At 53.4% G+C, this 230,686-nt stretch carries 188 protein-coding genes, 6 tRNA genes and 1 riboswitch (2 of these 195 running past the window's edge); of the genes, 62 read left to right on the top strand and 132 right to left on the bottom strand.

Annotated elements, in window-relative coordinates; genetic code table 11:
- The 9 genes in view from RKA07_RS06530 to RKA07_RS06490 are tightly spaced (at most 21 nt apart) and all read right to left on the bottom strand, a layout consistent with a single transcriptional unit that may run on beyond the window.
- On the bottom strand, positions 1-2,845 hold the 5' portion of the coding sequence (locus RKA07_RS06530; RefSeq protein ID WP_310965912.1) for a tetratricopeptide repeat protein. It extends 74 nt beyond the left edge of the window; only the first 2,845 of its 2,919 coding nucleotides appear in the window; its start codon is at positions 2,843-2,845; the stop codon falls past the left edge of the window.
- Positions 2,838-4,790, bottom strand: a complete 1,953-nt coding sequence (locus RKA07_RS06525) for a tetratricopeptide repeat protein (protein WP_310965911.1) — start codon at positions 4,788-4,790, stop codon at positions 2,838-2,840. The genes RKA07_RS06530 and RKA07_RS06525 overlap by 8 nt, the downstream gene beginning before the upstream one ends.
- Before the next feature lie 8 nt (positions 4,791-4,798).
- Complete coding sequence (locus RKA07_RS06520; RefSeq protein ID WP_310965910.1) at positions 4,799-5,344, bottom strand: AraC family transcriptional regulator; 546 nt, start codon at positions 5,342-5,344, stop codon at positions 4,799-4,801.
- A gap of 19 nt (positions 5,345-5,363) precedes the next feature.
- On the bottom strand, positions 5,364-6,515 hold the full coding sequence (locus RKA07_RS06515) for a DUF3570 domain-containing protein (RefSeq protein ID WP_435404610.1): 1,152 nt from the start codon (positions 6,513-6,515) through the stop codon (positions 5,364-5,366).
- The gene (locus RKA07_RS06510) at positions 6,502-6,738 is read right to left on the bottom strand and encodes a DUF4266 domain-containing protein (RefSeq protein ID WP_100639784.1); all 237 of its coding nucleotides are present in this window, start codon (positions 6,736-6,738) and stop codon (positions 6,502-6,504) included. The genes RKA07_RS06515 and RKA07_RS06510 overlap by 14 nt, the downstream gene beginning before the upstream one ends.
- Before the next feature lie 20 nt (positions 6,739-6,758).
- Positions 6,759-7,256 carry a TlpA disulfide reductase family protein gene (locus tag RKA07_RS06505; protein ID WP_200369376.1) on the bottom strand — a complete coding sequence of 166 codons (498 nt, stop codon included), beginning with the start codon at positions 7,254-7,256 and terminating at the stop codon, positions 6,759-6,761.
- A 17-nt stretch (positions 7,257-7,273) separates the two neighbouring features.
- A complete protein-coding gene (locus tag RKA07_RS06500; RefSeq protein WP_310965909.1) occupies positions 7,274-7,924 on the bottom strand; it encodes an outer membrane beta-barrel domain-containing protein in 651 nt (216 codons plus the stop codon).
- The gene (locus RKA07_RS06495; RefSeq protein WP_200200990.1) at positions 7,894-8,643 is read right to left on the bottom strand and encodes an SH3 domain-containing protein; all 750 of its coding nucleotides are present in this window, start codon (positions 8,641-8,643) and stop codon (positions 7,894-7,896) included. Before RKA07_RS06495 ends, RKA07_RS06500 begins: the two co-directional genes overlap by 31 nt.
- A 21-nt stretch (positions 8,644-8,664) precedes the next feature.
- Complete coding sequence (locus tag RKA07_RS06490; RefSeq protein WP_310965907.1) at positions 8,665-11,334, bottom strand: HzsA-related protein; 2,670 nt, start codon at positions 11,332-11,334, stop codon at positions 8,665-8,667.
- 214 nt (positions 11,335-11,548) lie between these two features.
- Here RKA07_RS06490 and RKA07_RS06485 point away from each other — a divergent pair, with 214 nt between their 5' ends.
- The 3 genes from RKA07_RS06485 to RKA07_RS06475 are packed head-to-tail and all read left to right on the top strand — an operon-like array spanning position 11,549 to position 16,882.
- Entirely contained in the window at positions 11,549-12,781 is a 1,233-nt protein-coding gene (locus tag RKA07_RS06485; protein WP_310965906.1) for a hypothetical protein, read from the top strand.
- Between the two features lie 6 nt (positions 12,782-12,787).
- Positions 12,788-15,301, top strand: coding sequence for a LamG-like jellyroll fold domain-containing protein (locus tag RKA07_RS06480; protein ID WP_310965905.1), 2,514 nt, complete (start codon positions 12,788-12,790; stop codon positions 15,299-15,301).
- Positions 15,302-15,313: 12 nt separating this feature from the next.
- Positions 15,314-16,882, top strand: a complete 1,569-nt coding sequence (locus RKA07_RS06475) for a hypothetical protein (RefSeq protein ID WP_310965904.1) — start codon at positions 15,314-15,316, stop codon at positions 16,880-16,882.
- A 70-nt stretch (positions 16,883-16,952) separates the two neighbouring features.
- Here RKA07_RS06475 and RKA07_RS06470 read toward each other — a convergent pair whose 3' ends face one another.
- The 8 genes from RKA07_RS06470 to RKA07_RS06435 all read right to left on the bottom strand — a co-directional run bounded on the left by RKA07_RS06470 (position 16,953) and on the right by RKA07_RS06435 (position 24,817).
- Complete coding sequence (locus RKA07_RS06470; protein WP_310965903.1) at positions 16,953-17,975, bottom strand: FAD:protein FMN transferase; 1,023 nt, start codon at positions 17,973-17,975, stop codon at positions 16,953-16,955.
- Positions 17,975-18,505: a methylated-DNA--[protein]-cysteine S-methyltransferase gene (locus tag RKA07_RS06465; RefSeq protein WP_200200995.1), complete on the bottom strand. Its 531-nt coding sequence runs from the start codon at positions 18,503-18,505 to the stop codon at positions 17,975-17,977. Before RKA07_RS06465 ends, RKA07_RS06470 begins: the two co-directional genes overlap by 1 nt.
- 182 nt (positions 18,506-18,687) lie before the next feature.
- Positions 18,688-20,436, bottom strand: a complete 1,749-nt coding sequence (locus RKA07_RS06460; RefSeq protein WP_200200996.1) for an ABC transporter substrate-binding protein — start codon at positions 20,434-20,436, stop codon at positions 18,688-18,690.
- Between the two features lie 216 nt (positions 20,437-20,652).
- Positions 20,653-20,928 carry a DUF2160 domain-containing protein gene (locus RKA07_RS06455; RefSeq protein WP_200200997.1) on the bottom strand — a complete coding sequence of 92 codons (276 nt, stop codon included), beginning with the start codon at positions 20,926-20,928 and terminating at the stop codon, positions 20,653-20,655.
- Between the two features lie 11 nt (positions 20,929-20,939).
- Positions 20,940-21,746, bottom strand: a complete 807-nt coding sequence (locus RKA07_RS06450) for a carbohydrate ABC transporter permease (RefSeq protein WP_200200998.1) — start codon at positions 21,744-21,746, stop codon at positions 20,940-20,942.
- 10 nt (positions 21,747-21,756) lie between these two features.
- Complete coding sequence (locus RKA07_RS06445; RefSeq protein WP_200200999.1) at positions 21,757-22,623, bottom strand: carbohydrate ABC transporter permease; 867 nt, start codon at positions 22,621-22,623, stop codon at positions 21,757-21,759.
- Entirely contained in the window at positions 22,623-23,723 is a 1,101-nt protein-coding gene (locus RKA07_RS06440; protein WP_200201000.1) for an ABC transporter ATP-binding protein, read from the bottom strand. Before RKA07_RS06440 ends, RKA07_RS06445 begins: the two co-directional genes overlap by 1 nt.
- Positions 23,723-24,817 (bottom strand): ABC transporter ATP-binding protein, encoded by a 1,095-nt coding sequence (locus tag RKA07_RS06435; protein ID WP_200201001.1) that lies wholly within the window; start codon positions 24,815-24,817, stop codon positions 23,723-23,725. The genes RKA07_RS06440 and RKA07_RS06435 overlap by 1 nt, the downstream gene beginning before the upstream one ends.
- A 333-nt stretch (positions 24,818-25,150) precedes the next feature.
- Here RKA07_RS06435 and RKA07_RS06430 point away from each other — a divergent pair, with 333 nt between their 5' ends.
- Positions 25,151-27,052, top strand: coding sequence for a sigma-54-dependent Fis family transcriptional regulator (locus tag RKA07_RS06430; RefSeq protein WP_200201002.1), 1,902 nt, complete (start codon positions 25,151-25,153; stop codon positions 27,050-27,052).
- Between the two features lie 42 nt (positions 27,053-27,094).
- Here the strand turns inward: RKA07_RS06430 and glpK are convergent, their stop codons facing one another.
- Positions 27,095-28,567 carry a glycerol kinase GlpK gene (gene glpK / locus RKA07_RS06425; RefSeq protein WP_200201003.1) on the bottom strand — a complete coding sequence of 491 codons (1,473 nt, stop codon included), beginning with the start codon at positions 28,565-28,567 and terminating at the stop codon, positions 27,095-27,097.
- Positions 28,568-28,777: 210 nt separating this feature from the next.
- Between glpK and RKA07_RS06420 the strand changes: the two genes are divergently transcribed.
- Positions 28,778-29,536 (top strand): DeoR/GlpR family transcriptional regulator, encoded by a 759-nt coding sequence (locus RKA07_RS06420; protein ID WP_200201004.1) that lies wholly within the window; start codon positions 28,778-28,780, stop codon positions 29,534-29,536.
- A 190-nt stretch (positions 29,537-29,726) separates the two neighbouring features.
- On the top strand, positions 29,727-31,217 hold the full coding sequence (glpD, locus tag RKA07_RS06415; protein ID WP_310965902.1) for a glycerol-3-phosphate dehydrogenase: 1,491 nt from the start codon (positions 29,727-29,729) through the stop codon (positions 31,215-31,217).
- Here glpD and RKA07_RS06410 read toward each other — a convergent pair.
- Positions 31,212-31,805: a uracil-DNA glycosylase family protein gene (locus tag RKA07_RS06410; RefSeq protein WP_310965901.1), complete on the bottom strand. Its 594-nt coding sequence runs from the start codon at positions 31,803-31,805 to the stop codon at positions 31,212-31,214. The two genes, glpD and RKA07_RS06410, sit on opposite strands and share 6 nt — an antisense overlap.
- Before the next feature lie 116 nt (positions 31,806-31,921).
- Here RKA07_RS06410 and RKA07_RS06405 point away from each other — a divergent pair, with 116 nt between their 5' ends.
- The gene (locus RKA07_RS06405; protein WP_310965900.1) at positions 31,922-32,665 is read left to right on the top strand and encodes a nitroreductase family protein; all 744 of its coding nucleotides are present in this window, start codon (positions 31,922-31,924) and stop codon (positions 32,663-32,665) included.
- On the opposite strand, the gene edd is transcribed toward RKA07_RS06405, so the two are convergent.
- Positions 32,656-34,473, bottom strand: a complete 1,818-nt coding sequence (gene edd, locus RKA07_RS06400) for a phosphogluconate dehydratase (protein ID WP_310965899.1) — start codon at positions 34,471-34,473, stop codon at positions 32,656-32,658. The two genes, RKA07_RS06405 and edd, sit on opposite strands and share 10 nt — an antisense overlap.
- A gap of 179 nt (positions 34,474-34,652) precedes the next feature.
- Between edd and gap the strand changes: the two genes are divergently transcribed.
- Positions 34,653-35,657: a type I glyceraldehyde-3-phosphate dehydrogenase gene (gene gap / locus RKA07_RS06395; RefSeq protein ID WP_310965898.1), complete on the top strand. Its 1,005-nt coding sequence runs from the start codon at positions 34,653-34,655 to the stop codon at positions 35,655-35,657.
- 67 nt (positions 35,658-35,724) lie between these two features.
- Positions 35,725-37,173 carry a pyruvate kinase gene (gene pyk, locus RKA07_RS06390; protein ID WP_200369361.1) on the top strand — a complete coding sequence of 483 codons (1,449 nt, stop codon included), beginning with the start codon at positions 35,725-35,727 and terminating at the stop codon, positions 37,171-37,173.
- Here pyk and RKA07_RS06385 read toward each other — a convergent pair.
- From RKA07_RS06385 to zwf, 3 genes are read right to left on the bottom strand one after another with little or no spacing between them, the layout of a single operon-like run.
- Positions 37,166-37,816 carry a bifunctional 4-hydroxy-2-oxoglutarate aldolase/2-dehydro-3-deoxy-phosphogluconate aldolase gene (locus RKA07_RS06385; protein ID WP_310965897.1) on the bottom strand — a complete coding sequence of 217 codons (651 nt, stop codon included), beginning with the start codon at positions 37,814-37,816 and terminating at the stop codon, positions 37,166-37,168. The two genes, pyk and RKA07_RS06385, sit on opposite strands and share 8 nt — an antisense overlap.
- A gap of 39 nt (positions 37,817-37,855) precedes the next feature.
- On the bottom strand, positions 37,856-38,575 hold the full coding sequence (pgl, locus tag RKA07_RS06380; RefSeq protein ID WP_310965896.1) for a 6-phosphogluconolactonase: 720 nt from the start codon (positions 38,573-38,575) through the stop codon (positions 37,856-37,858).
- Complete coding sequence (gene zwf, locus RKA07_RS06375) at positions 38,562-40,037, bottom strand: glucose-6-phosphate dehydrogenase (protein WP_200201012.1); 1,476 nt, start codon at positions 40,035-40,037, stop codon at positions 38,562-38,564. Before zwf ends, pgl begins: the two co-directional genes overlap by 14 nt.
- A gap of 211 nt (positions 40,038-40,248) precedes the next feature.
- Here zwf and hexR point away from each other — a divergent pair, with 211 nt between their 5' ends.
- Positions 40,249-41,127: a transcriptional regulator HexR gene (gene hexR, locus RKA07_RS06370; RefSeq protein WP_200201013.1), complete on the top strand. Its 879-nt coding sequence runs from the start codon at positions 40,249-40,251 to the stop codon at positions 41,125-41,127.
- Positions 41,128-41,198: 71 nt separating this feature from the next.
- Here hexR and RKA07_RS06365 read toward each other — a convergent pair whose 3' ends face one another.
- From RKA07_RS06365 to RKA07_RS06320, 10 genes are all read right to left on the bottom strand, one after another.
- Complete coding sequence (locus RKA07_RS06365) at positions 41,199-43,052, bottom strand: SurA N-terminal domain-containing protein (protein ID WP_200201014.1); 1,854 nt, start codon at positions 43,050-43,052, stop codon at positions 41,199-41,201.
- Between the two features lie 163 nt (positions 43,053-43,215).
- The gene (locus RKA07_RS06360) at positions 43,216-43,584 is read right to left on the bottom strand and encodes an HU family DNA-binding protein (RefSeq protein WP_494337472.1); all 369 of its coding nucleotides are present in this window, start codon (positions 43,582-43,584) and stop codon (positions 43,216-43,218) included.
- Between the two features lie 142 nt (positions 43,585-43,726).
- The gene (gene lon / locus RKA07_RS06355; RefSeq protein ID WP_200201016.1) at positions 43,727-46,144 is read right to left on the bottom strand and encodes an endopeptidase La; all 2,418 of its coding nucleotides are present in this window, start codon (positions 46,142-46,144) and stop codon (positions 43,727-43,729) included.
- A 186-nt stretch (positions 46,145-46,330) separates the two neighbouring features.
- Positions 46,331-47,614: an ATP-dependent Clp protease ATP-binding subunit ClpX gene (gene clpX, locus RKA07_RS06350; protein ID WP_200201017.1), complete on the bottom strand. Its 1,284-nt coding sequence runs from the start codon at positions 47,612-47,614 to the stop codon at positions 46,331-46,333.
- Positions 47,615-47,694: 80 nt separating this feature from the next.
- The gene (gene clpP, locus RKA07_RS06345) at positions 47,695-48,330 is read right to left on the bottom strand and encodes an ATP-dependent Clp endopeptidase proteolytic subunit ClpP (protein ID WP_200201303.1); all 636 of its coding nucleotides are present in this window, start codon (positions 48,328-48,330) and stop codon (positions 47,695-47,697) included.
- A 187-nt stretch (positions 48,331-48,517) separates the two neighbouring features.
- Positions 48,518-49,822: a trigger factor gene (gene tig, locus RKA07_RS06340; RefSeq protein WP_200201018.1), complete on the bottom strand. Its 1,305-nt coding sequence runs from the start codon at positions 49,820-49,822 to the stop codon at positions 48,518-48,520.
- Between the two features lie 268 nt (positions 49,823-50,090).
- Positions 50,091-50,175 (bottom strand) — tRNA-Leu (locus RKA07_RS06335).
- A 113-nt stretch (positions 50,176-50,288) separates the two neighbouring features.
- Positions 50,289-50,364, bottom strand: a tRNA-His gene (locus RKA07_RS06330).
- Positions 50,365-50,497: 133 nt separating this feature from the next.
- A tRNA-Arg gene (locus RKA07_RS06325) sits at positions 50,498-50,574 on the bottom strand.
- Positions 50,575-50,607: 33 nt separating this feature from the next.
- A tRNA-Pro gene (locus RKA07_RS06320) sits at positions 50,608-50,684 on the bottom strand.
- Positions 50,685-50,910: 226 nt separating this feature from the next.
- On the opposite strand from RKA07_RS06320, the gene folD reads away from it, so the two are divergent.
- Complete coding sequence (gene folD, locus RKA07_RS06315; protein WP_200201019.1) at positions 50,911-51,768, top strand: bifunctional methylenetetrahydrofolate dehydrogenase/methenyltetrahydrofolate cyclohydrolase FolD; 858 nt, start codon at positions 50,911-50,913, stop codon at positions 51,766-51,768.
- A 68-nt stretch (positions 51,769-51,836) separates the two neighbouring features.
- On the opposite strand, the gene RKA07_RS06310 is transcribed toward folD, so the two are convergent.
- From RKA07_RS06310 to RKA07_RS06300, 3 genes are all read right to left on the bottom strand, one after another.
- A complete protein-coding gene (locus RKA07_RS06310; protein WP_310965895.1) occupies positions 51,837-54,017 on the bottom strand; it encodes a malate synthase G in 2,181 nt (726 codons plus the stop codon).
- Positions 54,018-54,153: 136 nt separating this feature from the next.
- Positions 54,154-55,542: a cysteine--tRNA ligase gene (gene cysS, locus RKA07_RS06305; protein WP_200201021.1), complete on the bottom strand. Its 1,389-nt coding sequence runs from the start codon at positions 55,540-55,542 to the stop codon at positions 54,154-54,156.
- 24 nt (positions 55,543-55,566) lie between these two features.
- Positions 55,567-57,237, bottom strand: coding sequence for a glutamine--tRNA ligase/YqeY domain fusion protein (locus tag RKA07_RS06300; RefSeq protein WP_310965894.1), 1,671 nt, complete (start codon positions 57,235-57,237; stop codon positions 55,567-55,569).
- A 136-nt stretch (positions 57,238-57,373) separates the two neighbouring features.
- Here RKA07_RS06300 and RKA07_RS06295 point away from each other — a divergent pair, with 136 nt between their 5' ends.
- The 3 genes from RKA07_RS06295 (at position 57,374) to RKA07_RS06285 (ending at position 61,370) form a co-directional block, all read left to right on the top strand.
- Positions 57,374-57,883, top strand: coding sequence for a peptidylprolyl isomerase (locus RKA07_RS06295; protein ID WP_200201023.1), 510 nt, complete (start codon positions 57,374-57,376; stop codon positions 57,881-57,883).
- Positions 57,880-58,614 (top strand): UDP-2,3-diacylglucosamine diphosphatase, encoded by a 735-nt coding sequence (locus RKA07_RS06290; protein ID WP_200369356.1) that lies wholly within the window; start codon positions 57,880-57,882, stop codon positions 58,612-58,614. Before RKA07_RS06295 ends, RKA07_RS06290 begins: the two co-directional genes overlap by 4 nt.
- Positions 58,615-58,679: 65 nt before the next feature.
- Positions 58,680-61,370 (top strand): mechanosensitive ion channel domain-containing protein, encoded by a 2,691-nt coding sequence (locus tag RKA07_RS06285; RefSeq protein WP_310965893.1) that lies wholly within the window; start codon positions 58,680-58,682, stop codon positions 61,368-61,370.
- Between the two features lie 15 nt (positions 61,371-61,385).
- Here RKA07_RS06285 and RKA07_RS06280 read toward each other — a convergent pair whose 3' ends face one another.
- The 4 genes from RKA07_RS06280 to RKA07_RS06265 form a co-directional block, all read right to left on the bottom strand.
- A complete protein-coding gene (locus RKA07_RS06280; RefSeq protein WP_310965892.1) occupies positions 61,386-62,195 on the bottom strand; it encodes a hypothetical protein in 810 nt (269 codons plus the stop codon).
- A gap of 278 nt (positions 62,196-62,473) precedes the next feature.
- A complete protein-coding gene (locus tag RKA07_RS06275; RefSeq protein WP_310965891.1) occupies positions 62,474-64,099 on the bottom strand; it encodes an AMP-binding protein in 1,626 nt (541 codons plus the stop codon).
- Between the two features lie 48 nt (positions 64,100-64,147).
- Positions 64,148-65,551 (bottom strand): hypothetical protein, encoded by a 1,404-nt coding sequence (locus tag RKA07_RS06270; RefSeq protein WP_200369353.1) that lies wholly within the window; start codon positions 65,549-65,551, stop codon positions 64,148-64,150.
- Positions 65,552-65,751: 200 nt separating this feature from the next.
- Complete coding sequence (locus tag RKA07_RS06265) at positions 65,752-68,094, bottom strand: molybdopterin guanine dinucleotide-containing S/N-oxide reductase (RefSeq protein WP_310965890.1); 2,343 nt, start codon at positions 68,092-68,094, stop codon at positions 65,752-65,754.
- Positions 68,095-68,348: 254 nt separating this feature from the next.
- Between RKA07_RS06265 and RKA07_RS06260 the strand changes: the two genes are divergently transcribed.
- Positions 68,349-68,774: an acyl-CoA thioesterase gene (locus RKA07_RS06260; protein WP_310965889.1), complete on the top strand. Its 426-nt coding sequence runs from the start codon at positions 68,349-68,351 to the stop codon at positions 68,772-68,774.
- 18 nt (positions 68,775-68,792) lie between these two features.
- Here RKA07_RS06260 and RKA07_RS06255 read toward each other — a convergent pair whose 3' ends face one another.
- The 4 genes from RKA07_RS06255 to RKA07_RS06240 all read right to left on the bottom strand — a co-directional run bounded on the left by RKA07_RS06255 (position 68,793) and on the right by RKA07_RS06240 (position 72,063).
- On the bottom strand, positions 68,793-69,431 hold the full coding sequence (locus RKA07_RS06255; RefSeq protein ID WP_200369350.1) for a response regulator transcription factor: 639 nt from the start codon (positions 69,429-69,431) through the stop codon (positions 68,793-68,795).
- Positions 69,432-69,437: 6 nt separating this feature from the next.
- Positions 69,438-70,958, bottom strand: a complete 1,521-nt coding sequence (locus RKA07_RS06250) for a PAS domain-containing sensor histidine kinase (RefSeq protein WP_310965888.1) — start codon at positions 70,956-70,958, stop codon at positions 69,438-69,440.
- Between the two features lie 113 nt (positions 70,959-71,071).
- On the bottom strand, positions 71,072-71,617 hold the full coding sequence (locus RKA07_RS06245) for a hydrolase (RefSeq protein ID WP_310965887.1): 546 nt from the start codon (positions 71,615-71,617) through the stop codon (positions 71,072-71,074).
- 14 nt (positions 71,618-71,631) lie between these two features.
- Positions 71,632-72,063, bottom strand: coding sequence for a MaoC family dehydratase (locus RKA07_RS06240; RefSeq protein WP_200369347.1), 432 nt, complete (start codon positions 72,061-72,063; stop codon positions 71,632-71,634).
- Positions 72,064-72,212: 149 nt separating this feature from the next.
- Between RKA07_RS06240 and RKA07_RS06235 the strand changes: the two genes are divergently transcribed.
- Genes RKA07_RS06235 through RKA07_RS06220 form a run of 4 tightly spaced genes read left to right on the top strand, consistent with a single transcriptional unit; the run spans position 72,213 to position 77,591 of the window.
- On the top strand, positions 72,213-73,580 hold the full coding sequence (locus tag RKA07_RS06235; RefSeq protein ID WP_310965886.1) for a malonyl-CoA decarboxylase: 1,368 nt from the start codon (positions 72,213-72,215) through the stop codon (positions 73,578-73,580).
- 27 nt (positions 73,581-73,607) lie between these two features.
- Positions 73,608-74,357, top strand: coding sequence for an acetoacetyl-CoA reductase (phbB, locus tag RKA07_RS06230; protein WP_200369345.1), 750 nt, complete (start codon positions 73,608-73,610; stop codon positions 74,355-74,357).
- An 11-nt stretch (positions 74,358-74,368) separates the two neighbouring features.
- Entirely contained in the window at positions 74,369-76,147 is a 1,779-nt protein-coding gene (locus RKA07_RS06225) for an acyl-CoA dehydrogenase family protein (RefSeq protein ID WP_310965885.1), read from the top strand.
- Between the two features lie 22 nt (positions 76,148-76,169).
- A complete protein-coding gene (locus RKA07_RS06220) occupies positions 76,170-77,591 on the top strand; it encodes an NAD-dependent succinate-semialdehyde dehydrogenase (RefSeq protein WP_200369343.1) in 1,422 nt (473 codons plus the stop codon).
- A gap of 143 nt (positions 77,592-77,734) precedes the next feature.
- Here RKA07_RS06220 and RKA07_RS06215 read toward each other — a convergent pair whose 3' ends face one another.
- Positions 77,735-78,505 (bottom strand): ferredoxin--NADP reductase, encoded by a 771-nt coding sequence (locus RKA07_RS06215; protein ID WP_310965884.1) that lies wholly within the window; start codon positions 78,503-78,505, stop codon positions 77,735-77,737.
- A 143-nt stretch (positions 78,506-78,648) separates the two neighbouring features.
- Between RKA07_RS06215 and RKA07_RS06210 the strand changes: the two genes are divergently transcribed.
- Positions 78,649-79,533, top strand: coding sequence for a LysR substrate-binding domain-containing protein (locus RKA07_RS06210; protein ID WP_310965883.1), 885 nt, complete (start codon positions 78,649-78,651; stop codon positions 79,531-79,533).
- A gap of 3 nt (positions 79,534-79,536) precedes the next feature.
- On the opposite strand, the gene RKA07_RS06205 is transcribed toward RKA07_RS06210, so the two are convergent.
- On the bottom strand, positions 79,537-80,163 hold the full coding sequence (locus RKA07_RS06205) for a MiaE family protein (RefSeq protein WP_227714579.1): 627 nt from the start codon (positions 80,161-80,163) through the stop codon (positions 79,537-79,539).
- 193 nt (positions 80,164-80,356) lie between these two features.
- On the opposite strand from RKA07_RS06205, the gene RKA07_RS06200 reads away from it, so the two are divergent.
- Entirely contained in the window at positions 80,357-82,951 is a 2,595-nt protein-coding gene (locus tag RKA07_RS06200) for a bifunctional aconitate hydratase 2/2-methylisocitrate dehydratase (RefSeq protein WP_310966019.1), read from the top strand.
- An 84-nt stretch (positions 82,952-83,035) separates the two neighbouring features.
- Here the strand turns inward: RKA07_RS06200 and RKA07_RS06195 are convergent, their stop codons facing one another.
- The 16 genes from RKA07_RS06195 to RKA07_RS06120 form a co-directional block, all read right to left on the bottom strand.
- Positions 83,036-84,028, bottom strand: coding sequence for a zinc-dependent alcohol dehydrogenase family protein (locus RKA07_RS06195; RefSeq protein ID WP_200201029.1), 993 nt, complete (start codon positions 84,026-84,028; stop codon positions 83,036-83,038).
- A 28-nt stretch (positions 84,029-84,056) separates the two neighbouring features.
- On the bottom strand, positions 84,057-84,803 hold the full coding sequence (locus RKA07_RS06190; RefSeq protein ID WP_310965881.1) for a sulfite exporter TauE/SafE family protein: 747 nt from the start codon (positions 84,801-84,803) through the stop codon (positions 84,057-84,059).
- Complete coding sequence (locus tag RKA07_RS06185; protein WP_310965880.1) at positions 84,800-86,977, bottom strand: TRAP transporter permease; 2,178 nt, start codon at positions 86,975-86,977, stop codon at positions 84,800-84,802. The genes RKA07_RS06190 and RKA07_RS06185 overlap by 4 nt, the downstream gene beginning before the upstream one ends.
- Complete coding sequence (locus RKA07_RS06180; protein WP_200201032.1) at positions 86,977-87,984, bottom strand: TAXI family TRAP transporter solute-binding subunit; 1,008 nt, start codon at positions 87,982-87,984, stop codon at positions 86,977-86,979. Before RKA07_RS06180 ends, RKA07_RS06185 begins: the two co-directional genes overlap by 1 nt.
- 167 nt (positions 87,985-88,151) lie before the next feature.
- Positions 88,152-89,645 carry a sodium/proline symporter PutP gene (putP, locus tag RKA07_RS06175; RefSeq protein WP_200369340.1) on the bottom strand — a complete coding sequence of 498 codons (1,494 nt, stop codon included), beginning with the start codon at positions 89,643-89,645 and terminating at the stop codon, positions 88,152-88,154.
- 303 nt (positions 89,646-89,948) lie between these two features.
- A complete protein-coding gene (locus RKA07_RS06170; protein ID WP_200201034.1) occupies positions 89,949-90,728 on the bottom strand; it encodes an AraC family transcriptional regulator in 780 nt (259 codons plus the stop codon).
- A 38-nt stretch (positions 90,729-90,766) separates the two neighbouring features.
- On the bottom strand, positions 90,767-91,402 hold the full coding sequence (gene tmk / locus RKA07_RS06165) for a dTMP kinase (RefSeq protein ID WP_200201035.1): 636 nt from the start codon (positions 91,400-91,402) through the stop codon (positions 90,767-90,769).
- Positions 91,399-92,451 (bottom strand): endolytic transglycosylase MltG, encoded by a 1,053-nt coding sequence (gene mltG / locus RKA07_RS06160; protein ID WP_227715078.1) that lies wholly within the window; start codon positions 92,449-92,451, stop codon positions 91,399-91,401. The genes tmk and mltG overlap by 4 nt, the downstream gene beginning before the upstream one ends.
- 5 nt (positions 92,452-92,456) lie before the next feature.
- The gene (locus RKA07_RS06155) at positions 92,457-93,287 is read right to left on the bottom strand and encodes an aminotransferase class IV (protein ID WP_310965879.1); all 831 of its coding nucleotides are present in this window, start codon (positions 93,285-93,287) and stop codon (positions 92,457-92,459) included.
- A gap of 7 nt (positions 93,288-93,294) precedes the next feature.
- Positions 93,295-94,542: a beta-ketoacyl-ACP synthase II gene (gene fabF / locus RKA07_RS06150; protein WP_200201037.1), complete on the bottom strand. Its 1,248-nt coding sequence runs from the start codon at positions 94,540-94,542 to the stop codon at positions 93,295-93,297.
- 139 nt (positions 94,543-94,681) lie between these two features.
- Entirely contained in the window at positions 94,682-94,915 is a 234-nt protein-coding gene (gene acpP / locus RKA07_RS06145) for an acyl carrier protein (protein WP_012136033.1), read from the bottom strand.
- Positions 94,916-95,050: 135 nt separating this feature from the next.
- The gene (gene fabG / locus RKA07_RS06140; protein WP_200201038.1) at positions 95,051-95,794 is read right to left on the bottom strand and encodes a 3-oxoacyl-ACP reductase FabG; all 744 of its coding nucleotides are present in this window, start codon (positions 95,792-95,794) and stop codon (positions 95,051-95,053) included.
- A 17-nt stretch (positions 95,795-95,811) separates the two neighbouring features.
- The gene (fabD, locus tag RKA07_RS06135) at positions 95,812-96,750 is read right to left on the bottom strand and encodes an ACP S-malonyltransferase (protein ID WP_200201039.1); all 939 of its coding nucleotides are present in this window, start codon (positions 96,748-96,750) and stop codon (positions 95,812-95,814) included.
- Positions 96,751-96,879: 129 nt separating this feature from the next.
- Positions 96,880-97,881, bottom strand: coding sequence for a phosphate acyltransferase PlsX (gene plsX, locus RKA07_RS06130; protein ID WP_200201040.1), 1,002 nt, complete (start codon positions 97,879-97,881; stop codon positions 96,880-96,882).
- Positions 97,882-97,924: 43 nt separating this feature from the next.
- Positions 97,925-98,104 (bottom strand): 50S ribosomal protein L32, encoded by a 180-nt coding sequence (rpmF, locus tag RKA07_RS06125; RefSeq protein WP_144776298.1) that lies wholly within the window; start codon positions 98,102-98,104, stop codon positions 97,925-97,927.
- Between the two features lie 105 nt (positions 98,105-98,209).
- Positions 98,210-98,764: a YceD family protein gene (locus tag RKA07_RS06120; RefSeq protein WP_200201041.1), complete on the bottom strand. Its 555-nt coding sequence runs from the start codon at positions 98,762-98,764 to the stop codon at positions 98,210-98,212.
- Positions 98,765-98,902: 138 nt separating this feature from the next.
- Between RKA07_RS06120 and RKA07_RS06115 the strand changes: the two genes are divergently transcribed.
- Positions 98,903-99,502, top strand: a complete 600-nt coding sequence (locus RKA07_RS06115) for a Maf family protein (protein WP_200201042.1) — start codon at positions 98,903-98,905, stop codon at positions 99,500-99,502.
- Between the two features lie 9 nt (positions 99,503-99,511).
- On the opposite strand, the gene RKA07_RS06110 is transcribed toward RKA07_RS06115, so the two are convergent.
- From RKA07_RS06110 to rluC, 3 genes are read right to left on the bottom strand one after another with little or no spacing between them, the layout of a single operon-like run.
- Positions 99,512-100,537 (bottom strand): S49 family peptidase, encoded by a 1,026-nt coding sequence (locus tag RKA07_RS06110; RefSeq protein ID WP_310965878.1) that lies wholly within the window; start codon positions 100,535-100,537, stop codon positions 99,512-99,514.
- 37 nt (positions 100,538-100,574) lie between these two features.
- On the bottom strand, positions 100,575-101,222 hold the full coding sequence (locus RKA07_RS06105; protein ID WP_200201044.1) for an HAD family hydrolase: 648 nt from the start codon (positions 101,220-101,222) through the stop codon (positions 100,575-100,577).
- A complete protein-coding gene (gene rluC / locus RKA07_RS06100; RefSeq protein ID WP_310965877.1) occupies positions 101,222-102,286 on the bottom strand; it encodes a 23S rRNA pseudouridine(955/2504/2580) synthase RluC in 1,065 nt (354 codons plus the stop codon). Before rluC ends, RKA07_RS06105 begins: the two co-directional genes overlap by 1 nt.
- A gap of 614 nt (positions 102,287-102,900) precedes the next feature.
- Between rluC and rne the strand changes: the two genes are divergently transcribed.
- Positions 102,901-106,071 (top strand): ribonuclease E, encoded by a 3,171-nt coding sequence (gene rne / locus RKA07_RS06095; protein WP_310965876.1) that lies wholly within the window; start codon positions 102,901-102,903, stop codon positions 106,069-106,071.
- 3 nt (positions 106,072-106,074) lie between these two features.
- Entirely contained in the window at positions 106,075-106,617 is a 543-nt protein-coding gene (locus tag RKA07_RS06090) for a YecA/YgfB family protein (protein WP_200201047.1), read from the top strand.
- Here the strand turns inward: RKA07_RS06090 and RKA07_RS06085 are convergent.
- Positions 106,614-107,492 carry a PHP domain-containing protein gene (locus tag RKA07_RS06085; RefSeq protein ID WP_310965874.1) on the bottom strand — a complete coding sequence of 293 codons (879 nt, stop codon included), beginning with the start codon at positions 107,490-107,492 and terminating at the stop codon, positions 106,614-106,616. The genes RKA07_RS06090 and RKA07_RS06085 overlap by 4 nt on opposite strands.
- Positions 107,493-107,631: 139 nt before the next feature.
- Between RKA07_RS06085 and RKA07_RS06080 the strand changes: the two genes are divergently transcribed.
- The 3 genes from RKA07_RS06080 (at position 107,632) to RKA07_RS06070 (ending at position 109,026) form a co-directional block, all read left to right on the top strand.
- A complete protein-coding gene (locus RKA07_RS06080; RefSeq protein WP_200201049.1) occupies positions 107,632-107,931 on the top strand; it encodes a YciI family protein in 300 nt (99 codons plus the stop codon).
- 127 nt (positions 107,932-108,058) lie between these two features.
- Positions 108,059-108,730, top strand: a complete 672-nt coding sequence (locus RKA07_RS06075; RefSeq protein WP_310965872.1) for a TIGR04211 family SH3 domain-containing protein — start codon at positions 108,059-108,061, stop codon at positions 108,728-108,730.
- 5 nt (positions 108,731-108,735) lie between these two features.
- A complete protein-coding gene (locus RKA07_RS06070; protein ID WP_200201050.1) occupies positions 108,736-109,026 on the top strand; it encodes a PilZ domain-containing protein in 291 nt (96 codons plus the stop codon).
- Positions 109,027-109,042: 16 nt separating this feature from the next.
- Here the strand turns inward: RKA07_RS06070 and rraA are convergent, their stop codons facing one another.
- Both rraA and ppsA read right to left on the bottom strand, forming a co-directional pair.
- The gene (gene rraA / locus RKA07_RS06065; protein WP_200201051.1) at positions 109,043-109,522 is read right to left on the bottom strand and encodes a ribonuclease E activity regulator RraA; all 480 of its coding nucleotides are present in this window, start codon (positions 109,520-109,522) and stop codon (positions 109,043-109,045) included.
- 41 nt (positions 109,523-109,563) lie between these two features.
- Complete coding sequence (gene ppsA / locus RKA07_RS06060; RefSeq protein WP_200369333.1) at positions 109,564-111,936, bottom strand: phosphoenolpyruvate synthase; 2,373 nt, start codon at positions 111,934-111,936, stop codon at positions 109,564-109,566.
- 224 nt (positions 111,937-112,160) lie between these two features.
- On the opposite strand from ppsA, the gene ppsR reads away from it, so the two are divergent.
- On the top strand, positions 112,161-112,976 hold the full coding sequence (ppsR, locus tag RKA07_RS06055; RefSeq protein ID WP_200369332.1) for a posphoenolpyruvate synthetase regulatory kinase/phosphorylase PpsR: 816 nt from the start codon (positions 112,161-112,163) through the stop codon (positions 112,974-112,976).
- Between the two features lie 56 nt (positions 112,977-113,032).
- On the opposite strand, the gene RKA07_RS06050 is transcribed toward ppsR, so the two are convergent.
- The gene (locus RKA07_RS06050; protein ID WP_310965869.1) at positions 113,033-115,957 is read right to left on the bottom strand and encodes an insulinase family protein; all 2,925 of its coding nucleotides are present in this window, start codon (positions 115,955-115,957) and stop codon (positions 113,033-113,035) included.
- A 102-nt stretch (positions 115,958-116,059) separates the two neighbouring features.
- Here RKA07_RS06050 and RKA07_RS06045 point away from each other — a divergent pair, with 102 nt between their 5' ends.
- The 3 genes from RKA07_RS06045 to RKA07_RS06035 all read left to right on the top strand — a co-directional run bounded on the left by RKA07_RS06045 (position 116,060) and on the right by RKA07_RS06035 (position 119,120).
- On the top strand, positions 116,060-116,521 hold the full coding sequence (locus RKA07_RS06045; protein WP_200201055.1) for a hypothetical protein: 462 nt from the start codon (positions 116,060-116,062) through the stop codon (positions 116,519-116,521).
- A gap of 113 nt (positions 116,522-116,634) precedes the next feature.
- On the top strand, positions 116,635-117,966 hold the full coding sequence (locus RKA07_RS06040) for an MORN repeat-containing protein (protein WP_200369330.1): 1,332 nt from the start codon (positions 116,635-116,637) through the stop codon (positions 117,964-117,966).
- 62 nt (positions 117,967-118,028) lie between these two features.
- Complete coding sequence (locus RKA07_RS06035) at positions 118,029-119,120, top strand: response regulator (protein WP_200201057.1); 1,092 nt, start codon at positions 118,029-118,031, stop codon at positions 119,118-119,120.
- Here RKA07_RS06035 and RKA07_RS06030 read toward each other — a convergent pair.
- Positions 119,080-119,685 (bottom strand): nucleotidyltransferase family protein, encoded by a 606-nt coding sequence (locus tag RKA07_RS06030; protein WP_310965868.1) that lies wholly within the window; start codon positions 119,683-119,685, stop codon positions 119,080-119,082. The genes RKA07_RS06035 and RKA07_RS06030 overlap by 41 nt on opposite strands.
- Before the next feature lie 181 nt (positions 119,686-119,866).
- Here RKA07_RS06030 and RKA07_RS06025 point away from each other — a divergent pair, with 181 nt between their 5' ends.
- Positions 119,867-120,715: a 6-carboxytetrahydropterin synthase gene (locus tag RKA07_RS06025; RefSeq protein WP_200201058.1), complete on the top strand. Its 849-nt coding sequence runs from the start codon at positions 119,867-119,869 to the stop codon at positions 120,713-120,715.
- A 237-nt stretch (positions 120,716-120,952) separates the two neighbouring features.
- Here RKA07_RS06025 and RKA07_RS06020 read toward each other — a convergent pair.
- The 3 genes from RKA07_RS06020 to gltX all read right to left on the bottom strand — a co-directional run bounded on the left by RKA07_RS06020 (position 120,953) and on the right by gltX (position 122,707).
- Positions 120,953-121,028, bottom strand: a tRNA-Glu gene (locus tag RKA07_RS06020).
- An 8-nt stretch (positions 121,029-121,036) separates the two neighbouring features.
- Positions 121,037-121,112, bottom strand: a tRNA-Ala gene (locus tag RKA07_RS06015).
- 113 nt (positions 121,113-121,225) lie between these two features.
- Positions 121,226-122,707 (bottom strand): glutamate--tRNA ligase, encoded by a 1,482-nt coding sequence (gene gltX, locus RKA07_RS06010; RefSeq protein ID WP_200201059.1) that lies wholly within the window; start codon positions 122,705-122,707, stop codon positions 121,226-121,228.
- Between the two features lie 185 nt (positions 122,708-122,892).
- On the opposite strand from gltX, the gene RKA07_RS06005 reads away from it, so the two are divergent.
- Positions 122,893-123,819, top strand: coding sequence for a zinc ABC transporter substrate-binding protein (locus tag RKA07_RS06005; RefSeq protein ID WP_310965866.1), 927 nt, complete (start codon positions 122,893-122,895; stop codon positions 123,817-123,819).
- On the opposite strand, the gene RKA07_RS06000 is transcribed toward RKA07_RS06005, so the two are convergent.
- On the bottom strand, positions 123,796-124,710 hold the full coding sequence (locus RKA07_RS06000) for an AEC family transporter (RefSeq protein ID WP_200201061.1): 915 nt from the start codon (positions 124,708-124,710) through the stop codon (positions 123,796-123,798). The two genes, RKA07_RS06005 and RKA07_RS06000, sit on opposite strands and share 24 nt — an antisense overlap.
- 233 nt (positions 124,711-124,943) lie before the next feature.
- Here RKA07_RS06000 and RKA07_RS05995 point away from each other — a divergent pair, with 233 nt between their 5' ends.
- The gene (locus tag RKA07_RS05995) at positions 124,944-126,122 is read left to right on the top strand and encodes a trans-sulfuration enzyme family protein (protein WP_200201062.1); all 1,179 of its coding nucleotides are present in this window, start codon (positions 124,944-124,946) and stop codon (positions 126,120-126,122) included.
- On the opposite strand, the gene RKA07_RS05990 is transcribed toward RKA07_RS05995, so the two are convergent.
- The 3 genes from RKA07_RS05990 to RKA07_RS05980 are packed head-to-tail and all read right to left on the bottom strand — an operon-like array spanning position 126,117 to position 129,634.
- Positions 126,117-126,488, bottom strand: coding sequence for a DUF488 domain-containing protein (locus RKA07_RS05990; protein ID WP_200201063.1), 372 nt, complete (start codon positions 126,486-126,488; stop codon positions 126,117-126,119). The two genes, RKA07_RS05995 and RKA07_RS05990, sit on opposite strands and share 6 nt — an antisense overlap.
- Before the next feature lie 21 nt (positions 126,489-126,509).
- A complete protein-coding gene (locus tag RKA07_RS05985) occupies positions 126,510-127,652 on the bottom strand; it encodes an L-lactate dehydrogenase (RefSeq protein ID WP_200369326.1) in 1,143 nt (380 codons plus the stop codon).
- A complete protein-coding gene (locus RKA07_RS05980) occupies positions 127,652-129,634 on the bottom strand; it encodes a putative bifunctional diguanylate cyclase/phosphodiesterase (protein WP_310965864.1) in 1,983 nt (660 codons plus the stop codon). Before RKA07_RS05980 ends, RKA07_RS05985 begins: the two co-directional genes overlap by 1 nt.
- A gap of 258 nt (positions 129,635-129,892) precedes the next feature.
- On the opposite strand from RKA07_RS05980, the gene RKA07_RS05975 reads away from it, so the two are divergent.
- From RKA07_RS05975 to RKA07_RS05965, 3 genes are all read left to right on the top strand, one after another.
- A complete protein-coding gene (locus RKA07_RS05975) occupies positions 129,893-130,606 on the top strand; it encodes a succinate dehydrogenase iron-sulfur subunit (protein ID WP_200369324.1) in 714 nt (237 codons plus the stop codon).
- Positions 130,607-130,724: 118 nt separating this feature from the next.
- A complete protein-coding gene (locus RKA07_RS05970; protein WP_200369323.1) occupies positions 130,725-131,126 on the top strand; it encodes a PA2779 family protein in 402 nt (133 codons plus the stop codon).
- A gap of 50 nt (positions 131,127-131,176) precedes the next feature.
- Positions 131,177-132,040: a PA2778 family cysteine peptidase gene (locus tag RKA07_RS05965; protein WP_310965863.1), complete on the top strand. Its 864-nt coding sequence runs from the start codon at positions 131,177-131,179 to the stop codon at positions 132,038-132,040.
- Here RKA07_RS05965 and RKA07_RS05960 read toward each other — a convergent pair.
- Together RKA07_RS05960 and RKA07_RS05955 are read right to left on the bottom strand one after the other, a co-directional pair.
- Positions 132,037-132,582 (bottom strand): DUF5610 domain-containing protein, encoded by a 546-nt coding sequence (locus RKA07_RS05960; protein WP_200369321.1) that lies wholly within the window; start codon positions 132,580-132,582, stop codon positions 132,037-132,039. The genes RKA07_RS05965 and RKA07_RS05960 overlap by 4 nt on opposite strands.
- Before the next feature lie 65 nt (positions 132,583-132,647).
- A complete protein-coding gene (locus tag RKA07_RS05955; protein WP_310965861.1) occupies positions 132,648-133,802 on the bottom strand; it encodes an MFS transporter in 1,155 nt (384 codons plus the stop codon).
- 242 nt (positions 133,803-134,044) lie between these two features.
- Between RKA07_RS05955 and RKA07_RS05950 the strand changes: the two genes are divergently transcribed.
- Positions 134,045-134,836, top strand: coding sequence for a class I SAM-dependent methyltransferase (locus RKA07_RS05950; protein WP_200369319.1), 792 nt, complete (start codon positions 134,045-134,047; stop codon positions 134,834-134,836).
- Here RKA07_RS05950 and RKA07_RS05945 read toward each other — a convergent pair.
- On the bottom strand, positions 134,833-135,768 hold the full coding sequence (locus RKA07_RS05945; RefSeq protein WP_200369318.1) for a DMT family transporter: 936 nt from the start codon (positions 135,766-135,768) through the stop codon (positions 134,833-134,835). The two genes, RKA07_RS05950 and RKA07_RS05945, sit on opposite strands and share 4 nt — an antisense overlap.
- 114 nt (positions 135,769-135,882) lie before the next feature.
- On the opposite strand from RKA07_RS05945, the gene RKA07_RS05940 reads away from it, so the two are divergent.
- The 3 genes from RKA07_RS05940 to RKA07_RS05930 are packed head-to-tail and all read left to right on the top strand — an operon-like array spanning position 135,883 to position 138,582.
- Positions 135,883-136,758, top strand: coding sequence for a LysR substrate-binding domain-containing protein (locus tag RKA07_RS05940; RefSeq protein WP_310965860.1), 876 nt, complete (start codon positions 135,883-135,885; stop codon positions 136,756-136,758).
- A gap of 17 nt (positions 136,759-136,775) precedes the next feature.
- A complete protein-coding gene (locus tag RKA07_RS05935) occupies positions 136,776-138,146 on the top strand; it encodes a hypothetical protein (RefSeq protein ID WP_310965859.1) in 1,371 nt (456 codons plus the stop codon).
- A gap of 28 nt (positions 138,147-138,174) precedes the next feature.
- Positions 138,175-138,582 (top strand): hypothetical protein, encoded by a 408-nt coding sequence (locus RKA07_RS05930; RefSeq protein ID WP_200369315.1) that lies wholly within the window; start codon positions 138,175-138,177, stop codon positions 138,580-138,582.
- On the opposite strand, the gene RKA07_RS05925 is transcribed toward RKA07_RS05930, so the two are convergent.
- From RKA07_RS05925 to RKA07_RS05905, 5 genes are all read right to left on the bottom strand, one after another.
- The gene (locus RKA07_RS05925) at positions 138,554-139,105 is read right to left on the bottom strand and encodes a hemerythrin domain-containing protein (protein ID WP_310965858.1); all 552 of its coding nucleotides are present in this window, start codon (positions 139,103-139,105) and stop codon (positions 138,554-138,556) included. The two genes, RKA07_RS05930 and RKA07_RS05925, sit on opposite strands and share 29 nt — an antisense overlap.
- A gap of 155 nt (positions 139,106-139,260) precedes the next feature.
- Positions 139,261-141,231 (bottom strand): heavy metal translocating P-type ATPase, encoded by a 1,971-nt coding sequence (locus RKA07_RS05920; RefSeq protein ID WP_310965857.1) that lies wholly within the window; start codon positions 141,229-141,231, stop codon positions 139,261-139,263.
- A gap of 58 nt (positions 141,232-141,289) precedes the next feature.
- Positions 141,290-141,505, bottom strand: coding sequence for a heavy-metal-associated domain-containing protein (locus RKA07_RS05915; protein ID WP_310965856.1), 216 nt, complete (start codon positions 141,503-141,505; stop codon positions 141,290-141,292).
- Positions 141,506-141,623: 118 nt separating this feature from the next.
- Positions 141,624-142,154 carry a Crp/Fnr family transcriptional regulator gene (locus RKA07_RS05910; protein WP_310965855.1) on the bottom strand — a complete coding sequence of 177 codons (531 nt, stop codon included), beginning with the start codon at positions 142,152-142,154 and terminating at the stop codon, positions 141,624-141,626.
- Positions 142,151-142,384, bottom strand: coding sequence for a cyclic nucleotide-binding domain-containing protein (locus RKA07_RS05905; RefSeq protein WP_310965854.1), 234 nt, complete (start codon positions 142,382-142,384; stop codon positions 142,151-142,153). The genes RKA07_RS05910 and RKA07_RS05905 overlap by 4 nt, the downstream gene beginning before the upstream one ends.
- Positions 142,385-142,550: 166 nt before the next feature.
- Between RKA07_RS05905 and RKA07_RS05900 the strand changes: the two genes are divergently transcribed.
- Positions 142,551-142,880: a hypothetical protein gene (locus RKA07_RS05900; protein ID WP_310965853.1), complete on the top strand. Its 330-nt coding sequence runs from the start codon at positions 142,551-142,553 to the stop codon at positions 142,878-142,880.
- A gap of 97 nt (positions 142,881-142,977) precedes the next feature.
- Entirely contained in the window at positions 142,978-143,910 is a 933-nt protein-coding gene (locus tag RKA07_RS05895) for a 5'-nucleotidase (RefSeq protein WP_309043113.1), read from the top strand.
- A 2-nt stretch (positions 143,911-143,912) separates the two neighbouring features.
- Here RKA07_RS05895 and RKA07_RS05890 read toward each other — a convergent pair whose 3' ends face one another.
- From RKA07_RS05890 to RKA07_RS05875, 4 genes are read right to left on the bottom strand one after another with little or no spacing between them, the layout of a single operon-like run.
- Positions 143,913-157,715, bottom strand: coding sequence for an immunoglobulin-like domain-containing protein (locus RKA07_RS05890; protein WP_310965852.1), 13,803 nt, complete (start codon positions 157,713-157,715; stop codon positions 143,913-143,915).
- A 23-nt stretch (positions 157,716-157,738) separates the two neighbouring features.
- Positions 157,739-159,193, bottom strand: coding sequence for an HlyD family type I secretion periplasmic adaptor subunit (locus RKA07_RS05885; RefSeq protein ID WP_310965851.1), 1,455 nt, complete (start codon positions 159,191-159,193; stop codon positions 157,739-157,741).
- Entirely contained in the window at positions 159,190-161,319 is a 2,130-nt protein-coding gene (locus tag RKA07_RS05880) for a type I secretion system permease/ATPase (protein WP_310965850.1), read from the bottom strand. The genes RKA07_RS05885 and RKA07_RS05880 overlap by 4 nt, the downstream gene beginning before the upstream one ends.
- Positions 161,320-161,334: 15 nt before the next feature.
- Positions 161,335-163,122 (bottom strand): TolC family outer membrane protein, encoded by a 1,788-nt coding sequence (locus RKA07_RS05875; protein ID WP_310965849.1) that lies wholly within the window; start codon positions 163,120-163,122, stop codon positions 161,335-161,337.
- 369 nt (positions 163,123-163,491) lie between these two features.
- Here RKA07_RS05875 and RKA07_RS05870 point away from each other — a divergent pair, with 369 nt between their 5' ends.
- The 3 genes from RKA07_RS05870 (at position 163,492) to RKA07_RS05860 (ending at position 167,115) form a co-directional block, all read left to right on the top strand.
- A complete protein-coding gene (locus RKA07_RS05870; protein ID WP_310965848.1) occupies positions 163,492-164,253 on the top strand; it encodes a response regulator in 762 nt (253 codons plus the stop codon).
- Between the two features lie 17 nt (positions 164,254-164,270).
- Positions 164,271-166,709, top strand: a complete 2,439-nt coding sequence (locus RKA07_RS05865; protein ID WP_310965847.1) for a hybrid sensor histidine kinase/response regulator — start codon at positions 164,271-164,273, stop codon at positions 166,707-166,709.
- A gap of 175 nt (positions 166,710-166,884) precedes the next feature.
- On the top strand, positions 166,885-167,115 hold the full coding sequence (locus tag RKA07_RS05860) for a hypothetical protein (protein ID WP_310965846.1): 231 nt from the start codon (positions 166,885-166,887) through the stop codon (positions 167,113-167,115).
- Positions 167,116-167,241: 126 nt separating this feature from the next.
- Here the strand turns inward: RKA07_RS05860 and mntP are convergent, their stop codons facing one another.
- The gene (gene mntP / locus RKA07_RS05855; RefSeq protein ID WP_310965845.1) at positions 167,242-167,799 is read right to left on the bottom strand and encodes a manganese efflux pump MntP; all 558 of its coding nucleotides are present in this window, start codon (positions 167,797-167,799) and stop codon (positions 167,242-167,244) included.
- Between the two features lie 6 nt (positions 167,800-167,805).
- Positions 167,806-167,975: riboswitch (yybP-ykoY riboswitch) on the bottom strand.
- Positions 167,976-168,153: 178 nt separating this feature from the next.
- On the opposite strand from mntP, the gene dusA reads away from it, so the two are divergent.
- The 5 genes from dusA (at position 168,154) to RKA07_RS05830 (ending at position 172,710) form a co-directional block, all read left to right on the top strand.
- A complete protein-coding gene (gene dusA, locus RKA07_RS05850) occupies positions 168,154-169,188 on the top strand; it encodes a tRNA dihydrouridine(20/20a) synthase DusA (protein ID WP_310965844.1) in 1,035 nt (344 codons plus the stop codon).
- A gap of 118 nt (positions 169,189-169,306) precedes the next feature.
- A complete protein-coding gene (tal, locus tag RKA07_RS05845; RefSeq protein WP_310965843.1) occupies positions 169,307-170,275 on the top strand; it encodes a transaldolase in 969 nt (322 codons plus the stop codon).
- 42 nt (positions 170,276-170,317) lie between these two features.
- Positions 170,318-170,767 carry a tellurite resistance TerB family protein gene (locus RKA07_RS05840; protein ID WP_200369245.1) on the top strand — a complete coding sequence of 150 codons (450 nt, stop codon included), beginning with the start codon at positions 170,318-170,320 and terminating at the stop codon, positions 170,765-170,767.
- A gap of 24 nt (positions 170,768-170,791) precedes the next feature.
- Positions 170,792-171,919: a 3-deoxy-7-phosphoheptulonate synthase gene (locus RKA07_RS05835; protein WP_200369244.1), complete on the top strand. Its 1,128-nt coding sequence runs from the start codon at positions 170,792-170,794 to the stop codon at positions 171,917-171,919.
- Complete coding sequence (locus RKA07_RS05830; RefSeq protein ID WP_200369243.1) at positions 171,916-172,710, top strand: glycerophosphodiester phosphodiesterase; 795 nt, start codon at positions 171,916-171,918, stop codon at positions 172,708-172,710. Before RKA07_RS05835 ends, RKA07_RS05830 begins: the two co-directional genes overlap by 4 nt.
- Before the next feature lie 11 nt (positions 172,711-172,721).
- Here the strand turns inward: RKA07_RS05830 and sthA are convergent, their stop codons facing one another.
- The 10 genes from sthA to RKA07_RS05780 all read right to left on the bottom strand — a co-directional run bounded on the left by sthA (position 172,722) and on the right by RKA07_RS05780 (position 183,132).
- Entirely contained in the window at positions 172,722-174,113 is a 1,392-nt protein-coding gene (gene sthA / locus RKA07_RS05825; RefSeq protein ID WP_200369242.1) for a Si-specific NAD(P)(+) transhydrogenase, read from the bottom strand.
- A 67-nt stretch (positions 174,114-174,180) separates the two neighbouring features.
- Positions 174,181-174,429, bottom strand: a complete 249-nt coding sequence (gene nqrM, locus RKA07_RS05820; RefSeq protein WP_200369241.1) for a (Na+)-NQR maturation NqrM — start codon at positions 174,427-174,429, stop codon at positions 174,181-174,183.
- Positions 174,430-174,441: 12 nt separating this feature from the next.
- Positions 174,442-175,494 (bottom strand): FAD:protein FMN transferase, encoded by a 1,053-nt coding sequence (locus RKA07_RS05815; protein WP_310965841.1) that lies wholly within the window; start codon positions 175,492-175,494, stop codon positions 174,442-174,444.
- Positions 175,495-175,503: 9 nt separating this feature from the next.
- The gene (gene nqrF, locus RKA07_RS05810) at positions 175,504-176,730 is read right to left on the bottom strand and encodes an NADH:ubiquinone reductase (Na(+)-transporting) subunit F (protein WP_200369239.1); all 1,227 of its coding nucleotides are present in this window, start codon (positions 176,728-176,730) and stop codon (positions 175,504-175,506) included.
- Between the two features lie 37 nt (positions 176,731-176,767).
- The gene (nqrE, locus tag RKA07_RS05805; RefSeq protein WP_200369238.1) at positions 176,768-177,376 is read right to left on the bottom strand and encodes an NADH:ubiquinone reductase (Na(+)-transporting) subunit E; all 609 of its coding nucleotides are present in this window, start codon (positions 177,374-177,376) and stop codon (positions 176,768-176,770) included.
- Positions 177,376-178,041, bottom strand: a complete 666-nt coding sequence (locus tag RKA07_RS05800) for an NADH:ubiquinone reductase (Na(+)-transporting) subunit D (RefSeq protein WP_200369237.1) — start codon at positions 178,039-178,041, stop codon at positions 177,376-177,378. The genes nqrE and RKA07_RS05800 overlap by 1 nt, the downstream gene beginning before the upstream one ends.
- Positions 178,042-178,043: 2 nt before the next feature.
- Positions 178,044-178,847 (bottom strand): Na(+)-translocating NADH-quinone reductase subunit C, encoded by an 804-nt coding sequence (locus RKA07_RS05795; protein ID WP_200369236.1) that lies wholly within the window; start codon positions 178,845-178,847, stop codon positions 178,044-178,046.
- Positions 178,840-180,048: an NADH:ubiquinone reductase (Na(+)-transporting) subunit B gene (locus tag RKA07_RS05790; protein ID WP_200201106.1), complete on the bottom strand. Its 1,209-nt coding sequence runs from the start codon at positions 180,046-180,048 to the stop codon at positions 178,840-178,842. Before RKA07_RS05790 ends, RKA07_RS05795 begins: the two co-directional genes overlap by 8 nt.
- A gap of 4 nt (positions 180,049-180,052) precedes the next feature.
- On the bottom strand, positions 180,053-181,399 hold the full coding sequence (locus RKA07_RS05785) for a Na(+)-translocating NADH-quinone reductase subunit A (RefSeq protein ID WP_310965840.1): 1,347 nt from the start codon (positions 181,397-181,399) through the stop codon (positions 180,053-180,055).
- 263 nt (positions 181,400-181,662) lie between these two features.
- Positions 181,663-183,132, bottom strand: coding sequence for a glyceraldehyde-3-phosphate dehydrogenase (locus RKA07_RS05780; protein WP_435404609.1), 1,470 nt, complete (start codon positions 183,130-183,132; stop codon positions 181,663-181,665).
- A gap of 186 nt (positions 183,133-183,318) precedes the next feature.
- Here RKA07_RS05780 and mfd point away from each other — a divergent pair, with 186 nt between their 5' ends.
- Together mfd and RKA07_RS05770 are read left to right on the top strand one after the other, a co-directional pair.
- Positions 183,319-186,849 (top strand): transcription-repair coupling factor, encoded by a 3,531-nt coding sequence (gene mfd, locus RKA07_RS05775; RefSeq protein WP_200369233.1) that lies wholly within the window; start codon positions 183,319-183,321, stop codon positions 186,847-186,849.
- 44 nt (positions 186,850-186,893) lie between these two features.
- A complete protein-coding gene (locus RKA07_RS05770; RefSeq protein ID WP_310965838.1) occupies positions 186,894-187,658 on the top strand; it encodes a CsiV family protein in 765 nt (254 codons plus the stop codon).
- Here the strand turns inward: RKA07_RS05770 and RKA07_RS05765 are convergent.
- Genes RKA07_RS05765 through RKA07_RS05745 form a run of 5 tightly spaced genes read right to left on the bottom strand, consistent with a single transcriptional unit; the run spans position 187,633 to position 191,928 of the window.
- Entirely contained in the window at positions 187,633-188,415 is a 783-nt protein-coding gene (locus tag RKA07_RS05765) for an S-methyl-5'-thioinosine phosphorylase (protein WP_310965837.1), read from the bottom strand. The genes RKA07_RS05770 and RKA07_RS05765 overlap by 26 nt on opposite strands.
- Positions 188,415-189,695, bottom strand: coding sequence for a mechanosensitive ion channel family protein (locus RKA07_RS05760; RefSeq protein WP_200369230.1), 1,281 nt, complete (start codon positions 189,693-189,695; stop codon positions 188,415-188,417). Before RKA07_RS05760 ends, RKA07_RS05765 begins: the two co-directional genes overlap by 1 nt.
- 33 nt (positions 189,696-189,728) lie before the next feature.
- Entirely contained in the window at positions 189,729-190,229 is a 501-nt protein-coding gene (locus RKA07_RS05755; protein ID WP_417538504.1) for a L,D-transpeptidase family protein, read from the bottom strand.
- Between the two features lie 55 nt (positions 190,230-190,284).
- Entirely contained in the window at positions 190,285-190,962 is a 678-nt protein-coding gene (locus RKA07_RS05750; RefSeq protein ID WP_200369228.1) for a TetR/AcrR family transcriptional regulator, read from the bottom strand.
- A 60-nt stretch (positions 190,963-191,022) separates the two neighbouring features.
- Positions 191,023-191,928, bottom strand: a complete 906-nt coding sequence (locus tag RKA07_RS05745; RefSeq protein WP_310965836.1) for a hypothetical protein — start codon at positions 191,926-191,928, stop codon at positions 191,023-191,025.
- Between the two features lie 197 nt (positions 191,929-192,125).
- Between RKA07_RS05745 and RKA07_RS05740 the strand changes: the two genes are divergently transcribed.
- The gene (locus RKA07_RS05740; RefSeq protein ID WP_200369226.1) at positions 192,126-192,746 is read left to right on the top strand and encodes a riboflavin synthase subunit alpha; all 621 of its coding nucleotides are present in this window, start codon (positions 192,126-192,128) and stop codon (positions 192,744-192,746) included.
- A 10-nt stretch (positions 192,747-192,756) separates the two neighbouring features.
- On the opposite strand, the gene RKA07_RS05735 is transcribed toward RKA07_RS05740, so the two are convergent.
- The 4 genes from RKA07_RS05735 to RKA07_RS05720 form a co-directional block, all read right to left on the bottom strand.
- Complete coding sequence (locus RKA07_RS05735) at positions 192,757-193,899, bottom strand: class I SAM-dependent methyltransferase (protein WP_310965835.1); 1,143 nt, start codon at positions 193,897-193,899, stop codon at positions 192,757-192,759.
- A gap of 191 nt (positions 193,900-194,090) precedes the next feature.
- Complete coding sequence (locus RKA07_RS05730; RefSeq protein WP_310965834.1) at positions 194,091-195,155, bottom strand: class I SAM-dependent methyltransferase; 1,065 nt, start codon at positions 195,153-195,155, stop codon at positions 194,091-194,093.
- 30 nt (positions 195,156-195,185) lie between these two features.
- Positions 195,186-195,866 (bottom strand): carbonate dehydratase, encoded by a 681-nt coding sequence (gene can, locus RKA07_RS05725; protein WP_200369223.1) that lies wholly within the window; start codon positions 195,864-195,866, stop codon positions 195,186-195,188.
- 101 nt (positions 195,867-195,967) lie between these two features.
- Positions 195,968-200,839, bottom strand: a complete 4,872-nt coding sequence (locus RKA07_RS05720) for an NAD-glutamate dehydrogenase (protein ID WP_310965833.1) — start codon at positions 200,837-200,839, stop codon at positions 195,968-195,970.
- 130 nt (positions 200,840-200,969) lie between these two features.
- Between RKA07_RS05720 and RKA07_RS05715 the strand changes: the two genes are divergently transcribed.
- From RKA07_RS05715 to RKA07_RS05690, 6 genes are read left to right on the top strand one after another with little or no spacing between them, the layout of a single operon-like run.
- A complete protein-coding gene (locus RKA07_RS05715) occupies positions 200,970-201,932 on the top strand; it encodes an AAA family ATPase (protein ID WP_310965832.1) in 963 nt (320 codons plus the stop codon).
- Positions 201,933-201,940: 8 nt separating this feature from the next.
- A complete protein-coding gene (locus RKA07_RS05710; RefSeq protein ID WP_310965831.1) occupies positions 201,941-202,873 on the top strand; it encodes a DUF58 domain-containing protein in 933 nt (310 codons plus the stop codon).
- Positions 202,870-203,340: a DUF4381 domain-containing protein gene (locus RKA07_RS05705; protein WP_310965830.1), complete on the top strand. Its 471-nt coding sequence runs from the start codon at positions 202,870-202,872 to the stop codon at positions 203,338-203,340. The genes RKA07_RS05710 and RKA07_RS05705 overlap by 4 nt, the downstream gene beginning before the upstream one ends.
- Positions 203,334-204,362, top strand: coding sequence for a vWA domain-containing protein (locus RKA07_RS05700; RefSeq protein WP_310965828.1), 1,029 nt, complete (start codon positions 203,334-203,336; stop codon positions 204,360-204,362). Before RKA07_RS05705 ends, RKA07_RS05700 begins: the two co-directional genes overlap by 7 nt.
- Positions 204,355-206,163, top strand: a complete 1,809-nt coding sequence (locus RKA07_RS05695) for a VWA domain-containing protein (RefSeq protein WP_310965827.1) — start codon at positions 204,355-204,357, stop codon at positions 206,161-206,163. The genes RKA07_RS05700 and RKA07_RS05695 overlap by 8 nt, the downstream gene beginning before the upstream one ends.
- On the top strand, positions 206,157-207,902 hold the full coding sequence (locus RKA07_RS05690; RefSeq protein ID WP_310965826.1) for a BatD family protein: 1,746 nt from the start codon (positions 206,157-206,159) through the stop codon (positions 207,900-207,902). The genes RKA07_RS05695 and RKA07_RS05690 overlap by 7 nt, the downstream gene beginning before the upstream one ends.
- 79 nt (positions 207,903-207,981) lie before the next feature.
- On the opposite strand, the gene ccmI is transcribed toward RKA07_RS05690, so the two are convergent.
- From ccmI to ccmA, 9 genes are all read right to left on the bottom strand, one after another.
- Positions 207,982-209,268 (bottom strand): c-type cytochrome biogenesis protein CcmI, encoded by a 1,287-nt coding sequence (ccmI, locus tag RKA07_RS05685; RefSeq protein WP_310965825.1) that lies wholly within the window; start codon positions 209,266-209,268, stop codon positions 207,982-207,984.
- A gap of 77 nt (positions 209,269-209,345) precedes the next feature.
- On the bottom strand, positions 209,346-209,825 hold the full coding sequence (locus RKA07_RS05680; protein ID WP_200201128.1) for a cytochrome c-type biogenesis protein: 480 nt from the start codon (positions 209,823-209,825) through the stop codon (positions 209,346-209,348).
- Positions 209,825-210,361: a DsbE family thiol:disulfide interchange protein gene (locus RKA07_RS05675; protein WP_310965824.1), complete on the bottom strand. Its 537-nt coding sequence runs from the start codon at positions 210,359-210,361 to the stop codon at positions 209,825-209,827. Before RKA07_RS05675 ends, RKA07_RS05680 begins: the two co-directional genes overlap by 1 nt.
- A complete protein-coding gene (locus RKA07_RS05670; protein WP_200369215.1) occupies positions 210,358-212,370 on the bottom strand; it encodes a heme lyase CcmF/NrfE family subunit in 2,013 nt (670 codons plus the stop codon). Before RKA07_RS05670 ends, RKA07_RS05675 begins: the two co-directional genes overlap by 4 nt.
- A 39-nt stretch (positions 212,371-212,409) precedes the next feature.
- Positions 212,410-212,883 (bottom strand): cytochrome c maturation protein CcmE, encoded by a 474-nt coding sequence (ccmE, locus tag RKA07_RS05665; RefSeq protein ID WP_200369214.1) that lies wholly within the window; start codon positions 212,881-212,883, stop codon positions 212,410-212,412.
- Between the two features lie 15 nt (positions 212,884-212,898).
- Positions 212,899-213,138, bottom strand: coding sequence for a heme exporter protein CcmD (gene ccmD, locus RKA07_RS05660; RefSeq protein ID WP_200369213.1), 240 nt, complete (start codon positions 213,136-213,138; stop codon positions 212,899-212,901).
- Positions 213,139-213,141: 3 nt separating this feature from the next.
- Positions 213,142-213,885, bottom strand: coding sequence for a heme ABC transporter permease CcmC (gene ccmC / locus RKA07_RS05655; protein WP_200369212.1), 744 nt, complete (start codon positions 213,883-213,885; stop codon positions 213,142-213,144).
- A gap of 32 nt (positions 213,886-213,917) precedes the next feature.
- On the bottom strand, positions 213,918-214,643 hold the full coding sequence (gene ccmB / locus RKA07_RS05650) for a heme exporter protein CcmB (RefSeq protein WP_310965823.1): 726 nt from the start codon (positions 214,641-214,643) through the stop codon (positions 213,918-213,920).
- Positions 214,633-215,295 (bottom strand): cytochrome c biogenesis heme-transporting ATPase CcmA, encoded by a 663-nt coding sequence (ccmA, locus tag RKA07_RS05645; protein ID WP_227714567.1) that lies wholly within the window; start codon positions 215,293-215,295, stop codon positions 214,633-214,635. Before ccmA ends, ccmB begins: the two co-directional genes overlap by 11 nt.
- A 124-nt stretch (positions 215,296-215,419) precedes the next feature.
- Between ccmA and fliK the strand changes: the two genes are divergently transcribed.
- Together fliK and RKA07_RS05635 are read left to right on the top strand one after the other, a co-directional pair.
- Positions 215,420-216,769, top strand: coding sequence for a flagellar hook-length control protein FliK (gene fliK / locus RKA07_RS05640; RefSeq protein WP_310965822.1), 1,350 nt, complete (start codon positions 215,420-215,422; stop codon positions 216,767-216,769).
- Positions 216,766-217,083: an EscU/YscU/HrcU family type III secretion system export apparatus switch protein gene (locus RKA07_RS05635; RefSeq protein ID WP_310965821.1), complete on the top strand. Its 318-nt coding sequence runs from the start codon at positions 216,766-216,768 to the stop codon at positions 217,081-217,083. Before fliK ends, RKA07_RS05635 begins: the two co-directional genes overlap by 4 nt.
- Here RKA07_RS05635 and RKA07_RS05630 read toward each other — a convergent pair.
- From RKA07_RS05630 to RKA07_RS05565, 14 genes are all read right to left on the bottom strand, one after another.
- Positions 217,069-218,172 (bottom strand): ATP-binding protein, encoded by a 1,104-nt coding sequence (locus RKA07_RS05630; protein WP_200201137.1) that lies wholly within the window; start codon positions 218,170-218,172, stop codon positions 217,069-217,071. The two genes, RKA07_RS05635 and RKA07_RS05630, sit on opposite strands and share 15 nt — an antisense overlap.
- Positions 218,169-220,451: an ATPase, T2SS/T4P/T4SS family gene (locus RKA07_RS05625; protein WP_200201138.1), complete on the bottom strand. Its 2,283-nt coding sequence runs from the start codon at positions 220,449-220,451 to the stop codon at positions 218,169-218,171. Before RKA07_RS05625 ends, RKA07_RS05630 begins: the two co-directional genes overlap by 4 nt.
- Before the next feature lie 26 nt (positions 220,452-220,477).
- Positions 220,478-220,870 (bottom strand): DUF2802 domain-containing protein, encoded by a 393-nt coding sequence (locus RKA07_RS05620; RefSeq protein ID WP_200201139.1) that lies wholly within the window; start codon positions 220,868-220,870, stop codon positions 220,478-220,480.
- Positions 220,871-220,937: 67 nt separating this feature from the next.
- Positions 220,938-221,426: a chemotaxis protein CheW gene (locus RKA07_RS05615; protein ID WP_200201140.1), complete on the bottom strand. Its 489-nt coding sequence runs from the start codon at positions 221,424-221,426 to the stop codon at positions 220,938-220,940.
- 154 nt (positions 221,427-221,580) lie between these two features.
- Entirely contained in the window at positions 221,581-222,333 is a 753-nt protein-coding gene (locus tag RKA07_RS05610) for a chemotaxis protein CheW (RefSeq protein WP_200201141.1), read from the bottom strand.
- A complete protein-coding gene (locus tag RKA07_RS05605) occupies positions 222,326-223,123 on the bottom strand; it encodes a ParA family protein (protein ID WP_310965820.1) in 798 nt (265 codons plus the stop codon). The genes RKA07_RS05610 and RKA07_RS05605 overlap by 8 nt, the downstream gene beginning before the upstream one ends.
- Before the next feature lie 167 nt (positions 223,124-223,290).
- A complete protein-coding gene (gene motD, locus RKA07_RS05600) occupies positions 223,291-224,082 on the bottom strand; it encodes a flagellar motor protein MotD (protein WP_200201143.1) in 792 nt (263 codons plus the stop codon).
- 18 nt (positions 224,083-224,100) lie between these two features.
- Entirely contained in the window at positions 224,101-224,841 is a 741-nt protein-coding gene (locus tag RKA07_RS05595; protein ID WP_200201144.1) for a flagellar motor protein, read from the bottom strand.
- On the bottom strand, positions 224,841-225,983 hold the full coding sequence (locus RKA07_RS05590; RefSeq protein WP_310965819.1) for a protein-glutamate methylesterase/protein-glutamine glutaminase: 1,143 nt from the start codon (positions 225,981-225,983) through the stop codon (positions 224,841-224,843). Before RKA07_RS05590 ends, RKA07_RS05595 begins: the two co-directional genes overlap by 1 nt.
- A gap of 57 nt (positions 225,984-226,040) precedes the next feature.
- Positions 226,041-228,104 carry a chemotaxis protein CheA gene (locus tag RKA07_RS05585; RefSeq protein WP_310965818.1) on the bottom strand — a complete coding sequence of 688 codons (2,064 nt, stop codon included), beginning with the start codon at positions 228,102-228,104 and terminating at the stop codon, positions 226,041-226,043.
- A gap of 17 nt (positions 228,105-228,121) precedes the next feature.
- Positions 228,122-228,907, bottom strand: coding sequence for a protein phosphatase CheZ (locus RKA07_RS05580; protein ID WP_200201147.1), 786 nt, complete (start codon positions 228,905-228,907; stop codon positions 228,122-228,124).
- Positions 228,908-228,927: 20 nt separating this feature from the next.
- Positions 228,928-229,311 carry a chemotaxis response regulator CheY gene (gene cheY, locus RKA07_RS05575; protein WP_008173086.1) on the bottom strand — a complete coding sequence of 128 codons (384 nt, stop codon included), beginning with the start codon at positions 229,309-229,311 and terminating at the stop codon, positions 228,928-228,930.
- 162 nt (positions 229,312-229,473) lie between these two features.
- Positions 229,474-230,217 carry an RNA polymerase sigma factor FliA gene (locus RKA07_RS05570; RefSeq protein ID WP_200201148.1) on the bottom strand — a complete coding sequence of 248 codons (744 nt, stop codon included), beginning with the start codon at positions 230,215-230,217 and terminating at the stop codon, positions 229,474-229,476.
- Positions 230,218-230,248: 31 nt separating this feature from the next.
- On the bottom strand, positions 230,249-230,686 hold the 3' portion of the coding sequence (locus tag RKA07_RS05565; RefSeq protein WP_200201149.1) for a MinD/ParA family protein. The gene runs 375 nt beyond the window's last position; 438 of the gene's 813 nt are visible here — the last part of the coding sequence; its start codon lies beyond the right edge, outside the window — the gene reads right to left on this strand; the stop codon is at positions 230,249-230,251.

Below are 230,686 nucleotides of genomic sequence, written 5' to 3'. Positions count from 1 at the left end.
ATTCATAGCTGCGTTTCACCCACTCATCAAAGATGCCTTCACGGGCTCTGCGGATATTTTGTTCATGGATATCAATGGCATTGTCTTCGAATGGGTAGGCCTGCTCTTCCAGCAATAATTCGTATTGAGAAAGTTCCAGCTGGCTGAGCCCTTGCGGGCGTTCCGAATCCATCAAGTCTGCGCCCAGACGACTGTATATATGGGCGATCTGATAGCCCGCCTCCGTGGCAAACGATGAAATCCCGTAGCTGGCGGTTTTCTGATAAGCGCGCACGGCTGTCTCAAGGGCATTGGTTTTGGCCACCATGCTTTTATTCAGGGGCAAGGTCAGGCGGATACTGTCGTAGCGGGCCAGTGCATCCCGCGCCAGGATTGCGGAGGCAGACGCCGCCAGATAGCGCATGCGGTCATCGGCAGCCCCGGGGTTGTCATCCACTTTATCCATCTGCCGGTTCAGCCAGTAATTACGTCGCTCGATGTCGCCCTGGGCTGCGTATAGCTCGCTCAAGCGGTTGGCTGCTTCCATATAGACGTCAGCCGGTTCAGGGTGCCGGTTTGCGTACTGGCGCCAAGTATCAATTGCCTTGGTGTCGTTGCCTGCCCGATCATATAATTCTGCCGCAATCTGCAGGTTTTGCCGGCGTTCCTCTGGCGTGGTCGCCATGGCCACCATGAGATTAAGCTCATCGCCGGCTTTCTCCCACTGTTCTGTTTCCCGATAGGCGAACGCCAGTTTTGCGGGCACCGTATCGGCTAGCTCATGCCCGGGGAAATCTGCCCGGAAACCTGTCAACACACTAATCGCCTCGCCCCATCGTGCGGAGCTTACCAGCAGCGATGCCGCATCGTATTGGGCATTGGCGTTCAGTGCGGAGGCAGGCGCGACAAAACCTACCCGCAGGTACTCGCTAACGGCGGTATCTGTATCGCCTGCTTGCGCAAACTGCTCTGCCTGGCGGAATACCGAGGCCGCCATGTTTTCCTGTACGCCGGGCCGCCGTTGGTCTTCGGGGGGCATCATGGAAAGGGCGTCGCGGTAGGACTGTTCGGCCTCGCCATAGCGTGCAAGCTCAAACAGACTGTGGCCCGCAAGCAACAAGGCTTCGGTGACCAGGGCGGGGTCTGCCGCTGGCTGCCAGGTAACCAGGCGGCTGGCCATAGGAATCACTTCTTCAAGATTCTGCTGGTCATATTCCCGCTGCAGTGCAATGTAGTAGACATCTGGCGCACGCGGGTCTTCGGGGTATGCGTTCGCAAACCTTAGTCGGTTCAGTTGCTGCATTTCCTGCAGCGCGAAGAGATCTTCAGTGGTTTCATTCATCCAGGTGCCTGCGTACTCGCGGAATGCCAGCACTGAGGCATATCCTGCTTCAGACGCCCTCTCCGGTACTGTTCCAGCTGCCGGGAAATCATAGGCAACACGCTCAAATGCATCGATAGCATCTGGCCATTGCTGAAGTTCCACATAGGTTTCCCCCAGCAGGAACAAGCGCTCAGGTGTGCGGGGGTGATTCGGGAAAGTCGCCGCAAACTCGGAATAATAGGCGGCTGCCTGGCGGTAGTGTTGGTCCGCATTCAGGCTTTGCTGGTCCCTTCGCGCCTCCCCGGCTAAAAGATAATGGCGATCAGCCAATTCGGGCAGGAGAATTTCAAGCTGAACTTCAATGTAGGCCAGGGTTTCTAGATTCGTCTCCGGCCAGTAGCGGCTATAGATGCCATAATTTTCTATGAATGCGGCTTTTCGAACCGGAATAGCCTTGTCGAAACCGGCAAGTTCCAGGGTATCAATCGCTCGCATGTGATAGCTGGGCGCCCAGGGGCTATCCGGGTGGTCTTCGATATAGGCATCAAACACAGCTACAGCGTCGCTGTAGCGCTCACGGCCAATTAACAATGTGCTGTAGCGATCGTAAACCAGAATTTCATAGGGCCGGCTTCCGGTTTCCCTGAAAAGAGCTTGCAGGGTTTGAGCGCCATCAAGATAGGACAGTGAAAGCCCCATAACCCGGAACAAGTCTTCCGTAAGTGTTTGATAGCGCTGCTCTGGCGCCTCTGCGGCCTGTTCAACCGGCATGATCAGATCCAGCACTTCAATGTAACTGAATAGCGCCTGTTGGTAGTCCCCCTGCTTGAATTGGCTCCACCCCTTCATGTATTGAGCGTTCATCAAGAAGGACGGATCGGCGTTGCGCTCCTTGGCCGCAAGAGTAACCTCATGAAATGCCTGTTCCGCTTCCGGGTAGCGGCCATTGATAAACAGAATATCTGCCCGCCGGAATTGGGCTTCTACCCAGTAAGCTGAGCCCGGATACTGTGTTACCAGGGTATCCAGGACTGCTAACTGTTCATCCGTCATGCCCCGCATTTCCCAGGCTCGGGCTAACTGGTAGTAAATCTGGTCATTGCCCGCACGCTCCGGGTACTCTGCCAGCAAACCGGTATATGCATCGATAGCGCCGGAAAGGTCATCCTCTGCGGTATCTGTCATCAAGCGCTCGGCCCGGGCGAACTCGAGATCTGCCAGGCGGTGCCGAATGGTGACCTGTTTGATGGGGTCATCCACCAATGGCAGTAACTCACGGTAGCTGTGCATCACAGATTCGAGAGAAACGGCCTCAGCACCAGCTTCAATCTCTGGGAGATCGGCTTCACGTTCCCGGCTAACAGGGCTCAAAGACGCAAGAGTACCTGGCCGGGCTGCGGGCATTACTCCACCACCCTGCCCCCACCCCAGCGATTGGCAACCACTAACCAACAGGGCAAGCAGCACTGGCACCAGCGCACGGGTCACACCCGCGAAAGTGTCCAGCCCATCACCGTTCGTGTTGCGGGGCCGTTTAATCATTTGCGGCCTCCGTGCTCTTGCCTGCCCTGAACAACTGGTCCGCCAGCCGCGCCTGTGCATGGCGAGATGCCACCCGGTAACGCCGCAGTTCATTGCTCTGTTGTTCCAGCGCATTATCCAACCGGCTAATGAGAATATTCCGCGCCTGAGCCAAGGCTTCATCTACTTGTACTTTAAGCGACTGGACCTCGGCGGCGTTATTGGCAAGCCGACTCGCCAGCTCCTCATGTTCGCTGTCGCCTGCCATCAACTGCTCTATATCTGATCGCTGGGTTTGAAGCTGCTCCATTTCCGAACTCAGCTCACGAAGCTGCTTCTGCGCGGCCCAGCGGTTTACACCGTAATCGTTAGCGACACTCCAGTCGAAGTAGGCCTTCATTCTCTGGTACTTTTTTCGCTGCCGGGCTGTGCGCTGGTCGTCCGGGAGCTGAGCAAGCGTAGCCGCGACCTTGCCCAATCGGGCTTTCAAGGCTTTCTGTTCCGTTGTCATGAAGAATTCAGCATCTTCTTCGGCAAGGGCGGCCTCAATGTTTGCCCGAAACGCATTCTGGGCTTCTATCCACTCATCCGGCTGTTGCTGCTCTAGTTCAATACCTGCTTCCTGGCTTCGGCGCGCTCGTTGCACCCGGCGGGTTTCCAGCATGGTTTCAAAGGTGCCGAGCTGTTGTTCCCGCTGCGCCAGCAATGCTTGCATCCGGCAAAGCTCATTGAGTTCCCCCAGAGCCTGCTGGAATGGTTCCGTTGCGAGCACTTCAGAAAGCCCGAAATCAGCAGGCGTTACCCTAAGGCGGCCGTAGGAGTCGGTAATAATCTCATCGCTGTCCCGAAGAAAATTCAAACGTGCCATGAGGCTTTCTTCGGTCAGTGCTTGCCGGGCTGCAGTCAGCTCTTCACCGCGGTTTTCGTAGTGTTCTGCGGCCTGGGTAAATGCTTGCAAGGCCTCACGTGGCTGGTTCATCTGTTCGAGCACATAGCCACGAGCGTAGGGAACCTGCTCTCTCCAGGGTAAAAACAATTCTCTTTGGGAGAGTGCATCCAGCGCGTCCAATGCCCTTTGCATCTCGCCCTGACCAGCAGCCGCGACGGCATAATCAAATAGAGCTCGGTCAGCAAACACACCATCCAAAGGCATGGCTCCGAGCAGCACTAACGCCTCATCAAACCTGGCATCTCTGAGATATAGACGGGCAAGGGAGAGCCGGCTTTTATCAAGCAAGGCCTGGTGCTCGGAAATCAGTTCGTCTTTGGGTGCCTTGCGCTGCATAGCCTCAATGAGTTCTCGCAGGCTTTGTTCTGCTGCCGTGAAATCATCGTCGGCAATCTCGGCCATGGCCAGGTTGTAGTTCAGGTAGTGTGCCCAAGGGCCAGAATGCTGCCCCCCGGTCTGTTCGTCCGGATCACCGCGGAACCCCTCAGACATCATGGCCAGTTGCGCTCTGAGGTAACGCCATTCTGCGTATAACTCTGAGTCGGCTTCCTCCAGCACGCTAGAATCAACCCGCTGAAGATTTTCGTAGGCCAGTTGGTAATCACCTTCAAGGTAAAAAACCTTGCCCAGATAAAACCAGGCCTGGCTGCGCACTTCAGGTGCAAGGGTGACGCGGGAGCGGCCGTGTTCATCTTCAAGCAATCGGATAAAGAGCTCACGGGCTTCGCGAGTCATGCCGTAAGAGAGCATTAGCCCGCCTTCGACCAGCTCCGGATAATCGCCGTGCCCTCTGATTCCACCGCGCTCCCGAGCCACATCCAGCAGAGTGAGCGCCTCTAACGCCTCGCCTTGGTGGTAGTTGTAAAGCACCCAACCATAGGCAGGATCTTTAGCCCGCTCTGGCGAATCCTCGGCACTGGCAATTGGCGCAGTGAGCAATAGCGCCAAGCAGCCGGCGGCTACCGCAACCAGGCGTCTGCCTGGTCCGGGTTTATTCGGCTTTGAGCTGAATGCCACGGGCCGTTTCACTCCCACTCCACAATGGAAACCATGGGTTGGTAATCGGACGAGCGATCCTCAATACGAATCTCCAGTGCGGCTGTGTCTGTACCCTTTTCAAACGACAGGGTAGCGGCCTGTTTGTAGGCGCGATTGTTCGGCCCAATGCCTTCCACGAATGCCGTCACTTCGTGGGTGCCGGTTTTCAGATTGCCTATAAACAAGCGTTGCATACCGCCCCTTTCAAGGGCTGTGGCCTGACGCTCTGTATAAAGATGGGAGGCGACAATATCGCCGTTCACCTTCAGCTTTACGGCATCCAGTTGTAGAAACTTGCCCGTATCAACGCTGAGAAACACCGCAAACTGTGTGCTGGCCGGGAACAGCAAGTCTTCTTCCAGAATGAAAAGATCCCGATTCAGGCGAATCACTTTCTTTTTGAGATCCTGAACCCGTTCTGCGACCGCTTTGCTGTCTTCTGCCGGGTCCGTTTGCGCAAGCAGGCTCCCACTCATGAGCAACATGAATGCAGCCAGCAGGCCGGTAGCCAAGGTCTTCAGTGAATCCGTCATAGTCAGGTTTCCTGCAAACTCAGTATTCGAGAATCAGCGATGCGCGGGTCACCAGCGCATCGAATGAATAAAGCGGCTCCTGGCCCGGCAGATAATTGCCCGGAGCGGTGACATCCCGGAAGTTGTCATAATCGAAATTCAGCCAATCCAGCAGCAGGCTGACCTGGAGCCGCTTGATGCCGGGTAAGGATGTCTGCTTCCATTCATAGACTGCGCCCGCTCCCAGGGTTGTACCCGAGAGAGAACTCATTTCTTTGTCTCTCGCCAGATGGGTCTGTGAGTTTTCATAGGCGTATAGGTCGCTGTAGAAATCCGCCTCGCCCTGGGTGTAGTAGCGCACCGAACCCTCCAGCGACCAATGTTGATTCAGTGCGTGCACGTAACCCAGTTGCACTGTGTGTGCGTTAATACCCCAGGTGTCTGAGAAGTATCGATATTCACCCCGGATAGAGGCTCGATACGGCAGGTGGTACATGGCTCGAGCGGCCACCGCGGTACTGGTGCGGGTTTCAGGATAACGCTCAGGCTGGTACAGATAGGCAGTGGCATCATTGGGGTCAAGATAGCGGTTCTGGCGGTAGGGGTTCTGCAGGAAGCCTTCGTCTGTGACCACTTCCAGATCAAGCCCAACCAGCAAGTTACGGGTTAGCACCTGGCTAAACCCTAACTGGTAGTTTCGGCGATCTGCATCTTCACTGAAGTTGTCATTACCAAGCTTGCCAACCTCATCCCAGCCGGCCGCATACCCAAGGGTGACAGTGGACATTCCACCAAAGAACTCCTGGCTCACAGCGAAATACAGGGTACTGGCTTCGTAATCGTTTTCTGAACTGTTGGTAAACCCCAGACTCATAATCGCCCGGTCATACAGGTAATCAACGCCCAGCGTGTATTCGGTACGCTCTTCTTTATAAGCGCTGGCAGTGGCCAAAACATCGACCGAGGCCGCCGATACCATATCCACGTAATATTGCCCGGATACAGACACCTGTGGCCCAACACTTTTACGCGCAAGCACTACAGGGCCATCAATCACCATGCCGCCGCCGTCGTACCGGTGATAGAACAAGTCCACGTTATCCACTGGCAAGGTTGCTGAATGGGCGAACGAAGACACCACCATTAACAGGAGGAACAGCCAGGCCACAGGAGCGCGCTCAGTTACAACCACAGCCACCTCCTGCGCCACCTTCCGCCCCGCGGGCAGACTCCCTCGCCTGATACACGTGGTTGATGTAGGAATCTGCTTTGCCATGACGACTCAGGCTCATGATCGGGTCCGCCAAGCGATCCCTCTCATAAGGTTTAACCCAGGGCTCGACAGAGCTGCACCCAGCCGTTGCTGAAAGCAGCAGCGCCAATAACAACGGCGCGATGATGGTCAGTTTGCGCATATCGCTTACCCGCTCGGGAATCACTCTCGCACCAGTTCTCTTATCTGGGCTTCGTACTCAACTTCGTAGCCCGGCTTGTAGCCGTAATGAATGTAGCGGGCGTTGCCATCGCGATCGATCATCACGGTTGTGGGCATGGCCGGCACCTCGTAAAGCTTGCTCACCGAGCTTTCCGGATCGTACAAAATGGGATAATCCACCGGCACCTTTTCCAGAAAACGCAAAGCCTCATCGCGGTTCTCATCCACATTCACCGCAAGGATGGTGAAGCCCAAATCCTGGTAGCGGCTGTAAATGTCATCCATCAGAGGCATTTCCTGACGGCAGGGGCCGCACCAGGAGGCCCAAAAATTGAGCATGACCACCTCACCGCGGTGATCTTCCAACCGGATGTTGTCTCCCGTTCGGCTCTCCAGAGTGAAGTCCGGAGCCGGAACATTGATGGCATCTGCCTGTACGCTCATTGCAGCGCCGGATAAAGCAAGGGCCAGAGCTATGGTTGTAACCGGGTTGTTCATTCAAATGGCTCCTGTGTTCAGAAAAACACCGACAATCCGGTACGGATTTCAGTGTTCATGGAGGTTTTCTCGGCACCGACCACATCGATGCGGTAGTAGTGCTGGCGCACGCCGATATCTATGGCAAGGCTGTCTGTGAGTAAAACCTGATAACCTGCTCCAGCGTTGAAGGTAAAGCGGGTATCGCCGCCAAAATCCGTGGCGCCCGCGCCGGCAATCAGATAGAAATTGGTATTAAATGCGTAGTTCTCGCTAAAAAATGCTTGGCCCGGCAGAAGGTTATAGCCCAGATTGATGTTGTAATAGCGGTACTCACGCTCACTGTCAGTCAGCACCTGCACGTTGCCCGCCAGGTTTTCAAAACTGGTCTGGCCACCTTCCGCAAAACCTATTCCTGCCTCAAAAAAGAAGGTTTCACTCAGGTGATAGGTGAGCTTGCCGCCATAAATAAACGACGACTCAAAATCTTCAATATTGATCACGCCCAGAAAGGCGCCGATCTCGAAGTTCTCAGTATCGATCAGCGCCTCATTAACTGGCACAGGTTTTACATCAGGCTCGATCAAAGGCCGATCATCACGCTCCTGCGCGAATACCTGAGGTGCAAACGCCATGACCTGTGCCAGGCAAAACCCGGTCAGAAAAAGATGCTTAGTCCGATTTTCCATTCTGTCGCTTCTTCGTTGGTTGATCGGCTGGTAAAGACTTTGTAGTCCTTGAACTCGGCCCGGATAAAGTAACGCTCGGTGATATAAGCCCGCAGTCCCAGTCCAGCATGGCCTACCGTGTTATCACGCTCCTCTGGCACAGCCAGTGTTGCTTTGGGATCTACCCATATATGACCTACACCAAGGGTGAAATACGGTGACACTCTCCAGTGGGGAAACGGCTGGTGGACTATATTGGCGTTCACCATAAGTATTTCCGAGGCGCTGCCCAGTACCTGTGAGCCCCACAATTCTGCGGCGAGGTTAGGCGTAAACCAGTAGCCTCCGTAGCCTGCGGTTACGGGGCTGCCTTCAAACTCACCCATCAGAATTCCGGCTTCAAACTTGCGATCGCTGAATGCCCTGATATCCGGCACGCTGAGATTGACGTTTTCACCGGTTGCGTCTTGAGTTTGTGCAATGGCGGCAACAGCCACCCAGCCTTCCCGGCCTTTCTTGTCCCGTACTTTCATCCAGCCGGTTTTGCGGTGCAGCAGGGTTAACCATTCGCCTTTCTCGCTGCTATGAAACACCGGGTAGCCCACTGCAGGACCAGTACGCCAGACCACAAACGGCTCAACGACCTGCACACGTTGTTCCGGCTCATCGTCGCCCCACAGCCAGCCCGCCCAGGTCATCCCGGGTAAACAGAGCATCAGTAACAGAATGACAATGGGCATGGTTGTGGCGTCAGGTCCTGATTAATTGTCTGGAGCGTCAAACGGGTTGTTGTAGTACTGGGCGCCCATGTCTAGCCACTCAGCGATCAAGCGTAGTTCGGCGGGCGAGAGGCGGCCATCATGGGTACCTCCAGCTTTGAACACTTCACTGAACCGGATACTGGCCCTTGCTCCATTGACCGACATGCTGGCAGGCACAGGTATCGGAACAAATATTGGTTGCTCGTGGCCACTTTCATCCAGGATAGATTCTCCCTCTTCGTCCCTGAGGACTTCCCCCGAATCGACCATTTCATCAACAAGAACACCCTCCGGGTTTAATTCCTGTTTGTTGTCTGGAAACAGCAACTCCCGGTAGGACTTGAAGTGCGATGGGTTGGCATCAGAAGGGCCGCCGGTTAAATCCAGATCGGCAGCCAGAAAGACATCTATATCCGGATCAACAGGAACTTCGATGTTGTGGCACCTGGTACAGGTGTGATCCTCTAGTAACGCGCCACCACCATCGACCACTTTTCGGTCCAGGCCCCACAACGGATGAATATGGGTTTCGTAGTTGATCACTGCACGGCAGTTTGCGGTCCAGGCATCTGCACCTGCATTTGCACATGCACCTGAAACTGGCGGCGGTGTTTGAAGGTTTTCATAAGCCAGTGACCGATCCTCAACACTACCATCGAAATCTACCCACTCATCCGCCCAATAAATCGGATCTGGTAGAGGCAGGCGAATGTCCTTAACCCGGGCATAAACCTCAGCCATGGTGTCCCCCATATCCGGATAAAAAACCGGATCTGTATTCGGGAAAGGCTGCCCAGTGGTATTCGCTCCGCTCCACACTGGCTCTGGGCCAGCATCCCGTCGGCCGTGGGATACAGGTGAACCAGATTCGTGGCAACCTTGGCATTCCAGAGTCTCACCAGGGCGTACCGACAACCAATTCTGGTGGCGGTCGCTGGTTCTGCGGCCTTGGGCATCGAGCACGCTGATCGCAAAGGCGACGTTGGCCGGTACAGCAACCTTTACCGAACCATCGGGCTCTATGGGCACATACCCCAGAATTTCGCGCATTAGCTGCCCACGGCTGCGGCCAAAGGCACTGTTATCAAAATCTTTCACGTTTTCATCGGGCATGGAAACCGGCTTCTCAAGCCTCAGGAATCGCGCCGGGCGCTGTTCTGCGCTTGTACGCAAGGGATCGGCCGTTGCTGCAATACCGTTTGGCGCTCTATCTACGCCATCCATGTCGTAAACACTGCGAATATGCAGAATGCCGTAACCTTCATCTGCCAGGGTTGCGGCATCTCCCATGGGCTGGTCGTCAGGAATAAAATCTTCCAGAGAGCGCTCCCGCATCAGCATGGCTTCATCAAACTGCTCACCTTCTGAGGGCTCCACAATCGGCCGCTGAGTGCCATTTGCCACATCCAGTAACCAGAGCCCGTACACAGGCGGTGCTGGCACATAGGCATCAGATTCCAGACGCTCTTCAGTACAGTTCACAATCCGACCGGATGCCGTTTCGCTGAGCCGACAGGGTGTCCAACTAACCAGATACCTGCCGGTTCCATCCATAAGAGGTGAAACAGAACCATAGCGACCATTCAGAGACAGCTCGCCATCCAGCCTGATGCCCGGAATCAGTGGGCGCTGGCCGCCATCATCGGCCACGCCGTCAATGCGTAAACCAGCTTCCACGTAGTTATTGATATCTACCTCAGCCGGTGCAGAAGCGTAATCATTGCTCTCAAACGGGCGCAATTGCACCAGTACAGAGTTTGAATCGGTTTTCCGGGCTTTCAGGTACTGAACATTGCGCGCTCCGGGAACAGAGTCGTGGGAATGCCGGCCGTAAAGGTAGCTGAGCCCTGTACCGTCCGGGTTCACCCGATAGAGATTGACGCCATTATTACTGGTCTGGCCGGCGTTATCCCAGCGGCTGAACACGATAAACCCTTCATCGGTGACCAGCGGGTCAAGGTCGTGACTCTGGTTAAAGGTAATTTGCTGAATATTGTCGCCTTCGTCATCCATTGTGTGGAGAACGAATGCAGGTGCATTCCGGTTTTCATCCAGGCCAGAAAACTGCCCTTTTCCCTCGTCCAGCAAAATGGCTTTGGAAGCCCGCTGGCGAGTGGATGAGAACACTATGCGACCGTCTGGCAAGTAGGCTGGAGCAACGTCTTGACCGGCCTTGGCGGTTACGTCAGAGGTTATGATTCTGCGGAGCACATCCGCTACACGATCGTATTCCCAAATATTCCAGGTGGGCTGATCTTCTTCATCGGCACCTTCAATTTCCGGTGCACGCATGGCAAACAGGGCACGGTTGCCATCGTGGGAAACATGCAGGTCTTTTACGTCATACAACAAACGGCCCGCATCATCGCGATACTGTGAACCGGAAAAAGCCCGGGAAGACACATCAAAAGCGGGGGCGTCAATGGATGCACTGGCTTTCACAAACAAGCGGGCGCCTGGGCGAAACCCCGACGGATCGGCAAGATTGTCCCCAATCAGTGCTCCGCTATTGATATCAAACAACAGTGGCCGCTTAACAAAAAGTACCGGGTTCTCGACCACAACAGGGTCAGCTTGTTGGCTGCCCGCACTTGGCAAACAGCCAGAAAGTGCTGCCAACAGGCCTGAAAAGACCAGCAAGCGGATGGTTTTGTTGAATTTGTGAGGCACGCGCCTAGTCCCTTGAAAACAGTGTCAACGCACTGAAACAGTGAATTCGTGACATAAATTAAGTCTGGGCATCCATGTATCTCTAGGAGCTTTACGTAAGTAAATGTAATTACGTGGAGCGCCCCACAAATCCGATGCTAATTGCAAGTATAAACTATTAACAATTGTCAAATTGGCCTATTGTGCCCCAGCCAAGACCACCGAGGACAGCGACATGAAAGCCAAAGAGCGAATGCACGCTAGCGCATTCAAGGCATGCAGTATGTCACTGCTGATTTTGCTTACCGCCACATTTACTTGCACAGCCAGCGCCGGACCGCGGGAACAGGCCAAGCGCATTCATGACAGGATTGCGGGCGTACCTCCGTCTGCCTCCAGGCTTGATGATATGACGCGGGAGATTGAGGCCAACAGAGCGCTCAACGCTGCCTTTACCGCAATGGAAGATCGGGCGTTTTATAATGTAACGTTGAAAAACTTTGCGGCTCCCTGGACCAATGAGGCGATGACGCCGTTTGTTCCCTTGAACGATTACACCGCTACAGTGATCGGCCTGGTGCGAGATGATGCAGATTTTCGCAGGGTTCTGTACGACGACATCTTGTACGTTGGCACCTGGAACGATGTACCAACCTATTCCAACTCAAACAACGATCATTATGAGATGATCGAGAAACTTGGCCACGACCTTTCCGACAAACAAAACTTCCGGGGCCTGAGCCAGTCATCCGTCACGGGCCTGCCCACCGATGCCACCGCCGGCGTAATAACCTCCCGCGCAGCGGCCAGAGCCTTCTTCAGCGCTGGTACTAATCGCGCCATGTTCCGATTTACCCTGATCAACCACATGTGCCGGGATCTGGAACAGGTGGCCGACGTAAACCTTCCGCCGGACAGAATTCGCCAGGACGTTTCACGAAGCCCGGGTGGCGATAGCCGTGTGTTCCTGAACAACTGCGTGGGCTGCCATACGGGGATGGACCCCATGACCCAGGCTTTTGCCTACTACGATTACGAATACAACCCGGACAGTGATCCTGATGGAATGCTTGGAAGACTCGTTTACAACACCGTTAATGACCCGGAGACTCAGTCACGGGTGCAGGGCAAGTACCTCATCAACTCCACCACCTTTGCCCCGGGGTATGTCACGCCGGACGACAAATGGGATAACTACTGGCGCCAGGGCACCAACCGGCGGCTAGATTGGGATGGGAGCTTGCCCGGTTCGGGTCACGGTGCAAAAAGTCTTGGTGAAGAGTGGGCACGCTCCGGCGCCTTCGCAGAGTGTCAGGTAAAGAAAGTGTTCACAAATATATGCCTCAGGCCACCCTCTACCAGCGCTGACCACACTCAGATCGAAGCCATGGTGTCGAGTTTCAGGTCCCATAACTACAATCTGAAGCAGGTGTTTGCCGAATCTGCTGTTTACTGTGCGGGGGAGTAACGCCTGATGAAAACACTAACGCTCCCCGGATCAAACCAACTCCGCTCCGCAGCACCTATTGCACTACTGATAGTGTTCACCCTCTTCCTCAGCGCCTGTGGTGGCGAGTCCACAGAGGCGCTGCCAAATACATCTTCTGGATCAAATACCATTAGCTACAGCGGCCCCGCACCGGCTACCGCTGATATACAGAGTTTTAAACTGAATGTCTGGGACAACCTTGTGCAGGACAATCGCTGTGGTTCCTGCCACGGTGCGGGCGGCCAGTCGCCCACATTTGTTGACCAGAACAACATCAACAGCGCCTACGCCCAAGCTAGAACCATTGTAGATCTCACTGCACCCTCCCAATCCAGAATGGTGACCAAAGTAGCCGGTGGCCATAACTGCTGGACAGGCAGTGACGTCGTCTGCGGGAATATTCTGACCACCTATATTTCGAAGTGGGCTGATGGAGCTGAGGGCTCTGTGAAAACGGTGGAGCTTCAAGCGCCGGTGCTCAAATCGCCTGGCTCAACCATCGCTTTCCCGGAAGGCAGCAGCGCCTTCGGAAGCACCGTTTATCCAGTATTGAGAACCTACTGCGCCGAATGCCATGGCGACGGTGGCCAAACACCTTACGTTGCCAGCGATAATGTAGATATCGCCTACCAACAATCCCAAAGCAGGATAGACCTGAACTCGCCGGAAAATTCCCGTTTTGTAGTCCGCCTGAGAAGAGATTTCCACAACTGCTGGGCAAATGGAGGTGAGACAGATTGCGACTGGTCTGCTGGCATGATGCAGATGGCTATTGAACAGTTCGCAGAGCCATTATCACCCGAGCCGGTCGATCCTGCTCTGGTAGCCAGCAGGGCACTGGTACTGGATTCAGACGGCCTTCTCGCCAATTCTGGCGGGCGCTTTGAGGACAATATTGTTGCGCTGTATGAATTCCAATCTGGCCAGGGTCAGATCGCCTACGACACCAGCGGCGCCTCCACACCGCTCGATCTTACTCTCAGCGGCAACGTTGACTGGGTACTGGGCTGGGGAATCAATATAGGCCCCGAAGTCAAGCCGGAAAGTGCCCCTGTAATACCCGCCGGCAAAGCGCAAGGTTCGACCGCCAGCAGCAGCAAACTGCATAGCTTGCTGACAGGGTCCGGTGAATATGCCATCGAAGCCTGGGTCGCGCCGGGGAACATTACCCAGGAGGATGCAAGAATCATTACCTACTCTGGCTCCTCCACTGCCCGGAACGTAACACTGAGCCAGACCCTGCAACGGTACGAAGTGCTCCATCGCAGCACCACCAGCGATGAAAACACTCCGTTCGCTACTCAAGATGGTGACCAACTCCTGCAGGCCACTCTTCAGCACGTTGTCGTGAACTATAGCCCTGGCACTGGGCGGCAGATCTATGTCAACGGCGAGCACTCCGGCGATCTCGATCCGGACGACCCTGGCCTGTTTTCCGATTGGGACGACAGCTTTGCGCTCGTTCTTGGGAACGAGACGGATGGCCGTTCTCCTTGGCAAGGTGTCATTCGCATGGTCGCCTTCCATAACCGGGCACTAACATCAGAACAGGTCAAAACAAACTACGATGTGGGTGTAGGCCAGAAGTTCTATCTGCTGTTTGGTGTTTCCCACCTTATCGATGTACCTGAAAGCTTTATCGTTTTCGATGTAAGCGTATTCGATAACTACAGCTATCGCTTCACCGAGCCGTTCTTTATCAGCCTTGATGAAACGGCTCAGCCATCCGGTATTGCGCTTGAGGGTATGCGCCTGGGTATCAACGGCAAAGAAGCCACTGTCGGCCAGGCTTGGGCGAACCTTAAAGTAACTCTGGATAGCAACGCCTATGAGCCAGGCAAAGGCCAGCCCTTATCTCGGCTAGGCACTATCATCGCACTGGAAAACGGCCCGGATAGTGACGAGTTCTTCCTAACATTTGACCGTCTTGGCAGCAGCACCTTCTCACGCACCGAACCGCCGTTAACCGGAACCGTTGCACCAACAATCCTGGAGCGCCCATCCGACATCGGGATGAAGACTTTTGATGAAATCAATGAGTCCATGGCTCGCATGACAGATATCCCAAGCACCACTCCAGCGGTTGCGGATACCTTCAAAACCGTGAAACAGCAATTGCCCACGGTGGAGAATATTGAGGGCTTTCTTTCATCCCACCAGATGGCCATTACCCAGGTGGCGATTCAGTATTGCGATGTATTGGTATCCGATGCTCAAAGAAGGCAGGACTTTTTCCCGGGCTTTGATTTCTCAGCACCTGCCGCAACGGCCTTTGAGCATGGCGGCGAAAGCCTGATTACCGGGCCTCTGTTAGCCCGGTTTGTGGGTGACAATCTGGGCTCCCAGCCCAGCACAGAGACCATTGAGACCGAAGTGGGCGGCCTGATAAAGCAGCTCGCCCTGTGTGGTGGCGACACTTGCCCGGCTGACCGCACCGCAACCATTGTTAAAGCAAGTTGTGCCGCTGTACTTGGCAGCGCCACCACCCTGGTTCAGTAGAGGACTACGCTCATGTTTATACGCAAACCCTTAAAACGGCCTCTGGCCAATGGCGAGCCCCTCTTCCACAACGACCACGGGCGACCACGGACTCGCAGGGAGTTCATTGCTCAAGGCTTCAGGGCCGGCACTGCAACGGTTGTTGGCACTTCAATGCTCGGCCTGTTCGCTAACCCCCGAACGGCAGCTGCCGAGTTGTCTGAACAAATAAAAGCAGAATGTGGCATCGGTATCGCAGGTGCAGGAAAAATCCCGTTTATCTGCTTTGACCTGGCCGGCGGTGCCAGCATTGCGGGCTCCAACGTGCTGATGGGAAAATCTGGCGGGCAAATGGATTTCCTGAGCACTGCTGGCTACAGCAAGCTTGGTGTGCCGGGTAATATGCTCCCGAACGATCCAGCCTTTGTGAACACAGAACTGGGACTGGCATTCCACTCAGATAGCGGCTTTTTAAGGGGAATCCAGCAAAGCACCAGCATGATGACTCGCATGCAGATCAACGGTGCGATTATTGCGGCGCGCTCGGAAAATGACACCGGCAACAATCCCCACAACCCCATGTATGGTATTCACAAAGCTGGCGCCAATGGCTCCCTGCTCTCCCTGATCGGCTCTCAAAGCACCGAATCGGGGGGCAATTCCATGGCACCAATGAACCTCATAAACCCGGAAGTGCGCCCCACCAAAATTGACCGGCCAAGCGATGCCAAAGGCTTGGTAGATGTAGGTGACCTCACATCCATATTGAACCAAACCGATGCGGTGTCTGTGATGGAAGCCGTTCAACGGATCAGTGATGCCAAAATGAACAGCGTCAGCACCGGCCTCGGCAGCAGCGCCGAAAATGAAATCCGAAAACTGGTGCGGTGCGGCTACGCCAAGAGCGCAGACATAATTGATACCTATGGCGACCCAACGATTTTGGACCCCGGCCAAGACCCGGAAATAGTGGGAAACACAGGCATTTTCACTGAAGAAGAGTTCAGATCCAACCGTGAATTCCAAAAGACAGCTTCCGTAATGAAGCTGGCTGTAAACGGCTTTGCGGGCGCAGGCACTATTACCATGGGTGGCTACGACTACCACACGGGTGAAAGAGCAACCGGAGAACGCAGGGACTTACTGGCTGGACGCTGCATGGGAGCCTGTTTGGAATACGCTGCGAGAATGAACAAGCCACTGATGTTGTATGTATTCAGCGACGGCTCAGTATCCAGCAACGGCACGCTGGATGACTCTGAAGATGGCAGGGGCAAAGGTGTGTGGACCGGTGATAACCAACAAACCGCAGCGTCATTTTTCCTGGTTTATAACCCCGGAGGTCGTCCTTCACTTTACCAGGACCGCAACCCGACGGGCATCCAAACCGGGTTCCAGATTGGATTTATGCGCGCAGATGCATCTGTAGAGACGGCGTCCAGCCCGGCAGCAAACAACGTAAACCAACTAGTGCAAACCGTTTTGCTGAACTACATGCAGTTGAACGGCGATCGAGGACGTTTTGCTTCAACATTCGTCGGGCACGGTCTCGGGAACACGGCGAGTCAGGACCGGCTGCTTGCCTTCAATCCTTTAGTTTGAACGTACACAGTCTCCAAAGCTGATACTTCCAAGCGATAGATTTTTGCATCATCCCCCCCCGGCATCCCCATCAAGATTCCGGGGGCGCCAACCCTTCCGTAAAGTGCATCATTCGCTGATCATCAATGATGATCGCATCAATACCCGGCAACTTCTCAATCATCTCCAGACCCTTTTTCGGGCCCAGCACAAATACAGCCGTAGACAAGCCATCGGTTGTCAGCGCATCGTTACCAATAATGGTAACGCTCTGCACACCTCGCACGGATTTCCCTGTACCGGGGGAAAGTATGTGGTGCACACGCTCGCCCTGATCATCAATAAAAAAGCGTTCGTAATCACCGGATGTGGAAATAGCGAGATCGGCAAGCGGCAACACCACCACATTGCGATTTTCTGAGCGGGGGTCACGAACACCCACAAGCCAAGGCCGGCCGCGCTTATCGCCTAGCAAGCGCAAATCACCACCCGCACTGAGCCGTGCATGGCGCACGCCGGCTGATTTCAGATGCTCTATACCAAGATCCACTGCGTAACCTTTGGCAATACCTCCCAAATCGATCAACAAGCCTTTCTGGCGAAAGAAGACTGTTTGCGCCTTATCATCCAGAACAATGTCCTGATGATTAATATGGCCAAGCCTGGCCTGAAGTGCCTCCTCGCTTGGCTGCTTGCGCTCCCGGTAGTCGTACAAGTAACCGACAGACCCAAAGCTGATATCAAAAGCACCACCGCTAAGAACAGCTACTTCTTCCGCTTTCCTCAGAACCTGAAACAGGCCGGTGCTTACCTGCACTGGGTCATCCGCTGCTTTACGGTTAAGGCCAGAGAGTTCGGAGTCCTCCCGGTACCGGCTCATGTCCCTGTCTACTTGGTGGAACACCGCCAGAACATCTTTCGCGATTGCATCAGCAACGCTTTTCTCAGCAGCCCAAAACTCAAGCTCCACCGGTGTCGTCATAGCCGTATCTGTGTAACGGAACCACTTTGCCTGAGCCACCGAAGGCACCAGAAATACAAAAAGAAGAAATAAAGAAGGATTCAAACCGATAAACTCAAGGATATTGAAGGGATTGAAACAATTTTTAGGCATCACCGATCAGACAGTCCCTGTTCGTGGCTCAATACGGCTTGTTTGCGCTTAACACCCCAGCGATATCCAGAAAGGCTGCCATCACCACGTAAAACTCGATGGCATGGAACAACCACCGCCAGCGGGTTGGCAGCACAGGCACCTGCGACAGCTCTCGAGGCGGTGGGCAGGCCTAATTGCTGGGCGATATCGCCATAGCTGGACGAGCACCCAGAAGGAATCTGTTGCAGTGCCTGCCAGACTCTACATTGAAAATCCGTGCCTCGAACATCAAGCTCTACAGAGAGTGGTCTTCGGCTGTCGATCAGGTAGTTCATTACCTCGGTAAACCAGGGGGCCCGAAAATCGTTTGCATGGATGAGTTCGGCACGGGGGAAACGTTGAGCCAGGTCTTCAACCAATTCGTCAGCTGTGTCTCCCAGCAAAACAGCACATACGCCACGAGGCGTGCATGCAACCAGAACCTCGCCGAGGTAACAGTGGCCGGTTTGCCATTGGATGGTTTCGTCCTGGGCGTTCTTGGCCGTCATGAAAAACTCCTCAGCATGGGCTCATCCGGTATTGCGGTACTCGTGAGTTCAAGCAAGCGTATTACGGATCATGTCAGTGAGAAGGCAATCGTGCAATTTTTTATAAGAGAAGGGATAGAACAGCTTGCCGGGCACTGGTTGAACGACAGCGCCCGGCAAGTTACTACAAAATACTACCGGGCTCAGCTCTTGCGAGCGTCTTCCCAGGTTTTAATCAGCTCATCGTAAGGTACAGTTTGACCCTGCACTTTTTCATTCGCCAGTTTGGGCTTGGGTGCGCCAGGCTGGTCGAACCAGTACTGCGGATCACGCGGCTCGTTCAGCTTGGGAGCACAGGTGGTCAGAACATTGGCTCTCTCAAGCCGTTCCATAACCCGGTCCTGAGCCTTTGCCAAGCCATCAAGCGCTTCCTGCGCTGTGGCTTCGCCACTAGCTGCCTGGGCAACATACTGCCACCACAACTGAGCCATCTTCGGGTAATCTGGAATGTTGGTGCCGGTAGGCGTCCACTGAACCCTTGCAGGGCTACGGTAGAACTCAACCAGACCACCCAGCTTGGGTGCCATTTCCGTCATCACGTCCGAGTTGATATCGGAATCGCGAATGGGAGTGAGGCCCGCCACAAGCTTTTCAAGTGACACTGTTTTCGACACAGTGAACTGCGCGTAAAGCCATGCCGCCAAACGACGCTTTTCAGGTGTCGAGTTCAGGAAGGTCCAGGAACCCACGTCCTGATAACCCAGCTTCATGCCTTCTTCCCAGTAGGGGCCACGTGGAGACGGCGCCATACGCCACTTCGGCAGTCCTTTTTCATCTACAACCGGAAGCCCTTCTTCAATCATGCTCGCGGTGAAGGCCGTATACCAGAAAATCTGCTGAGCTACATTGCCTTGTGCAGGTACGGGGCCAGATTCGGAGAAGGTCATCCCCGTAGCCTCTGGCGGCGCATACTTGCCCATCCACTCAACGTACTTCTCTGTCGCGTATACAGCAGCCGGGCTGTTTGTAGCACCACCGCGGGAGACATCAGAACCAACAGGGTGGCAATCCTCTACCCGAACACCCCACTCATCTACTGGCAAACCGTTAGGCAAGCCTTTATCGCCAGCGCCAGCCATGGAGAACCAGGCATCGGTAAAGCGCCATCCCAGGGAGGGGTCCTTCTTGCCGTAGTCCATGTGGCCGTATACTTTTTTGCCGTCTATCTCTTTAACGTGAACCGAGAAGAACTCTGCAATGTCTTCGTAGGCCGACCAGTTAACAGGAACACCCAAGTCATAACCGTAGAGTTCCTTGAACTGCTTTTTCAGATCTGCACGCTCAAACCAGTCAGCGCGAAACCAATACAGGTTTGCAAACTGCTGAGTTGGCAGTTGGTAAAGTTTGCCATCAGGGCCGGTGGTGAAATCAAGGCCGATGAAATCATCAAGATCCAGCGTTGGCAGGGTTAGGTCCTTGCCTTCACCCTTCATAATATCTTCAACCGCTACAACCTTACCGTACCTGACGTGAGTACCAATCAAGTCAGAGTCATTCACGTAGCCATCATAGATGTTGCGCCCCGACTGCATCTGGGTTTGCAGCTTCTCGATAACATCCCCTTCCTGAATCAGGGTATGGGTAAGCTTGATGCCGGTAATGTCGGTGAAGGCCTTGGCCAGCACGCTGGATTCGTATTCGTGGGTCGCAATGGTTTCTGAAACAACATTGATTTCCATGCCACGGAAAGGCTCCGCAGCTTTGGTGAACCAGGCCATTTCTTCCATCTGCTGTTCTTTGGTAAGGGTAGACCGTTTGAACGAGTCGTTTACCCACTTTTCAGCTGCATCCGAGTACTGGTCAGCACTGGCCTGCAGGCTCAGGCCCATACTGACGGCACCGATTGCAGCGCCAAGCAGTAGGGTCTTAGGATATTTATTGTTTTTAAACATACCCAACCTCGTCATCTTTATTATGAATGGGGCGAAGAAAGCCCTCGCTCCGGTTTTTGGCTTGTTACAGCTCTTGTTACTTCTAGCCTTGCCTTTTCGAAAACCAAACACTCATCACTTTCGTTCCTGGTGAAAAAATAGTTCGGTTTCGAATCCTTTACAACATTTGAGCAAGTTTATTCGGGGTGCGTTTATTGCCCCTTTTTGACCGCCTTCCTAGCCCCATCGCAGCAAAACAAGAAGCCAGACAACAGACACAGCCAACGCAATCCACAAAGTGATGTCACTAACCGCAAGGAACGTGAGGTGTATGTAGGCTGCCGAAAGCAAACCAATAAACAGTCGGTCTCCGCGCGTTGTCTCTATTGGTAGAAAGCCTTTGCGCTCTGTGCAGGGAGACACGATTTCGTAAACGGTCATTACCGCAAGAATCATTGCAATAACTGCAAAAAACACGATGACCGTAGGGGTCCAATTCATCCAGGCAATCATTTGCTTTCTCCTTAAACGCGCCCGAGAGCGAAGCCTTTAGCCACATGGTTACGAACGAACCAGATAACCAGCAAGCCTGGGATTATTGTTAGAACGCCAGCCGCGGCCAGCACACCCCAATCAATACCACTCGCCCCTATCGTACGAGTCATGATTGCGCCAATTGGCTGAGCATCCACAGAGGTCAATGTTCTCGCCAGAAGCAACTCAACCCATGAAAACATGAAGGCAAAAAAGGCCGTTACGCCGATACCTGAGCGAATCATCGGCAAAAACACTTTGATGAAGAATTTGGGAAAACTGTAGCCATCGATATAAGCCATCTCGTCGTATTCACGAGGAACGCCCTTCATGAACCCCTCAAGAATCCAAACCGCCAAGGGCACGTTGAATAAACAGTGGGCCAAGGCAACGGCAATGTGGGTATCGAAAAGCCCGATAGATGAATACAGCTGAAAGAATGGCAGCAGGAAAACCGCCGGCGGCGCCATCCGGTTGCTGAGCAACCAGAAAAACAGATGCTTGTCCCCCAGAAATTTGTACCGACTGAAGGCGTAGGCCGCAGGCAAAGCAACCAACAAGGTAATCACCACGTTGATGGAGACATACGCCATTGAGTTGAGGTAGCCGTTATACCAACTGGGATCTGTAAAGATCACGGCATAATTATCAAACGTGAAATTCTGCGGCCATAACGTAAGCCCCCCGAGAATTTCACGGTTGGTTTTAAACGACATGTTCAGCAGCCAGTAAACCGGCGTAAGAAGGAGCAGGATGTATATGGTGATCCCGATGTTTTTATAGCCTGTTTGCCTCATCACACTCTCCTTATTTTTCTTTATCGGCGTGAGTAATGGCTGTGAAGAACAACCAGGAGATCAGCAATACGATCAGGAAGTAGATCAATGAGAATGCCGCTGCACGCCCAAGATCAAACTGCCCTATTGCCATGGTTGTAAGGGTCTGGCTAAGGAAGGTCGTCGAGCTCCCCGGGCCCCCGCCAGTGAGCACAAAGGGTTCGATATAAATCATGAAGCTGTCCATAAACCGCAACAGCACAGCAATGATCAATACGCTCTTTAGGCGCGGGAGCTGGATATAACGAAACACTGCCCACTTGGAAGCACGATCAATTTCAGCGGCTTGGTAAAAGGCCTCGGGAATAGCCCTCAATCCTGAGTAGCACAACAGAGCAACCAGAGGTGTCCAGTGCCAAACATCCATAAGAAGGACGGTCAGCCAGGCATCTACCGTATCCCCCGTGTAGTTGTAATCGATGCCGGCCTGGTTCACCGCCCAGCCAAATAATCCGATATCGCCCCGGGCAAATATTTGCCAGATAGTCCCTACAACGTTCCAGGGAATAAGTAGCGGAATAGCAACCAGAATGAGACAAAGTGACCCCTTGATTCCAGACTTGGGCATCATAAGCGCAACACCAATACCCAACGGAATCTGAATCAACAATACCGCGCCGGAGAAGGCAAACTGTCGGATCAATGAATCCTGCAATCGTTGATCCGTCAGAACTTCTTTAAACCACTCCGTGCCAACGTAGTAGGCTTGGCCCGGGCCAAAAATATCCTGAACGGAATAGTTCACCACCGTCATAAGTGGTACGAGTGCCGAAAAGGCTACGAGCAGGAAAACCGGCAGGACGAGCCACCAGGCTCTGTTATCCGGGATCTTGTCCATCACTGTTGCTCCTGTACCAGGAATTCATCCACATAAAGCATTAGCCACTGCCCCGGGAACAGGAGATTTACCTGGCTACCAATGCCGGCATCAAACTCTTCACTCTGGCGCACTTTCATCTGCTGTTCGCCGAGTTTCACCGTCACAATCTTGTAGGTACCAAGATCCTCCACATCCCGCACTTCAGCGGCGTAGGTGTCATCGGACATTACCGGGGAGATTTCGATAAACTCGGGCCGGATACCAACCTTCAGATTGTCGGATTTCATGCCCCCGAGAATCTCTGACTGCCAGGGTTCGAGGCGCAGTTCAGTTGAATCAAACCGAACGCCCCCCTGGCATCTTTCAACCTCCAGAATATTCATGCCTGGGCTACCGATGAAGTAGCCGACAAACGTGTGGTTGGGTGCTTCGAACAGCTCCGTGGGTGTGCCGAATTGCACCACCTGCCCGTCGAACATCACGGCAATTCTGTCGGCGAAGGTAGATGCCTCAAGCTGATCGTGGGTGACGTACACCATGGTGATATCGAACTGCTCGTGAATCTGCTTGAGCTTTCTACGCAACTTCCACTTGAGCTGAGGATCGATAACCGTCAAAGGTTCATCAAACAAAATGGCGGAGACATCTTCCCTCACCAAACCACGGCCCATGGAAACCTTTTGCTTTTCGTCAGCCGTAAGGTTCTTCGCCTTCTTGTGCAGTTTGTCCTCAATTTCAAGAACCTCTGCAATTTCCTGCACACGGGTCTTGATCTTTGCAGCTGGCACCTTGTTGTTCTTGAGGGGAAACGCCAGATTTTCGAATACAGTCATCGAGTCGTAGACCACAGGGAACTGAAACACCTGGGCGATATTTCTGTCTCGGGGTGACAGCTCGTTCACCCGCTTGCCATCAAACAGCACCTCCCCTTCAGAGGGCTGAACCAACCCTGAGATAATGTTCAGCATGGTGCTTTTGCCACAACCCGATGGCCCAAGCAGCGCGTAAGCTCCGCCCTTGTGCCATACATGATCCAGCTGTCGGATAGCGTAATCACCGGGGCCCGATGGGTTTGCGCTGTAACTGTGCGCCAAAGATTTCAGTTGAATTTCAGCCATCAGTTTGCACCTCCTGAAACCCGTGTTGGTGTGTGCACCAGCTGCTCATTACTGTCGAATACAAACAGTTTGTTCACTGGCAAGTACACCTTGAGCGGCGCGCCAGTGTGATATTGATGAACGCCCATCAACTGCAACACCATCTCGAAATGGCTGTTCTCAACATGCATGAAGGTTTCTGAGCCACTGATCTCGCTGAGAGCAACCTCCATAGACATCTCAAGGTCATCATCATTGGCAGGCACCAGCGCTATGTGGCTGGGCCGAATCCCGAACCAATAGTCGCCCGGGGCCAACCTTGCCAACTCCTGAGTTAATGCGTGGTGTGAATACTCATCGAAGGTCACTTCGGTATCGCTTACACGGCCACGGATGATGTTCATGGGCGGCTCACTGAACAGCTGTGCCGCGAGGGTGTTAACGGGTGAGCGATAAACATCCATAACAGGCCCGCTCTGAACAACGCCACCCTCATGCAACAGAGTTGTGGTGCCACCCAACGCCAAAGCCTCATTGGCTTCCGTGGTTGCGTAAACTGCAATGCATTGGCGCTCTCGAAACAAATCCCGCAGCTCTGCACGAAGCTCTTCCCTCAGCTTGTAATCAAGGTTCACCAGGGGTTCATCGAACAGCACCAGCGTTGCATCTTTTACCAGTGCTCGCGCCATGGCCGTGCGCTGTTGCTGGCCGCCGGAAAGTTCAAGAGGGTAACGTTTAAGCAGAGGTTCGATCCGCAGCATTGACGCGGTTTCTTTCACCCGGCGATCAATTTCGGACCCTGACATTTTGGCAAGGCGTAGCGGTGATGCGATGTTTTCGTAAACGGTGAGCGTGGGGTAATTGATGAACTGTTGGTAGATCATCGAAATGTTCCGGCGCTGCACACTCTGCCCGGTAACATCTTCCCCCTTGTAGAGCACACGCCCCTTCGTCGGCTTATCAAGGCCGGCCATCAGGCGCATCATTGAGGTTTTACCGGCTAGTGTCCGGCCAAGCAGAACATTGAAAGATCCCGCCTCAAAAGTGAGGTTGGCATCCCGAACGTAATCGACACCGTCGACCGTGCGGGAGAGGTTCTCCAGCGTTAAGGACATAAGCTTTCCTTGTTATTCTTATTAAAGCGCGACCGGATATAAAACGAACACCCGGAAACTTAATGTTTGCGAGCATGAACGCAAATCGCATACCAGCTTTTACCTATCCGCCCAGACCATAACTCCAAGTTATTGTTTTTATATACAAAGCTCAAAAACACCCTGGTTTCCCATTCGAAAACAGCAATGTTCGCTTGGAAACAATTTGTTCAAACAAAGCATTGACGTGAACAACTGTTAAACAGATTATTGAACAGTTCTCGCACATCAACTGAACACATGCTTCCCAAGGCATATCCAAAAACAAGAAAGCGAACACAGGGATGTAGTCTGATGAAGAAGAGCACATACACGTCAAATCGAACGGACATTTCTGATTCCTGGCAGCGCTGTATTGCCATTGGCCTCGACCACGAAGGCGAACCAATTCAGCCAACACTCAGCAGCGAGCAGCTGCAAGATTTAACGTGCCAGTATGGTGAACTCATCGCCAGCTCAGAGGCTGAGGTGCTTCCCTATTACCGGAACGTACTTTCCAGCAGTCGCTGCCTGATTCTTCTGGCGGACCAGAAAGGCAGGATACTGAAACGCTGGGGAGACCAGCGCATCACTGAATCCCGGTTAAAGCCCTGGTTCCAGCAAGGCGCCAACTGGCAGGAACAACTGTGCGGCACCAATGCCATAGGAACGGCCATAGCAACCGGGCGGGCGGTACAGGTACAAAGGAGCGAACATTTCCTGAAGGTACACAGAAGCCTCATAGCTTCAGCTGCTCCCATATTCGATTCAAAAAAACAGCTTGCTGGTGTGCTGAGCGTGTTCAGTGATGCCTACCTGCCACAGGATCACACTCTCGGTATGGTTCGTCTGCTTGCTCAATCCGTTGAAAACCGGCTGCTCAATCGCCAGTTCGAGGCTGACTTCTTTCAAATCATACTCAATACGACCGCCGATAACTTTGATAGTCCCTGGTCTGGGATCCTCGTATGCAATGATTCAGGCCAGGTTGTCGCCAGCAACCGGCGAGCCGACCAACTACTGGGCACTCAAACAAAGAATGTCATGCTTGATGAACTGTTCACTACCGATCGCAGTGGCATTCTTGGCCACCCGGAACAAGCTCCATTACAGCTGAAAACCAAAAGTAAGGTCCGGCTCAGCGCCCTTGTAAAACGGCCCTCAACAATCCGAACAGCGCCTGCTGAGACGTTAGCAGGTGTGCAGCACTCCACTTTCCCTGATAAGCAGGCAAGCTTTTCCAACCTCGAATACGGTGACGCCTCCGTACGCCGGTGTGCCGAGCAAAGTTTGAAAGTCCTGGAGCGGGGCGTTCCGGTTCTGATAACGGGTGAGACAGGTGTAGGAAAAGAAGTGCTGGTGAATGCGTTGCACAAGGCTTCGAACCGAAAAGATCAACCGCTGGTTGCCGTCAACTGCGCAGCTATACCGCCAGAACTTGTGGAATCAGAGCTGTTTGGTTACGAGCCAGGAGCATTTACAGGCGCACGGGCTAAAGGCTCCCTTGGTTTGATCCGCAATGCTCACAAAGGCATTTTGTTTCTCGATGAGATTGGCGAAATGCCGGTTTCCGCCCAATCAAGACTGCTTAGGGTATTACAGGAACGGGTGGTTACGCCGGTGGGCGCAACAGAGAGCATTGTGGTTGATATTTGGCTGATCACAGCAACCAATCGCTCCCCGCTATCCAGCATAGAATCCGGGCAGTTCCGGGCTGACCTTTATTATCGGATCAACGGCCTGTCTGTAGAATTGCCGGCGTTGAGGCATCGCAAAGATATACGAAGCCTGATTCAGCATATCTATCAGCAACATCGGGACTCGAGCCAAAGCGAATATTTAGCGCCTCAATTATTGTCAACGCTGGAAAACCACCGCTGGCCAGGCAACATCCGTCAGCTGGTAAACGTTTTGAAAGTAGCTATCGCCTTGGCTGATAGCGAGGACGTGCAAATTTGGCACTTGCCTGCTGATTTTCTCGCTGAGTACAGCGGCATAACACCCCCAGACGAAGTTTCAGATTCCGAGCACTCAAACGGCTTCAAGCCTGAGCCAGCTATAATTCCAAACCGGCGGGAGGGCGATGAGCGTAATAGCCATGCCCATATACTGCAGGTTTATCACAGGTGTAAAGGTAACGTGTCCAGCGCTGCCAGAGAGCTTTCGATCAGTCGGAACACACTCTACAAACGACTACGGGAGTTGGGGGTTCGTTAACCCCCTACTCCCGGCTATGTCTGCTGATCTCAATGGATCTGGTTAGAGTTTCTGAACGGCATGAATCCATCCTTCATACAGCTCATCGCGTTTTTGTTTTGTCATGATGGGCTCAAAGCTACGGTCACACCGCCAAAGATCCGAAAGCTCATCGAGTGATTCATAAACACCTGCCTTGAGCCCTGCCAAATACGCCACACCCAAAGCTGTTGTTTCTATAATGGATGGTCTATCGACCCTCGCGCCCAGAATGTCTGCAAGGAACTGAAGCACCCAATTATTCGCCACCATGCCGCCATCAACCCGCAGAGTAATCGGGCGCATGCCGTCTTTTTCCATGGCCTTCTGCAAGTCTTTGGTTTGGTAGCACACAGATTGCAGCCCTGCGGTCACGATTTCTTTTATGCCCGTATCTCTGGTCAAACCAAAAATCGCCCCCCGGGCATTTGGGTCCCAATAAGGCGCCCCAAGCCCGGTAAAGGCAGGCACAAGATAAACACCATGATCTACTGGCGTATCCTTTGCCAATGGCTCTGTGTCGCAGGCGTTCTCGATCAATTGCAGGCCATCGCGCAACCACTGAATCGCTGCGCCTGCCACAAAAATGCTGCCCTCCATGGCGTAGGTAGGCTTGCCATTCAAGCGGTAGGCTACTGTTGTTAACAGCCGGTGCTCAGATTTCAATGCCTTGTCACCAGTATTGAGCATGAGGAAACACCCGGTGCCATAGGTGCTTTTTGCCATTCCTACATCGAAACAGGTTTGGCCGAACAGGGCTGCCTGCTGGTCGCCCGCCACACCAAGCACCGACACCCCATTGAGGGCTTCACACTCTGTGATCTCACCAAAGTCGTCAGCGGAATCCAGCACCTCGGGCAGCAGGGATTCAGGAATGTTGAACAGCTCAAGCAACTCCGGGTCCCACTGCTGGGTGTGGATGTTGAACAGCAGGGTTCGGCTTGCGTTAGTGGCGTCGGTTTTGTGTACTCGCCCGCCAGTCAGACGCCACAAAAGAAACGTGTCGATCGTTCCAAAAGCCAGCTCCCCCCGCTCTGCACGTTCACGGGCACCAGGAACATTATCAAGAATCCAGCGAATTTTGGTTGCAGAAAAATAGGGATCGATCAACAGGCCGGTTTTACTGTGGACTGCGGGTTCTCGGCTCGCGCTCTTGAGGGACTTACAATAGGAAGCAGTTCGGCGGTCCTGCCACACAATCGCGTTGTAAACCGGTTTGCCTGTTTTCCTGTCCCAAACAATGGTGGTTTCCCGCTGATTGGTAATACCTACCGCAACAACCTCGTCATCAACTCCGCACTCCTCCGCCATAACCTCGTTGCAGGTCTGAGTGACAGTTGACCAGATATCCTCCGGATCGTGTTCAACCCACCCACTATCCGGAAAATGCTGAGGAAATTCCTGCTGGCGTACGGCGTGTATGTTGCCCTTCAAATCAAACAGTATGGCCCGGGAACTGGTGGTGCCCTGATCAATGGATAGCAGGTACTGGCTCATCGCTATTTCGTCCTCGCTTTCTTATTTGTTCGTATGTTTACTTTTTTGAATATGATTGCCAAGAGATTTCGCGAACATCATCTGCCAACGAACAGATAAGTGGCTCTAAATACTGTATAAAATGCTCAAAAGGACTAAACTTTACTCTAACTGAGTTTATAATTGCTCATTATTTCGCATAAGAACAACGGCAGGGTGGAGGCTTTTTGAATGGCACAGCGGCGGCGACAGGATCTGATTATTGAGCTGATCCAACAGAACGGCTTTGTAACCACCGAGCAGCTGGTAGACCAATTCAAGGTAACCCCCCAAACCATCCGCCGGGATCTGAACGAACTCGCCAAAGAGAACAAGCTACGCCGGCATCATGGTGGGGCCGGAATCGATTCCAGCACAATGAATACCTCCTACCATGCTCGAAAAATCATGGATCTGGAAGCCAAGGAACGCATTGCCGAAGCCATGGTTGCAATGATCCCCGACAATTCCTCAATGTTCATCAATATTGGTACCACCACTGAGACCATCGCCAAAGCCCTGCTCCAGAAGAACAACCTGCAGGTTGTAACCAATAATCTTCACGTTGCCTCCATCCTCTCTGCCAAAGAGGATTTTCATGTGATCATTGCCGGCGGAGAGGTCAGAAGTCGAGATGGCGGCATTGTTGGCGAGGCAACCCGCGACTTTATCAATCAATTCAAAATGGACTTCGGCATCATCGGAATCAGCGGTATCCACAACGATGGCTCCCTGCTTGATTTTGACTACCGCGAAGTTCGGGTGGCGCAGGCTATTATCGCCAATTCCAATCAGGTTCTACTCGCCGCCGACCATTCCAAGTTTGGCCGAAATGCAATGGTAAGGCTTGGCAATATATCCCAGGCAGATCATGTATTTACCGACCAAAAACCACCTGCCGAAATCTCCCGGATTCTGAAAGAGAACAGCATCAAACTCCACATTGTTTGATTAGCGCCAGGCATTGAGTCGTCAGCTTCACTTTAACACCCATCAGAATCTTCGTTTATTTTCTATATTTTCCTTTACGAAAACAAAAGTCTTTCGCATACTACTCAAATAACCTATTTCGCTTCAGAAAAGTTCGCTTTCAGCACCTCAAAATGGCGCCTTTTCCCTTAGCATCAGGAGATGACTAGCAATGACTATGGGGCATGAACAGTACGATGTTGTCGTGGTTGGCGGCGGCGTTAATGGCACAGGAATAGCGATGGACGCGGCTGGTCGCAACCTCAAGGTGCTGCTCTGTGAAATGAACGACCTGGCATCTGCAACCTCCTCGAACAGCAGCAAGCTCATTCACGGCGGGCTTCGTTATCTGGAGCACTATGAGTTCCGGCTCGTACAAAAAGCCCTGGCTGAGCGCGAGTCACTGCTCAAGAACTCACCCCATATCATGTGGCCAATGCGCTTTCGGCTTCCCCATCGCCCTCACTTGAGACCAGCCTGGATGATACGTACAGGCTTGTTCCTTTATGACCACCTGGCCAAACGTGAAATGCTGCCCGGGTCACGTTCAATCCGCTTTGATAAGTCAGGGCCATTAAAGCCAGACATCACCAAAGGGTTTGAGTACTCCGACGGTTGGGTTGATGACGCAAGATTGGTCATTCTTACTGCGAAAAAGGCACAGGAGTCGGGTGCAACCATTCTTACCCGAACCAAGTGCGTGAATGCAGTGCGTGGAGACAAAAACTGGACCGTTACCCTACGCGATATGGTCAGCGAAGAAGAGAAAACCGTTTCAGCCAGGGTTATTGTTAACGCGTCTGGCCCCTGGGTAAGCAAGCTGTTTGGAGAAACTCTCTCCATGCCAGCGCCCAAAGCAATACGAATGGTTAAAGGCAGCCATATTGTTGTGCCCAAGCTCAACCAGGATCAGGAAGCCTACATTCTCCAGAACGAAGATGAGCGCATCGTGTTTGTGATCCCATACGAAGATCAATTCTCTCTGGTGGGCACCACGGATGTTGAATACGAAGGCGACCCCAAAGATGCCAAAATTTCTCCGGAAGAGACAGACTACCTGCTGAAGATTGTAAATGCGCACTTTGTCAGGCAGCTGGAACCCTCAGATGTGGTCTGGTCTTACTCCGGTGTCCGGCCACTTATGGACGGTGAAGAAGAAAATGCCCAAAAGGCCTCCCGCGACTACTCGTTTGAGATTGACCAGGCAAAAGGCAAGGCGCCTTTGATTTCAGTTTTCGGCGGCAAAATAACCACCTACCGAAAGCTTGCCGAGGTCGCAACCAACAAGCTTTGTCATTTCTTTCCGGAAGCCGGTGGCCGCTGGACGAAAACCGCAGTTTTGCCTGGCGGTGATTTTGCCACCAAGGATAGCCTTGCAGCAGAACTCAAGCAGAATTTCCCCTGGTTGGCTGACGACATTATTAGCCGTTATGTGAGAACTTACGGCACAGCTTCCCGCGAACTCCTGCAGGGATGCACCTCTATGGAGGAGCTAGGCCAACTCTTTACCGGCAACCTGTATGAGAAAGAGGTTCAGCACCTTGTAAAACACGAGTGGGCAATGACTTCAGAGGACATCCTTTGGCGCAGAACCAAGCAGGGGCTCTACGCATCAACCAGCGATGTTGAAGCGCTTGATGCCTACCTTGAGAAAAACTTATAGAAGTTGGGATATCCGTTCCTGAAGCTCCGGAATCACCTCAGATTCAAACCAGGGATTCCGGCGCAACCAGAGGTTATTGCGCGGGCTTGGATGAGGCATGGGCAGATTTTCTGGCCAGAAATCTCGCCAGTTCCGGACGTTTTCCGTAACAGATTTCTTTGCACCGGGTAAATGCCAGGCATGGGCGTACTGCCCTATCACCAGAGTCAGCGCGATATTGGGCAAGCGCTCAAGCAATGCACTACGCCATGCTGGCGCGCATTCCGGCCTTGGCGGTAGATCACCGGATTTCCCGGTTCCAGGGTAACAGAACCCCATGGGCAAAATAGCCAGTTTTCGGTCATCGTAAAACTCCTCCCGTGTAATCCCCATCCACTGCCGCAACCGGTCACCGCTTGGATCGTTAAACGGCACGCCAGTTTCGTGAACACGCCTTCCGGGTGCTTGCCCCACCACAAGAATTCTGGACTCCGGAGACAACTGCACAACTGGCCGCGGCCCCAGCGGCAAGAAGTCTGCGCACAGATTGCAGGCGCGCACCTGTTGCACCAGCTCTTCAAAAGACAGGTGGGCAAGTTTATCCATCATAGATTCCAAATCACTCCGGCGATTGCATAAGAATCGATTTCCCGTAACCATAGAGCTCAAAATCCAAGGCGGCAAGCAGCCTGAATCGCTCGCCGCAACACCACCAGGTATTAATAATGAACGCAAAAGCAAGCCCCCTACCCCTACCAGAAATTGATATTGAGGAGTTTCGCAAGGTCGTTCGTAGCCGCCGCTCTATCCGGCGCTTCACAGATGAACCCATCCCTGATGCGGTACTTGAGGACTGCCTGGAGCTGGCCACACTGGCACCAAACTCCAGCAATCTGCAGCCTTGGGAGTTTTTTGTTGTCAGAACACCCGAGTTACGAAGCAAACTTGCTGAAGCCTGCCTGGGACAGAATGCTGCGATCACCGCCCCCGTATTGATTGCAATTGTTGCGCGCCCAGACACCTGGAGAAAGCACGCTCGCCTCGCGCTGGAAGAATGGCCAAAAGATGAAAAGCTGCCTGGTATTGTTGAAAAGTACTACAAAAAAATCGCACCTATTCATTACAACCAAGGGCCATTTGGTGTCCTGGGAGTGGCCAAGAAGTCCCTGGGACTGGCTGTAGGGCTGACCCGCCCTGTTCCCCGTGGCCCCTACTCAGTGAACGAAATGAAAGTATGGGCAACCAAATCCACAGCTTTAGCGGCCCAGAACCTGATGCTCGCACTTCGTGCACACGATTACGACTCTTGCCCCATGGAAGGATTTGACGAGTGCCGCGTGCGCAAATTGCTAAAACTGCCCCGCAAAGGGCTGGTCACCATGGTGTTGGCCGCAGGACGCCGAGCTGAGAACGGCGTCTACAACCAACAGTACAGGGTCGATCAAGACACCTTGATTCACTATCTGTGATCTCCGAACACACTGGCACCTTCTTCCGGCGTGCTGACCGCGCGCCGCATCCAGCCAAACAACTCTCGACCAAAGCCTTTTTGATACCCCGATAAGTCTGGCCTCGCGGGTTGCCGGCTTGCGAACTCCGCTTCATCGACAAGGATTTCCAGGGTGCCCTTATCAGCATCCAGGCATATAGTGTCACCATCTTTAACCCGGGCAAGCGCCCCACCTTCGAGAGCTTCCGGGTATACGTGAATTGCAGCAGGAACCTTGCCTGACGCTCCAGACATACGGCCGTCCGTAACCAGGGCAACCTTGAACCCTCTATCCTGTAACACGCCGAGATACGGCGTCAGCTTGTGCAGTTCCGGCATGCCATTGGATCTTGGGCCCTGAAAGCGCACGACAACAACGCAATCTTTATCCAGTTCGCCCGCATCGAACGCCGCTTTCAATTCATTCTGATCATTGAACACCACAGCGGGCGCTTCGACTCTATGGTGTTCTGCCGCAACCGCAGAAACCTTGATCACGCCCCGCCCCAGGTTGCCGTGCAACACTTTGAGGCCACCGTCTGGCGCAAAAGGCTCAGATGCAGTGCTTAGCACGTCCGGACGCAGGCTTTTTCCAATAAATGGCTGCCAGACCAACTTGCCGGATTCCAATGTTGGCATTTGGGTATAGCGTTCCAGCCCTCGCCCTACAACCGTCTCCACATCGTTATGCAAGAGCCCGTTATCAAGCAGTTCCCGAATCAGGAATGGTGTGCCACCGGCTTCGTGGAAGGCATTCACATCTTCTTCGCCATTGGGGTAGATGCGAGTCATGGAAGGCACTGCGGAGGAAAGATCGGCGTAATCATCCCAGTCGATAATAATACCGGCAGCGCGGGCAATCGCCACCCAATGCAGCGTATGGTTGGTGGAGCCTCCCGTTACCAGAAGCGCAACCAGCGCATTCACAATACTTTTCTCATCAACCATATCACCCAAGCCAAGCTCTCCCCCCTGGGGCCTGGATAGACGGATCACTTGCTCGGTTGCGGCACGGGTCAGCTGATCCCGCAACGGCGTGTTCGGGTGAACAAAGGCCGCCCCGGGTAAATGCAGCCCCATAACCTCAACCAGTAACTGGTTGCTATTGGCCGTGCCATAAAAGGTGCAGGTGCCTGGACTGTGGTAAGACTTGCTCTCTGCCTCGAGTAACTCCTCTTTGCCTATCTTACCCTCGGCATAAAGCTGACGAATTCGCTGTTTTTCTTTATTCGGAAGGCCAGAAGGCATAGGGCCGGCTGGAACAAGGATGGTGGGCAGGTACCCAAAACTGAGTGCCCCGATCATTAGTCCGGGAACAATTTTGTCGCAAACACCCAGTAATAATGTGGCATCGAACATGTTGTGGCTCAGAGCTACCGCCGTGCTCATGGCGATAGTGTCCCGAGAGAACAGGCTGAGCTCCATACCGGGCTGGCCTTGAGTAACGCCATCGCACATGGCGGGTGTGCCACCCGCAAACTGGGCCACAGACCCCATGCCGTGGGCCGCCTCACGAATAACATCAGGAAAACCCGCGTATGGCTGATGCGCTGAAAGCATGTCGTTATAAGCGGAAACCATGGCCACATTGGCTTTGTTCATTAGCTTCAACGTGTCTTTATCGCTTTGGCCACAAGCAGCAAAGCCATGGGCAAGATTACTGCAGGAGAGCGCGCCCCGATGCGGCGACTGTGCTTTAAGCTCATTCATCCGGCCAAGGTAATCCTCTCGAGAGGCGCGGCTGCGGTCGATAATTCGCTGGGTAACTTTTTGAACCGTCGGATGCATTTTGAAGCTCCAATATCTGCCAGTTATGCAATTACACTCAATAGTACGTAATTTTACCTTCTTTTTCCGCCATTCATCACTATGACGTTCATAACCGAACATTATTTTGCTATATTTACTACATTAACAACAAAGTTCGAGCAAGAATCGAACAAAACATCCAGATCAGGATCCAGAGTATGACAATTCGTATCGCAATTAATGGTTTTGGACGGATTGGCCGCAACATCCTCCGCGCACTTTATGAAAATGACTACCGCAACCGACTCCATGTAGTTGCAATCAACGACCTTGGCGACGCTGAAACCAATGCCCACCTGCTCAAGTATGACAGTGTTCACGGGCGTTTTAATGCAGAAGTCAGCCACGATGCCGAATCTATCAGCGTAAATGGCGACCGGATTGCTATCACCGCCATTCGCAACCCGGAAGATCTGCCTTGGGGCGAACTGAATGTTGACCTTGTTTTGGAGTGCACCGGACTATTCACAAAGCGTGATAAGGCAGAAGCCCACATCAAAGCCGGCGCCCGCAAGGTTATTATCTCGGCACCAAGCCCGGATGCCGATGCCATGATTGTTTATGGTGTAAACCACAACACACTCACGGCACAGCACACTATTATTTCCAGTGCGTCCTGCACCACCAACTGCCTGGCACCGGTTGCCGATGCGCTACATAAAGCGATAGGCATCGAAAGCGGGCTAATGACAACCATACATTCTTATACGAACGATCAGAATTTAGGCGATGTGTACCATACTGATCTCTACCGCGCCCGCTCCGCAACCCAGTCGATGATCCCGACCAAAACCGGCGCCGCAGCAGCCATCGGGAAAATCATTCCCGAGTTGGATGGAAAGCTTGACGGCCTGGCAGTGCGAGTGCCAACAATCAACGTGTCGCTGGTCGATTTCGGGTTTATCGCAAGCCGGGAAACCTCCATTGAAGAAGTAAATGCTGCGGTAAAGGCCGCTGCTGAATCCAATCCGGTACTAGGCTACAACGTCGAGAAACTGGTCAGCATCGATTTCAACCACAATGCCCTATCCAGCATTTTCGACGCAAACCATACTCGCGTTCTTGGCTGTCATGTAAAAGTCATGGCTTGGTACGATAATGAGTGGGGATTCTCAAACCGGATGCTGGACAATGCTCTCGCACTGATGGAGGCCAGCCAATAAAGGCGACCACTCCGGAACAAACACAAACTTGAACAACATTAACCCGAACAAGCAAGGGACATTATATATGCTCAGGCGTACCAAGATTGTCGCCACCCTAGGCCCTGCCACAGATTCTCCAGAATCCCTGGCTGCCATCATCCGTGCCGGAGTCGATGTTACCCGACTAAACTTTTCCCATGGCAGCGCGGATGAGCATCTTGAACGTGCCCGCAGGGTGCGTGAAGCGGCCGCAGCACAAGGACGGTTCGTAGCTTTACTCGCCGACCTTCAGGGCCCGAAACTTCGGATCGCCCGCTTTGCTGAAAACAAGGTCACCCTGCAGGCTGGGCAAACATTTGTTCTGGACACCTCAATGGACAAAGAAGCCGGCACGGATGAGCGCGTGGGTATCGACTATGAACAACTGATCGACGATGTTGAACCGGGCGACATACTGGTTCTGGACGACGGCCGCATCGAGATGGAAGTAAAATCTGTTGATGGGCACAGCATCACATCAACAGTTCTGATTGGCGGGCCACTGTCGAACAACAAAGGCCTGAACAAGCGTGGTGGCGGGCTCTCTGCTGATGCGCTTACCGAAAAAGACAAACAGGATATAGTCACAGCAGCCCGCATGGGTGCCGATTATGTTGCGGTCTCATTTGTCCGCACAGCTGACGATATGCACACAGCCCGCAAACTGCTCAAGGAAGCCGGATCAACCGCTGGACTGGTTGCAAAAATTGAACGGGCTGAGTTGGCACACAATGTGGACGCTCTGGACTCCGTGATCGAAGCATCCGATGCCGTTATGGTGGCGCGGGGCGATCTCGCCGTAGAAATTGGCGATGCCGAGTTGGTGGGCGTGCAAAAACACATTATCTCACGAGCCCGTGTGCTTAACCGTGCGGTGATTACCGCAACACAAATGATGGAGTCCATGATCACCAACCCCATGCCGACGAGGGCTGAGGTGTCGGATGTTGCAAACGCCGTTATGGATTACACAGACGCGGTCATGCTATCCGCAGAAACTGCCGTCGGTGATTACCCGGTAGAAGCGGTCGAGGCTATGGAACGCATATGTCTGGGTGCAGAAAGACATCCCACAATGCATCAGTCGAAGCACCGCATGCATGAAAGCATGGAACAGATAGATGAGGCTGTAGCCTTGTCGGCCATGTATGCCGCCAACCATCTTACTGGCGTGGCAGCGATCATCTGCATGACAGAAACAGGCGCAACCCCGCGTTTGATGTCGCGCATAAAGTCCAGTTTGCCAATTTTTGCCTATTCAAGGCACCATTCCACACAACACCGGGTTGTCATGTACCGCGGTGTTCAGACAATTCCATTTGATTCAGAGACGATTCCCCCAGAGCAAACCAATGCTCGGGCGATTGCAGAACTACTGGATAGAAAAGTGGTCAATGTGGGCGATTTGGTGGTAATCACCAAGGGTGATTATGTAAATGCCCAAGGTGGCACCAATGCCATGAAGATCGTCAGGGTGGGCTCTGATATCAGCTGATATCAGAGAGACTGGCTCGGGCAATTTCGGTTACCTGAGCCCAATCCTTCCTGGCTACAACATCCTCTGGCGTCAGCCAGCTACCCCCTACCGTGAGCACGTTGCCCAAGGCCAGGTAATCCTTGGCTGTTTCACGACGAACACCGCCGGTTGGGCAAAAAACCGCATCCGGAAACGGACCTCCAAACGCCTTCAAGGCACGTGGACCACCCGCCACTTCTGCAGGAAAGAACTTGAACTCCCGGTAACCCAGGCCATAGCCAAGCAGCAATTCGGAGGCCGTTGAAACACCCGGCAAAAGAGGTGCTTCAGACGTTAACGCAAAATCCAGAAGCGCTTTTGTAACGCCCGGAGTGACAACAAACTGAGCGCCTGCTGTTTCAGCTTTGCGGTACTGATCAACGCAGGTGACGGTGCCTGCACCAACCCACGCATCCGGCAGGGCTTCCCGTACCTGTTTTATCGCCTCAACCCCATGCTCCGTGCGCAAGGTTATTTCCATTACCCGAATACCCCCATCAAAGAGCGCCTGACAAAGCGGCACCGCATCATCAAGATGCTTGATGGTGATCACCGGCATGAGCCGAGACGCTGCCAAAACAGATCTGATGCGGTCGCGGTGAAAGTCGGACACAAGGTTCATGGTTCTCTCCAAAGGGGCTTATGATGGGCCAGGAAAGGCTCAGGGGCTCCAGAAGACCTGGAGCCCCGGCTTCAGGAATCCACGAACGGGCATCGCTAACATGCGGCTGGGCTCGCTCAGTGCTTTCTTCAAGGTGTCCAGTTTGTCGTCGCCCTTTAGGTGCAGCGCAACAAAACGAGCCCTATGCATAAAGGCATAGGTGAGCGTGATGCGCTGATGTGCCTGGGAAGGTGGCGTCATCGCAGCCAAGGTTTCCCGGCTTTCCAGGCTCATTCCATGGGCAAGCTCCGGAGCATCAGGAAATAGCGATGCGGTATGGCCATCATTGCCCATCCCAAGAATCAGGACATCCAGAGGGCGCGTGAGCTTAACAAGCTCAGCATTAGCTGCGGCCAAGCCGTCTTCCGGTGTATCACCCTTCTGCTTGAGAGAAAAAAACCTGGCTGCTGCTGCGTTATTCTGCAGCAAGTTTGCTTTGACCAGCCGGGTATTGCTGGCGTCATCGGTTTCTTCAACCCAGCGTTCATCCACCAGCAATATATCCACCCTGCCCCAATCCAGCTCCTTGTGCGACAAGGCCTGAAAAAATGGCAAGGGAGTGGAGCCACCAGAAACTGCCAGGCTCGCACGTGGTGCAATTTCAAGGCGAGCTTGCAGGAATCCGGCAACTGTATCGGCAAGCTGCGCTGCAACTTGCTGAGGCGTCGCTCCGAACCGAGCTTCTATACCTTGGGGCAAATCCAGTTCAGGCATCTTCATACCAGCTCCTTCCATCCCGCGTGATCATTGCAATGGAGGCCACAGGCCCCCAGGTTCCCGAAGCGTATCGCTTCGGTGGGTCACCACCGTCATTCCAATTCTGGATAATCCGATCAACCCAGCGCCACGCATGCTCTACTTCATCCCGACGCACGAACAGGTACTGGTTACCTTTCATGACTTCCCAAAGAAGCCGCTCATAAGCGTCGGGAATACGCTCTGCTTCAAAAGTTTCTGAGAACGTCAGTTCCAGCGGGCCCTGGCGCAGGCGCATGCCTTTATGCAGCCCCTGATCCTTGGTGAGAATTTTAAGGGACATCCCCTCATCTGGCTGCAACCGTATAATCAACTTATTGTTTGCAAGATGCCTCTGGTCCGGATCAAAAATGTAATGGGGAGCCGGTTTGAAGTGAATAATAATCTGCGACAGCTTTTCCGGAAGGCGCTTGCCAGTGCGGATATAGAACGGCACGCCTGACCAGCGCCAGTTGTCGATTTCCACTTTCAGCGCCACAAAGGTTTCTGTTTCGCTCCTGTTGTTGGCGCCTTCCTCCTCCAGGTAACCCGGAACCGGCTTTCCGGTGCTGGCGCCCGCTGCGTATTGGCCCCGTACCACGCAGGTATCCATCATGTCCGGAGTGATAGAGCGCAGGGCCTTGAGCACTTTAACCTTCTCATCACGGATACTGTCAGCAGACAAGTCAGCAGGTGGGTCCATGGCAATCAGGCACAACAACTGCAACATGTGATTCTGGATCATGTCGCGGATTTGCCCGGCCTTGTCAAAGTACCCCCACCGCCCTTCAATGCCAACACTCTCGGCAACCGTTATTTCAACATGGGAAATATGGTTCTGATCCCACTGGGAAGCAAACAGATTATTGGCAAAGCGCAAAGCTATCAGGTTCTGAACAGTTTCCTTTCCCAGGTAGTGATCGATCCGAAACAGCTGGCTCTCGCTATACACTGCGCCAAGTTCATCGTTGATCACTCGGGAGGATTCAAGGTCATGGCCAATGGGCTTCTCAACCACCACGCGGGTGTTTTCGGTACAGCAACTGGCAGAACTGAGATTGCGGGCGATAACACCATACATGGAGGGGGGGCTTGCCAGGTAAACGATGAGCTGATTGTCATACTCGGTGCGCCAACTGTTAAGCACACCAAATCCCTCCTCATCGTGAAAGTCCAGAATCTGGTACTCAACACGCCGCAGAAACGTTTCAGCTACCGGGCGCTCAAACTCCTCTGGCTTCACATACTTCTCAAGCCTTTCCATCAAATGCTTACGAACCGCTGCCGTATCAAGCTCTCTGCGAGCAATCGCAAGTATTCTGCTGCCATCGGCCAGCAGCCCGGCTCTTTCAAGCTGGTAGAATGCCGGAAACAGCTTACGCTGAGCCAAGTCACCCATAGCACCAAATAGCATTATGTCGCAACGGGTAGTGATTCTGTTGGCCATTAAACACTTCTCTCCGGTGAGTCAGGCGTTAACAAGCGCCCTGTCCGTTGTTTTAAATGTAGTAATTTTATCTAAATAATGGCACCTGGCCCGAATTAAGCCAAGGGGCTTTCCGGAGATTGATACGTTTACTACCCCGAATGCGCTAAAATTTCGGTATAATCACCCAATATTCAAAATAATTTCATCCAGAATTCAGGGAGCAGCTTTGATGGCCGAAAACCGGGCGCATCGTGACGACAATCTTCTGGAGGTCATCCAGTCCAGACTGGAAACTCTGAACAAATCGGAACGTAAGGTGGCAGAGGCAATCCTGCGCGACCCCAGTGCAGCCACACGCTACAGCATTGCAGCTTTGGCCAGAGCTTCAAACGTCAGCGAGCCCACCGTCAACCGGTTTTGCCGGGGCTTCTCTGCAACAGGCTTCCCGGACTTCAAGATCCGCCTTGCACAAAGCATTGCCACAGGCACACCCTATATAGGCCAGAACATTGAGCCTGACGACACCGTTGCAGAATTTGCCGACAAGATCATGCTAAGTACCATGGCTAACCTGGAAAAAGCCCGACAGGCTCTGGACCCCCGCGCTTTGGCAACGGCTATTGATTATCTGATTCAAGCCAAACAGATTAACTTTTTCGGCATGGGCGGTTCCGCATCAGTGGCGCTGGACGCGCAGCACAAGTTTTTTCGGTTTAACATTCCGGTGATGTCTTATGACGACGCACTGATGCAACGAATGGTCGCGGCCGGCGCAAGTGTAGGGGATGTGATTGTGATGATCTCCTACACTGGACGCACCAAAGAAACGGTGGAGATTGCCCGTATCGCCCGGGACAACGGCGCAGCCGTTATTGGCATTACAACCCCTAACTCTCCGCTAGCGGAAGTTTGCACAACCACGCTGGAAATAACAGCTCCGGAGGACATTGAGGTGTATATGCCTATGTCATCCAGAATTATCCATCTTACCGTTATCGATATCCTCGCTACCGGCGTTACACTCAAACGTGGCGCAGACTTTCTTGGGCATCTAAAGAAAATTAAAGACAGCCTTATGCCGACGCGACTTCCGTCAACCCCGGACTGAACGCCGCCACTATGTTTCAGGCAAAAAAAACCCGGGCAAATTGTCCGGGTTTTTTTATTGCCTGCTTCAACCTAGGGTCGGGATACTTCTGCGGTGTTTCTCAGGAACTGCTGGTAAGCCGCGTATTCACGCTGACCTTCCAGTGAGGCCAGGAAAGTACGCAGTTGATCCAGATCAGCACTGTTGTCCTCTGCACTGCCTTCGTTGACCGCATCCAGAGCGACTACAACAACTGCGCTCTGAGTCATCGCAGAGCCATAACTTGGCAATTCCTCAGAAGGCCGGGCCAGGGAGAATGCGGCCTGTACAACCTGCGGATCGACACCCGCAGCATTACGCGCCTGCTCCTCAAATTGCTCCCAGTCACCAACATCAAAAGCATCCAGCGCCTTGCCCTCTTCAAGGCCGGCAATGATGGCATTTGCACGCTCATTCAGCAGCTTCCGCGTTTGGCGTGCCTCTAGAGTTCTGCGTATATCCTCTCGAACGTCATCCAGAGCGAGCTTCTGGGCTTCACGGTACTCTCTCACGCGGGCTACAACGGAGACATTGTCACCCACATCGATCAGCTCAGTGTTATAGCCACCCTCAAGAACATCTTCCGAGAACAACTGGCGAACGAGCCCTGCGTGGTCAAACGGCGCCTGCCCACCATTTTTGGTGACTCCAGTAGCCTCACGAATCTCTAACCCCAGCTCCTTCGCAGGGCCGGCAAGATCATCTGCCGCATAGGCTGAATCCGCCAGTTCTGCACGCACCTCTGCATACTTTTCCTGCGCACGCTCACGGGCAAGTTCGCTGCGAAGCTGCTGCTCCAACTCTGCCAATGATGGAACTTCTGACCGACGAACATCATCCAGGCGGATCAAATGCACACCAAAAGTGGTTTTCACTGGATCGGATACAGCGCCTTTTTCAAGGGAAAACAAGGCTTCTTCGAAGGCTTCATCATAAACGCCGCGGCCCGCATAGCCCAGATCACCACCTTCTTTCGCAGAAACGGTGTCTACAGAGAATTCTTTCGCCAGCTCCTCAAAGCTCTCACCAGCGCTCAGGCGCTCTTTGATCGATGCGAGAGTCTGCTCGGCATCAGCACCATCCTCAATCAGAATATGGGAGGCACGACGCTCCTCACGGGCCAGGTCGCCTGACCTCTGCTCGTAGTAAGCCTCCAGATCTTTCTGGCTAATCTCAACTTTTTCGGCCATGGAGCCCAGGGACAAGGTTATATATGCAGCATCCACCTGTTCCGGCTGCTGGAATGCGGCACTATTACCCTCATAGAAGGATTCTATGTCTGCATCTGTAATCTCGATATCACCAGAAACGGCAGTTGCAGGAATCTGAAGAATACGGAAACTCCGGGTCTGGTTCTGAATCCGCAACAGTTGCGCGGCATTCTCGTTGGCGACCAAGCCACTTTGCATAATACCCGCACGAATCTGGTTGACCACATACTGCTTGCGCATGGCTTCACGGAACTCGCCAACACCCATGCCCAGATTGCGCACAGAAGCCACAAAACGATCACGGTTGAATTGCCCTTCTACCTGAAACTGGGGCATTTGGGTAATCAAGACATCAATGTCGGCATCGCTGAGCGCAAGGCCCTGAGCGTCGGCATCCTGGATAAGAACCTGCTCCTGAATCAGCGAATCAAGCACATCTTTACGAATCTGATCTTCATTCAGCAAGGCAGGGTCAGGACGCTCCATAGCGGCCAGACGACGCTGGCTTTCCAACTGAACTACCCGAAGGAAATCCCGCTCGGTAATATCCTCACCGTTAACTGTTGCCACTTCCGGCTCGCCGGAGAATCCGCCAACAATGGCGTCCATTCCCCAGATGGAGAGGGACACGACCAACAGACCGATGATGATCTTGGCAATCGTTCCTTGGGAATTTTCCCGTATATCTTGAAGCATGTTTCTCCCGAACCCCTGTTAAGGTCGTGCAGTTTTTATATTCTGGCGGCGCTATCAAAATCTGCTGCCGGTGCTCTTAACGTAAAAAGGCGCACCCTGTTGGAATGCGCCTTGAATTCTTCTTGGCGACTCCGTTTTACCGGAGCCACCGGAGAAAGAACCGTTACTTAACGGCGTCTTTCAGGGCCTTACCTGCTTTGAACCCAGGCACTTTGGAAGCCGCGATCTTGATCTCGGCACCCGTCTGCGGGTTACGACCAGTGCGTGCTGCACGGTCTTTAACAGAGAATGTACCAAAACCGATCAGAGTTACCTGATCGCCGCTTTTAAGGGCACCGGTAATAGAGTTGGTCATTGCGTCCAGAGCACGGCCAGCGGCGGCTTTGGAAATATCTGCTGATTCTGCAATTGCATCGATAAGTTCGGACTTGTTCACACTAAACCCCTTCGCTTTCAGGTTGAAGATGTTCTCGGTTGGATTGTTTTTTCTTGGACGTTCTCGACTATCGCACAAGCGGTCGGAGAATTCCATTCTTCGGTTTTCTTATTCCTTTCGGCATTCAACCGGTGTTTGGAATAGGTACACACTGCGCGGGAGCCCTTGGTATTGGCTGCTTCACGGCGAAACAGTTATACCAATGGGTTCTCCGGCGTGTCAACAACTCATGTCGGGTTTAATGCGTATTTATGCGCTCTGCACTGTCACTTTCGTCATCACGGGGTTTACCTGAGCCCTTTTCTGACGGCGAACTGGCCGTGTGCGGCTCGGGTGCATAAGCCAGCGCAATGTCCAATACCTCATCAATCCATTTAACCGGAATTATCTCCAGCGATTCCTTTATATTATCCGGTATCTCTTTGAGATCGCGAACATTTTCATCAGGAATCACAATGGTCTTGATGCCGCCACGATGCGCCGCAAGGAGCTTTTCCTTGAGCCCGCCAATAGGCAAAACCCGACCGCGAAGAGTAATCTCACCGGTCATGGCGACGTCTGCACGCACCGGGATTTTGGTTAATGCAGAAACCAACGCTGTGCACATCCCGATACCGGCACTCGGCCCATCTTTGGGCGTTGCACCTTCAGGCACGTGAACGTGCAAATCGTGTTTTTCATGGAAATCATCTGCAATACCCAAACCCGCTGCACGACTTCTGACAACCGTGAGCGCCGTCTGGATTGATTCCTGCATCACATCCCCAAGCGAACCGGTTTTGACAACTCGGCCCTTACCTGGGGTGAGAGCACACTCAATTGTAAGTAATTCACCACCTACCTGGGTCCAGGCAAGACCTGTCACCTGACCTATCTGATTGGTTTCTTCCGCCAGCCCATAATTGAACTTCCGGACACCCGAATAGCTCTCAAGCATGTCGGGCTCGATCGTGATAACCGCTTTGTCGTTGGCTTCCACGTGCTCGCGCACTACTTTGCGGCAGATCTTGGCAATTTCACGCTCAAGCCCACGAACACCGGCTTCACGGGTGTAATAGCGAACTATATCTCGCAAGGTATCCTCACGCAGCGTGAGTTCATCCTTACGCAATCCGTTGGCTTTGATCTGCTTGGGCAACAGGTAGCGCAGCGCAATGTTGACCTTTTCATCCTCGGTGTAACCCGGAATCCGGATAACTTCCATGCGGTCAAGCAATGCAGAAGGGATGTTCATGGAGTTGGAGGTACACACGAACATGACATCGGAAAGGTCGTAGTCCACTTCCAAATAATGATCGTTAAACGTGTGATTCTGCTCCGGATCCAGCACTTCCAGCAATGCCGACGCCGGGTCGCCACGATGATCCATACCCATCTTGTCGATTTCGTCAAACAGGAACAGAGGGTTTTTAACACCGACTTTGGCCAGTTTTTGCAGCAACTTACCCGGCAATGCGCCTATGTAAGTTTTGCGGTGGCCGCGAATTTCGGCTTCATCCCGCACACCACCCAAGGCCATTCGCGTGTACTTGCGGTTGGTGGCACGGGCGATGGACTGCCCAAGGGAGGTCTTACCAACACCAGGAGGGCCCACCAGACAAAGCACAGGCCCCTTTACCTTTTTCACGCGGCTCTGCACTGCGAGGTATTCAAGAATGCGCTTCTTGACCTCTTCAAGGCCGTAGTGATCCTGATCAAGAATCTCCCGCGCTTTTTCAATGTCGTGACGCACCCGACTGCGCTTTTTCCAGGGTACTGCCAGCATCCAGTCGATATAGCCACGTACTACTGTAGCCTCAGCAGACATGGGCGACATCATTTTCAGCTTATTCAGCTCCGATTCTGTCTTTTTGCGAGCCTCTTCCGGCAGCCCTGCCTCTTCAAGCTTCTGCTCAAGCTCCTCAAAATCGTTATTACCCTCTCCAAGGTTACCCATTTCTTTCTGGATAGCCTTCATCTGCTCATTGAGGTAATACTCGCGCTGACTGCGCTCCATTTGCTTTTTTACGCGGCCGCGAATGCGTTTTTCAACTTCAATAAGATCAATTTCGCCATCCAGTTTGCCAAGCAGAAGCTCTACACGGAGGCGAATATCGAGGGCTTCGAGCAGTTCCTGTTTTTCCGGGATACGCATTTCCAGATGAGCCGCCATGGTGTCGGCAAGACGCTCCAGTTCTTCGATACCCGTCAGGGCGCTGGAGACCTCTGAAGGCACTTTCCGGGACAGCTTTACGTACTTTTCAAACTCTTCTGTGAGGGTCTTCATAAGTACGTCTTCTTCGCGCTCAGGAAGACTCTCTTCCTCGAGCAGCGTAGCGCCACCGGATAAATACTCGGCTTCTGAAACGTTACTTATAGCGGCCCGGGCGTTGCCCTCAACCAGTACTTTCACGGTACCATCCGGGAGACGCAGCATTTGCAATACGGTTGCCAGCGTACCCATTTCAAAGACGTCATCGGGGCCAGGCTCATCGGTGGAAGCATCCCGCTGGGCCACCAGGAGGATTTCCTTGCTCCCTTCCATTGCGGCTTCAAGAGCCTGGATGGATTTCTCGCGGCCCACAAACAGGGGGACCACCATGTGCGGAAACACCACTACGTCCCTAAGGGGAAGCAGCGGGTAGTCTTGCACGATATCTTGGGGTATCCGGGTCATAAGGAATCCTCTGACTGTGTTTCATTCAGCATACCACCCTTCATTGGGGCGACCTCTGAAATTGCAATCTTTTTACCAAACAGCACAACACTATGCCTGTTGATACAAACCATTAAAAAAGGGGCGTTTCCGCCCCTTTTTCAGATTTCTTCAGGTTGTTTGATCAACCCGGCCTTGCAGATCTGATCAATCATCAGGTACGGCTTTGGCATGATCATTATTCGCGTAGATCTTGAAGGGCTCGGAATCGCCCTTGATCACGCTTTCATCAATCACAACCTTGGAGATATCGTGCTCCGAAGGAATCTGATACATGGTGTCGAGCAACGTAGCTTCCATGATAGATCTGAGACCCCGGGCGCCCGTTTTACGCTCCAGAGCCTTGCTCGCAACCGCGCGCAGTGCGTCATCCCGGAAATCCAGCTCCACGCCCTCCATGTCAAACAGCTTTTGATACTGCTTGGTCAGAGAGTTTTTCGGCTCTGTGAGAATCTGCACAAGTGCTTCTTCATCCAGCTCTGTCAAGGTAGCTATGACAGGCAAGCGCCCTACAAACTCGGGAATCAGGCCGTATTTGACCAGATCCTCTGTTTCGACGTGCTTGATCACATCACCGGTATTTTTAGTCTCTTCCCGACTGGCAACCGCTGCCGAGAAACCGATGCTACTTTTTTCAGTACGGTCACGGATGACTTTATCCAGGCCTGCAAAGGCGCCACCGCAGATAAACAGCATGTTGCTGGTATCGACCTGCAAGAACTCCTGCTGTGGATGTTTGCGGCCACCCTGGGGCGGCACAGAGGCAACCGTGCCCTCTATCAGCTTCAGCAAAGCCTGCTGAACGCCTTCACCCGACACATCACGGGTAATGGAGGGATTATCAGACTTGCGTGAAATCTTGTCGATTTCATCAATATAGACAATGCCGCGCTGGGCCTTGTCCACATCGTAATCGCACTTCTGAAGCAATTTCTGGATGATATTCTCAACGTCTTCACCCACGTAGCCCGCTTCCGTAAGCGTTGTGGCATCGGCAATGGTAAAGGGAACATTAAGCATGCGTGCCAGCGTTTCCGCCAGCAATGTTTTACCGCTACCCGTAGGGCCAATCAGCAGAATGTTACTTTTGCCAAGCTCCACATCGCCTTTGCCTTCACCATAACGAAGGCGCTTGTAGTGGTTATAAACCGCTACCGCGAGTACAACCTTGGCTCGATCCTGGCCAATGACATATTCATCAAGCGTATTGCGGATTTCAGCCGGCGTCGGAAGGCGATCACTCGGCTCCTCCTGTGCGTTTTCCTGAATTTCTTCACGGATAATATCGTTGCACAGGTCGACACACTCGTCGCAGATGAACACCGAAGGCCCTGCAATGAGCTTACGGACTTCATGCTGGCTCTTTCCACAAAACGAGCAGTAGAGCAACTTGCCGTTATCGTCGCCTCTGCCGTTTCTTTCATCTGCCATTGAAATACCTCTGATCTCGTTTTGCCGGCGCGCCAGATAAACAGCAAACGCCGGCCAGGGTGATGCAATTACTGCCAGTATTATTTATTCGGCACGCGCTTATCAAGTATCGAGTCTATCAACCCGTACTCTTTAGCCTGTGTCGGATCCATAAAGTTATCGCGATCTGTGTCCCGGGCGATGGTTTCCAGATCCTGGCCTGTGTGATGAGCCAGTATGGAATTAAGTGTATGCCGGATTTTCAGAATCTCGCGGGTATGTATTTCGATATCTGTCGCCTGGCCCTGATAGCCTCCCAGAGGCTGATGAATCATGACTCGGGAATTGGGTAGGCATGCACGCTTACCTGCAGCGCCACCCGCAAGAAGGAAAGCGCCCATACTCGCAGCCTGGCCTACACAAAGAGTTGAAACATCTGGCTTGATAAACTGCATGGTATCGTAAATTGACATGCCAGCTGTCACAGAGCCACCGGGGCTGTTGATGTACAGATGGATGTCTTTATCCGGGTTTTCAGATTCCAGGAACAGAAGTTGCGCCACGATCAGGTTAGCCATGTGGTCTTCCACCTGCCCAACCATGAAGATCACCCGTTCCTTTAGCAGACGAGAGTAAATATCAAACGAGCGTTCCCCACGGGCGGTCTGCTCGATAACCATCGGCACCAGGGCGGACCTGGTATCCATTGCGAGACCATCGATTGGTTTCTGCATCATGATTCGCCTGAACTCCTTATGGATAAATGGGGCGTGGCTTAAAACCACAGCATCTTCAGCTTTTGCGTCTGTTACTTTGCCAGCCTCAAGCCTAGATGAAAACAGCCGGACATGCCGGCTGTTAATTTCATTCGGCCAGCGAGGAGCCAGAAGCATTTCCGGCTCCGGTGCTGTTACGCCGCCAACCTCAGCGCTGGGGCTGCCCTGCCTGAATGGCTTCTTCGTACTTGACCTTCTTCTCTTTGACATTAGCCTGAGAAAGAACATAGTCAACAACCTGGTCTTCCAGAACTGAAGATTCGATCTGGCTCTTCTGCTCCGGGTTACCGTTGAAGTGCGCAATGACTTCATCTGGTTGTTCATACGTTGACGCGATTTCCTGGATCTTTTCGTCAACCTTGGCCGCATCGACTTTCAGGTCGTTTGCCTTTACAACTTCCTGGAACAACAGACCGGTCTTCACACGACGCTCCGCCTGCTCCTGGAAAATTTCCTTGGGCAGCTGCTGGAAATCAACCTGTCCGCCAAAGCGCTGGACAGCATCCTGACGCAAGCGATCGATTTCCTGATCGGTCAGTGCGGCCGGAATATCAAACTCGGTTGATTCAAGCAGCCCATCTACTACGTCATTCTTGACCTTGTTGGACACAGCCTGTTTCAGCTCGCGCTCCATGTTCTTTTTAACTTCTTCACGGAATGCAGCTTCGTCTTCCGCCTCGATACCAAACTTGGTAAAGAACTCGGCATTCAGCTCAGGCAGCTGAGGCTCTTCAACCTCATGAATCTTGATTTCAAACTTCGCAGGCTTACCTTTTAAATCTTCGTTGTGGTAGTCCTCAGGGAACGTCACTTCGATCTCAAGCTCTTCACCGGCCTTACCGCCAACGATGGCTTTCTCGAAGCCAGGAATCATCTGGTCAGAACCCAGGGTCAGCTTATGGCCTTCCGCCGCGCCACCATCAAACTCTTCACCGTCGATGAAACCTTTGAAATCGATAGTCAGCACGTCCTTGTTCTTGGACTTGCGCTTTACGGACTTCATAGTGGCCTGCTGACGACGCAGGTTATCGACCATAGTGTCGATATCCTTGTCGGTGATTTCAGAGGTCATCTTCTCGATTGAGACTTTGCTCAGGTCACCCAGTTCAATTTCAGGAAGCACTTCGAAAATGGCAACAAACTCGAGGTCCTTACCCGCTTCCATGGTTTTTGGCTCAAGCTTGGGCCAGCCAGCCGGATTAATATCCTGCTCCTGCAAGGCCTTGATGTAGTTATCGCGCATGATTTCGCCAACGATTTCCTGGCGAACGCTGTCACCGAAACGACGCTTGACCACGCTCATGGGCACCTTCCCTGGACGGAAACCATTCAGGCGCACTGTACGCGCAGTTTCCTGCAGGCGTTTCTGAACCGCCTGTTCAATTTCCTGGGCGGGCACACCAATCGTCATGCGACGCTCGATGTTGGAGGTCGTTTCTACAGACACTTGCATGGAAGATCCTCAAAATTCAGGTTCGGTATGTGAATGAAATTAAAACTAAAAGACCATTTCAGAGTAAATTCCCGGAAATGACCCAAAATTAAAAGCCGATAGTTTATCACGGTTTACCCTGACGAGAGAATCATCTCCCAAAGGTAGTTTCAGGGATCGTGACGCCAGCGGCACTTGTTAGGCAGGAGTTTGGGACGAAAACTGCAAAATAAAGGGGAAAGAACAATAAAAAAAGGCCCTCAGATTATCTCCAAGAGCCTTTTCAAGGTGGTCGGGTTGGGGAGAATCGAACTCCCACTCCTCTCGGAACCAGAACCTAAATCTGGCGCGTCTACCAATTTCGCCACAACCCGGAATTCTTAAACCTGTACCGCGTTGCCGTATCGTTTAATTGCTGAAACCTGACAGCTACAGCTATTACGGCGCTAACACACTTCGCAAATGCGGATTTCATTACTTTGAAAAGTGGGGTGGACGAAGGGGATCGAACCCTCGACCGCAGGAGTCACAATCCTGAGCTCTACCAACTGAGCTACGTCCACCACATCGGGACATACCTTTCGGTATCTTCGGTAATTTCGATTAGCTGCTGCCTAACCACTCAGCATGCAATCTTTAACTCTATACCTGTTAACTTTGCCTGCAGTTCGGTTTCGATCAAGCCGACGGCGTTAATGGCGCGCCCGGCAGGACTCGAACCTGCGACCCTCGGCTTAGAAGGCCGATGCTCTATCCAGCTGAGCTACGGGCGCTTGACCGTTGGCCTAGCTGAACATGAAGAAAAGTGGTCGGGGTAGAGAGATTCGAACTCCCGACATCCTGCTCCCAAAGCAGGCGCGCTACCAGACTGCGCTATACCCCGTTCAAACTGATCAACTCTTGCTTCAGCAAAGTTGGCGCGCATATTACCGTCGCCAATCCGCTTCGTCAACAAGGAAATGAAAATTATCCTTTAAATCAGTATTTTTCACGCTCCCCCCCTATTCTCTGCTGCAATAATGCACAGAGCACCCCTAATTGGAGTTAGACGACAAGCGTGCGACAATACTGCCCCTTTTATTTCCAAAAGCCAACCGACAAGACGAAACATGAGCGCCAAACTGATCAACGGAAAAGAAATCGCCGCCGGAGTACGACAACAAGTTGCAGCCGGCGTAGAAGCCCGAACCCGCAAAGGGCTCCGCGCGCCCGGCCTGGCAGTAGTACTGGTGGGCAACGATCCGGCTTCCGAGGTATATGTAGGTAATAAACGGAAAGCCTGCGATGCAGCGGGCATCCTGTCCCTTTCCTACGACCTGCCCGCAGATACATCCCAGCAAGCCCTGGAAGCTTTGGTTGATGAACTGAACGAAAACCCTGCGGTGGACGGCATCCTTGTTCAGCTGCCTCTACCCAGCCATCTGGACGCAGACCCGATTTTATTAAAAATCCGCCCAGATAAAGATGTCGACGGCTTTCACCCATACAATATAGGCCGCCTGATGCAGCGCAAACCTGCTTTAAGGCCCTGCACGCCCGCTGGCGTGATTACCCTGCTGGATAGCATCAACACCCCCTATAAAGGGCAGCACGCGGTGATTGTAGGCGCTTCAAACATTGTAGGCCGCCCCATGACCATGGAATTGCTACTCAAGGGCGCCACCACCACTGTATGCCACCGCTTCACGCCAGATTTGGAAAAGTTCGTTCGTGAAGCGGATATTTTGATTGCCGCCGCAGGCAAACCCGGGCTGATCAAGGGCGAGTGGATAAAGCCAGGCGCAACTGTGATTGACGTCGGCATCAACCGTATGGATAACGGCAGACTGCAAGGCGACGTTGACTTCGAACCCGCCGCTGCCCGCGCAGCTTACATCACACCGGTACCCGGCGGTGTGGGCCCGATGACAATCGCTACCCTGCTGCAAAACACCTTGTATGCTGCAAATGAGCTGCATAAAGACTGATCGCTAACTCTCCTGATCATCAAGCACAAAAAAACCCGCCGAAGCGGGTTTTTTTGTGTCAGCCAAACTTACTGGCCGAACTTCTGCTTTGCCTTGAGGCGGTATGCGTGCAGCAGCGGCTCAGTGTAACCGCTTGGCTGCTCGCGACCCTTGAGAACCAGATCCATAGCGGCCTGGAACGCAATGCTGTCAGCAAAGTCAGGCGCCATAGGGCGGTAGCTTGGGTCATTGGCATTCTGCTTGTCCACAACCTGCGCCATACGCTTCATGGTTTCTTCAACCTGCGCGTCGGTGCAAATACCGTGGTACAGCCAGTTAGCCAGGTGCTGGGATGAAATACGCAGAGTCGCGCGGTCTTCCATCAGGCCGATATCGTTGATATCGGGCACCTTGGAGCAACCCACACCGCTATCAATCCAGCGCACAACGTAACCCAGAATACCCTGAGCATTGTTGTCCAACTCCTGCTGGATGTCTGTCGCTGTCAGTTTGGAAGGATCTTCCATTACCGGCACAGTGAGAATGTCGTCCAGGCTAGCCCGAGCACGGCTTTCCAGCTCTTTCTGAATATCAGCAACAGATACCTGGTGATAGTGAGTCGCATGCAGGGTCGCTGCCGTTGGCGAAGGAACCCAAGCAGTGTTGGCACCAGATTTCGGATGACCAATCTTTTGCTCAAGCATAGCCGCCATCAGGTCTGGCATTGCCCACATACCTTTACCGATCTGTGCAACGCCACGGAAGCCTGTCTCCAGACCTACATCTACGTTCCACTGCTCATATGCGCCAATCCATGCTGCCTGCTTCATTTCACCCTTGCGGATGAACGGACCAAGCTCCATTGAGGTGTGCATTTCATCACCGGTACGATCCAGGAAGCCAGTGTTAATGAACACCGCGCGCTCTTTGGCTGCGTGGATACAGGCTTTCAGGTTGACGGTGGTACGACGCTCTTCGTCCATGATGCCGACTTTCAGAGTGAAGCGCGGCAGGCCCAGAGCATCTTCAACACGACCAAAGAATTCATTGGTAAACGCAACCTCTTCAGGGCCGTGCATCTTCGGCTTGACAATGTACACAGAGCCGGTTGCGGTGTTCTGGAACTTGCCGTTGCCCTTCAGGTCGTGAATAGCGATCAGGGAAGTAAGAATACCGTCCATCAACCCCTCGGGCACTTCACTGCCGTCTTTCAGCAAAATAGCCGGGTTGGTCATCAGGTGACCAACGTTACGAACGAACATCAGGCTGCGGCCTTTCAGTTTGATCTGGCTACCGTCGGCTGCAGTGTATTCGCGATCCGGATTCATTTTACGGGTGAGGCGCTCACCACCTTTCTCGAAGGTTTCTTCAAGATCGCCTTTCATCAGGCCCAGCCAGTTGCTGTACGCCAGAGTTTTATCATCGGCATCTACTGCAGCAACAGAGTCTTCGCAGTCCATGATGGTGGTCAGTGCAGACTCCATCAGTACGTCTTTAACGTGAGCTCCGTCGTCCTTGCCAATCGGGTGGCTGGCATCAATCTGGATTTCGAAGTGCATACCATTCTTAACCAGCAGAACGCCGGTAGGCGCATCGGCCGCACCTGTGTAACCAACAAATCCAGACTCGTCTTTAAGGCCGGTTACTTCGCCATTTTGCAACTTGACTACAAGCTTGCCGTCAGCTATCTGATAAAGAGCTGCATCTTTATGACTGCCTGCCACCAAGGGCGCAGAGCTATCCAACAGGTTACGTGCAAATTCGATAACCTTGGCACCGCGAACCGGGTTGTAGCCACGGCCTTTTTCAGCACCGTTCTCTTCGGAAATGGCATCGGTACCGTAAAGTGCATCATAAAGGCTGCCCCAGCGTGCGTTTGCAGCGTTCAGTGCAAAGCGGGCATTCATGATTGGCACTACCAACTGCGGGCCGGCCATGGTTGCAACTTCAGGATCAACATTCGCAGTAGATATGCGGAAATCTACAGGCTCTTCTACCAGGTAACCAATTTCTTTCAGAAAGCTTTTGTAAGCGGCCATATCGAGCTTTTGGCCCTTGTGCTCGCTGTTCCAGCTGTTCAGCTTTTCCTGGATGGCACCGCGCTTGGCCAGCAGCTCACGATTTCTCGGCGCCAGATCGTTTACGATCTTGTCAAACTCCGCCCAGAATTTATCTGCATCCAGCCCAGTGCCCGGAATTGCTTCGTTAGTTACGAAGTCATACAAGTTCTTTGCGACCTGAATGCCGCCGAGTTGTACGCGATCTGTCATCGTTAATTAGCCTCAGTGGGTTAGCCCTGTCCCGGCAGCCGTTCAGCAGCCGGGCTCGAAAAATCGAAGGGCGCATTATACGGGAAGTTCCCTATAAGGTCATTTCCCTGAGTACAACGCGACCTTGGTATCAGCGTTAACTACGCCGCCAACTTGTTCCCTCGCGGGAGTCGTCCAGAATAATACCCTGCTCTGCCAGCTCGTCACGAATGCGGTCGGCACCGGCAAAATCTTTAGACTTGCGGGCGTCAGCACGGGCCTGAATTTTCGCTTCAATGTCTTCTGCCGTCAGCTCTCCGCCGGAATCAGCCTGAAAGAAGGCATCCGGGTTTTGCTGCAAGATCCCAAGAACATCGCCAAGCCTGATCATCACAGTTGCCGCTTTCCTTGCATCGTCTTCACGACCTTCACGACGGTGTTGATTTATGTCATTAGCCAACGCGTGTAAAACCGATATCGCACCCGGGCAGTTGAAGTCGTCATTCATCAACTCTACGAAGCGCCGATCCTGCTCAGTGTCAGGCACATCGTTTGAGCTCATGGGTTCTACACCACGCAGTGCATGGTATAACCGGGCCAGAGAGCGCCCTGCTTCAGCAAGATTGTCTTCAGAGTAATCAACCTGACTGCGGTAGTGGCTGGACACCAGAAAGAAGCGCACCACTTCAGGCGGATAGGTTTCCAGTATCTCCCGAATCGTGAAAAAATTGCCCAAGGATTTGGACATCTTTTCCTTGTTCACGCGGATAGCTCCCGCGTGCATCCAGGTGTTTACGAAAGTGTGCCCGGTAGCGCACTCAGACTGGGCAATTTCGTTTTCATGGTGAGGGAACAGTAAGTCTGGCCCGCCTCCATGAATATCGAAGGTATTACCTAGGCAATGGGTAGACATGGCGGAGCACTCAATGTGCCAGCCAGGACGCCCATTCCCCCATGGCGAGGGCCAACTAACCTCGCCTTCGCCTGCGGCTTTCCAAAGCGCAAAATCAGCAGGGCTTCGCTTGGCTTCCTGCACATCAATGCGCGCACCTGCCAGCAGGTCTTCGAGCTTTTTCTTGCTGAGTTTTCCGTAGTTCTCAAAAGACTCTACGGAAAAATAAACATCACCGTTAGCTGCAGCATAGGCATGATCGGATTCAATCAGCGTACTGATCATGGCAATGATCTCAGCAATATAATCCGTAGCCCTTGGCTCTTCGCTGGGTGACAGCACGCCAAGGCGCGCCTCATCCTCATGCATGGCCGCAATCATGCGCTCGGTCAGTTCGGTAAACGGCTCGCCGTTTTCCTCTGCCCTGCGAAGAATTTTGTCGTCAATATCGGTGATATTTCGCACATAGGTTACATCGTAGCCACGACTGCGCATGTAACGTGTGATCACATCAAATGCCACCAACACCCGGGCATGACCCAGATGGCAGTAGTCGTAAACGGTCATCCCGCACACGTACATACGAACCTTTCCAGGCTCAATCGGCGTAAAGGTTTCTTTTTGCTGGGTGAGCGTATTATAAATCCTGATCAAAGCTGGTCTCCCGAATGCTTACCCTTATTTACCCCAGGAATCCCGCAAGGTAACTGTACGATTGAATACCGGCTTACCGGCCTTGGCTGTCAGCTCCTGATCACAGAAGAAATAACCTTCCCGCTCAAACTGGTATGGCAGGTCTGTAAGCGGCGTTGCCAAGCCCTTCTCTGCCCTTGCTCCTTTCAGAACTACGAGTGATTGGGGGTTAACATGATCCAGGAAGTCGCCTTCCTTATCGCTGTCCGGGAATTCGTGGTTGAACAACCTGTCGTACAGGTTAATGTCGCAATCTACGCTGTCGGCCTCAGATACCCAGTGAATAACACCGTTAGGCTTATAACCTTCAGGGTTAACACCCAAAGTAGCTGGATCGTATTCACAGCGGAGCTCAACAATTTCGCCACTGGCGTCCCGAACAACTTCTTTGCAGGTCATCACATAGCCGCCGCGAAGGCGAACCGCCTGCTCCGGCGCCAGACGCTTCCACTTGCGCGGCGCCTCTTCCACAAAGTCTTCCCGATCGATAAACAGGGTCTGACTCCAGGTCACTTCACGCTGCCCCATACCCGGATTCTGAGGATGTACAGGCAGGGATAGAGTTTCGGTCTTGTCAGCCGGGTAATTGGTCAGCGTCACTTTCAGTGGGCGCATTACGCACATGGCACGGGGGGAGCGGGCGTTCAAATCCTCTCGGATAGCGAACTCAAGCATCCCCATATCCACTGTTCCGCCAGCCTTGTTAACGCCAATCATGTCACAGAAGGCACGCAGAGATTCCGGCGTATACCCCCGGCGACGCATACCCGAAATAGTCGGCATACGCGGGTCATTCCAGCCGTCCACCAGATTCTCGTCAACCAGGCGCTTGAGCTTACGCTTGCTGGTAATGGTGTAGTTCAGGTTCAGGCGAGCGAACTCGATCTGCCGTGGCTGGCATGGCGCAGTGATGTTTTCCAGCACCCACTCATAGAGGGGGCGGTGGTCTTCAAATTCGAGTGTGCACAGAGAGTGAGTAATCCCCTCCATGGCATCAGAAATTGGGTGCGTGTAATCGTACATCGGGTAGATGCACCACTTGTTACCTGTCTGGTGGTGTTCTGCGAAACGAATGCGGTAAAGAATAGGATCGCGCATATTGATGTTCGGAGAAGCCATATCAATCTTCGCCCGCAACACCAGCTCACCGTTTTCGAACTTTCCGTCTCGCATCTCCCGGAATAGCTTCAGGCTTTCTTCGACAGGCCGGTCGCGATAAGGGCTGTTTTTACCCGGCTCTGTCAGAGTGCCGCGGTACTCGGCCATTTCCTCTGCCGTAAGCGCGCACACATACGCCTTGCCTTTTTCGATCAACTCCTCGGCAAAATGGTAGAGAGCATCAAAATAATCAGAGGCATAACGCACATCCCCATTCCAGGTGTAACCAAGCCACTCAACATCTTCCTTGATGGCATCGATGTACTCCTGACTCTCCTTTTCCGGATTGGTGTCGTCAAACCGCAGGTTACACACACCAGAAAACGTATCGGCAATGCCAAAGTTAAGACAAATGGATTTCGCATGACCAACGTGCAGATATCCATTTGGCTCCGGCGGGAAACGGGTAACCACCTGACCGGTATGCTCGCCTTTGGCAAGGGCGTCTTCAATCAGGTTCTGAATAAAGTTATGGGCTTTCTTCGGCTCGGCGCTCATACAATCTCTGTCAAAAGAAGTGGGTCGTAAACCGTCTATTATACTCATAAATCCGGGCCGGACTCATGCATCACCGGAAACTCTTGCGTACAATACCGGCTTTACCCGATTCTAACTCAATGAACAGGAACCCCTGATGATTCTGCTGACAACCAATCACGGCGATATCAAGCTCGAACTGGATTACGAAAAAGCCCCTGAAACCGCAAAAAACTTTGAGCAATATGTTCGTGAAGGTTTTTATGATGGCCTTATTTTTCACCGCGTTATCAGCAACTTCATGGTCCAGGGCGGCGGCTTTGAGCCAGGTATGGCTGCGCGTAAAACTCGCGAGCCCATCAAAAACGAAGCCGATAACGGCCTGAGCAACATGAAAGGCACGGTTGCCATGGCCCGCACCATGGATCCACATTCCGCCTCCGCACAGTTTTTCATCAACGTGGAAGACAACGGATTTCTGGACCACTCGGCCAAAACGACCGAAGGCTGGGGCTATTGCGTATTTGGCAAAGTAGTAGAAGGCATGGAAACGGTTAACGCTATTCGTGCCGTGCGCACCACCATGAACGCGGGCCATCAAGACGTCCCCTATGAGGATGTGGTCATTGAGAAAGCCAGCGTTATCGAGGATGGAGGCGCAGCGTGACAACGCTGTTTATTTCCGATCTGCACATGGAGGAGTCACGCCCTGATATTACCGGGGCGTTTCTTCGCTTTCTCGAAGAAAAGGCGCCTGGCGCAGAGCAGCTCTACATACTCGGCGATTTCTTTGAGGCCTGGATTGGTGATGATGAACGCACGCCTCTGCAAGAGCAGGCTGCAGCCGCACTGCGCGCCCTGAGCGACAGGGGCACTCGTGTTTTTCTGATGCACGGCAACCGGGATTTTCTGCTAGGCGAGGATTTTTGTGAACGAGCAGGCGCCACCCTGCTGGATGATCCCACGCTCATTGACCTCTATGGCACCCCTACCCTGCTGATGCATGGTGACAGCCTTTGCACAGCCGACGTGGAATACCAGAAATTCCGTGCAAAAATGCGCAACCCGCAAATGCAAAAGATGATTCTGGCTCGTCCTCTCAAAGATCGCCAACAAATGGCGCGCCAACTGAGGGAAATGAGCATGGCCTCAAATCAGGGCAAAGCAGAAGATATTATGGATGTGACCCCAGAGGAGGTGGTGCGCATTATGGAAGCCCATGATGTGCCGCAACTGATTCATGGGCATACCCATAGACCTGCCGAACACTCCCTGGAAGTAAACGGTAAGGCCGCACAGCGGATCGTTCTGGGCGACTGGGACAAGCACGTCTGGTGGCTGGCTGTGCAACCTGGGCAAAAGCCAGAGTTGAAAAAGATGCCGCTCTCAAACTCCTGAGGCGCACAGTTGCCTTATAATTCAGGGCTCACTCTCGAGTGCCGTCCATGCAAGGAGTGCATAATATGAAGCAACGTCTTACCCGCTATGCAGCTCTGGCACCATGCTTGGCCGGCCTCTTGTTACTCTGCGCCTTGCACCTGCCAGCCTGGGCCGAAGAATCGGAGACTGCCAACAAGCAATCAAACACAGCATCAGGACAAAGCAACCAAACCGCAGAGCAACCAGAAGAATCGCGGCCTGCCGTGCAACCTGAGCTTGACGCAGGTACAGAATCACCGCCAGAGATAAAGTTACCCGACGTGGTTAACTCTGACATTCTGGAGCAGGTACGAGCCCTGCAGTCCTCACTCACTCAGCGCCAGATCGCGGTAAGGGAGAGCCGGGATCGGCTAGCATATGCGGAATCCATTCTGACCCGCCTTCAAGATGAGTATAAGAGCTTTGAACTGAGGCTGGAGAAAGCGGGGCTTAATCTGACGGCAAGCTATGCCAACCTGCTAAGGCAAAGGCTTGAACGCCTGCAAAGACAAAGTATTGCCAGCGATTTGATTGAAGGCATCGAGGACAAGCTTGCTTCAGCAAGAGAAGAGCAACTGAGGCTGGAGGAGTTTGAAGCCATTGCCGAACCAGGCGACGATGCCCGCGGACAACTGCGGACCCGCCGTTCTGAACTGCTGCGTGAACTGCACGAAGCTGTTACCGAACACATTGATGTGCTCAACGAATATTACAGCACAGTTTCCACCCTGCAAGAACAGGTTCTGGAATATCAGGAACTCCTGCAGCAAAGGCTTTTCTGGCTTCCCAGCGCAGCGGCTGTCAGCGCAGAAACCGCAGGAGAATTATACAAATCCGCCGAATGGTTCATCTCACAACTGAGCCCTGATGCATTAGTCGAGGCCCTTACCCAGTCAGTGAAAGAGCGCGGCATCCGCATTGGGCTTGTCGCGCTGCTACTCATCGTTTTGCTGGTGAAACGCAAAGCCATTCTGAAAAACCTCATGGAAAACAGCCGCCATATCGGTAACGTTGGCCATGACCGAACTACATTTACCCTTCAGGCACTGGCTAACAGCCTTTTACTGGCGATGCCGGGCGTGTTGTTGTTTTCCCTGCTGGCGCTGATACTGATGGAGGGCAATACCTTTTACTCGGCACTCTCGAAAGGCTTCACAGCCGCTGCCTTCATAATGCTTTTGCTTGCATTTGTTCGCAACGTTGCCCGCAAACAGGGGCTGGGAGAAAGCCATTTTCACTGGAACACCAACACCTTGGTGGTGATACGTCGCGAACTGCCCATCCTCATGGTGTCTGTTATTCCTGTGGCGATAATAACCACATCAACGAACTCCACACCTGATGGTGCCCAATTTGACGACAGCCTCGGCCGCCTGCTTTTCACCCTGGTGTCCATCGTGCTGGCAGTTTTCGCACAGCGCATCATGAAAGCGGTGCGAACCGGAAAACCCCACAGCAACTTTTTACAAATCTTTCATGTGACCGCCGTAGCCGCTCCGCTCGTATTGGCGGCGGCATCCCTCATTGGCTACCACTACACAGCCCTGCAACTCGAGCGCAACCTGTTTATAACAATCTGCTGGCTCGCCTTTAACACGCTGGTCTACTACGTAGGCCTGAGGGGTCTCTCGGTGCGCGAGCGCCGGCTCACCCTTGAGCGCCTCAGAGAGCAGAGAGCTGCTGAACGCAGGGCAGCAGAAGCCAGAGAGGCTGCCGACACCTCGGGCGAAGGCATACTTCAAAACCTGGACATGCCCGAGATGGACCTCAAGGATATTAGCCAGCAAAGTTCCGCCCTGCTGAGAATCCTTGTCTCAGCGTTCGCAATCACAGGTCTGCTGTTCCTTTGGGCCAGCGTTATTCCTGCACTGCAACTGTTCAATGACATTACCTTGTGGACGATTGCCACAGACCTCCAGGGCGGCGATCCGCTTCCAATCACACTTGCAGATGCTCTGCTTGCCTTGCTGGTGGCCACCGGTACCGTGCTTGCCGCAAAGAACCTTCCGGGAACAATGGAGGTAACCATACTGAGCCGCATGAATCTCGAACCGGGCGCTGGCTACGCCATCACAACCATTACCACCTACATTCTCGTGCTAATGGGCGTGGTGATCTGTCTTGGCGTGATAGGCGTTCAGTGGTCCAAACTCCAGTGGCTGGTTGCCGCCCTCGGGGTGGGCCTTGGTTTCGGGCTGCAGGAGATTGTTGCCAACTTTGTTTCCGGCATTATTCTCCTGTTCGAACGCCCTATCCGGGTAGGTGATACGGTGACCATTGACGGCATAACCGGCACAGTGTCACGCATACGAATTCGCGCTACAACGCTAGTGGACTGGGACAGGAAAGAACAGATTATTCCCAACAAAACCTTCGTTACCCAGGATCTTACTAACTGGACGCTCTCCGATCCTATTACCCGCGTGATACTTCGTGTGGGCGTCGCTTATGGCACCGATGTGGACAAGGTTCAGGAGATACTCACCAAGGTGGCCCATGACAATGCCCGGGTGGTAGACGAGCCTGCCCCCGCCGTTTTCTGTGTTGGCCTGGCGGACAGCAGTATCAACTTTGAAGTGCGGGTGTTTGTGAAAGACCTTTTGGACATCATGCCGCTGTCCCATGAAATACACGCAGCAATCACAAGGGCCTTGATGGAAGCCGGAATAAACATCCCCTTCCCACAACGGGACATTCATGTCCGCACTCTTCCTGAACCACAAAAGAAAGACTAAGGCAGGCTGTTCATATCAGCTGGATACGCCGGGAACTGAATGCATATCGACGGGTTCCCGATAGGTTTCCAGGCGCTTTAACCAGCCGGCCAGCCAGCGATCCCGCTCGACCGGGTTTGCTGCGTTTTGGGCGCGGCGCGTGAGCACATCGCCCGCCGCCTCACGAAACTCGTCTAACGTGCTCGGGGCCGCCTCAGCAGGCATAGCCAGTAAAACCTGCAACAACCCCCAACCTTCACCGTTGTAGCGTTCATCTGCAGATAATCCCTCCCCCTTGAAGTTCACGTAATCCATAATCGCGTAAACGCCGCCCGGGGTTTGGCTGAGCGTCTGTATATGCCGCTTCACATCTGCCTGACGCTCGTCAGGCGCGGCCTCAATTATTTTCACCAGCGATTCCTTTGCCCGGCGAAAGATAAACTCAGCCTGAATTCCCTGAGTTCCCGCCAGAAACTCCCTCAGCTCTGCTATTTCGGGGGAGTCAGCCACCTTCAGGAAGGTTACCCTGTCTGGCCAAGGTGCATCAAAAGGCTCTAGCTCTCGCAGCCATTCAGGAATATTGCGCTGGCGCTGTTCCATATACTCATAAAGAGCGGGGAAGCTTTCAACGAATCGCTCGGTAACTCCTTCCGGGTACCAGATAAAGTGGCCAATACCCAGCGAAGGGAACGCCTCCGATTCGTTCCAGTGAACAAGGCACTCGTACTTGCCGGCACACTCGTTCTGAAAAATCTTTTGGCCAACCCAGTCTAACTGCGCGGGCTTCAGGGCAAGAGAGATGTCGCTGAAAGACTCCTCTGAATCCATGCCAATCTCTTTGACCATAACATCCGTTACGACACTGGCACTTCCAGAATTGTTTTTGGAATCACATCCTGAGAACCCCACCATTGCCAACAAACACAGCCACCCAAGCGCCCTAGACAAATCATGTCCCCTCACCAATGAAAACAGACCAGCAGTATGAAGAGATTATTTTCAATATAACAGCGCGAGCACCAGATGACTGAACATGCCAGCTATGGACTTTTTCTGCGCGCATTTATAAAAAACCCCGGCATTAGCCGGGGAAACATCATTTCTATGTTAGGACAATAAAACCTTTAACCGGTGAGCTGTCCCCGCAGCACATGCTTTTGCAGCTTCCCCGTCGATGTTTTCGGCAAATCGTCCATAAAGACAATTTTCTTGGGCACCTTGAAACCTGCGAGATTTGCCCGGCAATAAGTCTCAATGTCCGCTGCTGTGAGGTGATCATTGCCGGTTTTCAAAGTGATAAACGCGCAGGGGATTTCACCCCAGTGATCATCGGGTGCGGCAACAACAGCTGCTTCCAGCACTGCAGGATGATCGTAGAGCGTGCTTTCCACCTCAAGAGTCGAAATATTCTCTCCGCCAGAAATAATGATATCTTTGGAGCGATCTTTTATCTCCACGTATCCATCAGTGTGCCATACCCCCAAATCTCCGGTATGGAACCAGCCTCCGCTGAAGGATTTAGTGGTTTCTTCCGGGTTGTTCAGGTATCCCTTCATAACCGAGTTACCCCGAACAAAAAGCTCACCAATCGCTTTGCCGTTCTGTTCAACTGGCATGAGAGTCACGGGATCTGCCACCATCATGTCCGCCATGGACAATGACAGTATCCCCTGCCGAGCCATTTTCGCCGCTTTGCCCTTGGCATCCAGAGAATGCCACTCATCCTGAAATTCGCAGATCAAGCTGGGACCATAGGTTTCTGTCAGACCATACAGATGCACCACTTTCACCCCCATGGACTCCATAGCTGCAATCGTTGCAGCGGGAGGTGCTGCACCACCGGTCGCGACGGTTACATGCTGGCTGAACGGCTTCCTATATTCTTCGGGAGCGTTGATCAGCATATTCAGGACAACCGGTGCTGCGCAAAGATGGGTTACCCCGTGCTCGGCAATTGCATCATATATTGGCTGCGGTTGGGGTGAGCGCAGGCACACATGAGTGCCGGCCACAGCGGTTACCGCCCATGGATAACACCAACCGTTGCAATGAAACATCGGCAGTGTCCAAAGATAAACCGCACCTGACGGCAATCCAAAGCCGATTATATTGCTCAAGGCATTCAAGTGCGCGCCACGATGATGATAAACCACACCTTTGGGGTTTCCGGTAGTGCCCGAAGTGTAGTTTAAAGCAATCGCCTGCCATTCATCGTCAGGCATATCCCACGCGAAATCATCATCACCCGTCGCCAGCAATGCATCGTAGGTCATCTTGCCGATCAGTTCGCCGCCAGCGAAATTAGGGTCATCAACATCAATAACAATCGGCTTGGCGTCACATCCGACAAGAGCATCGCGGGACCGGTCACTGTACTCCGTGTCAGTAAAAAACACTTTTGCACGCCCATGGTTGAGCATAAAGGTCATGGTTTTGGAATCAAGCCGGGTGTTCTGGGCGTTCAGAACGGCTCCGATCATTGGAACCGCAAAATGCAATTCGAGCATTTCCGGAATGTTTGGCAGCAGTGCTGCGACTGTGTCCCCCTTTCGTACACCAAGCTTGCGCAGGGCAGATGCCATCTTCAGGCAGCGCTGATAGGTTTCCGCCCATGTCCGACTGATACTGCCGTGGATAACCGCGGTGCGGGTTGGGTGCGCCAGGGCCGTTCTCTGGATAAAAGAAATCGGCGTGAGTGGCGTGTAGCTAGCTTCTGTTTTATCGAGCCCGAGCTCAAACATGTTTTCCATTATGTAAAACCTTTAGTTGATCTTTAAAACAAGTTTTGTCGCAATCAACTAACGTTGATCGGTTACTGGATCATCTGCCAACTCTTCATCGTGACCGTGATGTGTTGCAACGTAGGCATCTGCAAACCAGTTCTTCTCCAGGAAAAACCAGAGCACAAGGCCAACACCAAGCCCCCAGGCTGCGCCCTGCACCGCAAGCACTGATCCGACAATAACAGCGATGCCACGCTCAAGATTGGTCTGGCGATCCAGCATTTCGATTGCCAGGTACCCGCACAGATAGCCCTGTATCAATAGCGTCAGCGCCATGCCGATATTCAGCCCAGGTTTGAAAAGTGTCACCACAGGCACCAGCACAACAGCTATCGTCATACCCCAATACAGACTGGTTGCGCCGCCCCAATAGCTGTCCATTACCGAGCGAGGGTTGTTCATGTAGCGGTTGATCACAAGCGCTTGGCCACCTGTCCATGCCGGGCCAGATAGACTGATGAAGGGCGCAAATATCCCATGCACCAAGTTGCGAATACCTACGATTATGCTGTTCCGCCGCGGGCTAAAAACCAACTTTTCATCCTTGCGAACAGCGTCGGCATTCTTGAATAACGAGTCCATAACCAGGATGTCGCCAAATGCAATAATGTAAGCCGCCAGCGCAAGCGGGATTGCATCAAGGAAGTACTGTAGGGGCGGCATCCCCAGCCCGAACACACTGTACTCTCGTACAATCGTACCCAAGGGAATGGTGGTGAAGCCCCACTCGATAACAGGCGCATCAACCTCTCCAATAATAATGCCGAGAACATAGGCGATCAGGAAAGGCACCGCTATGCCGTATTGGGCTACAAAACGAAAGAAGCCGTACCGGGCACGAAGTGGACTTGCTGTTTCCGAAAACAACATGAAAAAACCCAGTACGGCGCCGGTCAAGATGGTAATCGGCATCGTCCATACACGGCCATCTGCGCCAAATTCACCCATAATGGCGGAAATACCCGCACCAATCAGAATGCCGGATTTCAGTGACGCAGGCATTTTCCGCACCAACGCATCTGCTCCCTTGAACACCCCGAGACCAAGAAAAATAGCTGAGACGGTTAGCTGTAAGGCAATTAACGCCAGTATTCTGGCATCCCCCTCTGGGTAGCTCGACAAGAAGGCTACATACAAGGGAATCCCGGCTGTAATCCAACCTGCAACCGTTGGGTCACCGAAATGCGTGTGTACCAGATAAAGAATGTTGTTGAGGAGAACAAAAGCAACCGCAATTTCAAATGGAATCCCCAGAACAGAGGTCATCAATGCCGTAATACTCAGCGGAACGACACACAAAATCGCACCCTGCAGAATATCCGGAATCTCTATTTTGTAATGAACAAATGGTACACGGAGGTTTAGAGCTCCCAGCGCTGACGGCTGCTCTCCGCCAGTTGATCTCTTTTTTAAGGACATTGTTGTTGTTCTCCATCCAATTGAATTTCGAAATGCATAGGAAAGAAACTATCTCAACCCGAATACTAATAACAAACACCCGACCAATCAAGGGTATTTACTCGATAAAAAAGGCAAAACCCTTATTTTTCGAATGCCTTCGAATGGGACATACATATTTTTCCTGAACAGGTGTGTTATGCAGCTAATAAACAGGGGGTCTATGAGCCCACAACAGGCTCGCTACGGATCACGGGCGGTGAAAAAGCACCCATCTGCATATCCGACGCTTCCCCGCTAAACAATTCAATTTCCACGAGGCATGACAGTGCACTCGGTCCCTGAGCCAGGCGGGATGTTCCTTCATCCCGGGTAAGAACATTCGGGTTACCGTGCCGGCACGATACTTCCGAAGATGCAAGTTGTGGCGGATCAAACCAGGCCCCCGTGCTCAGCTGTAACACTCTCGGGCGCACTTCATCGCTAACCACGGCAGAGCATAGACAGGCACCACGGCCATTGAAGAGGCGAACCAGGCTACCGTCTACGATATTCCTGGCCTTGGCATCATCCGGGTGAATAACCACCGGCTCTCGCCCATTTATCTTTGATTTTCGGCTATGAGAACCGTGATCCAATTGAGAGTGCAGCTTGTTTTTCGGTTGATTGGAAACCAGATGCAACGGATATTCAGAGGCTTTCTGCCCTAACCACTCCTTGGGGTCATTCCAAAATGGAAAACCTGGACACTCCTCATAACCAAAGCCTGCGACAGTCTCGGAGAAGATCTCTATTTTTCCGCTTGGCGTTCCGAGAGCATTCGCCTCAGGGTTCTCACGAAAGGCTTTCATCAAAACCTGGGGTTCTTTCGGCATCTCATTTTCAAACCATCCTTTTGCTTTGAATTCTTCAAAGGTTGGTAGATTGATACCTCTAGCACCCGCCTTCTGCCGCGTTTCATCATAAATTACCTGCAACCACTGCTCTTCGTCGCGACCTTCTGTGAAGGCTTCACGTGCACCAAGCTCTTCCGCCAGCGCACTGAAAATCTCATAGTCTGTCAGGCTTTGGCCTACCGGCTCTGCGGCTTTTTGCATGTACACAAGGAAAGGGTCCCGGCTGGATGAGGCGATATCGTTACGCTCCAGAAAAGTCGCTGCGGGCAGTACTATATCTGCGTGTTTGGCTTGAGCATTCCAGCACCATTCATGAACAATAACCGTGTCGGGCTTCTGCCACGCCTTCCTCATGCGAACGAGATCCTGATGGTGATGAAAAGGATTCCCCCCCGCCCAGTAAACCAGCTTGATCTCTGGATAGGTTCCAGTCATTCCGTTGTATTCAAACTGCTTACCAGGGTTAAGCAGTAGATCTGTAACTCTAGCGACGGGAATAAAGCTTTTTATCGGATTCTTTCCCTGAGGTAGAGACGCACCGGGAATGCCCTCATAGTTAGCACCAATAGCGTTCATGGCACTGTAACCAAAACCTATACCACCACCAGGCAGGCCCAACTGCCCCAACATGGAAGCGACCGCGATTGCTGCCCAGTAGGGTTGCTCTCCATTGTCCTGTCGCGTAAGAGACCAGCTCACAGAAATCATTGTGCGTTGGCGAGCCATATCCCTCGCCAAATCCCGGATACGTGCAGCAGGTATTCCCGTCTTGAGCTCGGCCCAAGAGCAGTCTTTAACGACACCATCGGTCTCGCCCATGAAATACTGCCGGAAACGTTCATAGCCCACGGTATAGGTAGATAGAAACTCGGTATCTGCCAGCTTTTCAGTATGGAGGGTGTGTGCAATACCAAGAAGAAGTGCCACATCACTGCCTGGGTAAACAGGGATCCAGTCTGCACCCATTTCATCAAGAACATCTGAGCGTAACGGGCTAACATTAACGACCTTTACCCCATTTGAAGCTGCATCCAGCATGCCCTGCTTCTGTACATGGCGTCCTACACCTCCATTGGTCACCTGGCCATTCTTGGCGGGCGCCCCACCAAACGCCACAAACAAGCTGGAATGCTCCTTGATAACGTCCCAACTGGTTGCGCCGTTGACCATGGAATAAAAGTCTCCAAGCACATGAGGCAAAGTGACTTCAGCCGCTGCATAGCTGTATGTGTTCAATGAATAGGTGTAGCCCCCAACCGAGTTAAGAAACCTCTTTAACTGGCTCTGGGCATGATGAAAACGGCCTGCGCTGGACCAGCCATAGGAGCCACCATAAATAGCCCGGTTACCGTAACGGTCGCGAACTCGATTTAGTTCTTCTGCCACCAGCTTGATTGCTTTAGACCAAGACACCTCAACAAACTCATCAGCCCCCCTGGCACCCTCTGTATTTCCTGGCCCATGCTCGAGCCATCCGCGCCGGACCATGGGTTTTTTGATACGCGTCGGTCCGTCAAGAACATCTACAATACCTTGACCTATGGGCGACGGGTCTTCATCCCGCTCAAACCCTTCCAGAGCGGTAATACTTCCGTTCTCAGCATGAACTCGATAGGTGCCCCAATGGCTGCTAGTGAGCGTTCCAATTTTCGCGTGCCCAGATGTCATGATTCGAGCCCTCTTCATTTTATTATTAGGAAAGGACAGCATAGACCAAAAGCAGGTACTTGTACTCGGTTTGTTTAAATTTAATTAAGCATTATTACTTGGCTTGCCAGGTATGCACCCGAACCATACAAAATATGGCGTATGCAGCTGTGCTAAAACTGGATGTAAAGGAGGAAGGTGAAAGGGAATTTGACATACTCAATGCCGTACGCAATGCTCCGAACCCGCCAGCCTGAATGAGGAGAGGATCAAGAATGACAGATGGCATGCACGAAAATTGGAATCTGGAACAGTTTCCGCTTCGCACCTATGACAAGCTGCGCTACGCAGACACAGATCGTCAGGGTCATGTGAACAATGCGGTATTTTCAACGTTTATTGAAACAGGGCGAGTAGAGCTGATCTACGATTCGGAAGCACCACTCGCATCTGCTGGCACCTCCTTCTTAATCGTCAATCTGAATCTGCAACTGCGCGCCGAGATTCGTTGGCCAGGAGTTGTGGATATTGGAACGGCCGTCACACGTGTCGGCAACAGTTCGATACAGCTATATCAGGGAGTTTTTCAGAATGGCGTGTGTTGCGCAACGGCCGAGACAGTGATTGTTTGCGTTGACGATATCACCCAAAAACCGATCAGGTTACCGGACGCTGCCAGACAAATCCTCGCTAGGCTTTGACCCGCTGTGCTGTTGGATTTACAAGCTTGTAATACCCTGTACCAATCCTAGCGCTATGGCTACCTGTACCAGTTCCGCAAACGAATCTACTTTCATTTTTGCGGTCATATTAGCCCGGTGGCCTTCCACTGTTTTTCTGTTAATACCGAGTTCATCCGCCGCTTCCTGGTTAGACAACCCCTTAACGATCAACTCCAGTACCTGACGCTCTCTTCGAGTCAACCGGTCGTAACAGTCTCTTATACGCGACTGGGAGCGGCGATAAACAGAACGAGCCCGATCTTTTTCCAATGCATTATGCACATGATCAATCAGGGTTTGGTCATCAAATGGCTTTTCAATAAATGTAATGGCTCCCTGGGTCAGGGCGGTCACTGCCATATCCACATTACCGTGGGCCGAAATCATGATTACCGGCAGCTCAATATTGTATTCCGGCAGTTTTTTCTGGGCATTAATACCGCTCAAGCCGGGCATCCGCACATCCATTACAATACAACCACTGGCGCCAACATCGAAAGTTTCAAAGAACGTCATGGCATTCTCGTAGGTCTGAACATTGAGCCCTACAGACTCCAGCAACCACTTCAATGAATCTCTAACGTCGGTGTCATCATCAATTACGAAAACTGTTTGTGCGTCGTTATTTGAGGTCATGAATAATCAGTCAGCAATATTGAGAGTAAATGAAAAACGTGCGCCGCCAGTATGGAGGTTTTCCGCCCAGAGCTCGCCACCAAGATTCTCTACCAATGAACGACTGATGGCCAGCCCCATTCCAAGCCCGGTCTCTTTGGTTGAGAAAAAGCGATCAAAAAGACGGGACATATCCACCTCGGAAATACCCCGCCCCTGATCCTCAACTTCCACTCTTAGCTGCCCGCTCTCATGAGGTACGACTCTGACATGCACAATGGCAGCGTCCTCACGATCAGTAGAAGCACTCGCCTCTACAGCATTCACGATCAAGTTCAACACTACCTGCTCCAACTGCACCCGATCACCTTTAACTTCTGGCAAATTCAAATCGGGCTCAAAAACTACGGACACGTTGTGCCTTTCAGCCGTGCTCTCGCAGAAGTTGATCATCTCACCAATCAAATCCGGTAAATTGAGGCGAGTAACGACTGGCTCCTGCTTTCTCGTGAAATCCATCATCCGATGGATGATCTCACCTGCCCTCAACGCCGTACGGATACTTCGAGTAATCGGCAATTCCACATCGCTCCATGAGAGCGTGGACTTGTCCGCAAAGCGTCTCTCGATGCCCCGCAAATAATTCACCATAGCGGAGAGTGGTTGGTTAAGCTCATGGGCCAGGCTTGAAGCCAGCTCCCCCATAGTTACCAACCGGCTGGCGTGATCAATTTCAGCCTGATACTGCTTGAGTTGGTCTTCGGCGGCCTTTTTCTCGGTAAGATCGTGAGCGACCAGTGAAAAATACTCGATATCCCCATGCAAGGATCGGTGAGCCAGGAGCTCTAGCATGACCGGTATGCGAGACGCATTCAGGTTTTGCATCGTTAGCTCTCCACGCCAACTTCCTGTTTCCTCTGCTGCTGGAAAGCCTTCATCCATCAACGTGGCAAGGCCCTTTTCGGTCACAAGCCACGAGAGCGGAAATGAGCTGTAATCCGTGCACTCCATTTCAAGAGCCTTCCGGGCAGCTTCATTCAGGTGCGAAACGGTAAAATCCAGATTCGCAAATATAACCAGGTCCTGAGTGCTCTCCAGCACCCGCGCCAAACGGCGGCTTGCTTTATCTGCCATGATCCGGTGGGTTGCATCCCGAGACACCACCAGTATTTCCCGAATATCGTTGGTCTCCGGGTCTCGGATGGTCCGGCTGGTACTTTCCAACCAGATGTAGTGTCCATCTTTACAGCGAAAGCGATAGGTATGAGTGTACAAACCCCGATCATAACTTACCGTGGGTGCCCGTAAGCGGAAGTCTTCAACATCATCCGGGTGGTAGAGATCGTATGCCGAGATCCCAACAATTTCTTCTACCGTGTAGCCCAGCAAATGCGTAACCGCGGGAGAGGCATATATAAACAGCCAGTCTTCCGGTGTGTGGCGCGAAATCATGTCTGTAGACTGCTCAGCCATCTCCGCCAGCAAACGGTTGCGCTCAGCGTCGTCAGTCAGGGCGGTAAGCCCCTCTTCCGGGGTGCGATTTTTCATGGGGTACGTTTTTTCATGGGTAACGGGTTCTCGGAACTCGGGTTGCCTTGTCGAACCCTATTCTGACTGTCTCCGGGGCCCTTAGCCACACTGCATCAGGGCCCCGTGACTTACTAGCGCAGGAACTCTTTACTGAAGGTCTTGAATTGAGCCGCATCAGAACGCCGTATCCACTCGAAACCGACCATTTCTTTTGTGACAATTCTGGCTCCGGCTTGCTCCATCCGGCGTAGGGCTACTTCGGTGTCGTATGGGTTGCGGGCCGAAATGGCATCCGCTACCACAAATACCTCCAACCCCTTCTCAAGCAACCTGATCGCCGACTGCATCACGCAAGCTTGAGATTCCATGCCGCACAAAACAACCTGTTTGCGATCGTGCGTTTGAAAGGCATTTTCGAACCCGGGGTCATCAATGCAAGAAAAGTGAGCTTTGCCGTATATATTGGCCGGGCCCACCAGTTCACGCAAACCTTCTTCAGTAGGCCCCAGTCCATCGGGGTATTGCTCTGAGCCCACCACCGGCACGTCCATCAGTTTTGCCAGACGAACCAACCAACTGCAGTTATTCACCAGCTTATCAGCTTCATGCACGCCACCTAACAGCCGGGCCTGAACATCAATCACGGCAACGATGGACTTCTCTTTATCCATTAACATAACAGTCTCCAGATTTAGGCCGGTCGGCGATCGACCATATTGGTGGCGACACCTTCCGCAACAACTTTCTCTCCCACCTTGCAGATGGTTTCCAACTTCACTCGGCGGCGCTCTTCGTTTATCTCAATAACTTTTGCAGACGCAACCACCGTATCGCCAATATGAACCGGCGCTTTAAACTTGATTTGCTGATCTATATAGATCGCACCCGGGCCAGGCAAGCGCGTGCCCAATACGGCGGAAATCAGCGCGGCACTGAACATGCCGTGAACGATCCGCTCTTTAAACGGCGTGGTCTTCGCATACTCGGCATTTATATGTACCGGGTTGTCGTCACCACTAATACCTGCGAACAACACCACATCAGCTTCCGTAATAGTCTTGGCGTAGAACGCCTCCATTCCAACTTCCAGATCTTCCAGATAGTAACCGTGTAATTCTTGCATTGTGCTTCCTCATATTGAACCATTCGACCACTACATTACTGGTTTATATGCACCAAACCAAGTACTTTTACTTGGTTTTTTCAAAATGCTCTGGTAGCCTTCCCTCTTCAATAAAGACAACACCGCTTTGTACCAAGGGAGTCGAGGTTATGCAGAGGCAACCCGTAAGCATTTTTGAAAGGGCCTTCAAGAAGCTGGTTTCAGGCGGACTGGAATCCGTAGGCCGTCGTGGCTCAGACATCCTGAGCATTGCGGAAGACCTCCCGGAAGCTGATATTGCTATCGTTAAGGAGTGGATAGACGACTGCCTCTCCGAGAATGGCGGTCAGGTAGAAGCTCGCAAACGGGCAGCCTTGTTGGGCCGCGCCTATCTGAAACTGACCACAACAGGAAGAACTCGCTTTCTGGGTTTGCTTGCAGAGCATTACGGCGTTAACGAGATGACCGTAGAGAGTGCTATCGATCAATGGCACAACGCCAAGCCCAACGAAAAAACAGAAGCCGCGCAATCCTTACGCAAGGCTCTGATACCAAGCCGAACGGCGCTTCTGAAGCAATTCAATGGGGTACCTTCCGGCGTCAAATTCCTGGTAGATATGCGGGAGGAGCTGCTCAGGCTGCGCAAAGATTATCCGCAACTGAGGCCACTGGAAACGGATCTACGCGATTTGCTGGCCACCTGGTTCGACATCGGCTTGCTCCAACTGGAAGAGATCAGCTGGAACTCCAGCGGCGCAATGCTCGAAAAGCTAATCGCATATGAAGCTGTACACGCCATCAAGAGCTGGAGCGACCTCAAAAACCGACTGGATTTCGATCGCCGCTGTTTCGCCTTTATTCATCCCAATATGCCAGACGAACCACTGATTTTTGTAGAGGTGGCTTTGGTGAATGGTCTTGCCGACAACGTTCAAAGGCTTCTGGACGAGCACGCGCCAACTGAGGACATCGACAAAGCCGACACTGCCATTTTCTACTCAATTTCCAACGCCCAACAAGGCTTGGCGGGCATCAGCTTCGGTAACTTCCTGATCAAGCAAGTGGTCAGCAAGCTACAGGTCGAGTTCCCTCAGCTTAAGCAGTTCGCCACTTTGTCACCTATTCCCGGTTTCCGCCGCTGGCTTGAAAACACTCCAGCCGACCAGCTCATGCAGCTACCTGGCGGTGAGCAGTGGCTCAGCACGCCGCCGCCACGTGATCCAGTGCTGGCAAGCAAGGAGGACACCACCGGCACCCAACAAGAAGCCATCATGAAACTTGCTGCTGCCTATCTGAGCTCGACCAAGCCCGGCACATCACGTGCAAACGATCCCGTAGCGAACTTTCATCTGAGCAATGGCGCCCAGCTCGCGCGGCTCAACTGGATGGCTGACACCTCGGATAAAGGTCTGAAGCAGTCAGCCGGATTGATGGTGAACTATCTGTATGAGCTCCCGAAAATCGTACAACGCAGCAATCAGTACACCTCACAGGGAATCATTTCCCAGTCATCGAATATCAAGAAACTTTTGAGATAAACCACCCGTAAACGTAAGGAGAACACCATGACTAATCGTATCGCAGTTGTTACCGGAGCCGCCGGTGGTCTGGGTACCGCCATGTGTAAAGCGCTAGCAGCTCAGGGCCGCAAAGTGGTGGGCACTCACCTACCCGGTGAAGAGTTCACGGCAAAGGCAAAAGACTGGCAGGCCAGCCTGCGTGAAGACGGTGTTGATGTGGCTATTTACCCGCTGGATGTAACTGACTTTGAAGGCTGTAAAGCATTCGTCGCTGCTGTCGAGCAGGATCTGGGCCCCATCGACATTCTGGTCAACAACGCCGGTATCACTAACGACGCGCCTCTAAAGAGAATGCAGCCAGAGCAGTGGAATCAGGTCATCAATGTGAACCTGACCTCCATGTTCAACATGTGCCAGCAAGTGTTCGAAAACATGTGCGAGCGCGGCTTTGGACGTATCGTCAACATTTCGTCTCTGAACGGTGAGAAAGGCCAGTTTGGCCAGAGCAACTATGCCGCCACCAAAGCAGGCATTTACGGATTTACCAAGTCGATTGCCCAGGAAGGCGCCAGAAAGGGTGTAACAGCCAACTCGGTTTCCCCTGGCTATATCGATACCCCGATGGTTCGCCAGGTGCCTGAAAAAGTGCTGAACAACATTGTTGCGGGAATTCCTGTTGGCCACCTTGGCAAGCCTGAAGACATCGCAAGGGCCGTCGCTTATCTGACAGCTGATGAAGCAAGCTTCGTGACCGGCACCAACATGTCGGTCAACGGCGGCCAGTACATGAGCTAAGGGAGCACACCATGACAGCGTTCAGAGCACCCACCCGCGAGATGGCGTTCACCCTGCAGAACGTCGCAGGGTTTTCAGAAATGGCCAAAGCCTGCGGTTATGAAGACGCCTCCGAGGATGTCGTTGCAGCCATTCTTGAAGAAGCCGCGCGTTTTGCCGGTTCCGTCATCGCGCCAACCAACGTCACCGGAGACCAAACCGGTGTGCGCCTGGATTCGAACCACAATGTGGTCACGCCTGACGGCTTCCGTGAAGCGTACCAGCAGTATGCCGAGAGTGGTTGGGCCAGCCTGCAGTTTGACCCGGAGTTTGGTGGCCAAGGCTTGCCTTTCTCGCTGGCCATTCCTGTGCAGGAAATGTGGCACGCCGCAAACATGGCGTGGGGGCTCTGTCCGTTGTTGTCTCAGGGCGCGGTTGAAGCGCTTTCAGAGAATGCCAGCGATCTGCTGAAACAACAGATGCTGCCGAAAATGATTTCCGGGCAATGGACCGGAACCATGAACCTTACCGAACCCCAGTCTGGCTCGGATTTATCGGGCATTCGGACTCAGGCCCGTCCGGATGGCGATGTTTACCGGATAAAAGGTCAAAAGATTTTCATCACTTGGGGTGAGCACGACATGGCGGAGAACATAATCCACCTTGTGCTTGCTCGCCTGCCTGATGCCCCTCCAGGGGTGAAAGGCATCTCACTGTTTGCCGTACCCAAATATCTCCCGAATGCTTCCGGAGAGCCCGGCGAAAGAAACGACTGCCAGGCGGTCTCGCTGGAACACAAACTCGGCATCCACGCCAGCCCCACCTGCGTAATGAGTTTTGGCGACAATGAAGGCGCCATCGGTTATTTGGTGGGCGAGGAAAATCGTGGTTTGGCCTGCATGTTCACAATGATGAATAACGCCCGCCTGACCGTTGGTTTGCAAGGCGTGTCCATTTCCGAGCGCGCTTATCAGCAAGCGCGGGACTATACCCTGGAGCGCACTCAGGGTACGGCGCCGGGCGAACAAGGTGTGTCACCTATCATCAAGCACCCGGACGTGCGCCGAATGCTGATGATCATGAGAACCTTGACCGAAGCAGCGCGCGGACTCGCCTACACCGGCTGTGTGGCCGTCGATTACGCCAATGCGGAGAACCTGCCAGATGACATCAGGGCTCGTTATAAGCGTCGAGTTGACCTGCTCACCCCACTGGTGAAGGGTTGGTGCACAGAAATCGCCCAGGAAGTAACCTCTCTGGGCATCCAGTGCTATGGCGGCATGGGATTTATCGAAGAGACAGGCGCTGCACAGCACTATCGTGATGCCCGCATTCTGCCGATTTATGAAGGTACCAATGGCATTCAGGCACTGGACCTGATTGGCCGGAAAACAGTTCGTGATCAGGGCCGGGCTATGGCTGAGTTGATTGACGACATGCGCCCTCTCACTGGCCCTCTGCAAAGCAATTATGTGCTGACAGCCGCGCGCCAGGCTAAATTTGACCAAGCACTGGCCTGCCTTGAAGATGCGACCAGAGTGGTGCTGGAGCGGAGTGATGATGACCAGTTTACTGGTGCCGTTGCCTTCGACTACCTTATGCTGAGCTCCACAGTGACCGCAGGTTGGTTGATGTTAAAAGCTGCCACTGCCGCAGCCAACGATCATGCTGAACAAGGTACATTTGCGGCCAACAAGTTGGCGACAACCAACTTTTTCATTGATTATATTTTGCCGCGCTGTTCAGCGCACCTGAGCGCGATACGATCCGGCGACGACGCCATTATGGCGCTGCCGGAGACAGAGTTTTAATTCAGTCAGGAGCCAAAGCCTCATGTACATCAACGGAGAATGGTTAACCGGGCGCCCTGAGCTCTCGGTGGCGAACCCGGCAACGGGCGAGATCATCGGGCATGTGCCCAACTGCACGGACCAGGACATCGAGACGGCCATCGCGGCCGCAGATTGTGCCTTTAAGGAATGGAAGAAAACCACCGCTTATTACCGTTCCCAGCTACTTTACCGGGCTTGGGAACTGATGATCCGGCAGAAGCGTGAACTGGCTGAACTGATGACTCGCGAACAGGGAAAACCCCTGAAAGCATCACTCAATGAAGTACAGTACGGCGCAGACTTCCTGCTGTGGTTTGCTGAAGAAGCCAAGCGCATATACGGGCAAAGCATACCTTCTGCCCGCGAAAACCAGCGCTTTCTTGTTCAGAAGTCTCCAGTCGGTGTAGTTGGTGCAATTACGCCCTGGAACTACCCTATTTCCATGATTACCCGCAAGCTTGCACCTGCGTTAGCGGCCGGCTGCACCGTAATCCTGAAACCTGCTGAAAGCACCCCTTTGTGCGCCAAGGCCATGATGGAGATTTTCGCCGAAGCAGGCTTTCCGCCCGGTGTTGTCAATATGCTCACCGTGCAGGACCCATCTCGGGTAGGCGATGCTTTTTGCACAGACCCAAGAGTCCGCAAACTGACCTTCACAGGCTCCACCCCGGTTGGCAAAAAGCTGAACGGGCTGGCAGCAGCAAACATGAAGCGAGTGTCTATGGAACTTGGCGGCCATGCGCCTGCCATTGTATTCCCCGATGCCGATCCCGTTCACGCTGCCAAAGGGCTGTCTCTGGTAAAATTCCTTAATACCGGCCAGGCCTGCATTAGCCCTAACCGGATATTTGTGCACGAAGACCACCTGAAACCTTTTATTGCAGAGCTGACCAGTCGGGCAAATCGTCTGATAGCCGGTAATGGCATGTCAGAAGGCATTGGCGTCGGCCCGTTAATCAATGAACAGGCCCTCCAAAAAGTCGATAGCCAGGTTCAAGACGCAGTTGCTCAGGGAGCAAAGGTAGAAACCGGGGGGCAACGCTTGACAGAAAATGGCCTCTCAAACGGTTACTTCTACGCGCCAACCGTACTCTCCGGCGTAACCCCGGCAATGAAAATCTACCGGGAAGAGACCTTTGGCCCGGTCGCTCCTGTTATCACCTATCGCTCAGAAGATGATGTGATTGCTATGGCCAACGACACCGAGTTTGGATTGGCGGCTTACATCTACAGCAACAACATGGCGACAGCTATGCGCGCATTTGAGGCTCTGGATTTCGGCATTATTGGCATTAATGACATCAACCCAACCAGCGCAGCGGCCCCCTTTGGCGGCATGAAAAATAGCGGTCTTGGCCGGGAGGGTGCCCAAGAGGGCATTGAAGAATATCTGGAAACAAAGCTGGGGGGGGTCGCGATCTGATTAACCGCTTCAATCTTGAGCACCCAACATGACGGAGGGCATTTTGAAAACAAGCAGGATGGAAATAGCACTCCCGTCCTGCTTGCACACTGATGCCACAAAGCGTTTGCCGCTTTCTGGCATTCTGCTAACGCACTGCTGTCTTATTTCTCCACAAATGCCCGTTCAATCACGTAGTGACCTAAATCGCCACCCCGAGCTTCCTTGAAACCCATTTCATCAAGAATGGAGCAGGTGTCCTTAAGCATGCTTGGACTTCCACAAATCATGAACCGATCATCTTCAAGGTTCAGCTCGGACAAGCCAAACTCACTGGTTATCTTGCCGCTCTGCATAGCACGGGTAAGCCTGCCCTCATTGCGGAAAGGCTCACGGGTAACCGTTGGGTAGTATTCCAGCTTACCTTTAACCATCTCACCAAAGAACTCGTTTTCCGGAAGCGCTTCAATTTCCTGCTGATATGCAAGCTCTGACACATATCTCACGCCGTGGGTCAGGATTACCTTGTCAAACGCTTCGTAAATCTCAGGATCTTTGATGATGCTCATGAATGGCGCAAGCCCGGTACCTGTGCTGATCAGCCAGAGATTTTTTCCCGGTAACAGATTGTCAAGGACCAGGGTTCCCGTAGGCTTACGGCTAACGAGAATCTCATCACCCACCTGAATTTTCTGCAGGCGGGATGTCAACGGGCCGTCCTGAACCTTGATTGAGAAGAACTCCAGCTCCTCTTCATAGTTCGCACTGGCAATGCTGTAGGCGCGCATTAAAGGCTTGCCTTCAGACTCCAGACCAATCATCACAAAATGGCCGTTCTTGAAACGAAACCCGGGATCGCGACTGGTTTTGAAGCTAAACAGGGTGTCGTTCCAGTGATGTACACTGGTTACTGTTTCTTTTATCAGGTTACTCATTAAAGCCCCTTACCCGTTTGATTCGCTATCGGCGGAGAATGTAAAAATAGGAATTGCCTAAAGCCTAACCCACCATTAACCTATCGATGAAATGGGATATTCCCATAACCCTATTCGGTTACATCGATTTAGAGCGCTTTGTTATGAAATACAGTTTCAGGCAACTTGAAGTCTTCCTGGCTGCTGCACACTTTCAGAACATTACCCGGGCCGCGGAATCGCTGGCGATGTCTCAATCTGCTGCCAGCAGTGCGCTCAAGGAGCTGGAAAGCCAGTTCGACATCCAGCTGTTCGACCGCGTTGGCAAACGCCTGCAACTGAATGAGCTCGGGCGACTCTATCGACCAAAAGTAGAAGCTGTTCTCGCTCAGGCAACAGAGCTGGAACAAGCTTTCAGCAAAAACTCTGAAATAGGCGCTCTTAAAGTTGGAGCCACCTTAACTATAGGTAACTATCTGGCCGTTGGCGTTATGGCCCAATACATGAATACCCCTACCCGGCCCCGGGTTGCGCTGGAAGTAGCCAACACCAGCACGATCGTGCGCAGGGTCAAGGATTTCGAACTGGACATCGGCCTCATTGAAGGCGAGTTGCAATCTTCTGAGCTTGAAGTTTTGCCCTGGCGCGGAGACCAACTGGTTGTGTTCTGCTCACCAACCCACCCGCTCGCCAAAAAAGAGGCGCTGACCGACGACGATCTTAGAGGCGCTACCTGGATCATGAGAGAACAAGGCTCCGGGACCCGGCAGAGTTTTGAGCGTGGAATGCATGGCCTGTTGCCAGATATGAACGTGCTGCTCGAACTGGAGCACACAGAAGCGATCAAGCGTGCTGTGGAGGCCGACCTGGGCATAGGTTGCCTGTCGGAGGTGGTTCTGGAAGATGCCTTCAGGCGCGGTAGCCTGGTGCCCTTGAAAACACCCGAGCACCGAAGCTTTGAACGACAGTTCTACTTCATCCTGCACAAACAGAAGTACCGCAGCGCCGGTATCGATGCCTGGATCAAGTTGTGCCGCGCGCTGACCTGATTTTCAGGCTATGGGCCCACTGTGGAACCGAAACTCTGTATCCGGCTCGAGTATGAGTTGCTTTTCAATCGCGATGAAATCCGCAAGCCGCTCATCAACGGGGCCCTTATTGGCCTGCACGGCAAGTGCCAGGTAATCCCTGTAGTGGCGCGCTTCTGACTTGAGCAAGCTGCCATAAAAATCTGCAAGCTCATCATCAAGAAACGGTACCAGTGCCGCAAAGCGCTCGCATGAGCGGGCTTCGATGATAGCGCCCACAATCATCACATCCACCAGCCGCCCCGGATCATCCGTGCGCACCTCTTTACGCAGACCGGCGGCATAGCGCGCAGGAGTAAGGTGGCAGTATGCGATGCTGCGTTTATCAATAATGGCCAGAACCTGTTCGAAATGACGCAACTCTTCTCTGGCCAGTCGGGACATTTTGTTGAGTAAGTCGCTGTTGTCCACATAGCGATACATAAGGCTTAGCGCCGTTGATGCGGCCTTTTTCTCGCAATGGGCGTGATCAATCAGCATCAGGTCCTGATTGGCTAATGCGTTATCAATCCACTGTTTGGGTGTAACACAGGGCAGAAAATCGTGAATATCCTGCAGGGCTTTGGTTATGGAATCAGTTTTCTGGGTCATGGTAAGCAACAGCATCAATTCAAAGGGTGGGCGATTATAGCGCAGCTATCAGTGTTCTCCGACCTCTGGCCAGCTTAACTTTATAGGTGCTTTCCTATAGAATACAGCGCCAACTTAAAGTCCATCCGCCATAAAACTCCCGCCAGGCGTGTGCTAAAGGCGCGGGACATACCAACTGATGAGGGTTCAAATCGTGTTAGAAGCCTACCGTGAACACGTTGCAGAACGTGCGGCTCTGAATATTCCCCCCAAGCCACTGAACGCTGAACAGACAGCGGCTCTGGTTGAGTTGCTGAAAAATCCGCCCGCAGGCGAAGAAGAAACCCTGGTTGACCTGCTGGAAAACCGCATTCCACCGGGCGTAGATGAAGCCGCATACGTAAAAGCTGCGTTCCTGACCGCCATTGTTAAAGGCGACGCCGAATCTCCCCTGCTGGACAAGCCCAAAGCCGTTCAACTGCTGGGCATGATGCAAGGCGGCTACAACATTGAAACTCTGGTAGACCTGCTCGACGACAGCGATCTGGCCGAACTGGCTGGCGAACAGCTGAAGCACACTCTGCTGATGTTTGACGCATTCAACGACGTTAAAGACAAAATGGATGCAGGCAATCCCGTGGCCAAGTCTGTTGTTGAGTCCTGGGCCAACGCTGAGTGGTTCACCAAGAAAGACAAGGTTCCTGAAAGCACCAAGATGGTGGTTTTCAAGGTTACCGGCGAAACCAACACTGACGACCTGTCTCCTGCACCGGATGCATGGTCACGCCCTGACATCCCGCTGCATGCCCGCGCTGCCTATAAAATGGAACGCGATGGCCTGAAGCCGGAAGAGCCTGGCGTAACTGGCCCAATGAGCCAGATTGACGAAATCAAGGCCAAAGGTTTCCCTGTTGCATTTGTTGGCGACGTGGTTGGTACCGGTTCCTCACGTAAGTCTGCCACCAACTCTGTACTTTGGTTCTTCGGTGACGACATCCCGGGCGTTCCCAACAAGCGCGCTGGCGGTGTATGTATCGGTAACAAGGTTGCCCCGATCTTCTTCAACACCATGGAAGATGCCGGCGCTTTGGTATTCGAAGCACCCGTAGACAACATGAACATGGGCGACGTTATCGAAATCCGCCCATACGAAGGCAAGATCCTGAACGAAGCTGGCGAGACCATCTCCGAGTTCAAGTTCAAGTCTGACGTTATTCTGGACGAAGTTCAGGCTGGCGGCCGTATCCCGCTGATCATCGGCCGTGGTTTGACTGCCAAGGCACGTACTGCTCTGGGTCTGGGCGCGACTGATCTGTTCCGTCTGCCTAACGATCCTGCTGCTGGCACCAAGGGCTTCACCCTGGGTCAGAAGATGGTTGGTAAGGCGTGCGGACTGGAAGAAGGCCAAGGCGTTCGCCCTGGCACCTACTGTGAGCCTCACATGACTACTGTGGGATCTCAGGACACCACTGGTCCTATGACCCGTGACGAACTGAAGGATTTGGCTTGCCTGGGCTTCCAGGCTGATCTGGTTATGCAGTCTTTCTGTCACACTGCGGCTTACCCAAAGCCGGTTGACGTTGAAATGCAGCACACCATGCCAGACTTTATCCGCAACCGCGGTGGTGTATCCCTGCGCCCAGGCGACGGTATCATCCATTCCTGGTTGAACCGCATGCTGCTGCCTGACACTGTTGGTACTGGTGGTGACTCTCACACCCGTTTCCCGATGGGCATCTCCTTCCCGGCCGGTTCTGGTCTGGTTGCGTTTGCTGCGGCTACCGGTGTTATGCCACTGGACATGCCTGAGTCTGTTCTGGTTCGCTTCAAAGGCCAAATGCAGCCAGGTATCACCCTGCGCGATCTGGTACACGCTATTCCGCTGTACGGCATCAAGCAAGGCATGCTGACTGTTGAGAAGAAAGGCAAGATCAACGAATTCTCTGGTCGTATCCTGGAAATCGAAGGTCTTGAGCACCTGACGGTAGAGCAAGCCTTCGAACTGTCTGACGCTTCTGCTGAGCGCTCTGCTGCTGGTTGTACTATCAACCTGTCTGAAGAGTCTGTTGCTGAGTACCTGCGCTCTAACATCACCATGCTGCGCTGGATGATTGCTGAAGGTTACGGCGATGCCCGTACTCTGGAGCGTCGTGCCCAGCAGATGGAAGCATGGCTGGCTGATCCTAAGCTGATGCGTGCTGACAAAGACGCTGAGTACGCTCACGTCGTTGAAATCGATCTGGCTGACATCAAAGAGCCAATCGTTTGCTGCCCGAACGATCCTGACGATGCCAGGTTCCTGTCCGAAGTGGCCGGCGACAAGGTAGACGAAGTGTTCATCGGTTCTTGCATGACCAACATCGGCCACTTCCGTGCCGCTGGTAAACTGCTTGAGCAACACAAAGGCGGTCTGAACACCCGTCTGTGGATGTCTCCACCTACCAAGATGGATCAGGCGCAGTTGATGGAAGAAGGTTACTTCAACATCTACGGTACCGCCGGTGTTCGCACCGAGATGCCGGGCTGCTCCCTGTGCATGGGCAACCAGGCGCGTGTAGCTCCCAAGTCTACCGTTCTGTCTACCTCTACCCGTAACTTCCCGAACCGTTTGGGTGATGGTGCCAACGTGTACCTGACCTCTGCGGAACTGGCGGCTGTGGGCGCGATTCTGGGTAAACTTCCAACTCCTGAGGAGTACATGGAATACGCCAAGGATCTGGACAGCATGTCTGCAGAGATCTACAAGTATCTGAACTTTGATCAGATGGAGAACTACACCAAGAAGGCTGCAGAAGCGACTGTCGCTTAAGCATTAAGCTTCAAGGTTTAGATCTACGAAAACGCCAACCCTCGGGTTGGCGTTTTTTTTGTGGATGCTGAAAAGTAACGCGGGTTATCGCAGCAGGAGTATCTTGCCTATGGCGAGCCCGGATTCAAGACGACGATGGGCATCACCCACATTGGTAAACGAGTACCGCTCCTTGTCGAGCAGCGGCTGTAGCGCTCCCTGTTCCAACATATCGCTCATGGCGGAAACAAGACGCGGCTGATCATCCATTCCAATTCCATGCAGCAAGGGAATAGAACGAAAAATCACATGTAGCGTCAGGCCTTTGGCATGCATCAGGCTTAGATCATGGGTGGAGCGAGTATTAATGGAACAGAGACGCCCCGAAATTGCAGTTGCCTCGATTGCCCGATCCACGTTCTCTCTACCCACAGTATCGAAGACCAGGCTGAAACCCCGCCCCTGAGTCAACCGCTGCTTGTAACCCTCTACAGACTCTTCACGGTAAAGAATAATGTCGTCAGCACCCAGCTTCTTTGCCAACGCAGCTTTTTCCGGGGTAGATACAGTTGTAGCCACTCGCGCCCCAAAGTGCTTGGCGATCTGAATGGCAACATGCCCCACCCCACCCGTGCCAGCATGAATCAGCACATGCTCGCCAGCCTGGATTTGCGCTCGTTCAACAAGGGCTGCCCAAGCGGTCAAAAACACTAGCGGTACTGCAGCACACTCAGCCAGAGGCAATTTCATAGCTGGCGTGCGCTTTGCGAGCAACCGGGCATCGGCCACCATGAAGTCTGCGAGTGCGCCAGGCCAGCCCTTAGTTCCACCTGCGCACCCAAATACCTCATCACCCACAGCAAAAGAGGACACTCCCGGGCCAATTTTGTCTATAACACCAGACACATCACCGTTCAGGATTGCCGGCATCTCAGGCCCGGCCTTTACAAACCCTGAGCGTATTTTGGTTTCAATAGGGTTAATACTGGAAGCCACCACCTTGATTCGAACCTGCCCAGCCGACGGTTCAGGCGCCTCCACTTCCCGTTCGACAAACACCTCGGGGCCGCCAAACTGCTCGATAACCATCGCCTTCATTGCTCTATCTCCTACCGCCAGAGTGTGATCAGTAAACAATCAACCGGATCAGAATCGCCGCTGCCATCACAAGGGTAATCCACTTCACCCATTTAGCGCCCTCATTGCTCAGATTCACCTTAACGGCTACAAATGCCCCAGTAATATTGCCTAGTCCCAGAACCAACCCCATACTCCAGCGTACTTGCCCGTTAAAGGCGAAAATCATCAATGCGGGAACCGTGTAAAGCAGAATAATAGACACCTTGAAAACATTGACCTGGCGTAGATCAATGCGCAGCAACCGATATAAAACCACTATAAACAGAGCCCCTACACCCACCTGAATAAAGCCGCCATATACACCAATCAGAAACATAGCCATGTAAATCACAGGGCCAAGCCTGTTTACAGTCAGCGGGTTGGTTTCCAGCCGGGGTTGAGGCAACAGCATGAATGCCGAAGCGAAAATCATGGCAAGAATCAGCACCCATTCGAATATCACGTCTGGCACCCATGTTGCTACCCAGGCACCCAGTAGAGATCCAAGAACCGCCGGTACTGCAAGGTGCAAGCTAACACGGAGATTACCGTGACCCATGCGGCGAAAGCCTGCCACAGCGGTTGTGCTTTGCAGAACGATTGCTACCCGGTTGGTACCATTTGCAACCTGAGGAGGAAGCCCAAGAAACATCAGCAACGGCAACGTAAGCATTGACCCGCCTGCCGAAAGCACATTGATGAACCCGGCAATACCGCCTAGTGCCAGTAATGCAATAACGTCTGTGATGCTCATGCAGCGTTCGCACTTCCTTCGTTATTGCCCGAGTGATTGCCGCTGAGTCGTTTTCCATAACGACTGCTCCACACCAGAACCGAGATAAATATGATTAGCCCTGCTCCATCGATCAGTAACTGCCCATGAGGCCAAAGCATCAAGGCACCAAGCGGAAACATCAACGCGCGAACCAGCAGATTAAGCTTGTGCTCCAAGAAGCCTTCGAGACCGGCAATAATGGCGTAGATGCCGAACAAGGCAAAACAGAATACCTGGATCATCTCGGTAAAATCGCCGGTAATCAGTGGTGAGTAGGCAAACAGAAGCGGCACAATGTAAAGCCCCTTTGCCAGCTTCCAGGCAGTAAACCCGGTGCGCATCTGTGGCGTTCCGGCAATAGCAGCAGCAGCAAAAGCTGTAAGGCAAACCGGAGGTGTAACGTTGGAATCCTGGGAAAGCCAGAAGATGACCATGTGCGCAGCCACCAGCAGCATGGAAAGTGTTTCCGGCGATAAAGCCTGCTCAAGGAGTTGGCTACTGAAGGTATCCGGCACCAGTGCGAGCATCTGTTTCGCAGTCGTGACATCCATAGGCCCATCCAGCAAAGGCAGCTTATCTGGTGCGGCAAGCATGAAGATTGCTTTAGCCTGTTCAGGAAGGTTTCCGCTTACCATCAACTCCAGCAGCTGACTTTGAGCGATCAGGCTGTATATTGCCGGTGCCGAGAGCGTGGCAAGAACAATGTACGCTGCCGTTACGGGTAACCCCATCCCCAGTATCAGCGAGGCCAGCGCCACCAGAAGTATAGTTATCAACAGGCTCCCGCCTGCCCAATTGGTAATCATCAACGAAAACGTATTGCCGATGCCGGTGGTTGAAACGACCATCACAATGAGGCCGACTGTAATCAGGAGAATTGCAGTGGTAGTGATGTTCCGTGTACCCATCGCCAACGCATCGAGAATATCCCTTAATCCCATGGGACTCTTCGACAGCAAGGAGGCGACGATAACCGACAATATCGCTATACCTGCAGCATAAGTTGGCGTAAAGCCGTAAACCAGCGCAGCCACTAGAACGACCAGTGGCAAAAGAAAATGCCAGCCACCTTTCAAGACCTCCTTTAGCGCAGGCGCAGCAGCATCTTCCAGTTTGTCAGCATGGCTGCGCTTGGCCTCGATACGCACAAACATGGCCACCGAGATAAAATAAAGAAGCGCCGGGAGTGCAGCAACTGCAATGATGGTGAGATAGGAAACCTGGGTGTAGGAAGCCATGATAAAAGCACCTGCACCCATCACAGGCGGCATCAGTTGCCCACCGGTTGAAGCGGCTGCTTCAACACCAGCAGCAAAACGCGCGGGAAAGCCGGCTTTGCGCATCAAGGGGATGGTAATGACGCCTGTAGAAACCGTATTGGCAACACTGGATCCTGAGACTGAGCCCATGAGACCAGAGGCGAATACTGCCACAAACCCAGGACCACCCACGAAACGCCCTGCCGCACAGCGGGCCAATTCGATAATAAAGTCCCCTGCCCCGGATTTCACCAGAAAGGCACCGAACAAAATGAACATGAATACGTAGGTCCATGAAATCCGGGCGATGGAACCCAGCATTCCCTGGCCGCCGATATATGAGCGATACAGAACAGTCTCCCAGGAAAGCCCGGGGAAATTAAAGATGCCATCAACATATTGGCCCCACCAAGCTACGTAGGTCAGAGCAACAATACACAGCACGGGAATAAACCAGCCAACCGTGCGCCGCGCCAACTCAAGTATCAATGCCACCGACACGACTGAGAAAACCCAGTCGCCGGTAGAGAAATTGAATCCCCGTTGGTACAGATCGTCTTCAAAGAAAATCAGGTAGAAAGCACAGACCAGCGCAGTAAGCCCCAGCAGAATATCGCCTCCAAGTGCCAGCCTCTTGCCGCCAACTGTTCGGGCTTTGAACATAGGCGTGGTCAAAGTGCAGATCAACCCGAAAAGGCCGAAGTGAAGAGCAGAACTCCACAGCTCAGAAAGGGTCGAAACCGTATTGAAATACAGATGAATCAGCGCCGTGGCGATGGCGAGCCAGAAAATCACTGGCCCAAGCAACCAGTGATCTACTCGCTCACTCGCCTCGCTAACACTTTCATCGCGAACCACAATGACGGTTTCGCCTTCTGTTTTGCCAGTCACCATTACTGAGCGAGCAAGCGTTCAGGAATGGTCAAACCCTGCTCTTTATAGAAACGGGCAGCACCGGGATGAAGTGGCATTGGCAGGCCTGCAATGGCCTTCTCGAGCGCCATAGCTTTCGTTGCCTGATGGATGTTATTCAGGAATGGCAGATTTTCGTAGATAGTTTTCGTAATCTCATAGACATCCTGCTCGGAGACATCATCACGAACTGCCAGGATATTAGGCTGGGCAATGGTATTGATATCCTTAGCCTGCTTGGGATAGGTCCCCGCAGGGATGGTATAAGGTGTCCACAGCTCAAAGTCACTGTTGACCCTGGCAACCTGATCTGGCGTAAAGTTAAGGGTGGTAATTTTGTCACCCATATTGGCATAGGCTCTTGTTACCGCCGCCGCTGGCACACCCGCCGGTATATTCATGCCATCGATATTGCCATTCTGCAGGGCATCTGCACTGGGCCCATAGCCTTGGTATGCGAGGTTTACTTTTTCCAGATCAATGCCAACCTTGCCCAGAATAAAGCGACCAGAACCTTCGGTTCCCGAGTTTCTCGCGCCTATGGAGAAGCTTTCTCCATACAGGTTTTTCATATCTTCGATTGTGCCGGTTTTGGCGATGCCCTTGGTTACTACAAAGTGCTCCACGTTCTGCCATAGCATTGATACTGAACGCAGATCTTTATAAGGCTTGTTAACCGGCCCTGTACCGTTCCAGGCATAAGCTCCGTATAGCCCCTGAAGAATGCCAAACTGGATCTGGTTCTCATCCATAAGCTTCAAGTTCTCAGCGGAACCAGCTGAACTTATGGCAGAAACCGATATGTTAGTCTTGGGTTCAAGCTTCACTTTGATCAGTGTGGAAATCGCAACACCCACGGGATAGTAAGTTCCTCCCGTCGTGGCTGTGCCCATCACATAGTTGCCTTCAGCCTGTACACCACTTGAAACAGACACTACGGCCGCCGCCAGCAGCCCCGAGGCATATCTCAAAACCCTGTTCTTACTCATGGAACGACTCCTGTTTTATCATTATTTTTGCTTCATCCGAGAAATATCACTGAGTAAAGATAGCTTCCCACTCTTGAATCTACCAGTTCGCAGAGGCAAACAGACAATAAAAAAGGGCCCCGGCGGGGCCCCTTTTTGCGTACTTATAATGCCTCACCCAAGAGGTGTTAGCTGTGCTGTTCTGCCTGATACTCATTGGCGTCGGAGGTAGCGAGACTCACTACTACGATAGCAATGAGGGAGGCTGCGAAACCAGGCATGATTTCGTAGACGCCCGGGCCACCCATGAACTCTGAGTTGTAGCCCAGAGATACCCAGATCATTGCCGTACCCGCACCGGCAATCATACCGGCCAGTGCGCCAGCACCATTAGTGCGAGGCCAGACAAGCGCAAGAATGATCAGAGGCCCAAACGCCGAACCGAAGCCCGCCCATGCGTTACCAACCAGGCTCAGAACGTTTGAGTTGGGATCAGAAGCAATAACTGCAGCCACAAGGCCTACAAGCACTACACATACCCGGCCTACGTTTACGCACTCGCGGTCACCAGCCTCTTTGCGCAGGAACAAGCGATAAAAGTCCTCAGTCAGTGACGAAGACGCTACCAAAAGCTGGCTGGAGATGGTGCTCATTACTGCGGCCAACAAAGCTGCATACAGGAAGCCCGTAATTAGCGGGTGGAACAGCAAGTCTGCGAGAATGATGAAGATGGTTTCCGGATCATCAATTTGCATGCCATTACGCACTGCGTAGGCACGACCGAAAATACCAAGGCCAATCGCTCCTATCAGGGAAATAGCCATCCAGGACATACCGATATTTCGAGCAGTCGGCACTTCTTTCACGGAACGGATTGCCATAAAGCGAACAATGATGTGCGGCTGGCCAAAATAGCCCAAGCCCCAGGTTACCGCCGAAAGCCATCCTACAAAGGTCAGCCCTTCTGTCCAGGACAGCAGGGTTGGGTCTACCTCATTCAGCGTGGCTGTCGCCTGGGCAAAGCCGCCACCGCCTTCGCCAAACAGAACCACCGCTGGCATGAGAACCAGCGCAACCATCATGATGCAACCCTGAACAAAGTCGGTCATGCTCACAGCCAGGAACCCGCCAACCACTGTATAAGCAAGTACAACACCCAGCGTTATGACGATACCCACACCGTAATCACCCATGCCGCCAAAATTGAAAATTCCGGCAAATGCACTTTCAAACAGCTTGCCACCTGCTACCAGGCCTGAGGCTGTGTAAACCGAGAAAAACACAACAATAACAATCGCCGCAACGGTTCTTAGTGGCAATGCCTGCGTGGGAAAACGATTGGCCAGAAAAGCCGGAATGGTAAGCGCGTTGCCGTAAGAGACCGTTTGTGAACGCAACCTGGGAGCAACAATAACCCAGTTAAGAAACGCACCTACAAACAGACCAACGCCAATCCATGCCGAAGCAAGACCCGATACGTACATCGCACCGGGGAGACCCAGAAGCAACCATCCGCTCATATCGGAGGCACCAGCCGATAACGCCGCTACCTTTGGGCTGAGTCCCCTGCCACCCAGCATGTAATCTTCTGATGAAGAAGTGGATGTGCGCATCGCAAAAAGGCCAATGCCAATCATCACTGCAAAATAAGCAAATAGACTAATCCAAACACCAATAGCCATGGAATTCCTCCGGTTTAATGAGTCGGACTATATCCGCTCGCAAAGCACAGCTCTGGCGCGAGCGCCTGCCAACTGTGTCGTTCTTCTTGTTTACTGGTATGCCTTACGAATCTGAGCGAAACACCGAATCGCATACTCAGGCTTAACTATAGTTAAGTATTGCCAATTAGCGACCAAACCAAGCAACAGATCGTCAGGATGTGATTTGACGCAACCAGCCTAGTATTACTACGTATTATCGGCTTACAAAATCCTACGATAATTTTGTGGAATTCTACGGGAATGCGGTCATTTCAGATTAAATCAGGCAACGTTATCACGAACTTGCAGTTTTGTAGGGGTGGTTCCCTTATGTTTGCGCAGTGCATTGGTCAATGCACTCTGGGACGAGAAGCCAACCCGGTAGCTGATTTCAGAGACGGAAAGGGGTGTCGAAGCCAGCAGTTTGATGGCTTGATCCAGGCGGGCCTCCAACAAGAACTGGTGAGGCGTAGTTCCCACCACCTCTCGAAATACCTCATGAAACCGGCTCACACTCAAGCAGGCCTCACTGGCCAGATCCTGCACCCTTATTTTCCTGTGCAGGTTTGCCCGAACATAACGGTGCATGGCATCCGGGCTCAGACTGTGGCGGTGCGACGGACCCACCCTCTGATCTACCACTCTGTCAGCCATACAATAGAGAATACTGGCCGCGAGATGGCCATGCATTGCCTGATTTCCGGGTGACCGATCAAACTCGCCGGCCGCAAACTGAACCAATCCCTGCAAACGGCTATCCATGTGAATGGTGCGGGGTTTTTCGAACACACGAACCATGCGCTCATAGTCCGCATGGTTCGGCGTGGAAATAGCAGGGGTTGAGGGATCGAGATTGATGACCATCACATGATTCTGATGATCACCGCAGTAGTCGTGCCTGGCCTCCGTCGGAACGAGGCATGCCTTCCAGGTGTCCAGATGAGATCCGGTACCGTCAACACTCAAGTCTGCCTCACCCTGAACACCTATCACTATCTGGTGATGCTCATGGCGATGCTGGTGAGATGCTATCGGCAGTTTGAGTAGACGGGCATCCAACATAGACGCGACCGGAACCTTCAAGTGAGAATGTGACTCAATTAAAGCAGATCTGATTGGAACTTGCACATAAGTTCGCGGATATGGGCACTAACCTGCTCTAATGAGTCTGCCGCGTTCACAACACTGTAGCGAGATGGCGCAGCTTTGGCGCGAGCCAGGTAGGTATCACGAATACGCTGGAAAAAGGCCACAGCCTCCTGTTCAAAACGGTCCAACTGCCCCCGCTTCCTCGCGCGGGTCATACCGGTTTCAACGGGCGCATCCAATAGAACCACCTGATCCGGGCGCACATCCCCCTGCACCAGGTTTTCCAACAAGGCAATCCGTTCGCTTGGAACACCTCGTCCTCCGCCCTGGTAGGCAAAAGTTGCATCGGTAAAGCGATCACAAAGGACCCACTGCCCCCGCTCAAGAGCTGGAAGAATAAGCGTGTGCAAGTGTTGTGCACGGGCTGCGAACATCAACAACAGTTCAGTGAGCTCGTTTACAGACTCATCCCGCGGCGCCAACAACAACTCACGAATCGACTCAGCCATGGGCGTTCCGCCCGGCTCACGGGTCACAACACAATCAATGCCAAGTTCTTTCAGGGTTTCAGCAGCGTTGGCAATCTGGGTAGACTTGCCCACTCCCTCGGTTCCCTCGAAGGTAATAAACCGGCCACGAACAGTCATTCTTTCTCATCCTTGTCAGGAGCAGGTGAAGACCGGTAATCCGATCGACGATTGAGCTGAAACGCGCGAACTGCCTTCTGGTGTTCCGCCAGTGTATTGGAAAACTTGTGGGTACCATCGCCACGAGCCACAAAATACAGAGCCGTGCCGGAGCCTGGGTGCAGGGATGCATGTATGGCCTCACGACCTGGTAAAGCAATAGGTGTTGGCGGTAATCCATTGATACGATATGTGTTGTAGGGCGTGTGAGTGCGTAGATCCCGGCTTCCAATACGGCCCTTGTACTTGTCGCCCATACCATAAATGACGGTAGGATCCGTCTGTAATCGCATGCCTTTCTGCAGGCGGCGAACGAACACACCCGCCACCTGATCCCGTTCATGGGGCGCGCCGGTCTCCCGCTCTACAATTGAGGCCATAATCAGAGCTTCATAAGCGCTATCGTATGGCAGGCCTTCCGCCCTGCCTTCCCATTCCTCCGCAAGAACGGCCTCCATGCGCCGATACGAACGCTTGAGCAGGTCAAGATCCGATTCACTACTTGTAAACAGGTATGTGTCCGGGAAAAACCGTCCTTCAGGGTGCTCACCCTCTGCACCAACGGCTTCCATAATCTGCGCATCTGACCACTCGGATGTGAGTTTCTTAAGACGATCCGTAGCTGCCAAAGCCGCACGCATGTCCTGGAACGTCCAGCCTTCAATAAATTGAACAGACCAATGTTTGGTATCACCCGCAACCATTTTTTCGAGCATGGCTGTAGCGCTCATGCCGCTGACAAACTCATATTCTCCGGCTTTGATTCTGGCCTTATCCGGATACAGCCGGCCGAACACTCTTACCCACAGGCTATCTTCGACCAACCCGCGAGACTTTAACTGCCTGGCAACATCACTGAATGCTGTGCCAGCCGGAACATCAAACAGCATCGGCTCTTCCATAGCAACGGGTTTGGATAAGGATCCCAGCCCCTGCCAGACCCACAATCCTGTGCCTGCAGCCACGAGCACGGCAGCGCAAATTCCTGCAATTAAAAGTTTCTTGAGCAAATGAATTATTCCAACAATTCGAGAGGATTAAAGATTGTCGCAACTCCGTCATCTACAGGCAAATCCTGGCCTGCAAGCCTGCGTACCGGAACTGCTCCTACAACGCTGTTCAGAAAGAAGAGCCCCTGACAGTGAGAGCCCATAACATCTGCAATGCTCACCGAGCGCTCAAAGACGGTCTCTCCCCGCGCACGCAATCGCTCCAGCATCCACTGTCGCATGATACCGGCTACGGCAAGGCTTTTTAATGGTGGGGTTACCCAGCCATCAGCCACCTTAAGTAGCAAGTTGGTACGAGTACCCTCAACCAGATTACCGGCACTGTCAGCCATAATAACTTCATACACCTCCCCCTCAATTTCTCTGGCAGCCATAACCTGCTCAAGACGGTTCAGGGATTTGATGCCAGTAAGCAGGGGGTTAACGGTAAGCGGTATCCGGGAAAAGTCAGCGATAACGCCTGAGCTTGCCGGCAGCGCAGGCATTGGGCCAGCAGACACCATAAGGTTAGGCCGAATTCCGGAGCCTGGCTGGTACCCGCGGCCACCTTCCCCCCTGGTAAGGGTCAGCTTGAGTACCCAGCCCCTATCGTTGTCTTTTTTGCTGAAGCGATCCAGGTAGCGACCAGTGGCTGCGGTACAGACTTTGCGAAGATCCGTAAGCGCAATGGGAATACCCAGCCGACCTGCATCACGGACCATTCGATCGAGGTGGCGAGATAAAAGCACCCCCCGGTCACCATGCATCCTTATGGTCTCAAACAGGCCATCACCGTATAAAGCACCGCGGTCACCCGCGGGGAACCCGCTTTCATCCGCCCAGAACAGATTGAACATGGGCCGCTTAGCCTTCGTAGCGGCGCATAATCAGAGTGCCATTGGTTCCACCAAAGCCAAACGAGTTGGACAAAACCACGCGAACATCAGACTTGCGGCAAGTGTTAGGCACCAAGTCCAGGTCGCAACCTTCATCCGGGTTATCCAGATTAATTGTCGGCGGCAGCACGCCATCACGTATAGCAAGCAACGAAAAGATAGCCTCAACAGCGCCTGCCGCACCGAGCAAATGCCCCGTCATGGATTTTGTACTGCTCATTGCCAGTCGGCTAACGTGCACACCAAACACACGCTTGGCTGCTGCAATTTCTGCTACATCGCCCACCTGCGTTGAAGTCCCGTGGGCATTTATGTAGTCGACATCTTCCGGCTTCAGGCCTGCGTCTCGTAACGCATTGCTCATTGACCGGGCTGCGCCCTCACCATCTTCTGGTGGCGCTGTTATGTGGTGGGCATCGTCGCTCATGCCAAAACCCACCAGCTCGCCGTAAATCGTCGCGCCGCGGTTTTTGGCATGCTCAAGCTCTTCCATTACCAGAACCCCGGCACCGTCACTCAGCACGAACCCGTCACGATCCCGATCCCAGGGGCGACTCGCCTTTTCCGGCTCGTCATTGCGGGTTGAAAGTGCGCGAGCTGACGAGAAGGCTGCAACGCCTGTGCGCGTTGTTGCCATTTCAGAACCACCTGCAAGCATGACATCGGCATCGCCGTAGGCAATGGTGCGAGCAGCGTATCCAATGTTATGGGTGCCGGTAGTACAGGCGGTCACAATGGCAATATTCGGGCCTCGGTACCCGAAGCGAATGGCGGCATTGCCAGAGATCATGTTGATTACCGACGCAGGAACAAAGAACGGCGACACCTTGCGGGGGCCAGACTTCTCCATAGTCAGCACGTTCTTTTCGATATACTCAAGCCCGCCGATGCCTGAACCGATAGCAATACCAACCCGGTCCCGATCCAAGGCTTCATAATCTGCAAGCCCGCTGTCATCGACAGCTTGCTGAGCTGCAATCAGACCGTAGTGAATAAACGCATCCAGCTTTCTGGCATCTTTTGTCGAAAGATACGACTCCAGATCCAGATTTTTGATTGCACCACCAATACGGGTGCCATACCCGGACGCATCAAAACGGTCGATTAAGCCGATTCCGCTGCGCCCGGCCAGAATAGCCTCCCAGGAAGTCGCTACATCGTTTCCTAGCGGAGACAACATTCCCATGCCAGTGATAACAACCCGTCGTTTACTCATAACTGCGTTCACCTGATCATTTCATGGGTCAGTGTTACTGAATGAACCCGAACCCCGGGTCATTTTCAGGCAATAAAAAAGCCGTCCTTCACAGAATAACAAGGACGGCTTTTAGCCTGGCTAACTAAAATTCAGAGTATCAGGTATGCGCGACGATGTAGTCGATCGCGTCCTGAACACTGGCCAGCTTCTCGGCTTCTTCATCAGGAATTTCAGTTTCAAATTCCTCTTCCAGTGCCATCACCAGCTCAACGGTGTCCAGTGAGTCAGCGCCAAGATCCTCTACAAAAGAAGATGAGTTCTGAACTTCGGACTCTTTAACGCCCAACTGTTCACAAACGATCTTCTTAACGCGCTCTTCAACTGTACTCATAATGTCCTCACTTTGTGTATCTACCAAGCAACTCAAGTGCTGCCAGTTTAGTGTAAACCCTACCTGCAAACAAGCAGGGATCCGGTTAAACATGTTGCGCGACAATGAGTTGCGCACGAGCTCCAAAACTGGAGCTTATCCCATGTACATTCCACCGTTTACATGAATGGTTTCCCCAGTCACGTAACCGGCAACATCCGATGCCAGGAAAGCAACAAGCGCTGCCACCTCTTCCGGCTCCCCCAAACGACCCGCGGGTATGATTTCCAGCATAGCCTCACGTTGCTTGTCGTCCAGTTTTTTTGTCATATCTGTGTCAATAAATCCCGGCGCCACGCAATTAGCTGTGATACCACGATTCGACATTTCCTTCGCCAGGCTGCGGGTAAAACCCTCAACACCCGCTTTTGCTGCACAATAATTAGACTGCCCTGCGTTACCCATACTGGCAACCACTGAACTCACGTTGATAACGCGCCCCCAACGTGCCTTTGCCATGCCTCGCAGTACAGCTTTGGTGGTGCGGAACACGCTTGAGAGGTTAGTTTCGAGCACTGCCGCCCAATCATCATCTTTTAACCGCATCAGCAGGTTATCACGGGTTATACCAGCATTATTAACCAAAATAAGGGGTACCGAAGATTTACTGGCTATCTCTTTAAGGCCAACTTCAATGCTTTCGGCATCTGCTACGTCCATCACTATGCCATAGCCGCTTGCACCAGCCGCCTGAAGGTTTTCGGTAATGGTTGCAGCTCCCTCTGCGGTTGTGGCTGTGCCTACAACCTCAGCACCCTGCTTTGCGAGCGCCAGGGCGATAGCTTTTCCAATTCCGCGAGTAGCACCGGTTACCAGTGCTGTTTTACCTTCCAGAGACATGCACAACTCCCTTTACATCAAGACGGTTCAAATGCCGCAAGCGCAGCAGACAAAGCCTCGGGGTCTTCGATGCCGTATACGGCAAGCCCCCGGTCAATTCGCTTGGCTAGCCCGGCAAGCACTTTGCCAGTGCCGCACTCCAAGGCAACCTTAACGTCATTCCCCACCAGCGTGCGGACTGAATCTGTCCACAATACCGGAGAATACAACTGCTTCAACAGATTTGCCTTTAGTGTAGCTGAATCTGTAACCGCTGCTGCGTTAACATTCTGTATAACCGGGATGACAGCATCACTAAAACGAACTTCATCCAGAGCCTGCCCCAACTCTTCAGCCGCGCCCTTCATCAATGCACAGTGCGAAGGGACACTGACCGGCAATGGCATAGCCTTGCGCGCGCCCCTGGCTTTACAAGCTTCAATGGCCCGATCAACAGCTGCAACTGAGCCGGCGATAACAACCTGCCCAGGTGCGTTAAAATTAACTGCCGCCACTACATCGCCATTAGCTGCCTCTTCACAGGCTGCAACAACTTCGGCATCTTCCAAACCAAGAATAGCAGCCATTTTGCCTTCACCGGCAGGAACAGCCTCTTGCATGAGTTCACCACGCAGGCGCACCAGTTTCACAGCTTCGACAAAATCGAGGCTTTCAGCAGCCACAAGCGCACTGTACTCACCCAGACTATGCCCCGCCAGAAAATCGGGTCGCGGCCCACCGGCAACAAACCACTCACGCCATAGTGCGACGCTTGCAGTCAGCAGTGCTGGCTGGGTAATCATGGTCTGGTTGAGCTCTTCTGCAGGGCCCTTCTGGCAAAGGTGCCACAGGTCGTAGCCAAGCACATTGGAGGCTTCTGCAAAGGTTTTGTTGATCATGGGCCAAGATTCGGCGGCGATGGATAACATGCCAACCGACTGGGAACCCTGTCCGGGGAATATAAAGGCTGATTTCATAAGCGGGATCTTATCGTCATTGGGAGTTTCAGGAGATTAGCCAATAGTACAAGTTGGCTGGATTTTGCGCGAACAAACCAAATGATTTCAAGCAAGCTCTGCATCAGGGAGCCAAAAGGCCCTGACCAATCAAAGCATCAAATCATCCAGGCGCTCATTGATGCGCCTGGGCACCTCGAGCTCGACCTCAAGGACGGCCTGGCGAATGGCCGCAAGCATAGCGCGCTCATTGGCGTTGCCGTGGCTCTTTATAACCACGCCCTGAAGACCAAGAAGGCTGGCGCCGTTGTGCCGGGAGGGATCCATCAGCCGAAGAAGCCTGCCGATGATAGGACGCGCAAGAAGACCTACAAAGCGGCCGTAAAGAGTGCGAGTAAAGGCCTGCTCCATAAGCTCTATGAGCAACCCGGCCACACCTTCGCCGGTTTTCAGCGCAATATTACCCACAAACCCATCACATACCACTACATCCGCAACATCGCGAAACAGATCACTGCCTTCCACGTAGCCAATGTAGTTAATGGAGTCACATTGGGCGAGCATGTGAGAGGCAAGGCGAACCTGCTCGTTACCTTTTATCTCTTCCTCGCCAACATTCAGCAGTGCCACCCGCGGCTCACCCTGACTGCAGATTGCCGACGCCATAAGCGAGCCCATCAGGGCGTATTGATAAAGATTCTCTGCGCTGGAATCTACGTTGGCGCCAAGATCGAGAACGTGACAGCGCCCCCGTAGCGAAGGGATAAGCTTGGTTATAGCAGGACGCTCAATACCCGGATACATACGTATAATGGAGCGACCAAATGCCATCAAGGCACCGGTATTACCTGCACTGACACACCCCTGAGCTTCGCCATCACGTACCAGCCTGAGAGCAATAGCCATGGACGAGTTTTTCTTGTGCCGCAACGCATGGGATGGGCGCTCATTCATGCGCACAATGTCTGCAGCTTCGACAATACGGATTCGTGGGTGCCCCTCACGCAACAAAGCCTCAAGTTCACTCCGGATTCCCACCAGGATGAAACTCAAGGCTTTGTTTTCACACACCGCTTCGAGGGCCGCAGCAACTACAACTGCCGGACCTCGATCGCCACTCATGGCGTCAACCGCTATGGTAACCGGATTCACCGCTTGCCCACTCGATTGAGGTTTGCGCGGCTATACAACGAGATTACTCGTCGTTAGCTTCGATTACCTGCTTGCCACGGTAAAATCCGTCTGGAGATACGTGGTGACGGCGATGAACTTCACCAGTTGTTGAATCAGTGCTCAGAGCTGCAGGGCTCAGGGCATCGTGGGCACGACGCATGCCACGCTTGGAACGAGTCTTACGGTTCTTCTGTACAGCCATGGTTCTACTCCTGACCTGTTAACGTAAACTTTACTTGAATAGGGTTACGAATAACGTGTGTTCGTTTAATTGCGCCGGCACCCAATATGGTTGCCCACGCCCTGATTAATGCTTTGTATTCTTGAGCCCCGCCAGCACACTGAACGGGTTATCGCCTGCCTTCTTCTCAGGCTTTTCTGAAGATCCATCTGGCTCATAGGCTTTCAGATCTTCGTTAGCCGGGCATTCGCCGCGATCATGAAGAGGATACGGTGCCAAAACCAACAGCAACTCGTCCTCTGTCATCGACCATAAATCCGCACTGAAATCATCAGTCAGAAAAGGCTCAAGGTCCTTTGGCAACCCCTGCGCCTGTTCATCGCTGGTCACCAGCCCAAGAACGAACCGGGAAACCAACACGGACTTCATAGGCCCCATGCAGCGCTGGCATTCCAGATTGACCGGAACTTCCAACTCACCCGAGACGATGCGGCGACGCTCACTATCCTTGTAGAAGGACAGTTTCACGCGACAGACAGCGCCATCTTCAAACCCAAAAACAGCTTCACGGAAACGAGACAATGCACTGAGAGGAATTTCTCCCTCCAGCACGCTGTTGTGCTCCGCCAACTTGTATGGGTCGACTATCTTTGGTAATTCGGCACTAGACGCATTTGACATAGGCGCGCAATTCTAGGGGCGAAGCTCGCTGCTGTCAAAGACTTCGTCCGCTTTTGCCAAGGGCTTTCCGTTTTCGTAGGTGTATTCTACGATACGGGCACGAAAATTGGCCGAAATTATTGAAGGAGCGCCCTTATCATGCCCCAAAAACACCTACTGCTGGCGTCTTCTTCTCCCTATCGCCGGGAGCTTTTAGCTCGACTGAGGCTGCCCTTCACCTGCGCAAGCCCGAATATTAACGAATCGCCAGCGCCAGGAGAAGATCCGGTGGCTTTGGCCAGGCGCCTGGCCGAAAGCAAATCCAGAGCCCTGGCGCCCATATATCCGAGCCACTGGATTATTGGATCAGATCAAGTTGCCGCCTTACCCAGCGGAGCCCTGCTAAGTAAACCCGGAAATTACTCAACTGCATTTCGGCAACTGGAGCAGTGCAGCAACAAAAGCGTCAATTTCCACACCGGGCTTGCTCTTCTGGACTCCGATTCCGGAAACCTGCAAATCGCCTGCGAGCAGTTTACCGTGCATTTCCGCGAACTGTCGGCCAAAGAAATCGATGCGTACCTGCGCAAAGAAGAACCTTACGACTGCGCAGGTAGCTTCAAAATGGAAGGCATGGGAATAACCCTGTTCAGGGAACTGCAAGGCAGAGACCCGAACAGCCTTGTCGGCCTTCCACTGATCGCACTCAATGAAATGCTGATAGCATGGGGGAGAAATCCGTTATTGGAATCCCGGTAGCCCCCGCCACTAACGCAACTCCAGTCGGGACTCTACGAGCTGCGAAGCGACTCCGTGTCCCAAGGAGACACCAAGCTGATCCACTAGATCCCGCAAGGCGCCCTTACGGCGGCTGTAATCGACCAACTCTTCCTGACCGACAATCTCCCTGGCCACATAAGACGTACTGCCCAACCCATCAATCAGCCCAAGCTCCAGCGCCTGCTCTCCACTCCAAACCAATCCACTAAACAGCCGTTCATCATCTGCAAGACGGTCACCACGCCCTTTTTTTACGGCCGCTATAAATTGCTGATGGGTATTCTCGAGCACGCTTTGCCAGAAGACCACCTCCCCCTCTTGCTCGGGGGAGAATGGGTCCAGAAACGCTTTGTTATCACCTGAGGTATAAAGCCTGCGCTCAACCCCCAACTTATCCATAGCACCTGTAAACCCGAAACCACCGGCAACCACACCAATAGACCCAACGAGGCTGGCGCGGTTTGCGTAAATTTCATCAGCCGCAGCTGCAATATAGTAAGCACCGGATGCACCGATATCCGAGATCACCGCATAGACCTTCTTCTCGGGATATTCGCCCCTCAGCCGTTTGATCTCATCATAAATATAGCCGGACTGAACAGGACTACCTCCCGGGCTATTAATGCGCAATATCACCGCCAGAGCATTTTCCTGCTCAAACGCTGAACGCAATGAACCAACAATGTTGTCGGCACTGGCAATCTCATCTGCAGAAATTGGCCCGTTAATTTCAACAACTGCCGTGTGCTCGCTGGTTGTTGCCTCAAGGCCGCCGCCGAGTGGCGACCAGACAATAGCCAGCAGCGCAAACAAATAAGCAAAGGTAAGGAGCTTGAAAAAAATACCCCACCGCCGGCTACGGCGCTGCTCGGACTGTAACGACATAACCAGTTTTTCTATCAACTTCCAGTCACGCCCAGTCTCTGGCGGCAGATTTGGCTTGCGTCGCAATGCACCTTGCTCAGCAGGTTTGTCACCCCACTCAGCCGTTTTATCGGAATCCCAGTCACTCATGCACATTTCCTGCTATAGACAAATTTACCAAGGCTGGCTACAAACCAAGCACGTCGCGAAGGTCCGCCACAGTATCTACGATAGCGTGAGGCGCATAACCACCAAGCACGTCGCGCTTATGCACCCCCCACTCAACACCAATAGACGGCATACCAATCCTTTGGGCCATCTCCAGATCATAACGGGTATCCCCGATCATGACGGCCTCGGCAGGCTTGATACCGTAAAACAGAAGAATCTCTTCAAGCATGCGCGGATCCGGCTTGGATCGGGTTTCATCAGCGCAGCGGGTAATATCGAAATGCGGCCCCAGCCCACTGGAAACCAGCGCCGGATCCAAACCCCTGCGGCTCTTACCGGTTGCCACCGAGCACCCGCGGCCAGATTGCTGGAGATTCAGTACAACCTCCCCCATCCCCTCAAAAAGATTCTGTGGTGTTGTTACCTTGCGGAAAAAATAATTGGCGTACCCCTCCCGTATACTCGTTATCTCTTCGTGACTCAGCCCCGGGTACAACTTCTCCAGCGCCTCGACCATACCCAGACCTATAATGTCACGGTATGCCTCCCTCTCCAGCGCAGGGAACCCAAGATCCGTGGCAGCCTGGTGCAGGCTATCGGCAATATGATCTACGGAATCCACCAAGGTACCGTCCCAGTCGAAAATCACCACTTTCACATCCATTACTCTGCTCCCGTCGCACGCACATCAAGCCTGCCAAGCACGTGACTGAATACATCATCATAAGGGGCCTCAAACCGCACCATCTCCCCGGTAACAGGCAGGGAAAGCTCGAGAGCCCGGGCGTGCAACATTAAACGCTGCCCACCAACCGCCCGAAACGCTTTGAGACTTACATCATCCATATACTTGTCATCCCCCGCTATTGGATGACCGGCACACAAACTGTGCACACGAATCTGATGGGTCCGACCAGTAATTGGCGAGGCCTCCACCAGGGTATATCCTGTATAACGCGTCAGGCAACGAAAGGTCGTCAAAGAGGCCTTGCCAGCCTGATCCACCCTGACCCGCCGCTCTCCATTAGGCATTTCATAGCGCAACAACGGCTCATCAACCCGATTCAGCTTACTTGGCCAATCTCCGGCCACCAACGCATGGTATTGCTTGCGGATGCGCCTTTGCCGGAGTTCGTCCTGCAGAAAACGCAATGCAGAGCGCTTTTTGGCAACCATAACCAACCCGGAAGTGTCCCTGTCCAAGCGATGCACCAACTCAAGAAAACGCGCTTCCGGGCGAGCGGACCGCAACACCTCTATTAGCCCGAAACTGAGGCCACTGCCACCATGCACCGCTATTCCAGATGGCTTGTTAACCACCAGCATCTGGTCATTTTCAAACACGATGGCTGCTTCGACCACGCTCTGCACCCGGCTACCAGGAGCCGCCTGCGGCGCTTTCTCCTTACGTATAACTGGTGGTATGCGCACCTGATCGCCCGTTACAAGGCGAGTATCTGGCTTAACCCTGCCTTTATTAATCCGCACCTCGCCTTTGCGCACAATCCGATAAATAATACTTCTGGGCACACCGCGAAGCTGCGCCAATAGAAAATTATCCAGACGCTGCCCATGGTTATCCTCATCCACCGTCACCCATACAACACCCTGCTGCACTGCCTCCCGGCCAGGGCCTGCATGCTTGCTGTCTTCGCGAGACACCGGATGAGGCGCCGGTTTTCTCGCCCGGGATTTAGCGGGCTTTCCGGTAGCAATTTTGCGGGACATAAGGTTCCTTTAACGGGTGGTATAACTGGCGATACAAGCAGGATTGAACGGTTCTGTGAATACTGTTATATTCCGGCGTGATCTGTCGTTTGTCTACGGCCTGACCTACTCTAGTCAGAAGCCGGAGCGGCAGAAGAGTATACCGACACTATTCAAGAGTTTGAACGTCGGACGCCCAATCACTATCGGGCACGGCGTAAGAAATGCTTCCGGAGTGTCAGGACAGACCCGTAAAAAGAAACGGTGAGCTGACACCGGAAAAACTGAAACCGCGCGGAAAACCGCCGGGCGATATCGCGAAGAATCACTGCCACGCAAGGCCGGGCCGTCCAGCTTACGAATACGACGTGAGACCCAGGCACTTGTGTGAACTTGAAAACGGATTATATGCGTCAACAGATACGAACCCTACATGACACCTCTCTGCCATCAGGCAGGCGGATTGTCGGCGGTGGTCTCAGATCAACAGGGTCATACCCCGGAAGGGAATGATCCGTCTGTCCGCCGCTCACCCCCCTGATGTAACAGGGCCAGCGGCACGCATATCCCTGCTTCGCAGATGCGACGCCCTACGGTTTTCTGTCAAATTTTACTGACAGGAATAACCACTTTCCATGAAAAGAATGCTCATCAATGCAACTCACCCAGAAGAGTTGCGCGTCGCCCTGGTTGACGGCCAGCGTCTGTTTGACCTCGATATCGAATCCAGCTCCCGCGAGCAGAAAAAAGCCAACATCTACAAAGGGCGCATTACCCGAGTAGAGCCTAGCCTCGAAGCTGCATTTGTGGACTTTGGCGCCGACCGCCACGGTTTTCTTCCTCTCAAGGAAATCTCCCGGGATTACTTCAAAAAGTCACCAGGCCAGATCGAAGGCAAGGTGAATATCAAGGAAGTGGTTGCCGAAGGTCAGGAAGTTATTGTTCAGGTTGATAAAGAAGAGCGCGGTAACAAAGGCGCTGCCCTAACAACATTTATCTCCCTTGCTGGTCGCTATCTTGTTCTGATGCCCAACAACCCACGCGCAGGCGGAATTTCCCGGCGCATTGAGGGTGAAGAGCGCGCACAGCTAAAAGACGCCATGAACAGCGTTCAAGTGCCCAAGTCCATGGGCATTATCGTGCGCACTGCAGGCATCGGGCGCACGTCTGAAGAGCTCCAGTGGGATCTCGATTACCTCGTGCAATTCTGGGAAGCCATCACTCAGGCGGCCGGTGAGCGCAAAGCGCCCTTCCTTATTCACCAGGAAAGCAACGTTATCATCCGCGCCGTTCGCGACTATCTCCGCCAGGATATCGGCGAGGTATTGATCGACTCGGAAGGCGTTTACGAGGATGTACTTAACTTTGTCCGCGCAGTAATGCCTACGTTCGAAAACAAGATCAAGCTGTACAAGGATGAAATTCCGCTGTTCAGCCGGTATCAGATTGAAGGCCAGATTGAGACCGCGTTCCAGCGCGAAGTAAAACTTCCCTCGGGCGGGTCTATTGTTATCGACCCGACAGAAGCTCTGGTTTCCATCGACATCAACTCATCCCGCGCCACCAAGGGCCAGGATATAGAAGAGACGGCTTATCAGACAAACCTGGAAGCAGCCGAAGAAATCGCACGCCAACTCCGTTTGCGGGATATGGGCGGCCTGATCGTTATCGACTTTATCGACATGACGCCGGCCAGACACCAGCGCGAAGTTGAGCAAAAAATGCGCGAAGCCTTGGAAATCGACCGGGCCCGTGTTCAGGTAGGCAAGATCTCACGCTTCGGCCTGCTGGAAATGTCGCGCCAACGGTTACGCCCTTCCCTGGGAGAAACCCGCAGTGAAGTCTGCCCACGCTGCGAAGGCCAAGGCACCATCCGCGGTATCGAATCTCTGGCGCTAAGCATCATGCGCCTGATCTACGAAGAGTCATCAAAAGACAAGACCGGAGAAGTCCGGGCCATAGTGCCGGTTTCTGTGGCCACCTTCCTGCTTAACGAAAAGCGCAAACAGCTTGCAGACATTGAAGCCAGCCAGGAAGTGAACATTGTTATCGTGCCGGTTCCTCACATGGAAACGCCGCACTTTGAAATTTTGCGCATGCGCGACGACGAAACCACTCCCGAGCACATTTCAAGCCACCAGGTAGCTCAGGAATACAGTGAGCGCGAAGAAGAAGTCTTTGAAGCACCTGCCGCAGACAAGCCTGTTCGCGAACAGGCTGCCGTAAGAGCTATCCGCCCAAGAGCACCCGCTCCGACGGCCGCAGCCCAGCAAGCTGCACCCCAGGCACCAGCCGAGCAGGACGACGGCCTGTTCCGCAGAATTGGCCGCAAGATTGCGTGCTTCTTTAGTGGTGAGGAAGAGCCTCAAAGCGAAGCCAGTGGCAACGCCAAGGCGAACGCTAGCCGCGAAGATCAGCGCAACCAGGCACGGCAAGATCGCCGTAAAACTCGTGTTGCCCGCGATAGTCAGAATACCGGCGGAACCAACCGCAAACCTAACGAGCGCCGTCAAAGCAGCAGTCAGCCAAACCGCGGTGACGATAACCGCTCGCGCGGCCGCAACCGAAATGACGACCAGAGCCGCCCCAACCAGAACCGTCAGGCTAATGACAGTGACAACAAAGGTTCTGAAAGCAAAAATGGTGAAAGCCGCGGCGGAGACAATCGTCGGGACAACCGCAAGGATGGCCAGAACCGTGGTCAAAACCGTAACCGCCCTCAGCGTGATGCTAAAAATAACGGCGATCAAAAAGACACGACTCAGCAGGAAGCCCCACAAAAGGCTGCTGCTGAAAAATCCGGTTCTGACGATACCCGTCGCAAGCCACGCCGCCCCCGTAATCGGGACGGTTCACCCTCCGAGACCCCGGCATCTACTCCGGCTGCCCGCAAGAGCACCCGCAATGAGCGGCATCAGAAGGACACTCAGCCAGAAGCAGCCAGTGACAACACTAGCGTGAAACCAGCCGCCGCAGCGGTATCTGAAAAGAGCACGGCCCAGGCTACTGCCAATGTGCCAGTAGCTCAGCAAAGCGAGCAAAAGCAGCCTGAGCAGAAGGCTATTACGCACAAGGCAAATCCAGCTCCTGCTGAGGCCAGCACCGAGACTCAGCAAAAACCTGAGCAGGCACAAAAGCCTCACGCGCCAGCTAAAGACTCAGCAGCTGAAAAGCCGGAGGCGCCTGTTGCCACGCCAAAATCTGATGCGCCTGTCGCAACAACCGAAGCAAGCAAAGCACCCCCTGCCCCAAAGGCCAAAGAGCCTGAGGTTCAGAGCGTTAGCGAGCGCGCTCCGGAGTCTGCAAACAAGCCCTCAACTGAGCTGGAGCAGAAACCTGCTGCAGCAGCCGAGCAGAAACCTTCAGCTGCTGCTGACAAAGAAGCTGCCGCACCCTTGGCAGAAGAGGACAAAGCACCGTCAGCTACAGCGGCTAAGGAATCCCCGGCTAAAGCTGCAGAGGAGCCTTCCGCTAAAACAGAAGAGTCTTCAGCCAGGCAGACCAAAGAAACACCCCCTGCAAAGGCAGAGACTATTGTTGCTGAAAACGAAGCTGCGCCGACCAGGAAGCCAAGATCAGCGCCCGCCAGAAGCAGAGCAAAAGCTCCTGCAGCGGAAAAGCCTGTAGAGAAAGTTCCGGCAGATAAGCCAGCGACAGAACAGAGCGCTCCAGCTCCGGAAGCCGCAGACAAGCCGACTGAGGATACTGGCATTCCAGTAACCCCTGGGCGCGCATACAACGATCCTCGTGAAGTGCGCAAGCGTCAACGAGCGGCCGAAGCAGCCAAAAAACTCGAGGGTAACTAACCAATGCTGTCCAATTCCGACATCGAAGCGCTGGAAGACATACTGTTCGCGGAACCCTGGGGTGATGATGCCCTGGACTTTTTCGGCTTTCACGGCGTGGTCTGCGCCAGCGTCGTCGGGCCTGCCAAACTGAGTGTGGAAACCGTTTTCCGGCTCGTAACTGGCACCGATGACACACCCGGCGGCGGAATTCCGGAGACCTTCCGCCAGTGCGTTACGCAACTGGCGGGAGACATGATCAAAGCCCTCGATATGGGCCAGGCTATTGAGCTTCCGGAACCGGAGGATGGTGACCCGATGAACGCACTGGAAAACTGGTGTGCGGGCTTTGTGGACACCTTCCTGGAGCATGAAGATGAGTGGCTGGATGCCGCGAGCGAAGAGGAAACAGCCGATCTGATGGTGCCCATGCTGACACTGTCAGGACTGTTTGATGATGAAGATTTCCAGAACGTTCGTAGCAGCGAAAAATTGTCAGGCCAGATGGCAGATGCTATCCCCGACTCGCTGACTGATCTTTACCTGCTGTTCCACGCACCGGATTAAACCGGTGCGCTAGCACCAGGAATCTGCTTGAAATGATGCCAGACCGGCTCCAGCCCGTCTGGCATTTTCATAATCCGCCCTAGCTCACACCAGGGCGCGCCAGGAAAATGGAAATCGCTGCCCTGAGACGCCAGAAGCTTCTCCCGCATACACAACTCTGCCAAAAACCCGAGATCACCGCTGGACTGCCCCGACGTACTCACTTCAATGGACCGCCCCCCGGCCCGGCGAAAATCCGCCGTCAACTCACGCAATTTCGTTGCAGTAAGTTGATATTTTCTCGGGTGAGCAAGCACCGCAATCCCACCTGCTGCATTAATCCATTGCACAACTTCCTGCAATTCTGGCCAGTAGGCCTTCACATCACCAACTTTACCCGCGCCCAGGTAGCGCTTGAACGCCTGCGCTGCATTCTTCACCACGCCTGACTCCACCATGACCCGTGCAAAATGTGGTCGGCCAGGCACATCTCCGCCAGCCTCAGTAGTGGCACGATCAAGCAAATCCGGAATGGCAAGCTTGCTCAGACGCTCGGCAATCATCGCCGCTCTGGCCCAACGGTTACGGTTTTGCTGCTCCAACGCAGAAATGAATTCGCTATTGTTGACGTCAAAGTCCAAACCAACGATGTGTATCGTTCGACTCCGCCACAAACAGGAAAGTTCAATACCGGAAATCAGCACCACTCCAGCGGCTTCCGCTGCAGCCTGTGCCTCTGCAAGACCGCTAATCGTATCGTGATCCGTAAGAGCGAGATGGGTAACATGTTTCTCAGCAGCGCGAGCTAATAGCTCACCTGGTGAAAGAGCCCCGTCTGACGCGGTACTGTGGCAATGCAGATCAATGCACAAAATAGGGTCTTGCGGTATAGTCACAAAAATTCCCAAATGAAATAAATAACGGAGTGAATGGCAACAGAGGCTCATATCTGACTATGCTAACCGGAGCCTACAGTGTACCAGCCCCACAACTCCATGCATCACTTTGCACGGCCCCCAAGGAACCGGAGACCCCATGTACTACGCCATTATCAGTGAAGACGTCGATAACAGCCTTACTCTGCGCAAGAGTGCACGACCTGCTCATATCGAGCGCCTGCAACAACTGAAAAAAGAAGGGCGACTTCTCATTGCAGGGCCGCACCCTGCCATAGACACACCAGATCCGGGTGATGCCGGTTTCTCAGGCAGTCTCGTTGTAGCGGAATTTGACTCCCTTGCCGCGGCTGAGGCGTGGGCGGCTAGCGACCCCTATATGGATGCAGGTGTTTACAACAAAGTAACAGTTAAACCGTTTAAAGTAGTTCTGCCTTAATGCTATTGATCGAGAGCTCCATGAGCTTATTGTAATGACAGCTCGCTTGAACCACCGCATATCTGTGACAAAATTGCGGCTTTGAAATTAACGAGTTTTTAAACCGAACATTGTGGGAACCTTGCCAGTGACGCTTTTTCGCCTTGCCATCAGTGCGTTTTTTGTATTGTCATCCATCGCTATGGCTCAGGCGAAAACCGTCTGGGTTGACGATCAACTCTACCTACCTGTTCGCTCCGGTGCCGGCACCCAATACCGCATCATTGAAAACGCCGTACCCAGCGGCACAGCTTTGGAAGTTATCGAAGTTTCGGATACCGGCTATACTCGAGTACGTACGCCAAAAGGTAATGATGGCTGGGTCTCCACCCAATATCTCAGTGAAACGCCCATCGCAGCGGACAGATTGAAAACCGTCAGCCGTCAGCTTGAGCAGGCACAAAGCGAGTTAGCCTCGCTGAAAGGGCAATTGAAGGACGTGTCCAATGAACGGGACACATTGAGTACGGCAGAATCAACCCTGTCTACCCAGACAGAGGAGCTGCAACAGGAACTCAGACGCATCAAAAGCATAGCGTCAGATTCGATCAACCTGGTACGTCGAAATCGTGAACTACTGGAGGAGAATCAGAAGCTGCGCAATGATCTGGAAGTATTGACCGCCGAAAACGAGCGACTGGAAGCTGGCAAAGAATCTGATTTCATGCTGGTTGGTGCTGGCCTTGTGTTGGGCGGCGTTCTTCTGGCTCTGCTCATACCAATGCTCAAACCCACAAGAAAAACAGACAACTGGGCGTGAATTATATGAAGGACTATTCGGAGAAGCGCGATTTTCATCGCATGCAGGTTGAGTCAGAAATAGAAATCACTGACAGCAAAGGGAATACCTTCGCAGGCACTTGCAGAGATCTCAGTGCCACGGGGATGCAGCTACTAGTAAAAAACCCGGTTGCAGTAGGGGAAGAGTTGAGCACTGTACTTCATCCGAATAGTGACCAGTTTCCTCCACTCGAAACCATTTGCGAAGTGACACGGTGCGAGCCTGAGGGTGACGGCTTTCTGTTGGGAGCCAACATCAGCGAAGTCACCCGCTAGGCGCACTCCCCTGGCTCTATACCAGGGGTTTCTCTGACACGATGATACCGTTGTTGTCAGCATACACGTAGTGGCCTGGGCGGAAGGTCACTCCGTGGAATGTTACCGGTACATCCAGGTCGCCGAGACCGCGCTTTTCACTTTTCCGGGGATAGGTAGCCAGCGCTTGCACCCCCAGATCCGTCTTTCCAATCTCATCTACATCCCGCACACAGCCGTATATGATCAAGCCTGCCCAGCCATTACTGGCGGCTTTTTCTGCCAGCATATCGCCCAGCAACGCATGGCGCATTGAGCCGCCACCGTCTACTACCATCACACGACCCTTGCCTGGCAGGCCAACCTGCTCTTTAACCACAGAGTTATCTTCAAAGCACTTTACGGTGACGATTTCACCACCGAAGGCCTTTACTCCGCCATAGTTATTAAAGCCAGGTGCTGCCACCTCAACTTCCGGAAATTCATCACACAAGTCCGGGGTAATAATCGTTGCCACCTTGTCGCTCTCCTTAATTGCCAAAGTAAATGCAGAAAAAGTCAGTCGATTTTTTCGTCTGCCAGGAAGAACCAGGTATCCAGAACCGAATCCGGGTTAAGAGATACGGTATCAATACCCTGATCCATCAACCATTTTGCGAGATCAGGATGGTCAGATGGTCCCTGGCCACAGATGCCAATGTACTTATTTGCCTTTTTACACGCCTGAATAGCGTTGGACAAAAGTATCTTGACGGCCTCGTCCCGCTCGTCGAACAGGTGCGCAATAATACCCGAGTCACGATCCAGACCAAGAGTAAGCTGGGTCAGGTCATTGGAGCCGATAGAGAAACCATCAAAGTGCTCAAGGAACTTGTCTGCCAGCAACGCGTTGCCCGGCAGTTCGCACATCATGATCACCCGTAGGCCGTTCTCGCCACGCTTAAGACCATTTTCAGCCAACAACTTGACCACTTGCTCAGCCTCACCCACGGTACGCACGAAGGGCACCATGATCTCTACGTTAGTCAGGCCCATTTCATTGCGCACCCTCTTCAGTGCACGGCACTCCAACTCGAAACAGTCACGGAAGGTTTCAGAGATATAGCGGGAAGCTCCACGGAAACCCAGCATCGGGTTTTCTTCATCTGGCTCGTACAGGGTGCCGCCGATCAGGTTGGCATACTCGTTGGATTTGAAGTCAGACAGGCGCACTATGACCTTCTTCGGCGAAAATGCGGCGGCCAGGGTGGAAATCCCTTCAACAAGCTTGTCCACGTAGAAATCGACCGGGGAGCTGTAGCCAGAGATACGCTTTTCTACCGTCTGCTTGATATCCCTTGGCAAACCCTCAAAGTTCAGCAGCGCCTTGGGGTGCACACCAATCATACGGTTAATAATGAACTCAAGGCGCGCCAGGCCAACGCCTTCGTTAGGCAGCGACTGGAAATCAAAGGCACGATCCGGGTTACCCACGTTCATCATGATCTTGAACGGGATATTCGGCATGGAATCTACGGTATTTTCACGCAGCTCAAAATCCAGAGCGCCTTCGTAGATCAGACCGGTATCACCTTCTGCACAAGACACGGTGACTTCCTGGCCGTCATTCAGAATCTCGGTGGCATCGCCACAACCAACAACCGCTGGAATGCCCAGTTCACGGGCAATGATCGCAGCATGGCAAGTACGGCCACCACGATCAGTGATAATTGCAGATGCCCGCTTCATCACTGGTTCCCAGTCGGGATCTGTCATATCCGTTACCAGAACATCGCCGTCCTGAACTCGATCCATTTCCTTGATGCTGGTAATAATCTTGACCGGGCCTGCGCCAATCTTGTGGCCGATACTCCGACCTTCCACCAACACTGTGCCGGTTTCATTGAGCAGGTAACGCTCCATAACATTGGCAGACGCCCTACTTTTAACGGTTTCCGGACGAGCTTGCACAATGTAGATCTTGCCGTCATCGCCATCTTTAGCCCATTCAATATCCATGGGCCGCTGATAGTGCTCCTCGATGATCATGGCCTGCCTGGCCAACTCTTCAACTTCCGAGTCTGTGATACAGAAACGGCCGCGCTCTTCCGGGTCAACTTTAACGGTTTCCACCAACTGGCCACTGGCTGGATCTGAGTGATAAACCATTTTTATGGCCTTGCTACCCAGATTCCGGCGCAACACAGCGGGCTTGCCAGACGCCAGAGTGGGTTTATGCACATAGAACTCATCAGGGTTAACCGCGCCCTGAACAACAGTCTCACCCAGACCATAAGAACCGGTGATAAACACTACACCACGGAAGCCTGACTCCGTATCCAATGTAAACATAACACCACTGGACGCAGTTTCACTGCGGACCATTTTCTGGATGCCGGCAGACAAGGCAACAAGCTTGTGATCAAAACCGTGATGAACGCGGTAGGAAATCGCACGATCGTTAAACAGAGAAGCAAACACTTCTTTCACCGACGTGCGAACCTGCTCCAGGCCAACTACGTTCAGGAAAGTTTCCTGCTGCCCTGCAAACGAAGCATCTGGCAGGTCCTCTGCAGTTGCAGAAGAACGCACAGCCACGGCCATCTTATCGTTGCCGTTAAGTATTTGGCTGTAGGCTTCTTTCAGCGCAACGTCCAGGGCCTCAGGGAAAGGTGTGTCAATAATCCACTGACGTATCTTCGCGCCCACACGGGCAAGTTCGTTCACGTCATTGATATCAAGATCATCAAGGAGGCTATCGATCTTGTCCTTCAGGCCATCTTTAGCCAGAAACTCACGGTATGCATGTGCAGTGGTGGCAAAACCGCCGGGAACGGTTACACCAGCATTGGCGAGATTACTGATCATTTCACCGAGGGAAGCGTTTTTCCCGCCAACCCGGTCAACATCGGACATTCCCAGGTGATCAAACCAGATTATGTAATCTTCCAAAGCGTGTCTCCCTTGAATCTGTGTAACTAAAGAATAAACCGGGCCAGCGGTAGCAAGCGTAAAAAGCGGACAACAACCACTGCGGAGTCTCGAACTTGCCGTGTATGATACTGTAACCTTCGGAATTTACCTAGGGAGCTCCCGAGAAAGTGCATGCTGCTTTCCGGTGCCACCCTGCCAGATTCGCCCTGACAACCCTGCGCCAACGGAGCCGGAAAAACATCATGAAACGTACAGCCTTCTTTATTTCTGACGGTACCGGCATCACCGCTGAGGCCCTTGGACACAGTCTTTTGGCCCAATTCGGTAAAATTGATTTCGAGCGCGTCACCGTACCTTATATCGACGATGTTGAAAAAGCGCGGGACATGGTCAAACGCATTAACAGTGCAGCTGAAACCGACGGTGCCCGCCCACTGGTCTTTGACACAATTCTTGATAGTTCTATCCGGGAAATCATTTCAGATGCCCAGGGCTTCATGGTGGATATTTTCGGGACCTTTCTGGGGCCGCTGGAAAATGAGCTGCAGTCGTCTTCGTCTTATTCTGTGGGCAAATCCCATTCGATTAATAACGAAGGTGTTTATGAGCGCCGTATCGCTGCGGTGAACTTTGCCCTGGACAACGATGACGGTGCGCGCACACGACATTACGATGAAGCAGATCTGATTCTGGTTGGTGCCTCCCGTAGTGGCAAAACCCCAACCTGCCTCTACCTGGCGCTCCAATATGGCGTGAAAGCCGCCAACTATCCGATCACCGAAGACGATCTTTCAGATCAGCAGATGCCCACTGCTCTGCGGCCTCACAAGGAAAAAATATTCGGGCTGACCATTGAGCCGGAAAGACTGGCCACCATCCGGAATGAACGGCGACCAAACTCTCGCTACGCGTCCATCCAGCAATGCATGCACGAAATCGAAGAAATAGAGCTTATGTACCGGAGGGAGCGCATTCCGTACCTGAACACGACAGCCTATTCCGTGGAGGAAATTTCGACTCGCATCATGGTTACTACGGGGCTCAAGAGAAATCGCTGAAATCTGGCCTACCGATTTTTAGCAGGCAGGCCGTTACCGACCTGCCTGCCTGCAACTTACAGCTCCTGAATTTCCAGCCCCAAGCCTTCAGCTAAAGCCCGGTTTTCAGAACCCGTCACTACTGCTGTACTGGCCTTTGCAGGCTGCAGCCAGGTTGTCGCAACCCGTTTGAGATCTTCAAGCGTCACTGACAGCACCCGCTCGCGGAAGCGTGCGCGCTGCTCAGCACTGCGACCAAACAGCTTGTTGTGGAACGCATGTCGCGCAGCACCCGCTGGAGAGCGCGGGCGATCTAGCTGGCCGATCACTCCGAGAATGGATTCTTCCAACTCCTGATACTCATGCTCAGTCTCCTGAAGCCATACCAGTGCCTTGTCGAAGTCTTCAAGGGTTTCTGACAGGCGCGGATCCCGGTATGAGAAAAAGCGGAAGGTGCCATTCACGCTGTCCTGGGAGGCGCCGCCGCCGTAGGCACCACCCTTCTCCCGAATAGCCCTGTGCAGGTAACCATTGCGCAGGAAACCACCCAGCACAGTAAGTGCCGCTGCATCGGGGTGATCGATCGGCACGGTGCTGTATGCACGGGCGCAGAAGTTTACCTGAGTAGAGGTCAGCCAGGCTTCGCGTGTTACGAAATTCACAGGCTCCATTGTCCAGCTGGATGACTCTACCCCCTCATCGCCCTGCCAGCAGGATTTCAGATCGTCGATCAGCGCAGGAAGCTGCTCTTCCTCACCAATGACAAGGAACTCGCGAGCCTGCTGGCGAATCCTGTCATGCAGGCTAGCCAGCTTCTGGCAAAAAGCAGCAAGTTCCGCGGGATCTTTCAGGGACTGATCCAGCTCCTTGGTACCGCGAATACCAGCCAACCCCCCAAGACGGAAACTCAACCAGGCGCCAGGCCCCATACCCTGGGACGCTGCACCCATGGCCAAAGCGTGGCCACTGCCGGTTACCGACTGCTCTCGACGCGCGCGAATCTGGGCAATAATCTCCCGAATACGGTCTTTTTCATCAAAGCGGGCGCTGGTGTACACATCACGGAGCAGCTTCGTCAGAGCCATTCGGTTGCGGGCCAGCGCTTTGCCGCTGAAGATCATATAGCCAGAGAGGTTTTGAACATCATCAATGCGCCCCTTGGTACTGAAAGAGGCACCAATTCCACCGGATTCTGCCGAAATTCGGTCCTGCATCTGAAGATAATCCAGCTCACCGCAGCCAACTTCTGAAATCAAGGCACCATAATACGGCAGGAGCAACAGCTCATCTTCCGTCAAATCAGGCAGTGGCAACACAACCTGCTGATAAATCAGCCCGTTGGTTCCCCGCGCATAAACCGTTGCTGAAATATCCCCGTCAAACCGTGCTTCCGGCTCGGGCATTTGCAGCGGTACATCCGTGAGATCAACCTTTGGCAGTATGGAGTCATCATCCTTACGCATCTGCCGCTCTTCCAGCGCTTTGGCACGCTCAACAATCTGCATAACCTCTTCGCTGGTGAGTTCTGCCTTGCGTTTCGCCAGGGCCTCACGAATGGCCTGCTGACGGCGCCCATCCAACTTGTCATCTGGCCGCAAAGTGAGCGTTACCCGGTGCGGGTTGTTGATCAACTTGCGACGAATCAGGTCCGGGATGTATTGCGGGTCGCGAATTTTCTCACGCAAAACGGCCAGAACAGGCTCCAGATCAAGCAGCTCAACCGGGTCGCCACCATGAACCATGGGGGCTATAGCACTCATGATCAATTGAAGGCCATAAGGGAAGCTGTCTCCTGCAATTTCGCGCTGATGCAATTCCAGTTGATGAAGAATCGCTTCCAGGCGCTCCTCGCTAACGCCTTCCTCAACCACTTTCTCAAGCGTTGTCTCGATCAAGGCTTCCAGATCTTTGAGCTTCTCCGGCTCACTTCCTTCAATGCCGCAAATAAACGTCATTTCTCTGTTGGAATCCTCCAACCCGCACATGGGTGAAGGTGCGTGACCGATATCCGTGGTTTCCAACGCGCGCATCAGAGGAGAGGCGCTATTTTCGAGCAGCACGGCGGACAACAAATGGCCTTCCAGGTTTTCCTGCAGATCAAAGCTGTGTCCAAGCAGCCACCCCATAACGATATGGGTTTTACCGGTGGTGTCTTCACCCTCGGTAACGCCGTAGCCCTGCTCTACACGGACCGGCGCATACATTCGCTTTTCATCGCGCACTGGCAGTTTGATATCCAGCTTGTCGAACCGCTTGAGAGCCAGCTCTTCGAAGCGTTCGTGGTGTTCATGGGCCGGAATGTTGCCGTAAGTGGCAAAAATGGCGTTACTTGGGTGGTAGTGATGCTTATAGAAGCGGATGAGGTCGTCATAGCTCAGATCAACAATGTGATCCGGCTCGCCGCCACTGTTGTAATGATAGGTCGTTGTCGGGAAAAGGTGACTGCTCAGATTCTGCCAGAGCTGTGAGGTTGCCGAACTCATGGCACCTTTCATTTCGTTGTAGACAACGCCTTTGTATACCAACTCGGTGCTGGGATCATCGGGCTTTTCAAACTCCAGCCGATGCCCTTCCTGAGCAAAATCCAAGGGATCCAGTTTAGAGAAAAATACTGAATCCAGATAAACCGACAATAGGTTGTCAAAATCCTTTCGGTTCATGCTGGCAAAAGGGTAAGCCGTCCAGTCGCTGCTGGTGAACGCATTCATGAAGGTATTCAGGGAGCGGCGAATCATCATGAAAAACGGATCGCGAACCGGATAGCGCTCACTGCCGCACAGTGCCGTATGTTCAAGAATATGGGCAACGCCGGTAGAATCCATAGGGAAGGTTCTTAACGCCACAAAAAACACGTTTTCATCATTATCCGCCGCCAGGTGGAGATGACGGGCACCGGTTCTTATATGACGATACTCTTCAACATCAAGATTAAGCGTGTCAATCCGGTGACTGCGAAGCTTCTCAAAAGCCGGGTGGATTGCGTTATCGATCACTGCAGCCATTCAAACTATTCCTGTCGTTAAACAATTGGAGAATGACAGGGTAACACGTAGTATCAGTTATCCTGTATCCGTCACCCTAGCTATAAGGTAGCTCCCTGGATCATGAGCACACTTTCAGGCCCCACAAAAACCGCCCAGGCTCCCGAAGTCGCAGCCTATTGGGCAGAACGCCGCCGGTACCTGGAGCGCATTCGCAAGTCCCCCGAGGTGCGCCAGCGCTTCTGGCGCGAGGTGGCTATCTACCTGGCGCGCCGCCTGCTTTGGTCGTTCGGTTTCTTCCCCATATTTATGGCCTTCTGGATACCGTTGGTGCTGTCCAGCTTCAATCCTGTAGTGATGGCGTCAGACTTGATCCCGCTGCTCCAGGATTTTGTGAGCAGCAACCCGGAGGTTCAGGCTACAACACTCAGCACCCTGACCATCGCCTGGGCATCGGTAGGCTTTTTCTTCCTTATGTTTGATTTTGTTCTGACACCGTTCAAATCACCCTACGAATATGAAGCCGATGTCTACATGAGAGCCTGGGAACAGCTCAACCATGACCAGCTTCCGTCCAAAGTGTGATTTGGCCAGCATTCTGGCCAAGTTCAGACACTTTCTGTTACATAACGCCGCTCTCGCTGGGTAAGATGAACTTGCTCGCGAATTTGTAGAATGCAGGATTAAGAGGTTCCGCCATGGTCGATTTCAGACCACTTTTGTTTTTGAATGCCCTGGCTCTTATGCTTCTGGTAACAGCTGGCTTTGCTTCTGTTCGGAGCGAAATGCCAATTGCGGCCGCGCCTCTGCAACCCGCGCAAAATGTGACTCTACCGAAGCCCGCAAACAAACCAGCGGTAACACAAAGCCCACAAGTGCTCGTCGAAGCTCCAGCACCAGCACCAGCACCAGCAATTGAAACTGTTGCAGAAGCACCGGTTGAAGCAGAAACACTCCCGATGGAACAGCCGGCGAGCGCCGAGCAATTCAATATTCCCGACCTTCCGGATGAGGCGGTCATGCTTGCCTCTGCGGAACCGCCAGCAGCAATGGCCACATATACCGCCAAGGCTGTGCCAGAACAGTCACCTGCCCCGACAACCGGCACCCTTACACTGCGCTCTAACGTGGCTGGCGACCGGGTTGAAATCAACGGCAAGGAATACGGCCCAACGCGACTGGACCTTGAACTGGCCCCAGGCAAATACGACATCACCATCAAAAAGGACGGGTTCCGCCCCTGGCAGCAAAGCGTTGCCCTCGATGCTGGCAACGAGTTGACCCTCGTAGGCAAACTTGAAGCCTACACCACCGTTAATTACCAGAACGGGAATTGGCGAGGTGGCATAAAGACCGGCGACGGAACCTATGAAGACAAAGACGGCCTGAAATACGAAGGTCAATTTGCAGATGGCGCTTTCCACGGCTCGGGCACAGCCTGGTACCCGGATGGCACTCGCTATGAGGGTGACTGGGAAAATGGCAAGCGTTCGGGTGAAGGCGCATGGCGCGACGCCGATGGCTCACGCTATACCGGGCAATTTGCCGACGATTCGTTCCAGGGCCAAGGTACTCTCACCCTTGCCAATGGTGACATCCTCACCGGGGAGTGGTCACAGGGTCGGCTCAACGGCCACGGTTCCCTGACAACAGCAGACGGCATGCTGTATGTCGGAGGGTTTCGCAACAGCGACTTTCACGGGCGTGGCACCCTCACCTACCCGGATGGCCGTCACTACGAAGGCGATTTTTCAAATGGCACCTTCCATGGCCGTGGCTCGGAAGTTTTTGCCAATGGCAAGAAATACGAAGGCGAGTATATTGAAGGCAAGTTCCACGGAAATGGTTTGCTGCGCAACCCGAATGGCAGCTCCATCGAGGCGACATTCCGCCACGGTGAACCCTATGGGCAGGTTCGCCTGACCACGGCGGCAGGTGAGATATTCACTGCCAGAACGACAGAGCCCGGCGTGTGTTATCGGGACAAAAGCTACAGGGCCACACAGTGCCCGAAACTCGAAGGCTGGTAGCTTTAATAGTAAAACCAGCCCGATAAACAACGCGATTGAAGTAACAGCTTGAGGTAGTAAGGATGGCGATCAAGAATGCTCTTCTGGTGGACGACTCCAAGGTAGCCAGGTTTGCCCTGAGCAAACTGCTGGAAAGCCGTGACATGCATGTCAACATGGCAGGCTCAGCCGAAGAAGCCCTGGACTTTCTGGACAGCAACGAACATCCGGACGTCATCTTCATGGATCACCTGATGCCTGGCATGAACGGCGTGGAAGCCACAAAGGCCATCAAGAGCAATCCGAACACCGCGGGCATACCAATCATTATGTGCACGTCTCAGAAGTCGTCATCTTTCACCAAAGAGGCGAAAAACTTCGGGGTCTACAACATCCTTACCAAGCCCACTCAACCAGACGGCCTTGGCATGGTGCTTGAGCAACTGGCCATTGATCTGAAAGCTGGATCCCTCCCTCTCGCACCGATACAGGAAGCAGAACAAGACGACCTGGCTATTGGAGTTACCCAAGGCGGATCGCTGGAATTGTCAGCCGAGCGGTCCGATCTTGAGTCTGCCCTCAATGGCAAGAAGACATCCAGCACCGTACCGCTCACAAGCGATCTGATTGAACAGATTGCCCGCTCTGCAGCCCATGGCCAGGTTAATAGCAATCTGCATGAATTGCTCAGCTCACTGTTTGATGAGCAGTTTGACAATCTCAAGCGCGCGCTGGATGAGTCAAGGGGCAAGCAGGAAAGCATCATTGAAGATCGCTTGGGCGCCATGAGAGCAATGATAGAAGAGCGGACCCGAAATCTGAGCGATGAAGTCGCGGCTGAGGTAAATCTAAATCTGGGCCGGGAACTTGCCGACCTTAAAAAGGACCTCTCACGCAACTCTGGTTTTACTGCAAACCACATGGCAGAACTGAAGGACCATATTACCAGCGTACAAACCATTGATACGGAGTTTTGGCAAACACTGCAATCTGAAGCCATCCAGCAAGCTCACGAAATCTCCCGTGAGACTGCTGAAGACATAGCTCAGCGCACAATTGACTTGTTTGTAGCGCAGCAACGTTCTGCTTCATCCCGAATCTACACCGTCGGACTGGCTGTTAGCCTCGGGGTATTCAGTCTGGGTATTGCCTGGCTTGCAGGGCTCTTCGGCTAAGCACCTCCCTGATTCTCGCCCAATCTTCCGGGGTGTCTATGTCGTCATGGACACCCGGAATATCCATTCGCGTCGCATTGGCTTCTGCCAACAGCCCCCCTGCACCTCGATCACCCTCAAGGGTCAGCACGTCTGGCCAAAGCCACCGCGGCAGATAGGCTGGCACACCTGGGCGCCGGCCATAATCTGCGGCCGCTGGCGTCTTCGGAAAACATCTCACAGCTTCACCAAACGCTTGAAGGGCGTCTCTGTCTAACAGCGGCTGATCCACCACCAACACAAACACTCCCCTGGCCCTCGGCCCCAAACTTCGGATGCCCGCTACCAGGGAAGCGGCCATGCCTTCATGCCAATCAGGCACAGGCACCCAGCTGGAGGGCTGCTGGCTGCAGCGAAAACGAATCAACGGATACCAGGCCCCGCAGGCAACACGCACATCCCGGCTAAGCAACCTGGCTTGCCCGATGGCGTTATCCAGCAGAATGTGACCTCGCCCCTGTTCGCCGCTCACCTTTAATAGAGCCTTGGGGCGACCAAACCGGCTGGAAGCCCCGGCTGCGAGCACAAGTGCCGGAAAATCCTGATCGAAGTCATGGCGAGAGGCAGTTATGATGTCGCTCCTGATAAAGCAATGAACACGAAAAGAGTGGCGAGCAACGATTCAAGGCATTAGCTCGACAAGACACTCACTCAGGGATTTTTGCTAGAATCCCCCCATCAATCAACTATACCCGCCCGGAAATTTAATGAACCATCTGTTTGTAGACAACCTCACCGTTATTGATTTCGCTTACCTGGATCCCGCCCGTGGATTAGTCGGGGAAAGCTGGATTGCCGACGTGGTGCTGGGGGGCGAGCTTGATGAACAGGGCATGGTATTCGATTTCAGCAATGTGAAGCGCACTATAAAGCGCATCATCGATGAGCGCGTGGATCACAGGCTTGTGATACCCCGTGGCTACGAAGGCCTCTCCTGGAATCAGGATACGCCTGACACCTTCACCTGGGCACTTGCCGATGGCAGTCACATTATCCATCGCTCCCCCGACGAAGCCGTTGTATGGCTTTCTGCAGACCGGGTTATGCCATCGGCTGTCGCCGCTCTGCTCGAACGTGAATTGCTGGCTGTTCTACCTTCGAATGTCACTTCAGTGCAGATCAACCTGCGGGAAGAGGAACTTGAAGGAGCTTATTATCACTACGTGCATGGCCTTAAAAAGCACCTGGGCAACTGCCAGCGCATCGCCCATGGTCACCGCTCACCTATTCGGATAGACCGCAATGGCAAGCGTGATGAGGAGCTGGAACGCTCTTGGGCCAAGTTATGGCAGGATATTTATGTGGGCTCTGAGGAAGATGTCGTACGTCGCCATGTTGACGCCGGCGTGGCGTACATAACCTTCGAATATGAGTCCAATCAGGGTGAGTTTGCCCTGACCCTGCCCGAGGCGCGGGTTTATATGATGAACACAGATACGACTGTGGAATTCATTGCCGCTCACATTGCAGACGAGCTGAAAGCCAAATTCCCATCTGACACGATTCTTGTGAAAGCCTACGAAGGTGTTGGTAAAGGTGCCATAGCTTCCCGCTAACACTGCCTACTCCGAGCACTGACAAGCAGGGAGAGTGTGCTCCCAAAACACGCCGTGAACCCATCCATGGGGGCTTGGTGTTGCCATCCCTGGCAACACACAGTTTTGGGAGCACACTCTCCCTGCTTGCCACCATAGTTTCTGTATTAGCCTTCAGCTTTTTCTTCAGGCACAAAAAAACCGCCCGAAGGCGGTTTTTTTGATGGCTATCCGGTGGACTAAACCGTCAAGCCGTATTGGCGTCCCCTAGGGGGTTCGAACCCCTGTTGCCGCCGTGAAAGGGCGGAGTCCTAGGCCACTAGACGAAGGGGACTAGAAAATTGGTGGAGCCAGACGGGATCGAACCGTCGACCTCAACACTGCCAGTGTTGCGCTCTCCCAGCTGAGCTATGGCCCCAACGGATGCGTATATTAAGGATCCACCCCATGGTCGTCAACCTTTCGCCCCACTTTTTTCAACTTTTCTGAACTTCCTTGTTCATTGCGCTCATTTCTTGGTCAATCTGGTCATTAAGCGCCCAAAGCCGCGTACTCTTTCTCCACTTTCTTGGTTTCTTTCTTGGAGAAACCACCGAGCACTTCCAGAGCTTGGCGCAAGCGGGCGCGAGTCATATCCGGGCCCAACATATCCATGGAATCCATAACAGACCAGGAGTTCGGGGTACCAGCAATAGCCACAAACACAGAAAACATGAAATCGCCCATTTTCAGATCCATGGCTTTCGCCAGGAATTTGATATCTGCGAAAATGGTGTCCTTGCTCCAGTGACGTTGAGCCTCCAGCTTCCACAGAGTGAACTGCAATACCCGTTTGATCTGAGATTCTTCCAGTTTGTTGTGGGCAAAGTTCTCAGGCTTCAAATCCAGCATGCCAGAAAACATAAACTGGGCCATGGGCGCCACATCGGAGAACACCTCTGCCCTACCCTGGATATGGGGCACCATTGCCTTGAGCGAATCCTTGTTGAACCACCACTGGCTCATGCGCTCCACAAACTGGTCTTCTGTGAGCTCGTCGCGCAGCCACTGGCCGTTGAGCCAACGTAACTTCTCAACATCAAACACCGGGCCGCCAAGGGAAACGCGCTGGATGTCGAAATTCCCGATCATCTCATCCAGGGTGAACTTTTCACGCTCATCCGGCATGGACCAGCCCATACGGCCAAGGTAATTGGTTACCGCTTCCGGCAAAAAGCCCATGCGCTCGTAAAAGTTAATGCTGGTGGGGTTTTTGCGTTTTGACAGCTTGCTCTTATCCGGGTTGCGCAGCAGCGGCAGATGACAAAGTACCGGCATATCCCAGCCAAAATACTCGTACAGCAACTTGTGCTTGGGCGCAGAATTAATCCACTCTTCGCCACGCAGTACGTGGGTAATTTCCATCAGATGGTCATCAACCACGTTCGCCAAGTGATACGTCGGCATGCCATCGGATTTCAGCAGGATTTGGCAATCCACCTGTGCCCAATCGATTTCAATGGTGCCCCTGAGCATGTCATCAATTTCGCAAACACCTTCGTCGGGCACTTTCATGCGGATAACATAGGATTCACCCGCATCCAGGCGACGCTTGATCTCTTCCTGGGACAACTCAAGGTTTCCCTTGATACCCGGGTTCAGGCCTTGCGCCTTGCGATCTTCTCGAATGGCATCCAGCTCTTCAGGCGTGCGAAAACAATAGAACGCATGGCCAGCTGTCACCAGATCTTCGGCGTACTGAGCATAAGAGTGCTTGCGCTCTGACTGACGATAAGGACCATGGGGGCCGCCCACATCGGGACCTTCATCCCAGTTGAGGCCGAGCCAGCGCAGAGCCTTGAGAATATCCTGCTCGGATTCTGCCGTACTACGTGCCTGGTCGGTATCTTCAATGCGCAGGATAAACTTGCCACCGTGCTGCCGGGCAAAACACAGGTTAAACAGGGCCACGTAGGCGGTACCAACATGTGGGTCACCGGTGGGTGATGGGGCAATTCGGGTACGTACAGTCATGGAACCTTCCTGAAAATCGGTGGCCGTTTGATTAGCCCGGTATTATACCGGCCCGGGCATTATTTCGCATGAGTGCAAATCGTATCATTGCGCTCACGCTTTGAGACACAACAAGATTTTGCGATGGCACCACTAGCGGTGTTACATTATAACATTACCAACACGCACCAGGATTCAGACCTAACATGCGCATCCAAATCATAGCCCTGGCTCTAACACTGACAACCAGCACCCTGCTCTATTCCGACAACACGCTTGCCGACACTCGCATTCTCACTTCCATCAAGCCACTGGAACTTCTGGTGCGCGCGATAGCCACGGAAGATATGCAGGTAAATACACTGGTGCCGCCAGGCGCCAGCCCTCACAACTATTCGATGACACCGTCAAAGCGCAGGGTACTGGAAGATTCCGATGTGATTTTCTGGGTAGGGCCCAAAATGGAGACGTTTCTGAATCGCCTGCTGACGGGCAGCGAATTTGGCGGACGCTCGACCACACTCATGGAACACGATGAAGACAGCGAGCACGCTGCCAGTGCAGATAGCCACGATGAACACAGCCACGGACATGACCATGGAGATGGTGAAGACCCTCATATCTGGGTGGACCCACACATGGCGCAAACCATGGCAGAAACCATCCGAGATACCCTGGCCCAACGGAACATGGCAGACAAGCCTGCCCTCGATGCCAACCTGGAAGCATTCAGAGCATCACTGACAGCCAAAGAGCAGCAAATCCGGAAGCAACTGGAGCCCTTGCGGGATACCAGCCTGTTTGCATACCACAGCGCCTTCACACGGTTCGCAGAACACTACAACCTGAATGTAGAGGGTGTGCTAACACTCAACCCCGAACTATCGCCGGGAGCCAGACACATAGCTGAGGTTCAGAGCAGCCTGCGCCGTGCAAATCATCCCTGCCTGCTAACGGAGCCCCAATTCAACCGGCAGTGGTGGCGTTCCATCACCGCCGGGCTGGATGTGACATTCAGCACCTGGGACCCACTGGCTACAAACATAACCGCAACTCCGGAGGGTTATGTGGCCTTCCAGCAAAGCATTGCCGATGCCGTGCTCAAGTGCCTACCAGAGAATGCTGAGCATTAAAGGAATAGACACCATGGCCAGAAGTGTCTGGCCACTGATGATACCCGCCATCAAGGGTGCATCGCCGCCCAACTGGCGCGCCAGGATATAGGCCGAGGTCGCTGTTGGCAGAGTGGCCAGCAGTATCGCTACTTGCACCAGGGTGCCATCAAGGCCCAACAGAAGGGCCAAGCCTGCCGCCATAAACGGGAACAGCAACAACTTTAAAACAGACGACACTACGAAAGGCACGGAAGCGCCTCGCAGGGCTTTTAGCTGAAGCCCTGCGCCAACAGTCATCAGCCCCATAGGCAAGGCCAGATTGCTTAGCGGCTCAAGTGTTCCAGCGAGAAGCGGATGAAAGCCAATCTCGAAAAAGCTCCAAATCACCCCAAGAACTGACCCTATAATCAACGGATTTGACGCAATGGCACGCACTACCGGCGCTAGCCGTGCCGGGCCGTCGGATGTGACAATCGAAAACATAAGAATGCACAGCAAATTAATCAGCGGCACCATGACGGCAACGGCAATAGCTGTGAGGGACAAACCATCATCGCCAAGTAGCATGCCCCCCGCCGCTAGCGCGACATAGGAATTAAACCGGATAGCTCCCTGGTACACCGAAGAAAAAACCGGCCCATTCCAGCGCCAGAAGAACTGCACAACCACCAAAAGCAACGTCATCGCCAGCAGCATGGACGCGATAAGCAAGGCAGTGTCACCATAGGCGGAGGCGGGTAAACGAGCCTGCCCAAGTTTGAACACCAGCATGGCGGGAAAAAGTACGTAGTAGGTAAAGCGCTCAGCCTGAGGCCAGAATTCAATCGAAGGAAATGCCCAGCGCCTGAACAGGTGCCCTAAAACAATCAGCGCAAAAACAGGCACAAGCGCCTGAACCATAACCGGCATACCGAATACTCCAGCATCAAAAACTGAAAAATAAGCATCTATCCCGAACTTGGTACCGGGAAACAGCCGAGCATATCAGATGACCAATAACCCGTCCCGAAGTGGTTATTTCTATAGTGCTCTATGCCTACGGTCATCTGCCCCGGTAGTCAGCGCGAGCCATGCCTGCGAGAATAATTCCCTCTACACTGCGAAATTACTTTTATAACTTTAGCCAGCTTAAGGGACAGCCCATGCACAAAGATTCAGAGCACGGTAAGGCAACTCGAATCATCCATAACCGCCGCCACAAGGATGGCTTTGGCAGTCCCTACTCGCCGATTTACAACACCACTACCTACCGGTTTCCGGATACAGCAGCGCTCCAAGAGGTCATTGCAGGCCGTGCGCCGGGTAATCTGTACACTCGCTGGGGAAGCAACCCATCCATCCAGGAGCTGGAACAAGGCCTGGCCAGCCTTGAGGAGACAGAAGATGCGCTAGCCTTCGCCTCGGGGATGGCCGCCATCTCGGCAACCCTGTTTGCCCATGGTCGAAACGGCATTGTATGCGTTGGCGACCTCTACGGCGGTACACAGGAACTGCTGACCAAGCACATGGAACCTCTGGGCCTTCCCGTTACCTTCCTGTTACGACATGAACCCGATCAACTGGCCAGCGCCCTGAGCAAACCCGGCATGTTGGTGTACTGCGAATCGCCGGCCAATCCGACGTTGAGCATACTGGACATTCAGCAGCTGGCGCAGCAAGCCCATGCCAAGGGCGCCCTGCTTGCAGTAGACAATACCTTTGCATCGCCGGTGAACCAACGGCCGTTAAACCTGGGGGCAGACTTGAGCCTTCACAGCGCAAGTAAATTCCTTGGTGGGCACAGCGATATTACAGCAGGCGCAGTCATGGCCTCTGCGGAACGAATAAAGCCCATAGCCCAGTGGCGCAAAAACCTCGGCCAGATTCTCGCACCAGAAACCGCTGCTCTACTCTCTCGCAGCCTCAGAACCCTGCCCCTGCGGGTAAAGCAACACAATGAGAACGCATTGGCGGTTGCCCGCGCGATGGAAGGCCATCCGGCCATAAAACGAGTGCTCTATCCGGGTTTGCCAGACTTCCCGGGCCACAACCTGGCCAAGCAACAAATGGACGGATTTGGTGGTGTGTTGACGATAGAGATCAAAGGGGATCGGGAACAGGCGGTAAAAGTTGCCGACAACTTGCAGGTTTTCTTGCTGGCCACCAGTTTGGGTGGCGTGGAAAGCCTGGTTTCCCAGCCCTGCGCCACAAGCCATTATGGAATCAGTCAGGAGGAACGGGAACGCCGTGGCATAAGCGACAGTATGCTGCGGCTATCTGTTGGGCTTGAGGATGCAGAAGACCTGATAGCAGACCTTCAGCAGGCCCTTGGCACGCTATAAATCGCCGTTATCCAGAAAGTCGCGAAGGGCTACAGCGTTATTGTGCTCTGTATCCTTTGCGGCGAACACCAGGGTTATGCGCTTGTGCTCTTTTAGAATCGCCTGCAGTTCCTTCAGAGCGTCGGCCGTGTCTCCCTCCTTCGAGGCTTTCAGCTCCTTCAGGTAACGCTGGCGAAACTCTTTCCACTTCTCAGGGTCGTGATCAAACCACTTTCGCAGCTCAGTGGAAGGCGCCAGCCCTTTTAGCCAGGCCTCGAGATCAGCATCTTCCTTGGCAACGCCACGGGGCCATATCCTGTCGACCAGAATGCGCGGGCCGTCAGAACGTGCGGCGTCTTCGTAAGCTCTCTTGATTCGAATATCCATCAGCAAGCCTCCGTTTGTCGCTCAAACAATATCATCCGGGTTTAACTGTTCTACCGAAGTTTTGCCCAGCAGTGCAAGAGTCAACTCAACCTCATAGCGGAAGTTGTCCAGCATTCGTACGACTGCCGCCTCACCGCCGGCTGCCAGTGCATAAGCCCATGCACGCCCCACCAGGCAAGCGTTCGCGCCAAGGCAAAGCGCCCGCACAACATCCTGACCAGACTGTATACCGCCATCAAACAGAATCTCGGTTTTTCCGGACACGGCTTCTACGATGGCGGGTAGCGCCGAGATGGTTGACGGCGCACCATCCAGTTGTCTCCCACCATGGTTGGAAACAACAATGCCATCGGCGCCAACATCTACCGCCGAACGGGCATCGTCAGGATCCATAATCCCTTTGATAACCAGTTTGCCCGACCAGTGCTGGCGTACCCATTCGAGATCCTTCCAGGTAACCGACGCATCAAACTGCTGGTCTACCCATGCTTTGAAATCTTCAGGATTGCGGCCCGAGGGCACGGCATCAGACAGGTTGCCAAACGTTAGAGGTTTGCCCTTGATGGCAACATCCCAAAGCCATAGGGGATGGGAAAGCAAATCAGACAGCTTTTGTATCTTGCCCCAAGACGAGAGGCCGCCATTCATACCGTTACGTATATCTCTATAACGTACGCCAAGTTTGGGAAGATCCACTGTAAACACCAGAGTTGAGTATCCGGCTTTGTGTGCACGATCAAGCAAGGCTTCCGAGTAGCCCCTGTCCTTCAAAACATACAGTTGAAACCAGTTAGCCGCAGTGGCTGCCGCGGCAACCTCTTCCAGCGAACAAATGGACACGGTGCTGAGGCAAAAGGGCACGCCAGCTTTCTTCGCTGCCCGTGCTACCTGAACCTCTCCCCTGCGGGCGAGCATGCCGGCCAGACCAACTGGCGCAAGAGCCAGTGGTAAAGAGGTATCCTGGCCCAGTATTCGTGTAGCAGCAGAGGCAGCAGACACGTCCCGCATGACTCGTTGGCGGAAGTGCAGCTTTTGGAAATCCCCCGCATTTTCCCTGAGGGTCTGCTCCGAAAAGGCACCACCGTCAAAGTAATCGAACATCATTCGCGGCAGTCGCGCTTCCGCGATCTTGCGGTTATCCATTGTATTTGCAGGCGTAATCATTATTTTACGTATTCTCCGGCAGACCATTCAGGATAAGGCCGCCACTGTTTTTTCCAGGCTGCTATTTTCTCTGGTTTCATGGGCCTGGCAATGGCGTAGCCCTGAGCATGATAGCAACCAAGGCGAATCAGAAGCTTCCCGTGTTCCATGGTTTCTACCCCCTCCGCCACCAACTTTTTGTCGAACGCATGAGAAAGGCCAATTATGCCTTTGAGGATTGCTCTATCGTCACCATTCAACAATGCACTGCTTACAAAGCCCTGGTCTATTTTCAGGGTTCTGACAGGTAGCTTTTTGAGGTACGAAAGTGAAGAGTAGCCGGTACCAAAATCGTCCAATGAAAAGGTTACCCCAAGGCTTTCGCATTCCCGAATAATACTGCCTGCCTTATCAAGCTCACCAAGAGCAGCTGTTTCAAGTATTTCCAGATCCAGTCTTTGCGGCGCAACATGTGGGTATCTGGCCAGCGCCCCGGCCAACCTGGTTGCAAAATCCGGGTGCTGGAGATGTACCGCAGCAATATTCACACCCACATCCAAAGCCAAGCCTTCACTATCCCAAACCGTCATTTGCCTGAGCGCCTGGCTAATAACCCACTCACCTATGCTGATCATCAGTGGGTGATACTCCAATGCTGGCAAAAATTGCATTGGGCTCAAGGTACCTTTTTCCGGGTGCTCCCACCGAATCAGCGCCTCAACACCTATTACTCCGCCAGTTCTAAGACAGACCTTGGGTTGATAGAGCAACCTGAACTGATCGCCTGCAAGCCCGGCACGAATGTCCGCCAAAAGCCGCTGGCGCTCAACTGACTGGCGCTGTGCGTCGGCATCCAGAAACAGCCACTCACCTTTTTGTTCCTGTTTGGCGCGAAACAACGTGTGGTCAGCCTGCCGCAAAAGCGTATCCCCATCATCCGCGCCGTGATGGGGAAATCGGACAACACCAGCGGTGAATGCCATGCTCACACTGCCACCATCAAGCATGAACGGCTGCTCTGCTGTTAGTCTCAATGCCTTTAGCTGGGCTTCTACTTTTCCGCTATCGGCCAAAAGCACAACAAATTCGTCTCCACTGATCCGCGCGAGTTTCCCAGCTTTGCCAATTGCATCCTTCCAGCGCCGGGCCAGCAAGCCAAGCAGTCGGTCGGCAGATTCTTCGCCAAAGCGGGCGTTCACTTTGTGAAAATTATCCAGATCAATAGAGATCACAGCGAAGGATTCTGCCGGCAGATGTTCCTGCTGCATAACATGCCGGATCTCCCGGAGTATTCCATTACGATTCATCAGCCCTGTAACAGGATCCGAATACGCGAGAAACTGCAACTGCTCTGCATGCTCTGACGCTTGTTTCTCGAGTGCGGAATTAAGGTTGTCGTGATGCAAGCGAGCGAGTTCATCCTCAGCTCTGAGCCGCGCCATTTTTTCACGCATCAATTGCATGGCGCTGGCAGCCAGCTTTTCGTAGATTTCCAACAAGGCCGAAACCATCACAGACACCGCACCGCTCAGTTCGCTATCAACTTCATTTTTGGCTTCTGATAAAGGAACACCTCGCTCCACCGCTTTGATGGTGAGAGCCATTCGGCGATCAGACTCCAGAATATGAAATGCCAGCCATCGGGTCAGGTAGGAGAACAAATCGCTCATGACTTTCTCCCCTGGCTCATCACTGGAGCGAAACATCTGGATCTGAACGAAGAACAGTTGATGGCCATCGTGGTGGTTTTGCACCATTTCCTGCTCACCGAGAGTAGCTTTCCAGATTTCCTCCTCAGCCTTGAAATGGTAAGCGGCATAAGAAAGCAACTCATCGAGAACATGGCTAACTTCAAGCTCGGAGGTGCTGGATGCGAAATGCCAGGCAAGCCTGTTAACTATTTCAACAAGCACCTTGTGCTGCTCATCAATTGTTTCAATGCCCGTTTCAAAATTCCGGTTCCATGGGAAAATTTCGAAAACGGCAGCGTCTGCTTCAGACATGATCAAGAGCCCAAACTTGTTTGATAGGAACTGCCCTAAGCATAGACTAAATTGCGGCCATTCTTTTCATCATCACCACTAAAATGAATAACATAGACAACCGCAATGCGCTGGATCATTCCCGAGTCGTACAAATTGATATATCCGTAGGTGAAAGCTACCTGCCTCTGCTAGAACTTTGGACGTTAACATCACTTGGAGCGCGCTTAACCGGCAGTTGGCCCTTCGCGCTTCAGCGAGGCAACGAGGGATAACGCAATGGAAACTATCACCGTCCAACTCTATCGCTACAACCCGGAAACTGACAACACGCCCTATGTGCAGGATGTGGAAGTGGATGCCAGTTACCGCAACCGCATGGTACTGGACGTTCTTGAGTACCTGAAAACGGTCGATCCCACGCTTTCTTTCCGCCGCTCCTGCCGTGAGGGTGTGTGCGGCTCGGATGGCCTTAACATTAATGGCCGCAATGGGCTTGGCTGCATTACCCGGGTGGCCGATGTTCTTGGCAAGTCGTCCAAACTGGTCATCCGGCCACTCCCCGGCATGCCAGTTATCCGTGATTTGGTGGTAGACCAATCCCTGTTTTTCAAACAATACAAAAGCATTCAGCCCTGGTTAATAAACGACCAACCGCGACCCGCGATCGAGCGACTCCAAAGCCCGGAAGATCGTGCAAAACTGGATGGTTTGTACGAATGCATTCTGTGCGCCTGCTGCTCATCCGCCTGCCCCTCCTGGTGGTGGAACCCGGAAAAATACGTGGGACCAGCGGGGTTGCTACAAGCCCACCGGTTTTTACTGGATTCGCGAGACACAGCAACGACTGAGCGCCTGGCAAAGCTGGAGGACCCGTTCAGCGTATTTCGCTGCAGGGGAATTGGTAACTGCACAGCTTATTGCCCGAAGGGGCTCAACCCCATGAAGCAAATTGGCCGGATCAAGACAATGCTTGTTCGTCACCAAATCTAAACCGGAAGTTAATGCATGTTAATCTGGTTTTAACGGCAAATGGCGCGCAAATGCTTACACTTATGCTCTGACTGATCCAGAATCAATATCCAAAGCAACAACTAGCAGGAGCAGCCTGATGCAAGCCATAAGATCCTACACCCAGTCCGTTTCCGCCATTATGGCGTTGGTAATGATACTGAGCTCTATGTGGGCAATTCCTGCCTCTGCCAACATTGTTGGTACCGGCGAACTCTTGACTGAACAAAGGGCTGATATCGACCGAGAAGCTCTGATGAGCATGCTGGAGCGCGAAGACGTAAAAGGCGCGCTTGCCAGCATGGGCGTGGGCGAACAGGAAGTACGAGAGAGAATTCAAAGCCTCACCCCCTCTGAGCTTGCAGACTTTAAACAGCAGCTTGCCGAAGCACCGACTGGTGAAGGAGTTGTAGGAATAATCGTACTGTTCCTGCTGGTTTTCATTATTACAGACATGCTGTGTGCAACGGATATCTTCCCGTTTATTAACTGCATTCGCTAAACATCACCTCCATGCATACTTTCCGGCCACATTCGGCCCGGCTACTATTGGTGGCGCTCCTGGGGGTTATCCTCTCAGGCTGCGCCAGCCAACCAAGATGGCCCGATGCCTACGAAAAAGCCAAGCTTACCAACGTACCCTTTCATCCTCAAGAGCTGTATCAGTGTGGCCCTGCTTCTCTTGCGATGATGCTCAACGCCCAGGATGTGCAGGCAACGCCCGATGAATTGGTAAGCAAAGTCTACCTGCCTGAGCGCAAAGGCGCGTTGCAGGTCGAGATGGTGGCAGCGGCTCGCCAATACGGCATGCTGGTTTATCCGCTGAAGCCGGAATTGGACGTTGTGCTAAAGGAAGTTGAAGCTGGGCACCCGGTTCTGGTTTTGCAGAACCTTCGTTTTGGATGGTGGCCGCAATGGCACTTTGCCGTGGTAATTGGCTACGACAGCAAAAAGGAAGTGCTGATACTGCATTCCGGAACAGAAGAGAATTACCGCCTGCCCGCCAGCGCTTTTATGGCAACCTGGGATCGCTCGGAGCGATGGGCACGGGTAATGCTGCCGCCAGATCGGTTGCCTGCGACGGCGGAGCCGTTGGAATTCCTGATGGCAGCCCACGATCTGGAAACGACCCAGCAAACAAACGCTGCAAAACTTGCCTACAGCACCGCCGCCAAAACCTGGCCCGATCAACCTGCAGCCTTGCTTGGTTTGGGTAATCTGGCCTACCAGCAAGGCCATTGGTCAGAAGCGGAAAAATACTACCGCGCCATGACCGAACAATTTCCTGATATTAGTGCTGGCTGGAATAATCTGGCTGAAGCCTTGTCCAAACAAGGCAGAGAAGTAGAGTCTTCTGCCATGCTGAACAAAGCCCAGGAAACGAAGGGACTTGCAAAAAAACCGAGTGCCGATTAACCGGTCTCGGTGGAATTATCCGCGCCAGGCTCTTTGCCCAAAAACAGCTTTTCCAAATTCAGCAAGCCGTCCTGAATAAGATTGAAGCCTTCATCGATTTCCGCACCCAGGGTGTCGTTCATCATACCCAAAGCGACTATCTGTTCTCGTGCTTCAGCATAACCTTTCTCGATACCCGCGCGGGCCTGGGACATCAAATCTGTAAGCTTCTCCAAATCTGCACCACCGTCTGCTTCTGCTTGCAGTCGGTTCTGGACAAATCCGAGGATCACACTGGCAACATCCGAAGCGGTAGGTGGCTGCGCCTGTGCTGCGTACTTGTCCGCCCCGGACACGGCTTTGTTCTGGCCGCCCATGGCTTCCTGAAGCCGCTGCTCCATACGTGCCCGCATCACATTAATAGCATCTGCAGGTGTACGAATAGTTGCCTGCTTTTCGATTCGAGCCTCGGCGGCTACACGATTTGCTGGCCTGGCTTCGGTGGGGCTCGTGTTCACTCGACCGGTCACATCCGGCCCGCGACCAATGATTGGCGCTACCATAACCTTAACCTCCTGCAAGGGCTTATGTGTAATGGCTAACGGCAGGCACTGCGAAAACATTAAGATCAATTGGTTATATTATCGTCAACTGACTCTCGTGCCTGCAACCGCACCAGACAGACAGCAACCAAAGCAACCAATAGCCCTGAGAGTCCAAACGACAAAGCAAAGCCACTTATACCCAGCACCGCCCCAAACAGCAGTGGCGCTGCAAAATGAACGGCCCTGTTCACCATCAAGCGCATACCCAGGGCACCAGATCGCTGCTCTGAACCAACACTTTCGGCCAGAACCACCATCGAAAGCGGCTGTGTGAGGCCTCCACCTAACCCCACAAGGACCGCCAAAACAGCAATGGAGGGTGCACTGGTGGCGAAACCTAAACCTGCTAACCCTACAGTGATAACACCAAGGGCCAGCGTGGTGGCCCTGCCTCGACCTCCTACGGCAAAGATAATCCTTGGTATGAACGGTCGGATCACCATAGAAACCCCTGCCCTGATACTTACCAGTATGCCAATCATCACCGCGCTCATTTCCAGGCTATCAAGGTACACCGGCAGATAACTGCCGAATACGCCCAGGGTAAACATACCAGCCAAGGTAATGGCGATTGATACTTGAACGCCAGTATTGCTCCGAGCCAGCGAAGCTTGTGCGCGAAAACCAGTCAGTTTGCGAGTAACCCGCACGCCCCGAGTGGCATCACCCGTGAGTGCGAGGCCTGATAGCCCCCCGAGCAAAGCAATCCCGGCCATCACCAAAAACAGATTGCCCACACCTCCAGCCCACTGAATCCAGCCCCCGGCGATTAAAGGCCCAACCACCTGCCCACCAGACAGCCACGTGGAATACCAGCCGAAATAGCCTTCAAGTTTTGGCCCAGTGGCCAGGGAGGAAATAATAGTTTGGGCAGACAATACCATCTGCAAATGCGCCAGCCCGATTAATAGCTGACCACCTATTAGCCCATAGTAACCCGGCACTGCCTGCATCAGTAGCAAGCCTGCAACCATCACAAATGCGCCAATCACCAGGGTTACCCTTCCGCCATGGCGCGTAACCAATCCTCCCAAAGGAATGGCCAATAAAAAAGGCAGCAGATACTGAGAACTGAGAATAACGCCCAGCATTAAAGGAGAGGCGCCCAGTTCCAGGCTATATACCGGAACCGTCACTAGCAGCATTGAGTACACAACAAAGCAGAATGTGAGTGACACACAAACCACCATGAAGTTTTGGCCGGCATCATCAGCCGGCCCTCTCAGAATAGTTTTGAGCGTTGGTCTGTTAATACATCACCGGACAGTAGAACAGGGAAATCCACCGACCGTATTCTATTACGTTTGCATCTGCATTTCAGAGCGGCCTCATGGCTCCCCGGCAATACTATAGAATAGGCCGGGAAACTGAGTGGTCAGCAGGTTTGTTATTCAAGGCACTAAATTTCAGGAACGGCTCTATGTTATTAACCGGTATCGATTTCGGACAACTTTATCGCGACCAGATGGCACTGGCTGGCGGCAAGGAAAAACCTGCCAGTGCCTGGGACGCACGGGCTCTAGAGATGCAGAAGCGGCCAAGCGACAGCCATTACACCCAGGCATTTATAGAGCTAACCAATACCAGTGACTGCAGCACCGTGCTGGATATGGGGTGCGGCACAGGCGCTATCGGATTAGCGCTGGCTGCAAAAATGCACCAGGTTATTGGCATGGACTACAGCATTGGAATGCTGCAAGCCTTCGAGAGCAATGCGCGCAAGCAAGGCATTACAAACATTCGCACAATTCAGCGCGCTTGGGAGGACAGCTGGGAAGAAACACCAAAATGTGATCTGGTTGTTGCTTCTCGCTCGACCACCGTTATGGACATGACCGATGCGCTGCAAAAACTTGATAGAACTGCCAACAAGAGAGTCTGCCTGACCAACCTGGTGGGCGGCAGTTTTATAGATCGCGGGCTGATCGAAGCCTTGGGAAGAGAAGTGCGATCCATTCCGGACTACATTTATATCCTGAACATTCTGTATCAGATGGGGCGGCACCCCCGCCTGGACTATATTGAGGCCAATGGGCGCCTGGCGGGTACCGCCAATGTTGAGGATTTTGTCACCAAAGCCGAGCTTTCCCTTGGCACACTCAGCGATTCAGAAAAGCAACGAGCAGAAGCTTGGTACCTGGCTGATTCGAAGCGCGCCAAGCGCGGAGGCGACGGCTTCAAATGGGCGTTTATTTCCTGGGATACCAATTAATCTGGACTGACAGCAATATACGCCTGGCGGGGTTTCATTGTCGCCACAAATGACCCCGCAACAACCAGCGCAGCTGCAAGCGGCAAACGCCAGTCCGGAGCTGCAACCCCAGCAATCACCAGAAAGGCTGCCGCCAATACCGGCACGCCATAAGCCAAGCTACCAACCAACGCTGCCGGACCACTACGAAGCGCTATATCCCACGCCAGCATGGCGAGCCCGTATGGCCCAACGCCCAAACCAATGCCAGCAACAAGAGCCAGGCCGGTGGGCAGCCCGAAAGCAGTCCCGGTGAGCATGTCTGCAATGGTTGCGCCAGCAGCTGCCAGCAAGAACAACCTGGGCATTATTGGCGCAACCGCAACCGGCGCGGCCTGGCAAATCCAGGAATAAAGTGCCCAGCAGCAAGCCGCCATCAACGCCAAGGCATATCCCAACACATACTGTGTGTAACCTTCAGTTCCTGCTCCCGGTGACAACAACATCGCAGCACCGGAAAAAGCAATAAGCGCCCCACACAGCACTGGAATCGGTATCCGGCGATGAAACAGCCACTGACTGATCACAATGAACATGATCGGCCAAGTGTAGGTAATCAACGCTGCCTCCGCTGTCGGTGCCAGACCAACGCCTGTCAGGTAGCCCCCTATTGCACCCAGTATCAGGGCAGGCAACAAGCCATAGATTGCGAGCTTCCACCTGAACGTTAGCTGCGCCTGCGGTTCCCGATCACTGCGCCTGCGGCGCTTGCGAATACTCGCGGGTAACGCAACAACAGCTGCACTAAGCAGAGCAATGGTTGTGAGCTGAAAAGGCGGAACCGAACTGGCCAGATCCACTAACAAGGGCGCGCCAGCCCAGAGCACAACGGCAAAAAGGGCGGCAATGATACTGACGTAAAGTGGGCGTGAAGGACTGATTATCGCATGCACCGTCGTGACTCCTTACAAGGTTAGTGAATTTGATTCGACACTGACATGCTATACAATCCAATAACATCACAAAAACGATGCTTTTTGATACATCCCATCACAGGAATTGATTGATTGAGAAATCGCATCCTGGATCTGAACATGCTGCTGACCCTGGTGACCATCGCAGACACCGGCACAGTAACAGCGGCGGCAGAACGACTGGCCTACACCCAATCCACTGTCAGTATGCAATTAAACCGTTTAGAGGCTGCTATTGGGGTTCCGCTCCATGAGAAGGACGGACGGCGGATAAGGTTTACTCCGGAAGGACAAAAACTCGTGGGTTACGCTCGCAAAATGCTGGAGCTAAATAATGAGGCGCTTGACGACGTACAGCAACAGCAGATATCCGGCGAGGTGAACCTTGGTATACCAGAAGATTATGCCTTTCTTCTAACGTCGGTATTGTCCCACTTCAACCGGCAGTTTCCCGCGGTGCAATTGCAGGTTACCTGCAGATCAAGCGTCGAGTTGGTAAAGCAGGTGCAGGCAGGAAGCATGGATTTGGCGGTCGTCACCAGACAGGCCAGATCTCCAGGGGGTGAGGTTATACGGCGGGAACCGCTGATGTGGGCCGTCGGTGCCACAGCACAGCCATCTTTGCTGGACCCGATACCTCTGGCGTTATACTCCCCCGGAGCAGATGTGTTCCGCGATGCTGCAGAGCAAGCTCTTGCCAGTGCAGGCCGGGATTGGCGAATGGCTTACTCCAGCCAATCCATGACGGGCCTGATGCCCGTTGTCGCAGCAGGCCTTGCCGTAGCTGTGGTAACCCGCAACATGCTAACACCACAACTGCGGGTGCTGGATGAACGAAACGGCATGCCACCCCTGCAGTCTGTAGATATCGCCCTGCACAGGCCACCGGGGCGGCCTTCAGAGCCGGTAAAACAGCTTGCCGAGCTCATACGCGATCACCTGTCCACCGATGAACAAACACTCAACTAAACGCTGTCAGGCTTAAAATGAACAATATAACTACTTTACGGATTGCTACTCTCTCGCCAATTCGCTCTCCCATCAGTGCCAACAGTGAACAGCGAGCTGCCAGCACTCCGGAACATTTACCAGATACCTCGCAAGGAGCGAATCAGCACCTGCTACCCCCGTCGGAGGCCTTGAGCCGTATTGACTGGCCTTGGGCTAACGGCTACGGAACCCTGGCCCATGACAGCCTTCCGAAATTCTTTCTGCCCTTCGACTGCTACAACATCGATACAACAGACTGCGTTGCTCATTCCAGCAACCTCAGACGCCTCGTTGAGGACTGGCGAGGAGAGATCGAAACCTGCCAGCTATTTTTGTATGACGACACTGTGGCACTTCTAAGGCTGGACGTAGTCATCAGCGTGGATGATGCCATCCTGGATGAACTGACAGCCTCAGGCAGTCTCGATAAAACACTGTCTGATGGGGCTGGCGACATACACAAAACGCTGCTCTACCCAATTTTCCAAACTTACTGTAAAGAATTCGACCGCCGCTTCGGAAAGAGCAGATCAGCTCCTGACCAGCTACTCAGGAACCCAAATAAACTGACTGTGTTCAAAGACATACACTTCAAAGAACCCACAGCGCCGGAGAGCCACGTACTTTGGACTGGGCGCAGCATAATTATAAAGCCCGAAGAATTCGACAGCCCCACAGGGGACACTCTCCGCCAGTGGGTCTCCTTTCCCGGCACCATTGATGATCTCAGGCAAAAGCGGCACCACGTTGGTTCCGGCAACGTTCTTGTCATTAGCGAAGACGCAGAGGCCAGCCGTGATGACTGGTTTCGAGGCCTTTCCCTATGCCAGTACTACAACGCCATACTGGCAATCTACAGCAGGATTCTGAAATCAAGTTATTCACAGCTAACCGATCTGCTTGGCGCGCAACGAACAAGAAATGGTGAATTGAACCGCCTGATGGCGGATATTACCCAAAGCCTTGACCATCTCGAGTTCTCAAGACTCGAATTCAACGAAGCGCGAGTGGGTGTTCAGGGTGACAGAGCCGCGATAGTGAACGATAGCTGTGCAGCATGGAAGCTTGATGGGCTGATTCAAAGCGCCCTGGAGCGAACTGACCTGATCCGTTCGCGCATTGCCCGGTTGCTAGCTGCCCGCAAATCTCGCGTAGACAAAACCGTAGAGCTGATACTGGCCGGGATTGGTGGCGTGGCCTTAGTGGAGCTTTTTATCTCTCTCACCACAGCTTCCAGAAGCCTTCCAAAAGATGACTTTCCGGGGTTGTTGGATGTTTTTCTCTGGATGCCACCCAACGGTGCCATTGCCCTGTCATCGTTACTGCTGATGGTGATTTTTATTTATATTTACATCGCAAAGCGATAGTTTCTTACCTAAATCAGGTGACTAATTGATGACTGACAACATCCGCATACGCTTTCTCGTTCTGTTCTCTGTCGAGCCTGACAAAATGAATGCTGCTGGTGAATATATCTCCAGTCTCCTGTCCAAGCGATTCGGAGGGGCCACACTGCTCAGTTCGACTGACGAAAACACTCTCACCGGCTTCTGGGCAGAGGATGGTTCCCAGTTCAAAAAGCTGTATGAAGGTCGGGTACACAGGGAACCCATCATGGGACTCATGCTATCAGTATTGCCAGAAGATGAAGATGAAGCCTATGAACTGATACAAAAAAGCCTCTCTACTGCCGCAGAGAAGCTCAATTTAAACACCCGACACGTTCATGTCGAAACCATGAAGGCCAGAGCGCACCATTTCGATATCGAGGCAATCAGGAAAACGGGGAAGGGGCTTCTTTAAACTCCTCGTACAGCTCAGGATAATCTTCTTTGAGACGTGCCAGGTTAGCTTGCGCTCCTTCTGGCAACATCTTGAGCAGGCTTTTTTGCTCTTCCGGGGACAATTTTTCACGGAAGAATGGGAATAGTAGCTCACGCTCGGCCCGCAGATAGGCAAGGTGAGCATCAAGATAAGCCTTCAGATCATCGGCAAAGCGATCCATGGGTACTACGGCATCCAGAAGAATCATGTCGATGTTTTCTGAGAGCAGGTTCAGACGCTCCCGCAAGGCTTGGTAATCATCAGCGAGCCTTTGACCTACCTCACCCTCTTTGAACTTTTTAGCCACCAGGTGCTCGCTGTATAGCCTTTCAAGAGGCTTAACAAAGCTTTCCATGTATTCGAGGATGTAATCCACAACCTCTCTAATAAGATGAAAATCCGGGCGATCACCCTGGGTCAGGGATTCATGCCTGAGCAAGAGTACGTGTAGCAACCGGGCCATGTTGGCATGGTCGTGGCGTATTTGGTTAAGGGTCGCCATATGTAAACCTCCTCATGATGGTAGCTCGTATTATAGCTATGTTTTCTAAGACCATATTGAATCGTTAGTTATCAGATTACCAGTACAGGCCAAGGACAGAAGCTTTGCAATACAAAAAACCGGAGAAGGCATTACCCTCCCCGGCAACCGGAATACTATGCTAACCGTACCTCCTGCCCCACTGCGGGAGCAGACTTTTGCCTCCGCGCCGGGCGAGCCTTCATCAGGCGCATGCCGTTGATGACCACCACCAACACTGAGATCTGGTGGATGAACATACCGCCTGCCATGTGAACCTCGTTAGCGAAAACTCCAGCCAAGAGGCCAAACACAGTAAGTAGTGCGATGACTACGTTCTGCCTTATATTGTTCAGGGTGGCTCTCGCCAGCCCGATCGCTTCGCCTATCTTGCCTAAATCATCCGCCATCAGTGCTATATCGGCACTTTCAATCGCTACGTCCGTTCCAGCAACGCCCATGGCTATGCCAATATCTGCAGTTGCCAGCGCAGGCGCATCGTTAATTCCATCTCCAACCATAGCAGTTGCACCGGTTTCTCGCTGTATTGCCTGGATTGCTTCAAGTTTCTGCTCAGGTAAAAGCCCTGCCTGAACTTCATCAATCCCTACTTCACGAGCGATACGCTGGGCACTGGCGAGGTGATCGCCGGTTAGCATCACCAAACGCCTCACACCGATATCGCGCAGGTGCTGCAATGCAGCGGCAGCTTCCGGGCGCAACTTGTCAGCGAATCCAAGCAAGCCAACAAGCACGCCATCAACCGACACGGCTGCTACCGTTTCGCCACGCTCACGAATCTCCTCCAATGCTATGCGTGCGGCTTCCGGCCATTCGTTAACCCGCTCCTCAAGCCAAACCGGGCTGCCAATCTCTATTTTCTGGTTCTGCCACTGGGCACTGATACCACCACCCGGCGCAGTTTCAAACTGATCTACACGCGGGCCTACATAACCCTCTGGCAATGCGCGCTCAACAGCACGCCCTAATGGGTGCTCAGAACCGCTTTCTGCCAGCGCCGCCCACTGCAACAACCGAGTGCGAGGCGAATCTTCGCCTGCCATGCCTGGGAGTGCTGGAATTCCAGCCAAGGGAGTAGCTGTGAGTACTTCCGGGCGCCCTTCCGTCAGTGTTCCCGTTTTGTCGAAAGCAACCGCGCGGATTCGGCCGGCAGTCTCCAGGTATTCGCCACCTTTAATAAGAATTCCGCCGCGAGCCGCCCTGCCAATGCCTGCAATCACAGAAATCGGTGTAGAGATAACCAGCGCACCCGGGCAAGCAATCACAAGCAGAGTCAGCGCAAGCGCAACATCCTTTGTGATCAGATAAGCACCAATGGCCATCACAATAATTGCCGGGGTATACCAACTCGCAAAACGCTCAATCATCCGCTGAGTGGGTGCCTTGGCTTCCTGTGCCTCTTCAACACGCTGGATAATGCGCGCCAACGTAGTATCTGCACCCACACCTTCGGCACGAACCTGCAAATAGCCATCATGGCTTACAGTACCGGCAAACACAGTGTCACCACTCTGTTTCTGGGCAGGAACCGGCTCGCCGGTAATTGCGCTCTCATCTATGGCAGCCTGGCCGCTCAGGATGACACCATCCACTCCCAAACGCCCACCGGGGCGAACGATTACCGTATCGCCTTTTACAACCTCATGGGGCGCTAAAGTGAACTCTTCACCATCACGAAGCACCGTAACTTCGGTAGGTGCCAGCGCCAACAGATCCTTAAGCGCCGATCGGGTGCGAGACAGAGTACGCGCCTCCAGATAACCCCCTAGCACAAACAGGAAGGTTACAGCGGCAGACTCCCAGTACTCACCAATAAACAGCGCGCCGATAGCCGCGATAGTTACCAGTAGTTCAATACTGATCGTGCGGGCGCGCAGAGCAGCAAAAGCCCGCAACGCAATCTCTGTACCTGCAACCGCTGCTGCAAACAACCAGAGTGCGCTCGTGAGGCCTGCAGACCCGCCGAGGAAGTTACTGGCAACGCCCCCAACACCTGCAACACCTGACACCAGCACAACCATGCCACGCCGACTCGCAGGTGAATTCCACAAGCGGCGCCACTGAGACAACTTCTTGATAAATTCCATGATTCATTACCTCATCATTGAGCCGGAGGCAGGCATATAACCCGCCTCCGGCCTCAACTTAAAATGCGCTAACGCGTGCCTCATAACCCACTTTATTCACCGCAGAAACCAACTGGTCGGTTTTTACCCGCTCAGGGTCGTACTCAACCTCGATACGCCCAGTGGAAAAGTGCACTTTGGCACGGGTTACACCTGCAACCTGGGCCAGGGCTTTCTCTATCTTGGGCACACAGGATGGGCAGTTCAGTTCGTCACTACGTAGGATAATTTTCATTGTCATTCTCCTGTCTGTTTACGTTCGATGCATACAGGATGAATGTTTAAGGCAGGCATTTACATGTGCTGGAACAAGTTACTCCAAATAATTGTTATTTATACGAAAATCTCAATAATTAACCGGCTTCGCCAGCCCCTTCAAACAAACGCACAAGGGCTTCTCGATCGCGTATTCGTATCCACTGCCTCCCGGTTTCAACGTAACCATGGCGGCGCAGGTTGGAAATAACACGGCTTACTGTGGCCGCTGTTGAAGCAACCATAGCCGCAAGATCCTGTTGTGAGAGTGGGGATTGAATCAGAATGCCAGACTCATCGCCCTCCCCCAGCCGATCTGCAAGATCAATCAGGACCTGTGCGATACGCGCCTCCACCGGAAGCGTACTGAGCGACCGAATCACATCGTGTGCAGCCTCCAGATCACGGGCAACACCGTCGAGGGCGCTGAGGGCCACTTCTGGATAGGTGCGAATTAAATGCCGGAAGTCTGCTGTCGTAATAGTCAGCACGCAGCAGGCGGTCTGCGCCACCGCTGTTTGCGGATAGCGGCGCTGGCCAAGCGTCGCCAGCCCACCAAAAGGATCTCCCTGCCCCAGCAGATCAAGCACAACCTCGTTCCCGGAAGCGCTGTGCTGAAGAAGCTTCACCCTGCCGTGAGCAACCAGAAAAGCGCCTCTGCCAAGTCGCCTTCATGATAGAGAGAGGCACCAGCGGGATAATCCACGCTTCTGAACAGCCTGTTCACCGCCTCAATTGCCTGTGCCGGTAACCCACGGAAATAAGGCGCATTACTCAGGATTCGGGCGCGGAGGTCAGCCGAACAATTTTCGGGGCTGTGGTGCTCATCATCTAATGGCGTTGAGCGTTTACGTCTCATTTAAACAATTCCCTTCTTTAAATAGTCCGCATGCACCAAATGAGCATAACTCATGGTTCTACAAAGGCTACCCAAATACGAATGTCCCAACTTGATTTGCCAAAATGGCCTCATTTTCAGCACTATTGCGCCCAAGCTTTAAATAATCAGTCTACGAGAAGTAGTAATGAACCAGCCAGATAGCCATAGTGTTGTCACAGAAGCCTGCCACAACCTGACAGCGCGGCTATTTACAGCCGACAGTGCCGAGGTGCGGGGTATTTGCGTGCTTGCGCCGGCAACCGGCGTAGCCCAGTACTTGTACGACGACTTCGCCCGCTGGCTGAACACCCAGGGCTTCCACGCCCTGACCTTTGATTATGAAGGCATGGGGCTATCGGTAAATGGCCATGTAAAAGACAGCAAAAGCGACAAACTGAGCTGGGGCAAATACGACTGCCCGGCAGTTCTGGCATTCGTTAAAGATAAATTTAACGACCTGAAGAAAGCGTTATGAGGTGTTATGGGAGAAGGTGTTTGCGCCGCTGTTGCCAAGCTATGAGAGCGCCAAAAAAGCTGAATCCTGACGCTAACCAGCAAGGAACCTTTTGCCCATGCCCTACCCCATAGAAGACAAACTCGTGATCGCGGTGGCCTCAAGCGCCCTGTTTGATTTGTCGAAGTCTGACCGTGTATTTCGTGAGCAGGGGGAAAAGGCCTACCGGAAACACCAGGAAGCCAACCTGGACAAGCCTTTACGCAAAGGCGTTGCCTTCCCTTTCGTGAGGCGGTTTTTGAGCATAAACCAGAAGTTCCCAGAGCAGTGCCCGGTTGAAGTGGTATTACTCTCGCGAAACTCTGTGATCACAGGCAAACGGGTATTCCACTCCATTCATCACCATGGCCTGGATATTACCCGCGCGGCATTTCTCGAGGGCAAATCACCCTACGCCTACATTCCGGCATTCAATGCCTCGCTGTTCTTGTCTGCGAACGCTGGCGATGTATCCCAAGCGATCGACTACGGCTATGCGGCTGGCACTGTGCTGCCAAGCAAGGTGGTGGATGATGAAGCGGATACAGAGCTTCGTATAGCGTTCGATTTTGATGGTGTGATTGCAGATGACGCTTCAGAGCGGGTCTACAAGGCCGGCTCGCTGGAAGACTTTCAGGAACACGAAACCTCCCGCTCGCAAATCCCCCACAGCCCCGGCCCGCTGGCGGATTTGTTCCGCAAGCTTTCACACCTGCAAAAGCTGGAAGACCAGGCCCTAACGGACGACCCGGCTTATAAGCGAATACTGCGAACAGCCATTGTGACTGCCCGCAATGCCCCTTCCCACGAGCGGGTGATTACAACGCTGGAACATTGGGGCGTGGACGCCAATGAGGTTTTCTTCCTGGGCGGAATGAAGAAAGACCGTATTTTGAACGTGCTCAAGCCTCATATGTTCTTTGATGACCAACGATCTCACCTGGAATCTGATGCCGGGGATATTCCTATGGTGCATATTCCGTTTGGGGTGGCTAATGTAGACGCCACCTGAGCTCAGTCAACCATGGTTATGCTCGTAATCTGGTCTGAAATACTCAAGGATGCGCCGCTGGCTATATCGGTGTAGACCAGATAGCCGTTGCCGTTGTTACCGGCTTTTGTCCATTCGCTGTTTTGCAGGAATACGGAGTCATCTCCGTCTCCGTCGATTTTCAGTGCATTGCGGCTATCAGTTATGTCCAGAACGTCCTGAATACTCAGGCCTGCCCCGGACTCTCCTATCTGGTTTGAGCCAGAACTCGTCATATCAAGGATTTCGATATTCTTTAGTTTAGCGAAATCGCCATTCGCACCAGAAAGGTCTTCTCCGAAGCGCAACTGAATGGTGTCATTACCACCCCTCCCGTCAACCAAATCACCTGTCCAGAGCAGATTATCATCACCAGTAGTTGGCAATTTGTCGGAAACGTTTATTTTAGCAATTCCTGTTGTCGAGGCAGAAACACTACCCCCACTGCTGCCATCTGAAACCAAAATCTCTTCGGTCCAGGCTTTTACACCAATATCCTTGGGGCCATTGGTTCCCAGTTGCTTAAAACCCAGATTGCCCAATTCATCCTGGGTCAGGCCGGTGATGGTATGTGTGTTATCCGAAAAGCTGATTCGGCTTGCATCCAACTCGACACCCTTCGCGTAAAACAGGGTTTTCTCACCATCTGGAAAACCTGTCAGCTCTACTGTTGTCAATTCCCTGTGGCCGTCTTCAGCGTAACCGGGCTGCCCTGCATCTCCAGCATCACTAACTGCGGGGTCCTTCATGGCGGCGTTCAGGTTCAGTTTAATGATATCGCCAGCCTCACCAAAACTCAGAGTCGGGTTCAACTCCAGCCCATCAGCTATCGGTCTAACCTCTAAGTCAAAAGACAAATCCGAACCCGTCGAATCCAGACCGGCTTCACCACTCATCACAGTTATAGTGAGTCCATTCAGTGAGCCGCTCCAGTTTTTAGGTGGCAGCACCGCAATATAACCAGGCAAACCCTGGGCTCCATCGGCCACGGGGATTGACCAGATGTTATTGCCATTGCTGTCCTTGCCCGCATTATTTGCCAATCCGGCGTTACTAGCGTCACTGCCAAACAGCACAGTAAAGCCAGGTGGTAAGCCTTTAATAAACGCAGAATCAATCATCTCATCAGGATCTTTAAGCCCCGCATCACTGAAGATCAGCTCGGTGGGTGTTTCAACGGATTGCTCCTGTGTCTGCTCACTGCCTTCAGCAGTGATTGTCCCTATAAAACCACTGTTAGTGGGCTTGATTTCCAACATCCCGGAACCCTGAGATATTTCCGTATTGGCTGCGCCATCTTCTTTATGGGCAATCCAGGCATCCACTGTAAGGCTTCCCGTTTGAAATGGCTGCCCTGAGTCGGGTCTGAATATCAGTTCTGGCGGTTGGCCATCAGGTTTCAGGGCGATTTCATACTGATTGCCACTAACCGGAGTTATTGGATCGCCGCTGGCATCCAGCAACTGACCAGCCAGGCCGTTGCCCAACTCTATTACTATCTTGCCCCCTTCAATCTTGGAGGAACCGGCATCTGCCTCATTGCTCAGGCTGATATTCAGTGAAACATCCTCTCCTTCCCCTACGGGTTCGGCCTGCACAGTCACTGTGGTTGGATCAGTAACCGGGATTATGTCAACGGTTTGCGTAACCTGTGCCTGCTTGCTCATCCCCTGAGCATGAGCGGCGACCGTGATATCTAATGGTAGGCCGCCAGGCAGATTGTTGTTATTGGTGTGTTCTGGCGCGTGAACCTGAATATCGTTCAATAAGCCCTCAAGCGTTGTGTTTGCATTATCGCCTGCTCCCACTGTGGCTGTATGAGTCCAGAGCACTATGTTTTCTCCGTTCTCCAACACCTCGGTACGAGCCAATTGGCTACCGCTGGCATCTTTAAACTCAACACCATCCCCCGGCTTGCTCCGCAGAGTGACCGTAAGCTGATACTCGTTCTGGTTACCTCCCGACAAGCCCCCACTAACCTGAGTAGCCAGTGCAAATGCATTATCTTCGGTTTGATCGGTGGGCTCAGGAGTCAGGGACACTTCAGGCAAAGCCACCCCCGTGCCAGTACCCGTTTGAACAACATCCAGGTTAATGCTGATGTCTGCGCGCTTGTATGTTTCAGCGCCGGTGTCTTTACTGTATCCAGTAATAGTTATCGGGGAGTTAGCTGTGCTGGCATTGCCGGTAACCTGGAAGATTATATCCTGAGTCAAGGTTTCGTTAGTGAAGGCTTTATTGGTTGAAACCAGCCACTGGCCGGGGCCAACCTGAACAGCATTTTCTACACTCACACCGTCGGGAACCCCATTAACCACAAGGTGAGTGAGCTGCTCACTGCCATCAATATCTTTCGCATTGCCAGCCGCAACATCTGCTTGCTGACTAAGATCAACCTTAACTCTGACCGCTCCGGAGCCGTTTATAGTGGCGGTTTGGCTACTGTTGTCGTAGCTGAAGCTATCCCCGGCACCGACAACACCGGTAACGTCGTTCACGCTAGCCTCAATATCGTCCGTTACGGCTTTGACAATCAGGTCGTGGCTGGCTGATTGCCAGACTGACTCTGTGATCAAGGTATTATCAGAAGACGTATCGGTTACCTTGTACTCAACGCCGATTGCCTGAGTGCCGCTGAAGTTCGGCCCGGTTTTGACATAAATACTTTCAACCGCGGCTTTGCCGGAAAACTCGTAGAATCCCCCGACCGGTGTTAACTCGGTTACGCCAGCGGCATCGCTGTATAAGGTCACGCCGGGAACTACAGCAATTTTGATCGCGCTGATAAATTCATCCGTATCACCATTCTGGTGAACTGCGCTGAAATCCACCTTGCTAATAGTGTCTTCCTTCACATCGGAACTAATACTCAGCGTAGCTTCCGGGGTAGGCGTCACCTGAAAGCTTATATTTTTCGGCGTAAAGAAGGTTTCCGAATCGTTGTCGTTTTCCGTTACCACCGGCTGGGCGGTGAATTCGACTGTGCCACTGAAATTGGTAGGTGTTTGAATCTTTACTTTCGCAAGCTCTGTTTCACTGATAACCCAAAGCCGCGTTTCTCCCTCGCCGCCCAGCGAGCTACCAGCGCCAATCAAGGTGAAACCTTCGGGCAAATTACTTATGCGCAGGGTGACGGTTTCAGAACCATCTGCACTGGTTTCGCCAGACTCAAGAGCGGTAACAAAATCACTTAAAGGTATAGTGTTGGGCTCAGTTACCGCGCCATCGAGTGCGTTTTCGTCGTAAACCTTATTGGTTTCAGCAACAAACTCGGGCTCATCTGGCACACCTTTCACTGAGATATTGATGTCCAGTTCCTGCGTGAGGCTGCTATCGGCGGTGCTGGTTATGCTCTGAGGCTGCCCGGTTTCATCTATATAATTCAGCACATCAACTGATTGCGCTTCTACTTTGAGATTGATTGTCTGATTGCTGTCTTTTGGCGGTGTCAGGACTGGCTGATTGCCAGCATCAAAATCATTAATCGTTACCTCGAAACTGCCCGCACCAGCGGTTACGCTCAGGCCATCGATACCACTGCCATCAAAGTTTTCACTGATAGTGTATTCAGTACCTTTATGGGTATAGGTAATAGTTGCACCATCAGGAATATCTTTAATGGTGACGTTAAAGGTTTCACCTTTGTCACTGCTGCTCGGCATAATTTTAAGTTCTACCGGCACATCCTCATCAGTTGCTACCCGGGCATCAACGGAGAGCGTCACCTGATCGGCCTCTGGCGTCAGAATAATGTTTGTCAACCAGGACTCACCAGAAACAGCCATATCAGTAGCCGTATCGTCGTCTTCATCGTAATCAATAGTGCCAGCCTGCACTTTTATTTTGACTACACCGCTGTAGTTTTCCGGCCCCTTAAACTTAACTGAATCCAGATATTCCACCGGAATTTTCACTGGCTCCCCGTTGAATACAACCGTTTGCAGAGTACCGGAGCCGTCAACGTACTGAAAACTCGAGCCGTCAAGTTCGCCACCGGTTACGTTTGCCTGAATGTTATTGTTCTTCACCTGAAATGGCGTGAAAACGGCAAAGGTATCCTCACTGCCCGTGCCGCCAATAACGCCGGTGCCTTTCGGGTTAGAGCCTTTACCATCTTCATTCGCCCAACCCTCACTTAGAGCAAATGTGGGGTTTGAAACTGTATCAGTGCCGAGCGTGAGCCATTCGTCTTCGGCACCCGGTGTTTTGTACACATGGCTGCCATTCATCGCCAGGTCGGGTGTGCCATTGCTGTCGGTATCGCCAACAGGCCCAGCACCAATGACTTCAGCCACTGGCGTCACCTCAATAATCAGCTCATGCTCCCACTCCTTCGCTTCGGGATTTCCACTCTGGGTATTGGCTCCCGCTTCTTCAGTGGTCACATACACCTTCATGGTGCCATCCAGAGAACTGTGTGCAGGAGGTTTGATGGTGAACTGTTTAATCTGGCTAAGCGTGTATTCGCCAGTACCTTCGCCAACGACCAGTTCAAGGCCTCCGCTCGCGGCATTACCACCTGAAGGAACAGTTACAGGGTTGCCGGTATGGTCGAACAACGTCCAAGTATCCGGGCCGGTACTGCCCTCATTAGGTAGATCCGTAATGCGCACCTTCGATATGGTCTCGCTGCCATCGGTATCACCAAGCATCAGCTTGCTGAGGAAAGCAACCTGCGTGTCTTCTGGCGCTGCTTCCGGGTTATCAAGGGAAACATTATCTGGCTTGGCGTACACCCGAAGTTCCAGATCGACACTGACCGATTCAGTCCCAATGCCACCGCTGCTGTCATCATCAGTGTCCTTAATAATCAACTTGATGGTGGCAGTAATCGGCAGACTGTTTGAGTAGTCTTCAGGTGGAGTGATGGTAAAACCCGGGTTGCCATCATCCTTGGTGCTCAGGTAGTCGCTTTCGGGCATGGCAATTCCACCAGCCGGATTGGCGGTATATGATTTGCCATTGATGGTTACTACCGTGCCTTCTGGGAGACCAGTGATTTCATAACCAAAAGACTCTGAGCCATCGTCATCTTTAAATGTCTCACCCAGCACGTTTTGAAGATTAAGGACGGTATTGCTGACGGAAGGATCATCGCTCTGCTCATTGATGGCCGCAATGATCTTACCGTTAGTGCTAACAGTGGCTGCAGTGACTGAAAGACTGACAGCACCAGCGTTTTCTGGATCAGCCGGTGCTGTCAAATTGATTTCTGGCACGTCAGTTACTGCCTGAACATCTACGGTTATGGTTTGGGTGTTGTTAGCGCCATTTGTGCCGACGACATCGGTATCAGCAAGCGGCTTCCCGGTGTTATCCACCTCATAGCTATCCACGCTCACGGTAACATCAAAGTTCTCATGGCGATCATCAGCCGGCCTAGCCTCAATTGCTTCGTACTCGGATTGAGTCAGATAATTAACATTAGTCGTTGGCAGACCAGTGGAGAGATGCAGGTCGGTGTCCGCATCTGTGTCGCCAGAAGTCTTAACAATAACAATGATGTAGCTGCCATCACCACTAACTGTCAGCGGCGTGCCGTCACCTTTGGTAAGCACTGTGCCTGAAGGAGCTGAATCTCCTGAGCCAACCGCGGAGGGTGTTAATGTGATCGCGCCCAAGCGTTCAGGGTCATCTCCAATGGTCCCAGCCCCATTCTGGTCATTGTTATCCGTAACAACAGGTATTTTCAGGCCGAGCGCTACGCTGGTGTCTTCATTGGTTTTCAATGTTACTGCAGGCACATTTTCATCAACCGCTCCGCTGGCATGGGGGATGTCGGGCGTGTCGGATTGAGGAGTAACGGTTACGACAACTGTATAGGTCTTTTCATCGTTGTCCGTTTTCGTGGTGTAGGTAAAGGTGTCCTCACCACTGTAATTAGCCTTGGGCACATAAGAGATAGTGCCATCAGAATTGACTGTGGCGATGCCATGCTCAGGTTTTACAGTACCATCGCTGCCATCGCCTATGGTCGTATTGCTGCTCGTGGCATCAGCGTTGGTATTAAAGGTATTCTCAGGATTAGCGGCCCGAGTTGAATCTTCATCAACAACTACATTTTTAGGCGTTGTGGTGCTTGGGTTGTCATCTACTACGCTAACAGTAAACCGTGTTTCCGCAGAATCCCCATCTCGATCGGTAACAAGAACACCCTCAAACGGTATATCCAGCGCCGAGAGCACATCACCATATTTATTTACATGATCCAAAGCACCGTTCAAGGTGAACTGGTAGCCCGGATTACTTGGCACATCTACGATACTTACCGTGAATATCTTATCGGCTTCAGCTCGGCCCGAACCACGATAAGCAATAATCGTGTGGCCATCCGAAGAAAGATCAAACTCCAAAACAACGCCCGATTTCAAGCCCAGCGCTTTTAACCTCTCGATAGTGGAGTTTGCGCCCGTGTCGGTAAAACGAACATCACCCGCCGCATCGGCACCAAAATCGATGCCAAAGCGCACTATGTCGCTGATGGTCTTGCTCGCGTCACCCTCACTGCCAGCTGGCAGATTTGCCTCATCAAGAGTTACCCCACTTGTAATGACATTTACTGCCGGGCCGTCATCCTGGAAACTGAAACGATCACCAATAACGACGGAATCAACCGCAGTATCGCCATCACCGTCAGTAACAGTGGCTGTAAGGCTGATCGATCCGTTAGCTATAGTCGCCAGATCACTGGCTGTGGCTGTGTCACCATGCAGCAGTGGTCGGGTTTGCTCTAGGGTGATTTCACCGGTGCTGGCATTCACTTTTATAGTGAAGGCAACATCTGCTGTGCCCTCTAAAGTGCCTTTAATCACATTGCCATCCAGTTGTAGCTCAATGGCCTTGCCTGTAGCCGTGTCTTTGAGCCCGGAAACGGCAGAATTTACGACGAGTCCATAAACAAGACTCGCGCTTGCAGCAGCCCCATCAGTACCAAATGTATGGGTGAAAGCATTAGCAAGATTGGCAGAAGCAGGTGTGCCTATAGCAGATTCTGTTACTTGAATGTCTGCCAAGGCATTGCCGGTTGTGTTAACTGCAGGTACATCATCAATCACCAGCACGCCCAGGTTGCTTGCCGCACCAGTAATCGAACCTGAACCACCAATTCCATCAGCAGTTACACCAAGAGCGATGTCTTTCGGCAGCTCGTTTTTACCTGCGCCGTGCGCATGCACTTGGGCATTAGTTAACTCGTAGCTGTAATCGATGTCCCAGGCAGCATCAACACCGTTGGCTGTTGCCGATGCTGTAAAGCTGGTTAAAGTCAGTTCGCCATGACCGGCGATGGTGATTGTTTGTGGCAGAGCCTGTAAGTCAGCGAGAGAAATAGTTGTACCTGCAATCTCTATGCTTTCAAGCCCTGTGGGTGCAGCAACGCGCAAGATTCCATAGGCGGTTTCAGAGTTATCTGTCGCATCGCTTAAGCCTTTTTCAAATACGGTGATGTGACCTGTTGCTGCACCGTTACCATCAACGGCAATAATGGTGGGTGCGTCCAATATGTTGGAAGTAGCGCTGTTGTTACCGCTATCAACCTGTAGTTTTTCAAAACCCCTATCAATCCCATCGTTATCTTGCACACTGTCGATAATAACTGTCAGTGACTCGCTGAGTTCTGCAATACCATCTGAATTGGTAACTACGTTAAAACTTGTGCTTGAATTACCGACGCCAATGGCGATGCTTGCAGGCAAGCTATCAACATCGGCTGCACCGGCTGTCCCCGTCCAGTCCAGGTTTATAGTGACGTTTTTTCCTGCCGCAACGGTGACAGGGTCACCGATTTTATCGACAAGATTAACGGTATAGGTGAGCGTACCGCCTTCAAGAACCGCGCTTTCATCAACAGAGATTTGTGCGTAAACAGGGTCGATCGTGTCGCTAACAACTGTATTGACAGCTGTGCTATCAAAGGCCAAGTTTTCAAACGCACCGGCCGCGCCCGCACCGGCTTCAGTAACGCCCGTTATGGCATTGGTGACAGTCTCGCCATCGATGTAGACGTCATCACTTTGAACAGCAATATACAGAGTACCTGTACTGCTACCGGCGGCCACCGTGATATTGCCTAAGGTGGTGGCAACTGTAATGGTGCTGTTTGAAACAACAGCATTGCCGTTCGCGTCTTCCAGGGTGACTGTATATACCAAGTCAGCCGCACCTTCGGTGACAAAGGCTTCGCTAACGCTCAGCGTGGCGGTGACGGTATCTGTGGTATCACTGACGAGTGTATCGACAGCCGTGCCATCGAACGTCAAATTTTCAAATGCCCCAGCCGTGCCAGCATCGACTTCAACAACGGCAGAAATCGCGTTACTGATCGTTTCAGCATCGATGTAAACATCATCTCCCTGAACCGGAACAGCCAGCACACCAAAGCTGTCGCCAGCCTTGATGGTAATGGTGCCGAGTGAGGTAGTTACCGTGACATCGTTATTGGCTGTCACGGCATTGCTAGCCACATCTTCCAGCGTGACGGTGTACACCAGGTTACTAGCTTCACCTTCATCGACAGCAGTTTCACTGACAGTCATCCTGGCTGTAACCGCATCAGTAGTGTCTTCTACAGTTACCGTAGATTTGGCGGCGGTATCGAGGCTTTCGTAGTTACCGCCGGTATGAGCTTTGATGGTGTATTCGAGCGTTTCGCCATCAAGGTAGGTATCATCACTATTGGGATTAGCGAAGGTGACACTACTGGTGGTGGTACCTGCCACAATAGTGATTTGTTCGCCGTTACTCAGCGTCAACACCAAGTCACTGCCCTCCGGCGCATGGTCGACCGTGGCACTGATTGTAATATCGCCACCTTCAACAACAGTGCTGCCATTCAAAGTAACGGTCGTGGTATCAACCGTATCCTTAACGGTAACCACTGCTTTATCGGAGATATCCAGGCTTTCGTAGTTGCCACCGATGGCGCCAGTGATGCTGTACTCCTGTACCTCGCCATCCGCATAAGGTGTGTCTGCTTTCGGATTAGCGAAGGTCACGCTGCCCATGGTGTCGCCCACAGCAATCGTAATCGTTTGGCCATTGCCCAAGGTCAGCACCAGGTCGGTATCCTGTGGCTGATGGTCAACCGTGGCAGTGATGGTTATGTCATCACCTTCATCGACTGTGACGTTGCCCAAAGAAACCGTGGTGGTATCGATGATGTCTGCAATCGTCAGGTCAGTGCTATTATCAACAACAGTCAGGTCTTCAAAATTTCCGCTGTTGCCGCTTGCAGTAATGCTATTAACACCTAATACAAAATCCGGCTCTATGTAGACATCAGAGCCAGGGTAGCCACTCAAAGCAACAGCTGAGCCAGTCAATCCCGAACCCCAACCAAAAGTGACAGAGCCTGTGGTCGCGCCTGCCGAAACAGTAATAGTTTCAGTTTGGCCATTGCTCAAGTTAATGGTGAAATCCTGGGCAGCTTGCGCTGGGTTATCCAGATTAACGGTGTAAGTGATCGCACCGCTGTCTTCATCACCATTGCCAACAGAGGTTAGTGTGGCGGTTGTGATGTCGATAGAGTCGGCAATTGTCAGCTCGGTGCTGTTATCTACAACCGCCAGGTCTTCGAAGTTGCCGCCATGACTCAGAGCCACAAAATCTGTAACTGTCAGATCAAAATCAGGCTCAAGATAAGCATCACTATCTGGATAGCCAGCCAACGGTTGTGTACCCGCAGCTACGCCTGCGCCCCAGCCAAATGTGATGGACCCTGATGTATTGCCTGCTGCTACTGAAATATTTGCCGTTTGGCCATTGCTGAGGGTAATGCTGAACAGTTGGTTAGCTTGTGGAGCATTGCTCAAGTCGACGGTGTAGGTGATCGAGCCATTGTCTTCATCACCACTGCCAACCGAGGTCAATGTGGCCGTGGTGGTGTCGATGGAATCGGAAATCGTCAGGTCGGTACTATTATCAACAACAACCAGGCTTTCGAAGTTGCCACCAGTGCCGCTTGCCGTAACGCTATCAACTTCCAGTACAAAATCCGGCTCCTGGTAAACATCCGAACTCGGGTAGCCGTTTAAGCCAATGGCAGTGCCGGTCAAGCCTGTGCCCCAGCCCAGGGTAACCGAACCTGAGGTTGCGCCTGCCGCCACCTGTATGGTTGCACTCTGGCCATTACTCAATGCAACAGTGAAGTCCTGATCACCTTCGGTGGCGTGATCCAGGTTCACCGTGTAAGTAACAGAACCATTGTCTTCGTCACCGCTGTCAGCCGAGGTCAGTGTGGCCGTGCTGGTGTCGATGGAATCGGAAATCGTCAGGTCGGTGCTGTTATCAGCAACCACCAAATCCTCGAAATTGCCACCGGTGCCACTGGCAGTAATGCTGTCAACGCTGAGAACGTCGTCTGGCTCCAGGTGCACGTCCGAATCCGGGTAGCCAGCCAACTGAACGGCGCCCGCTACCAGGCCGGAGCCCCAACCAAAGGTCACAGAACCGGTGTTGGCGCCAGCCGCTACAATAATGGTTGCGGTTTGGCCGTTGCTTAACTCCAGATCGAAAGCCTGGGCACCTTGCGGGGCATTGTCCAGGCTGATGGTATAAGTGATGGAGCCATTATCTTCATCTCCGCTGCCAAGTGAACTTAATGTCGCGGTGGTGGTGTCGATAGTATCGCTAACCACAGTATCAACTGCGGTACCATCAAAGGTTAGATTTTCAAAAGCACCAAGCGCACCTGCATTAGCTTCAACAACATTCGTTATGGCGTTGGTCACCGTTTCGCCATCAATATAAACATCGCCACCCTGAACCGGCACAACCAGCACACCAAAGCTGTCGCCCGCTTTGATGGTAATGGTGCCCAGTGAGGTGGTCACCGTCACATCGTTGTTTGCAGTGACAGGGTTATTGGCTGCATCTTCCAGCGTGACTGTGTAAATCAGATTATTCACTTCGCCTTCATCAACAGCCGTTTCGCTAACAGTCAACTTGGCAGTAACCGTATCTGTGGTGTCGTTAACGGTCGTTTGTACTGGCGTATTGTCGAAGGTGAGGTTTTCAAATATTGCTGTGCCACCCAAACCGTTTTCAACGATGTTGGTGATTTGGCCAGTGATTGTTTCACCATCCAGGTAAACATCGTCGCCCTGTACAGGTATATCCAGTGTGCCTGCAGAGTTGCCCGCGCTGATGGTAATGGTGCCAACGGTCGTGTTTACCGTAATGTCGTTATTGGCTACAACGGGGTCGCCATTGGTATCTTTGAGAGTAACGCTGTACTGCAAATCAGTCGCGGCGCCCTCATCCACGTTCGTTGCGCTAACGGTCAGCTCTGCGGTAACCACAACGCCGTCGGCGGGGTTGCTGTCGGAAGCTGTGCTGGTGTTGCCTGCCGGGTCTTCAATTTTGACGTTGAGTTCGACTTCTGCATCGGTGGGGTTTACGGGTAACTCAACCTTGATACCGTTGTCGATATCGCCTTGGGTGATTTCGTAATCGGTGACCGGGTCGCCGTTGCTGTCCAGTATCGGGTTACCGTCTTTATCAGTGGCCGTTATTTTGTCGCCCGGGGATGTAGTGGCCGGGTCAAACGTGATTTCCCCTTCGATTTTCCCACTGCTGAAATCACCGGCATCGTATTTACCGTTGGTGCCTGAGCCAGGCTCGAGTTCAACGGTTACGCCCGGGGTGAGGTTATCGACGGTCTTGCTGTCATCTGTAGTGCTGGTATTACCCGCAGGGTCAGTAACCTTAACGTTCATCTCAACGTTGGTCTGACCATCCGCTACAGGAATATCAACAGTAATGCCGTTATCAATATCGCCTTGGGTTACCGGGCGTTCGATAATGACGTTACCGTCCTTATCGATGATTTTTACCGTATCGCCAACCGAGGTGTCAGGATCGAAGGTCACCGTGCCGGTTACTTTGCCGTCTTTGGTGTCGTCGTCGTTATACTCACCGTTTGAACCTGAACCAGGCTCAAGGGTGGCGGTCGCACCCGGGGTGGTGTTATCAACAACCTTGTTGTCCGAGCCGGTGCTGGTATTGCCAGCAGGGTCGGTAATATCAACATTTAGCTCGACGTCGGTTTGGCCCGGATCTACAGGCACTTCGACGATAATGCCGTTGTCGATGTCACCTTGAGTGATTTCGTAATCGGTGATCGGGTCGCCGTTGCTGTCCAGTATCGGGTTACCGTCTTTATCGGTGACCGTGATTTTATCGCCGGGCACCGATGTATTGGGGTCGAAGGTAATTGTGCCTTCCACTTTGCCGTCGTTGGTGTCGCCGTCGTTATACTCGCCGTTCGGGCCGGAACCAGGCTCCAGTTCCACGACCAGCCCCGGGGTAACGTTATCAATCAGGTTGCTATCGCCCGTGCTGCTGGTGTTGCCGGAGGGGTCGGTCAGCTTAACGTTCAGTTCAACATCGGTCTGGCCTTCGGTAACAGGCACATCCACCTGAATGCCGTTATCGATATCGTCTTGGGTTACGGGGCGTTCAATAATCACCTTGCCGTCTTTGTCGGTGATCTTGACCGTATCACCTGGCTCTGTGGTGCCGGGGTCAAAGGTCACTGTGCCGGTAACCTTGCCATCCTTGGTATCGCCGTCGTTGTACTCGCCATTGGGGCCGGAGCCCGGCTCAAGCTCCACGTCTGCTGTAGGCGTGATGTCATCCTTCGGGTTTTTGTCGAAGCCTGTGCTGGTGTTACCTGCAGGGTCAGTTACATCAACGTTCAACTCAACGTAGGTCTGGCCAGGCGCTACGGACACATCCACAACAATACCGTTATCAATATCGTTTTGGGTTAGCACATAATCGGTGACTGGGTCGCCATTGGCGTCGAAAACCGGGTTGCCGTCTTTATCTGTTGCAGTCACCTTATCGCCGGGAAACGTGTTGTTCGGGTTGAAGGTAATGGTGCCGCTGACTTTGCCGTCGTTCAGGTCGCTACTGTTGTAGTCACCATTAGGGCCAGATCCGGGCTCAAGCTCAACGTTAACGCTTGGCGTTATGTCATCAGCCAAATAGGGGCGCTCTGTACTTTCAGAAACAGGCGTGCCGTTTGGTTCAACGCTGTTAACGGTCGCGTGAACCTTATTATCTTTTGCCAACTCACTGCCGGGCACATCCACTTGCCAGGTTTTGCCATCGGCATTCACTGTAGTGCTGTATAGCTGGCCATTCACGGTTACGACTACGGTATCACCAGGCGATACGCCGCCACCAACCTTGCCTGTTAGCGTAATAGCCTGCCCCGATTCAGTGGCATCTACTATGTCGTCACCCGAAATCGCATCAATGGAGATGCTCAGCTTTGCGAGCTTGGAGCCACTCTCGGGATAGTTTTGCTCATCGTATCGGGTGCCATCGCGTTCGCTGCTCCGCACAAACTCCCGCTGCGGCAAACTCAAACCAAGCGGGCGTAAGACTTCCTGAATTCGTGCAACGGTAACCGGCGTGTAGCCATCCGCTTCGATGATTTCTCCGATGCGCACCAATTGCACAAAGCTATGTCCTTCAGACGAAGTGCCCTGACCAGACGCTGCAGGGGAAGGTGCTGCCGGCTGCTCACTGCTCTCAATAGGAGCAAGGCCTTCAGTTTGCTCGATAAGCGCCCCTCTTTCTTCTGCGGTAACTTGCTGCTCACCCAGGAAGGTCAACTGCTGGTTGTCACCAAAATCCAGGTCGATACGGGCACCCTCTGCCATGATCAGGGTTTCATCAACCGCCAGCTGATCACCTACTTCCAGTGCACGGCGTTCGCCGTTGGCGTTTTCAGCCCACGCTTGCCCGACCAGGGATACAACAATTGCCAGAGTAGTCATAAGGACCTCAAAATAGTGTTACTTCAGCGTTCGCTCAAAGCGTTTGCTTTGGCGCGCAATAATGGTTTTAGCAAGTAAGATAAAATGGTTTTTTTGCCGGTCATGATGTCCAGCTGTGCGGTCATGCCCGGGATAACGGATAAATGCTGCGCCGAGTCTTTTTCGGTGGTTAGCGCGCGCACAAGATAGAAAGTATTGTCGCGATCATCTGTAATCGTGTCGGCACTTATGTGCTCGATGGTCGCGGCAAGCCCGCCATAGATTGAAAAATCGTAGGCGTGGAGTTTGATGGTTGCCGGCAAGCCGGGGCGCAGGAAGGCTATATCTTTGGGTGCTATTTTGGCTTCTACCAGCAGGCGGTCATCGGTGGGAACAATTTCAACAAGGGCATTCCCAGGCTGAACAACGCCGCCGATGGTATTCAGCAGCACACGCTGCACCGTGCCATTCACCGGCGAGCGAATTTCCGAGAGCTTTACCTTGTCGGCCAGCCCGGCAACGCTCTTGTTCAGGCTATTTAGCTGCGAGCTTGCGTCACTGAGTTCTGCGCGCCACTGGTTGCGAGTGGAAGATTCAACCTCCAGCAACCTGGACTCTGCCTCTTGAATACTGGCTTTTACCTGGCGAACACGGGCAGCGGCCTGCAGGCGCTCACCATTTGCGGCGGCCTGATCCCGCTGCAAACGCAAAATCTCTATCTCTGATACCGCACCCGAAGCCAGCAGTGGCTGCGTTGCCTGTAGCTCTCGTGTCGACATGCCATAAGACTGCTCCGCCGCAGACACCCGAGCCTGTGCCTCGCTCAGTTCCTGTTGCCGTTGAGCAATTTGTTCCTGGGCAACCGATAAGCGCTCATCCAGTTCTTTCAAGCTGGCTTTGTAATAGCCTTCTTCCTGCTGCAACACCTGTTCCTGCACGGGCGTTAATGCTTCGCTGTAATTCAGTTCTAACGGCTCGCTTTGGATCAGCGCCTGTAGCCGTTTCACTTTGGCGGCCAGTGCAAATGCCCGCACACTGCCTTCCTGATAACTGGCCACAAAGCGCGTTGGGTCTATGCGCACCAGCAGGTCGCCCTTGCTAACTCTGGCGCCCTCGTCTACAAATACCTCTTCAATGACACCGCCATCGGCGGACTGAATAACCTGTAGCTGCCGCGATGGAATCACCTTGCCCTCACCCCGGGTGACTTCATCTAAGGGTGCAAATGCAGCCCAGATAATCAAAACAATAAACGTCAGTGCAATGCCGTACAGCAGGCTGCGGGCGCGAAGGGTGCTTTGCTGCTCCATGGCCTGATCTGCATCCGCAGGCCAGTGTCGTGAATTGCTGCGAAACGCGGAAAAAAATGGCCGGAACAGGCGATTTATAAAGCCTTTACCCCGTGCCCCAACAGCATCCGCCTTGCTCAAGCGCTCAAATGCCTGTTGCTCCAGCGCTTTCTGTTCCGCTTTCTCAGCAATCCTGGGGTCGATGCTCATTGCGCCCCCCTCTGAATGCTGCCCTGCTGAAGTGCCTGAAGCACGGTTTGCTTAGGGCCATCCGCAACGATTTTCCCGGCATCCATAACAATCAGGCGGTCGACCAGATCCAGCAAGCTGGTGCGATGGGTTATCAGCAATACGGTTTTGCCCTGGCCGAACTGGTTCAGGCCTTTGCTAACGTGATTCTCCAGCGTGCTGTCCATGGCGCTGGTGGGTTCATCCAGCAATAAGATACTGCTATCCGCCATCACCGCGCGGGCCACGGCTATTGTCTGGCGCTGCCCGCCGGACAAGCGATTGCCAGCCTCCCCTACCTGCATTGACAAGCCATCTGCATGGTCACCCACGAGGCCCTTCAGGCCGGACACATTGATGGCCTGCAACAGGCGCTCGTTGTTGGGGTGTTCTATGCCCAGGGTGACGTTGTCGTAGACCGTGCCGCTGAGTAACTGGACGTCTTGCGGAATATAGCCAATGTTGCGGCGCAGTTCGGCGGGGTCGATCTGGCCGATATTCACGCCATCCACCAGCAGGGCGCCAGAGGTTGGGCGATACAAACCCAGTATGAGCTTTTCCAGGGTGCTCTTTCCTGAGCCCACACGACCAAGAATGCCCACCCGCTCGCCAGCCCGAATGTGCAACGAAACCCCTTTCAAGGCATCCCGCTCTTCACCGGGATACTGGAAGGACACATCGCGCAGTTCAATTTCGCCGCGCAGTTTGCCGCGGCTGATCAACTGTTTTCCGGGCTCGCGATCCTGCTCGGCATCCATAATCTGTTCAACGGCGGTCATGGCCGTCGCTGCCTGATGATACTGGGTAAGCAACGAAGCGGTTTGGGACACCGGCGCCATGGCACGGGATGACAACATGTAAGCCGCAATCAGCCCGCCCTGGCTCATATCACCGTTAATAACCAGATATACACCGGTGATAATCATCACTACCGACACCACCTGCTGTATCCAGGAAGCCCCGGCCCCCACCGACATACCCAGCATGCGCTGCTTGCCGGAACAGCCAGACAAAAACCGGGTGGATTGCTCCCAGGCACTTTGCATACGGCTGCTGGCGTTGAAGCTTTTAAGCGTGGGCGCGGCCACCAGGCTTTCCACCAAGCCGGAGTTACGCTGGGCGCTGGCCTGGCTCATGGTTTCCGAGAGCTGGTGCATGGTTGCCTGCACCGAGAGCGCGTACAGAATAATAATCGTGGCACCGATCAATACGGGGATTACCATCACTGGAGAAATCAGGGCAATGATGACAACAAACACCAGGAAAAACGGGAGGTCGATGAGGGCTGTCACCGTCATGGAGCCAATGAACGAGCGCACGGATTCAAACGATTGAACATTGGCCGCAAAGGAACCCACGGATAGCGGCGCATGCTCAAGCCGGGTACCCAGAATACGCTCCATAATACGTGCAGATAAGGTGATATCTGCACGGCTTGCCGCCAGTTCAACAAACCAGCTGCGAAGTAAGCGCAACGCCAAATCGGCACAGATGATGATCAACGCGCCGAGGGCAAGCACCCACAGAGTATCCGTGGCATGGTTCGGCACCACCCGGTCGTAAACGTTCATCACGAACAGGGGCATGGTCAAAGCAAACAGGTTGATAAAGAAGGCGGCGATCAGGATGTCCCGGTACACCGGTCGGTTTGCCTTGATGACACTCCAGAACCAGTGGCCATTATCAACCGTGGAGCCGGCACCTGTTTTGCGCTGATCCAGACGAAAATCCGGGCGACAGTAGAGCGCGATGCCGGTGTAGCTCTCCTTGAGGCCGGCAAGCTCCAGTTGCTGGATCTCCATATCCAGTTCCGGCAACCGAACCTGCACAGTCTGCTGCTGGGGTTCGATGCTTTCCAGTAAACAAGCACGATTCCCCTCAAGCAAAACAACGCAGGGAAGCAGCAAACTATTCAAGCGCTCCAACGGCTGCCGCACCAGTTTCACCTTCATATCGACCCGGTCCGCAGCACGGGCAAATACCGAGGGTGACAAACGGCCGTCCACCAATGGCAAGCCCGCGATCAACGCGTCGTGGCTGATCGAGGTGCCATTTTCAGCCGCAAGCCATAGCAGGCAAGCGCTTAGGGGGTCATTTGTCTGATCCATAACAGCCTTTTAAGCTCACTTTCTGGTGTGAGTAACGCGCACCTCAACACGGCGGTTCATTGCCCTGCCCTCAGCGGTATCGTTCGTTGCGTTGGGCTGATAGGCACCAACACCCGAAACCAGCATTACGGTGTCGTCAACGCCACTATCGATTAGCGCATCACGCACCGCAATCGCCCTGGCCAACGACAACTCATGGTTCAGTGCATCAGTACCCGAACTATCGGTGTGGCCCACGATGTTGATAGATTTGACTGTGTCACGCTCCAGCAAACGGCGAGCAAACTGTTGCAAGTGAGCCATAGCTTCCGGCTTGAACTCGGCGCTGCCTATATCAAACAGGGTGTCACTGCCAAAGTTCAGAACCTCTTCGGTGTCTGATGTATTCAAGAAACGATCAAAGCTTCTGGCACCGTCGCCTGGAAGCGTGCAATAACGGCTGGAGCCGGGATTTACCGAGCGATTGATGTCACCCAGGTCTGGCAGCTCTTCACTGTTCACATTCAAGGTCGCCAGCAAGCGTCCCATGCTATGCAGTGTTTGGAGGCGATTGATTTCCAGATCATAGGAACCGTTGATATAGGCCCGCTCGGCCTGGAAAAGCTCGTTTTCAGAATCGAGAACATCCAGCAAAGAACGCCGCCCGATATCGAACTGTTCGCGATAAGCTGCAAGCACACCCGTAGCTTTCTCGCGATGGGACTCGAGAGAGTCCAGCTTCACCTGAAGGTTAAGCACATCTCCGTGGGCAATGGTTGCCGTTTGGCGCAAATCAACGCAGGTTTTATCCCGCATGCTCTCTGCCTGGCTAATCCGGCGATCTGCCGCACGCTCCGCGGCCCTGTCACTGCCACCGCGGTACAAGTTATAGCGTGCACGCAACTCAATTACCGTATCGTCCCCGTAGGAGTGTGGGTCGGTACGGGTATCGAAGCTGTTGTTGTTTTTATAGGTGCCATGACGAGCACCCAGCTCGAGTGTGGGATACCTGCCTGCTTTCGCCTCGCCAAAAGAGGCCTCAGAAGCCTGAATCTCCTCGAAGGCGGCAAACAGCGCTGGGTTATTGGCATATACCGTAGTAAGAACCTGCCACAACTCCCCCGGTACAAGTTGTGACTGCACTTCAAAGGGGCTTAGCTCCTCAGCTGGAAAACGGCCAACCAGGCGCTGAAAGCGAGCGGTAACACTCTGCAGGTTTGCAATTTCTGTCATCAGATTGGAGCGGGCAAGCGACAATCGCCCATCAATCTGCTGCAGGTCTGCCCGGTTGCTTACGCCCCGCCCGGCGCGATTACTTACATGACGCTGCACACGCTGGTGGTTGGCAACGTTTTGCTGAGCAAGGGCAACCAGTTCCCGGTGCCTGAGAACGCTGAGATAAACCTCACTGGCCTCCAGCGCCTTGGTTTCAGCCTCGTCCAAAAGCTCATAATAACGAGCCCTGCTATTGTGCTCCGCTCTGGCTACAGCATTGCGCACCCGAAACCCATCGAACAGCATTTGTGTGAGCGACACTTCCGCATAGTTGCGGTTATAGCTGCCACGACCATCATAATATCGGTCGCCAATACCGCCGGCGGCATTTACATCTATAGAAGGCAGATATCCGCCAAATGCCTCCCGCTGGTCAAAGGTAGACGCCTGAAACGCATTCAAACGAATTTGCACCTCTGGGTTGGTTTCCAGAGTTTCCTTCACAACGCTCAACAAGTCGTCTTGTGGCATTGTTGCAGCCGCAACAACTGCGGAATAACTCAAAGAAACGGCAAGTGCTAATTTTGCGAGAGAGGGAGTTCTAGCCATAATATCCTCAAGGCCGCCGATACAGGCGAGGGGCCTGGAGCGGATGTGATCAGTACGCTGGCTTTATGAGGGAATGGGCAGAAGCTTGGCGTGCGCGAGCGAAACCGGAAGCTCGGAGCACACCTGAGCTTGAAAGCTCCATCCCAAAGCAACGAGTTATTAGTGTCAGAATGGCCTGATCGTATACTTTGCACAGCAGAGAACCTGTGATAGCGCGGCAAAACCTGTTCTCGGAGGGAAAGTTTTATCCACTTGCCGCCAGTTGATTGCACACACAGCCCATTACATACTGTTGAATCTGGAGTGTAAGCATGGGCACAATACAAAGGCGCCCGCGGAGCCGGGCAGCAGCAAACCAGAAGGACAGAGATGGAGACGCTGGAACACAGGCGAATTTTGATTGTGGACGATGAGGAAGCAGACCGCATGCTGCTCTCTGCTTACCTTCAACGACACGGTTGCCAGATATTTTATGCCCAAGATGGCCTTGAAGGCATCGAGAAAGCCCGCGCCCTGCAGCCCGACCTGATCCTGATGGACTCAGAGATGCCTCGCTGTAATGGCCATGATGCCTGCAAAATAATCACTCAAGATCCGAGAACGCGCGACATCCCTGTTATTTTTATCTCCGGTATGATCTCGCCCGAGCATCGCATCAGAGGACTGCTTGCGGGTGCTGTTGACTACATCAACAAGCCCTTTGATTTTAATGAGGTTAAACTGCGCCTGGCCATACACTTGCGGCACAAGCCCGCCGTACAGGCCAGCAAAGACAAGCCCAAACCCGAAACCGTTTCGGCCAGCAATCGGGATGTTATTGTGTTTCACTCAACACGCACTCATCTGCTGAAATCTTTGTCTGCAACACCCACGATGAAAGAGTTGGAAAAGCTGACAGGAACCAACAGCAAACACCTTAATACAGCCTTCAAGGCTTGTGCGGGCGTTACGGTTTACGGGTACCTTAGGGAAGAGCGGATGAAGGAGGCACGAGATTTACTGCAACGTACAAGCCTCGCTGTGCAAGACATTTCGCTCCAGGTTGGCTTTGCCGACAGTGGTAATTTTGCCACCGCATTCAAAGACCGGTTCGGGCTAACCCCCAGAGAATTTCGACAGCAGCACAGCTGACTTCAGGAACGATATTTTTGAATTACAACCACTGGGTAAACGTGTTCACTGCAATTGTTGCCTCATTATTTTTGGCTCTATCATCTGCGGCAATGGCAAACGTCGCACCTAATCAAAGCCCGGTTATAGATCTGGCAAGCGCAACGGATAGCCAAGAGCTTATAGGTGCGATGCTGGCAATTCCCAGGCTCAGTGATGTTCAAAGCCTCAGCAGCGCTCTAATGCACACCGATTGGGTTCGCCCCGACGAAGACAACCTAGACGCACCTCGTCAACACAGCACAATCTGGCTAAAGGCCTCGGTACATAACAGCAATGAGAATTCACTCATACGCTGGCTGGTATTAGAGCCATGGAGAATGAACCGGGTAGACGCTTATTTTCTCGACCCAAACACTCAAAAAATCCTCTGGCAGAAAACCACAGGGCTTACTGTTTCTTTACAGGATCGCGCTGTAAACAATGGTAAAACTATAATTCCGGTGCACCTCAACGCAGGCGAAACCCAACAACTGTTTATTAAGATTTATAGTGACAGCCTTCCCTTTGTCAGCGTAAAAAGCTGGGATCCTGTCTCTTATTCACAAAGCATCAATCAAAACTGGATATTCCAGGCCGCACTGTTTGCAGGCATTCTCACTCTACTGGTGGTTCTGATACTCCAGTTCAACGCTGGTTTTTTATTGACCGGTTTATGGCTGTTATCCGGATTTATTGTGGAAGCTGAAAAAGACGGTTTTTTCAGCAATTACTTGCTGACTTTTCTCGAAAGCTATTCGATAAACCTGAGAGTTTCAGCAGCGGCATTCACATCACAATTATTCCTGGCCACCTCAGTGTTCCTGCTGGGTTTCAACAAGCATCGCTTGTGGCGTGTGTTTCTCATCTTAACGGCCGTATCAATGCCCATCATCGCCAGCCTCACTTTTGTGCTCGATGGTGTCGCTATCAGGCAACTGGTCACTGTGATTATGATTGCGTACCTTGGGGCCTGGTTGTTCCTGGTAACGCCTGTTTTGCGCACCTCTCGTTCAGAGCCAGCAAAGCTATTGCTTTTGCTACTGCTGTCCATCTATTGGACCACCACCACGCTCGCGCTGCTAAAGTACATCTTCAACTTTGACTACACCACTGTCTCTACATTTACACGAATTTCTATCGAAATTATGGTCGCAGTTGCTTTAATACTGACATTCAATTGGCAGCAAAAAAGCCGACTGAGCACCGCTGAGAAAACGTTAAAAGCACAAGAGTCTGAGTACCTGCGCACCTTGGAACAAGCAGTCGCAAGCCGTACAGAAGAGTTAAACACCGCTCTTGAAACTGCCAAAAAGGCCAGCACGGCAAAGGTGAATTTCCTGGGGCAAGTCACCCACGATTTAAGGTCTCCCTTAACCGCCATTCTGGGTTATGCCCAGCTCCAGGCAGGCGGAGCGGTCAGTGCTGAAAAAGCAACGCAGGTCATCCAGGATCGGGCGCTGTATATGAAGGATCTGATCGATGGCCTGGTTGATTATGCCCACGACATCACGGTAGACGACAACGAACTGCAAGACATTTACCTGATTGCCTTTATCGACAACCTGGTTAATCACTCCCACATAATCGCCAGCAAACAAAATAACCGCTTTCAGCTTAAAATCGAAACTGACCTCCCAACGGTGGTTCGCTGCAGTAGCAAGCAATTGCAGCGAATTTTGCTGAACCTCCTGGATAATGCCGCGAAATACACCAGCGACGGCAACTTTTCACTATCCGTTGCCGTTGCAGACACTTCCGGGCAAGAACAGTTACTGATCTTCCGCGTAAGCGACACCGGCCGAGGAATACCGGCCGACGATCTCAAAAAGATCTACACCCCTTTTTACCAAAGCTCAGAGAACAACCCCGGTGCCGGCCTTGGCTTGGCCATCTGCTTTGAGCTCACAGAAAAACTTGGTGGCACTCTTGAGCTGGAAAGTGAGCCTGGGAAAGGAACCACGGCCACCTGCACTATTCCCTATATAGCGGGCGACGAGCAGCTAGCAGTATCATCTCTTGCAGCGGTAAAAGATCTATTGCCTAAATTTGATGCACAGGGCCAGCTGGCCTGGATTGTGGAAGATTCCCAAGCAATCCGAGAATTACTGGAGGAGGAGTTCTCTGATATGGGGTTTAAAGTGTCGCTCTTCACAACGGCAGAAGCCTTTACAGAAGCAGCCGGCAGCCCCACCGAAATACCCTCAATCATTATTACTGACTACCGCCTACCAGGTGCTTCCGGCGCAGACGTGCTCCATGCTGCCCGATCCCACTGGCCAAGCGTGCCAGTAGTCCTGCTCTCAGGCACACTAAACAGCAACCCACGGCCAGAAGAAAGTGACTCGGAACGCTTCAATGCGTATCTATCCAAACCCGTCGATCGGTTGGAATTGCGTATGACGGTGTCGGCACTTTGCTATCTACTGTCTGAGTAACACCTGAATACAATGCGCCCCTATCTCGACTGTTTCCAATACTGGATCCATTTGGATATCCCCAGAACACTCCTAAAATACCAAGCACTGGCACCTTCCCTCCCGTCGCGTTTGTAAGCAACTACACTCTGCCGGCCTGGAGAGTAGCGCTCAACGTTGTTTGGGTGTAAACCCTGTGAGCCAAGAGGATTACATGCGCTACGTGCACATGAACCTGCGCCCAGGCGCAAAACCCCTGTACGTTAAACCCTTGAAAATAATCGAAGCCCGAGCTGAACACTTCAATCCGCCATCATTTAACCGCATCACTGCAGAAACAGCCAAGGATGCTGTACTGTTTTTGCGGAAGGGTAGTTTTGAGGCTTTTTCTGCTGTCACCTCAATACCCCGGATACCGATTCCTTAGCGCGTCATCATCCATGTAGGAGGTTTAGCCGGAATGCTGAGCCCATTGCAAGGGGCTATGGATATTGTGCGGCGTTGGGTTGAGTTGTAGTGAGCGAACACAAGAATCTGTGGAACACCCTACCTATTAAAGGTGACTCAACAATATCCACCCACCTACCCCGATAAGCGTAAGGCCCCCAAAGACTTCCGCCCTGTTGCCCAATACGGAGCCGACAGTCCGCCCTAACATCACTCCCAGCGTCACCATGGAGGTAGTAGCAAACCCAATCAGTGCTGCAGCAGCCCAGATATTTACATCAATAAAGGCTAGCCCCACCCCGACAGCCAGGGCATCAATGCTGGTGCCAAATGCAGTCAAAGAGATTTTGAGAAAGGAGTGCCTAGAAGGTTTTTCTATATCCTCCGCACCGGGCCTGACACTTTCGTAGATCATGTGTAAGCCCAGAGCCACTAGTAGAGCGAACGCTATCCAGTGAGCCCATGACTCAACGTAAGAGGATGCTGTCTTGCCAATCAGCCAACCTATCAAGGGGGTTACGGCCTCAATTGATCCGAAAATCAATCCCATTCTTAGGGCTTCGGAAAAACGGGGGTTTTTAAGGCTTGCTCCCTTGCCGACTGCAGCAGCAAAGGCATCTGTAGACATAGCAAAGGCAAGCAAAAGAAGGGCTATTGGGTTCATCACGTCACTCCGGCCGGGCATGTTGAGTCCACGACATATCCACACGCCCGACCTCAGGCATGAATATATCGATGGTCTCGCCAACCGAAGGGTGTTCGCACCATGGCATGTGGCCAAGTATGTTGATACGAACTCTTCCGACTATCGGAAGCAGGCTACTCCCCAAAGAGGCGGGAACTTTAGCAATTGTTTATAACGATCTCAACCAACCGCTGGCTGCAGAAGTTCGGTTGCTGTTACTGGTTTAGGATACCGATAGAACGGTCAAACCGTTTTCCTGATAGAATTAGCTTTTCCACCCTGTAGCATTTGTGTAGCACCGAGCCCTTTAAAACGGGCAGAGCTGAGCAATAAATGATCAAAAACGTATCTTCAGAAAACGTCCAAAACCACCTTTCAACCCATGAAAACACTGGGCTAGAGCCATCCCGGCGCTTTTGCGTTGCACCGATGATGGATTGGACTACCCCGCATTACCGGTACCTCGCTCGCCTGCTAAGCCAGCACACCCTGCTTTATACCGAGATGGTCACCACAGGCGCGTTGATTCATGGGGATACAGAGCGGTTTTTGCGCCACGACCCTGCGGAATACCCTCTGGCACTCCAGCTTGGAGGCAGTGATGCGGGGGAGCTGGCGCACTGTGCACGGCTTGCAGAGCAGTTCGGCTTTAGCGAAGTAAACCTGAACGTTGGCTGCCCCAGCGACCGGGTTCAGAACAATATGATTGGCGCCTGCCTGATGGGGCATCCAGATAAAGTGGCAGAGGCCGTTCGGGCGATGATTGAAGCTACCCGCCTTCCGGTTACGGTAAAACATCGCATTGGCATTAACGGCCGGGAGTCCTGGGAAGACCTTTGTGAGTTTGTTGAGAAAGTGGCGGCCGCCGGCTGTCGCACGTTTATTGTTCATGCACGCATCGCGATTCTTGAAGGGCTCAGTCCAAAGGAAAACCGGGATGTTCCACCGCTGAAATACGCCTGGGTGTACCGCCTGAAGCAAAAATACCCGCACCTTGAGATCATCATCAATGGCGGCATAAAAACCTTTGAAGAATGTAATGAGCACCTGAAACATACAGATGGCGTAATGCTCGGCCGTGAGGCTTACCACAACCCCTGGCTTCTGGCGGGCGTGGACTCGGAGTTCTTTGGCGCCAAGCCCCCTGCTAAGACTCGCCACAGTGCACTTAGAGCCATGTACCCGTTTATTCAGAGCGAACTGGAGCGCGGTGTATTCCTTGGCCACATGTCCCGGCATTTCCTGGGGCTCTTCCATGGTATGCCCGGTGGCCGTCAGTTCCGCCGCTACATCAGCGAAAATGCCCACAAACCGGGCGCGGGTCTGGAGGTGATTCAGGTGGCTCTCGAGAAGGTTCCTGAATCCTGACCGCAACCTTACCTTTTGCTGTCTTGTTCCTGCCTTTACAGCCCGTTATTGTAGAAGCATTACCCGCATCCGGGATTTGGATGTGCTGATAAAAATATCAACCGGGACGACTACACGAATGACCAACAAGCTCGACCAACTGAAAACCATGACCACGGTAGTGGCAGATACCGGCGATATTGGTGCTATTGCCCAATGGCGCCCTGAAGATGCGACCACAAACCCTTCATTGTTGCTGAAAGCGGCGGCTTCGGATGCTTATCGACCAATGCTTGAGCGCGCCGTAGCCATGGCCCGTAAACAGGGTGGCTCCGATGCAGAGCAGTTAACTCTGGCTACGGATATGCTCGCTATTCTGGCAGGCCAGGAAATTCTCAGCTTGATACCAGGGGTGGTTTCTACAGAAGTTGATGCACGTTTGTCATTTGATACCGAGGCCACGCTCAAACGGGCCCGCCGCCTGATAGAGCTATATGATCAGCAAGGCGTAGATACCAACCGGGTTCTGATCAAAATTGCAGCCACCTGGGAGGGCATCCGCGCTGCGGAGATACTTGAACAGGAAGGTATTCGTTGCAACCTTACACTCCTGTTCTCTTTTGTTCAGGCCGCTGCCTGTGCACAGGCCGGCGCCTTTCTGATTTCACCATTTGTTGGTCGCATTCTCGACTGGCACCTCGCAAACAGCGGTCGCGACCACTTCCCTGCGGCCGAAGACCCCGGCGTACTCTCCGTCGCCCGAATTTACAATTACTACAAGGCAAATGGTTACAGCACTGTGGTTATGGGTGCCAGTTTCCGTAATATTGGTGAAATCGAGATGCTCGCCGGCTGCGACCGGCTTACTATCAGCCCAACGCTACTGCAGGAACTGAAGAACGACAATGGCAGCCTGGAGCGCAAGCTTTCAGCCAGCAATGCTTCTTCAACGGACGGTTTCGGGGTTCTGGATGAAAAGCGCTTCCGGTGGGAGTCCAACGAAGATGCTATGGCCACTGAAAAACTGGCAGACGGCATTCGTCGCTTTACCATTGACCAGATTGAATTGGAAAACCGGGTTCGCCAGCTTGCCTCTAAAGCAGCCTGAATCCAGTGTATTTTTAATCCACCCAAATAGCTGCGTCAGATTATGATTGAGAGCCTTAAAAAGCTGTTTAGTGCACCGGAAACGGAGCATCATAAACCCGATGAACATCAGCTCGCGATTGCTGCGACCGCGTTGATGGTTCAGCTTTCACGGGTGGATAGCGAGCAAGATGAGCGAGAACTCCAGGCGATCATTGACTGCGCCATAAGAGCTCATAATCTGACCCGCGAAGAAGCGGAAGACATCCTGCGCACTGCGCTGAATCAGGCAGAGGACGCCACGTCTCTTTACGAGTTTACCGGGCAAATTAACGAGGCGCTGGATCAGGATGCCAAGCAATCACTGCTGGAGAACATCTGGCATGTTGCCCTTGCTGATGATCGCATCGACAAATACGAAGAACACCTTATTCGCCGTATCGCTGACTTACTGCATCTTAATCACCGGGAATTCATGCAGGCACGGCACCGGGCGGAGAGCGCACGCTCTTAGCCTGAACACCACTTAGGAGACAGCATGCTAGCCATACTTCACCCCAATACGCCTCTGGATAGCGACGCCTATCGGCAGACAATGCAATATCTGGAACACCTGCCAGGCGTGACCGTGCGGGTACATGAGATTCAGGGCGTCAGCCAGCGGTTGACAGAAATATACCTGTTGGGCGATACCAAGCCGCTGGATAAAGAAGATATCGAAGCCCTACCAGCTGTTGAGCGTGCTATCCGAATTTCCGAGGACTACCGGATTCTTGGCCGCCACCGGGACGACAACCGACAAACAGGTTTCAGCTACAACGGTGTCGACTTCAACCAGTCGAATCTTAATATTTTCGCAGGGCTCTGCGCCGTCGACATTCCAGAACACGTTGAGATGATGCTGAAAGCTCTGGAAGAAAATGGCCAGGTGTGCACCCGCATGGGTGCCTACAAGCCGCGGACCAACCCGTATTCGTTCCAGGGGCATGGCAAGGGCTGTCTGCCTTGGGTATTTGAAAAAGCCGGCAAACACGGCATCAAAGTGGTGGCCATGGAAATCACCCATGAAAGCCACATTGAAGAAATTGATACTTGCCTTGAAAAGCTCGGACGGCCCACGGGCGTCATGCTTCAGGTAGGCACCCGGAACACCCAGAACTTCGAATTACTGAAAGCCATTGGCCGGCAAAGCACTTATCCGGTTCTGCTCAAGCGCGGCTTTGGCATTACCCTGAACGAGTCCCTGAATGCTGCGGAATATCTCGCCAGTGAAGGCAATGCAAACGTTATTTTCTGTTTGCGCGGCATGAAAACCGAAGCCGGCCAGCCGCACCGCAACATGGTGGATTTCGCCCATGTGCCCGCGGTCAAGCGGCTCACGCGCATGCCGGTCTGTGTCGACCCGTCCCATTCTGTGGGCACCCGGGAAAAAGCCCCGGACGGCATCCTCGATGTCATGCACGCGACGGCCCAAGGCGTGGTTGCAGGGGCCAACATGGTGCTCGTGGACTTCCACCCGAAACCGGAGAAAGCCCTGGTCGACGGGCCTCAGGCACTGCTTATGAACGAACTGCCTGCCTACCTTGAAGATATACATCTGTGCCACGACACCTGGAAAAAGCGCCAGGCCATTTACCAACGTTTAAAAGGTAACGCACCGGAATGATCGTCTACGGACACCGGGGGGCTAAAGGTGAGGCCCCCGAAAACACCCTGCCCGGATTCAGGCACGCCTACCGGCAGGGTGTAAGGCATTTTGAGCTGGATTTAGTACTTTCCAAAGATGGGAAGCCGGTATTGGTGCATGATCTGACAGTCGACCGTACCACCGACCAGAAAGGCGAAGTAGCCCAATATACCGCTGCAGAACTTGCCGCAATGGACGCTCGCAATAACACAAGCCCATGGCCCTCCCCAGCGGGTATCCCTTCGCTTGAAGATTTGTTGGATCAGTTTCAGGATCTTGAACATCTGCAGCTTGAAGTAAAGTCAGACAGTCGCGCAAGGCTGAATATCCTCTGCAATCGGCTAACCGAGATCATTCAACACCGGAATCTCTACCAAACGGCTGCGATAACCTCGGCAGACACCTGGTTTCTGAAGGAAATTCGCAGAAGGAACAAGCGCATTCGCACGGGGCTGGTAGCAGAGCGGCGCTTTCCCAGGCCAATTGGGCTAGCTGCAAGGTTGGGCTGCGAATATTTATGCATCAACTGGAAGCTGTGCTCACCACAACTCGTGGAAAATGCACGTCGCAGAGAAATGCACGTATCCTGCTGGACCGTAAATAGCATCCAGGACATGCTTCGGCTCGAAGCGATGGGCATAGACAGCGTTATCACAGATTACCCAACAAGCACACGCATGTTCTTCGATAACCGCGCACGCTCTTCCCTGTCGCTACCTGAACGCAATGAAAACAAGCAGGCGGATAATATAGTATTACCCGCCGACTGATTCTGAACCGGTCAGAAGATCCGGTTCAGACCATTCAACGCCGCCACCCGATAGGCTTCTGCCATGGTCGGGTAATTAAAGGTGGTGTTGATAAAGTAGTTCAGTGAGTTGGCCTCACCTTCCTGATTCATGATGGCCTGGCCGATGTGGACAATCTCGGCAGCCTGGTCGCCAAAGCAGTGTATACCCAGAATTTGTCGGGTTTCACGGTGGAACAGGATTTTCAGCATCCCCACAGCTTCACCAGTAATCTGCGCCCGGGCAAGATCCTTGAAGAAAGCCTGGCCAACTTCATAAGGCACTTTGGCTTCCGTCAATTCACGCTCGGTTTTACCCACAGAGCTGATTTCGGGAATCGTATAGATGCCCGTTGGCACATCCGTCACAAACCGGAAATAGTCATCATTAACGATGTCTGAAGAAGCAGAACGGCCCTGATCATACGCTGCACTTGCAAGGCTTGGCCAACCAATCACGTCGCCTGCTGCATAGATGTTATCCACCTCGGTTCGGTAGTGTTCATCTACTGCCAACTGGCCCCGACTATTTGGCGTTAAGCCAATGTTCTCAAGCCCCAGGCTATCAGTGTTGCCACTTCGGCCGTTACACCAGAGAAATGCATCTGCGCGGATTTTCTTACCCGATTTCAGCGAAAGAACCACACCGTGGTCGTCACCATCAACAGAGTCGTATTCCTCATTGTGGCGCACCAGAACACCGTTATTGCGGAGGTGATAGCTCAGCGCATCGGAGATTTCGTCATCGAGGAACGACAACAAACGGCTACCCGGGTTGATCAGGTCAACCTTCACACCCAGGCCCGCGAAGATAGATGCGTATTCAGAGCCAATAACACCGGCGCCATAAATAATCAGCGTGCGAGGTGTATGGGAAAGATTAAGAATGGTGTCTGAGTTGTATATCCGGTGATGGCGGAAGTCCAAATCGGGCGGCAAATACGGGCGCGAGCCAGTAGCAATAACAACCTGTTTGAAATGCAGGGTTTCGACCGACTTGTTACCGCGAACTTCCAGCCGGTTCTTGTCCAGAAACGATGCGCGCCCATTGATCAAATCTACCCGGTTACGGGAATAGAACTGGGTTCTGAGCTTTACCTGCTTACCAATTACCTTCTGTGCACTTTGCAGTACCCGGGGAAATGAGAACCAGCGAGGCTCACCGATGTCCCGGAACATCTGGTTGGTGTTGAAGGTAATGATCTGCTTGACCGAGTGACGCAAAGCCTTGGAAGGAATCGTACCCCAATGGGTGCAGTTGCCTCCCACTGTAGGCTTGTCTTCAACGATAGCAACACGCTTGCCATGCTTCGTCGCATTCATTGCCGCACCTTCACCTGAAGGTCCCGCACCGATAACGACGACGTCGTAATGATGTTCTGCCATGCGCGCAGTGACTCCTTATCTACGTCGTGAAAAGTAGTTGTAATTATTCAAACTCTGCAGGCGGCTGCTACTTCCGGCCAGCCTTGGAAGCATCGTAAGCCAGGTCATCCGCCGCTACCGCTTCAGACGCCACACGCTGGTTTTCTTCCTCACACTTTTGGGTGTTGCCACCGCAAATATCACAGGATGAACTGATCCCAAGTGCGCCAATACCGCCGCAAGTACCGCTGATTGGCTTGCGCCCGAAAATAACACCAACGGACATACCGGCCACCAGCAAAACCACTATTAACAAAACCAAAAGAAAGGTACCCATGTTGCCCTCCCCTTACTGAGTAACGTAGGAAGAAAACGCCGGAGTCTGGTGGGACTCAAATCCGCTTTCTGTCCGGATAATAAAATAGGCAGGAATATTCTCCCGCGTTGCGAGCGCACTTGCCCGCGCATACCCCATCACTGTGAAACCGGTGGCCAGCGCATCTGCAGTCATGCTGTCTTCAGCAATCACCGTAACAGAAGCCAGGTTATGCGAAATCGGCTGTCCAGTTTCAGGGTCTATTGTATGGGATAAACGACGCCCTTCCGATTCGTAATAGTTACGATAGTCACCGGAAGTTGCCATCGCCTTTGAAGGCAGAGTAACAATACGGTTTACGGTATGCCCCTCACCCTCTGCAGGTTGCTCAATGGCAAGCCGCCATACACTGCCATCCGGCTTTTTCCCCTGAGTGCGCACTTCCCCACCTATCTCTACGAGATAAGCCTTTATGCCCTCACTATCAAGGTAACGAGCCACCACGTCTACCCCATAGCCTTTAGCGATGGCAGACAGGTCGATATACTGAGGCGAGGAAGCCCTTACAGCAGGCGGATCTGCCCGCAGCGAAAGGGTTTCAAAACCCGTTGACGCCAGAGCTCGTGCCAATTCCTCGTCAGAAGGAACCTCTACAGGCCGTGCATCGGGCCCGAAGCCCCAAAGATTGACCACTGGCCCGATAGTTATATCGAAGGCACCCTCAGTCAGGCGTGAAATCTCTGCCGACCGGGACAGCACTTCAAAAAGTGGGCCAGATACCGGGGTCCAATCCGATTGATCTTCAAGGCGGTTAAGCTTTGACAGCTCGGAGTCGCCCCTCCAGGTCGACATGGACGCATCAACTCCGTCGAGCGCTTCTTCAATGCCTTGTGCCAATGCTTCAAGCCGCTGGTGATCCTCCGGCAAAACCACACTAATGTGGTAGCTGGTGCCAAACACAGGCCCTGAGATCTCCCAGATTTCTTCATCTGGCTGAAACGAGCAACCCGCCAGGGCCACCAGTACCAGCATCATCATGATGCTGGTAAAGGCCGCCCGGGCGGGTTCAAAGATACTGGATGTCATGTGAAAGGTTTAACCTCCGAAGTCATCCAGCATAATGTTTTCTTCTTCTACACCCATATCCTTCAGCAGCTTGATTACAGATGCGTTCATCATTGGGGGCCCACACATGTAGTACTCACAATCTTCCGGAGCAGGATGGTCCTTCAGATAGTTTTCGTAGAGTACGTTGTGGATAAAGCCCGTTGGGCCTTCCCAGTTGTCCTCAGGCTGTGCGTCTGAAAGAGCAACGTGCCACTCGAAGTTATCGTTCTCTTTGGCAAGCATGTCGAAGTCTTCCACGTAGAACATCTCGCGAACACTGCGAGCGCCGTACCAGAAGCTGATCTTACGCTTGGAGTTCAAACGCTTCAGCTGGTCGAAAATGTGGGAACGCATTGGCGCCATACCGGCACCACCACCAACAAACACCATTTCAGCATCTGTTTTCTTGGCGAAGAACTCACCAAACGGCCCCATTACTGTTACCTTGTCACCCGGCTTGAGGTTGAACACATAGCTGGACATGATGCCCGGCGGGTGATCAGTTCCCGGAGGTGGTGTGGCAATACGGATATTGAACTTGAGAACACCCTTCTCTTCCGGGTAATTTGCCATGGAGTATGCGCGAACAGTATCTTCCCTATTGATGGCCTTGTAGCGCCAGATGTCGTGCTTATCCCAATCACCATGGAATTCCTTCTCGATATCGAAATCCTTGAAGTCGATTTCGTAAGGAGCACACTCCAGCTGTACATAACCACCGGCACGGAAGTCAACTTCCTCGCCTTCCGGCAACTTGAGCACCAGCTCTTTGATGAAGGTGGCAACGTTATGGTTGGAGACAACCTCGCACTCCCACTTCTTGACGCCGAAAAACTCTTCCGGCACTTCAATCTTCATATCCTGCTTAACCGGAACCTGACACGACAAGCGCCAACCTTCTTTTTCTTCACGGTTAGTGAAGTGGGTCTTCTCAGTAGCGAGCATCGCGCCGCCGCCTTCAAGAACCTTACACTTGCACTGTGCACAGGTACCGCCGCCACCGCAGGCAGACGACAGGAAAATCCCACTGCCCGCCAAGGTGCCCAGTAGTTTGTCACCGGCTTCCGTTTTCACGGTATGTTCCGGATCGTCATTGATTTCGATAGTCACTTCACCGGTGCTTACCAGTTTGGATCTTGCCGCGAGGATAATCGCGACAAGCGCCAGAACGATAACGGTGAACATGACCACGCCGAGTATTATTTCTGTATACATGGTCTCGCCTTTTCGTTAAACCGAATCACCGGGTGAATTACAGGGAAATCCCTGAGAAGGACATAAAGCCAAGGGACATCAAACCAACAGTAATGAAGGTGATGCCCAGGCCACGGAGCCCGTCTGGAACGTCGCTGTACTTCAGCTTTTCACGGATACCTGCCAGAGCAACGATGGCCAAAGCCCAGCCCACACCCGCACCAAAGCCATAAACCACACTTTCGCTGAACGTATAATCACGCTCTACCATGAACAGTGCAGCACCCATGATGGCGCAGTTCACCGTAATCAACGGCAGGAACACGCCCAATGCGGAGTAAAGTGCCGGGATGTATTTATCCAGAATCATTTCCATGATCTGAACGATGGCCGCGATAACACCGATGTAGGTGATCAATCCAAGGAAGCTCAGATCCACATCAGGCAAGCCAGCCCAGGACAACGCGCCCTCACGCAGGATGTTGTTGTAGATCAGGTTGTTAGCTGGAACTGTCAGGGTGAGAACCACCACCACAGCAATACCAAGTCCTGTCGCCGCTTCAATCTTCTTGGAAATGGCAAGGAACGTACACATGCCCAGGAAGAACGCGAGTGCCATGTTCTCAATGAAAACGGCTTTGAGGAGCAGACTGATATAGTGTTCCATCAGAAGGCCTCCTTATGGGTGTGGCGGGACATTTTGTAGTCCTCTTCTTCAACTTGCTCCGGCATCCAGGTACGCAACCCCCAGATAGCCAGGCCAATGATAAAGAAGGCACTTGGCGGCAACAGAAGCAGGCCGTTGGTGATGTACCAGCCGCCTTCGTTAACCGGCGTCAGCAGAGTTACGCCAAAGAGCGAACCTGCACCCAGCAATTCACGGAAAAATGCCACAAACAACAGCATGATCGAATAGCCCATGCCGTTACCGACACCGTCGAGGAAACTCAACCAGGGGCCATTTTTCATGGCGAAGCCTTCGGCACGACCCATAACGATACAGTTGGTGATGATCAGGCCAACGAATACCGACAGCTGCTTACTGATCTCGTAGGCATAGGCCTTCAGGATCTGATCCACCACAATAACCAGAGAGGCAATAATGGTCATCTGAACGATGATCCGGATGCTGCCCGGAATCTGAGTACGAACCAGCGATACAGCCAGGTTGGAAAATGCAGTAACCGCAATAACCGACAGGCACATAACAATGGTTACGTTCATGCTGGTAGTTACGGCAAGCGCAGAACAGATACCAAGGATCTGCAGCCCGATGGGGTTGTTACTGAATATCGGTTCGAAAAGAACCTGTTTGGCGGTCATTTCAGACATGATCAGGCCTCCCCTTCACGAAGTTTCTTGAGGAACGGTGCGTAACCCCGGTCACCCATCCAGTAATTGACCAAGTGCTCAACGCCGCGACTGGTCAGTGTTGCACCGGAAAGCGCATCAACCTTGTGCTCTTTATCGGCTGCGTTGGCGCTTACGCCACCCTTCATCAGGCGGATCTGTGGCTCGGTTTTATCCTCACCGTAAAGCTCTTTGCCAACCCACTGGGATTTCCAGCGCGGGTTATCCACTTCACCGCCCAAACCAGGTGTTTCTGCATGGGCGTAGAAGCCAAGGCCTTCAATAGTGTTCAGATCGCCTTCAAGAGACACAAAGCCATACAGTGTAGACCAGAGGCCATAGCCGTGAATCGGCAATACCACTCGCTTCATTTCCCCGTTTTCGCTCAAGGTGTATACCTTGGCAATGTTAGGGCGACGCTTGATACCAGCCTTGTCTTCAGACGACGGAATCTTGGTTGACATCTTTGGGTCTGAGGCGGCTTTGTACATGTCGTATTTCATTGGATCATTTACATCCACGAAAGACGGCTCTACATAATCACCGGTATCCAGATCGACCAGGCGCACATCAAACTGGGAGAAAACGCTTTCGATTTCATCGGCGCTTGCTCCACTTGGTAGCATACCCGCCGCCGCCAGAATATTGGTCTTGATGTCCAGATTCTGGTTCTTGATCTGGGCTGGGCGAAGCATTACCGCAGCGGTTGATACCACTACGGAGAACACGATACTCAGTACCAGAGCGACAAGCAGCGTTCTGGAGACAGTTTCTTTAGGCTTAGCCACGAGCGAGCCTCCGTTTAACGTTTGCCTGAACCACATAGTGATCCATCAGCGGCGCGAAAAGGTTGGCGAACAGTATCGCCAGCATAATGCCTTCCGGGAACGCCGGGTTAACAACCCGAATCAGAATGGTCATCACACCTACCAGAATACCGAAGCACCAGCGGCCGGTGTTGGTCATGGCGGCTGAAACAGGGTCGGTTGCCATAAACATCATGCCGAAGGCAAAGCCACCCATTACAAGGTGCCAGTGAGCTGGAACCGAGAACATGGGGTTGGTTTCGGAGCCGATAACGTTCATGAGAACAGCTGTGCCGATCATGCCAATCAACACACCACCAACAATTCGGTAGCTTGCAATGCGCATCGCGACAAGTGCCAAACCACCAATCATCACGGCGATGGTAGACGTTTCACCCATTGAGCCCTGAATGTTGCCAACAAAGGCATTCATCCAGCCAATGTTTGCTTCCAGCGCTTCCAGGCCACCACTTGCAGCCCAGCTCAGTGCAGTTGCGCCACTGAAACCATCAACAGCCGTCCACACGGTGTCGCCAGAGATTTGCGCAGGATAGGCAAAGTACAGGAAGGCACGACCGGTCAGTGCCGGGTTGAGGAAGTTTTTGCCAGTACCGCCAAACACTTCCTTACCAATCACAACACCGAAGGTAATACCCAAGGCTACCTGCCAAAGAGGAATCGAGGGCGGGCAGATCAGTGCAAACAGGATAGAGGTTACAAAGAAGCCTTCGTTTACTTCGTGACGACGCACGGTAGCAAACAGCACTTCCCAGAAACCACCAACGATAAAGGTCACCGCGTAAACCGGAATGAAGTAGGCCATTCCATATACGAAGTTATCCCAAATGCCGGCACCCGCTCCGGTTACTGCAAGAGCCTGGATAAAGGCAGTGCGCAATCCGCCGTCGGCGATCAGCGCATCAGGATTGGAAGCCAGGAAGTTGTTGGCCTGGAAACCAATATTCCACATGCCGAAGAACATTGCCGGGAAGGCGCACAACCAAACGGTGATCATTATGCGCTTCAGGTCTACACCATCGCGCACGTGTGAGGTTGTACCCGTTACTGAGCTGGGCGTATAGAAAATAGTATCGGCTGCTTCGTACAGAGCATACCAGCGCTCGTACTTGCCACCCTGTTCAAAGTGATGCTCGATTCCATCGAGAAACTGTCTGATAGACATTGTGTTAGCCCTCGATTTCGATTCGGGTCAGATTCTCGCGGAGAATCGGACCGTATTCATATTTACCCGGGCACACAAAGGTGCACAGCGCCAGATCTTCTTCTTCCAACTCCAGAGCGCCGAGCTTCTGAGCCATTTCCGTATCGCCTACAATCAGTGCACGCAACAACTGAGTCGGCAAAATATCCAGGGGCATCACCCTCTCGTAGGAACCCACTGGAACCATGGCACGCTCACTACCGTTAGTAGTGGTTGTGAAGTCAAACTTCTTGCCACCCAGAAACTTGGAGAGGTAGATGTTAAGAACCGAGAACTTGTTGGCGCCCGGGGTCAACCAGCCAAGGAAATGCCGCTTGCGGCCTTCCTCGAGCAGGGATACCTGGTTTGCGAAGCGGCCAAGATAGGCAACAGGGCCGTCTCCACGACGTCCGCCAAATACAGAGCCGGAAATCGCGCGGACTTCACAACCGGTAGGTGTTTCGCCATCAACAAGTTCCGCAAGGCTTGCGCCAATACGAGTACGCACCAAACGCGGCTTCAATGCCTTGGGGCCGCCAAGAGCAACGACGCGGCTAACATTCAGCTCACCGGTGGTGAACAAGAGGCCGATATCGATCACGTCCTGGTAGTTAACTGCCCAGACCGTCTTGGTGGCAGAAACCGGATCAAGGTGATGAATATGGGTACCAACATTGCCAGCTGGGTGTATGCCATCAAACTGCTGAACGTCGATCTGATCTGATTTGGGAACAGAAACATTGGAGCCAGGCCGGCCAGTGACAAACACTTTGCCCGAAGTCAGGCGGCTCAGAATGGTCAGGCCGTTTTCGAAGGCCGCTGCATTCTCGGCGATCACCACCGTGGGATCTGCAGCCAACGGGTTGGTGTCCATAACGGAGACAAAAATAGAGTGAGGTGCGGAATCGATTGCTGGCACCTTGCTGTAAGGGCGCGTTTTCAGGGCCGCCCACAAGCCGGACTCAACCAGATTGTCGACCACCTGCTGACGCTCAAGACCCGCAAGGTCCGCAGCTTTGAAGCTGGCAAAGGTCTCAGCCTCATCGCCATCAATCTCGATGACAATTGACTGGAATACCCGTCGCTCACCGCGATTGAGTTCTTTCACCACACCAGCAGCAGGTGATGTATAACGAACGCCTTCGGTCTTCTTGTCCGTGAACAGCAGCGTACCGCGCTTGACACGATCTCCTTCTTTAACAGCCATCGTCGGCTTCATGCCGATGTAGTCGAAACCAATTAACGCCACATGGCGAATTGGCTTACCGTCTGTAATGGTCTGTTCGGGAGCGCCGCTGATGGGAAGATCCAGGCCTTTTTTGATCTTAATCATTAGCCTCATCCAATCATCAGAAACTATTTTGTGGATTCGTATTGCCTGACACCAGCGGCCCAGAACAAGTTGAGAAACAGGGAGCCAGACATACCCAAATTCGCGCCAATTATAGAGTTTAAGGCAAGCTATTTCCACCTGAAACGAGAACGGGTTTGTACGGGATTGTAAACCCACAGCAACCCGCCATCGTTAACAAAAAAACCCGGCGACTTTCGACACCGGGCTCGTGGAACTGTCAACGCCAACTCAGACGCCTTCCATCAGTCGCGTGAGCGTTTCGGAAAGATGGGGTAGTTAATACCCGCCATCTGATTAACCACGCGGATTACCTGAGCACTATAACCAAACTCGTTATCGTACCAAACGTACAGAATCAAGCGCTTACCCCCGGCAATCGTGGCCTGGGCATCAACAATACCGGCATGCCGCGAGCCAACAAAGTCGGTCGATACAACTTCCGGCGAGTTCACGAAATCGATTTGCTTCTGCAGCTCTGAGTGCAAAGCCATCTCACGCAGATAGTCGTTTACCGTTTCCACATCAACCTCTTTCTTGAGATTGAGGTTCAAAATTGCCATGGATACGTTCGGGGTAGGAACACGAATCGCGTTACCGGTGAGCTTGCCTTTCAGCTCAGGAAGAGCCTTGGAAACCGCTTTTGCAGCGCCTGTCTCGGTAATTACCATGTTCAGTGCAGCACTGCGGCCACGGCGGCTGCCTTTATGGTAGTTATCAATCAGGTTCTGGTCGTTGGTGTAGGAGTGAACAGTCTCAACGTGGCCATCTTCAATGCCGTACTCGTCGTAGATCGCTTTCAGCACCGGGGTAATGGCGTTGGTGGTGCAGGAAGCCGCCGACAGAATCTTGTCTTCGTCGGTAATCCAGTCGTTATTGATGCCGTAAACAATATTCTTGATGTCGCCCTTACCTGGCGCCGTCAAAATGACGCGACTAACGCCCTTGGACTTGAGGTGCAAACCAAGACCTTCTTCATCACGCCAAATACCAGTGTTATCCACAACAATGGCGTTATTGATGCCATGCTGGGTGTAATCCACCTGATCTGGACCGTTTGAGTAGATAACTTTGATGAAGTTGCCGTTGGCAATCAGTGCAGACTGCTCTGCATCAACGCGAATGGTGCCATTGAAGGGACCATGGACGGAATCACGACGCAGAAGGCTGGCACGCTTTTCAAGATCGTTCTCGGCACCGCCTTGACGGACCACAATGGCACGCAAACGAAGGTTATTACCGCCACCTGCCTTTTCAATCAGAATGCGGGCAAGCAGGCGACCGATACGGCCAAAGCCGTATAGCACAACATCTTTGGTGCCATTACTGGCGTCTTCTTCCGATTGCGCAGAATACTGACCAGCCACTGATCCAATTTCATTTTGCAAAAATTCGGCCAGATCACCGCCCTGCTCTTTAAACTTTACAGCCAGCTTGCCAATATCAACGTGCGCACGCCCAAGTTCCATCTGATCCATAATCTGCAGGATGGGCAAGGTATCGTTTACAGATAGCTCGTTATTTTCTACCTGACGCACATATCTGTGGGCGCGGATAATATCAATAACTGACTGGTTGATAATGGCGCGACCATATACCGAGGTAACAACGTTGTTCTTGCGGTAAAGGCGACCGATCAGCGGAATCATAGCTTCCGCCTTGGATTCTCTGTCCATCCAGTTGGATAGGCACTGGTTCGTCTGTTCGTGGCTCACGGTAGGGACCCCTGTTTCACACGTGGAATAATTCAGGTCGGGCATTATCCAACTTAAACAGGCTAACGGCAAATACGAACTGGCACGAACCTCTTAGACTTACCGCCATGACACTGGCATCTAGCGGCGTTAGAATAGCCGCCTCACCGGCTCCCCAACCCCCACAGCAGGAGAACACGACTGCCCATGAATCAAGGTGCCCCGACTTCCGCTTCGCCGCAAACACTGATTGCGCCGTCATTCCCTGAAAAACCGGCCGATCATCGCACCTGGGGGCAATTGCATGGCAGCAGCAGCGCTCTTGCTATCTGTGAGAGCGCCAGGGCACACAAGGGGCTTACCTTGGTCATCACCCGCAGTACGGCCGAAGCTATCCGGCTGGAGCAATCCATGCGTTTCTTTCTGGGTTTGCCACCGGAGGAAGACGGCGCCACGGTGACAGAGGACGGCCTGGAGTTGCTGTCTCTGCCTGATTGGGAAACCCTGCCCTACGATCTGTTTTCACCGCATCAGGATATAACGTCACGGCGTATTCGCACCCTGCACCGCCTGCCAAGCACGCAGCACGGGCTTATTGTGGTGCCTGCCCGAACTCTGATGCACCGACTGCCACCTGTCAGCTACCTGCAGGGCAACACACTGTTACTGGAAACCGGACAGTCCCTGGATCTGGACAACTGGCGCCTCCAACTGGCTACTGCGGGCTATCGACATGCCGAAAATGTTTACGAGCATGGTGAGTACGCCGTTCGCGGCTCGATTCTAGATATATTCCCCATGGGCTCCAATCTGCCCTACCGGATCGACCTGTTCGATAACGAAGTCGAAACACTCCGCACCTTTGATCCGGAAACCCAGCGTTCCATTGACCGGATTGAACGCATCGAGCTTCTGCCTGCCTATGAGTTCCCATGGCACAAAGAAGCCCGCTCTGCATTCCGTGGCCGCTGGTTCGAGCAGTTCCCGAATGCAGACAAAGAGTCCCCCGTTTACCAGGACGTGAGCAACGGCATCACACCGCCGGGCATCGAATACTATTTGCCGCTGTTTTTCGACCAAACAGCCACCCTGTTCGATTACCTGCCGACCACCACACAGGTGTTTACTGCTGAAGGGCTGAACGAAGCGGTTAGTCACTTTGATTCGGAAACCCGCAATCGCTACGAGGAGCGCCGGCACGACAGGCATCGCCCGATCCTTCCGCCTGGCAAGCTGTTTTTGCTGACTGATGAACTGTTTGGCCACCTCAAAGCCTTCCCGCGGGTAACCATGACCCCGGAAGTGGCGGAAGGCAGTGGCGCCGTCAATTGCCACAGCGAAGCGCTACCGGAAATCGCCATGAATGCGCGAGCGGCGGACCCTGCCGGCCGCCTGAAGCGTTTCATCAAGGACTTCGCCGGGCGAGTGTTGATTTGCGCCGAATCATCCGGGCGACGCGAAGCCTTGATAGATAACCTGGGAGAGCACCAACTGCGACTGCAAGCCTTTGAAAGCTGGCAGGACTTCCTGGCCGATAAGAAATCCACCCTGGGCATCACCGTCGCTCCGATGGAACAAGGACTGGTACTGCCTGAGCAGCATCTTGCGCTGATCACCGAAACGGCCCTGTTCGGCGAACGAGTACTACAACGTCGCCGCCGGGACAAACCGACAGAAGCGAATGACGACGGCTACCGTGACCTGTCGGAACTACGCACCGGCGCTCCGGTTGTACACATTGATCACGGCGTTGGCCGCTACCTTGGCCTTGAAACCATTACAGTTGAAGGGGAAGCCAGCGAATTTCTGATGCTCGAATACGCTGGCGGCTCAAAGCTTTATGTACCAGTATCCAGCCTGCACCTGATATCCCGCTACGCTGGAGCAGATGCAGAGCATGCCCCACTGCACAAACTGGGCACTGAGCGCTGGAGCACAGCCAAACAGAAAGCCCTCGAAAAAATCCGTGACACGGCAGCAGAGCTTCTGGATGTATACGCTCGGCGCGAAGCCCGTAAAGGCTTCGCCTTTGAAGATCCGAAAGAAGCCTACCGCGCGTTTGCAGCCGGCTTCCCTTTTGAGGAAACACCGGATCAGCAGATGGCCATCGAAGCTGTCTTCGAAGACATGACCAATGAAAAGCCCATGGACAGACTGGTGTGTGGAGATGTCGGCTTCGGCAAAACCGAAGTCGCCATGCGCGCGGCTTTCATGGCCACCTGGTCTGGAAAGCAGGTGGCGGTGCTGGTACCCACAACCCTGCTGGCCCAACAGCACTATGATTCATTCCGCGACCGCTTCTCCGACACCCCGGTCACTGTTGAATTGCTGAGCCGTTTCCGCAGCGCAACCCAAACCAACAAAGCCATGGAAGCCATTGAGAATGGAAAGGCCGATATTGTCATAGGCACCCACAAACTGCTTCAGGGCGACATCAAGTTCAAGAATCTTGGGCTGGTGATTATTGATGAAGAGCACCGCTTCGGCGTAGGGCAGAAAGAAAAGCTAAAAGCGCTTCGCGCCGAAGTGGACATGCTGAACCTTACAGCAACACCCATTCCCAGAACCCTTAACATGGCCATGGGGCACTTGCGTGACCTGTCTATCATTGCCACCCCGCCCGCACGGCGCCTGTCAGTGAAAACCTTTGTGCGCCAGCGCGACGACGCCATGGTTAAGGAGGCGATCCTGCGCGAAGTTCTCCGGGGTGGCCAGGTTTATGTTCTGCACAACGATGTGTCCAGCATTGAAAAAACCGCCGAGGATTTACGGCGCCTGGTCCCGGAGGCCCGAGTGGGTGTTGCCCATGGCCAGATGCGAGAGAGACAACTCGAAAACATCATGTCGGATTTTTACCACAAGCGCTTCAACGTGCTGGTCTGCACCACCATTATCGAGACCGGCATCGACATTCCCAGCGCCAACACCATTATTATTGAGCGGGCAGATAAATTCGGCCTGGCACAGCTGCACCAGCTCCGTGGCCGGGTTGGCCGCTCTCACCACCAAGCCTACGCTTACCTGCTGACCCCGCCACCAAAAGCTATAAGTGCGGATGCCAAAAAGCGACTGGAAGCCATTTCCGAAGCCCAGGATCTTGGCGCCGGCTTTATGCTGGCAACTCACGACCTGGAGATTCGCGGTGCGGGCGAGTTGCTGGGCGATGAGCAGAGCGGTCAAATAGAGAGCATTGGCTTCACATTGTATATGCAGCTGCTGGACGAAGCCGTGAAAGCTATTCGGGAAGGCCGCACACCCAATGCCGAACTGCCCTTGAGCCACGGCACGGAGATGAACCTGCGCATACCCGCACTGATTCCGGAAGATTATTTGCCTGATGTTCATAACCGGCTCATGCTCTACAAGCGCATTGCCAGCGTGAAAGACCGCGATGGATTAAAAGAACTTCAGGTTGAGATGATTGATCGCTTCGGATTATTACCGGAACCGGCAAAAAACCTGATACGACAAACCGAGCTACGGCTCCAGGCCGAAGCGCTGGGCATAGTGAAGGTAGACGCTGGCAAGGAGTGGGCTCGCCTTGAGTTTGGCAACTCTACCCCCGTAGACCCGCTTGTGCTGATTAAGAAAATGCAATCCGCGCCGGACGCCTATCGCCTTGAAGGTGCCAACAGCTTCCGTTTTCGGCTGAAGGACACCTCAACCAGTGGTAAACTCGACGGCATTTCCGCAATGTTGGGCGAACTACTGCCCGCAAAAAACGCGGCGACCGCCTGATTATTGCCTGGATACACAGGCTTGAACAAAACTGGAGCATTCTCTTGCAGACTGATGGTAACCGCTTGTGCCGGCTTTGGGCACACACACTACTGACGGCCGTTCTGGCAGCCATTTCACTGGCAAGCCATGCCCAGCAAACGCCCAACGACTATTACCGGGCCGAGTTTGTGATTCTGGAACGCATCATCGAACCAGGTGCAGTAAATGAGCACATGGCAACACGCAAAGCAGATGCACCGGTGGAAACCACTAAAACTCTTTACAGTGTGGGCTCTGGCGGTGCCACCACCTCCTCCCTGAAACTCGTTAACCGCAACGAATTGCACTTGGGAAATGCAGCAAACCGGCTAGAAAGAAGCGGGCATTATCGCGTGCTCATGTCAGCAGGCTGGTATGAAGCGTTCCCGCCAGACTACAAAGGCCAACCGTTGCGCGTTGAGATAGGAGACTGGCTGGAACAGGCCGGCCAGAGAGCAATTGAAGGGCATATTACCATCGACAGGCAGCGCTATCTGCACGTTGCGGTTCATTTGAACCATTGGCAGCAAGGGAAAATTGCCGCCTCTGCAACCAAGGCGGTCAACACCGGCGAACCCCAAAGCGTGAACAGCTTGCCAGAGGGCGCGGGAACGGACGCCATGCCGGTTGCGACAGGCACAGGCCTGGCGCTTCAGCCTGAAGTACCACTGGAACTGCTTACATGGATACGCGAAACCCGCAGGATGCGAAGCGAGGAAATCCACTTTCTGGATTCCCCCACCATCGGCGTTCTGGTGTTCTTCAAGAAGATTGAGGCAACACCTTAAGCTTACCGAGGCCGGCCATCGAGACTTCAAGAATGCGTCTGACGCCAGACATTCCCTGATCGATGGCCGCTTCAATCTCGGCCATGGTAATAATCTGCTCTGTCTTCCCGGCAGCCCAGTTAACCACCAGGCCCAGGCACACATAGCGCATGCCCAGCTCAGCGGCCAACGCGGCTTCAGGCATACCGGTCATTCCAACCAGATCACACCCATCCCGCTCCATGCGCCGTATTTCAGCGGCTGTTTCCAGCCTTGGGCCCTGGGTTGCACCATAAACACCAAAGCCGGCAAACGGCACACCGTGCACCTTTGCCGCTTGCATAATTATATTCCGGGCTTCCTGATCGTATGGCCAGGTGAAGTCGATGTGAGTTACCTGCTCCAGATCACCCTCAAAAAAGGTCCCTGCCCTGCCCCAGGTGTAATCGATAATCTGGTCAGGGATGACCACGCAGGCAGGCCCCATATCCGGATGTATCCCGCCGACCGCATTTACGCCGATAACCGTGCGCACACCCGCATCGTATAGTGCCTTTATGTTGGCCCGGTAGTTCACTTGATGGGGCGGTATCCTGTGAGGGTTACCGTGTCTGGATAAAAATACCACCGGCTGACCATCAAGGTGCCCATCAGTCAGCACAGATGAAGGTGACCCCCAAGGCGTCTCACGCGTGCGTGTTCCGGTGATTTCCAGGCCCGAAAGAGTTGTCAGGCCTGTACCACCAATAATACCGACTACTCCACCACCGTCAGACATCAGTCTCCATCTCCTGCATCAAGGGATTGCTCGCCCACATCACCGGCCTGGGTATCGTGGCGGCGATTGCGATCACGCCTGCTACTGTCCTGGTTGCGGGATACACGCTGTGCGTCGCCTTTTTCAGTGCGCGCATCCTCACTCTCAGATTGCGCATCCCGATCTTTGCTCTGCCCGGGCAGCCTGCCTTCATCACCAAAATGGATGGTTTGAGTCGGGAAGGCCACCTGGCCACCATGGCTCTCGATTACGTCGCTGATTTTCAGGAGCACATCTTGCTTGACTTCGTGGAAACGAACCCACTGGGTCGTTTTGGTAAAAGCGTACACCATGATATCCAGAGACGAATGGCTAAACGCCAGAAAATTAACAATCAACGTTTGTTTACCGTCAATATCCTCGTGCTTTTCAAGCATTGAGCGGATATCTGAAACAATGGTAGCCATCTGGCTGACATCGGCATAACGGATACCAATGGTCTCGGAAATACGCCGGTTGGTCATTCGCGAGGGGTTTTCTACTGCGATGGTTGTAAAAGTTGCATTGGGGACATACAGGGGGCGCTTATCAAACGTCCGGATAGTGGTTACCCTCCAGCCGATGTGTTCAACCGTGCCCTCGATTTTACGATCGGGAGAGCGAATCCAGTCGCCTACCTTGAACGGTCTGTCGAGATGAACAATGAACCCCCCGAAGAAGTTTGCCAACAGATCCTTGGCCGCAAAGCCCACAGCAATACCACCCACCCCACCAAAAGCAAGCACACCTGAAAGACTATAACCCAAAGACTGCAAGCTGATCAGCACAGCCGTAATAATGACAACAGCTCGGGAAAGCTTACTGATAGCGTTAACCGTGGTGTAATCCATCGGCTTTTTCATTTTTACCGGAGAGACAACGATGTTCTCCAGCTCTTTGATCATTCTGAGCAACGCCCAGACAAAAATGAAAATGAAGCCAACCTGCAGCAGGATTCCGTTGGCCTTGAATATCTCTGCGGATGAGTAGTGATGCGCCACCTCCGCAGCCCAATAGATTCCCTGCAGCCATACAAATGCCACTACCGGTGCACGGGTGGCATGCAACAGGGCGTCATCCCAGATGTTGTTGGTTTTGGAGAACCTGCTTTCCAGTGCTCCAATAATATGGCTGGCAACATAGGCAATCGTAGCCGTACCGAACACCAGCGCGAACACCACAATGCTCACGCGCCATGCCTCAGACAGGACACCAAAGTTCGCGATCCAGCCATTAAGCGTGGACATCATTTCTCCGATCATCGGAATCCTCTAATCAATCTTGTTAATTCGGGTTCAGCGGATAGTAACTGGCATGCCCGTGTGGGCATAGCCAAACAGCTCAATGACATCCGCGTTGCGCATACGGACACAGCCATGAGACAACGCCAATCCCATTGGCTCTGTATCCGGGGTGCCATGTATGTATATAAAGCGGCGAAAGGTATCGACACCAGCACCACGATTCCTGCCTGACTCCAGGCCACAAAGCCAGAGAATGCGGCTCAGTATCCAGTCTCTGCCAGGGTTGGCAGCCGCTAACTCGGCGCTGTAGATTTCCCCTGTAGGGCGGCGGGCACGAAATACTGTATCTTGAGGCAGCCCGGCACCAATCATGGCGCGGATGTAGTGCTCCCCTCTCGGAGTGCAACCGCTGCCATCCCGCTCACCCGCACCATTAAGGGCAGTAGACACCGGGTAACAGGCAATGGCGACACCGCGCTCATCACGCAGCGTAAGCGTCTGGTCGTCCAGGCAGATGTCAATCGAACAGGCACTGCGGTTGTGGTGGCTCACAACGATATTGGCTCCCTCTGGAATTCAGAGGGAAGCCTAACCGAGAGGGTGCAGCTCAGGCAACCGGGATCTTGTTTTCAACCCGGGGAGTCAGCAGGGTATCCTGAGCTTGCATGCCGGCGGCAAGGAAGGGCACCAGGCGCGCAGCAATCTCCTGAACCGTAGTGTCCACACCCAGTTTGTTACGCAGGATGTCCTGTAACGCATCGCTACTGGACATGGTAAAGGCCGTCGCACCCAGCATAAACTGAATACGCCAGTATCGATCTACAGCAGAAAGCTGTGGGGTTGCTTCTTTGAGAAGCCGCATGAAACGGCTGAAGGGCTCACTGTATTCCTGCTCCAGGAATTTGCGCAAATGCCCTTGCGACTGGGTATAGGCCAGCCCAAGCAGACGCATAAAGATTGAAATACCCTTTTCATTGCGCTGAGGCATGCGTACGGCACTTTCTGTGAGAACCCACAGAGTTTGATTCAGGGTTGGTGGCTTGCCGTCGCAACGCAATTCCAGCTCATCAAATGCCTTTTCAAGCGTTGCAGAGAATGGGGTAAGAAAGCGTCCAAAAACCGCATGTATAAGTGCGTTTTTTGAGCCAAAGTGGTAATTAACAGCGGCAAGGTTTACTTTTGCCTTGCTGGTAATCATACGCAGGGACGTCTCTGAAAAACCACGCTCAGCGAACAGCTCTTCTGCAGCATCCAGAATTCGGTCAACAGTATCTGACTGGGCCATTTTGTTTTCAGTGCCTCTAGCAAACGTCTGTTTGAAACATACGTTTGAAGCACATTTATGTCAAGTTCTGTCCTCGGGCTGTGCCACGGCTGCCTGCCAACCTTCGTCTATTGCCTCCTGGTTGCCCTCCAAAAATGCAGCCTGAACCCGGCTATACGCCTTCTCCGCTTCAAGCAGATAAATCAGGTAGAGCCTCACATGCTCACGACGGGACAGAGCCCGAGGTAGCGCTTTTTGTTCCGACAGACGCAAAAGGTTGCTGAATCGTGTGTTTTTCAGAACGGGGTTATAGTCCGCCATGCGGGCACACTGCCAGATCAATCCCTCTTTGCCTTCAAGGTGTTCTGCGTGCTTTCGCGCATCCCGCATCAGGCGCTGGCGCTTGAGCAGCAAATCCAGATAGGAAGGCGCAGATGTATAAACGCGACGAACCACCGGAATACCCAGCAGCACAATAATAATAAAGGCACCAAACCCGCCGCCCGCAACCCACGCAGGCACAATGCCTGTCAACCCGCTGAGAAACACAACTGCAGCCACCAGCGCACTGAAAACCCACAAATCCCGGCTCCGACGCGCCGTTGCAACGCTGAAATTGTCAGGCCAATCATTCATCGCCAGCAACTCAAAATCCATCAGCAGCACGCGATCACACTGGCGCAGCATCAATCTTAGCTTTCGCTGGCGTGATTCCGCCAACATGGGCTTGGTCTGCTCAGGGCTTTCAGCACCAACGTCCGGCTCTTTATCTGCCTGCTCTTCACCCTTTCCTGGTTCTTCTTTTACGCCGCTCCCTGCATCACCACGGCTGACGCTTTTAGAAACACTGGCACTATCTTGCTGAGTATTCTGGTTTGCAGCTAACGCAGCCTTATCCGGCACAGGGTCAGCCGCACGCCCGGGTCTTAATACAGCTCCCTGAGCCGTTCCCGTTCGTACCTCTGCAGCGGTCTGATTCTGAGCCATCGCAATTTTTCCAGTTCGTTAAAGAGCCTCCCTCTGGCGGCAGGTCTTATTAGAGGGTATCGACAGCACCCGATATATCTTGAGCCGCACATTTGGCAGGCGAAACGCTCAGCGAAAACACTCAAGCTTGGCAACAGCAATCTCGGTCGTTATCCTTCCCCTCCTATGCCGCACTCTGCTCCCCAATGAGGTCTGCTATGTTCACAGGTATTGTTCAAGGTATTGCTGTTGTGGAAGACGTTACCGCAGCAACCGGGCTAAGCACCTTCGCTATCCGCTTGCCGGATAACAGCACAGAAGGGGTCACCATTGGTGCCTCTGTCGCAATCAACGGCACTTGTCTCACAGTTACCAAACAAACCGGAAACACGCTGTTTTTTGATGCCATGCAGGAAACTCTCAGGCTGACAACGCTCGGCAACCTGGCGCCAGGGCAATCGGTTAATTTTGAACGGGCAGCGCGTATCGGGGATGAGATCGGGGGCCACCTGCTTTCGGGGCACATACATACAACAGCCAAAGTTGTTGAGATTCTGCGGCCGGAAAACAATGTAACCCTATGGTTTGAAGTTCCGACTCAATGGGCGCGCTACATTTTCCCGAAAGGCTATATCGCCATCAACGGCGCCAGCCTGACCATTGGCGAGGTAGACGGCAATCGGTTCAACGTTCACCTGATACCTGAAACCCTGAGGGCCACAACCTTTGGTGACATAGAAGAAGGCATGACGGTCAATATCGAGATCGACAGCCAGACACAAACCATCGTGGATACGCTGGCGCGCCTGGGTTATGACCGACCAGCTTCACCCCGGTAAAGCCTTAGGCTCAACCACGCCAGGCTTCGAAGACAACAAATTTGGGGTTGGCATCGAGTTGCCGCACTTGCGAAAAGTATCGGCGCAAACTTTTGTGGTAACCCAGGTGCCGATTCCCCACCATGATCAAACGGCCAGTATCAGACAGGTTCTGCGCCGCCTGCTCAAACAACCTCAAGGCGATATGGTCACCCACCACGCCGCCTTCATGAAACGGCGGATTCAGCAGGATTCGATCAAATAACGCCTGCTCGCCGCTAATGCCATCCGCGTGCAGGAATGATGCCTTGGCATCAGGATATGCAGTCTCTACATTGCTGCGAGCACTCAATACGGCCTGGCTGGACACATCACTGAATGTCATCTCAATATCGGCCCGAATAGCCAACACACTCAGCCCAAGCACGCCGTTTCCGCAGGCCAGATCCAGTACACGGGCGCAAGGACGGCAGGATTCGATGGCAGGCTTCAGGTGGGGCAACATCAGCCGAGTGCCTATATCCAGCTTCTCCCGGGCGAATACGGCTGGCATGGCATTAACGCGGGCGCCAGGCGCTTCCAGGTCATACCCTTTCCAGATTCCAGGCCAATTATCCAGACTGGCCTCACCTTGGCTACAGGTAATCAACCGGGCTTTCTTCACCGCCCGACTTACTTTCTCAACATTCACCGTTCTGGCAAATACATCCACACTGCGATCCGGAAGATGCTTGATCATCCCGGCCGCCAATATGACCCCGGCTTGCTTGAGCGCACCATTGGACCAACGCAACAACCAATCCAGATAGTCGGTTTCACGGGGAATCTTCAGCAGAATCAGGTCATAGGTACCAACAGGCGGCTGTAACCAGCTGAAAACACGTTCTGGAGCGGCACAAGCGGGGTTCAGAGCGGCATTCAAGGCCAATGCAGAGCCTAGCTGGGCGCTATCAGCAACTACATCAGGCGAAAATGGAGACAGACCCAGGGTCAGGGCGCCGTATTGATCATCAACAACCAGAACCCGCGAGTCAGGCGCGATTGCCAAATGCTCGAAAGCTTCCTGCAGGAGCAGCTCGTCGGCAGAGCTCCAGGCCCGCAGGCTTGGATCATCGGTGCCGGGGCGATTGAGGGTCAGGCGACCACCGGGAAATTCCAGCACAGCGGTTGTCATATCAGGCATCCAGAGGGAGTTCGTGTAAAGCAGCCATTTTAGGCTGATTACTCTAGAAATTAACCCTATTGTTCGTTTTGTTCACTTTTAGGAAGGCTTTCATCACGAGGGCTTTTCTCAAACTCATTCTCGGTTAGCTCCTTTTTTTATGGAAGCGAACCTTTTGCCCCTCACCCCAGGGGCTTTTTTCGTTATTGGCCCCGGAAAGCACGGTAAACGGTAAAGCGCCCGTCTTCGCGCAGGCGCTCAACTCTGCCTATATATCGTTTGATCAACGCTTCGTAGGGCAGAAAACTGTTTGCCACCAATCGTAATTCGCCACCTGGCTGCAACTGCCGCTTCACATCCTGAAGAAACTGTTCTGTCATGGAGGTGTCGGTTTTTACACCGGTATGGAAGGGAGGATTACTGATAACTCCGGGCCAGAGGCCGTCAACCCCGGCCAGGCCGTCAGAAGCGACAATGCTGCCCTCGGCGCAGTTGCGTTGGTAGGTTTCCCTTGCACAGATAACCGCCTGAGATTGGACGTCCACGCCATCGATACTGGCAACAGGGGTTTGCTTTGCTGCTTGCCAGGCTTGAATCCATGCTCCAATGACACCCGCACCACAGGCAAAATCGAGCAGCCTGTCTGCCTGCATGGGCTGTTCTGCCAGTGTCTCCAGCAACATGCGTGTTCCCTTGTCGAGGCCATCCTGACTGAATATCCCGGGTAACCCCGCAACGTCAATGGAGATTTCTGAACACTCAACGGTGCTCCAGCTCAACCAGTCCTGAACCCGGAACCCGGGAACCGGCTCAATCGAATCTGCACACCAGACCTGACAATGGCGTGCGCTGTCTGCCTTTGATGCCCGGGGCGCAACGGCTTTAAGCTGTTTGATGGCACCCGCTATGCCTTCTTTTTTCTCCCCGACCAGTATCAATCGTGCATTGTCTGCCGCCAGGGAGCGGGCCAGCGCAAGGCGCATTTCCAACTCGGCACGGGCTTTTGGCAAAAACACCACGATGCTGTCATAGCTGCTGTCAGCCAGCGCCGGATCGTCATAACCAAAGGCAGCCTGCCAGCCATCATGGCACTCCAGCGCGCGGAAAACACCCGCGTGCTCGCTCATGGCAAGGCCGCTACAAGGGAGCGCTGGCAGCAAATGTGCCGATGAAATACCCAACAAAGCCAGCCGGCCGGATAACAGATGCTGGTTTTTAAGCAATGCCTGATGGGAATTAGGTAAGCCGGAGCCAGTTATACTCTGCATGAATCGAATGATGCCGTTTTGCGATGAATACTAGACTTTTTTCTGACGACCCGAGCGCACAGGGCGCAATACCAGCTCATCCAGACTGTTCTGTTTGATCTGTTCCCAGTCCTGAGCCCCGGAAACAGATAACCCCATATCCCGGAGTATGCCGTCTGCCAAATCGTACACGAAGCCGTGAACGTTCAGCCGTTGGCCGCGCTTCCAGGCTTCCTGAACAATGCTGTTCTGGCACACATGCCCAACCTGCTCAATAACATTCAGTTCGCACAGCCGATCAGCCTGATCATTCTCGTTACTACAGGCACTGAGTACAGACTGATGACGATCCCGAATATCCTGCACATGCCTAAGCCAGTTACCAATGAGACCAAAGCCCTCATTGCGCAGAGCAGTCTTGATGCCGCCGCAGCCATAATGGCCAACCACAAGCACATGCTTGACCTTCAACACCTCTACGGCGAACTGCAAAACCGACAGGCAGTTGAAATCGGTATGGACGACGACGTTAGCAACGTTCCGGTGCACAAAAAGCTCACCCGGAGGCATATCCACAATCTGGTTGGCCGGCACCCGGCTGTCAGCGCAGCCAATCCACAGGTATTCCGGCGCCTGTTGATTCGAGAGGCGATGAAAGAACTGCGGATCATCGGCTCTGATGGCATCTGCCCAGGCCCGGTTTTTTTCAAGAAGATGGTCAAGCTGGCCCATTAACAGGCTCCGTTTCGTGATTCCCGGTCGTGATTGAACGGGAATCACGGCTCCAACGCAACACTCAGTTTATCTGAGTCATGTCGGGCAGCCTTTTTGAGCTAGCTCTCGCTTTGTGATTGATGCAGCGTACTCTGCGCCAGATCCAGCAATTCGCGCAGTGCCACAGAGAACATGGCGTACTCTGGCTCCCTCACGCCCTTGAGCTCCTGCAGCATGGATTTCCAGCGTTCGATCAGCGACTCATGCCGTTCCAGCCAGGCATCTACGCATGCAGGCAATTCCTCCGGCTTTCCAGCCAGACGAAGTACGCCAGTGGTCAATGCCCGCTGCTGCCAATCCATATCCTCCCGGAAGCTCTCCCTCGCCAGTGCCTGCCAGTGGGACCCAGGCTTGAGGTTTGCAATAGCGGTAGCAAACCAGTTCAGGTCAAGCCTGTCGCCTAATTCATAGTACAGGTTAGCGACGGTTTTAAGCGGCATGCCTGTGGTTTCCTGTGCCTCGATAATACCAAGGGATGAATACAGATAACTGGTACCAGCCAGCACAGAGGCCAGTTCCGCCGGCACCCCTTCACTAACGAGCGCATCATTACGCTTTGCCCACTCGCTGCTGGCATACTCGCCCAGATATTCAGGCAAGCCAGACGTGATCGCCCAAACACTGTCGGCGAAACGCTCCATATGGTTCTGAATGCTCAGTTCCGCACGGCGATTCCGCAACAGCCAGCGCACGGAGCGGCGCATCAAGCGCATCAGATCCTGCATCAGTTTCATCTGTAACTGAGCCGAAATGTGAAAATCCAGCGCTTCAATCTTGTCCCACCAGTTATCGATCCGGAAAACATCCCGGGTAATCAACCATGCCAACGCGATAGATGCGGCGTCTGCGCCGGTGGATTGGTTCAACCGCTCCACAAACGTAATGCCCATGTGGTTGACCATATCGTTGGCAATCTGTGTGGCAATAATTTCCCGGCGCAGTTGGTGTTCACCCAACTCCTTGGAGAAATTCTGGTTCATATCCCGGGGAAAAACCTTGTACATTTCACGGGCAAGCAAGGGGTTATCTGGCAGGCTGCTGTCGATCAACGTCTGCTTCAGATCGCCTTTCACATAGGAAATAAGAACCGACAGTTCGGGCCGGGTCAGCCCTTTATTTTTCAGTTTGCGCTCAGACAGCGTGTCGTCATCAGGCAGGAACTCCAGACTCCGGTTTAGCTTGCCTTCGCTTTCAAAGGTGTTCATCAGCCTGCGGTATTCCTCAAGGCGCGTGGCTGCGTCCTCGTTGGCAATACTGATGGCCTGGGTTTGCCGGTAGTTGTTCTTTAGAACCAGCGCGGTCACATCGTCTGTCATCTCTTCCAGCATGACGTTGCGCTGTTTAAACGTAAGATCTCCCATTGCTACGGCACGATTGAGCAGGATCTTCATGTTAACTTCGTGGTCTGAGCAGTCGACCCCGCCAGAGTTATCAATAAAGTCTGTATTCAACTTCCCGCCCGTCAGGGCATAATCAATGCGCCCAAGCTGGGTCATACCCAGGTTGCCGCCCTCACCTATAATCTTGCAGCGCACATCGCCACCATTGATGCGCACGCCATCGTTACCCTTGTCACCAACATCGCTATGGGACTCTGTGCTGCCCTTGATGTAGGTGCCGATGCCACCTACCCAGAGCAAATCAACCCGAGCCTTCAGAATGTGGGAAATCAGCATATTCGGGGGCACACGGTCTGAATTGATATCCAGGAGTTTCTTGATTTCCGGGCTTATGGCGATGGATTTTGCATTGCGATTAAATACACCACCGCCTTTGGAAATAAGCTTGGTGTCGTAATCCGTCCAGGCCGAGCGCGGCTTCTCGAACAGCCGTTTACGCTCTTTATAGCTCTTGGCCGCATCGGGTGTCGGATCCACGAAAATGTGAATATGGTTAAACGCGGCCACCAGCCGGGTTTTCTCAGAGTTCAACATACCGTTGCCGAATACGTCTCCGGCCATGTCGCCAATACCAATGGCGGTAAACTCATCTTCTGCAGGGTTAATGCCCAGCTCGCGGAAGTGACGCTCAACAGACACCCAGGCGCCCCGCGCCGTAATGCCCATTTTCTTGTGGTCGTAACCATTGCTGCCACCGGAGGCGAAGGCATCTGCCATCCAGAAGTTGTACTCCGCCGCCAGGCCATTCGCGATATCAGAGAATGTAGCCGTGCCTTTATCTGCGGCAACAACCAGGTAGTGATCATCCGAGTCGTGGCGAACCACTCGCTCTGGTGGCTGGATCTTGGCATCAACCAGGTTGTCAGTAATATCGAGCAAGCCCCGGATAAACGTTTTGTAGGCTGCAATACCTTCGGCCTGGAATGCCTCCCGGTCCGAAGAATCCGGCAGTTGCTTGGCAACAAACCCGCCCTTGGCACCCACCGGCACAATGACTGCGTTCTTTACCTGCTGAGCCTTCACCAGGCCAAGCACTTCAGTGCGGTAATCCTCAAAACGATCAGACCAACGCAATCCGCCTCGGGCAACCTTGCCACCACGCAGGTGAACGCCCTCAACACGCGGCGAGTAAACAAATATCTCGTACACAGGCACAGGCAGAGGCATGTCCGAAATGCCGGAAGGATCAAACTTCACACTGATATAGGGCTTGGGCTGACCTTCTTCACCAAGCTGGTAGTAGTTGGTGCGCAGGGTCGCCTGCATCAGTTCGAGGTAAAGACGGAGCACCCGATCTTCACTGAGGTTATCCACTTCTTCCAGCCCGGCGTTGAATTCTATTTCCAGTTTCTGTTGAGCCGCCTGACACTTCACCTCACTCTGGAAGCGATCCGGATTGAACCGCACCTCAAAGTACTCCAGCAGAATCCGGGTGAGCTCAACGTGATTCACCAGGGTATTGGAAATAAAAGTCTGACTATTGGAAAAACGGATCTGTCGCATGTAGCGCGCATAGGTGCGCAACAGGGCAATTTCCCGCCAGCTCGTGTACGACGTGATGAGCATACGGTTGAAGGCGTCATTCTCCGCTTCGCCGTACCACACCCGATGGAACAGCTCCTCGAAGATGGGCCGTATCCGGTGGATATCCACCGCCTTGCCGCCGTGGGCATATAGGGTGAAATCGTGAATCCACACGGTTTTATTGTTCCGGTCGGTCACTTCGAACGGATGCTCACCCAGAACACGGAAGCCCAGGTTGTCAAAAATGGGCATTACGTCCGATAGCGGCAGAGGCTGGTCAGGATAAAACAGCTTGAAGTGCAAGGTGCTTTCGTCTTCTTCAAGCGCCCGGTAAAAGCTCATTGCCAGGTCATTACCGGTAGAAGCTGCCGCTATATGCTCAATATCAATAGCGGCACGGCGCGGCGAGAACATCTCGGTGTAACTTGCGGGGAAACCACTCGCCCACAGGCGATGTAGCTCATTACCTTCTTCTTCCCCAAAGGCTTCACTGAGAGCCACGGATAGGCCATCGCGCCAGGACTGGGCTAACTCGATGACCTTTTCCCGGATCTCTGCCAGTGGCAATTTGCGGTTTTCAACCTGAGGCACGCGAATGGTGAACTGCACACGTGCCAATACAGACTCGGAAAAATGCGTCACAAATTCAATGTCTTCAGCACCAAGCTGATCAAGCAGCACCTGCTCCACCTTCAGGCGAAGTTCAGTGTTGTAAATGTCCCGCGGGAAAAACGCCAGACAAGTAACAAACTGGCCGTACACGTCTTCACGCATAAACAGCTCAATACGATGGCGCTCCTGTATATACAGGATGTTCTTTGCCACGTGCAGCAGCTCATCTTCGGCAATCTGGAACAGCTCGTCCCGAGGATAGAGGGTGAGAATCTGCTCAAGCTCCTTACCGGCGTAATCTGCCCTCAGGAACCCGGAGCCTTTCATCACGCTCTGAAACTTGCGCTTGAGCAGTGGAATCTCATCTGGCCGCTCGTTATAAGCACGAGAGGTGTACAGCCCCAGGAACCGGCGCTCGCCAACCACCTCGCCCTTCTTGTTGAACTTCTTTACGGCGATATAGTCCGGATAGGCGGGGCGGTGAACCCGTGAGCGCTGGGCCGATTTTGCGAAAATGATAATATCATCCGCCCGCGTCATTTCGTGGCGCGTGCGTTGAGGTAACTCGTCAAGACGAACCTGCTCCGGCCGCTCGTTGTTTACACGGAGTATGCCCAGCTCGGATTTCTCAACTCTGCGCACCACCATGCCTGACTTTTCCTTGGCAAAGTCATACTCGTCGTAGCCAAGAAACGTAAAGTGATCACTTATCAGCCACTTCAGAAAGGCTTGCGCCTCTTCCTTCTGCTCACTGCTAATCACTGCGGTGGTGTTATCCAGCTCTTTAATAATCTGGTTAACCTTCTCGGTAACGACCGGAAAATCCGAAACGGCAATGCTCACTTCGTGGAGGACAGCCTTCAGTGCCTGCTCCAGGTCCTTGAGATCCTTGGGGTTGCTGTGCCTGGCAATTTCAAGAACGATAAGCGCTTCATACGCAGAGCCCGCATCGGTTTTCTTGGGCGCCAGCAAGTTTTCGAGGTTTCCTGATTTGTCCCGCTCCAGATTGAGAATGGAGTGCTGAATGGAGTGAGTCGCAATTTCCCGCTGGTTAATCGCAATACGCAGGGAATCAATCAGGAACGGGATATTCGGGTGCAAAATAAACACAACGGTATGGGTAGACTGCCAGCCATCACTTTCCAGATCCGGGTTGAAGACAGCCACAGGCGCCTCTTCTGCACCACGCTTCTGCATAAACTGCCAAGCGGCCATTGCAGCGCCGTAAGTGTCTGAGAGTCGCCGCTCAAGAAGTTCTTCCAGAGGAATATGGGCGTAATGCTGCTTTACAAATTCGCTGATTTTCTTGGCTTCGGCTTTGGCAAGTTTCCTGGAAAACTCTTCAGCCAAAAGTTCGAAAAACTGATCTTTGCTTGCCACTGTCAGCGCATTCATGGGCGACCTCAGATAGTGTGAAATAAACGTAATAGGGATATCGTGAGATAAGCATAGTCAAACCCTTGATTTTTGCCGGTCAGACACCAAAACTGCGGCAACTACTTACGCACGAGAGCAATCACTTCCTATGTCGTTACAGCATACGTTCGGTGAACTACGGGCACAGTTAGCCAAAAGGATCATAGGCCAGGAAAAGCTGGTCGACCGTCTTCTTATTGCATTGCTTGCCGATGGGCACCTTCTGGTAGAGGGTGCTCCGGGGCTGGCAAAAACCACTGCGATAAAAGCCCTGGCAGACCATCTCACGGGAGATTTCCACCGCATTCAGTTCACCCCGGATTTGTTGCCATCAGATGTAACCGGCAGCGAGATTTACCGGGCAGAAACCGGGTTGTTCGAATTCCAGCGCGGGCCAATTTTCCACAACCTGGTACTGGCAGACGAAATCAACCGGGCACCGGCAAAAGTTCAGTCTGCCCTGCTTGAGGCCATGGGCGAGCGCCAGGTCAGTGTGGGCATGCGCACCTTCCCTCTGGACCGCCTGTTCATGGTGATGGCGACCCAGAACCCCATCGAGCAGGAAGGCACTTACCCCTTGCCAGAGGCCCAGCTTGATCGCTTTTTGATGCACGTGGTGATCGGGTACCCGTCGGCACAGGCCGAGCAAGCCATTCTTCATCTGGCCAGAAATGATTACAAACAGGGCCAGGCCGCCGCAGAAGTTCGACTGACCGCAGACCAGGTTTTCGAAGCCCGCGCTGAGGTTGCCGACATCTACATGGCTGAACCGGTTGAGCAGTACCTTCTTGCTTTGGTGCTCGCCACCAGAGACCCAGGCGTTCTGGACGCGGAACTGGCCCGTTGGACAGCATTTGGCGCCAGTCCCCGGGGCACTATTGCACTCGACCGCTGCTCCCGTGCCATTGCGTGGCTCAACGGCAGGGATTACGTAACACCCGACGATATTCGAGCGGTTGCCTTCGATGTGCTCCGGCACCGAATCCTGCTGACCTTTGAAGCCGAGGCGGAAGGCGTAACGGCAGACACAGTGATACAGCGCCTGATTGACCGCGTACCCGTGAGCGCCTGAGGCTGGCCATGGATGTACGCGCCAGTGATGCAACAACCCGCATAAACTTGCAGGCACTCATTCGCCTGCAAGCAGATGCCCGGGCCTTGAAGCTGCCTTCAGCGCGCCCTGCAAGAGCACGCCAGGCTGGGCTCCAGCGCTCTGCACAGCGTGGTCGTGGAATGGCCTTTGCGGAGGTGCGGCTTTACCAGCCAGGGGACGATATCCGCAGCATTGACTGGCGTGTAACCGCCCGCCGCCAGGCACCCCACACAAAACTATACGAGGAAGAGCGCGAACGACCGGTGCTGCTAATATGCGATCTGGGCCCCACTCTGTTTTTCGCCAGCACCGGAGCCTTCAAACAGGTGCGCTGCGCTCAGCTTGCCGCCATTCTTGCCTGGCTGGCGCTTATGGCTGGTGATCAGGTAGGCGGCATTGTGTTTAACGGCAGCACCTTGAACGTTCAGCGCCCGGCCCGGCGAAAAAAATCCGTATTAAGGTTGCTGGACACCCTCGCCAGCCAGCAGCACACATCCATAGAAAGCGCCTCATCAGAAACCACCCTCGATACGGCGCTCGCGGAAGCCCGGCGTGTTGCCCATACGGGCAGTCGAATCTTCGTGATCAGTGATTTCCTTGGCATCTCGGACAACACCCCGTCACTGCTCGCTGCTCTGGCTCGCCACAACAGTGTCAGCGCATTGCGCGTTGTGGACCCCCTGGAGCTTGAACTGCCCCAAAGCGGTCGCTTCGCAGTTGCCGGTACTGAAGGCCCTGTCTGGTTTGATGCATCCAACAGCCGCTTTCAGCAGGCCTGGCGTGAAAAGATCACTCACCACGAGGCCAGGCTTGAAGAGTGCTTTCGGCTATCTGGCGTATGGGCATCCAAAGTTTCAACCCATGAATCACCTGCGGTGAGCCTTAAATCCATACTCGGGCCGGGAGGGAGAATCGGATGACGCCTGACGATCCCCTGAGCCAACTGCGAGATATTCACTTGCCAATAACCGGCGGCTTCTGGCCACCGGCGCCGGGCTGGTGGGTTCTGGGCCTCCTCCTGCTTTTTGCTTTGGCCGCTTTGGTCTGGGCAGTTATTCGTCGCCACCGCCGAAACCGCTGGCTGAGGCTTGCAAAGGCCGAACTGGCTATTCTGGAGCGCTCGGCCGTTAAAGAGCCACTGTGGTTCACGGAACTCAATGCGCTGCTCAAGCGTGTGGCGCGGGCCCGTTATCCGGCCGAAAACCCTGAAGCCCAGACTGGCGAGCAATGGGCTGAATGCCTGATCCGCCACCTCCCTGAAGGCCGAATAGCCCATCGCCCTGTTGTCGATGCTTTGATAAACAGCACCTGGCAACCGGAGCCGACGGCCGAACCCGCACAGGCTTTGGAATTCGCCCGTATTTGGCTGGAGGCGCAAAAATGCTGAGCCTCACTTACCCCTGGGTACTACTACTGATTCTTGTGCCCCTGCTGTTGCAATGGAAGAAGCCCGCCACCCACACAGTGGACGCCCCGGTTTTCCCCGTTGGCCACTGGCTCTCGGCGCTGCCGGGGGTTACTCGACAGGGCAATGGCGTGCCCCGCTGGCAAACCCTGGTGCTGTTTCTGGCCTGGGCGCTGCTGGTACTGGCACTGGCACGGCCACAGCATGTCGGTGAACAGGTGCAAATGCCCGTGTCCGGGCGCGACCTTATGCTGGTGGTGGACATTTCGCCCAGTATGGAAGAGCAGGACATGATCATTCAGGGCCGCAGCATCAACCGCTTACAGGCCGTTAAAAGAGTGCTGAACGACTTTATTGCCCGCCGTGAAGGAGACAGGCTGGGCCTGATACTGTTTGGCACGGAGCCTTATGTGCAGGCGCCTTTGACCTTTGACCTGGAAACACTGGAAACCCTGTTGCAGGAATCCGGCATCGGTATGGCCGGGCGGGCAACAGCCATCGGCGACGCTGTCGGCCTGGCTACAAAGCGCCTCAGAGAGCGCCCTCAACAACAACGAGTGGTGGTATTGCTGACTGATGGCGCCAATACCGCCGGCCAAATCACTCCGGACAAAGCCACGGAAATAGCGGCGGCTGCAGGCGTTCGCCTTTATACAATCGGTATTGGTGCCGAGTCGATGATCCGCCGTGGTTTGCTGGGCTCCCGCCGGGTAAACCCTTCAAGAGATCTGGACGAGGATCTGCTGACACGCATGGCCCAGCAAACTGGCGGCGAGTATTTTCGTGCCCGCAGCCTGCCCGAGCTGGAATTGATTTACGAAACCATCAACCAGCTTGAACCCATTGAACTGGATGGCAAAACCTACCGCCCGGTTACCGATCTCTTTTTCTGGCCTGCGGGCATGGCGGTCGTTCTCTGGCTAGGCCTCCTTATGTTCAGACGAATCAGGACCTGGCAGGGCAATACCCGGCAGGCTGCGGAAGGAGATGCGACCCATGGCTGACTTCCACTTCATCCGCCCTCTCTGGCTTCTGCTGCTACTCCTTGCGCCTTTGTTGTACATTGTTTTGGCGCGCCGGAGCTCCGGCGACAGTGGCTGGTCAGGCCTGATCCCCGAGCAGCTTTTGGCCCCGGTTATCCGGCGTTATGGCGGAGCTGAAGGCAAAGGAAAATCAAAGCTCCTGCCAGCAATCAGCGCACTGGTTATCCTCGCTATTGCCCTCGCCGGGCCAGCCTGGCGTGAGGCACCGACACCCCTGAAAAAGCCGGGGGACAGCCTGGTGATTGTGCTCGACTTATCGCTGTCCATGCTGGCCACCGATCTGGAACCGGACCGCCTAACCCGGGCAAAGCGCAAAATCCGCGACATACTCGCCGTTCGGGAAGGCAGTCTCACCGGGCTGATTGTGTACTCCGGCGATGCTCACGTCGTCACGCCTCTCACCGACGACATCAACACAGTCACTGGCATGCTCAACGTGCTCGATCCTGTGATCATGCCGGTTCAGGGCAACCGTTCGGATCTTGCAGTTGCCAGAGCCCGCGCACTTTTGGAACAAGGTGCTCCGGGCATGGGTCGCATTCTGTTGATTACCGATGAGGTTCCAGATCGCTACCGCGAGCCTATCCGCACTGCGCTAAAGGGCAGTGACTATACCCTCAGCACGCTGGCCGCCGGCACCCGCGATGGCGGCCCCATCCCGCTTGCAAGGCGGGGGTTTATCCGCGATAACGGCAGCATCGTCATAACTCGTACCGACCCGGACATGCTCGCGGAACTCGCCCGAAACAATGGTGGTAGCAGCCATGAAATGACGTTGGATGACACCGACATAGCAGCCCTGAATCTCAGCCCTGCGGAATCCGACGAGTGGCAAGACTCCACCACCGGGCTCACAGTAAACCGCTGGCAAGACGACGGCTACTGGCTGCTGTGGCTGGCCTTACCATTGTTATTACTGGGCTGGCGCCGCGGCGCTTTTACCGCCATAGCACTGATTGCCCTGCCCGCTCTGCCACAACCAGCTCAAGCCATGGATTGGGGCAGCCTGTGGCAGCGTGAAGATCAAAGGGCCGCGGAATTGATACGGGAAGATCCAGCTGCAGCGGCCAGGATTCTCACGTTACCGGAATGGCGGGGGGCAGCTCTTTACAGGGCCGAGCGCTACGAGGAAGCCGCCAAAGTTTTCTCCGGCCTGGACACTACCCTCGGGGATTACAATCGTGGCAACGCTCTCGCCCGGGCCGGCAAACTAAAGGAGGCTATTGAGGCCTACGACAGCGCACTAGCCCGCAAACCAGACATGGAAGATGCGCGGGTAAACCGTCAGATTGTTGAGGATCTGCTCAAACAGCAGGAGAAACAATCCGGTCAGGACCAGGGCGAAGACAACCAGAACTCTTCGGATTCCAGCCAGAACGATGGCCAGCAACAGGGGAACCCCTCAGACTCATCCGGTGACAACGAAAATCAGGATCAGCCACAGAACTCGGAACAGGAACCTGAACAGTCCGAAAACGGAGGCGAAGACCAAGAGCAGAGCGGTAATCAGGATGAACCTGGCGAGCAGCAACCAGGCGACGCATCAGAAAACCAGGATTCAAGCGCGCAGGCCACGGAGACAGAACCCGGCGATCAGGAAGTCGAGGCACCCGCGCCTACCTCTGAAACGCCCCTGACCCAAAGCCAGGAGCAATCCCTTCGCCGGGTACCAGACAATCCGGGCGGGCTTTTACAACGAAAATTCCTGCAACAGTATCAGGAGCGTCAGACACCATCGGATGAGGGCGACACACCATGGTAAAACAGCTGAATATTCCGGCAATCTGGCTGGCAGTTCTTATGGTATTCGGGCTTGGTGCGCAGGCCGGCGAACTCAGCGTAGAGCCAGACAGAACCCGCCTTTACGAAGGCGAAGTGCTGACGCTTACCGTCAAGGGCAGCACAGAGATAGATATCAGCCTGAGCAACCTGTTTGATTTTGATCTATCGAACTTGCCCTCGCCAGATATCGAAAAGGTGGAACGTGATTTCGAGATACTCGCCCGCAACCAGCGCTACAGCATTCGCACAATAAACAGCGACATGGTGGGAGAAATAACCTGGACCTACCAGCTTGCACCCAAATCAACCGGAAAACTCACCATACCCCCACTGAGTTTCAAAGACTCAAAATCCAAACCGGTGGTCATCGAGGTTGTTGGCGGTACGCCCCCTGACCAGACTGGCACGAATCGAGGGAGTTTCATTGAGCTGACGGCTGACAAAGCCGAAGTCTATGTTCAGGAACAGCTGATCCTGACAGTGAGGCTGTTCTTCCAGGGCAACCTTATCCGTGGTGAGCTTTCCGATCCGCAGCACCCAAACGCGATCATCGAAAGCCTCGGCAAACAACGGGAGTATTCCAGCGACCGCGACGGCGTACGCTACCGGGTTGTGGAGCGGCGCTACGCCCTGTTTCCACAAAAACCCGGCGTAATGAATCTGCCTCCCATTCGTTTTGAAGGTCAGGCCAGAGATGCCGACGGCTCTCTTCGGTTCCTGCGGGACAGTGCCTCCTTGTTTGAAGTGCCTGTAAAAGATGTACCAGCAGAGTTCAGCGGCGCAACCTGGTTACCGGCCACCAGCCTCACTCTCAGAGAGGCTGGCATGCCACCTACCTTGAATCTGAAGACCGGCGACAATCTCACCCGCACACTAAGCCTGCAAGCTGCAGGACTGCCCTCAGAAGCGCTGCCCCCCCTACCTGATTCTGCGCCTGACGGGCTTCGAAGCTATCCGGAAGAGCCACAGCGAAACACTAACGTGGGCCCCGACGGCATTGTCTCGACCCTCACTCAAACCAGCGCTCTGGTTCCCGTGGAATCCGGAAAACTGAGCCTTCCGGCGGTGCGTATTCCCTGGTGGGATACAGAATCCGACAGTGAGAAAGTTGCTGTTATCCCTGCACAAACCCTGAACGTGGTTGCATCTGACGCGTCACCAGCGGCTGTCGGAGGCCCCACGTCAAGCCAAGGCTCACCACCTGCCACTGGCGATGCGAATCAATCTGTCAGCACCGGTGCAGCAGCAGACAACGCATTCTGGCAATGGGTCAGTCTTGCACTTGCGGGTATTTGGGTTCTGACAATGTTGGCCTGGTGGCGAACCCGCAGACTGGCTGCCGATGCGCCTGCCAATAGCGCCTCTGAGGAAAGCGAAAGTGAACGCAATGCGTTTGAGCAGATGCTTAATGCGGCAAAAGATGGTCGGGCATCCACGCCGGGGCTGTTTGTTCACTGGTCAAATTTGCACTGGCCAGGGCACGACTTCCGCTCTGCCGGAGACGTTTTCCGGGTAGTTCAGACACCGGATCTTGACAAGGAGCTGAGCGCACTACAGGCGCATCTGTTCAGCCGGGATCGTTCCGGTGATGGAAACAGCAGTGAACAGTGGGACGGGGAGCCTCTGGTTGCGGCGCTCCGGCAAGCAAGGCAACAGAAAAACAGATCTAAGCAGGAAACTGACTTGCCGCCACTTTACCCCGCCGGCCTTTCATTGTGAGGGGTAACGTGGCAACAACTGAAATCAGTTTGAACACTCACCGGGCCGGTACCTGCCGGCTCGGCGGGAGAAGTTCCGGCTAACTTCCGGTCAACTGCTTATTGATCACTATGGATACCGGTGCGCCCTGCTCTCTGGTAACCGTAATGGGTGTATCAGTACTGCCCTGCCAGTCACCTGCTTGTGCGTTGATGCTGCCAGAACGTGTCAGGCGCGCCGTTACAGCCACTTCTTCCACACCTGAGATCACTGTCTCCGGCGTCATCGCATATCGGTCATCCAACCGGATATCAACGGGCAAAGCGCTTGCGGTCAACCTGACAACGGCCAGCGGGGGGCCGCTTTGAACATTCGCTGCACGGGCAAAAATAAACAAGGTAGTGTCTTCAGGAATATCCTGCCTGAATGCTTCATCGAGGCTTACGCTCACAGTTACGCCCATACCCTGAGCGCTATCATCCGCTGCAGCAAAAGCCGGTTCCTGTGCTGGCGGCTGCTCCCCAAGGCGAGTGTAAGCTTCTTTAATGCCACCCTGAATGGCGCCCAACTGCGGGTGGTCTGGTGCGACTGCCTGAATGCGTTCCCAATATTGGATAGCTTCCCGATAGTCGCCCTGACTGAAGGAGTGAATACCCAGTAAGCCCAAGGAATTAACTTCGTCGGGGTTCAGTGACCTTGCTTCTTCAATTGTGGCGGTGACCTTATCGGTCATGGCACCCTGACTGCGGAAAAACAGTGCTTGCGCAGACAGCCCCAGAGCAACTGCCCGGGATCCATCATCCGACTTCACACTATCCGCCAGCTGCCGGAATGCCCAGGCAGCATCTTCATAGCGCTCCAGGCGCATATAGGTTTGGCCCAACATAGCCCATCCGTCCGGGTTGTCGGGGCTTGCTTCCAACCGCTCACGCAACTGTTCTGTGAGCGTGTCCATCTGCGCTGCTCGGGCTTCGTCTGAACCACCCAATTCCTGCATGGCTATATACGCTTCCACGCTGTCCAGAGCGCCCCACTCGTCATAAAGTACAACCGTGGCTGCGGGGATCAGGAGTATTGAAACCAAACCCACTGCCATCGCGGCCTTGCGACCGGGAATACTTTTTGCCGGAGCTTCGTTCTCAGGCACATCATCCAACATGGCTCCGGCAAGTTCATCGCGCAATTGCTGGTATGTTTCCTCGTCAATAATTCCAGCTTGATGCTCTTTTTCCAACTCAGCCATGCGGCTGCGATATGCCATCAGGTTCTGGTTTCTGAGATCCGTCTGCTGCCGGTCGCCCCGGCGGTGGAACATCACTGGGTAGATTACAAATGCCAGGGCAAGAATGATCAGTACCGTTGCGGCAATCCAGAAAGTTTGGGTCATGGAAATATCATCACAGGTTCAAAATGAATAAAACGGTGCGTACAGCTACGAAGCCAGGCGTTTGAACTAAGTGCTATTCAGGCCTTGCCGTTACGATTTTTTTCCGCAAGCATTTTTTCAATGCGGGCCTGCTCGTCTGCACTGAGTGCTGGCGCTGCTGTGCCCGCCCGACGAGAACGAACAACCACCCCGGCTACCACCAGCAAACCACCCAAAACGGCTATTGCAGGCGTTGCCCAGAGAACGAAGGTTCGACTGTCCAGATCGGGCTTGTATTTCACAAACTCACCAAAGCGGCCTACCAGAGACTCAACAATTTCATCATTGCTGGCCCCCTCCTGCATCATTTGATAAACCGCATTTCTCATATCCTTGGAAATGGGGGAATTTGAATCCGCAATGTTCTGGTTCTGGCATTTGGGGCAGCGCAGTTCTGCAATCAAATTCTGGTAGCGTTGCTCTTCACTGCGGCTGTCAAAACCATACACAGCAGAAACATCTGCAGAGGTTATGCCGGATGCAAGAATAGCCAGCAGGAAACACATAATACGGAGCATCAGCCATTCCCCCGCGCTTTAGTAATCACTGGCAACAGGATCTGTTCCCACACCTCGACGTTGACCACACCTACATGGCGATAACGCACAACACCGGATGCATCAATAACAAAGGTTTCTGGCGCGCCATAAACACCTAGATCAAAACCCAGAGTGCCTTTTGGGTCATAGATCACTGTACGGTATGGATCGCCCAACCTGTCCAGCCAGACCAAAGCGTCATCTCTGTTGTCTTTGTAGTTCAAGCCGATAATTCGAACCTTCCTTTCCTGCGCCAACCACATCAGATCAGCATGCTCGTCCCGGCATGCAGGGCACCAGGTACCCCACACATTCAGCAGGGTAACCTCACCCTGGAACAGGCTCTCATCAAGGGTCGCCTCAGGTTGCTTGAGGCTTTTGAGACTGAATACCGGAACCGGCTTTCCAACCAGGGCGGAATCCAGCTTGGTGGGATCTTTACCGATACCGGCAAACAGGAATGCACCCACTATGATGGCTACCAGCAACGGCAGGAACAGTAAAAACCGTTTCATGAAACCGCTCCGGCTGCGCCCTGAGAGCCCGGCTGCGCTGGCGACGATGGTGCAGAGGACGCTCGGCTTTCAGTCGCCCGTTCGCGTATCCGGTAACGGCGATCCGAGATGGCCAGGAAACCACCTGCGGCCATAAACAAAGCGCCAAGCCAGAGCCAGCGGATCAACGGCTTATACTGCAGGCGAATAGCCCAGGCGTTGTCTGAAATACGTTCACCGACAGCCACAAATATATCCCGGAACAGACCGGCATCGATATCCGCTTCTGTCATAACGCTCATGCCAACCGCGTACTGGCGCTTTTCAGGGTGCAGTTCAGCAATACGCTTGCCATCCAGCATGATCTCGAACGTACCGTATTGCGCAGTAAAATTCCGTCCACGGCGCTCACCTATATCCACAAACAGGAATTGGTAATCCCCAACCTCAGCCACATCTCCCGGCACCATGCGCACATCGCGCTCAATACCATAGTTCGACACCACCGTTGCGCCTGCCATGGTGAGAGCGAGGCCCAGGTGACCCAGTACCATGCCGTAGTAACTGCGGGACTGCCGTTTGAGACCATGAATTCGCCCCTTTTTCGATGAAGACTTGTCCCAAAGATCCCAGAAAGTTGCAGTGGTTACCCATACGGCTGTAAATACGCCAAGGAACGCCCAGGGCTTGAATCCGCCATACACGATCATGACCGCCGTACTAAGCAACACACTGACCGCCAACGGCCACAAGAGTTTGCGCGCGAGCCAACCGGCATCGGTTTTCTTCCAGCGGGAAAAGGTGCCAACGCCAAGCAGAAGGCCTGTCGCCACAGCCAGCGGGCTGAACGTCAGATTGAAGAACGGTTCACCAATAGAAATCTTGCCCAGTTCAAAGAAGTCCAGAACCAGTGGGTAAAGTGTGCCAACTGCCACCAGCAAGGTTGCAGCAACCAACAGTACGTTATTCAGCAACAGGAATATTTCCCGCGACAGAGAGCCGTAACGGGAGCGCACATGAACCACCGGCGCCCGGAACGCATAGAGCATCAGGCTGGCCAGGATGGTTAGTGCCAGCAATGCCAACAAAAAGGTGCCGCGCTCCGGGTCAGATGCAAATGCATGCACCGAGGTAAGCACGCCAGACCGAACCAGAAATGTACCCAGCAGGCTAAGTGAGAAGGTCACAATGGCTAGCAGTACTGTCCAGCTTTTGAAAACACCGCGTTTTTCGGTCACTGCCAACGAGTGCATCAGTGCGGTACCCGACAACCATGGCAACAGGGAAGCGTTTTCGACCGGATCCCAGAACCACCAACCGCCCCAGCCAAGCTCGTAGTAAGCCCACCAGCTTCCGAGCGCGATACCAATAGAAAGGAAAGCCCAGGCAACGGTTGTCCAGGGCCGGGACCATCTGGCCCATGCGGCATCCAGACGACCGTTAATCAATGCCGCAATGGCGAATGCAAAAGCGACCGCAAAGCCAACGTAGCCCATGTACAACATGGGCGGGTGCACGATCAGACCGAAGTCCTGCAACAAGGGGTTCAAGTCTGCACCATCAGCCGGCACGTTGGGGAGCAAGCGATCAAAGGGGTTCGAAGTCACGACGATAAAGAGCAGGAAGCCAACACTCACCATGCCGAGCACGGATAATACCTGGGAGATCATCACCGCCGGCAAACGGCGACTGAAAATGGCAACAGCCATGGTCCAGCCGGTCAGCATCAATATCCACAGGAGCAGTGAGCCTTCATGGCCACCCCACACTGCGCTGAATTTGTAATACCAGGGCAGCATACTGTTGCTGTTGTTGGCCACGTAGGCCACGGAGAAGTCATCCGTCAGGAAGGCATGGGTCAGCACCACAAACGCCAGCCCGACAAACACAAACATGCCGGTGGTCAGCGGCCTGGCAAAGGCCTGAAGGCTGTCCCGGCCAGTGAGTGAGCCAACCAGGGGTACAACCGACAGAAGCACTGCCAGAATCAGCGCCAGTATCAGTGCAAGCTGTCCGAGTTCGGGATACATCAAAGCTCTCCAGGAATCAGGCTATTGGTTGTAGGGTGTTTAGTAGGTTGCCGGTTTGGTACTTTCAGCCGCCGACTTGGCCTCCGCATTTGAAGCCTTTTCCAGGGCTCCGGCAACTTCCGGAGGCATGTAGTTTTCATCATGCTTGGCCAGAACCTGATCCGCCACAAAACGGCCCTCGGCGTTGAGCCTGCCCATGGCGACGATGCCCTGCCCCTCTGCGAACAGGTCAGGCAGAATTCCGACGTACTCCACCGGAACAGAAGCGCTGTAATCGGTGACCAGAAACTCCACCTTCAGGCTTTCCGGGTCCCGCACAACCGAACCCTCTTCAACCATGCCGCCTGCGCGGATTCGCACATCAACAGGGGCCTCACCCGCAGAGATCTGGCTTGGGTCGTAGAACAAGTTGATGTTCTGACGCAACGCATAGGTTGTCAGCGCCACTGCAACGGATAGTCCTGCCAGCAGAAACAGTACAATGGTCAGCCGTTTTTTACGGATCGGGTGCATTTACATACCTGTCAGTCAGTCTTGGGAAACGTTTACGCGCGCGAAGGACGCAGAAGATGTCGAAGCCGTGGCCACTTTACCCTTGTCGGCCTGAAACTCATAACCACGACGGCAGGATTCAATAACAGCCGTCCTGCTTCGCACCGAGCCGACCATCATCACCGCCATCAGCACGAAAAATACAGCGTAACAGGCCCATACATATGGGCCGTGGCCCTCCATAGAGATAAAGGCAGAAAAAGAATCAAATGCCATGGCTCAGCCCCGTCCTTTCAATACGAATTCTTTCACCCACCGGGTGCGTTGCTCCCGGGACAAAATTTCCGTCTGCATACGAACACAGGCGAGCCAGCCGAAAATCAGGTACAGGCCCAGCACTGATAGCAGAAGCGGCACCCACATTTCCGCCGGCATGGACGGCTTTTCTGTGAGCTTGAACGTCGCGGGCTGGTGCAGTGTATTCCACCAGTCTACGGAGTATTTGATAATGGGGATATTCACTACCCCTACCAGCACAAGCACAGCGACCGCACGGGCTGCCGATTTTTCATCATTGATAGCTCGATCCAGTGCAATAACACCGCCATACAGGAAAAGGAGAATCAACATGGAGGTAAGCCGGGCATCCCAGATCCACCAGGTGCCCCAGGTTGGTTTGCCCCAGACTGCTCCGGTAAAGAGCGCCAGAAAGGTCAGCACCAGCCCCACCGGAGCAACCGCCTTGACGAACACATCGGCAAGCTTCATGCGCCAAACCAGAGTTACAAGGGCTGCAGACGCCATCATTATGTAGATCGATTGCGCCATAAATGCGGTCGGCACATGGATGAAAATGATGCGGTAACTATTACCCTGAAGATAATCCTTGGGCGCAAATGCCAGCCCCCAAACCACGCCTGCCATTAACAGCAGTAGGCCGCCAGCCAACAGCCAGGGCATGAACCGGGTGGATATCCCGAAAAACCATTTTGGGGAACCCAGTTTGTGAAAAAATTGCCACATCAGATGGTCACCGTCCTACCGTTTACCTTGTTTTACCCGTTCGACATGCTGATTTTCAGCGCTGCTGCTGCTGCAAACGGCGCCAGTGTCAGCGCCAACATCAGGAAAGCACCCATCAAAGCCAGGTATGCTCCGACAGCCGCACCCTCAGCTGCTGCCGCAACTGTGCCTGTGCCGAATATCAGCACCGGAATGTACAGCGGAATGATCAACAGGGACAAGAGCACACCTGCCGACCGCAACCCCAGCGTTAACGCAGCACCAATAGCGCCAATCAAACTCAGTACCGGCGTACCAATCAGCAGCGTTAGACACAAAACAGCAATAGAGTTCCCGTCGAGATGAACCATAACACCAAGAACGGGCGCTAAAATGACCAAGGGCAAGCCTGTCAGCATCCAGTGCGCCATGGTTTTAGCCAAAACAAGAAGAAACAGCGGCTGGGGCTGAAGCACAAGCTGTTCCAGTGTGCCATCATCAAAATCATGACGAAACAGATGATCCAGTGACAGCAACACAGAAAGCAGGGCTGCCACCCACAGTATACCGGCGCCCGCTTGGCTGAGGAATGACACCTCCGGGCTAACACCAAGAGGAAATAGCGTAACAACCATAATAAAAAATAGTAGAGGGTTAAGCAGATCCTGACGTTGCCGAAATGCCACCTTCATATCCCGGGCAAACACACCTTTCATGGCAGCCAGAGCACTAACACTGCTACTGGCCAGCTGCACTGTGGGGCGGGCTTCAGCGTTCATCGGTCATGCCTCCCTTGCCAAGCAACAGCCTGTGCATACCCGGCAGCGCCAATTCATGGTGAGTAGTCACCAACACGGCACCCCCTTCCGCAGCTCGCTGTTGCAAAAGGCCTTCAATAGCTGCCACACCGTCCGAATCAATGGCGGTAAACACCTCATCAAGAAGCCATAGGGGTTCATCGGCAATTAACAGCCGGGCCAGTGCAACTCGGCGCTGCTGGCCGGCAGACAAATTACGGCAGGGTACGTTTTCATACCCAGCGAGACCAGTGCCTTGCAGGGCCTGGCTTAATGCCGAATCAGACACAGGCCTGCGACCTGCCATTAATGCACGTAAGTTTTCCAGAGGAGTAAGCAAAGGCTTGATACCCGGACGATGCCCGAGATACAGCATGTTGCGGAGAAACTCTTCGCGATGGTTTGCCACCGGCGCCCCACACCACCTTAAATCACCTGTCCAGGCATCATTCAGGCCAGCCAGAATTCTTAGCAGGGTTGTTTTACCAGAGCCATTTGGACCCTCGACACGGGTTACAGTACCGGGCAGTATGGAAAAGGATAACTCACGGAAAAGTATCCGCTTGTCCCGCTCACACTGCAGGTTAACAGCCTGTAGTAGTGGTTCGGGAATCAAGGGTAACGGCTCGGACATCAGGGCCCCGTAATCAGGACGATGCATCATTGCATCGGGTGTATTCACGACAATAGTTGCCAGCGCGGCGTATTATAACGAAAGCGCTAACAGATTACTCTTGTCTGGTATCAAGTCAGCAGCGATGAAACTACCCAGCGGCCAACAGTCCCCAACCCCTCCGGCACCGGCAACACCCAGGCCGACGCAAACCAATGAAGCCTCGCAGCCAGGCCGGGAAACCATAGCGCTGTCTGCCCGACAGCAACTGGATCAGATTCAGCTCGCAAACCGGGAGACCATACTGGCTCGGGTGGCAGAAGTCATTAACCGCCAGGGCAGCGGCAGTGCCGAAGTGATGCTGGAGGTACGAGGCAAGCCGTTACAGGTTAATGCGGCCATTGGTGCAACGGAACTAACGCCAGGGGATTGGGTAAAAGTGATGCGGGCCGGTAACGAGCTGCAATTAATGGGCAAACTGGCAGCAACCCCGGAAGCCGCCATTACCAAGGCTCTGGCGCAACGGATGCTTTGGCAGCAAAGCCTGGACAGCGGTCTGGCAAAACTGATGACTGCCCTGAACCGGGGTTTGGTGCCTGAACTGAAGCCAGGACAACTGCCCACAGCCCGAGGCCTGCAGCCTCTGCCGGAAGCGGCGCGCCTGGCTATTGAAACGCTCCTTGCAAGACTGCCTGCAAGCAACACCCTGGCACCCGGTGCTGGCAATCAGAACAACAGCGTACAGCAAATCCGGCAATGGATAGCCGAGAGTGGGCTGTTTGCAGAATCCCGCCTGACCCAAACACCCTCGCCCGCACTGCCCGATCTCAAGCTTGCCATAGGACGAATGATCACGAGCCTGCTGGCAGAGCAAGGCGGCAATCCCGCAACCTCCTTCAACCGTCTTATGCCCTTGGCAAGCCCGAGCCTGGCTCAGGCGCCGCTGCAATTCCCGCAGGCCGTGGTACCAGCAGCGAGTTCCGAGCCCACATCCGTGGGCCAGACTTTGCGCATGTTAGCGGGCATGCTGAACCGGATTACAGTTAACCAGCTCCACAGCCAAATCCTGACAGCCCGGGGCGGCGGTGACACGCCCGCACCCACCTCTACCCTGCTTATGGACTTACCCTGGGTAACGCCCCAGAACGAGCCCAAGCTGGCACAATTGCGCCTGGAACAGTACAAGGAAGAGTCTTCAGCCAAGGGCCGTAACGAAAAACGCGCTGCCATCAGCGAATGGCGCCTGAATCTTGCCATTGATCTGGAGCTGGCCGGGGCGCTTAACTTTGAAGTTTCCCTGCGGCAGCATGAGGTGAGCGCCCGGGTTTGGGCAGAAAAACAGGAAACGCTAAAGCAGGTGAACGAAGAATTGCCGCTTCTGAGGCGCAGCCTTGTGGAACTGGGGCTGGAAGTGACCGATCTGGAATGCCGTCGTGGCAGCCCTTCGTACCCGACAACCAAGCTGGAACACAGACTGGTGGATACCCGAGCATGAAAGAGAAAAATCAGGGCCAATCAGCCAGCGCCGCCGTTGCACTGAAATACGACGGCGAAAAAGCCCCCACCATCACGGCCACAGGCACTTACGAACTGGCCGATGAAATTATCAGGATAGCCAGAGAGAACAACGTACCCCTTTATGAAAACGCCGAGTTAGCCGGCATTCTCGCGCGCCTGTCTCTGAATGACGAAATCCCCGAGAATCTTTACCGGGTTATTGCAGAAATTCTTGCCTTTGCCTTTCACATACGCGGCCGCACGCCCGAAGATGCCGGCCGGGACAACTCTGAGGCATCAATGGATGAGTGAGCGCAGAGCCCAGACCTGAGCCCAAACCTCACCCTTACGGGGTGCAATAGCTGTCTCGAAGTAGTGCTTGAGGCGCCGGCGGTCGTCCGGATGATCCTTAAGTGCCGAACCGATGATGTGATGCATCAGTTGCTCTACCGTCATGTTTCCGCCGCCGTAATACCAGGCATTCAGGCTTGCCGCGTGAGCAACTGACACCGCTTCAGCGGTTGAAAGTGCTGCGCCCGCCAGGCGATCCGTACTCCTGCCATCCATGGTTTGGCCATTGCGAAGCTCGTGAAACATAGTAACCAGCACCTCAATAACAGCCTGGTCCAGGTCCACGTTGATCCCCGCCCGCTTGTTGGCTTTATTCACCTCCCTCAGAACAATGCCTATTTCATCCGGCAGATTCCTGATTGGCCGGATTTCCTCAAAATCCAGCCTGCGCTTGAGAGCAGCACTCATCTCATTCACGCCAGCATCAACGCTGTTAGAGGTAGCTATCAGGTTAAACCCATCCCGGGCCAGTATCACACCATCGTCTCCGGGAATTTCTGGAATGACAACAATCCGGTCGGACAAAACCGACAACAGCGCATCTTGCAGCGACTGCGGGCAACGGGCGATTTCCTCAAACCGTACCAACCGACCTTCCATCATGGCGCGCATTAGCGGGCTCGGCACCAGCGCCTCGAAACAAGGGCCTTTGGTCGCGAGGATGGCGTCGTTCCAACTATACAGAAGCTGCCCAACCTGAGTGATCGCTCCACCTTGTAAAGCCAGAGTAGAATCCCCTGAAATGGCCGCCGTGAGCAATTCAGAAAGCCAGGACTTGGCCGTACCCGGCTCGCCAACCAGCAAACAGCCCCGGTTAGTGCACAAGGAAATGATGATACGGGTAACCATGGCGCGATCCGCCACAAACTTGCACTCAATGCCCAGGCTTTCATCGCCCAGCACAAACTTCTCAACCGCCCTCGGCGACATACGCCAACCTGGCGGTATGGGCCCAAGATCCATGGCAGCTATGCGCTCCAGCTCGTCGTGAAAAACCACTTCGGCCGGCACCCGTTGCGCGGCTTTCTTCTGCTGATTAGCTGCGCTCATAACGTACTCCTGCGACCGCCACGGACTTCCGGCGCCATACGCTCCTGGGGCAGAATGCGTGGCAGCTCTGACATGGGAATGACACCCTCAATAACATGGTCCAATGCACTGTCGCGCATGGTCACCAGGCCGGAATCCAGCGCCCGCCAACGCAATTCGCCAATGGGTGGCTGGCTGGATATGGCATTGCGGATATCCGAATCCACCTCCATATACTCCACGATGGCCACCCTGCCCCGGGTGCCGCGCCCCCCACACTTGTCGCAGCCGGCACCTTCAAAACAACGAAAATCATCCGGTGCGCCGTTGGGAAAGACTTCCTCAAGAATAACCGGGTCTGGTGTCGCTGGCCGACGGCAATGTTTGCAGATGCGTTTGGCAAGGCGCTGGGCAATGACCGCCAACAATTCACCGGCGATGGAGTTCGGATGAATGCCTAAATCGTACAATCGCTGCAGGGAATCCACCGCATCATTACTGTGCAACGTAGAAAGCACCACGTGGCCAGTTTGGGATGCGCGAATGGCTTCCAGAGCGGTTTCTTTATCGCGGATCTCTCCAACCATGATGATATCGGGATCCTGACGAACAAAAGCCCGCATCGCATCCGCAAAGTTAAATCCGATTTCGCTTCGAACCGGGGTTTGCTGAACATTATCGATGGAGTACTCAATGGGGTCCTCCACCGTAATCACCTTACGTCGTCCATCGTCTGCAAGGGTTTGCAGGCCAGCATAAAGCGTTGTGGACTTGCCTGACCCTGTAGGGCCAACCACCAGAACCAGACCCGCTGGGTTATCCAGCAGGCGCTCATAATGTGAGCCTATCATTGGCGACATGCCCAATTCGGCAATGGTCATGGCGCGGCCGGTCTGGGGTAACAAGCGGATAACCGCATGCTCACCATGCAATGAGGGCTGAGTCTGCACCCGCAAATCGTAGGCCATATCACCCAACTGCAACCGGGAACGTCCGCCCTGGGGGAGCCTGCGTTCAGCAATATTGAGTTCAGCCCGCAATTTGATGACGTTAATGACACCTTTGAGCTCACGGGGTGTAATCTGGTACTGGCCCAAATCTCTCAGGTCGCCGTCTACCCGCAAACGAATCCTTACCCGCTCACCGTACTGTTCAATATGAATATCACTGGCTTTTTCACTGACGGCATCCAGTAGAATCGCCTCGTACACCGACACCAGATAGGGGCTGACATGATCGGTACCGGTTTCCTGACCCAGCGAAGTATCACGCTTGTTACCACTACCCGCACCTGTGGTGGACAACACTGCCTGGTCGGCGGCAAACCGGTTACCTTTAGCCGACAGGTCCAATGCTGACCAAATCCGCCGGAAATCGGTGGGCGTAACCAACCAGCATTCTATGGTGTGATCCGGGCTCATGCGCTCCAATTGATCAGTGCGTGCATCCGGATCATCGGTAACAAACGTCACCTTTTCGTTTGTCTGGGCCACCGGGATAATCCGGGACAAGTCGAGGAAGGTGCGAGAGAAGCGCTGGAACAGTTCATCTTTCAAAGCGGGCAAAAGCGCATCAGCCTCAGCAAAAACCATTCCCCGCTGCTGAGCCAGAGAGCGATAGAGCTCGCGTTCCTCAATATTCAAGGTGCGGCGCAAGACATCCAGAACGCGGCAGTTTTCTGTCGCCGCCTGGGCTTTGGCCTTAGTCAGAATGCACTCATCCACCATACCCAGATCGATAAGAATCTGTTCCGAGTTACGATTAAAGTCTACCCAGCCCAGAGTGCGAACCCGCTCCAGCTTATCGGCGCGCTTCACATACATGGCCATACTTGGCACCGGCCCGGCCTTACCCTCAAGGCAAATGAGATTGCCGCCTTCGCACAGGTATTGCTTCAAAGTGTCGTGCTCGCTCATAAAGGTGGTGCACAACACAAGATTGCAGGGTTGATCGAGATCCAGTTCGCTCTCGGCCGATTGGGCGAGAACATCCACATTATTCATGCCCAGCCGGAAAAACCGGTCTCTCGCAGCTTCTGCAACGCTCGGATTTTTTTCGATATAAATAACACGATGAGCAAGGCGTGACAGCACAGCAGCAAGGTAGCCGGAACCGCCACCCACATGCATAACAGTGTCCGCAGGCATAACCTCGGGCATGATAGACAGGATATGAGCAACGGTTTCATGGCGGGGAATGGAGTGCCCGGTTATAGAGGGGATCAGATCCGAGCCGGTAACAAAATCAGTGCGGGAAACGGCAAGAAGGGCCTCTCGGCCCCTTGAATAGACTTTGTTCATTCAAAAGCGTCCGTAACAGCTTGGTTTCAGGCCGCCTGACGTTTTTTCAGTGCTGATACCAGTTCGGCCTCGGGACGGGATATTCCGCATGTGTTCATAAGATCGTCGATATCGGCACCAAGATCAACCAGCCGTGAAGCCTCATCGTAAGATATTCTCAGAGGGTCGTTCTGGCGCATCTCATCCATGGTTATTCGCAGCTCATGCAATTGCCGTTCACAGGCCACAAGGCGCTGCCCCACACCCATGCTGCCACTGGCAGTAGCATGCAACTCTCTGCCGAGGATATCGCAGCGCTCCTTGAGTGTGGCTTTCAGCTGCCGGTTCTGGCGCCCAAGCATAACGCCCTGAGCAAAAACCAGTGAAATCGCTACAGCAGTCAGCGCCCAGGGAAGATAGGAAGGAATTTCAGTAAACATGATGGACGTCTCCGGTTATTAGCCACTTGAGGCATCCATCATCAGGTCTGGCCGGTAGTGCGCCGGTTTACAGCCCTGCGATCTCTGCCCATTCGTGGTCTGACAGCATTTTGTCGAACTCGACCAATATGATCAGTTCACCACCCTTATTACATACACCCTGGATAAATCTGGCACTTTCATCATTACCCACGTTCGGTGCAGTCTCAATTTCACTGGCTTTCAGGTACACAACCTCGGCCACTGAATCCACCAGAATACCCATCACCTGGTCGGCAGATTCCATCACTACTATTCGGGTGGCGTCTGTCATTTCTGCATCTGCCAATCCGAAACGGCGACGGGTGTCGATGACTGTCACCACGTTGCCCCGCAGGTTGATAATACCGAGCACATAGTCCGGAGCGCCTGGCACCGGCGCAATCTCCGTGTATCTCAGTACTTCCTGAATCTGCATAACATCCAGACCATAGGTCTCGTTATCCAGCCGGAAGGTCACATACTGCAGTACCTGATCGTCTTTGGCCTGTTTTTGCGGTCCGCTCGGGGATGCCATAACCAGTTTCTCCTGTTCGGCTTACCCGGGCGGGCAGCCTGATCGTCAAAAAAACATCATCAGTGCCCAATACTATAGTTAAGGGCACAAACCGTGCCAGTACGGCAAGGTTTCGTTCGGTAACCGGAAGAGTCGTCAACTCATATCAAGGTCGTCAACTCAGATCAAGATGCTGCTCTCGCTCCGCACGCACCAACAAATCCGCCATGGTACGGACATCAACCAGAGCACACATCTGCTCAATTACTGTGCCAGCCAACCAGGGCCGCTTGCTGCGGGCCGTGCGCCAGCGCACATCATCCGGGCTCAGAGTGAATGACTGGGCTACATTATCGCATGCCAAACCCCATTCGCTGTTATCCAGGCGAATAACAAAACGATAATTATCCCGGGCATTCGCAGGCACTCGCCCGGCCATAATCCACTCAGCCGTGTCCACAACCCTGAGATTCTGATGGGCACCCATACGAATGCCCATGTACCAACGGGGGCTACCGGGAATGGGCCGAATACTCTCTTCAATCTGATATATAGCACCCAATAGCACCAAAGGCACCGCGAGTTGCAACCCGGCCACTGTGAAGATCAGGCACTCGAATGGGCGCTCTGACCAATCCGGGCGTGCTACTGGTACTTCTTTCCCTGGCGCACGTTCTGGCGTGGAGGCCACCGCTGGGGCAGTTTCCCGAACCTGCACCGGTTGTGACGCCACCAAGGGTGCCGGTGCCAGAACGGGCGCTGGCTCAGGCGCTATCACCCGCTTTTTGACTGGGGCTTTTACGGCTGGTTTTGGCTCAGCCAGCTCTTCATGCCGCGCAGTGTTCGTAGCTGTGTGCAGCAGTTCGTCCAGATAACTGGCAATCGCGCTGGCTGGATCGGCGAGCTTTGTCAATTTCTCGTCAGCCATGCTGACGCTCCTTCTGCGCGCCTGTCTTGGCCAGCAAATCGTCCAGTAAATGCCGGTACGCCCGAACGCCATGTGTCTGGGCTTCCAGCTTTGAGGGAATTATGCCGGTCTGACTGGCGTCGCGGAATTTTGTATCGACGGGCACAGCAAAGCGCCAAAGGTTGTCCTGGTAGGTTTTACGCAGCAGGTTAAGGCTTTGCATTGAGGCCTGGGTGCGGCGATCGAACATGGTGGGCACAATCGTGTAAGGCAGTTGATTCTTCTGGGAGCGCATGATCATCTGCAGCGTATGCAACATCCTCTCAAGACCTTTGATGGCCAGGTACTCGGTTTGTACAGGAATAATCAGGTGCTGTGCCGCTGCCAGTGCATTGACCATCAGCACGCCGAGAGAAGGCGTGTTATCCAGAAGAACGTAATCATAATCGTCCCACAGCTGGGTAAGCGCCCGGGAAACAACCAGCCCCATACCTTCGGCGCCCACCATTCGGCGCTCCAGGGTCGCCAGCGCGGTACTTGCGGGCAAAAGATCCAACCCGGGGCAACTGGTTTCTGTAATAAGCTGAGCGGGAAGCCCCTCAGGCACCTTGCCCTGATGCTGAAACAGATCGAAAAGACTGTGGGCGATGGTATCCGGATCGTACCCGAACCAACTGGTCAGCGAACCATGAGGGTCAAGGTCAACCATCAGAACGCGCTTGCCACGCTCCGCCAGCAAGCCGCCTAAAGCGACTACCGAGGTGGTTTTACCCACGCCACCCTTCTGATTGGCTATTGCCCAGATTCGCACGTTTTCACTCCAAAACGACTGTGTTGCGATCAACTGAAAACCGAGATGTATCCCGGTTTATCGGCCAGTTTTCATGTAACTTGAATGAGTTGCATGCCGGCAGCCGGTTGCCGCCTGAATGTATTCGGGTGGAGATATACAGAAACCGTGCCAGACAGTAATCGAGTTTAAATACCCTGGCGCATAACGCCCCGGATGCTGGCATCACGGGAAATAAGCAGCACTACCCGTCGATTACGACGACGGCCTTCCTCGGTGTCATTTCGAGCCAAAGGCTGATACTCCCCGTAACCAATCGCAGCCAGTCGTTCAGGCTCGATACCTTCCATGCTTAACATGCGGACAACCGCCGCCGCACGCGCCGCAGATAGTTCCCAGTTCGAAGGGAAACGCGGGGTGCGAATGGGTTGATTATCGGTGAAGCCCTCAACCTTCACTGCGTTGTCCCGGTTCCTGAGAACCCGCGCAACTTTGTCCATCACATCAAATGCATCATAGTGGGGCTCCGCATCACCACTACCGAAAAGCAGGCTATCCGGCAAATTAAGCGAAAGCCACCGATCGTTGGTTTCAAGGGTAACCACCCCACGATCGATCAATTCGTCAAACTCCATAGCCAACTGATCTGCCATGGTGCGCAAAGCCTCTGTGCGGGCCTGTGTATCCTGCTCTGAGTTTCTGGGGGCCTCTGTTACCGCCGGGGGAATTACAGCCTCCGAGGGCTGAACTTCCGGGCGTGGAGGCTGGTCACCAATTTCAATGGGCTGAAAGGAGCGCTGAGGAGCGTTAAAAACGCCTGTAAATGTCTCTGAGAGTACCTTGTACTTGCCCTCATTTACCGATGAGACCGAGTACATCACCACAAAAAAAGCAAACAACAGGGTTATGAAATCCGCATAGGAAATCAGCCAACGTTCCTTGTTGTGCAAGTCATCCTGAGGTTGCCTGCGACGCCGCATAATAGAAACCGGTTTTGCTTACTGCAGAAAGCCCCGCAGCCGCAATTCAATGGATTTGGGGTTCTCACCCTCTGCGATGGCAATAAGACCATCAATCATCATGTCTTCGTATCGTGAACGTTCCTTGACCAGCCCACGCAGTTTATTGGCTACCGGGAAAAACAGCAGGTTGGCCAGCGCCACACCGTAGATGGTTGCCACAAAGGCGGTGGCAATTCCGCTGCCGAGGGATGCTGGGTCTTCAAGGTTGGTCATCACCTGGATCAGCCCCATAACAGCGCCAATAATGCCAATGGTCGGTGAATAGCCTCCCATAGCCTCAAACACTCGAGCGGACTCAAGATTTCGCTGCTCACGGCAATCCAGATCTATTTCCATGATGCTGCGAATTGTTTCGGTTTCTGCACCATCCACCAGTAACTGAAGGCCTTTGCGCGCAAAGGATTCCGGCTCATTCTCCGCCAACCCTTCAAGCCCCAGAAGGCCTTGCTTCCTGGCCTTTACGCTCCAATCGATTACCTTGCCAATCCCGTCTTCAATGCTGATAAATGGAGGAACAAACACCCACCGCGCCTGTGCGGCAGCCCGTTTCAGTACCGGCCAGGAAGTCTGGAGGATGGTCGCAGCCAGGGTTCCGCCAATCACAATGATGGCCGCCGGCCCATTAAACAGTGAGCTCAGTGCTCCGCCTTCAAGCAGGTTGCCGCCAAGAATAGCGGCAAAAGCCAGAACGACACCGAGCAGGCTGAGTATATCCATCAGCAAACGCCCTCAAGCAATCTTGGCCCTATTTCATCCAGTGACAGGATCTCGTCACTCAGGCCAGCTTTGGCAACTGCCATGGGCATACCGTAAATCACCGACGATTTTTCATCCTGGGACCAGATGGGCGAGCCACTTTGTTTCATCATTCGGCACCCTTCTTTGCCGTCTGATCCCATTCCCGTCAGGATGACGCCGAGGGTTTTGCCGGGAAATGCACGGGCAAGAGAACCAAAGGTAACGTCCACACAGGGGCGGTAATTCAGTCGCTCGTCCCCTGGCAGTATGCGCACCCGAGGTTGCCCTCCGCGATTTTCGACCATCATCTGCTTACCGCCAGGGGCAAGCAGTGCCAAGCCAGGGCGAAGGATATCGCCATCTTCTGCTTGCCGGACTTCAATTTTGCACAATTTGTTAAGACGCTCAGCAAAAGCCGGCGTAAAGCTCGCTGGCATGTGCTGCACCAGCACGATCGGTGAGGGAAAACTCGCCGGCAAGGCCGCAAGTACTCGCTGAAGAGCTACTGGCCCGCCGGTTGAGGTGCCAATAGCCACAACGGAAAAGTGCCGTGCCGGGCTTTTCCGTGACGTTCGCTTGGGCGTTTCATCCTGCAGAGGCTGAGCCGCCTGGCGAGCGGGCGCCACAGAGCGACCCGGCGCTGCGGTCCTGGCCGGTGCTATAGGCGTGGGTTGTGGGGCTGTTCTGGGAGAAGGTGAAGTTGGCTGCGCCCGGCTGGCAGGTCGACTGCGAGCAACATCGAGCACGCGATCAATCAGGATTTTTTGCAACTGGCTGCCATCCCGCGCGATTTCCTCGAAGTTTTTGGGCAGGAAATCTACCGCCCCGGCTTCCAGTGCGTCCAGAGTGATTCGGGCGCCTTCGTAGGTGAGCGAGGAAAACATAAGCACCGGTATTGGATGCTTCTTCATGATTTCCCGCACAGCCGAAATACCATCCATAATCGGCATTTCGTAATCCATGGTAATTACATCCGGGCGCAGAGATTCCGCCAGTTCAACACCTTCCCGGCCGTTGGCTGCCACACCTACCACACGGATCTGGCCCGACGATGTGAGAATCTCTGCTAATCGCTTGCGAAAGAAACCTGAGTCGTCAACGACCAGGACAGAAACTGTCATCCGTTTCTCCTACCAAAATGCTTTATTCCATAAAGCTTTGAGCTGCGCGTAAAAAAATCAGCTGTAATGCTGCAGCAAGCTGGGAACATCAATAATCAGCGCGATACGACCATCACCGGTAATTGTTGCTCCTGCCATACCCGGTGTGCCTTGCAATCCTCGTCCGAGAGGTTTGATAACCACCTCTTCCTGACCGACGAGCTGGTCAACAACAAACCCAACCTTACTGGTGCCCATGGCAACGATCACAACATGCCCACTTTCGGGACCTGTTACGGCATTAGACCCTTTCACCAGCCAGCGCTTTATATGGAAAAGCGGGAACACCTTGTCCCGCACAACAATGCACTCACGGCCATCTACTACATTGGTACGTGTCAGATTCAAATGGAATATCTCCACCACATTCACCAGCGGCAGAGCAAAAGACTGATCACCAAGCTTGATCATCAAGGTGGGCATAATCGCCAAAGTCAGGGGCACCTTGATGATGATGCGAGAACCCTTGCCCAAGGCAGAAACAATGCTGAGCTGACCGTTGAGCTGATTTATTTTGGTTTTCACCACATCCATGCCCACACCGCGGCCGGACACATCAGAAATCTGCTCTTTCGTCGAAAACCCGGCGGCAAAAATCAGGTTGAAACACTCTGTATCCGTGAGGCGATCGGCAGCGTCCTGATCGTAAATCCCTTTCTCCACGGCTTTGCGGCGCAGCACTTCCGGGTCCATACCTGCACCATCATCATCGATAGACAGGAGGATATGATCCCCTTCCTGCTCGGCAGAGAGGGTGACGGTGCCCTGCCGGGGCTTGCCAGCCTTTTCACGCACATCTGGCGTTTCGATACCGTGGTCAACAGAATTTCGCACCAGGTGAACAAGGGGATCCGATAGGGCCTCAACAAGGTTTTTGTCGAGATCGGTGTCTTCGCCAATCATCACCAGATTCACTTCTTTCTTCATGCCCCGGGCGAGATCGCGAACAACCCGCGGGAAGCGGCCGAATACTTTCTTGATCGGCTGCATGCGAGTTTGCATGACTGCAGCCTGCAGATCTGTGGTCACTACATCAAGGCTTGATACCGCCTTGTGCATGTGCTCGTCTTCACTGTCGGAGCCAAGTCTCTGGAGCCGGTTTCGCACCAGTACCAACTCGCCCACCATGTTCATGATGTCATCGAGGCGTTTGGTATCGACACGCACAGTGGTTTCTGCCACTGGAGCCGGCTCTCTGGGAGGGGCCGGTTTACTGGCTGGCGCTTTTTCAGGCACAACTTTCGCAGGCTCGGCTTTCGGCTGCGGCGACTTCGCTGGCGCTGGTCCGGAGCCACCGGTGGTTGGGCTGCCACCTTTGCCATGCAGCTCGTCGAGCAGTTTTTCAAATTCGTCGTCAGTGATCAGCTCACCATCACCGCCCTTTTCAGGGCCGGCACCACCTGTCGTCTGGGCATCATCTGCGGGTGGTTTCGCGGCAAACTTGCCTTTGCCATGCAGCTCATCAAGCAGGGCTTCAAACTCATCATCTGTAATTTCGTCAGCTGAGCCGCTGCTGTTGGCTGGGGATTGGTCGGGGGCGGAGCTATCGGAGGCGCCCGTTACGGGAGCATCGCCATGCAACGCATCCAGTAATTGTTCAAACTCTTCATCGGTAATATCGCCACCATCCTGATCGCTTTCAGGGGCAGCAGGAACGTCTACAGACTGGTTGCTCACCGGCTCGCCAGCAACCTGGGGCAGTGCAAGAGCATCCAGTGCCGCAATCAGTTCGTCCGGCGCAGGCGTCAGCTCTTCCCTGTTACGCACTTGCTCGAACATGGCATTCACATGATCCAAAGCTTCCAGCACAACGTCCATCAGCTCGGAATCCACCGCGCGTTTATGGTTGCGCAGTATATCGAACACGTTCTCGGCGGAGTGGCAGCAGTTAACCAAAGCGTCAAGCTGCAAAAAGCCTGCACCACCCTTTACGGTATGGAATCCACGAAATATGGCGTTGAGCAGATCACTGTCGTCTGGATGTTGCTCAAGATCAACAAGCTGTTCCGACAGCTTCTCAAGAATCTCCCCGGCCTCTACCAGGAAGTCTTGCAGGATCTCATCATCGGCATCAAACGCCATGGGCTAACCTCTTCTGTTCAGAAACCGAGACTGGATAACAGATCGTCTACGTCATTTTGTCCCGAGACTACATCTTCGCGTTCTTCAGCCTTCATTTGCGGCCCTACGCCCTGTTCGGCGGAGACTTCCTGATTTTCAATCTGGTGTACTGTGCCGGTAAGCTGATCAACGTGGCTCGCCATAACCACCAGGCTGAGCATCTGTTCCTCAACCTCCTTCACCAAAGCCGTCACCCGCTGTATTACCTGGCCCGTCAGATCCTGAAAATCCTGCGCCAGCAGAATTTCGGAAAGACTGCTGTAAAGTGTGTCCGCATCATTGGTAACGCTAAGAAAAAAGGTATCTATACGGCCATAAAGTTCACGAAACTCAGCCGGCTGCATTTCCCGGCGCCGCAACCGCTGCCATTCTTCGCTCAATGACGAGGCTTCTTCACGGAGTGTCTGAGCGAGAGGCATGCTCTCTTCAACCAGGTCCATAGTGCGATTGGCAGCCTGACCTGTCATTTGAACAACGTACGCCAGTCTGTCGGATGCGTCTGTCATCAAAGACAGCACCTCTTTTTGTTCCTGGCTGCGCGGATCAATCTGGAAGTTGCGGATTGCCTCATGAAGCGTTCGTGTCAAACGGCCAACTTCACGATAAAGGCTCTGATCCCTGACTTCGCTTAACTCATTAATCAGGTTCATCGCTCGGGCATAATCGCCGCCTTCCACACTTTGGGCGAGCTCTGCTGCCTGGTGCCGGAGCTTTTCGGTCACTTCTGGCTCAAGATCCCGATGGATCTTTTTTTTATCGCTCATACGCCCCATCCAATTTCCGGTTACTGAATTCGTTCAAAAATCTTCTCGATTTTTTCTTTTAGAACGGCAGCAGTGAACGGTTTTACTACGTACCCATTCACGCCAGCCTGAGCCGCTGCAACAATCTGGTCGCGCTTGGCTTCGGCGGTAACCATCAAAACAGGAAGGGTTTTCAGGTTTTCATCTGCCCGCACTGCCTTCAACAGATCAAAGCCAGACATTCCCGGCATGTTCCAATCTGTCACAAGGAAGTCGTACTTACCGCTTTTCAACATAGGCAAAGCTGTATTTCCGTCGTCCGCTTCATCGGTGTTGGTGAAGCCAAGATCACGGAGCAGGTTTTTGATGATCCGTCGCATTGTGGAGAAATCATCCACAATGAGAATTTTCATATTTTTGTCCAAAGGGACCTCCAGTTATTAAGACCCGGAATTCGTTTTGACCTTTGCGCTTAAAGTGTAGCAGGCCGCTGATTTAACCATGTATTGTCTGATCTTTATCGCGCTTGTAAAGCATCGGTTACCAAATACTACACTTCATCAGAACCCTGAAGTCTCAAGCCACGCCTAGCTGTGTTCCTCAAGGCGCCACTCGGAAAGTCTTCCACGCAATCTCAACGCGGCCTGACTGTGAATCTGACTGACCCTGCTTTCGCTGACTCCCAAAACAGCGCCAATCTCTTTGAGGTTCAGTTCCTCCGTGTAATACAGGCTCAGTACAAGCTTTTCCCGCTCCGGAAGCAGCTCAATCTCCGCCGCAAGGCTGCTGCGGAAAGAATCAGATGTGAGATCATCCAGCGGATTATCCCGGGCCTCTGTTTCTTCTATCGGCAGCTCACCGGATTCATTGAGCTCATCAAGACTAAAAAGCCGTCCGCTGTTAGCATCGGCCAGAGTGGCATGATATTCGGAAAGAGACATATCGAGCTCTTCCGCCACTTCAAAGTCCTGGGCTTCACGGCCCTCCCGGTCTTCTACTTCCTTGATTGCACGGGCAACCCGACGAGCGTTTCGGTGAACAGAGCGCGGCACCCAGTCGCCTTTGCGGATTTCATCCACCATAGACCCTCGGATGCGAATTCCGGCATAGGTTTCAAAGGTTGCGCCCTTGGTTGAACTATAGCGCTGGGCGGCCTCCAGCAACCCGATCATACCCGCCTGCATAAGGTCGTCGAGCTGCACCGAGGCCGGTAGCCGCGCTAAAAGATGAAGTGCGATTTTCTTTACCAGGGGGGCGTGAGTCTCTATGAGGTCCGAGGGACTTTTCACACCAGCCTGATGATAAATTCCCAGGTTTTTCGCCAATGTCATGCATCCGGTTTTATTTTTTACGGGATCCGTTTCAGACTTCGACGAGCCGCTCCACAAAAAATTCCAGGTGTCCGCGGGGTGATGAAGGCAGTGGCCAGCTTTCTACCTTGTCAGCCAGTGCCTTGATCGCAAGCGACGCTTTGGCTCGGGGGTATGCATCCAGCACGGCTTTCTGGCGCTGAACGGCTTTCTTCACAGCTTCGTCGTAAGGCACCATACCCACATATTGTAGTGCCACATCGAGAAATCGTTCGGTTACCCGGGTTATTTTTTCAAACAAATGGCGGCCTTCCTGCTCACTGCTCACCTGATTGGCGAGAATGCGGAAGCGGTTGGTACCGTAATCACGGTTCATCAGTTTAATCAGGGCGTAAGCATCTGTGATGGATGTGGGCTCATCGCACACCACCAGCAACAGCTCTTGCGAGGCCCGCAAAAAGCTCACAACAGACTCGGAAATACCGGCCGC

It is taken from the genome of Marinobacter xiaoshiensis, from assembly GCF_031631795.1.
Taxonomy (GTDB): Bacteria; Pseudomonadota; Gammaproteobacteria; order Pseudomonadales; family Oleiphilaceae; genus Marinobacter; species Marinobacter xiaoshiensis.
Note: the sequence above shows the minus strand (reverse complement) of the source record. Positions and strands in the feature narration are given on the sequence as shown.

Coding starts and splice junctions, on each gene's coding strand:
- RKA07_RS06080 (WP_200201049.1), top strand. CDS start 107,632: ATGTACTACGCCATTATCAGTGAAGACGTCGATAACAGCCTTACTCTG.
- RKA07_RS06445 (WP_200200999.1), bottom strand. CDS start 22,623: ATGGACAAGATCCCGGATAACAGAGCCTGGTGGCTCGTCCTGCCGGTT.
- RKA07_RS05720 (WP_310965833.1), bottom strand. CDS start 200,839: ATGAATGCGCTGACAGTGGCAAGCAAAGATCAGTTTTTCGAACTTTTG.
- RKA07_RS06045 (WP_200201055.1), top strand. CDS start 116,060: ATGAGCACACTTTCAGGCCCCACAAAAACCGCCCAGGCTCCCGAAGTC.
- RKA07_RS05680 (WP_200201128.1), bottom strand. CDS start 209,825: ATGCTCCGTATTATGTGTTTCCTGCTGGCTATTCTTGCATCCGGCATA.
- RKA07_RS05835 (WP_200369244.1), top strand. CDS start 170,792: ATGCTAGCCATACTTCACCCCAATACGCCTCTGGATAGCGACGCCTAT.
- clpX (WP_200201017.1), bottom strand. CDS start 47,614: ATGGCAGATGAAAGAAACGGCAGAGGCGACGATAACGGCAAGTTGCTC.
- RKA07_RS05590 (WP_310965819.1), bottom strand. CDS start 225,983: ATGACAGTTTCTGTCCTGGTCGTTGACGACTCAGGTTTCTTTCGCAAG.
- RKA07_RS06465 (WP_200200995.1), bottom strand. CDS start 18,505: ATGACGGCCAAGAACGCCCAGGACGAAACCATCCAATGGCAAACCGGC.
- RKA07_RS06185 (WP_310965880.1), bottom strand. CDS start 86,977: ATGGTGACTGGCAAAACAGAAGGCGAAACCGTCATTGTGGTTCGCGAT.
- RKA07_RS06025 (WP_200201058.1), top strand. CDS start 119,867: ATGAACCATCTGTTTGTAGACAACCTCACCGTTATTGATTTCGCTTAC.
- RKA07_RS06405 (WP_310965900.1), top strand. CDS start 31,922: ATGAACGCAAAAGCAAGCCCCCTACCCCTACCAGAAATTGATATTGAG.
- folD (WP_200201019.1), top strand. CDS start 50,911: ATGAGCGCCAAACTGATCAACGGAAAAGAAATCGCCGCCGGAGTACGA.
- RKA07_RS05985 (WP_200369326.1), bottom strand. CDS start 127,652: ATGATTACGCCTGCAAATACAATGGATAACCGCAAGATCGCGGAAGCG.
- RKA07_RS05700 (WP_310965828.1), top strand. CDS start 203,334: ATGCTGAGCCTCACTTACCCCTGGGTACTACTACTGATTCTTGTGCCC.
- RKA07_RS05585 (WP_310965818.1), bottom strand. CDS start 228,104: ATGGCGTTTGATGCCGATGATGAGATCCTGCAAGACTTCCTGGTAGAG.
- RKA07_RS06215 (WP_310965884.1), bottom strand. CDS start 78,505: ATGAGTAACCTGATAAAAGAAACAGTAACCAGTGTACATCACTGGAAC.
- clpP (WP_200201303.1), bottom strand. CDS start 48,330: ATGATGCAGAAACCAATCGATGGTCTCGCAATGGATACCAGGTCCGCC.
- mfd (WP_200369233.1), top strand. CDS start 183,319: ATGAATCAAGGTGCCCCGACTTCCGCTTCGCCGCAAACACTGATTGCG.
- RKA07_RS06220 (WP_200369343.1), top strand. CDS start 76,170: ATGTACATCAACGGAGAATGGTTAACCGGGCGCCCTGAGCTCTCGGTG.
- RKA07_RS06170 (WP_200201034.1), bottom strand. CDS start 90,728: ATGTTGGATGCCCGTCTACTCAAACTGCCGATAGCATCTCACCAGCAT.
- RKA07_RS05695 (WP_310965827.1), top strand. CDS start 204,355: ATGGCTGACTTCCACTTCATCCGCCCTCTCTGGCTTCTGCTGCTACTC.
- RKA07_RS05915 (WP_310965856.1), bottom strand. CDS start 141,505: ATGAAAATTATCCTACGTAGTGACGAACTGAACTGCCCATCCTGTGTG.
- RKA07_RS05620 (WP_200201139.1), bottom strand. CDS start 220,870: ATGTTTACTGAAATTCCTTCCTATCTTCCCTGGGCGCTGACTGCTGTA.
- RKA07_RS05630 (WP_200201137.1), bottom strand. CDS start 218,172: ATGAGCGCAGCTAATCAGCAGAAGAAAGCCGCGCAACGGGTGCCGGCC.
- RKA07_RS06035 (WP_200201057.1), top strand. CDS start 118,029: ATGGCGATCAAGAATGCTCTTCTGGTGGACGACTCCAAGGTAGCCAGG.
- RKA07_RS06430 (WP_200201002.1), top strand. CDS start 25,151: ATGAAGAAGAGCACATACACGTCAAATCGAACGGACATTTCTGATTCC.
- RKA07_RS05875 (WP_310965849.1), bottom strand. CDS start 163,122: ATGGCTAGAACTCCCTCTCTCGCAAAATTAGCACTTGCCGTTTCTTTG.
- RKA07_RS05750 (WP_200369228.1), bottom strand. CDS start 190,962: ATGGCCCAGTCAGATACTGTTGACCGAATTCTGGATGCTGCAGAAGAG.
- RKA07_RS05870 (WP_310965848.1), top strand. CDS start 163,492: ATGGAGACGCTGGAACACAGGCGAATTTTGATTGTGGACGATGAGGAA.
- RKA07_RS05995 (WP_200201062.1), top strand. CDS start 124,944: ATGCACAAAGATTCAGAGCACGGTAAGGCAACTCGAATCATCCATAAC.
- RKA07_RS05610 (WP_200201141.1), bottom strand. CDS start 222,333: ATGGCTGACGAGAAATTGACAAAGCTCGCCGATCCAGCCAGCGCGATT.
- RKA07_RS05715 (WP_310965832.1), top strand. CDS start 200,970: ATGTCGTTACAGCATACGTTCGGTGAACTACGGGCACAGTTAGCCAAA.
- glpD (WP_310965902.1), top strand. CDS start 29,727: ATGACTATGGGGCATGAACAGTACGATGTTGTCGTGGTTGGCGGCGGC.
- fliK (WP_310965822.1), top strand. CDS start 215,420: ATGAAACTACCCAGCGGCCAACAGTCCCCAACCCCTCCGGCACCGGCA.
- RKA07_RS06115 (WP_200201042.1), top strand. CDS start 98,903: ATGCCCCAAAAACACCTACTGCTGGCGTCTTCTTCTCCCTATCGCCGG.
- RKA07_RS06050 (WP_310965869.1), bottom strand. CDS start 115,957: ATGGCTGCAGTGATCGATAACGCAATCCACCCGGCTTTTGAGAAGCTT.
- RKA07_RS05980 (WP_310965864.1), bottom strand. CDS start 129,634: ATGTCTGAAGCAGACGCTGCCGTTTTCGAAATTTTCCCATGGAACCGG.
- RKA07_RS06295 (WP_200201023.1), top strand. CDS start 57,374: ATGATTCTGCTGACAACCAATCACGGCGATATCAAGCTCGAACTGGAT.
- RKA07_RS05785 (WP_310965840.1), bottom strand. CDS start 181,399: ATGATTAAGATCAAAAAAGGCCTGGATCTTCCCATCAGCGGCGCTCCC.
- rne (WP_310965876.1), top strand. CDS start 102,901: ATGAAAAGAATGCTCATCAATGCAACTCACCCAGAAGAGTTGCGCGTC.
- RKA07_RS05710 (WP_310965831.1), top strand. CDS start 201,941: ATGGATGTACGCGCCAGTGATGCAACAACCCGCATAAACTTGCAGGCA.
- RKA07_RS05895 (WP_309043113.1), top strand. CDS start 142,978: ATGCCCTACCCCATAGAAGACAAACTCGTGATCGCGGTGGCCTCAAGC.
- rpmF (WP_144776298.1), bottom strand. CDS start 98,104: ATGGCTGTACAGAAGAACCGTAAGACTCGTTCCAAGCGTGGCATGCGT.
- RKA07_RS05950 (WP_200369319.1), top strand. CDS start 134,045: ATGTTATTAACCGGTATCGATTTCGGACAACTTTATCGCGACCAGATG.
- RKA07_RS06090 (WP_200201047.1), top strand. CDS start 106,075: ATGCTGTCCAATTCCGACATCGAAGCGCTGGAAGACATACTGTTCGCG.
- RKA07_RS06180 (WP_200201032.1), bottom strand. CDS start 87,984: ATGAGTAAGAACAGGGTTTTGAGATATGCCTCGGGGCTGCTGGCGGCG.
- RKA07_RS05765 (WP_310965837.1), bottom strand. CDS start 188,415: ATGTCTGACGGTGGTGGAGTAGTCGGTATTATTGGTGGTACAGGCCTG.
- RKA07_RS06360 (WP_494337472.1), bottom strand. CDS start 43,584: ATGGAATTCTCCGACCGCTTGTGCGATAGTCGAGAACGTCCAAGAAAA.
- RKA07_RS06005 (WP_310965866.1), top strand. CDS start 122,893: ATGCGCATCCAAATCATAGCCCTGGCTCTAACACTGACAACCAGCACC.
- fabD (WP_200201039.1), bottom strand. CDS start 96,750: ATGAAATCAGCCTTTATATTCCCCGGACAGGGTTCCCAGTCGGTTGGC.
- RKA07_RS06260 (WP_310965889.1), top strand. CDS start 68,349: ATGACAGATGGCATGCACGAAAATTGGAATCTGGAACAGTTTCCGCTT.
- RKA07_RS06470 (WP_310965903.1), bottom strand. CDS start 17,975: ATGCCTAAAAATTGTTTCAATCCCTTCAATATCCTTGAGTTTATCGGT.
- pyk (WP_200369361.1), top strand. CDS start 35,725: ATGCTCAGGCGTACCAAGATTGTCGCCACCCTAGGCCCTGCCACAGAT.
- RKA07_RS05690 (WP_310965826.1), top strand. CDS start 206,157: ATGGTAAAACAGCTGAATATTCCGGCAATCTGGCTGGCAGTTCTTATG.
- RKA07_RS06450 (WP_200200998.1), bottom strand. CDS start 21,746: ATGAGGCAAACAGGCTATAAAAACATCGGGATCACCATATACATCCTG.
- RKA07_RS05920 (WP_310965857.1), bottom strand. CDS start 141,231: ATGGAATTTATCAAGAAGTTGTCTCAGTGGCGCCGCTTGTGGAATTCA.
- dusA (WP_310965844.1), top strand. CDS start 168,154: ATGATCAAAAACGTATCTTCAGAAAACGTCCAAAACCACCTTTCAACC.
- RKA07_RS05635 (WP_310965821.1), top strand. CDS start 216,766: ATGAAAGAGAAAAATCAGGGCCAATCAGCCAGCGCCGCCGTTGCACTG.
- fabF (WP_200201037.1), bottom strand. CDS start 94,542: ATGAGTAAACGACGGGTTGTTATCACTGGCATGGGAATGTTGTCTCCG.
- fabG (WP_200201038.1), bottom strand. CDS start 95,794: ATGTCTCTGGAAGGTAAAACAGCACTGGTAACCGGTGCTACTCGCGGA.
- RKA07_RS06385 (WP_310965897.1), bottom strand. CDS start 37,816: ATGAACCTTGTGTCCGACTTTCACCGCGACCGCATCAGATCTGTTTTG.
- RKA07_RS05595 (WP_200201144.1), bottom strand. CDS start 224,841: ATGGATATACTCAGCCTGCTCGGTGTCGTTCTGGCTTTTGCCGCTATT.
- gltX (WP_200201059.1), bottom strand. CDS start 122,707: ATGACTGTACGTACCCGAATTGCCCCATCACCCACCGGTGACCCACAT.
- RKA07_RS06285 (WP_310965893.1), top strand. CDS start 58,680: ATGAAGCAACGTCTTACCCGCTATGCAGCTCTGGCACCATGCTTGGCC.
- RKA07_RS05615 (WP_200201140.1), bottom strand. CDS start 221,426: ATGGCATCCCCGAGCGGACCGCAAAAACAGGCCAAAGACGATCAGGTA.
- ccmI (WP_310965825.1), bottom strand. CDS start 209,268: ATGACCCAAACTTTCTGGATTGCCGCAACGGTACTGATCATTCTTGCC.
- rluC (WP_310965877.1), bottom strand. CDS start 102,286: ATGTCCCGCAAAATTGCTACCGGAAAGCCCGCTAAATCCCGGGCGAGA.
- RKA07_RS06460 (WP_200200996.1), bottom strand. CDS start 20,436: ATGTTTAAAAACAATAAATATCCTAAGACCCTACTGCTTGGCGCTGCA.
- RKA07_RS05800 (WP_200369237.1), bottom strand. CDS start 178,041: ATGTCTGAAATGACCGCCAAACAGGTTCTTTTCGAACCGATATTCAGT.
- RKA07_RS06275 (WP_310965891.1), bottom strand. CDS start 64,099: ATGGAAAACATGTTTGAGCTCGGGCTCGATAAAACAGAAGCTAGCTAC.
- nqrE (WP_200369238.1), bottom strand. CDS start 177,376: ATGGAACACTATATCAGTCTGCTCCTCAAAGCCGTTTTCATTGAGAAC.
- RKA07_RS06300 (WP_310965894.1), bottom strand. CDS start 57,237: ATGAGCGCCGAGCCGAAGAAAGCCCATAACTTTATTCAGAACCTGATT.
- RKA07_RS05815 (WP_310965841.1), bottom strand. CDS start 175,494: ATGACATCCAGTATCTTTGAACCCGCCCGGGCGGCCTTTACCAGCATC.
- RKA07_RS05570 (WP_200201148.1), bottom strand. CDS start 230,217: ATGACATTGGCGAAAAACCTGGGAATTTATCATCAGGCTGGTGTGAAA.
- RKA07_RS06120 (WP_200201041.1), bottom strand. CDS start 98,764: ATGTCAAATGCGTCTAGTGCCGAATTACCAAAGATAGTCGACCCATAC.
- ccmC (WP_200369212.1), bottom strand. CDS start 213,885: ATGTGGCAATTTTTTCACAAACTGGGTTCCCCAAAATGGTTTTTCGGG.
- can (WP_200369223.1), bottom strand. CDS start 195,866: ATGGGCCAGCTTGACCATCTTCTTGAAAAAAACCGGGCCTGGGCAGAT.
- RKA07_RS05880 (WP_310965850.1), bottom strand. CDS start 161,319: ATGGATCAGACAAATGACCCCCTAAGCGCTTGCCTGCTATGGCTTGCG.
- RKA07_RS05670 (WP_200369215.1), bottom strand. CDS start 212,370: ATGTATCCCGAACTCGGACAGCTTGCACTGATACTGGCGCTGATTCTG.
- RKA07_RS06195 (WP_200201029.1), bottom strand. CDS start 84,028: ATGAAGGCGATGGTTATCGAGCAGTTTGGCGGCCCCGAGGTGTTTGTC.
- RKA07_RS06440 (WP_200201000.1), bottom strand. CDS start 23,723: ATGGCTGAAATTCAACTGAAATCTTTGGCGCACAGTTACAGCGCAAAC.
- RKA07_RS06255 (WP_200369350.1), bottom strand. CDS start 69,431: ATGACCTCAAATAACGACGCACAAACAGTTTTCGTAATTGATGATGAC.
- RKA07_RS06070 (WP_200201050.1), top strand. CDS start 108,736: ATGAAGGACTATTCGGAGAAGCGCGATTTTCATCGCATGCAGGTTGAG.
- RKA07_RS06105 (WP_200201044.1), bottom strand. CDS start 101,222: ATGGATGTGAAAGTGGTGATTTTCGACTGGGACGGTACCTTGGTGGAT.
- RKA07_RS06520 (WP_310965910.1), bottom strand. CDS start 5,344: ATGACGGATTCACTGAAGACCTTGGCTACCGGCCTGCTGGCTGCATTC.
- ppsR (WP_200369332.1), top strand. CDS start 112,161: ATGAAACGTACAGCCTTCTTTATTTCTGACGGTACCGGCATCACCGCT.
- RKA07_RS05675 (WP_310965824.1), bottom strand. CDS start 210,361: ATGAAACGGTTTTTACTGTTCCTGCCGTTGCTGGTAGCCATCATAGTG.
- RKA07_RS06510 (WP_100639784.1), bottom strand. CDS start 6,738: ATGCGCAAACTGACCATCATCGCGCCGTTGTTATTGGCGCTGCTGCTT.
- RKA07_RS05885 (WP_310965851.1), bottom strand. CDS start 159,193: ATGAGCATCGACCCCAGGATTGCTGAGAAAGCGGAACAGAAAGCGCTG.
- edd (WP_310965899.1), bottom strand. CDS start 34,473: ATGCATCCGACGGTTCAAAAAGTTACCCAGCGAATTATCGACCGCAGC.
- RKA07_RS06155 (WP_310965879.1), bottom strand. CDS start 93,287: ATGTTCAATCTGTTCTGGGCGGATGAAAGCGGGTTCCCCGCGGGTGAC.
- tal (WP_310965843.1), top strand. CDS start 169,307: ATGACCAACAAGCTCGACCAACTGAAAACCATGACCACGGTAGTGGCA.
- lon (WP_200201016.1), bottom strand. CDS start 46,144: ATGACCCGGATACCCCAAGATATCGTGCAAGACTACCCGCTGCTTCCC.
- RKA07_RS05730 (WP_310965834.1), bottom strand. CDS start 195,155: ATGCAGAGTATAACTGGCTCCGGCTTACCTAATTCCCATCAGGCATTG.
- RKA07_RS05740 (WP_200369226.1), top strand. CDS start 192,126: ATGTTCACAGGTATTGTTCAAGGTATTGCTGTTGTGGAAGACGTTACC.
- RKA07_RS06110 (WP_310965878.1), bottom strand. CDS start 100,537: ATGAGTGACTGGGATTCCGATAAAACGGCTGAGTGGGGTGACAAACCT.
- ccmA (WP_227714567.1), bottom strand. CDS start 215,295: ATGTCCGAGCCGTTACCCTTGATTCCCGAACCACTACTACAGGCTGTT.
- nqrF (WP_200369239.1), bottom strand. CDS start 176,730: ATGTATACAGAAATAATACTCGGCGTGGTCATGTTCACCGTTATCGTT.
- RKA07_RS05975 (WP_200369324.1), top strand. CDS start 129,893: ATGGAAACTATCACCGTCCAACTCTATCGCTACAACCCGGAAACTGAC.
- RKA07_RS06500 (WP_310965909.1), bottom strand. CDS start 7,924: ATGGAAAATCGGACTAAGCATCTTTTTCTGACCGGGTTTTGCCTGGCA.
- phbB (WP_200369345.1), top strand. CDS start 73,608: ATGACTAATCGTATCGCAGTTGTTACCGGAGCCGCCGGTGGTCTGGGT.
- RKA07_RS06475 (WP_310965904.1), top strand. CDS start 15,314: ATGTTTATACGCAAACCCTTAAAACGGCCTCTGGCCAATGGCGAGCCC.
- RKA07_RS06250 (WP_310965888.1), bottom strand. CDS start 70,958: ATGAAAAATCGCACCCCGGAAGAGGGGCTTACCGCCCTGACTGACGAC.
- pgl (WP_310965896.1), bottom strand. CDS start 38,575: ATGAAGATGCCTGAACTGGATTTGCCCCAAGGTATAGAAGCTCGGTTC.
- RKA07_RS06000 (WP_200201061.1), bottom strand. CDS start 124,710: ATGCCGGTTATGGTTCAGGCGCTTGTGCCTGTTTTTGCGCTGATTGTT.
- RKA07_RS05830 (WP_200369243.1), top strand. CDS start 171,916: ATGATCGTCTACGGACACCGGGGGGCTAAAGGTGAGGCCCCCGAAAAC.
- RKA07_RS06245 (WP_310965887.1), bottom strand. CDS start 71,617: ATGTTAATGGATAAAGAGAAGTCCATCGTTGCCGTGATTGATGTTCAG.
- RKA07_RS06240 (WP_200369347.1), bottom strand. CDS start 72,063: ATGCAAGAATTACACGGTTACTATCTGGAAGATCTGGAAGTTGGAATG.
- RKA07_RS06495 (WP_200200990.1), bottom strand. CDS start 8,643: ATGCCCATTGTCATTCTGTTACTGATGCTCTGTTTACCCGGGATGACC.
- motD (WP_200201143.1), bottom strand. CDS start 224,082: ATGCGGCGTCGCAGGCAACCTCAGGATGACTTGCACAACAAGGAACGT.
- ccmB (WP_310965823.1), bottom strand. CDS start 214,643: ATGAACGCTGAAGCCCGCCCCACAGTGCAGCTGGCCAGTAGCAGTGTT.
- RKA07_RS06505 (WP_200369376.1), bottom strand. CDS start 7,256: ATGAACAACCCGGTTACAACCATAGCTCTGGCCCTTGCTTTATCCGGC.
- tig (WP_200201018.1), bottom strand. CDS start 49,822: ATGCAAGTGTCTGTAGAAACGACCTCCAACATCGAGCGTCGCATGACG.
- RKA07_RS06420 (WP_200201004.1), top strand. CDS start 28,778: ATGGCACAGCGGCGGCGACAGGATCTGATTATTGAGCTGATCCAACAG.
- putP (WP_200369340.1), bottom strand. CDS start 89,645: ATGGCTATTGGTGTTTGGATTAGTCTATTTGCTTATTTTGCAGTGATG.
- RKA07_RS05970 (WP_200369323.1), top strand. CDS start 130,725: ATGCAAGCCATAAGATCCTACACCCAGTCCGTTTCCGCCATTATGGCG.
- RKA07_RS06190 (WP_310965881.1), bottom strand. CDS start 84,803: ATGAGCATCACAGACGTTATTGCATTACTGGCACTAGGCGGTATTGCC.
- RKA07_RS06310 (WP_310965895.1), bottom strand. CDS start 54,017: ATGACAGATCGCGTACAACTCGGCGGCATTCAGGTCGCAAAGAACTTG.
- RKA07_RS05890 (WP_310965852.1), bottom strand. CDS start 157,715: ATGACTACTCTGGCAATTGTTGTATCCCTGGTCGGGCAAGCGTGGGCT.
- RKA07_RS05935 (WP_310965859.1), top strand. CDS start 136,776: ATGAACAATATAACTACTTTACGGATTGCTACTCTCTCGCCAATTCGC.
- RKA07_RS05735 (WP_310965835.1), bottom strand. CDS start 193,899: ATGACAACCGCTGTGCTGGAATTTCCCGGTGGTCGCCTGACCCTCAAT.
- acpP (WP_012136033.1), bottom strand. CDS start 94,915: ATGAGTACAGTTGAAGAGCGCGTTAAGAAGATCGTTTGTGAACAGTTG.
- RKA07_RS05840 (WP_200369245.1), top strand. CDS start 170,318: ATGATTGAGAGCCTTAAAAAGCTGTTTAGTGCACCGGAAACGGAGCAT.
- zwf (WP_200201012.1), bottom strand. CDS start 40,037: ATGGCCAACAGAATCACTACCCGTTGCGACATAATGCTATTTGGTGCT.
- RKA07_RS06455 (WP_200200997.1), bottom strand. CDS start 20,928: ATGATTGCCTGGATGAATTGGACCCCTACGGTCATCGTGTTTTTTGCA.
- RKA07_RS05990 (WP_200201063.1), bottom strand. CDS start 126,488: ATGGATATTCGAATCAAGAGAGCTTACGAAGACGCCGCACGTTCTGAC.
- RKA07_RS05745 (WP_310965836.1), bottom strand. CDS start 191,928: ATGGCTCAGAATCAGACCGCTGCAGAGGTACGAACGGGAACGGCTCAG.
- mntP (WP_310965845.1), bottom strand. CDS start 167,799: ATGAACCCAATAGCCCTTCTTTTGCTTGCCTTTGCTATGTCTACAGAT.
- RKA07_RS06365 (WP_200201014.1), bottom strand. CDS start 43,052: ATGCTTCAAGATATACGGGAAAATTCCCAAGGAACGATTGCCAAGATC.
- RKA07_RS06410 (WP_310965901.1), bottom strand. CDS start 31,805: ATGATGGATAAACTTGCCCACCTGTCTTTTGAAGAGCTGGTGCAACAG.
- RKA07_RS05900 (WP_310965853.1), top strand. CDS start 142,551: ATGAACCAGCCAGATAGCCATAGTGTTGTCACAGAAGCCTGCCACAAC.
- nqrM (WP_200369241.1), bottom strand. CDS start 174,429: ATGGGTACCTTTCTTTTGGTTTTGTTAATAGTGGTTTTGCTGGTGGCC.
- RKA07_RS06205 (WP_227714579.1), bottom strand. CDS start 80,163: ATGACCCAGAAAACTGATTCCATAACCAAAGCCCTGCAGGATATTCAC.
- RKA07_RS05925 (WP_310965858.1), bottom strand. CDS start 139,105: ATGGCGACCCTTAACCAAATACGCCACGACCATGCCAACATGGCCCGG.
- gap (WP_310965898.1), top strand. CDS start 34,653: ATGACAATTCGTATCGCAATTAATGGTTTTGGACGGATTGGCCGCAAC.
- RKA07_RS05960 (WP_200369321.1), bottom strand. CDS start 132,582: ATGGTAGCGCCAATCATTGGTCGCGGGCCGGATGTGACCGGTCGAGTG.
- glpK (WP_200201003.1), bottom strand. CDS start 28,567: ATGAGCCAGTACCTGCTATCCATTGATCAGGGCACCACCAGTTCCCGG.
- RKA07_RS06210 (WP_310965883.1), top strand. CDS start 78,649: ATGAAATACAGTTTCAGGCAACTTGAAGTCTTCCTGGCTGCTGCACAC.
- RKA07_RS05930 (WP_200369315.1), top strand. CDS start 138,175: ATGACTGACAACATCCGCATACGCTTTCTCGTTCTGTTCTCTGTCGAG.
- RKA07_RS06265 (WP_310965890.1), bottom strand. CDS start 68,094: ATGACATCTGGGCACGCGAAAATTGGAACGCTCACTAGCAGCCATTGG.
- RKA07_RS05705 (WP_310965830.1), top strand. CDS start 202,870: ATGACGCCTGACGATCCCCTGAGCCAACTGCGAGATATTCACTTGCCA.
- tmk (WP_200201035.1), bottom strand. CDS start 91,402: ATGACTGTTCGTGGCCGGTTTATTACCTTCGAGGGAACCGAGGGAGTG.
- RKA07_RS05580 (WP_200201147.1), bottom strand. CDS start 228,907: ATGAGCGATAAAAAAAAGATCCATCGGGATCTTGAGCCAGAAGTGACC.
- hexR (WP_200201013.1), top strand. CDS start 40,249: ATGGCCGAAAACCGGGCGCATCGTGACGACAATCTTCTGGAGGTCATC.
- RKA07_RS06435 (WP_200201001.1), bottom strand. CDS start 24,817: ATGTCCTTAACGCTGGAGAACCTCTCCCGCACGGTCGACGGTGTCGAT.
- RKA07_RS05760 (WP_200369230.1), bottom strand. CDS start 189,695: ATGATCGGAGAAATGATGTCCACGCTTAATGGCTGGATCGCGAACTTT.
- RKA07_RS06225 (WP_310965885.1), top strand. CDS start 74,369: ATGACAGCGTTCAGAGCACCCACCCGCGAGATGGCGTTCACCCTGCAG.
- RKA07_RS06270 (WP_200369353.1), bottom strand. CDS start 65,551: ATGTCCTTAAAAAAGAGATCAACTGGCGGAGAGCAGCCGTCAGCGCTG.
- RKA07_RS06485 (WP_310965906.1), top strand. CDS start 11,549: ATGAAAGCCAAAGAGCGAATGCACGCTAGCGCATTCAAGGCATGCAGT.
- sthA (WP_200369242.1), bottom strand. CDS start 174,113: ATGGCAGAACATCATTACGACGTCGTCGTTATCGGTGCGGGACCTTCA.
- RKA07_RS06480 (WP_310965905.1), top strand. CDS start 12,788: ATGAAAACACTAACGCTCCCCGGATCAAACCAACTCCGCTCCGCAGCA.
- RKA07_RS05905 (WP_310965854.1), bottom strand. CDS start 142,384: ATGAGACGTAAACGCTCAACGCCATTAGATGATGAGCACCACAGCCCC.
- RKA07_RS06040 (WP_200369330.1), top strand. CDS start 116,635: ATGGTCGATTTCAGACCACTTTTGTTTTTGAATGCCCTGGCTCTTATG.
- RKA07_RS05790 (WP_200201106.1), bottom strand. CDS start 180,048: ATGTCTATCAGACAGTTTCTCGATGGAATCGAGCATCACTTTGAACAG.
- ccmE (WP_200369214.1), bottom strand. CDS start 212,883: ATGCACCCGATCCGTAAAAAACGGCTGACCATTGTACTGTTTCTGCTG.
- RKA07_RS05625 (WP_200201138.1), bottom strand. CDS start 220,451: ATGAACAAAGTCTATTCAAGGGGCCGAGAGGCCCTTCTTGCCGTTTCC.
- RKA07_RS06235 (WP_310965886.1), top strand. CDS start 72,213: ATGCAGAGGCAACCCGTAAGCATTTTTGAAAGGGCCTTCAAGAAGCTG.
- RKA07_RS06280 (WP_310965892.1), bottom strand. CDS start 62,195: ATGGTCAAAGAGATTGGCATGGATTCAGAGGAGTCTTTCAGCGACATC.
- ccmD (WP_200369213.1), bottom strand. CDS start 213,138: ATGGCATTTGATTCTTTTTCTGCCTTTATCTCTATGGAGGGCCACGGC.